Genomic DNA, 229,027 nt, shown 5'->3' on the forward strand with positions numbered 1-229,027 from the left:
GGCGGATGTTGATTCCCATCATCAGAACGCGATCTTCACCGCGCCCTGCACGGCGAATTGCGGATTGCTGTTTCCGAACGTGCTCGCGGCTGTCAACATGCCCGCGACATTGCCCGCCAACGCGGTCGAGACACCGCCCACCACCTTGCCATAGGTGCGGTCGGGATTGCCGGCCACCACGGTATAGATCGGCAGCGCGAGGGCGGCTGTTTCAGCTGCCAGCAGCGTGCGCGCGCCGCCGAGGAAATCGTGCTCGGCCGTCAGGTTGACGAAGGAATTGATGGCATGGGCGCCGACAGCGAAGGGCGCGCGGAATTGCACGCCGGCACTGCCGGTCAGGCCTTCGAGCTTCTGCCGCGCCACGAACTGGGTGACGATTGGATCGCCGGTCTCGGTGTAGGGATCGACGTTGGTGTAGTCGTAGAGCAGCCCGACCAGCGGTCCGACGCGCACGCGTCCGACGTCGAACAGATAGGCTGACTTGAAGCCGGCAGTGAAAGTGTCGCCCCGCGTGCTGCCGCGGATCGTATCGACGACCCCGGGACGATCGATCCGATAATTGTTGTAGCCGTAGGTGGCGACGATGTCGGTCAGCAGATGCGGATAGTTGAAGGACGCATAGCCTGCGACCTGGTAGCTGTCGAGATCGAGATGGCCGGTGCCGCCATGCAGATTGGCGACCGGATTGGTGTAATTGAGCGCGCCGCCGACGCGGATGTTGGCATCGAGCTTGACGTCCGCGCCGAAGGTGCCGCCCGCGAGCGTATAGTCGAAACCGACAGCATTGCCGTCGGCGCCGAAGCGGTCGCCACGGCTGCCGCTGCCATACGCGGCGGCGAGATAGACCGACAGCGGCAGCTCGGGTGCAAGCCGTCCCGGAGCCTTCGTGCTGATGCCGGGCCGGTCCATGGATGCGTGGGCCTGAGACGGTCCACCGGTGACGCGCGGATCGTTGGCACGAAAGGCGTCGAGCCGTGAGAAGACCGAATTTGAGAAATTCTGTGCGGTGAGCTGGGCGATGTCGGCCTGCGCGGCGAGCCCGTCCTGCGCCGCGAGCAGATTGGCCTCATAGCGCGCGATTACCGCATAACCGGCATCGGTCGGATGCAGGTCGAACATGAAATGCTGGTTCTGCACGTCCTTTGACGCCGTGAGGCAATTGCCGTCGAAGATGCAGGCGGTCCCCGTCTTGAAGCCGAGGCTGGCCGGATCAGTGTAGGCCTTCGTGTAGATCGCAGCGAGATCGATGACGTGGAGGCGAACGCCGGGCACTGCGAGCGGCGCCAGCGTGCTCGCAAGATTGGCGTTCGCCAGGCCGAAGAACGTCGCGGCTCCCGGAATGTTCGGAAACGCATAGGGAGGCCCCAGCGGATAGAAGCCGCCGATCACATAGAAATTGTAGGTCGACGAGGAGAACATGTTCTCGACGACGAAATTTCGCCCGCCCGCTTTGATCAGTTGCGCGATGTTGTCGTACTGTTTTGACAGCGTCGCCGCCGACAGCGTTTGCGGCGTGTAGGGAAGCCCGTTCGAGTCGAGAATTCCCAGCAAGGGTGCGGCCGAGTTGTTCGGCATGCCGCCGATCACGATCAGATCGTTCGGCTGGAAGCTTCCGCCTGCGCTCGTGAACGCGGCGACCTGCTGGGCGACGGTGGGCCCGCCGTTGAACGCGGGGAATACGCCGTTGCCGACGCCGTTGTAGGCATAGTCGTTCGGCTTGCTAAAGCTGTAGCTCGTCAGCATCGACAGCCATTGCAACGAGCCACGTCCGTTTCCGCATGCGCCGTAAGGCGCCGATTGCGGAAACGCGATCGGACAGTTTCGTGAGACGTCGAGCAGGCTATCGCCGAACCCGTAGATCGTACCGAGCTGCTGCGCCCGCGCAGGGGCAACAGGCATTCCCGCGGCCAGCAGCAATGCTGCGGCCGTCATCGCCGATGTCAGTCTCACGGTCGCCTCCTCTTGGCGTATTCGTCCCGAATGGGCGTCTTGAGTGCGCCTTGTTCAACAGAGCCTAGCAGAAATTTTCTATCATAAAAGAGAAATCTTCTATAGGAGATTTCGGGGGAGACAGCATGGAATGGGAGGCCAGAGATGGACGGTCCACTTGCCGGCATTCGCGTTCTCGAGCTTGGCACGCTGATCGCTGCGCCCTTTGCCGCGCGGCTGCTCGCAGAATTCGGCGCCGACGTGATCAAGATCGAACAGCCCGGACAGGGTGATCCCTTGCGGAAGTGGCGCAAGCTGCACGAGGGCACCTCGTTGTGGTGGTATCTGCAATCGCGCAACAAGAAGTCGATCGCGCTCGATCTCAAATCGGCTGACGGCGTCGCAATCGCGAAGGCACTCGCGGCCAAGGCCGATGTCGTCATCGAAAACTTCCGGCCCGGCGCGCTCGAGAAGATCGGCTTGGGCTGGGACGTGCTTTCGGAACTCAACCCGAAGCTGACGCTGGTGCGTATCTCAGGCTACGGACAGACCGGCCCCTACCGCGACCGGCCCGGCTTTGGCGCCGTCGGTGAAGCGATGGGAGGGCTGCGCCATACGACGGGAGATCCTCAATCTCCGCCAGCGCGGACCGGCATCAGCATCGGCGACAGCCTCGCTTCGCTGCACGCGGTGATCGGCGCCTTGATGTCGCTGCTGCACGTCAGGGCCGGCGGCGGTAACGGACAGATCGTCGACGTGTCGCTGTTCGAGAGCGTCTTCAATCTGATGGAGAGTCTCGTTCCGGAATACGACCTCATGGGCCATGTGCGCTCGCGCAGCGGCGGCGCGCTTCCGGGCATCAGCCCATCCAACACCTATCCGACGAGCGATGGCAGTTACGTCGTGATCGCCGGCAACAGCGATGGGATCTTCAAGCGGCTGATGAATGCGATCGGAAGATCCGACCTTGCCGCGGATCGGGCGCTCGCAACCAACGACGGACGCGTGGGGCGCGCGGCCGAACTCGATGAGGCAATCTCGGATTGGACCCGCCGGCATACGATTTCCGAAGCGCTCGAAGCGCTCGAAGCCGCCGGTGTGCCCGCCGGACGTATCTTTACCGCGGCCGACATCGTCAATGATCCGCACTATCTTGCGCGCGACATGATCGTGTCGGCCACGCTGCCTGGGAATGTGCCGGTGAAGATGCCCGGCGTCGTTCCGAAGCTCTCCAAGACCCCCGGTGCAATTCGCTGGAACGGCCCTGAGCTCGGCGCGCATACCGACGCCATTCTCACCGAGCTCGGCAAGACCGAGCAAGACCTGCATGACTTGAGACAGCGCGGTGTCGTGCAATGAACAACGGGCCCGACATCATCATTCAGGAAGTCTGCCCGCGTGACGGCCTGCAGATCGAGCCCGTCGTGGTGCCGACCGATGTCAAGATCGGCTTGATCGATCGGCTCTCCGCCTGTGGCTTCAGTCGGATCGAAGCCGGATCTTTCGTGTCGCCAAAAGCCGTTCCTGGGCTTGCGGACGGCGATGCCGTATTTCGCTCGATCGCGCGGCGTGAAGGGGTGACTTTCGTTGCGCTCATACCCAACCTCAAGGGCGCCGAGCGCGCCCTGGCGGCAGGCGTCGACGAGGTGAATTTCGTGATGTCCGCAAGCGAGACCCATAACCGCGCGAACATGGGGATGGATCTTCAGGGTTCGCTGGCGGCTCTCGCGGAGGTGAGTGCAGCAGCAGGCGGACGACTTCAGGTCAACGCGACCCTGGCCACCGCGTTCGGCTGTCCGTTCGAGGGCGAGCAGGACGAAGCCAAGGTGCTCCGGCTGGTCGAGGCCTATCTCCGGGTTGGCGCGCAAGGCATCACCCTCGCGGACACGACGGGCGTGGCCAACCCGCAGCTGGTGAGACAGCGCGTCAGATCGGTGCTCAGCCTTGTCCCGCGCAACGCCTTGACGCTGCATTTCCACAATACGAGGGGCCTTGGCCTCATCAATGTGATGGCCGGCTTTGAGGCCGGCGCGCTTCGCTTCGATGCGTCCCTCGGCGGAGTCGGAGGCTGCCCGTTCGCGCCAGGGGCGTCGGGCAACGTCTGCACCGAGGATCTGGTCAATCTCTGCCAGGAAGTCGGCCTGAATACGGGCCTCGATCTCGAGGCCCTGATCGCATTGTCGCGCGAGTTGCCGTCGATCGTCGGACACCCCGTTCCAGGACAAGTGGCCAAGGCCGGCCGTGCCTGCGATCTTCATCCGGCTCCGTAATCGTCATCCCTGCCGCCAGCACGACCCGTCAGGGAAGCGGCGTGTGGCTCATGCTCTTGCGAGAGCAGCGCTTTCGCTTCCACCAATTCAGGAAGATGACGCTCCGCCTCGAACTCGGCGAGCACGGGCGCGAGCACTTCGGAGACCGCACCTGCTCGGCCATTTGTCTTGCGCAGACGGGCAAGTCCAAGGGCGCTGCGCAGCTCGAACGTCTTCGTCTGCTGGCGGCGCGCGATTTCCAGCGCTCGCTCGAGGTCGTCCTCGGCACTGGATTCGTCTGGAGAATCACGGCGCGACAAAAGGCTCGCGCGGACGCGATAAAGCTCAGCATCGAGCCAATGCTGGCCGGACTGTCCGGTCCCGGCGATCAGTTCATTCAGGATTTCAAGCCCGGTTTCGACCCCGCCCAGCTCTGCATTCGCCACGGCGACATGCATCCCCCAAAACGGCTCGCAAAGGTAGCAATCGTTCTCGTGCAGCGAGGTCCAGCCGTGACGCATCTCCGCCAGCCCCGCCATTCGTTCACCGGAACGCCACTTGGCGAGGCCGTTCAGGTAGGTGCCCGCGGCCACATACAGCGGCATCGTGTGGTCGCGCGCGAGCCCGAGCGCCAGGATCGTCTCTGTCTGCTGCAACATGCCTCCGCATACGCCGTCGAACACGGCGCGATGGACCAGCGCATTGGCCTGGGAAAGCGCCCGTTTCTCTCCCGAAGCGCCCACCGCGTCGGCGGCGAGCTGGCGCGCGCGAGCGGTAAAACCGAGCGGCCAGAGCACCAGGGCAAGGAATCTCATGATCACGAACGGCAGATCCAGTGCCGACGCCCTGAATGTCCCGGGATCCGGTTCGGCGCCATAGATGGCAAGCGCCTGCTCGAGATGCGCTCTCGCGTTCACGTAATCGCCGGCGAACCAGGAGGTGACGCCGCCTGTCCAATGGGCAACGATCGCAGCCACCGGCGAGTCCGGCCGCCGGTCAGCGGCGCTCCTGATGGCATCCGCCAGCTCCTGCATCGGAGCGAGTTCGCCGTGTGTCAGGCAGGCATTGAAGAGACCCGAGTGAACGGGCGCAAGTTCAACGGGATCATCGATGTCGGCTGCGAACTGACGCGCACGCGTCCATGCCGCGATCGTTTCGGGGGCGCTGTGTCCGAGGCTGCCCCTCAGTGCACGGCCATATAAGATTTGAAGATGCAGCCTGCTCATCATGCGGCGGGGGTCGTCAGTCAGTTGCAGTTCGTCAGCGGCCGCAACCGCTTTGCCCAGATGCGCGACCGCTTCGGAATAGGCGGAGCGCTTCAGCGCCTGCTGGCCCGCCTTGCGCCACCATTCGAGCGCGACCTCGCTCAGCCCCGCTTCGGTGAAGTGATGCGCCAGAACCTCCGGCTCGGTCTCGGTGACAATCGGAAACTTATCGCGCAGGACCTCGCCAATTCGCGTGTGAAGCAGCTGCCGTTTGCTCTTGAGCAGGCTCTCGTAGGCCGCCTCCTGAACAAGGGCGTGCTTGAAGCTATAGTTTGCGTCCGGCGGCGCCCCGCGGCGAAGCAGCAGCTCCGCCTCTTCGAGTTGTTCCAGCGCAGCGCCCAGCGTCAGATCATCGCGTCCCGCCACGTATTTCAGCAGCGCGTACGAGAAGTCGCGGCCGATGGCGGCGCCGATCTGCGCCACCTCCTTGACCGGAGCGAGCCGGTCGAGCCGCGCCATCAGCGAATCCTGCAGCGTGGCGGGAATCGCAAGCGGCGGGAGCGGACTGTTCAGGCGATAGCGCCCGGCATCTTCGACGAGCAGGCCGGACTCCAGCACCATCTTGGTCAGCTCCTCGACGAATAGCGGCACGCCATCCGTCTTGTCGATGATCTGCTTCATCATCTCGCGTGGCAGCTGGCGACCGACGACCACCTGCTCGACCAACGCGCGCGTGTCCTGCCGATCGAGACGGTCGAGCCGCAACAGGCCGACATTGGCAAGGCCCGACCAGGATGGCTCGAATTCCGGCCGGGATGTCATGAGCACGAGGATCGGAAGTGCCCTGATCCGATCGACGGCGAGATCAAACAGCTCGAGCGTCGTGGCATCGGCCCAATGCAAATCCTCGCAGATGATCAGCAGAGGCTGATCTCGCGCCAGCCCCTCGAGCTGATCGAGAAGGACGGCAAAGGTCTGTCGCCGCTGCTGCGCCGGGCTCAAGCCTAAGGATGGGCAATGGTCAGGGGTTGGAATCGAAAGCAGAGCCGCAATCAGCGGTGTCGCGCGCGCGGCCTGCCGGGTCCCAAGCGCCAGCATTGCCTCGAGCTTGTCGAGCTTTTGTTCTGGCGTGTCCTGCGCGCGGATTCCGGCGGCGCGCTCGAGCTGCGCGACAAAGGGATGAAGCGCACTGTTGGTATGGTAGGGTGAACACTGATATCGCACCCGGCGGTGGGTCCCGAGCGAGGGACTTTCGGACAGCGTTGCCACGATGCGCGACTTGCCGATTCCCGCCTCGCCGGAAATCAAGACGATCTGGCCATGGCCCTGCCAGGCCTCGCGCTGGCGCGAGAGAATGAATTCGATCTCGTCCTTGCGGCCGACAAAGCCGATCGAGCGCGCGGCGCGGACCGCCTCGAAGCGGCTCTCGGATGCGTTCGCTCCTTCCACTGCCCACACCGCGATGGGTTCGCCTATTCCCTTGACTTCGCGGCGGCCGAGATTGTGAAAAGTGAAGAGATCCCCAAGCAGCCGGCGCGTCGATGACGCGACGACGACCACCCCGGGTTCTGCAAGGCTCTGAAGCCGAGCAGCGAGGTTTGGCGTATCGCCGATGGTCGCGTGCTCCTCCGACGCATCTCCGCTGATGAGGTCGCCGACCACCACAAGACCGGTCGCAACTGCGATCCGCAGCTCGACCCGTTCGCCGGCGCCTGTCTTGAGCTGGCGAATGGCGGAGATGATGTCGAGGCCTGCGCGCACCGCGCGCTCCGCATCATCTTCGTGGGCCCGCGGATAGCCGAAATAGACGAGTATTCCGTCACCGACAAACCTGGCTATCCTGCCGTCATAAGCGGCAATGACGCGCGCGCATGCGGCGCGGTAGGCCCGGATCAGTTCCCACATATCCTCGGGATCGAGACGCGCCGAGAGCGCGGTCGAGCCGACCAGATCGCAAAACATGACGGTGAGGTGGCGTCGCTCGGCGTCGTGAGGAGGAGCCGGCGATGCGATCAATGCGGCAGGATCGAGGTCGGCAATCGCACGCTGCATCTTGCGGCGATGACCGAGCAGGACTCCGAGCTTGTCAAAGTCCTCGTCCATCAGCTCGGGAAGGACGCTGACGTCGATCCCATTCTGGGCAAAGCGCTCCGCGTATTGCCCAAGCCCTAGCTTGTCGAGCCACTGCGCAATCTGCATAGCGCACCCATCTGATGGCTGGCGATTAGCAGACCCTTGGACCACGGCCGCGCCGAGACAATATGCCAACGGCACTATGATGGCACGCCTTGTCTTGTTTAGCGAAAATTAGGTTACTCGTTACCGATGAGGCTTCGATCGGAACACGGCTCGATGCGAACGTGGGCGCACTCTCTTCATTGCTCGTTCATTGGCGCTTCGTGGCTGCGTGACATCGTGCCTGCCGCAACCTGAAGCGAAGAACCAACCGCCCAGAAACCGGCGACAAAGCTTATCAGACCGTTGGATAGATTTTGGTCAAGGACAAGAATGCTGACGGACAGAGTTGCGGCGATCGCCGCGCCGAACGTTCCGGCCGCACTCATGATTTCAGCCGACTCGGAACCGTTCCATTCTTCCGAGATGCTCGATTTCGGCCGCCGTGCGACATTGCCGGACAAGTCAATTCCGACATAATAGCTGACCGCTCCGTACAGCATTGTTATCAGCACGATCCAGCCGCTTTCAAACAGTCCACCTTTCTGACGCAACAGCGTCGCACCCACATAGAGGCCGCACGAGGCTCCAACGGCTGCCAACCCAATTCTTTCAAGGACATGGGCCGACTTGATCAGACTGGAACGGGCGATCCGAACACCGCCGACGTACCTGGTGAGGGAAAATGCGCTGGAAATTGTGCTGTTGATCTTCATGGGGGGCTCCTACTGAGTACTTGGCAGCCTACTGGCCGACCCCAGATCGAATCTGCCGGGACGCGTTTCTCGATGCCCTTGATTCCAATTTCTGCTGTGCTGAGTGATGGGGCTGGCTTGCTCGCGAAGGCGAGGAGCCAATCCAAAGCTGCGGAGCACGCGGCTGCGCAGGTATTGCAACTCACCCGTGTTATCGAACAGGTTCGGGTGCGGCAATTTCTTGCGGGAGTCGTAGTTCAAATCGTGAGGGATCGACTATGAAGCGGTTCACAGACCGCTGCTCGCTGCCGCTCCAGCCAGTCACAATTTCCGGAGCGCGTGCGAAGCCCGCAGTCAGGCCGACCACTCCTCGGCCCAGACCTGCACGACGTGGCCGGGCGAGCCTTCGCAAAGGCCAGCTTGAGCTCTATGAGCTCACGCTCAACCCCGGCGCCTCGCCCGGCACGGACTTCCTGCAGCACACCGGCGAGAAAGCCGGCTACATCCTCTCCGGCAGCCTGCGGCTGTGGCTCGCGTGATCTGGGTCACGACGCTGCGCCAGACCGATTCGCCGCCAGGTTGAGCCAGCCGCCGTGTTCCCGGCGGCCGCCGGCGTCGCAAATTGACCATCGACAGAGACGCGGGCAGTCTGTCGCTCGCGTAATGCCGCGCTCGTCCACAGGGCGGCGGTCAGCTTCTGGCGTCTTTGGTATGAGAGCATGAAACTAAGGGGGCTTCTGACACTTGCGATCGCCACGCAGGCCGTCGTGACCAGTGCCGCTCTGCTCGCCTGTTATGCCGTGACCGGCGCCGCCGACAGCTTCGGCATTGCCCAGATCATTGCCCTGCTCGCAAGCGTCGTCGTGGCGGTGGTGCTTGCCCGGCTGTGCGCACGCGCGATCGAGACGTCGCAGAAAAAGCACACGGCCGCAGCATTGGCCGAGCAGGCGCAGGCCGACGCGCAAGCAACGCAAGCCGTCATCAGGACCGCGCTCGATGCCTTCATCCAGACCGACGCGAACGGCGTCGTGCTGGAGTGGAGCTTTCAGGCCGAAGCGCTGACCGGATGGTCGCGCCAGGAGGCGCTCGGCACCGACGTCGTCGACCTCCTCATCGCCGAGCCGTTCCGCCATGGCTTCCGGCAACGCATGATGCGTCTCCTGCCGGAACTGTCGCATACGCCGATCGGCATCCGGTTCGAGGCGATCCTGCTGCACCGGAACGGCGGCGAGATCCTGATCGAGGGCTCCAGTACGGCGCTCCAGGTCGGGACGCGGCGCGTCATCAACATTTTCGTCAAGGACGTCACCCAGAAGCGCGCCGCCGAGGAGCAACTGATCCAGGCGCAGAAGATGGAGGCGGTCGGGCAGCTCACCGGCGGCATCGCGCACGAGTTCAACAACATGCTCACGGTGATCACCGGCACGATCGAGATCCTTGCCGACGGCGTGAAGGACAACCCGCCCCTTGCGACCATCACCAAGCTGATCAGCGAGGCGGCGGACCGCGGCGCCGTGCTGACGTCGAGCCTGCTGTCCTTTGCGCGCAAGCAGGCGCTCCAGCCCGCCGAGATCGACGTCAACGAGCTGCTCGAAGAGCTGGCAACGCTGCTGCTGGCGACCTTCGACAAGAAGGTCGAGATCGGGCATCAAGGTCTCCTCCACCGAAGGCCGCGGCACGATCTTCGCGATCTACCTGCCGAAGGCGGCGGCAAGCACGCTTCGCCCGGCCAGTTATGACGAGCGCAAGATCGTCGGCGGAACCGAGACCATCCTGTGCGTCGAGGACGACCGCGACGTCCGCCAATACGTCACGGGGCAGCTCGAAAGCCTCGGCTACAAGGTCATCCCCGCCCTCAACGCGGCCGAAGCGCTCGCGATTTCAGCCGCAGGCACGCCGTTCGACCTGCTCTTCACCGATATCGTGATGCCCGGCGGCATGAACGGACGCGAGCTCGCCGAGCGGATGGTTGCCGCGCGGCCTTCGCTGCGGGTCCTGTTCACGTCGGGCTATGCCTACGACTCCCTGCATGCGCAGGGACGCGCCACCATGGGCGCGCCGCTTCTGACAAAACCCTACCGCAAGGCCGAGCTCGCGCGCCTGCTGCGCCGCTCGCTCGACACCGCACTCGATTCCGCGGGCGATCCGATCCCGACGCCCTATTCGGTACAGGCCGATGTCGAGGGCTTTCTGCGTAGGCAAGCCGCCGAAGACCGCGCCAAGACGCGGTCGCAAAAATAACCGCGCCTAGCTCATCCCTCGCCGCAGCGTCGCCGACGGTGTCTCGCCGAATTTCTGGCGGTAGGCACCGGCCATGCGGCCGAGATGGGTGAAGCCGAGATCGAAGGCGATCTCGGTGATCGAAGAATCGGGCGAAGCCTGCGAGAGGCGCGCGTGCAGGCGAGCGAGGCGCATGTCGAGCAGCATCTCCGAGATCGACACACCGAAGTGACGGCGGAAGCCGAGCTGGAGCGCGCGAATACCGATCCCGGAGGTGCAGGCGAGCTGCGCGAGGTCGAGCGGCTCGCCGGAATTATCCGCGAGATGGTCGCGCGCGGCGCGGAGCGTGCGCGGGAGACGCTCCGCGTGGCCAGAGAATGTCGTGATCGCATCCGACAGGCCATGGCGCTGGCCATTGAGGAGATGATCGAGCAGCCCCTCGCGCCAATCGGCCAGCGCGAGCGGCGACGGCCTGCCGGAGGGACCGAGACGCTCGGCGAGCTGCATCAGCGCATCGAGCTTCATGCGGAGGTCGCGCCCGGACGGCGCATCGAGGTCGATCACAGGATCGAACTCGACCGTGCCCGCCGCCTTGCCCGACAGGGCCGCAGCGCGCTGCTCGACCAGGCGGCGGTCGAGCAGCAGGATGATTTGCGCACACTCCGTCCAGACCATCCGGGCCGGAATGGTCGGCGACAACAGCGATGCCGTCCGGCCCGGCGCAGTCTCGAGCTCGCAGGCGCCGGCACGAATGCGGGCCCCGCCGGTGAGCGGAATCTGCACCAGGAAGAAGCGGTCGAGGCAGCCGGGATCGATGCTGACCGATCCGCCATAGGCGACGTAGTTGATGGAAAAGCCTGCGAATGCCGCGCAATTGTGCCGGGCGGAGAAGCCGGTTGCGCGCGCTTGCGCCGGCTTGAGATCGTGCGGACAGAAGATGCGGCCGATCTGCTCGGCAGCCTCATCGACATCGTCAGTGGTGACGCGGGCGAAATCCGCCAGCCGTTCGGCTGTGGCCGCCCTTGCGCTCGTTTCCTGCACGGCTGCGGACATCGTCGACCACGCTTCGCGTCACGGGATTGCTTTAAGCCTATAATAGTTCCCCGGGCGCGAGAAGGGCCGCGCCTGCAAAATCGTCGTGCTGCATGGCAACAGCCATATCCGGATTCGTTTAGCGGATAGACAGGCGGCCCATAGCTGACCGAAGCTCCGTCCCCGCCGGAATCCATGAGGAGCAAGCCATGACTGCACTCGAAAAGGGCATTACCGCCAATGGCACGGGCTATGGCGGCAAGAGCTGGAACATCCTGGGCCAGGTCTACTTTCCCAAGGCCGTCACCGACTCCACCTTCGCGTTCGAGACCAACAGCGACCCCGGCCAGTTCGTGCCGGTGCACATCCATCCGACTCAGGACGAGTTCATCCTGGTGCAGGAAGGCACGCTCGACCTCAAGCTCGACGGTCAATGGGTCAAGGCCCATGCCGGCGACCTCGTGCGCATGCCCCGCGGCATTCCCCACGGCTATTTCAACAAATCCGACAAGCCGTGCCGGGCGCTGTTCTGGGTCTCGCCGATGCAGAAGCTGGAGGCGCTGTTCAACCAGCTCCACAATCTGACCGACCCGGCTGAAGTCGTGCGCATCTCGGCGCTGCACGAGGTCGACTTTTTGCCACCCGAGGCTAACGACTAGCGTCGCCGGTTCGTCCACTTTCACCTGCTGCAGGTCCGAACGGCCGCACCTTGCGGCCGAGCGTGACCGCTTGCGCATAAAACATCGAGCAATCCCATGGTCAGCCCCAAGCATGTCTGCGTGATCGGCGCCGGCGTCTCCGGCCTTGCCGCCGCAAAGGTGTTCTCCAGCCGCGGTCACCGCGTCACCATCGTCGAGCGGAGCGCCGATCTCGGCGGCGTCTGGGAGCCGGCGCGCTCCTATCCTGAGGTGCAGACGCAGAGCCCGAAGGATCTCTATCGCTACACTGACCGCGCCATGCCGGACGCCTATCCGGAATGGCCGATCGGGCCGCAGGTCCACGCCTATCTCGCCGATTACGCCAAAAGCTTCGGCCTCGACCGCATGCTGCGCCTCAACACGGCGGTCGCGGGCATGGCGCGGCGCGCCGATGGCAGGCCGGGCTGGACGCTCACCCTGACGAGCAAAGACAGCGCGACTTCGAATGAGGATTTCGATTTCGTCGCGGTCTGCACCGGGCAGTTCAACGAGCCGCGCGAGCTGCATTGCCACGGCGAAGGCAGCTTCCTGGACCAGGGCGGCCAGATCCTGCATTCGTCGAAATACGGCGATCCAACGCTCGCGAAAGGCCGGCGCATCGTCGTGCTCGGCGGCTCGAAATCGGCGACCGACATTGCCGTGAACGCAGTGAAATCAGGTGCGCGCGAGGTCACCATCGTGATGCGCGAGCCGGTCTGGCGCATTCCTTACTTCATCGGCGGGCTCCTGAATTTCAAGCGCATTCTCTACATCCGCGCGCAGGAGGAGATGTTCCCGGGCTGGGGCGCGAGCGCGATGGCGCGGCTTGCCCATCGCGCCGCCGCGCCACTGGTCTGGGCGAACTGGCGCGGGCTCGAAAGCCTGCTCAAGGCGCAGCTCAAGCTCGGCAAGTGCAAGATGGTGCCGAAGGAGCGGATCGAGGACGGCGTCAACTGCTCGGTGCCGATCGCCACGCCCGGCTTCTATCCGATGGTCGCCGACGGCCGCATCAAGGCGGTGTTCGGCACGTTCGACCATTATGAAGGCGACACCATCGTGATGAGCGGCGGCGAGCGGATCGGCGCCGATGTCGCGGTGCTCGCCATCGGCTACAAGCTCGGCGTGCCGTTCCTGCCCGCGGCCTATCAGGACAAACTGGTCGACGCCGACGGGCAGTACCGGCTCTACCGCCTGATCGCCAACCCGGACCTGCCGGAGCTCGGCTTCGTCGGCTTCAACTCCTCGTTCTGCACCGTGCTCTGCGCCGATCTGGCCGCGAACTGGCTGGTGCGCTATGCCGACGGCCAGCTTGCGAAACAGCCGACGGCACAACAGATGCGGGACAACATCGAGATGATGCTGCACTTCAGGCGCGTCGAGCGGCCGGCTGCCGGCGTCTATGGCGGCCTATGTGTCGCACCCTATCACTATCGTCATTTCGACGAGCTGATGGCCGATATCGGCGCGAAGGTGCAGAAGCGCGGCGGGCTCAAAGGCCGCTTCCTGCCGCCGGATGCCGATGCCTACGCGAAGTTCCTGGCGACGGCCCCGGACTACCGGGCGGCATGAGAGGAGAATTGCGACTACACGCCTCTGATGCTTACGATCTCCCTGGCCATCGAATCGACGGGAACCAGCCATGGGATCGAGACGACTTGCCGCCGCGGCCTTTGCGGCCGTTGCCTTCTTCGTCACGGCACCCGCCATTGCACAGACGGGCGCGCCGACGACGCGGCAAGCCGAGGCGCTCGCGAACTACGAGCGCGCGCTCGGGGAGTTCAAGGCCATCCTCGCCGAGCGGCGCAAGCAGATCGACGCGAAGCAGCCGCTGCCGAACCTGCCGGGCCAGGCGCTCTATCTCGCGCGCGTCGCCGTGATCAGCAGCTACAAGGATCTCACTGACGCCATGCCGTCGCGGATCGGACGGCCCAACAAGTTCGAGATCCCTCCGGCCTATTTCGATGCCGACATCGAGCCGCTGATCGAGGAATACGGAAAACTGTTCGATATCATGGAGGCGCCGCCGGCGGATGCGCAGAACTCGCCGACGCCGTTCAAGGACGTCGTCGATCTCGCGGTTGCGATCGCCCGCGCCAAGGGGCTCGCGCCGGTTCACGCGGAAGCTGCGGGCCGCATCAGCCTCGGGCTGTTCTTTGCCGAGACCAACGGCAAGCAGAACGTCCGCAACGGGCGCTCGAAGACCTATATGGGCAGCTTCCAGACCGGCCCGTCCGAGGACCGCAACGGCCGCAGGAAATGGGAGGCGATCAAGGGCGAGATCGCACGCTTCGATCCCGAGCTGAGCGCGCGCGACGACAGGGAAGAGGCCCGCGCCCGCGGCACCGATCACCGCTTCAATCACTGGACCAATGTCCGCGACGGCCTGATGAACGCGCATGCGGATCTGTTCCGGGAGATCCCCGCCATCGTGAAGACGCTGCCCGACCCGATCGACCAGATGAAGCTGTTCGAGCTGATCCAGATTGTCCCTACTCCGACGAGGTCCGCGCTCAAATCGGGCGATCTCCTGAATTACCGGGTGTCCAGCCCCACGGTCATGAAGCACCTGCGCAACAACAGCATCTTCGCCTTCGGGCACGCCGACCGAGCACGGACCTCGGCGAGCTTCCGCGAGATTCTCGCCGCGATGTGGCTGTTCAACCGGAAGTTCGAGCGCGCGATGGCGAACTACGCGGAGATCAAGCCCCGCTGAGGGAGCAGTTGCAACCGCGACCGGACATTGTAGGGCTCTCGATCTCGCCGGCAGCTCTGGCGAAGAAGGGATGGACGTGCTGACCGCCTGGCGCCTCGCCAAGGCGGGCTAATTTTCATCGCCGTGCCGGCAGTGGTCCCGGTCACCGCCGAACGGGTCCATGATCAAACCGACATTTATTCCATGCAACGGCTTCCATGCAACGGCGCAAAAAATGCCGGTGTGGAATGTTGCGAAATCGACCCGGTTGCATTTAGCTTCAGGCGACAACAGGTCCCGGGGGAAAACATGAAATCCGCATCTCGCACCCGCGCACACCATGCCGCGTCAGCCCTGCTCGCGACATCCCTGGCCAGCCTCGCAAGTGTGACTTGCCGGGCCGAGATCATCGTCACCGCCAATGACGGCAAGATGGTGCTGGAGAACGGCAATGCCGTGGTGCGCAAGCAACCGCTGCCGGATACTGTCAGCGTCATCGATCTCACCGATGGCATGCTGAAGCTTCTCGGCGAGGTACCGGCCCCCGCCAGCGTCGTCGGGCCACCGCCGAGCGTGGCGATCGCGCCGGATGGTTCGTTTGCGCTGGTGACAGGCGCCATGAAGGTCGATCCGGCCGATCCCACCAAGACGATGCCCGACGACAAGCTCTCGGTCATCGATATCAAGGCCACACCGCCAAGGGTGCTCGCGACGCTTCAGGCCGGCGCCGGTGCGGCCGGCGTCTCGATCAACCGCGCAGGCACGCTGGCGCTGGTTGCGAACCGCAGCGAAGGCACGGTCTCGGTGTTCACCATCAGCGGCAACGCGCTGGCGCCGGCCGGCAAGATCCAGCTCGGCGACGCCAAGTCGGGCCCGAGCCACGCCGTGTTCTCGCGCGATGGCGCGACCGCCCTGGTCACGCGCGACGGCGACAGCAAGATCTCGCTTCTCTCCGTGGACGGCAACAAGGTCGAGTACGCCAAGCGCGATCTCTCCGCAGGCGTGCGCCCCTACGACATCGACCTCGCCGGCAGCGCCGCGGCCGTCGTCGGCAATGTCGGAACCGGCAGCGGCGACAACGACACGATCAGCCTGATCGACATGACGGCCAAGCCAATCCGGGTCGTCACCACGGTTACCGTCGGGCAGACGCCTGAGGCGGTCAAGATGTCGCCGGACGGCAACCACGTCGCCGTCACCGTCATGAACGGCTCGAACAAGCCGTCGGCTTCGCCCTTCTTCAACGATTTCGGCCTGCTCAAGGTCTACCGGATCTCGGGCACCGATCTGACGCCGGTTGCGGAAGCCAAGATCGGCCATTGGTGTCAGGGCGCGGTGTGGTCCAAGGACTCCAAGCATGTCGTGGCGCAGTGCATGGTCGAGAACGAGCTGCTCGCCTTCTCGTTCGACGGCAAGGCGCTGACCAAGACATCGACGCTGAAGCTGCAGGTGAGCCCCGCGGGCATTCGCACCGCGGAGCCGTAAAGTCAGCGGGCGGCGCAGGCCTGCCTGCCCTACTCCGTCCGGATGGGCGCGTCCTTCAGGCCATTATTGTCATAGGCCTTGCGCAGCGTGCCGTTCGTGGTTGCGTCCGTCATGAACGTGGTCACGAAGGCCAAGGCCTGGCCGTGGCCGAGCGGGACGGCGACGGCGGTCAACGTCTTCTTGAAGGTTTCGTCGAGCACCCGCGTGCCCGGAATCTTCTGAGCCATCTTGTTGAGCTGGTCGCGCGACAGCGCGAAGGCCTCGATCGCCGTTTGCGGTGCAAGGCCGGTGACTGCCATGGCTATGGTGTTCCACGCAAGGGCATTTGTTGGTAGCCTGCCGCACCGACAGACAATCATCGGGGGCCACCGAATGACCTCAGCCAATTCCGCTTCTTCCGCACGTCGTAACGAAGCGTGGGGACATATCGGGCGAGCATTGGCCGCCACCGCGGCCGTGGTCGCGCTGGCCGGCTGCGAGGACAAGAACACGTTCGTCGCGCCGCCGCCGCCCAAGGTCGACGTGGCGACGCCCGTGCAGCGTCCGGTGACGCGCTATGTCGAAGCCACCGGCAACACCGCGCCGATCAAGAGCGTCGATCTCGTCGCGCGCGTGCAGGGCTTCCTGCAGTCGATCGACTACCAGGACGGCAGCTTCGTCAAGCAAGGCACCCAGCTGTTCACGATCGAACCGGAAACCTACAAGCTGAAGCTCGAGCAGGCGCAGGCGGCCGAGGCCGGCGCGCAAGCCTCGCTCAAGCAGGCGGAAACCGATTTCAAGCGTCAGGCGGAGCTGGTGCAGCGCCAGGCGGTCTCGCAGTCGACCTTGGATACCTCGACCGCGAACCGCGACAACGCACAGGCCAATCTGCAGCAGGCCCAGGCCAATACCAGAATTGCCGAGGTCAATTACGGCTACACCAGGGTGACGGCGCCGTTCGACGGCATCGTCAGCGCACACATGGCCTCGGTCGGCGAGCTCGTCGGCGTCTCATCCCCGACCCAGCTCGCAACCATCGTTGCGATGGACCCGATCTGGGTGAACTTCACGGTCAACGAGCAGGACGTCCTTCGCATCCGCGCCGAAGCGGCCCGCCGCGGGCTGACCGTCGCCGACCTCAAGCAGTTGCCGATCTACGTGGGCCTCCAGACCGAGACCGGCTATCCGCATGAAGGCCATCTCGACTACGTCTCGCCGACCCTCAATGCGTCGACGGGCACGCTCGCGGTGCGCGGCGTCGTGCCCAACGACAAGCGGGTGTTGCTGCCCGGCTATTTCGTCCGGGTCCGGGTGCCGTTCGATCAGGACAAGAGCGCCCTGCTCGTCCCCGACACCGCGCTCGGCAGCGACCAGGGCGGCCGCTATCTCCTCGTGGTCAACGGCGACAACGTGGTCGAGCAGCGCAAGGTGCAGATCGGCCCGACCGACAACGGCTTGCGCGTGATCGAGAACGGGCTGAAGCCCGACGACCGCGTCGTGATCGCGGGGCTCTTGCGCGTGATCCCGGGCCAGAAGATCGATCCGCAGGTGACCAAGATCGACCAGCCGCAGGCGTCGGCCAAGTGAAGGGCTGCCAGCCATGATCTCAAAGTTCTTCATCGAGCGGCCGGTCCTCTCGAACGTCATCGCGCTCCTGATGATCCTGATCGGCGGTGTCGCGCTGTTCAACCTCGCGATCGCGCAATATCCGGACGTTGTGCCGCCGACGGTGCAGGTGACGACGCGCTATCCCGGCGCGAGCGCCAAGACCGTGATCGACACAGTTGCCTTGCCGATCGAACAACAGGTCAACGGCGTCGAGGACATGCTCTACATGCAGTCCTATAGCGGCTCCGACGGCACCTACACGCTGACCGTGACCTTCAAGATCGGCACCGACCTCAACTTCGCGCAGGTGCTGGTGCAGAACCGCGTCTCCAGCGCGCTGTCGCAACTGCCGCAGGCGGTGCAGAACCAGGGTGTCACCGTGCAGAAGCGGTCGACCTCGATCCTCTTGTTCGTGACGCTGACCTCGCCGGACAAGACCTTCGACAGCCTTTACTTGAGCAACTACGCCACCATCAACATCCGCGACGAGCTCTCGCGCCTTCCCGGCGTCGGCAACGTCACGGTGTTCGGCGCCGGCCAATATTCGATGCGGGTCTGGCTCGATCCGAACAAGCTGCAGGTGCGTGGCCTCGTGCCGCAGGACGTCATCCAGGCGATCCAGCAGCAGAGCCAGCAGGTCTCCGCCGGCCAGGTCGGCGCGCCACCGACGCCGCCCGGACAGGCGTTCCAGTACACGCTCAACGTCAACGGCCGGCTCGACGACCCCACCCAGTTCGAGAACATCATCGTCAAGTCAGGCACGAGCGGCGACGTCACGCGCGTGCGCGACGTCGGCTCGGTCGAATTGGGTGCACAGACCTACAGCCAGATCTTCTCGCTGAACAAGCAGCCCGCCACCGGCATCGGCGTATTCCAGTCGCCCGGCGCCAATGCGCTCGAGGTCGAGCAGGCCGTCGAGAAGAAGATGGCGGAGCTCGCAAAAGCCTTCCCGCAAGGGATTAAGTACGACACGCCGTTCGACACCACGAAATTCGTGCAGGCTTCGGTGCACGAGGTCTACATGACCTTGATCGAGGCCGGCCTCCTGGTGCTGGTCGTGATCCTGGTGTTCCTGCAGGACTGGCGCGCGATGCTGGTGCCGGCGACGACGGTGCCCGTCACCATCATTGGCGCCTTTGCGGCAATGGCGGCGCTCGGTTTCACCATCAACATGTCGACGCTGTTCGCGATCGTGCTCGCGATCGGCATCGTGGTCGACGACGCCATCGTCGTGGTGGAAGGCGCAGCGCACAATATCGAGCAGGGCATGAACGGCCACGACGCCGCGATCAGGGCAATGGACCAGCTGTTCGCGCCGATCGTCGGCATCACGCTGGTGCTGATCTCGGTGTTCCTGCCGGCCTCGTTCCTCGCCGGCCTCACCGGGCGCATCTATTCGCAATTCGCGCTGGTGATCGCGGCAACCGCGCTGCTCTCCGCCATCAACGCGGCGACGCTGAAGCCGACGCAATGCGCGCTGTGGCTGCGGCCGGCCGTGCCGCCGGAGCAACGCAATTTCTTCTACCGCGGCTTCAACAACGTCTATAACCGCGTCGAGCGCGGCTACACGCGGCTGATCACGTTCCTGGTCAAGCACGCCACCGTCTCGGTCGCGTTCGCGCTGGTGGTGATCGGGCTCAGCGGCTACGGCCTGTCGCGGGTGCCGACCGGCTTCCTGCCGATCGAGGACCAGGGCTATCTGATCGCCGCCGTGCAACTGCCCGACGGCGCCTCGCTGGAGCGGACCCAGAAGGTGCTCGACAAGGCCGCCGACATCATCAGGGACACGCCCGGCGTCCAGCAGGTCATCACCATCGCCGGCATCTCCGCGCTCGACAACAGCGCCAGCCTTGCCAACGCCGGCGTTGCCTACATCATCCTGAAGGATTGGGGCGCGCGCAAAGGACCCGGCGAGGACCTGCGCTCGCTGGTGTACGGGCTGAACGACAACCTCGCGACCATCATGGAAGCGCGCACCATCGTGCTGCCGCCGCCGCCGATCCAGGGCATCGGCAACGCCGCCGGCTTCTCGATGCAGGTCGAGCTGCGCGACGGCAACAGCGACTTCGCAAAACTCCAGGCGATCACCGGCGCGATGGTCAGCAACGGCCAGAGCCAGAGCGCGCTGCAGCGCGTGCAGTCCTCGTTCCGTTCGTCGGTGCCGCAGTTCAATGTCGAGATCGACCGCATCAAGACCCAGACGCTGCACGTGACCACCGACCAGGTGTTCGCGGCGCTGTCGACCTATCTCGGCTCGTCCTATGTCAATCAGTTCAACAAGTTCGGCCGCGTGTTCCAGGTCTATACCCAGGCCGATCCGGCGTTCCGCGTCACCGAGCGCGACATCGCCAACATGCAAGTGCGCAACTCGAACGGCGACATGATCCCGATCGGCACCGTCGCCACGATCACGCCGGCCATCGGCCCGTCCCTGATCAGCCTCTACAATCTCTATCCATCCTCGACCATCATCGGCCTGCCCGCGCAGGGCTACTCCTCCGGGCAGTCGCTGAAGCTGATGGAGGAGATCGCGCAGAAGACGCTGCCGCCGGGCACCGGCTATGAATGGACCGCGATGTCCTATCAGGAGAAGGCGGTCTCCAACCAGATCTACTGGGTGTTCGGCCTTGCCATGCTGCTGGTCTATCTCGTGCTCGCCGGCCAGTATGAGAGCTGGTACGCGCCGATCTCGGTGATCCTCGCGGTGCCGTTGTCGCTGCTCGGGCCGATGCTGATCCTCTCGGGCCTCAAGATCGACAACAACCTCTATTGCCAGATCGGCCTGATCCTGCTCATCGCGCTCTCGGCCAAGAACGCCATCCTGATCGTCGAGGTCGGGCTCGAGCTGCACAACCGCGACGGCAAGCCGCTCTTGGAATCGGCCATCGAGGCGGCGCGCGCCCGCTTCCGCCCGATCCTGATGACGTCGTTCGCCTTCATCCTCGGTGTCGTGCCGCTGGTGATCGCGACCGGCGCCGGCGCCAGCGCGCGCAAGTCGATCGGCATCACGGTGTTCTCGGGCATGCTGGCCTCGACCTGCCTCGCGGTGCTGTTCGTGCCGGCGTTCTTCGTGGTGGTGCAGCGGTTCGAGAATTGGCGCGCGTCGAAGAAGGCGCCGAAGCCGCAGGCGACCGTGGAGGCGAAGCCTTAAGCCTTCTCGACTGGCGCCTGCCGGGCCTCGCCGCTCGACACCAGCAGCACCGAGACCTTCGACTGCCAGAGCACCGCGTCGGCGACGCCGCCGAAGGAGAGACGGTCGGCCTGAATGCGGTCGACGCCCATGACGACGAGATCGACGTCGGTGGTGTCGATCTCACGCAGGATCGCCGCCTCCGGCGCCCGGTTCACGCGCAGCGTCGTGGTGATGTCGACGTCGTAGCGGGCGGCGAGATCGCTGGTGTCCTTGAGGATGCCCGTGTCCTGGCTGAGCCCGCGCGAGGCGCCGCGCTGCGCGCCCTTGTCGCGCGTCGTCGCGACGTAGATCACCCGGAGCGAGCCCGAGCCGGCCTGCGTCAGTGCCACCGCGACCTCGGCGCCGCGCTTGGCAACGCCGCTGCCGGAGACCGGAACGAGGATGTTGAGACCGTCCGGCATCGGCTGCTTCAGATGCTTGCCCTTGGCCGCGACGATCGCGAGCGGTCCCTCGAAGTTGGCTGCGATGTCCTCGATCCTGCGGTCGAAGCGGTCCTTGGAAGCAGCGAACTTGTCGACGCCGACGACGAGGAGATCAAAGCCCTTGCGTGCTTCGTCGGCGATGGTCTCGCCGAGCTCGGAGCGCCTGGCACGCGTGACGACGTCGACGCTGCCGGCATCGCGCTCGCCATCGACGGAGACGGTTTCGGCGGCCTTCTTCACCACCGCTTCGTGGCTCTCCTCCTCGTCGCGGATCTTCTCCTGCTCGCCGGCGCGCTTGCCGATGTGCAGCACGGTGATCGGCAGGCCGCGCATACCGGCGATCAGACCCGCGATGTGCGCGGCGAAGGTGGCGTTGACGCTCTCGTCGACGGCAAGCAGCGGACGTTCGAGGTTGGCGACGAAGCCGCGCTTCTCGAATTCCTCCCGCTCCAGTCGCTCCTTCTCCTCCCTGCTCATCGGCAGCCTGGCCAGCGCCGCGCGCAGCATCGGCGGCATCGCCATGGTCGTCACGATCGCCATGGTCACGATCATCGTGAACAGGTTCTGGCTGAGCACGCCGATGGACAGGCCAATGGTGGCGATGATGACCTCGGTCGAGCCGCGCGCATTCATGCCGCTCGCCAGCGCCAGCGATTCCCGCGTGTTCAGCCCGCCGATGGTGCCGCCGACAAAGGCGCCGCCGAACTTGCCGACGCTGGCGATCACGACGAGGAGCCCGGTGAGCAGCAGGAGATGGGGATCGCGCAGCACCGAGAGGTCGGCGGCCAGGCCCGCAAGGCCGAAGAACACCGGCATGAAGAAGCTCGATATCAGGCCGCGCAGGCGCTCGTCGATCTGCCGTGTCAGGATCGGGGACTCGCCGACCAGGATGCCGGCAACGAAGGCACCGAGCACCGTGTGCACGCCGATCAGATGCGTGATCAGCGCCATCGTGCCCATCAGCAGCAGGATCACGGTGGTGACTGGCGCGGTGCTGACGAGAGCATCGTTAGCCCAGCGGATCAGCTGGAACACCAGCCGGCGGCCGACGGTGAAGCTGACCGCGAGGAAAGCGAGCGTGCCCAGCACGGCCTTCGCCACCGAAGTGATGTCGAGCGTGCCCTGCGATGCCAGGCTGAAGATGACGGCGATGATGATCCAGCCGATGGTGTCGTCGATGACGGCGGTGGCGACGATGATCTGGCCGACATTGCGGCGCATGAAGTTCATCTCGCGCACGACGACCGCGACGATCTTCACCGAGGAGATCGACAGCGCCGTGCCCATGAACAGTGAGGCCACCAGGCGCTGCTCGGGCCTTGGCAGCAGAGCATCGGGCAGGAACTCGCCAAGCGCGAAGCCGCAGGCGAAGGGAACCAGAATGCCGGCGATCGAGACCGCGATTGCCGCCTTGCCGACCTTTCTGACCAGCTTGAGGTCGGTCTCCATGCCCGTCAGCAACAGCAGCAGCAGGATTCCGAACTGGGCGATGCCGTCGATCATCGCCTTCTGCTCGGGCGTCTTCGGGAAGATCGCGGCTTGCGCCTCCGGCCAGATCCAGCCGAACAGCGACGGCCCCAGCATGATGCCGGCGAGCAGTTCGCCGATCACCGAGGGCTGGCCGATCCGCTGCATGAGTTCGCCGAGGCCGCGCCCCACCGCGATCAGCAGCACGATCTGCGCCACCAGCAGGAATTCGGACGGGCCGCCGGATTTGCTACCCGCAGCGCCGGCCGCAATGGTGGTGAGGACAAGCGCCACGGGGGCAAGGCCGGCTCGGAGCAGGCTCCACTGCATGCAGGTGTCTTTTCCCCGTCTACTGTCCCGGCAGGGTGCCGGGGCCACTTGGGGCAGAACCAGCGACAGGTGCAGCAGGTTCCCGATTCTCGCGGCGGGTTAAAGGAGGCGAAAATAAAAAGTGCGAAACAACCCCATGCACAGTAGAGATGGCGTCAAAAGGGCTAGACGAAAATTCGGCATCGCCGAAATCACTTGCGCCGTCGGGCAAAACACCGGCATAATGGCACGATGGGTGGTGTCGGCAGAGTGCCGCCTCATCCGGTCATTGCGAGCGCAGCACAGCAATGACGGAGGCCTCACGCCGCCTGCGGCGAGCGGATCTCGCGCGGCAGGATGATCGCCGCCGCGATCGCGAGCAGGCAGAGGCCGGCGAACGCGTGCAGCATGGTGACGAAGCCGCCCTGCTCGTAGAGCCAGGCGACGAGCCCGACGGAGGCCCCGGCCGCGGTGAATCCGACGAAATAGCGCACCGCGTAGGCGCGCGAGCGCCACTCTTCGGTGGTGTATTTGCCGACCATGGCATCGTTCACCGTGACCTGCCCGAACGCGCCCATGACGATTCCGATCGAGACCACGATCAGCGGCAGATTGCTCAGGCTCGCGGCGAGATACAGGAACGGCGCCAGCATGAAGGACAGCGGCAGCGCCACCGCCTTCAGCGAGTAGCGGTCGAGCAAACGCCCGATCGTGTACTGCGTCATCGCGCCGAACACGTAGACGCAGGCGGCGATGACGCCGAGCAGCGCCGGGCTCTTGGTGAGATCGGCCAGCCGCTCCGCGAATAGCTTTGGCAGCGCCACTGTGACGGCATTGAACGTGGTCGAGATCGCGATCACCACGATCAAGAGCGACAGCACCACGCGCCACATGTCCTGCTTTGCCACCCGCGCCTGCGCCGCCGCCTGCTTCGAGCCTTTGCGGTCCTCGTGCACGACCATCATCGCGAACGCGATGCCGATCAGGATGGTGACGGCGCCGGGAATGATGAAAGCCAATCGCCAGCCGAGATATTGGCCGATCACGCCGGTAACGAGCGCCGAGGAGGCGACGCCGAGGTTGCCCCAGACGCCGTTGATGCCCATCTCGCGGCCGAGCCGGTCGGCATAGGACACGATCATGGCGGTGCCGACGGGATGGTAGATGGAGGCGAAGATGCCGATCGCGAGCAGCGCGGCGCCGAGCTGCGCCGGGGTCTGCACCAAGCCGACCGAGATCATCGAGGCGCCGATGCCGACGAAGAAGATCAGCATCATGTGGCGGCGGCTCCAGCGGTCCCCGAGCCAGCCTGTCAGCAGCGAGCCGGCGCCGAACGCGACGAAGCCCGGCGTCGCATAGGGCAGCAGCTCCGAATAGGCCATGCCGAGCGCCGGGCCCATGATGATCACGGCGGCGGCAAAGATCAGCATCGAATAGTGGTCGATGAAATGGCCTGCGTTGACGAAACTGATGACCCGGCTGGGGCTGTTCATGTCCCGAATCCTCTCCTGCTCCGAAATGAGTTATATGTCGGAGCCATGACGGGATGCTGCCAATGACTGTCTTGGAAACGCCAATCTTGGAAACGCCAATCCTGCGGGAGGTCCAGGGCAACCACCGCTCGACCGCAGGCGTGCACCTGGTCGCGCGCGACTATCCCAAAGGCATGCGAATCGATCTGCACATGCACCGCGAGGCGCAGCTGATCTATGCGGCACGCGGCACCATGCAGGTGACGACGCCCGGGGGGCGCTGGCTGGTGCCGCCGGACCGCGCGGTCTGGGTCCCGGCCGGGCTCGAGCACGCCATCGACCTGCTCGCCGACATCGAGATGCGCACGCTGTATTTCGATCTCGCCTGGCTCAAGCGCGAACAGCGCTATGAGGGACTGACCAGGGAATTCGTGGTGCGGGTGTCGCCGCTGCTCAACCAGGCGATCCTCGCGCTGTTCGACGCGCGCAACACCGAGGAGCGGACTGAACTGCTGGTCCGCCTCGTCATGCTGGAACTGCACCAGGCCGAGGATTCCGCGACCTTCGTGCCGTTGCCGCATGAGCCGCGCTGCCGCCGCGCCGCGATGATCGTGCTGGACGATCCCACCGGCCTGCACGATATCGACACACTGGCGCGCGAGGTCGGAACCTCCGCGCGGACGCTGTCGCGGCTGTTCTCAAGCGAGACGCAGCTGAGCTTCAAGAGCTGGTGCCAGCGCGCCAGGATTGCGGCGGCGATCCAGCGGATATCGACGGATGCGAGCGTCTCGGTGAAGCAGCTCGCGACCCAGCTCGGCTATGCCAGCGTGCCGGCATTCTCGGCGGCGTTCCGGCAGGTGACCGGCCGGACGCCGACGGAGTTTGCCGGGAAGGGATAGCCGCTCCCTCAGTGTCATTGCCCGCGAAGGCGGGCAATCCAGTATTCCACCAGCGCTGGTGATTGAACCGACGGGCCGCGGCGTACTGGATGCCCCGCCTCCGCGGGGCATGACAGCGCGTTTTGGAGTCAGCACCGTCCGGCACATCCCCGGCCCCTCACCCGGCATGCCAGCATTCTTCAAACGCAAGGCCCGACTAAAGATGCCGCATTCCCCGGCTTGATTGTGATCGGCTTCCGACTAAATCCCGTGTAAGCTTCCGCATCGCACAAACCTGACACGAAAGCCCAGATGGCCAACGCCTTCTTCTCCGACCTGCTCGCTACCATCTCCGAGCGCGGCCGCACGCTGCTTCGCCGCGGTGACGGTTTTGACACCAAGCACGACGCCGACGGCTTGATTGCGCTCTGCGGCGCGCTGCTGTCGGGCCGGGGCGAAGCCTCCGGCACCGCCATGGCGCGCGAGGTGCTCGATCTCTACAGGGATCTTGATGCGGCAGGACGCCGCGCTTTCTTCGAAGCGCTGGTGCGCGATTTCGGCCCGGACCGGGAGCGCCTCGCCAAGGCGATCGAGACATGGCGGGCCAAGCCGACCGACGAGGACGCAAGCAGCCTGCATTTCGCCTCCGAGCCGCGGCGGCAGGAGCTGATCCGCCGCCTGAACCGTGCGCCCGGTGGGACCGGCGATCTCGTCGCCATGCGCGCCGATCTGCTTGGCATGATGAACGGACACACCGACCTCGCCGCGCTCGATCGCGACATCTCGCATCTTCTTTCTTCGTGGTTCAACAGGGGGTTTCTCGTGCTGCGCAGGATTGACTGGTCGACCCCGGCCAACATCCTCGAAAAGATCATCCGTTACGAAGCCGTGCACGAGATCTCCGACTGGGACGATCTGCGCCGCCGCATCGATCCGGTCGACCGCCGCTGCTACGCCTTCTTCCATCCCGCGATGGTTGACGAGCCCTTGATCTTCGTCGAGGTGGCGCTGACCGAGACGATTCCGGGTGCCATTGCGCCGCTGCTCGCGGTCGACCGCCAGCATCTGCCGAGCGAGCGCGCGCGCACCGCCGTGTTCTACTCGATCTCCAACACCCAGCGCGGCCTTGGCGGCATCTCGTTCGGCAGCTTCCTGATCAAGCAGGTGGTCGAGGAACTGCGCCGCGAGCTGCCGAAGCTCGACACCTTCGTGACGTTGTCGCCGGTGCCGGGCTTCATGCAGTGGATCAAGCAGGACAGGGACCTGCCGCTGTCGGACGAGGACCGCGAGCTCATAAAGCGCCTCGACGATCCCAAATGGTTCGAGAACCCTGAGACGACGACGCAGCTTCGCGCCTTGATCGAGCCGCTCGCCGCGCATTATTTCCTGAAGGCGCGTACGCCGAAGGGCAAGCTGATCGACTCGGTCGCCCGCTTCCATCTCGGCAACGGCGCCCGGCTCGAACGCATCAACTGGCTCGGAGACCTCTCGCCCAAGGGCGTGCGCGAATCCGCCGGCGTGATGGTCAACTATCTCTACCGCCTCGACGACATCGAGAAGAACCACGAGGCCTACGCCAATGACGGCGAGGTCGTGGCGTCGAGCGCGGTGAAGAAGCTGCTGAAGGGCGAGGGGCGCAGGTTGCTCGATATGCGCCTGTCGTAGCGGACGCTCCCGCCACATGGTCATTGCGCTAAGCGCAGCGACGAAGCAATCCAGGTTGCCTCCGCGGAAAGATTCTGGATTGCTTCGCTGCGCTCGCAATGACGGAGGATGTTGCGTCAGCGGGACCTACTCCGCCAGGGCCTTCATCTCCTTGCACAGATCTGATTTGCCCTCGAAGCCGATGCCCGGCAGATCGGGCATGGTGATGTGGCCGTTCTCGACGCGGACGCCGTCGGGGAAGCCCCCGTAGGACGATGCGGACGGACATGGGGTCAAGCTTCCTGTTGGCGTCATTCCGGGGCGATGCGCAGCATCCAACCCGGAATCTCGAGATTCCGGGTTCGCGCTATCGCGCGCCCCGGAATGACGGCTTCGCCGTCACTTCTTGTCCCTGAAATACGGTTCTACCGGCCCGTGCACCTTGATGGTCAGCGGGTTGCCGTAGCGGTCCTTGGCGTTCCCTGCGGTGACGCGGACCCAGCCTTCGCTGATACAGTACTCCTCGACATTGGTCTTCTCGATGCCCTTGAAGCGGATGCCGACGTCGCGCGCCAGAATGTCCGCGTTGTAATAGGGGCTGTTCGGATCGACCGACAGACGGTCGGGAAATTCGTCGCTCATGATTGTCTCGCTCACAACAGTGTTTCGATTTGATTGCGCAGCGCTTCAGGCCGCGCGGTCGGCGCATAGCGCGCGATCACCTTGCCGGCACGGTCCACCAGGAATTTGGTGAAATTCCATTTGATGGAGGCTCCTAGCAGGCCGGATTGCTGGCGTTTCAGGTATTCGTACAACGGATGCGCCTTCGGTCCGTTGACGTCGATCTTCTCGAACAGGGGAAAGGTGACGTCGTAGTTGGTCGAGCAGAACGCCTGGATCTCGCTCGCCTCTCCCGGCTCCTGCGCGCCGAACTGGTTGCAGGGAAAGCCGAGCACGGAGAAGCCGCGCGGGGAGAGATCGCGGTAGAGATCCTCGAGGCCCCGATATTGCGGCGTGAAACCGCATTTGCTCGCGGTATTGACGATCAGCAGCACCTGCCCCTCGAAGCGGCGCATCGGCACTTCTTCCCCGGCGAGCGAATTGGCCTTGAAGTCGTAGATCGCGGACATCGCTAACCCACGGGGTCGATCGGCGAGGGCGGCACGCCGCCCGCCTCGATCGCTTCGCCCGCAAGGAGGCAAAGATCCTCGCGATAGCGGCCGGAGACGATGTGCACGCCGACCGGCGCCTTGCCGACGAGGCCGGTGGAGACCACGAGGCCCGGCAATCCCATGAAGGGAATGGCGATCTGCGGCAGCTGCGCTTCCCAGACGCGCTTGAAGGAGGCGTCGTCCTTGCGGTCGAGATGATCGGGGAACGGCAGCTCGCCGGAGACCGGCGTCAGCAGCACGGCGTAGCGTTCGAAGAACAGCATCCACTCGCGCGTCAGCGTGGCTCTTCGGGTCAGCGCCTTGGCGTAATTGGCCTGGTCCATCGGCGTGACCCGGGCGCGGTTGCCGCGAAGGCACGCCAGCGCGCCGGGATCGCCCTCGCGCTCGGCCATCTCCAGCTGCGCCTCATAGCCGTCGCCGAGCCAGAGTTTGATTTGCCACTCGACCGCCTCGCGCATCGGCGGGGTGTCCTCGATCACGTCCACGGTCCAGCCGGCACGTTCGAGGCGCTTGCCGGCATCGCTCACCGCCGCCTTCACTTCCGGCGCAGTCGCAAGGCCGTTCGGGTTGAGGCAGAGCGCGGCGCGCTTCGGCCGTGCCGGGCCTTCCAGCGGCACCGGTGCGAACCAGGGGTCGCGGATGTCGCGGGCGGACATCGCTTCGAGCGAGATGCGCAAATCATGGATGGTGCGCGCCAGCGGACCCGATACCGCCATGATCTGCGGGCCGATCGGACGCTCCGGCAGCGCGGGATTGAAGGCGGGGATACGGCCCAAGGTCGGGCGCAGGCCGTGCACGCCGCAGGCATAGGCGGGATAGCGGATCGAGCCGGCGATGTCGGTGCCGTGGGCGATGTGGCCGATGCCGGCCGCGACCGCCGAGCCGGCGCCACCAGACGAGCCGCCCGGCGTCAGTGAGGCATCGCGGGGGTTCTTGGTATCGCCATGGACGAGGTTGGTGGTGAACCAGCGATAGGAGAACGCCGGGCAATTGGTGCGACCAAGCAGAATGGCGCCTGATTTGCGGAAATTGGCGACCACCGGATTGTCCTCGCGCGCAATCAGGTCGCGCTGGAGTTTCAGGCCGTTGGTGGTGGCAAAGCCTTCCTGGTCGACATTGGCCTTGATGGTGATGGGCACGCCGGCGAGCACGCCGGGGTCCTCCCCGCGGGCGATGGTGGCATCGACGGCGTCGGCCTGCTTGAGCACGTCCTCGGGCCGGTGGTCGATCACGGCGTTGAGTTTTGGATTGACGGCATCCAGGCGGTCGAGACCGGCCTTGGCCGCCTCCTTGGCGGATACCTTCTTGGACCTGACGAGGGCGGCGAGGTCGGCGGCCGACAGGCGCCAGAGATCTTGCATGGTTTGCTCCGTGTAACCGGCGTCTTTTAGCGCCGGGAACGCGGCAAAGCCATGCGGATTTCGCAGGGAGGAAGAGCGGGTTAGTGCCGCGTCGCCGACTGGTCCGGCATGTCCAGCAGGGCCTCGGTGAAGGGAAACTCCAGCACGATCTCGCCGTCGCCGTCGGTGACCTCGATGACGGCCTCGAGCAGCGCCGGCTGCGCCCCCTCGGATTTCACCACTTCCAGGATCATCTGGCGGGCGACCTCCCAGGCGCGGTCGGGGTTGCGCAGGTCCTCTCCGTCAGGATCCACGATCAGTTCGTCGCCGATGCGGGTGTTGAAGAAGTATTTGGGCATCACGAGGTCCACTTGGGTCGCCTGTACCGGATTGACAGCTGCAGTGCGCTCACAACTGCTTTATCAGGACAGCGTTCACGACCGAATGCGCCAAGCGCAAGGCAGCGTCACCGGAAGTGATGTTCCATTACCGTTTTTCGCGGCGCAACATGCGCGCGCTCGGGAAAATTTCACTGGCGAACTTTTGCGCGCGCATTACCTTAATCCACGGGCGGACACGTCCGAATTTCGCGAAATGGAGAGCCAAAATGGCCTGGAAAGCCCCGAAGATCGTCGAAGTGCCCTGCGGCATGGAAATCAACATGTATGTGAGCGCCACCCGCAAGTAAGCGGTTGGTGCATTTGCGTTCTGCGCAGGTGGGTCTCTTGGTCACGATCGGTGTCCGAATGACGGAAACCGTGTTGGCCTGAGATCCACTTCGCGAATTTGCCTCCAGGAGACGGATCATGCTTCGCGTCGTCGTCCTGGGCGCCGGGGCCGGCGGCGGAGTCCCGCAATGGAATTGCGGCTGTGAGGGCTGCCGGGCGGCCCGTGCGAACGGGCATGACCTCCAGAGAACCCAGGCCTCGGTCGCCTTCAGCGGCGATGGCGAGCACTGGTTCCTGATCAACGCCTCCCCCGACCTTCGCCAGCAATTGAATGCCACGCCGCAGCTGCATCCGAGGCCTGGCGCGCTGCGCCATACGCCTGTTGCAGGCGTGATCCTGACCAACGGCGAAGTGGACGCGGTGGCCGGCCTGCTCTCGATGCGCGAGGGCTCGCCCTTCACGGTCTATGCCCACGAGAAGGTGCTGGCGATCCTTGCCAGCAACAGCATCTTCAACGTGCTGAACGAGAAGACTGTCAAGCGCCAGCCGATCGGGATCGGCGAGCCGTTCGAGCCGCGGCTGACCGACGGCACCCGCTCGGGGCTGGAGGTGCTGCCCTTCGCCGTGCCGGGCAAGTCGGCCTGGTACCTCGAAGGCAAGGCGCATCCCGGCGGCGAGAGCGGCGACGGCGATACGCTGGGGCTGAAGATCACCGACAAGTCGACCGGCAAATGCTTCTACTTCATCGCCGCCTGCGCCGAGGTGACCGATGCACTCAAGGCCGAGATCGACGGCGCCGCGCTCGTATTCTTCGACGGCACGGTCTGGCAGGATGACGAGATGATCAGGGCCGGGCTCGGCCACAAGACCGGCAAGAGCATGGGCCACGTCGCGATGTCCGGGCACGCTGGCGCGATCGCACGGCTGGCCGATCTCACTATCGACAGGAAGATGTTTCTGCATATCAACAACTCGAATCCGGCGTTGCTGCCCGGCTCAAGCGAGCGCAAGACTGCCGAACAGGCGGGCTGGCAGATACCCGCCGATGGAACGGAGATCGTGCTGTGAATGCCGCGTCCATGACGGGAATGACCGCGCTCTCGATCGGCAAGGACATCCGCCTCAACTCGGCGGAGGAGCTCGAGGCGACGCTGCGCCACATCGGCGCGACGCGCTATCACAGCCTGCATCCGTTCCATAAGCTGTTGCACGGCGGCAAGTTGAACAAGGGCCAGGTGCAGGCCTGGGCGCTGAACCGCTACTACTATCAGAGCACGATCCCGATCAAGGACGCGGTGGTGATCTCGCGCTTCCGCGACCGCGCCACGCGCCTCGAATGGCGCCACCGCATCGAAGACCATGACGGTGATGTCGGCTCCGAGGGCGGCATCGAGCGCTGGCTGAAGCTGACCGAAGGCCTCGGCCTCGACACCGCCTATGTGGAATCCACCGAAGGCATCTTGCCGGCGACGCGCTTCGCCGTCGAGGCCTATGTCCATTACTGCCGCGAGAAGACGCCGCTGGAGGCGATCGCCTCCTCGCTGACCGAGCTGTTCGCGCCGAACCTGCACGAGGAGCGCATCTCCGGCATGCTGGAGCATTACGACTTCGTCAATCCCGACATCATGAGCTACTTCAAGCGACGCCTCGCGCAGGCGCCGCGCGACGCGGGCTTCGCGCTCGATTATGTCAAGGCGCATGCCACGACGCCGGAGCAGCGCGCGCTTGTGTGCAACGCGCTGATCTTCAAGACCAACGTGCTGTGGGTGCAGCTCGATGCGCTGTATCATGCCTATGTCGAGGGCCACATTCCGCCGGGCGCCTTCGTGCCCAAAGCGAGCTGAGGAACAGAGCAATGGCCGGGCCGCGGAACATCAGCGTCAACGAGGCAAGCCGCCCCGTGCTGCCGCGGCATGCCAAGCTGAGATATGACGAGACGCGCAAGGTCTGGGTGATCCTGGCGCCCGAGCGCGTGCTGGCGCCTGACGAGATCGCGGTCGAGGTGCTGCAGCTCTGCAATGGCGAGCGCAATGTCGGCGACGTCGCCGATCAGCTTGCCGCCAAATACGCAGCTCCACGCGAGGCGATCCTCACGGACGTCATCGCCATGCTGCAGGATCTCGCCGACAAGGGCTTTCTCACCGAGGCCCGGGAGAAGACGTCATGACCGACGTGCTCGGCAATCCCGCTATCCCGCCCGCGGCCAGCGACAGCCTCGCGGTGCTGGAGAAGCAGCGCTCGACGGCGGAGACCTTTGGCATCCCGCTTGCGGTGCTGCTCGAGATCACCCACCGCTGCCCGCTGCAATGCCCCTATTGCTCCAACCCGGTCGAGCTCGACCGCTCGGCTAAGGAGCTGGCCACCGAGGAATGGAAGAAGGTCTTGACCGAGCTCGCCGAGATCGGCGTGCTGCAGGTGCATTTCTCCGGCGGCGAGCCGACGGCGCGCAAGGACCTCGTCGAGCTGGTCAAGCACGCCAGCGATGCCGGCCTCTACACCAACCTCATCACCTCGGCCGTGCTGCTGACGCGCGAGAAGCTGAGCGATCTCGCGGATGCCGGCCTCTGCCATGTGCAGATCTCTTTCCAGGGCATCGAGGAAGGCCTTGCCGATCGCGTCGCCGGCTACAAGGGCGCACATCGCAAGAAGCTCGAGGTCGCAAAGTGGACGCGTGAGCTCGACCTGCCGCTCACCGTCAACGCGGTGATGCACCGGCAGAACCTGCATCAGCTCCCCGACATCATCCAGATGTCGCTCGATCTCGACGCCGACCGGCTCGAGGTCGCCAATGTGCAATATTACGGCTGGGCGCTGAAGAACCGCGCCGCCTTGATGCCGACGGTAGCGCAGCTCGAGGAGTGCACCCGCCTCGTCGAGGAGGCACGCGAGCGGCTCAAGGGGCGGCTGACCATCGACTACGTCGTGCCCGACTATTACGCGCTGCGGCCGAAGAAGTGCATGGGCGGCTGGGGCCGGCAGTTCTTCAACATCTCGCCCGCCGGCAAGGTGCTGCCCTGCCATGCCGCCGAGAGCATCACCGGGCTCGACTTCGAATCCGTGCGCTCCAACCATTCGATCGCCTGGATCTGGCAGAACTCCGACGCCTTCAACCGCTATCGCGGCACCGGCTGGATGAAGGAGCCGTGCAAGTCCTGCGAATTCCGCGAGATCGATTTCGGCGGCTGCCGCTGCCAGGCCTTTGCGTTGACGGGCGATGCCGCCAACACCGACCCTGCTTGTGCGCTGTCGCCGCTGCACGAGACCATCTTCAAGCAGGCCGAGCGCGAGGCTGAGGGCGAGACCAACCGCTTCCTCTATCGCAATTTCGCCGGCGGCACTCTGGAATCCGAGAATGGTGCCTGACGCCGACGCGGCCGCATCCGCCAAACGCGCCGATCCCTTTGCCCCTCTGACCTCCGACATGCTCGACGTCGGCGACGGTCACGAGCTCTATGTCGAGAGCGTCGGCCGCCCCGACGGCATCCCCGCGATCTATCTGCATGGCGGTCCCGGCTCTGGCTGCCAGCCCGATCATCGCAAGCTGTTCGATCCCGAACGCTTCTGCGCCGTGCTGTTCGACCAGCGCGGCTGCGGCCGCAGCCGTCCCAAGGGATCGCGCGAACACAACACGACGGCGCATCTCGTCGCGGACATGGAGAAGATTCGCGAGAAGTTCGGGTTCGAACGCTGGATGCTGGTCGGCGGCTCCTGGGGCGCGACGCTGGCGCTGGCCTATGCAGAGGCGCATCCCGGGCGTGTCTCCGGCATCGCGCTGCGCGCGACGTTCCTCGGCACGCGGGGCGAGGTCGAGACCGCCTTCACCGCGCGCCTGTCGCAATTCTATCCCGCGCTCTCCGAGGATTTCCTGGGCGTGCTGCCGCCCGAGGAGCGCAGCCGTCCCGTCGATGCCTATTGGCGCCGCATCCTCGATGCCGATCCGGCGGTGCACGGGCCGGCGGCGCGGGCCTGGCATGATACCGAGCGCACATTGTCCGAGCACAAGCCGGCCAAGACGCGGCTGGATCTCGCCTCGCTCAATATCTGGCGCACGCTGCCGGCGACGCCGTTCATGGAAGCGCATTATTTCGTCAACAATTCCTTCATGAGCGAAGGCCAGCTGTTGCGCAACGCTGAAAAGCTCGCGGGCATTCCCGGCATCATCGTCCAGGGACGCTACGATCTGTTGTGCCCGCCCGAGACGTCTCATGCGCTCGCGAAAGTCTGGCCCGGTTCGGAGATTCGGATCGTGGAAGAAGCCGGCCATTCGCTCTATGATGCCGGCGTGAGGGACGCGGTCATGAGGGCGATCGCAGACGTCGCGTCGAAGATCTCGCGATAAGGATCTATCCCCTCATCCTGAGGATGCGCGCCCTTGCGCGCGTCTCGAACGATGAAGGCCGAGATGCAACAGCGGGAGCCTTCATGGTTCGCCCGGCGATGCGCAGCATCGTCCGGAGCTCACCAAGAGGGTCAGGAAGGAAGGACAACAAGAAAATGCCACTCGCCGGGAAGGGAATGCTGCTGACGTCGATGAATGTCGACGCCGCCGATGAGGCCGATTTCAACCGCTGGTACGATCGCGAGCACCTGGAAGAGCGCGTCGCGATCGAGGGTTTCCTGGAAGCGCGGCGCTATGTCGCGCATGCGGCCAATCCCAAATATCTCTGCCTGTACTCGACCGCGACGCTCGATGTGCTCGACAGCCCCGCCTACAAGGCGCGGCTCGCAAGCCCGACCGACTGGTCGCGGCAGACCATGGCGCGCTTCAAGGACATGCTGCGCGTGGTCGCGCGCATCACTATCAGCAACGGCACGGGGCGCGGAGCTGGGCTCGGCGTGGTGCGGCTGCGGCCGGATGCCGACAATGCCGCTGCATGGCGTGATGCACTGCGAGAAAGACTGGCGCCGGACACGCGCGAGGGCATCATCTCGATGCATCTGCTCGAAAGCGAGCCGGAATTGTCGGGCGCGACGGCGGGAATTCCGGCGACGCGCAACGACGGCGCGCGCGACTGGTTCGTGCTGATCGACGGCACGCATGTCGGCGCGGTCTCGGCCGTGATCGCCGAGCGCTTCACCGGCCCTGCCGCATCGCCCTTCCCGCTGCCGGTCTCGGTCGGCACTTACTGCCTGATGTGGGATCTCGCGAAGAGCGACATCGCGCGCAGCTGAGGCGCTGACACGCACCGCAACATATTGCACCGCACGCAGATCGCACACAGCGTCAATGCCGTGCGCGCGCAGCTCCCATGAAAGACGGTGATCGCCCAAATTTGCCGTTGTACTTCGGAGCGGTTCTAATAAGCTAACCCAATGACGTCATTCAGAAACCAGATCGACGCGCGTTAAGCGTCCGCCAAGCTCAAGAAGAGGCCGCCGGGTCCTTTGAGCCTGCGCGGACAGGGTAGGAATGAAACCGACCGATATCGCGGCCCCCGACTACTTTCACAAAGTGGTCGATTGCCAGTGGGCCTGTCCTGCGCACACCCCGGTTCCCGAATACATCCGACTGATCGCACAAGGCCGCTACAGCGACGCCTATATGATCAATTGGAAATCGAACGTGTTTCCCGGCATCCTGGGACGCACCTGCGATCGTCCCTGCGAGCCGGCGTGCCGGCGCGGACGCGTCGAGGAAAATCCGGTCGCGATCTGCCGCCTCAAGCGCGTCGCCGCCGACTTCAAGGAGGATATCAAGCAGCGCCTGCCGAAGCCCGCGCCGAAGAACGGCAAGCGGATTGCGCTGGTTGGCGGCGGCCCAGCCTCGCTGACCGTCGCGCGCGATCTCACCCCGCTCGGCTATCACTGCACGGTGTTCGATGCCGATCCGGAAGCCGGCGGCATGATGCGCACGCAGATCCCGAAATTCCGCCTGCCCAATTCCGTCATCGATGAGGAGACAGGCTACATCCTGGATCTCGGAGTCGAGTTCAAGGGCGGTCACCGCATCGAGAGCATGAAGGCGCTGCTCACGGAGAAATATGACGCGATCTTCGTCGGCTCCGGCGCGCCGCGCGGCCGCGAGCTCGACATCCCCGGCCGGAAGGAGGCCGCCGCCAACATCCACATCGGCATCGAGTGGCTGGCCAACGTGTCGTTCGGCCATACCGACAGAATAGGCAAGCGCGTCATCGTGCTCGGCGGCGGCAACACCGCGATGGATTGCTGCCGCACCGCGCGCCGGCTCGGCGGCGAGAAAGTCACGGTGGTCGTGCGTTCCGGATTCGAGGAGATGAAGGCCTCGCCCTGGGAGAAGGAGGACGCGATCCACGAGGATATCCCGATCCTCAACTACATGGTGCCGGTGGCATTCAAGCACGTCGCCGGCAAGCTGATCGGCGTCACCTTCCAGCACGTCAAAGCCGAATACGACGCAAGAGGCCGCCGCAATCTGGTGCCTTCGGGCGATCCCGATCAGACCATTCCCTGCGACGACGTGCTGGTTGCCGTCGGCCAGGAGAACGCCTTCCCCTGGATCGAGCAGGATTGCGGCATCGAGTTCGACAAATGGCACATGCCCAAGGTCGATCCGAAGACGTTCGCCTCGACCAATCCGAAGGTGTTCTTCGGCGGCGACGCCGCGTTCGGGCCCAAGAATATCATCTGGGCGGTGGCGCACGGCCATGACGCCGCTCTGTCGATCCACAAGATGCTGTCGGGCGAGGACATTACCGAACGGCCGCTGCCGGAGGTGCACGTCTCATCGCAGAAAATGGGCATCCACGAATGGAGCTATGACAACGACATCTCCAACGACAAGCGCTTCAAGGTGCCGCATCGCGACAAGGTGATCGCGCTGAAGGACATCCGCGCCGAGGTCGAGCTCGGCTACGACGTCAAGCTGGCACTGGGCGAAGCCGAGCGCTGCCTGAACTGCGACGTCCAAACCGTGTTCTCGACCTCGCTCTGTATCGAATGCGATGCCTGCGCCGACATCTGCCCGATGGATTGCATCACCTTCACCAATAATGGCGAGGAGAGCGACCTGCGCCAGCGGCTGAAGGCGCCCTCCCTGCACCCGGACCAGGACCTCTACGTCTCGTCCGATCTCAAGACCGGGCGCGTGATGGTGAAGGACGAGGACGTCTGCCTGCATTGCGGGCTGTGCGCCGAGCGTTGCCCGACCGGAGCCTGGGACATGCAAAAATATTTCATCGAGATGACGCACGCAGGATCATCATGCCCGACAAAAAGCCGATCAGCAGCGTAAACGACTTCGTCGTCCGCTTCGCCAACGTCAACGGCTCGGGCTCGGCCAGCGCCAACGAGATGTTCGCCCGCGCGATCCTGCGTCATGGCGTGCCGGTGTCCCCGCGCAACATCTTCCCCTCCAACATCCAGGGCCTGCCGACCTGGTACGAGGTGCGGGTGACGGAAGACGGCCATCTCGGCGCCCGCGGCGGGGTCGACATGATGGTGGCGATGAACCCGCAGACCTGGGACAAGGACGTCGCCGGCATCGAGCCGGGCGGCTACCTGTTCTACGATTCTACCAAGCCGATGCCGTCGACCAAGTTCCGCGACGACATCACCGTGATCGGCGTGCCGCTCACCGCCATCACCAACTCGACCTATACCGATCCACGCCAGCGCCAGTTGTTCAAGAACATCATCTATCTCGGCAGCCTCTCGGCGCTGCTCGACATGGATCCGAAGCTGATCGAGCAGCTGATCGGCGAACAGTACAAGGGCAAGGAGAAGCTGCTCTCCTCCAACGTCCATGCGCTGCATCTTGGCCGCGACTGGGCGCTGCAGAACCTGAAATGCCCGATCGGCCTTAGGGTGAAGAAATCCGACAAGGTCGGCGACCGCATCTTCATCGAGGGTAACAGCGCTGCCGCGCTCGGCGCCGTCTATGGGGGCGCCACGGTGTGCGCGTGGTATCCGATCACGCCGTCTTCATCGGTGGCGGAGGCGTTCACCGCCCACTGCAAGAAGTACCGGCACGATCCGGAGACCGGCAAGGCGAAATACGCCATCGTGCAGGGCGAGGACGAGCTGGCCTCGATCGGCATCGTGATCGGCGCCTCCTGGAACGGCGCGCGCGCCTTCACGGCGACCTCAGGTCCCGGCATCTCGCTGATGACCGAGTTCATCGGCCTTTCCTATTTCGCCGAGATCCCGGCCGTGATCATGAACATCCAGCGGGCCGGGCCCTCGACGGGCATGCCGACCCGCACCCAGCAATGCGACATCATCGCCTGCGCCTATGCCTCGCATGGCGACACCAAGCATGTGCTGCTGTTTCCGGAAGATCCGGCCGAGGCTTTCGAGTTCGCGGCGGCCGCCTTCGATCTCGCCGAGCGGCTGCAGACCACGATCTTCCTGATGCTCGACCTCGACATCGGCATGAACAACCGGCTCTGCCGGCCGCTGAAGTGGGACGACGCAAGGCAATACGACCGCGGCAAGGTGATGACCACGGAGATGCTGGAAGAGGGGCGCGACTTCGGCCGCTATCTCGATGTCGACGGCGACGGCATCCCCTACCGCACCTATCCCGGCGCGCATCCGACCAAGGGCTCCTACTTCACCCGCGGCACCTCGCGCGATCGCTATGCGCGCTATTCCGAGGAAGGCCCTGTCTATGCCGACAACATGCAGCGCCTGGTGCGCAAGTTCGAGACCGCGCAAGACCTGGTGCCGCGGCCGCTGCAGGCCAATGCGGAACGGCCGACCAAATACGGCGTGATCTATTTCGGTTCGACCTCGCCGGCAATGGACGAGGCGATCGGCCTGTTGGAGGCACGCGGACATCAGCTCGATCGCCTGCGCATCCGCGCCTTCCCGTTCCATTCGAGCGTCGCGAGCTTCCTTGCCGAGCACGACTTCGTCTATGTGGTCGAGCAGAACCGCGACAGCCAGCTGCGCCAGCTCATCGTCAACGAGAACGGCATCGACCCGGTGCGGCTCGTGCCGATCGTGCATTACGACGGCACGCCCATCACCGCCCGTTTCATCGCAAAAGCCATTGGCGACCACCAGGATCACCTCAAGGTGACCCCGCTGCGCAAGGCCGTGTCATGATGCGCGCGTTGCTCTCTTCGGCCTCGTGCCGGGCATACTCATTCTTCCCCACGAAGTCATTCCGGGGCGATGCGAAGCATCGAACTATGGTGCGCAATTGCGCACCTGAGAATCTCGAGATTCCGGGTTCGCCCTTTGGGCGCCCCGGAATGACGGAAAAAGCTGGCGCGTGGATGGCCGGGTCAAGCCCCGCCATGACGGCCGTGGGATCGCGGGTGATCTAATGACCTACATCGCAAAACCGAAATTCCATCATCCTGGGCTGAAGAAGAATGAGCTCGGCTACACGCATCGCGACTACGAAGGCAAGATTTCGACGCTGTGCGCCGGCTGCGGCCATGATTCGATCACGGCCTCGATCATCGAGGCCTGCTACGAGCTCTCGATCGAGCCGCACCGGGTCGCGAAGATCTCTGGCATCGGCTGCTCGTCGAAGACGCCGGATTACTTCCTCGGCAATTCGCACGGCTTCAACTCCGTGCACGGGCGCATGCCCAGCGTGCTGACCGGTGCCAATCTTGCCAACCGCGACCTGATCTATCTTGGCGTCTCCGGCGACGGCGATTCCGCTTCGATCGGCTTCGGGCAGTTCGCGCACTCGATCCGGCGCGGCGTCAACATGACCTATATCGTCGAGAACAACGGCGTCTACGGCCTGACCAAGGGCCAGTTCTCGGCCACCGCCGACCGCGGCTCGAAGAGCAAGAAGGGCGTCACCAACACTGACAACGCCATCGACCTGGTCGCGATCGCGCTGCAACTTGGTGCCACCTTCGTGGCGCGCTCGTTCTCCGGCGACAAGGCCCAGCTGGTGCCGCTGATCGCGGCCGCGATCCGCCACAAGGGCGCGTCCTTCATCGACGTCATCAGTCCCTGTATCGCCTTCAACAATCATGCCGGCTCAACCAAGAGCTTCGACTATGTCCGGGAGCACAATGACGCGGTGAACCGGCTCGACGTGCTGATTGGCCGCGATCCCATCGCCGTCGACTATGCGCCGGGCACGGTGCAGATGGTCGAGCAGCACGACGGCAGCAAGATCGCGCTGCGCAAGATCGACGCCGATTACGACCCGCACGACAGGCTCGGCGCGCAGACCTTCCTTGCGAAGCACGCCGCCAAGGGCCAGATCGTCACCGGGCTCCTGTATGTCGATCCTGACGCGGAGGATCTGCACGAGCATCTCAACACGGTCGAGACGCCGCTCAACACGCTGGAAGCGGACGCGCTGTGCCCGGGCTCGGCGGTGCTGGACAAGATCAACGCCAGCCTGCGGTGATTACTTGCCGGAGACGGGCTGCCGGACACGTATCGTGATCTTGTCCGATACCACCGGCGGCTCGAATGGATAGTGCTTCGCATCGCCCAGTACCAGTTGCAGCGTGTGCGTGCCGGGCGGCAGTTCGAGCATGGTTTCGGTCTGCCCTGCGCCGAAATGCAAATGCGACTTGTCCTGGGGGATCGGCTCCTTGGGATCGATGGGGTCGTTGACGTCAACCAGCAGATGGTGATGACCCGCGTTCTGGTAATCGTCGCCGGCATGCGTCACGCCCATGTTGCGCAAGCCGAACCGGACCCAAAATCCACCGCGAACCTTCTGCCCATCACGCGGCGTGATGAAATAGAGCTTGGCATCCTTGGGCGCGGTCTTGCCCTGCGCATACGCCGCACCCGGGAGCAATGCGATCGCGGTCGCAAGTGCGACACAGGACAGGATCTTCATCAATTGTACTCCGGCAATCACGGACTGAGCGCGACGCGGAATCCGTGCGTTGGATAACGGACATTGGTGTCGTAGCCATCGCGGTTTGACGGCCGCACATATCTCGAATCGTTCTTCCAGGAGCCCGAGCGCAGGACGTGCGAGGAGCAGTCGCCGCCGGTCCATGCCGAGCCGTCGCCGGGCGCGCCCTGATAGCTTCTGTGCCAGCAATCCTCGACCCACTGGTCGATGGCGCCGCCCATGTCGTACAGCCCGAACGGATTGGGCTTGAAGCTGCCGACCTTCGCCGGCTGCTCGGCTGCGAGCTCGCCGCAATCCTTGCACCCGGCCATGCCCGGCTGGAGCTTGTCACCCCACCAATACTTGCTCGTTGTTCCGCCGCGCGCCGCATATTCCCATTCGGCTTCGCTCGGAAGCCGATAGGGCTTCTTCGTCGCCTGGGAGAGATAGGCCACATATTGCTGCGCATCGCTCCAGCTTACATTGCTGACCGGCGCATCGTCCTTACCGATCGCCGCGAAGGAGCACGCCTTCGCCGCGGCGCAGTCGTTCCACTGCTGCACGGTTACCGGATATTTGCCGATCGAGAACGGCTTGACCGTGACCTGGTGGACCGGACGTTCGGTCGGATCATCATTGCTTCCCATGGCGAAGCTGCCGCCGCGAATGGCGATCATTTCGGGTTCGCGGACGGGTATCGCCGATGGGCTGGGTACCGGTGAGGGCGGCGGAGGTGCCGAAGCCAATGAGGGAGACGGCTCCGGCGTTTGCGCCGCCGCTTCGCGTGGAGCGGGCTGCGCGCTTGGAGATGCGGCCGGCGCGACAGTCGGCGCGGCGGCCTGCTCGTTCCGCCTGCCAGCCGGCTGTGCCAGCAGATACCAAAGCACGCCGGCCGCGATGATCAGCACGCTGACGCCGAGGAAAAAGATCAAGGCATTCTCGCGCCGGCTTCGCGTGCTGCCGACCGCGTCTGCGTCCGGCAGCACGCGATAGACCCGCACCGGATCGGTGATGTTCTTGACCTTCCGGTCGCCAAGCGATTCATAGCCGCACACCACCTTGTGCTTGATCTGCTCGTAGATCGCGCCGGAGATGTAGACCTGGCCCGGCTCGGCAATGCCTTCGATGCGCGTGGCGATGTTGACGCCGTCGCCATAGATGTCGTCCGGCTCGACGATGACATCACCGAGATTGACGCCGATCCGGTATTCGATCCGCGAATGCTTCGGCTGCGAGGCGTTGCGGCCGACGAGATTTTGCTGGATGACGATGCTGCATCGAACAGCCTCGACCGGACTATCGAAAACCGCAATGAAGCCATCGCCCGTCGTCTTCACCAAGCTTCCATGGTGCTCGACGATGCTGGGCATGATGAGATCCCGCTCGATCCGCTTGACGCGGGCGTGCGTGCCCTCCTCGTCAGCCTGCATCAGGCGACTGTAGGAAGCGATATCGCCGACAATGATCGCTGCGAGACGCCGAGGCAGCGTCCCGCTCGGAGGCGGCTCACCCTGATTCCCGGACCTGAAGTTGCGAATCTCGCCCATCGCGGGGACTCCACGCACGACAAAAGGCGGCCCCACCCTAAAACTTCCGAAAGCAATCGTCTGTGAAGGCTATCACATTGACGAATTGGGACAATGTTGAAGGCTGCGCGGCATTGAGTTCCCCGGGAGCGAAGGCTTCGCTTCGATTGAACCTTCCCGGCCTGAGGTTCGACTAAGGCCGTGCATGGAACCGCACAGCCTCGCCCCGCATCGCGCGCGTATGGGCGTCGAACGCGTTGCGCGTGCGGCGACTGCCACCACGCAGTGCTTCGCGAAAGCGACGCGTCCGTCTCGGCTGCGGCGTGGACTAGCTGACCGGCTCGGGCTCGGCTGCGACGCGGCCCGAATAAGCGAGGCGGCCGGCCTTCCAATATTGCCTGCAGGTCTCGAACAGCGTTTCGCCGTCCATGGTCAGGCCGCTCGGATTGATCAGCACGCCCTCGGCGCCGACCGTCTTGTTTATCATCGAGATGATGCGCTTCAGAAAACCGGCGTCGAAGCGGTCGGCGACAAGGGGATCAAGCTTGAGCACCACGATCTTCTGGTTGCGAAACTGCCAGACCGATATGTCGCGCACCGATCTCCAGGCGATGGTGTCATCGGCGATCCTGGTGTCGCGAATGCCGACGCGCGTGATGAAGACGACGGGCGCCCTGGAGAAGAGCAGCGTCCACAGCGTCCGCAAGGTGACAAGGCCGAACAGCGCGAGCCCGACATAGCAGACCGTGATCTGGAACGGCGTGAGGGTCTTGATCGGAAACCAGTTGAATGCGATCGCGGCACACAGCAGCGTCATCAGCACGCCGGCGGCCAATAGCTTCAGCAGCCGCACCAGGGAATAGCCGACCGCGAGATTGGGCAAGTTCTGACTTACGGACATTTTGACCGCCACCAGCCTTTGCAACAATCTGGGGGTTTATCAGCGCCCCTCCTTCCAGACTGTTAAGCCTGGAACCTTGCGCGAGGCTGCCGGCGGGAAAGGGGGGCCCGGCACCGCTTGAACGCGCTCCGCGCCGCCCGCGACTAACCGCCAACCCGCCCACTCTCCCTGCCGGGCCACGGCTCACACATCTGGTGCGATCATGAAGCTTGCCCTCGTCCTTCCGCTTGTCCTTGCCGCCTTGGTCGGCGCCGTCCGCGCCGAGGAGGCTGACGACATCCGCCAGGCGAGCAAAGCCGAGGCCGAGAGCTTCAACGCGCGCATGTATGCGGGCGCACCCGGCAACAAGGCCTATGCCTGCTTCGTGCGCCGCTACGATGCCGAGCATCTGGCGCGGCATCCGAAGCAGAAGGTCGCCGCGATGAAGCTGCTGGTCTCGGCCGAATTGGACAGGGAGGACAAGGAGCTGCACAACTCCTTCCGCCTCGGCTTACGGTACCGCCATCGCAGCGGCGATTTCGATTCCAGCGGCGACTGCCATCACGTCGTGTTCGTGAAAGACGGCAGCGAGATCCGCCTCGGCTGCGGCGTCGACTGCGAGGGCGGCGGCATCGGGGTCGCACTGTCGAAGGACGACAAATCCGCCGTCGTGCGCCTCGCGCGGGTCAGGGTCTGGCTGCACAACAAGCCGGACGACGAGGCCGAGGGATCGCTGGAGGCCGGCGCCGACGACGGAATCTTCCGTCTCGACCGCACCGACATCAGCGAATGCGCCTCACTGGTGACCGACCGCAAGGAACTCGCGGCGCTGCGCCACAAGTGATATCTGTCCGGCAAAATCAGCTTAGTCGAAAGAAGATCATCATGAACCGCCGCAACATCTTGTGGAGCGCAGTTTCGGCTTTGGGCGCAGCGCTTGGCGCCTCGCGCGCACAGGCCGCGATGCAAGCTCCGCCGTCGACCAAGCTAAAGGTCGTCTATCACCTCAGCGACGCCGAGAAGGTCAATTTCGTGCTCGGCAACATCCAGAACCATATCGACGGCGTCGGCGGCCCCGACCACGTGACGATCGCGCTGGTGATCCACGGCCCCGCGCTGAAAGCGTTTCACGCGGCGCAGGCCAATCCCGACGTCAGCAAGCGCGTCATCGAATTCGCGAAGGGCGGCGTCGAGCTCGCCGCCTGCGCCAACACCATGAAGGCGCAGAACGTGACGCTCACGGAGCTGTTGCCGGGATTCGTCAGCGCTGAGAAGGGCGGCGTGGTTCGTTTGGCCGAGCTACAGTCGCAGGGGTATCTTTACTTGCGGCCGTAGGGCACCGGACCTTCCAGGTAATCGGTGCGCCCCATCCCAACTCATCTCTATCCGCACTTGACTTACCCATAACCCCACGGTTATGAATTAATCCATAACTTTTTGGTTATGGATTCCGCATGTCCGCTGCCCACGACCTCCTGTTCAGGACGCTCGCCGATCCGACCCGGCGGGCGATCTTCGAGCGGCTGTGCCGCGAGGGCGAGCAGACGGTCGGGGCACTGACGGCGCGATCCGGCGTTTCGCAGCCGGCGGTCTCGAAACATTTGGGTGCGCTGAAACAGGCCGGGCTCGTGCGCGACCGCCATGAAGGACGCCAGACCCATTACAGCGCGCAGCCCGGCGCGCTCAATCCGCTGATCGACTGGACCAGCCAGATGGCCGGCTTCTGGCAGAGCCGGCTCGATGCGCTCGATGACTTGCTGAAGAGGATGGATCAATGACTGAAACACGCTCTGTCGTCGTCGAACGCGAATTCGCCTTTCCGGCCGAGCGGCTCTGGCGCGCGCTGACGCAGCCGCATCTGATCGAGGAATGGCTGATGAAGAACGACTTCAAGCCGGTCGTGGGCCACAGATTCAATTTGCGCGGCGAATGGGGCGGTGTGCTGGACTGCGAGGTGCTCACCATCGAGCCGGAGAAGACCCTCGCCTACACCTGGAATTTCTCGCACGAGGACGCGGCGTTCGATCTCAAGAGCATCGTCACCTTCACGCTGACGCCGACGGGCGCTGGTACGCACTTGCGCGTCGAGCAGGCGGGCTTCAGTCCGACGCAGAAGCAGGCCTATGGCGGCGCGCACGCCGGCTGGAAGCAGTTCTTCGCAAAACTGGACGAGTTGCTGGCGCGGGAAGCTTAGCCCGCCGGCCCCCATTCCAATCTTTTTCCAAAGGAGGTCCCAATGAGCACGCATATGTGGATTCGGCAGATTCATCGCTGGCTGTCGATGGCTTTCACGCTCATGGTCATCGCGAATATCGCCGCGATGACCATGCAGGTCCAAGCCGTCTGGATCGGCTTTCTCGCGCTCGTCCCCCTGATCCCCCTGCTCGCGACCGGGCTGTATCTGTTCGCATTGCCCTATGTCAGCCGCGGCAACGCGTGAACGAGGCGAGATGATGAAGAAAGCCGAGCCCGCAAGGAAGAGCAGCACGAAGGACGTGGAAGGAGCTTCGCCCGCGAAACTCATCGACGGCAGGATCAAGGAGCTCGGCGACTGGCGCGGCGAGATGCTGGGGCGCATCCGCGGCCTGATCAAGGAGGCCGATCCCGGGGTTGTCGAGGAATGGAAATGGCGCGGCGTGCCGGTGTGGGAGCATGATGGCATCATCTGCACCGGCGAGACCTACAAGGAGGTGGTGAAGCTGACCTTTGCCAAAGGCGCGGCGCTGGATGATCCGGCCGGCCTGTTCAACTCCAGCCTCGACGGCAACGTACGGCGCGCGATCGATATTCGCGAGGGCGCACAGATCAACGAGAAGGCGCTCAAGGCGCTGATCCGCGCGGCGGTGGAGCTGAATGCGGGCAAGAAGAAGGTGGCGAAGAAGCGATCGGCTTAGAGCATGTCCGATCGATGCAAATTCCTGGTCGCGACCTGAGCAAGTGGCCCATCCTTCGAGACGACCGCTTCGCGGTCTCCTCAGGATGAGGCTATGGGCAGCATCCCTATCTGTCGAAAATGCTGCCGCACACTCCGTCCTCATCCTGAGGGCCCGCCGAAGGCGGGCGTCTCGAATGATGGGCCGCGGGTGAGCTATCCGCGACGTCGATACTCTGGAGGCCAGCCGTCTCAGGCCACCGCGGCGGGAATCGGGCGCGGGCTCACGACGTATTCGCGCAGGACCTTGTCGTTGGCGTCGACCTCGATCAGGGAGACGTCGTAGGTCCAGAGATCGGCGAGATGCTGGAGCACGCGCTTGGCGTCGGTCTCGTTGAGCTGCGAGCCCTTGATGACGTGGTGATGCAGGATCAGCCGGCGGTCGCCGGAAAGATCGACGTCCACCACCTCGATATTGGCGTCGATGAAGCCGACGTCGTGCTGGCGCGCCAGCTCGCGGCGGACGCGGCGGAAGCCGCGCTCGTCGTGGATGGCGTCGACCCTTATGCCGGCGCGCTCCTCGGGATCGTCGTGCAGGTGGAACATGCGGAAGTGCCGCATCAATTTGGGGCTCAGGAACTGGCCGATGAAGCTCTCGTCGCGGTAATTGGCCCAGACATCGCGCAGCACGCCCATCACGTCGCCCTTGCCGGCGATGTCGGGGAACCACTCGCGGTCCTCGTCCTCCGGCCTGGTGACGATGCGCTCGATGTCCTGCATCACGGCAAAGCCGAGCGCATAAGGATTGAACCCGGAGAAGCGCGGGTCGTCGAATTCGGGCTGGAACACCACATTGGTGTGCGATCCCAAAAATTCGAGGAAGTTGCCGTCGGTGATGCGGCCCTGCTCGTGGAGCTTGGTCATGATGCGATAATGGACGTAGGTCGCCGTCCCCTCGTTCATCACCTTGGTCTGGCTCTGCGGATAGAAATATTGCGCGATGTGGCGGACGATGCGCAACAGCTCGCGCTGCCAGGGAGCGAGCCGCGGCGCGCTCTTCTCCAGGAAGTAGAGCAGGTTTTCCTGCGGCAGGCCGAGCAGCTTGCGGCGGCGCTCGATGCTGAGCGCCGAGCGGCTCTTGGCGGCCCCCTTCGGCACGGTGCGCCAGAGGTCGTTGAAGACCTCCTCCTCGTGCTGGCGGCGGCGCCCTGCCCGCTTCTCCTCGGCGCGCAAATCCAGCTTCTTCTTGCCGGGATAGCGGTCGATGCCGTGCGACATCAGCGCATGGGCGGCGTCCAGCGTGCGCTCGACCTCGACGCGGCCGTAGCGCTCCTCGCAGGTCGCGACATAGTTCTTGGCGAAGTCGAGATAGTCGAGGATGCCTTCGGCATCGGTCCACTGCTTGAACAGATAATTGTTCTTGAAGAAATGGTTGTGGCCGAAGGCGGCGTGCGCGATCACCAGCGTCTGCATCGTCGCCGTGTTCTCCTCCATGAGGTAGGAGATGCAGGGCGAGGAGTTGATCACGATCTCATAGGCGAGCCCCATCAGGCCCTTGCGGTAGGACGCCTCGTGAAACGCGAAATGCTTGCCGAACGACCAGTGCTTGTAGAACAGCGGCATGCCGACGGACGAATAGGCATCCAGCATCTGCTCGGCGGTGATGACCTCGATCTGGTTCGGATAGACGTCGAGGCCGAGATCCTTCAGCGCCACCTCCTCGCAGGCATCGGTGATGCGCTGCAGGGTGCGGAAATCCCAATCCGCGCCTTCGAACAAGCGTTCCGTCATGGAGCGGCTTTCTCCTGTGAAGTTTCGCGGCGCTGGAACAGATCGTGGAATACCGGAAAGATCTCGCTGCGCTCCGAGACCTTGCGCATCGAAAGCGGTGCGCCGCTGTTGCGCAGCCGGTCATAGAGAGTCCAGAGCGAGGAATCGGAAAGATCGAAGGCGCTGCCGCCTGACTCCCCGACCTCGAGATAGGCGAAGAACTGGCAGACCGGCAGGATCTTGTCGGTCAGCAGCATGCCGGTGAGCTCGCCGTCGGAATAGGAATTGTCGCCGTCGGAGGCTTGCGCTGCGTAAATGTTCCAGTCCGCCGGATTGAAGCGCTCGCGCACGATCTCATGCATCGCCTGCAGCGCGCTGGAGACCAGCGTGCCGCCCGAGGCCGGGCCATAGAAGAAGGTCTGCTCGTCGACCTCCTCGGCGCGGTCGGTATGGCGGATGAAGACGATCTCGACATGCTTGTAGCGCCGCTTCAGGAACACGTAGAGCAGCATGTAGAAGCGTTTGGCCAGATCCTTCATGTGCTCGGACATCGAGCCCGACACGTCCATCAAGCAGAACATCACCGCCTGCGCCACCGGCCGCGGCACCGTCTCGAAGCGGCGATAGCGGATGTCGAGCGGATCGATGAAGGGAATGCGCTTGGACTTCGCCTTGAGCTTGTCGAGCTTCTCGATCAGCTCGGCGCGCAGATCCTCGTCGGTGCAGGCAGCGATCTCGGCCTCCAGCTCCTCGATCTCGCCCTTGCGTGGACGGCGGAGCGCGATGCGGCGGGCGAGCGCGAGCTGCACGGTGCGGCTCACCGAGATGTTGGCCGGCGAGCCCGACGTGGTGTAGCCGGCGCGCTGGATGCCCTCGCTCTCGGTCTGCGCGATCTTGCGCTTGGCAAGATCCGGCAGCTCGAGATCGTCGAGGAAGAGATCGACGAACTCGTCGCGGGAGAGCACGAAGCGGAAGGCGTCCTCGCTGTCGCCCTCGCCCGGCCCCGAATCCTTGGCGCCGCCCTGGCCGGAGCGCTGGAGATAGTCGCCCTCAATGAACTTCTTGTTGCCGGGCAGCACCATGTCGCGCGTTCCGCCTTCGCGGCGGAAACGCGGCTCGTGCATGCCGTCGAGCGGGATCGTGACCTCACCACCCTCCAGGACGTCCTTGATGTCGCGTTCCTGCGAGGTCTTCTTGACGGCGCCCTGCACCAGGGATTTTGCCCGACGCAAGAACCGCTGCCGGTTCTCAAGGCTCTTGCCGCCTGGATTCAGGCGCCTGTCAATAATATGAATGGCCACGTTCCCATCCGCCTCAACCGGCCTGCTTCACGCGCATGTACCATTCGACGAGACGGCGAACCTGACGCTCGGTGTAGCCGCGCTCCACCATGCGTGCGACGAACTCGCCGTGCTTCTTCTCCGTCTCGCCGTCCTTCTTCGACCCGAAGGAGATGACCGGAAGCAGGTCCTCGACCTGAGAGAATATCCGCTTTTCGATCACGTCGCGAATCTTCTCGTAGGAGGTCCAAGTCGGATTCTTGCCGCCGTTCTGGGCCCGGGAGCGTAACGAGAATTTGACGACCTCGTTCCGGAAATCCTTGGGGTTGGCGATGCCCGCCGGCTTCTCGATTTTGGTCAATTCCTGGTTCAACAATTCGCGATCCAGGAGCTGGCCGGTGTCGGGATCCTTGAAGTCCTGGTCCTCGATCCAGGCGTCGGCGTAGTCGACGTAGCGGTCGAACAGGTTCTGGCCGTAATCCGAGTAGGATTCGAGGTAAGCCTTCTGGATCTCGTTGCCGATAAACTCGGCATAGCGGGGCGCGAGCTCCGCCTTGATGAACTCGAGATAGCGCTTCTCGACCTCCTCGGGCAGCTGCTCGCGGCGGATCGCCTGCTCCAGCGCGTACATCAGGTGCACGGCATCGGCGGCGACCTCCTGCGGATCGTGGTTGAAGGTGGCAGCCAGGATCTTGAAGGCGAAGCGGGTGGAGACGCCGTCCATGCCCTCGTCGACGCCGGCGGCGTCGCGATATTCCTGGACGCTGCGCGCCTTCGGATCGGATTCCTTCAGACTCTCGCCGTCATAGACCCGCATCTTGCCGAACAGCGTCGAGTTCTCGTGCTTGCGCAGGCGCGACATCACCGAGAACCGCGCCAGCGTCTCCAGCGTCGAGGGCGCGCAAGGCGCGGCCGCGAGCTCGGAGCCCTGGATCAGCTTCTCGTAGATCTTCTGCTCCTCGGTGACGCGCAGGCAGTACGGCACCTTGATCACGCAGATGCGGTCGATGAAAGCCTCGTTGTTCTTGTTGGCCTTGAAGCTCGCCCACTCCGCTTCGTTGGAGTGCGCGAGGATGATGCCGGTGAACGGGATCGCGCCGATGTTCTCGGTGCCGATATAGTTGCCTTCCTGCGTTGCGGTCAGCAACGGGTGCAGCATCTTGATCGGCGCCTTGAACATCTCGACGAATTCGAGGATGCCCTGGTTGGCGCGGTTGAGGCCGCCGGAATAGCTATAGGCGTCCGGGTCGTTCTGCGCGTAGGTCTCGAGCTTGCGGATATCGACCTTGCCCACCAGCGAGGAGATGTCCTGGTTGTTCTCGTCACCGGGCTCGGTCTTGGCGATCGCGATCTGGCGCAGCCGCGACGGCTGGATTTTTGCGACTCGGAACTGAGAAATGTCGCCGCCGAAGGCTTCCAGGCGCTTGTAGCACCACGGGCTCATCAGGCCGGTGAGGCGCCGGCGCGGAATGCCGTACTTCTCTTCCAGCATCGGACCGAGTTGATCGGGATCGAACAGGCTGAGCGGACTCTCGAACACCGGCGAGAGTTCATCGCCGGCCTTGAGCACGTAGATCGGATGCACTTCCATCAGCGACTTGAGCCGCTCGGCGAGCGAGGATTTGCCGCCACCGACCGGGCCGAGCAGATAGAGAATCTGCTTGCGTTCCTCGAGGCCTTGCGCGGCGTGGCGGAAGAAACCGACGATGCGCTCGATGGTTTCCTCCATGCCGTAGAAGCCGGCGAAGGCCGGATAGGTGCGGATGGTGCGATTCAAAAAAATACGGCCAAGGCGTGGGTCCTTGGCCGTGTCAATCGTCTGAGGCTCACCGATCGCCGCTAGGAGCCGTTCGGCCGAGTTCGCGTATTTCATGGGATCGCTTCGACACGATTCCAGGTATTCCGCCATCGACATGTCGTGCTGGCTTCTCGCCTCGAACGACCGAGCGAAAGCGTTGAATAGAGAATCGTTGTACATGATCCCTCTCCGCGTGAGTTCCGCTACAAGCTGAAACGAAAGCAGTTACCGGACCGTTCCTCAGGCCGTTTCGAATCAGCGTGAGCACATGACGATCATTGGACACCCTGGTGCCAACTCGACGCAACGCACAACGTAGGCACTCCATGAGTTACGAACAGGCACATGCCTGTAATTTGTGCGAATCTATGCCTATATTGGCTCATTTCCAGAAAATGTCACTTGGTCGCAACATCCGGGCTTTACCGGGGATGAGTCCATCCGGCGCCGCAGCATAGCGAACCGCGGGCGGCGATCTTATGACGCTTCTACGGCGAAGCCTTGGGGATCGTTTGCATCGCTCGTTCATCTTCCTGCTGCAATGCAGTGCGACCGTTGGCAGCATGATAGTCGCGACAAGCGCGCAGCAACGTATCAAAATCGGTCGCCAAGCCCTCCGGCTGGATGACGATCCGATCGCTCTGCGCCAGGCGGGCCAAGCCGCGGATGGTGCAGAGCTGTCGCCGCAAGGCCGGCGTCGGCGTCAGCACGATCATCTTGTGCCCGCGGCTTTCCTCAGCCGCAGGCGTGTCGCGCATTGACTGATTGCGAGATCGCACGACGCCTCGACGCTAGCGGCCGGCGCGATCGATTGCTGGCTATTGGCAGTGGCGAATGTAACGCCGTCAGTTGGTGTGTGCATGCAGTCCCCAGCATGACCATTCGAGACCGCCTACGGCGATGTGGCCGACGCTACCAACAAGACCTCGGCCGAAGCTTTCGGCGAGCGACCTTTTACACAACACGGCTACACCCGCCTGGATCGCCATGATCGCGACGGAGTTACACTGAGAGGGAGTTACACTGAGAGTATGACGCAGATACCCTTGATTGGTTCCCTCCCGGGAGCATGTAAGCTAGAGGATAGCGCGTCAGGACCGGCGCGGAAACCCCCTCGCCCGCAGGCTTGGAGATAAATAAGCACCATGAATCCCGTCAAAGAACTGGAAAAGCACGGACAAGCCGTCTGGCTGGACTTCCTCGCCCGTGGCTTCATCGCCAACGGCGACCTGAAGCGGCTGATCGAGACCGACGGCGTCAAGGGCGTCACCTCCAATCCCTCGATCTTCGAGAAGGCGATCGGCAGCTCGGACGAGTACGACGCCCCGATCGGCAAGGCGCTGAAGCGCGGCGACCGCACCGTGGCCGACCTGTTCGAGGCGGTCGCGGTCGAGGACATCCAGAACGCCGCCGACGTGCTGCGCCCGGTCTATGACCGCCTCAAGGGCGGCGACGGCTATGTCAGCCTGGAGGTCTCGCCTTATCTGGCGATGGACACCGCCGGCACTGTCGCCGAGGCGCGGCGGCTCTGGAAGGACGTCAGCCGCAAGAACCTGATGGTGAAGGTGCCGGCAACGCCCGAGGGCCTGCCGGCGATCGAGCAGCTGATCGGCGAAGGCATCAGCATCAACATCACCCTGCTGTTCTCCAAGGCGGTCTATCTCGAGGTGGCGGAGGCCTATCTCGCGGGCCTGGAGAAATACGTCGCCGGCGGCGGCGATCCGTCGCACGTGGCGAGCGTTGCCAGCTTCTTCGTCAGCCGCATCGACACCATGGTCGACAAGCAGCTGGACGAGAAGATCGCACGCGCCAATGATCCATCCGAGAAGGAACGGCTCGCCGCGCTCAAGGGCAAGGTCGCGATCGCCAACGCCAAGCTGGCCTATCAGGACTACAAGCGCCTGTTCTCGGGTCCGCGCTGGGAGAAGCTCGCGGCCAAGGGCGCCAAGCCGCAGCGCATGCTGTGGGCCTCGACCGGCACCAAGAACAAGGACTACAGCGACGTGCTCTATGTCGAGGAGCTGATCGGCCCCGACACCATCAACACCGTGCCGCCGGCGACGCTGGATGCGTTCCGCGATCACGGCAAGCCGCGCGACAGCCTGGAAGAAAATATCGACGACGCAAGGCGCGTGCTGGAAGAGCTGGAGCGCTCCGGCATCTCGCTCGACGCCATCACCGAGGAGCTGGTCAAGGACGGCGTCAAGCAGTTTGCGGACGCCGCCGACAAGCTCTATGGCGCGGTCGCCCACAAGCGCGCCACCGTGCTCGGACCCGCCATCGACCGTCAGCAGCTTTCGCTCGGCGAGGGACTGGGCAAGGCCGTGGCCAAGAGCACCGAGGAATGGCGCGCATCCGCCAAGATCCGCAGGCTGTGGCAGCGCGACAAATCGGTCTGGACCGGCACCGACGAGGACAAATGGCTCGGTTGGCTCGACAGCGCGGCGAAAGCCGACGTGGCTGACTACGAGGACTATGCGAGCCGGGTGAAGGGCCAAAAGTTCTCCGATGCCGTCGTGCTCGGCATGGGCGGATCGAGCCTCGGGCCTGAGGTGCTGGCCGAGACCTTTGGCAAGAAGCCGGGCTTCCCGAAGCTGCATGTGCTTGACTCCACCGATCCCGCGCAGGTGCGGGCGATGGAAGACAAGATCGACATCGCCAACACCGTGTTCATCGTGTCCAGCAAGTCCGGCGGCACCACCGAGCCGAACGCGATGAAGGATTACTTCCACGAGCGCGTCGCGCAGGCGGTCGGGCCAAAGGTGAAGACCGGCCACCGCTTCATCGCGGTGACCGATCCCGGCTCCTCGCTGGAGAAGGCGGCGAAGAAGCTGAACTACGCCCGCATCTTCCATGGTGAGCCCTCTATCGGCGGACGCTATTCGGTGCTCTCGCCGTTCGGTCTGGTGCCGGCGGCGACCGCCGGCATCGACGTCAAGACTTTCATCAAGCACGCGCTGGCGATGGCCCGCTCCTGCGGCCCGGACGTGCCGCCGAGCGAAAACCCGGGCGTGCAGCTCGGCCTCGCCATGGGGCTTGCCGGCCTCGAAGGCCGCGACAAGGTGACGATCCTCGCGTCGAAGAAGATCGCGGATTTCGGCGCCTGGGCCGAGCAGTTGATCGCGGAATCGACCGGCAAGGAAGGCAAGGGGCTGATCCCGATCGAGGGCGAGCCGCTGGGCGAGTCCGCCTCTTACGGCAACGATCGCTTCTTCATCGACATCCGCACCGAAGGCGAAGCGGACGCCGCACATGACTCCAAGCTTGCCGCGATCGAGGCGGCCGGCCATCCCGTGGTGCGCATCGTCCTGAAGTCGATCGACCATCTCGGCCAGGAGTTCTTCCGCTTCGAGATGGCAACCGCGGTGGCAGGCTCGATCCTCGGCATCAACCCGTTCGATCAGCCCGACGTGGAAGCGGCCAAGATCAAGACCCGCGAGCTTACCGCCGCATTCGAAAAGACCGGCGCTTTGCCGGCCGAGGAGCCGGTGGTCAGCACGGATGAAGCCGATCTCTACACCGATGAGGCCAACGCCACGGCGTTGCGCAGGGCCGGTGCCAATGGCGACCTCACCTCATGGCTGAAGGCGCATCTGTCCCGCTCGGGCGATGGCGACTACGTCGCCCTGCTCGGCTACATCGCGCGCGACAAGACGACGATCGACGCGCTCCAGGCCATGCGGCTCGAGGTGCGCGAGAAGCGGCATGTGGCGACCTGCGCCGAGTTCGGCCCGCGCTTCCTGCACTCGACCGGGCAGGCCTACAAGGGTGGGCCCGACAGCGGCGTGTTCCTCCAGATCACCGCCGACGACGCCAAGGATCTGGCGGTGCCGGGCCAGAAGGCGAGCTTCGGCGTGATCAAGGCGGCGCAGGCGCGCGGCGATTTCGACGTGCTCACCGAGCGCGGCCGGCGCGCGCTTCGGGTGCACCTCAAAGGCCCGCTCAAGAAAGGTCTCGCGACGCTAAATGCGGCGCTCAACGACGCACTGAACTGAGGGAATCTCTCACATGCAACTCGGCATGATCGGCCTCGGCCGGATGGGCGGCAACATCGTTCGCCGCCTGATGCGCCACGGCCATACGACCGTGGTCTATGACAAGGACGCCAAGGCCGTCGCGGGCCTGGCCGCAGACGGCGCGGTGGGCTCGGCGACGCTGGAAGAGTTCATCTCGAAACTCGAGCGGCCCCGCACGGCCTGGGTGATGCTGCCAGCCGGCCACATCACCGAGACCACGATCGAGAGGATCGCGAAGGTGATGCAGGACGGCGATGTCATCATCGACGGCGGCAATACCTTCTGGCAGGACGACGTCCGCCGCGGCAAGGCGCTGAAGGCGCGCGGCATCCATTATGTCGACGTCGGCACCTCCGGCGGCGTCTGGGGCCTCGACCGCGGCTATTGCATGATGATCGGCGGCGAGAAGGCCGTGGTGGACCGGCTCGACCCGATCTTCGCCGCGCTCGCGCCCGGCGCCGGCGACATTCCGCGTACCGAAGGACGCGAGGGGCGCGATCCCCGCATCGAGCAGGGCTACATCCATGCAGGTCCCGTCGGCGCGGGGCACTTCGTCAAGATGATCCACAACGGCATCGAGTACGGCCTGATGCAGGCCTATGCCGAAGGCTTCGACATCCTCAAGAACGCCAACATCGAGGCCCTGCCGGCGGATCATCGCTACGATTTCGATCTTGCCGACATCGCCGAAGTGTGGCGCCGCGGCAGCGTGATCCCGTCCTGGCTGCTCGACCTCACCTCCACCGCGCTCGCCGACAGCCCGCTTCTGTCGGAATATTCCGGCTTCGTGGAGGATTCCGGCGAGGGCCGCTGGACCGTGAATGCAGCGATCGACGAGGCCGTGCCGGCCGAGGTGCTGACCGCGGCGCTCTACACACGTTTCCGTTCCCGCAAGGAACACACCTTCGCGGAGAAAATTCTCTCCGCGATGCGTGCGGGTTTCGGCGGCCACAAAGAGCCGAAGCCGCCGGGCGCTGCAAAGCCCAAATAAGAGCTGAAATAAAAAGCTCAGGTCAGAAGCAACAAAGCGAAGGCCAACAATTCGTGACAAAAGACCCGAAAGCCAAGCGCAAGCCGGAAAATTGCGCCTTCGTCATCTTCGGCGTCACCGGCGACCTCACCCATCGCCTGGTGATGCCGTCGCTCTACAATCTCGCCGCCGAGCACCTGCTGCCGGAAAAATTCTGTGTCGTCGGCGTGGCCCGCCGGGGCCAGTCGGATGACGAGCTGCGCGACAGCCTGCTGAAGGGCCTCCGGCAATTCGCGACGCGCCCTGTGGACGACGACATCGCCCGCAAGCTGCTGGAATGCGTGACCTTCGTCGAAGCCGATGCGAAGGACCCGCCCTCCTTCGACCGTTTGCGCGATCATCTGGATTCGCTGGAATGCGCGCAGGACACCGGCGGCAACCGGCTGTTCTATCTGGCGACCCCGCCGGCTGCGTTCGCACCGACCGCGCGCGAGCTTGGCCGCACCGGCATGATGACGGAGCACGGCGCCTGGCGGCGGCTCGTGATCGAGAAGCCGTTCGGCACCGACCTCGCCTCGGCACGCGCGCTGAACGCCGAGCTGCTCAAGATCATGGACGAGCACCAGATCTACCGGATCGATCACTATCTCGGCAAGGAGACGGTGCAGAACATCCTGGTGCTGCGCTTTGCCAACGGCATGTTCGAGCCGATCTGGAATCGCAACCATATCGACCACGTCCAGATCACGGTGGAAGAGAAGCTCGGCGTCGGCCATCGCGGCGGCTTCTACGACGCCACCGGCGCGCTTCGCGACATGGTGCCGAACCATCTGTTCCAGCTGATGTCGCTGGTGGCGATGGAGCCCCCCGCACGATTCGACGCACATTCCGTGCGCTCGGAGAAGGCCGATGTGCTCACCGCGATCCAGCAGCCGAACGAGGAAGAGGCCTTGAGAAGCTCGGTGCGCGCGCAATATCTCGCGGGGCGCATCGGCGATGACGAGATTCCGGACTATCGCAAGACCGAGGACGTCAAGCCCGGCAGCACCACCGAGACTTTTGTCGCGCTGAAGCTGATGATCGACAATTGGCGCTGGGCCGGCGTGCCGTTCTACTTGCGCACCGGCAAGGCGCTGGGCCACAAGCGCACTGAGGTCGCGATCAAGTTCAAGCAGGCGCCGCTGTCGATGTTCTCAGGCACCGACGTCGACCGCCTGTCGCAGAACTTCCTCACCATCGGCATCGCGCCGACCGAGACCATCGAGTTGCAGTTCAACGCCAAGGTTCCGGGGCCGAGCATCACCATCGACGGCGTCGAGATGAAGTTCAAGTACGGCGACTATTTCCGCGCCGATCCCTCGACCGGTTACGAGACGCTGATCTACGACTGCATGATCGGCGACAACATCCTGTTCCAGCGCGCCGACGGCGTCGAGGCCGGATGGCAGGCGGTGCAGCCGTTCCTGGACGCCTGGAAAAATGCCGGCACCAATGGCATCGAAACCTATCAGGCCGGCAGCGACGGTCCGAAATGTGCCGACGAGCTGCTTCGCCGCGACGGGCGCAGCTGGCGGAAATTTTCGTGATGGCGGCCGGCCGGCCGGAGCTGATCGTCACGGCCGACGCCGAGGCCCTGGCGCAAGCCGCAGCCGAGCGAGTGATGGCGCGGATATCAGCCAATCCCTCGCGCATCGCGATCTGCCTGACCGGCGGGTCGAGCCCGAAGAAGCTGTATCAACTGCTCGGCAGCGAGGCATGGCGCGGCAGGATTCCGTGGGACCGCGTGCACTGGTTCATCGGCGACGAACGCTTCGTGCCCGAGAGCGATCCTCTCAACAACATGGCGGTGGCGCGGGCGACCTTTCTCGATCGCAACGCGCCGTCCGGACATATCCATCCGATCCCGACCGCGGCGGAAAATCCCGATGCGAGCGCCGCGGCCTATGCGCGCGAGCTGCAGGCCTTCTACGGCTCGGACCGGCTCGATCCGAAGCGGCCGCTGTTCGATCTCGTCCTGATGGGCGCGGGGCCGGACGGCCACACCGCCTCGCTGTTTCCCGGCTATCCCGAAATCGAAGAGACCACGCGCTGGGTCGTCGGTGTGCCCAGGGCCAATGTCGCCCCGTTCGTGCCGCGGGTGTCGCTCACCCTGCCCGCCTTGGCGTCGTGCCGCGAAATGCTGTTCGAGATTGCCGGGCACGACAAGCAGCCGATCTTGACGCGCCTCGTCAATGGCGAGAATCTGCCGGCCGTACGCGCGCGCTCGAATGGTGAGACCATCTGGCTGGTCGACAGGGCCGCGCTTCCGGAGGGGATTCGTGGCGGGCGTTGAAGCACCTTGTGCGTTGATCGTGATGGGCGTGTCGGGTTCAGGCAAGAGTACGGTTGCAGCCGCGCTCGGTGAGCGGCTCGGCTGGCGCTTCGAGGACGGCGACAGCTTTCACCCCGCCAGCAATGTCGAGAAGATGCGCGCCGGCCATCCGCTAACCGACGAGGACCGCTGGCCCTGGCTCAACGCCATTGCCGACGAGATCGCGCGAGTCTGCGGCAAGGGCGGGCACGTCATCATTGCCTGCTCGGCGCTGAAGCACGCCTATCGCGACGTGCTGCTGCGCGGACGCGACGACGTCCGCTTCGTGTTCCTGAGAGGCACGAAGGAGCTGATCGCCGAGCGGCTCGCGCGGCGCAAGGGCCATTTCATGCCGCCCGAATTGCTGACCAGTCAATTCAACACGCTGGAGCCGCCGGAGGCTGGCGAGCACGTCATCACCGTCTCGATCGACGAGACCGTCGAGGCGATCGTGGACGGTATCGTGCGACAACTGAAACTGGGCGGCGCGACGCTGAGGTCATAACCCAAGGTCCTGCCATGACGAAAATCTCACTCGTGGTGTCCGACGTCGACGGCACGCTGCTGACCAAGGACAAGACGCTGACCGAGCGGGCGCGGAGCGCGGTGCAGCGGTTGCACAAGGCCGGCATCGGCTTCACCATCACGTCCAGCCGGCCGGCGATCGGCATGCGCTTCCTGATCGAGCCGCTGGCGCTGTGGCTGCCGGTCGGGCCGTTCAACGGCTCCTCGATCATCGATCCCGAGATGAGGCCGGTCGAGCAACACCTGATTCCGGCGAGTGCCGCCGAACGAACCTTGAAGATCCTGCGCGAATTCGGCGCCGACATCTGGGTCTTCACCGCCGACAAATGGCTGATCGACAATCCCAACGGCAGCTACGTCGCGCATGAGCAGCACACCATCCGTGCCGATCCGACCATCGTCACCGACTTCTTGCCGTACCTCGCCAGCGCCTGCAAGATCGTCGGCGCCAGCCCCGATGCTGCGCGCCTTGCCGCTTGCGAGAAGGTGATGCAGGAGGCGCTCGGCAGCGCCGCGACCGCGGTGCGCTCGCAGACCTATTATCTCGACATCACCCCGCCCGGCTTCAACAAGGGCACCTTCGTGCAGGCCATGGCCAAGCGGCTCGGCATCTCCACCGACGCAGTCGCCACCATCGGCGACATGCAGAACGATCTCGCCATGTTCGGCGTCAGCGGCACGTCGATCGCCATGGGCAACGCCGCCGACAACGTCAAGGACCAGGCCACCCACGTCACGGGCACCAACGAGCAGGACGGTTTTGCCGAGGCGATGGAGATGGTTTTGAAATGGAATGGGGTGGGGTGAGGCTTGACTTTTGGCCGCCGCCTCGGCGCACGCCTCGTCCTTAGACGCCCGCTTCGGCGGTCTCTGCGGGCGAGCTGTCCGCCACACTGCTTCATATGCGGCGGCCCTGCCCGCAGGAACGGAAAGAGTGCCGCCATCCTTACTTCGACCGCTGCATTGCCGGCTTCTCGCTCTTTTGCCTGGCCGCCGAAAGATTATGCGCGGTGTTGATCAACGCGATGTGGGTCAGGGCCTGCGGAAAATTGCCGGTCTGGCGATGCGCCACGGAATCGTATTCCTCGGCGAGTAGCCCAACGTCGTTCGCGATGCCGACCACACGGTCGAACAAGACTTGCGCCTTGTCGAGATCGCCCGAGAGCACATAGGCATCGGCGAGCCACAGGCTGCAGGCCAGGAACGCACCTTCGAGCGGCGGCTGGCCGGCGGAGAGCTCGCGCGGATCGTGCCGCAGCACGAAACCGTCGCGCATCAGGTGCTGTTCGACCGCCGCGATGGTGCCGCGGATTCGCGGGTCGTCCGCGGGCAGGAAGCCGACCCCCGGCAACAGCAGCACGCTGGCATCGAGCAGCTTCGAGCCATAGGACTCGACGAATGCGTTCTCCTCCGCGTCGAAACCCTTGTTGCAGACGTCGCGATGAATGGCCTCGCGCAGCATTTGCCAATGCAAGAGCGGCGCCTTGAAGCCGAAAGTCTCGGCGCTCTTGATGCCGCGGTCGAACGCGACCCAGGTCATCACCTTGGAGAAGACGTAATGCTTCGGCTGGCCGCGCCGCTCCCAGATGCCGTGATCGGGCTTGTCCCAGACCTCGGCGAGGTGATTGAGCACGTTGCATTCCAATGCCCAGCTCTCCTCGTCGAGCTTCAGCTTGGCCATGCGCGACTGGTGGAAGGCGTCGATCAACTCGCCATAGACGTCGAGCTGGAGCTGCGCATGCGCGGCATTGCCGACGCGCACCGGCTGGGCACCCTCATAGCCGGCGAGCCAGCTCGCCTCCCATTCCAGCAGACGCCGCTGGCCCCAGATGCCGTACATGATCTGCATATTCGCCGGCGCACCGGCGGCCGCGCGCAAGAGCCAGTTGTGCCAGGCCGAGGCTTCCTCGGTGTAGCCCGAGTTCATCAGCGCCAGCAGCGTGAAGGTGGCATCGCGCAACCAGCAGAAGCGGTAATCCCAGTTCCTGCTGCCGCCGAGCTTCTCCGGCAGCGACGTGGTGGGCGCTGCGACGATGCCGCCGGTGGGCCCGAAGGTCAGCGCCTTCAGCGTGATCAGCGAGCGCAGGACGAGATCGTGATAGGGGCCGTCGCGGGTGCAATGGCTGCACCACTCCTTCCAGAACTCTTCCGTCTCTTGAAGCGCGCGCTCGGGGTCGATCGGCCCTGGCGGCTCGAGATGCGAGGGGCCGTAGGTCAGCACGAACGGCACGGTCTCGCCTTCTTTCACCTCGAAATCGGACACCGTGGTCAGATCCTCGCCGCGGGTTTCGGCGGGCGTGCGCAGCACCGTCATGTCCTGGCCGCAGATCGCGAGCAGCGAATGATCGATCCGCCGCACCCAGGGAATGTCGGCGCCGAAGCCGAAGCGGATCACGAGCTGCATCCGCATCTTCACCGTGCCGCTGACGCCGCGCACCAGCCGGACGATGTCCGAGGCCTTGCCGCGCGGCGGCATGAAGTCGACCAGCGCGACGGTGCCGGTCTTGGTCTCAAAGCGTGTTTCGAGGATGAGGGTGTTGCCGAGATAACGGCGCGACGTTGCGGTCACGTCTTCGCTCGGCGCGATCAGCCAGCGGCCGTTCCTGTTTGTCCCGAGGATTGCAGCAAAACAGGCGTCGGAATCGAAGGCGGGCCAGCACAGCCAGTCGATCGAGCCGTTGCGCCCGACCAGCGCAGCGGTCTCGCAATCGCCGATTAGCGCATAGTCCTCGATCCTCTGAGACAATGTCGTTCGAGCCTGGGGAACCCCGGCTGGTTAACGCCCGCCGGGCAATGAACGTTCCCGCGTCGCAGCCTTCAAAGCCGCGAGATCGACCTTCGCGGCGATCTGGTCGAGCGCAACGGGTAAGCGCTGGCGCCAGTTCGGATGCTCGTCGATCGTGCCGGGAATGTTGGGCTGGTCGATGACGCCGAGCAGGTCCTCCAGCGACACCGCGAGCAGCCGCGACGGCGTGCGCGACAGGAAGGCAAGCACCGAATAGAGGTCGTTGGCATTGATGCCGTTCTGCCGCAGGATCTCGTCGAGCGCGCCGAGCGCGTCCCAGCGCGCCTGGTCGTCCTCGCCGGGATCGAGCCCGAGCGAGCGCTTCATCTTGAGGTCACTGAACGAGCGCCAGCCGGCATAGGTGCAGAGATCATGCGTGTTCAGCGTCACCAGCGCATTCGGCCGGTAATGGTCGATGTTGCGGAAATGACCGGAATCGTCACGCTCGAACATCATGACGAGATAGGACCAGATGCCGAAATCCTGCATGGTCTCGCGGAAACCTTCCGGCACCGTGCCGAGGTCCTCGCCGATCACGATGCATTTGTGGGCTGCGCTCTCGCGCACCACCGCGCCGAGCAGCGCCTCGAACGGCATCTGCACATAGGCGCCGTTGTCGGGCTTGAAGCCGCGCGGCACCAGATAAAGCCGCTTCAGGCCTAGGACGTGGTCGAGCCTGATGGCACCGGCATGGCGCATCGAGGCCGCCAGCATGTCGGCGAACGGCACGAAGGATTGGGCCTCCAAGCCTCCGGCGTTGAAGCCGGCAAGGCCCCAGTCCTGGCCGACGGTGTTGAGCACGTCGGGCGGCGCCCCGACGGCGAGATGGCGCGAGATCGCCATCTGCTCGTTCCAGGCATCGAAGCCGTTGGACTGCACGCCGACGGCGACGTCGAGATAGAGCCCGACACGCATGCCGAGCTGGTCCGCCAGCTCCCTGGCGGCACGCAATTGGCTGTCGGCGGTCCATTGCACGAATTCGACGAACTCGACCTCACGCTTGTCCGGCCCATTGCGCAAGCCAGCGCATTTCGCCTCATCCGGCTGCTGCCATTCCGCCGGCCATTCCCACCACGGCCCCGTGAAGCGATGGCGCAGCACCTCGAAACAGGCAAAGCGCGACAACAGCGGCGCGCGGTCGGCGCGGAAGGCGTCGAACGCTTTCCGGCGGGCCTCGCTCGCGCTGGTCACGAAGCTGTTGAATGCGGCACGCAAGGCCAGCCATTTCAATGCCGCTATATCGGCATAGGGTACGCGATCGCCTTCGCGGAGCCGCGCAGCGGTCGCAGCCGCGTCGGGCACGAGATCGGCGGAAAATTCCGGGATCGCCTCGACGTCGATGTAGAGCGGATTGAGGAACAGCCGGCTGTTCGGCGAATAGGGGCTGCAATCTGAGGGATGATCGTCGAACAGCACGTGCAGCGGGTTGAGGCCGACGCCGTCCGCCCCGAGCTGCTTTGCCAGCCGGAGAAGTCCGGCCAGATCGGTGAAATCGCCGATGCCCCAATTGCGGTCCGAGCGGACGCTGTAGAGCTGCACGGCGAGCAACCAGCCACGATCGAAATCGCCGCCGAAGGCGCGCTCCGGCGCCACGATCATCGGCACCTCTTCGCTCACGCCGTCGGCATCGGTAAGCGTCAGCCGGTGATAGCCGAGCGGCAGGCCCGCGGGCCAGGCGATCACGGGCTCGCGCGTTTCGCCTTGCGCGATGATCTTGTCCTTGCCGATTTTCCATGCGAGCGGCGCCGCCCCGATCGCGGTCAATTCGGTGCGCGGATGGCCCAGGGCACGGACCACGACCGGCCCACTGACGAAGCGATAGACCCGCTTCTCCGGCAGGGCGTCGAGGATGGATTTGAGTGCCACGGGATCAGTGACCCGCAGCTTGCCTAGGGCGTCGATGAACTCGGATTGAACGCCCTTGATCCGGGCTTGAGCTAAAAGATCCATTCGGCACGCAGCTTGCAGGCCATTGTTTGGCCGGTGGCATCGATTTTAACGAGGTCGCGGAAGAGGTTAGTCGGGGGTAACTCGCAAACTGCGCTTGCCGTTCCCAAGGGAACCAATGACACACAAGCGGCTTTCTATAGTGGTACCAAGCGTCGGTTCCCGACAAGGGAAACGGGCTCCTGCTTTCTTGTCAATGGCATCACCGTGAACAAGACAATTCAAACTGTCGAGAGTGCCGCTGCCGGCAGCGCTTTCCTCATCGAAGACGTCTATCCTTCGGTCGACGGCGGCCGTTTCGCCGTGAAGCGGATCGCGGGCGAACGGGTCGAGGTGTGGGCCGACATCTACCGCGACGGCGATGCCGTGATATCAGCCGCGCTGATCTGGCGAGGAGAGCAGGACCGCGAATGGCAGAGCGAGCCGATGATCCATCACGGCAATGACCGCTGGTCCGGCGCGTTCACGCCCAAAGAGCCCGGCCAATATGTCTACGCGATCGAGGCCTGGACCGACGAATTTGCGACCTGGTCGAACGGTGTCGCACGAAAACAGCGCATCGGCGCCGATGTCAGCCTCGACGCGGTTGAGGGCGCCGGCCTGCTGACCAAGGCGCATGGCGCAGGACAGGACGCCGCAGCTGTCATCATCAGGCAGTGCGAGGACTATCTTCAGACCGGCAATGTCGCCCCATTGCTTGCGGCCGAGCTCGGCAAGGCCATGGGCGAAAGCCAGTCGCGACCCGACCTGACCCGCTCGCCGAACTTCCCGCTTGTTATCGACCGCAACAAGGCGCGCTTTGGCGCCTGGTATCAGATGATGCCGCGCAGCCAGAGCCGGATTCCCGGCCGGCACGGCACGCTCCGCGACTGCATAGCCCGGGTGCCCGATATCGCCGGGATGGGCTTCGACGTGCTCTACCTCACGCCGATCCACCCGATCGGCCGCACCAGCCGCAAGGGCCGCAACAATGCGCCGGTGGCGACCGAAAGCGAGCCCGGCTCGCCCTACGCGATCGGCTCCGCCGAGGGCGGGCACGAAGCCGTGCATCCCGAGCTCGGCACCATCGAGGATTTCCGCGCACTGGTCGCCACTTGCCTCGAATATGGCCTCGAGCTCGCGCTCGACTTCGCCGTGCAATGCTCGCCCGACCATCCCTGGCTGACGCAGCATCCCGAATGGTTCAAATGGCGGCCGGACCGCTCGGTGCGGACGGCCGATAGTCCCTACTCGGACATCGCCATCCCCGATTTCGCCTCGGTCGATCGGGTCGGGCTGTGGAACGCCTTCCGCGACGCGATGCTGTTCTGGATCGACCATGGCGTCACCATCTTCGCCATCGACAACCACGACACCGCGCCGCTGCCGTTCTGGGACTGGCTGATCGGCGACATCCGCCGCCGGCACCCCGAGGTGATCCTGTTCTCGAAGACCTTTACAAAGCCGAAGCTGATGAAGGGCCTCGCCAAGCTCGGCTTCGCGCAATCCTTCACCTATTTCCCATGGCGCACTTTGAGGTGGGAGCTGGAACAATATCTCGGTGAGCTGACGCGCTATCCCGAGCGGGACTTCTATCGGCCGAACCTGTTCGTGAACACGCCTGACCTCCTGCCCTTTCATCTCCAGAGCGGCGAGACCTGGGTCTTCAAATCGCGCGTCGCGCTGGCAGCGACGCTGTCGGGCAGCTTCGGCATCTACAGCGGTTTCGAGCTGCTCGAACACGAGGCCGTGCCCGGCCGCGAAGAGTATCAGGATTCCGAGAAGTACCAGATCAAGCAGCGCGAGTGGGACAAGCCGGGCAATATCAAGGCCTACATCGCCGCGCTCAACCGCATCCGCAACGAGAACGCGGCGCTTCAGCAGACGGCGAACCTGCGCTTCCTCGGCGTCGAGGACGGCGAGACGATCGCCTTTGCCAAGGAGGCGACTGACCCGGCCAACACGGTGATCGCGGTCATCGCTCTCTCGCGCCATCCGCGCGAATTCTGGCTGCCGCTCGGCGATCTCGCCATCGCGGCCGGCGGCGAACGCCGCCACGTCACCGCACTCGAAAATCTCCTCACCGGCGAACAATCCCGCATCGAATGGGGTGGGCTCAAATTGCGTATCGACCCCGACCACGATCCGGCACTCTTGTTTCGCTGCCTGGCGTAAGGGGCCACGCCATGAATGTTTTGTCTTCCGTCGATGCCAAGAAGGCTGAGTCTGCCGAGATCGTGGACGAGCTCTGGTACAAGGATGCCATCATCTACCAACTCCACGTCAAGGCCTTTGCCGACAGCAACAATGACGGCATCGGCGACTTCGTGGGACTGACCGAGAAGCTGCCCTATCTCCAGGATCTCGGCGTCACCGCGCTGTGGCTGCTGCCGTTCTATCCCTCGCCCGGCCGCGACGACGGCTACGACATCGCCGACTACGGCTCCGTCAATCCCGATTTCGGGACGATGAAGGATTTCAAGCGCTTCATCCAGGAAGCGCAGAAGCGCGGCCTGCGCGTCATCACCGAGCTCGTCGTCAACCACACCTCCGACCAGCACAAATGGTTCAAGCGCGCGCGCCGCAGCCATCCGGGCTCGAGCGCCCGCAACTGGTATGTCTGGAGCGACACCGACCAGAAATACCAGGGCACGCGCATCATCTTCACCGACACCGAGAAGTCGAACTGGACCTGGGATCCGGAGGCCGGCGCGTTCTACTGGCACCGCTTCTTCTCGCACCAGCCGGACCTCAATTTCGACAATCCGCGCGTCGTCAGCGCCATCATCCAGGTTATGAAGCGCTGGCTCGACGCCGGGGTCGACGGCTTCCGGCTCGACGCCATTCCCTATCTCTGCGAGCGTGAGGGCACCTCGAACGAGAACCTCCCGGAGACGCATGCGATCATCAAGCGCCTGCGCCAGGAGCTCGATGCGTACTCCAAGGGCAAGCTGCTGCTGGCGGAGGCCAACCAATGGCCGGAGGACGTGCAGGAATATTTCGGCCGTGGTGACGAGTGCCACATGGCCTATCACTTCCCGCTGATGCCGCGCATCTACATGGCGATCGCGCAGGAGGACCGCTTCCCGATCACCGACATCTTGCGCCAGACGCCGGACATCCCGGCGAACTGCCAATGGGCTCTGTTCCTGCGCAATCACGACGAATTGACGCTGGAGATGGTCACCGACGTCGAGCGCGACTATCTCTGGACCACCTATGCCAACGATCCGCGCGCGCGCATCAACGTCGGTATCCGCCGGCGCCTGGCGCCGCTGATGGACAACGACCGGCGCAAGATCGAGCTAATGAACTCGCTGCTGCTGTCCTTCCCCGGCACGCCGATCATCTATTACGGCGATGAGATCGGGATGGGCGACAACATCTATCTCGGCGATCGCAACGGCGTGCGCACGCCGATGCAATGGAGCCCGGACCGCAATGGCGGCTTCTCGCGTTGCGATCCGGCCCGGCTCTACGCGCCGCTGATCATGGACCCCGTCTACGGCTACGAATCGGTGAACGTGGAGGCGCAGTCGCGCAGCTTGTCCTCGCTGCTCAGCGCGACCAAGCGCCTGATCTCGGTGCGCAAATCGACGCTCGCGTTCGGCCGCGGCAGCATGACCTTCATCCGCCCGGCCAATCGCGCCGTGCTGGCCTATGTCCGGCAATATCGCGACGAGGTCATCCTCTGCGTCGCCAACCTGTCGCGCGCGGCCCAGGCGACCGAGCTCGATCTGTCGCCGTGGAAGGACCGCATCCCGCAGGAGATGCTGGGACGCACGCGTTTCCCGGCGATCGGCGAATTGCCGTACATGATCACGCTGGGGCCCTACGGCTTCTACTGGTTCCAGCTTCAGGAGCGCGACAAGTCCGAGCCGGTGACGCCACGCGCGGTGCCGGAGTTCGAGACGCTGGTCGTGCCGGTGAATTCGAACTGGGTTTCCCTCGCCCGCGAGCGCGGGGTGTTCGAGCGCGACGTGCTGCCGGGATTCCTGGCACGGACGCGGTGGTATCCCGACCATAATCCCAAGCACATCAAGACCGCGCTGACGTCGGCGGTGCCGTTCTGCGACATCGGCGACAACCGGCCCTGGATCGCGTTCTTCGAGAGCAAGCATGGAGAAGCGGTGACGCGCTACGTGCTGCCGTTGCAGATCGAGTGGGTACGCTTCGACCGCGAGCGCTTCAACCCCAAGGCGCTCGCCGCCGTGCGCCAGGGCGCACGCGAGGGTACGCTGCTCGATGTCGCGACCGAGCAGATCTTCATCGGCCTGTTCCTGCGCAATCTGTCGCAGAATCTCGTCGTGGAAGAGAACAATCTGCGGCTGGAGTTCAAGCCTACAAGCCGCTTCGCCGACTACATCATCAAGGAGCCCGAGCGCATCCGCGCCATCGAGCAGTCGAACAGCAGTGCGCTGGTCGACAACCAATATGTCGCCAAGATCTACCGCCGGCTCCAAAGCGGGATCAGTCCCGAGATCGAGATCGGCCACTACCTCACGGAAGTAGCCCGCTTTGCCAATACGCCGGCACTGCTCGGCAGCGTCGAGCTGGTCGAGGGCGATCACCGCAGCGCGATCGGCGTGCTGCATGCCTATGTCGAGAACCAGGGCGACGGCTGGACCGTGACCACGGGCTATCTCGATCGCTATATCGACGAGCAGCGCGTCCTGCCGCCGGGCGAGATGCGCCGCGAGACCCAGGGGCAGGCCCCCTATCTGCATTTCATGGCGCAGATCGGCCGAAGGCTCGGCGAGCTGCATGTGGCACTGGCCGCGGCAAAGACCGACGATCTTGCTCCTGAGCCGATCGGCTCCGCACACATCGAGCGCTGGGTCTCCGACCTCAAGGTGCGGGCCGAGCGGGTGTTCGAGCGTCTCGCTGAAAGCCGCGATGGCCTGCGGGAGGCGAACCAGCCGCTGGTCGACCGGCTTGGGGCGGCGCGTAGCGCCCTGCCCGACCGGCTGAATGCACTATTGCGTTCCGGGATCGGCGGGTTGAACATCCGTCATCATGGCGACTTCCGCCTCGGGCAAACTCTGATCGTGAAGGATGACATCTTCATCATCGATTTCGACGGCGATCCGCGTCTGCCGCTGGCCGACAAGCGGCGCAAGCTGCCTGCGGCGCGCGACGTCGCCGGTCTGATCCGCTCGATCGACCTTTCGGTTAACGCCGCCCTTGGCCGCGCGCTGACCGGCGCATCCGACGAGCAGGATCGGCTCGCCGCTGCGCTCGACGAATGGCGCGAGCGTGCGACCGCAACGTTCCTCAACGCCTATCGCGAAGCCATGACGGATCGCCGGCTCTGGCCCGACGACGCGCAAGCCGCGGACCACCTGTTAAGGTTCTTCCTGCTTGATCAAGCCTTCGACGAAGTAGAGTACGAGCTGTCCCACCGGCCTGAGGGGCTCCATGCGCCGCTGACCGGACTGCTTCGCATTCTGTCCAGTACCGAGAGCGAAGCCCATGCCTAAACTGCCTGCCGAAGCCTACGCCATCATCGAGGGCCGTCACTCGGATCCCTTCCGCTATCTCGGGCTGCATCCCGAGGGCGGCAGAAGCGTGGTGCGGGCGTTCGTGCCCGAAGCCTCAGATGTCGAGGCGGTCGGCGAACATGGCGAGGTTGCGCCGCTCGACCGTGTCCACGATGCCGGCCTGTTCATCGGCGCGCTGCCCAATGGCTCGAAGCATTATCAGCTGCGCGCAAAATTCGGCGACAACGTCGTCGAGTTCGAGGACGCCTACCGCTTTCCGCCGATCCTGACCGATTTCGATCTGTACCTACTCGGCGAAGGCACCCATCAGCGCCTCTACGACAAGCTCGGCGCGCATCCGATGCGGCTCGAGGGCATCGACGGCGTCGGCTTCGTGGTGCTGGCGCCGAATGCGCGGCGCGTATCCGTGGTCGGCGATTTCAATTTCTGGGACGGGCGACGCCATCCGATGCGGGTGCGCGGGGCCGGCTATTGGGAATTGTTCATTCCCCACGCCAAGGCCGGCGATCACTACAAGTTCGAGATCATCGGGCCGCATGGCCATCTGCTGCCGCTGAAATCCGATCCGCTGGCGTTTGCGAGCGAACTCCGTCCGAAGACGGCTTCAATCGTATTCGACGAGGTGCGTCTGCCGCGGCCACGCCCGGCGCCCGACGGCATCAACGCGCTGTCGGCGCCGATCTCGATCTACGAGGTCCATCTCGGTTCGTGGCGGCGCAAGAACGGCAATGAATGGCTGACCTATCGCGAGCTCGCCGAGCAGTTGCCGGCCTATGCCCGCGACATGGGCTTCACCCATCTCGAATTCCTCCCCGTCAGCGAGCATCCGTTCGACGGCTCCTGGGGCTATCAGCCGACCGGCCTCTATGCGCCGACCAGCCGCTTCGGCTCGCCGGACGATTTCGCCGCCCTCGTCGATGCCTGCCACCGCGAGGGCATCGGCGTGCTGCTCGACTGGGTGCCCGGCCACTTCCCGGACGATCCGCACGGGCTCGGTCATTTCGACGGCACCTCGCTCTATGAGCACGCCAATCCGCTCCAGGGCCGCCATCTCGACTGGGGCACGCTGATCTACAATTACGGCCGCACCGAAGTGACGAACTTTCTGGTGTCGAACGCGCTGTTCTGGCTGGAGCGCTACGCGATCGACGGCCTGCGCGTCGACGCCGTCGCCTCCATGCTCTATCTCGACTACAGCCGCCCGCCCGGCGCCTGGATCCCGAACCAGTATGGCGGGCGCGAGAACATCGAGGCGATCAACTTCCTGCGCCGCTTCAACACCGAGCTGTTCGCACGCTTTCCGCAGGCGACCACGGCGGCGGAAGAGTCCACCGCATGGCCGCAGGTCTCGCGCCCGGTCGAGTTCGGCGGGCTGGGCTTCGGCTACAAGTGGAACATGGGCTGGATGCACGACACGCTGAGCTACATCAGCAAGGACCCGATCTATCGCAAGCACCATCACGGCGAGATCCTGTTCGGCCTGCACTACGCCTTCTCGGAGAATTTCATCTTGCCGCTGTCGCATGACGAGGTCGTGCACGGCAAGCGCTCGATTCTCGGTCGCATGCCCGGTGACGAATGGCAGCGCTTTGCGAATTTGCGCGCCTATTACAGCTTCATGTTCGGCCATCCCGGCAAGAAGCTGCTGTTCATGGGCGCCGAGATCGCGCAGAGCCGCGAATGGAATCACGACCAGTCGCTCGACTGGCACCTGCTCGAATACAAGTACCATTCGGGCATCCAGGCGCTGATCCGCGACCTCAACCGGCTCTATCGCGCCGTGCCGGCGCTGCACCAGATGGATTGCGACCAGGCCGGCTTCGAATGGCTGATCACCGACGACGCCAACCGCAACGTGTTCGCCTGGCTGCGCAAGGGCTTTGACGAGCATGCGCGGTGTCTCGTCATCGTCAACTTCTCTCCCAACGTCTATCGTAACTATCCCGTGCGCGTGCCCTTTGCCGGCAAGTGGAAAGAAGTGTTCAATTCGGACTCCGCCCATTATGGCGGCAGCAATGTCGGGAACATCGGCGAGGTACAGGCGGTTGACGGCGAGCTTCGCCTCACCGTTCCGCCGCTGGGCGCGATCTTCCTCGTTCCGGAAAGCTGACCCATGCGCCTGACCGCCGGATCGCCCGCACGCCTCGGCGCAAGCTGGGACGGACGCGGCACCAATTTCGCGCTGTTCTCCGCCAACGCCCAGAAGGTCGAGCTCTGTCTGTTCGACACGCAGGGGCGGCGCGAACTCGAGCGCATCGAATTGCCCGAACGCACCGAGGACGTTTGGCACGGCTATCTCAATGATGTCTCGCCGGGGCAGCTCTACGGCTACCGCGTGCACGGCCCCTACGAGCCCGAGCACGGCCATAGATTCAATGCCAACAAGCTGCTGCTCGATCCCTATGCCAAGCGGCTTGCGGGACGGCTGGTCTGGAGCGACGCGCATTTCGCCTACCGCACCGGCTCGCCGCGCGAGGACCTCTCCTTTGACCGGCGCGACAACGCGCGCGGCATGCCCAAGGCCGTCGTGGTCGATGAGACCTTCAACTGGGGCCGCCGCGAGATCCGCCCCCACATCCCCTGGGAGGACACCATCATCTACGAGGCCCACGTCAAGGGCCTGACGCAGAAGCGCGATGATGTGCCGCCGAATTTGCGCGGCACCTATGGCGGACTGTCCTCGCCCGCCATGATCGAGCACCTGAGGAAGCTCGGCGTCACCACCATCGAGCTCTTGCCGATCCACAGCTTCGTCGATGACCGTATATTGGTCGAGAAGAAGCTTGCCAACTACTGGGGCTACAACACGCTGTCGTTCTTCGCGCCGGAGCCGCGCTACGCCCAGGACAACGCGCTCGATTCGTTCCGCACCACGGTGGCGCGGCTACACGATGCTGGCATCGAGGTGATGCTCGACGTCGTCTACAATCACACCGCCGAGGGCAATCATCTCGGCCCGACGCTGTGCTATCGCGGCATCGACAATGCCTCCTATTACTGGCTGAACCGCGAGAACCCGCGCTATTACGACGACTTCACCGGCTGCGGCTCGTCGGTGAACCTCACCCATCCGCGCGTGCTGCAAATGGTGATGGATTCGCTGCGCTACTGGGTCGAGGTGTGCCATGTCGACGGCTTCCGCTTCGATCTCGCCACCACGCTCGCGCGCGGGCCGAACGGCTACGACCGCGGCAGTTCGTTCCTGACCGCGGTCCGGCAGGATCCGGTGCTGGCGAACGTGAAGCTGGTCGCCGAGCCCTGGGACCTCGGCCTCGGCGGCTATCAGGTGGGCGCCTTCCCGTCGCAATGGTCGGAGTGGAATGATCGCTATCGCAGCGCCATGCGCCGCTACTGGAGCGGCGAAGGCAGCCTGATCGGCGACATCTCCAGCCGCATGACGGCGTCATCCGACCTGTTCAACCATGACGGCCGGCGGCCGCGCGCCAGCATCAACCACATCACCGTGCATGACGGCTTCACGCTCGCCGACCTCTTCAGCTACAACGAGAAGCACAACGAGGCCAATGGCGAGGACAATCGCGACGGCTCCAACGACAACCACAGCAACAATTGCGGTGTCGAGGGCCCGACCGATGATCCGCAAATCCTCAGCCTGCGGCGGCAGCTGCGCAAGAACGTGCTGGCCTGCCTGATGCTCGCGCAGGGCGTTCCGCTGCTGCTGGCCGGCGACGAGGTCGGCAATTCGCAATCCGGCAACAACAACGCCTATTGCCAGGACAACGAGGTGGGCTGGGTCGGCTGGGGCAATCTCGGCAAGGATGGCGAGGACATGGTCGATTTCGTCGGCCAGCTCGCCGACATCCGCCGCCGCTTCTCGCAGCTTCGCAGCCATCGCTGGCTCGACGGACGTCTTGCCGACGGCGCCTCCTACGGCGCACTGTGGCTGACGCCGGCCGGCGACGAGATGACGGAAAGCGACTGGAAGTTTCCGGAAGGGCGGTTCCTCTCTTATGTGGTGGGTCCGGTGGAACCGGGCGAGGCTGCGATCTTTATCGTTCTGAACGCCGCCCCCGAAGAGATCGCATTCAAATTGCCCGAGATCGACGAATACAAGAGCTGGCAGCAGATCCTGAACACGACGGATGCCAAGCTGAACAGCATTGATTTCCTGCCCGGTAGCGACAGCAAGGCGCCGCCGCGCTCCGTGCTCGCCTTCGCGGGGGCGCCATGAGGCCATCGTTCGGGGCGAGGCCGACGAAAGACGGCGTGTCGTTCCGCCTGTGGGCGCCCGGTGCGCGCCGCGTCGATCTGCTGCTCGAGCGACGGCACGCGATGCAGCGGCGGCAGGACGGCTGGTATGTCGCGGACATTGACGGTCTTGCCATCGGCACTCCCTACAAGTTCAGGATCGACGACGAGATCGACGTGCCTGATCCGGCTTCAGCCTTCCAGCCTGAGGATGTGTTCGGCCCGAGCGAGGTGATCGACCACGACGCCTTCACCTGGCGCGCGCGCGACTGGCGCGGCCGTCCCTGGGAAGAGACGGTGCTGATCGAGACCCATGTCGGCACCTTTACGGTGGAAGGCACCTACCGCGCCATGATCGACAAGCTCGATCATCTCGTCGCCACCGGCATCACCGCGCTCGAGCTGATGCCGCTCGCCGATTTCGCCGGCCGCCGCGGCTGGGGCTATGACGGCGTGCTCTGGTACGCACCGGACAGCGCCTATGGCCGGCCCGAGGATCTGAAGGCGCTGATCGACGAGGCGCATCTGCGCGGGCTGATGGTGTTCCTCGACGTCGTCTACAATCATTTCGGCCCAGAGGGGAATTACCTCGGCCGCTATGCGCCCGCCTTCTTCACCGACGCGCATACGCCCTGGGGCAGCACGATCGACTATCGCGTGCCCCAGGTGCGCGCATTCGCGGTCGAGAACGCGCTGTCCTGGCTCAGCGACTACCGGTTCGACGGCTTGCGGCTGGATGCTGCCAATCACATCATGGCGGTGCCCGGCGAGCAGTCGATGCTGCAGGACCTCAGCGCCGCCGCCGGCGAGCTCGCCAAGGCCACCGGGCGGCACATCCACCTCGTGCTGGAGAACGGCGACAATCGCGCCAGCCTGCTCGATGCCGCGCAGGAGCCGCCGAACGGCAAATATCGCGCGCAGTGGAACGACGATTATCACCACGTCTGGCACGTGATGCTGACCGGCGAGCTCAACGGCTATTACGGCGACTACCAGACGCCGCGCATGGACCTCGCGCGCGCGCTGGCGTCGGGCTTCGTCTATCAGGGCGAGATCTCGGAATTCTGGGGCAAGAAGCCGCGCGGCGAGCCGAGCGGCGAGCTGCCGCCCGCAACCTTCGTCAACTTCCTGCAGAACCACGACCAGATCGGCAACCGTCCGTTCGGCGACCGGCTCGAGAGCCTGGCCTCGCCGCAGCAGATCGAAGCCGCGCTCGCAGTGACCTTGCTGGCGCCGATGGTGCCGATGCTGTTCCAGGGCGAGGAATGGGGCTCGACCGTGCCGTTCCCGTTCTTCTGCGACTTCAATGGCGGCCTCGCCGACGCCGTGCGCAAGGGCCGCAAGCAGGAATATGCCTGGGCTTACGAGAAATACGGCGACGAGGTGCCCGACCCGCTCGATCCGGCCACACTGCAATCGGCTGTGCTCGACTGGACAGGCCGCACGCCGGAGCAGGACAAGCGGCTCGCGCTGGTCCGCGACTTGCTCATGCTCCGCCGCAAGGAGATCGCGCCGCGGCTGAAGGGGGCGCGCTCCGGCGATGCAGAGGCTGCCGACAACGGCCTGCTCACCGCGCATTGGCGGATGGGCGACGGCACGACGCTGCGTCTCATCGCCAATCTCTCGGACAAGGACATCACGCACTCTGACAGCAATGCCGGCTCGCCGATCTGGGGCAATGCTGCCGGCGACCGGCTCCCGCCCTGGTCGGTGGTCTGGCGCATCGGAGGTTGACATGCCTCCCGCCGTTCCGCTCGCGACCTATCGGCTTCAGCTCACCGCGGATTTCGACTTCGACAAGGCTGCCGCAGTGGTGCCATATCTCAAGGCGCTGGGGATCACGCACCTCTACGCTTCGCCGGTGATGAAGGCGCGCAAGGGCTCGACCCATGGCTACGACACCGTCGATCACAGCCAGTTCAATCCCGAGCTTGGGGGCGAAGCCGGTTTTTCGCGGCTGAGCGATGCGCTGAAGCAGCACGACCTCGGCCTCATCATCGATTTCGTGCCGAACCATGTCGGCGTGCACTTTGCCGATAATCCCTGGTGGCTGGACGTGCTGGAATGGGGCCAGGCTTCGCCGCACGCGGTATCCTTCGACATCGACTGGGATCAATTGGCCTACCGTGCCCGCGGCGGCGTGCTGCTGCCGATCCTCGGCGCGTCCTACGGCGAGGCGCTGGAGCGCGGCGAGATCGAGCTGCGCTACCATCCGGACGAGGGCAGTTTTTCCGCCTGGTATTTCGAGCATCGTCTGCCGATCGCGCCGGAGCGCTATGGCGAGATGCTGCGCGTGATCGTAAAGGAGGCGGACGCCGCCGATACCGTAGCCGGCAAGCGTCTCCTCTCGCTCGCCGCGCGCTACACGGGCTTGCGTCGTCCGAACCGCAAGGAAGCTCCTGGCTTCAAGGCGGAGCTGAGAGATATCGCAGGCGCCGCCGACATCATCACCCACGGCCTCGCGGCCTATCGCGCGGCAAAAGATCGCCCGGCGCAGACGCTGGCGCTGCATCATCTTTTGGAGCGCCAGCATTACAAGCTCGGGCACTGGCGGCTCGCCTCCAGCGACATCAACTATCGCCGCTTCTTCGACGTCAACGGGCTCGCGGGCCTGCGCGTCGAAGACCCCGGGACCTTCGCCGCCGCGCACCGGCTGGTGAAGCAGCTCGTTGCCGGGGGCGGGCTGCAAGGCATCCGGCTCGATCACATCGATGGCCTGCGCGATCCCGCGCAATATTGCCAGCGGCTGCGCCGGCTGGTGCGCGACGCACAGGGCAACACAAAGCCGTTCTACACCGTGATCGAGAAAATCCTGTGCGAGCACGAGAAGCTGCCGCACTTCGCCGGCGTGCGGGGCACGACCGGCTATGAGTGGATGAATGCGATCACGCACGTCCTCGTCGATGCCAAGGGGCTGGAGGCGCTGGACGAGACCTGGCGGCAGATCAGCAACCGGCCGCCGCGGCTTGCGCCTTACGTCAAGGACGCCAAGCGGCGCGTCCTGGAGACGCTGCTGACCTCCGAATTCACCGTGCTGACGCGCCTGCTCGCGCGCATCGCCAACGGCCATTACTCGACCCGCGATTTTTCCGCCGACAGCCTGCGGCAGGCGCTCGAGCTCTATGTGCTGCATTTCCCCGTCTACCGTACCTATCTCACACACAGCGGCCCGACCGCACTCGACCGCAAGCTGATCGACGAAACCATCGCGCGCGCCCGCGGCGAATGGTTCGCCGCCGACGATGGCATTTTCTACTTCCTGCGCGATGCTCTGACCATGGACCTGCTCAAGCCCGGGCGCCCGCCGCACAGCGCCCCGCGCGTGCGCCGCTTCGCGCTGAAGGTGCAGCAGTTCACCGGGCCGATGATGGCGAAGTCGCTGGAGGACACCGCGTTCTACCAGTTCCACCGGCTGCTCGCGCTGAACGAAGTCGGCGGCGATCCCGCGAGCACCGGTCTCACCATTGCCGCCTTCCACGAGGCGATGAAGGCGCGCGCCAGGGAGTGGCCGCAGGGGATGACGGCAACCGCGACCCACGACACCAAGCGTGGCGAGGATGCCCGGGCGCGGATCGCGGCGCTCAGCGAGATCCCGGGCGAATGGACCAGCGCGGTGTCGCGCTGGAAGGTGCTCAACGCGCCACATCTTGCGCTCCACGGCAATCTGCGCGCGCCGTCGGCGACGTTCGAATACATGCTCTACCAGACCCTGCTCGGAGCCTGGCCGCTTCAAGAGCCGCTTGATGCCCGCTTCATCGAGCGCATCCAGGCTTACGCGCTGAAGGCGGCACGCGAGGGCAAGGAGGAGACCAGCTGGCTCAATCCGCATGAGGCCTATGAGAACGGCATCCAAAGCTTTATCGCAAAGATCCTCGATCCCGCGCTATCGGGCGAATTCCTGGAGGCGCTGCAGACCCTCGCCCGCCGCGTCGCGCTGCTCGGCGCGTTGAACGGGCTGAGCCAGCTCACGCTGAAGGCGACGCTGCCCGGTGTGCCCGATTTCTACCAGGGCACCGAATTCTGGGACCTTTCGCTGGTCGATCCCGACAACCGCCGCCCCGTGGATTTTTCCGCGCGGCATGCCGCGCTGGGCGATCTCGACAATCCGGATTGGCGCGGCCTGATCAAGAGCTGGCCGGACGGCCGGCTCAAGCTGGCCTGGACGCGACACCTGCTCAAGCTGCGCAACGAGTTCGCCGAAGTCTTCGCGCAGGGCGACTACCAGCCGCTGGGGGTGCGCGGCGCTCACGCAGATCATGTCATCGCGTTCGCCCGACGATACGGCCGGGCCGCGATGATCGTCGTGGTTGGACGACAGTTCGCCGCGTTCACGCGGGCCGGCCGGGAGTGGCCCGCATTCGAAACGCTTGACGCAACCGTGGACCTCGACGGCTACACCATGCCCGGTTTTGCCGGCCATGAATTGCCGCTTGCGCAGCCTTTCAGCGACTTCCCCGCATCGGTCGTCGTGGCCAGCGCAGCGAGCACCATCAGGCCCGCACGACAGCGCATGCGCGCCTGAAACTCACTTCCCGCCATCCTTGGTCAGCAGCAGTTGGCCGCGCTTCTTGATCGTCGCCTGCGCCATCTCGGCGAAGCGCTGCAGCAGCCAGGGCAGCACCACCTCGACCTTGACGTGATCATCGGCAACATCGACCTGTCCGGTTGCGATCTGCCCGAGCGCGCGGATGCGGAAGGCCAGAGTGTCGCCGCTCCAGCGCTCCTCCTCGACCTGCATCACGGGAATGCTGGCGGCCGCGCGGCCGAGGCCGCTCTTGAGCCGGCGTACCGCCTCCTCCCGGCCGAGACGATGCGGAATGGAAACGACAAGCGGTGCTGACATGGCCGTGCCCTGTGCTGACTGGTCTCACTTAGTCATGCCGGCCGAACCAACAAAGGTTCCATGCAAGATGGTGGTTCGGCCGTGTTTCAATGTGGGAACTATAAAACCTGCGGCAAGTTGCCATTCGCATAACGGGACAGGTTGCAAACGACCCTTTCAGTAAAGGGCTGGAGGAGATTCGCATGTCTATCGGGACGATCATTCTGATCATTCTTGTCATCGCCCTGCTCGGCGGCTTCAGCGGCATCGGCGGCGGCCCGTTCTACGGCACCGGCTATTACGGCGGCGGCGGCCTCGGGCTCGTCATTATCATCCTGCTGATCCTGCTCCTGATGGGGCGGATCTAGCGACACAGCCGTCATTCCGGGGCCCGCGCAAGCGCGAACCCGGAATCTTGCGCCACAAACCTCTGGATTCCGGGTCTGTGCTTCGCGCAGCCCGGAATGACGTCCTTGAAAGGACCTACTTCACCTTCGCCGCCAGCTTCTTCATCGCGGACTTGATCGACGCCGCCGCATCGTCATAACCCTCCCACGCCTTCGAGCGCGGCAGCAGGCCGGGCACGCTGCGCAACGTATATTTCTTCGGATCGAGATCGCTCTTCACCTGCGACCAGCTCAGCGGCATCGACACCGTGGCACCGGCGCGGGCACGCGGCGACAGCGGGGCGACCGCCGTCGACATCCGGTCGTTGCGCAGATAGTCGAGGAAGATCTTTCCCTTGCGCAGCTTCTTCGACATGTTGAGCAGATAGCGCTCGGGATCGTCGTCGGCCATCCACCGGCAGACGCCTTGCGCAAACGCCTTGGCTTCCTTCCAGCTCACCTTGTCGCGCGCGCCGTGGAGCAGCGGCACCACCACATGCAGGCCCTTGCCGCCGGTGGTCTTGCAGAAGCTGTCCATGCCGATGTCGATCAGCCGCTGCCGCATCTCCTTGGCAGCCTCGACGACGTCGGCGAAATCGACGTCCGGCGCCGGATCGAGATCGAACACCAGCCGGCCCGGCGTGTCATAGGCATAGGGCGCGCAATTCCAGGGATGCAGCTCGACGCCGCCGATCTGCGCCACGGCCGCGAGCCCCTCGATGCGATCGATCTGCAAGTATGGCTTGCGGTCCCCGGAGACGCGCGCGAGCTCCAGCAGGTTCGACGTCCCCTGCATGGCGTGGCGCTGGAAGAAACACTCGCCCCTGATACCGTCGGGGGCGCGGATCAGCGAGCAGGGTCGGCCCTTGAGATGCACGATCATCCACTCGCCGACCGCTTCGAGATAGCGCGCGAGATCCAGCTTGGTGACGGGCTCGCCCTCGCCATCGTCCGGCCACAGCTCCTTGTCGGGTTTGGAGATGACGACACCCATGACCTCCGCAGTGCCGGCGTCCTTCTTTCCGGACGTCGGCGTGGCGCGCTTTCTCGCCGAAGGCTTTGCCAGCTCGGTGTCGACGGGCGTTTCCGCCTCGACCTCCTCGGCCGGCTTGTCCTGGCGCAGCCCCTTGAACGCGGCCTGGCGGATGTTACCGTCGGCGGTGAAGCCGGCAAACTCGATCTCGGCGACGAGCTCGGGCTTCAGCCAGTGCACGTCGCGCGTCTTCTTCGGCGCGTTCTTGCCGCCGAACGGACTCTCCTTGGCCTCCATTGCCTTCAGCGACGGCATGATGCGCTTGACCTTGTCGGCGCCGAACCCGGTGCCGACCATGCCGACGAAAGCGAGATGATCGCCGCGATGCACGCCGGCCATCAACGAGCGGAACTTGCCGTCGGTGGTCTTGTAGCCGCCGATCACGACCTCGTGGCCGGCGCGGCATTTGGCCTTGGTCCAGCTCTCGGTGCGTCCCGAGCGATAGGGCGCGTCGAGCTTCTTCGAGACCACACCTTCGAGCTCGAGCTTGCAGGCCGATTGCAGCACGGCATCACCGCCGCTCTCGAAATGCTCGACATAGCGGATCTGGCTCGACTTCCGCTTGCGCGCTTCCAGCAGCTCTTTCAGTCGGGCCTTGCGCTCGCTGAGCGGCAGGCGGCGATAGTCCTGGTTCTCCGCGAAGAGGAGATCGAAGGCGAAGAAGATCAGATCTTCGGTCTTGCCGTCCGACAGCGCGGCCTGGAGCGAGGAAAAATTCGGCGCGCCGTTATGGTCGAGGGCGATGATTTCGCCATCGATCATGACGTCCGGCAGCACGCCTGCCTCCTTCGCGATCGAGGCAAACTTGTCGGTCCAGTCCAGGCCCTTGCGCGTCTTCAGCGTCGCCGTGCCGTCCTCGACCCGGAGCTGCACGCGATAGCCGTCGAACTTGATCTCGTGGCACCAGCCGTCGCCGGCCGGCGGACGCTCGACTGAGGTGCAGAGCTGCGGCGGGACGAAATCCGGCATCTCCGCGACCTCCCTGGCGTTCGTCGCGGTCGTGGCTTTTTTCTTCGCGGTCTTTGCAGTCTTGCCCATTTTCAACGCGGCGCGCGGCGCGGGCTTGATCGTCTTCCCCTTCGTCTCCTCGGCGCGGTTGGACTGCCAGACCGCATTGGCCTTGCCCCTGGCGCCCTTCGCCAGCATGAACGGCTTTGGCGCGCGGCCCTTGCCTTCGGCGATCTGGTCCATCGTGCGACCGGAGGCGACTGACCTGTCCTGATCGAGAATGTCGTTATCCGCGCCCTCTCGGACATATTCGTCGCGATGCTTGATCAGGAGCCAGTTGGTGCGCTTTTCACCGCCGCGATTGCGCATGCGCACCAGCACCCAGCTGCCATGCAGCTTGTCGCCATGCAGGGTGAATTTGAGATCGCCCTTCCTAAAGCCGGCGTCCGGATCGTCCGATTCCCATGTGCCGCGGTCCCACAGCATCACCGTGCCGCCGCCATACTGGCCTTCCGGAATCGTGCCTTCGAAATCGCCATAGTCGAGCGGATGGTCCTCGACCTCGACCGCCAGCCGCTTGTCGTGAGGATCGAGCGAGGGCCCTTTGGTCACCGCCCAGGACTTGAAGACGCCGTCGAACTCGAGCCTGAGATCGTAGTGCAGCCGTGTTGCGTCATGCTTCTGGATCACGAAACGTCGCTGTTCGGACGGCGCCACTGCGGTCTTGCCCGAGGGCTCCGGCGTCTTTCCGAAATCTCGCTTTTTCCGGTAAGTGGAGAGTTTTTGCAGCACGACCGGTCCCGCTTCTCTTGTCAGAGTCAAAGTCTACACGGCGAAAGTCCTGCCCGGAACCAAAACCCTGGCGGACGGTTGGGGTTCCAAAACGCCTTGGAATCGCTGGAGAATGGAATGGCCCCGCGCGCCTATTGGAAGGGAACGTTGAAGCTGTCGCTGGTCAGCTGCCCGGTCGTGCTCTACCCCGCGACAACAGCCGCCGAGAAGACGCGGTTTCACATGATCAATCGCGAGACCGGCAACCGGCTCAAGCAGCAGATGATCGATTCCGAAACCGGTGAGGTCGTCGAGAGCGACCAGAAGGCCCGCGGCTACGAGCTGCGCAAGGGCAAATATGTCGAGATCGAACCGGAGGAGCTCGAAGCCGTCCAGATCGAGAGCAACCACACCATCGACATCGACAGTTTCGTGCCGCGCGAGGAGATCGATCAGCGCTATCTCAACCATCCCTATTACATCGCGCCCGACGGCAAGGCGGCGGTCGACGCCTTTGCCGTGATCCGCGATGCCATGAAGGACCAGGAGCGCGTCGCGCTCGCCAAGATCGTGCTCACCAACCGCGAGCACATCATGGCAATCGAGCCGCTCGGCAAGGGCCTGCTCGGCACCACGCTGCGCTTTCCTTACGAGCTGCGCGACGAGGGCGAGTTCTTTGGCGACATCAAGAGCCCGAAGGTCACCAAGGACATGGTTGAGCTCGCCGGGCACATCCTCCACACCAAGGCGGCGCATTTCGATCCCAGTGAGTTCAAGGACGAGTACGAGACCGCGTTGAAGGCGCTGGTCAAGCGCAAGGCGAGCGGCAAGAAGATCGAGCTGCCGGAGCCCGAGGAACGGCCGAGCAACGTCATCAGCCTGATGGATGCGCTGAAACAGAGCCTGAAAGGACGCGGCGGGAAGAAAACGGCGGCGAAGTCGCACCCACGGCGGGCGACCGGGCGGCAACGCAGCGCGCGGAAGACGCATCGGACGACGGCAAGGCACCGGAAGGCGGGCTGATTTACTCCGTCATTGCGGAAGCAGGCGCGCGCCACAAGCTCCGCCGTCATGCCAGAGCTTGACCCGGGCATCCACGCGCGTCCTCGCATGCCGATAGACGTGATGGCCGGGACGAGCCCGGCCATGACGAGTTTGCCTCAAACCAGCACTCGATGCCGCCGAGCTACGCTTAATCCCCCGCCTTGAGCCGATACCCGATCCCCGTCTCGGTCAACACATATTGCGGGCGCTCCGGATCGGCTTCGATCTTCTGGCGGAGCTGACGGACATAGACGCGCAGATATTGCGCATCGGTCAGCTCGTCCCAGAGCTCCTTGAGCAGGAAACGGTGGGTCAGCACCTTGCCCGCGTGCTGGACCAGCACCCGCAGGAGATCATATTCCTTCGGCGACAGCTTCACGTCACGCTCGCCGACCTTGACGATGCGGCGGACGAGATCGACGGAGAGATCGCCGGTGCGGAAGATTGGGCGCTCGCCCTGCGCCTGGAGCTGATGCCGCAGCGCGGCGCGCAGGCGCGCCAGCAGCTCGTCCATGCCGAAGGGCTTCGTGAGGTAATCGTCGGCGCCGAGATCGAGCGCCTGCACCTTGCCGGCCTCGTCGCCCCGGCTCGACAGCACCACGATCGGCACGGCCTCGCTGCGGGCGCGGATGGTGCGCAAGAGCTCGTGGCCCTGGATGTCGGGCAGGCCGAGATCGAGGATGATCAGCGCCGGCTCCTCCGTGAGCTTCTCCAGCGCCATCTTGCCGTTCGTGGCTTCCAGGATCTCATAGCCCTGCGTCGCGAGGCCCATCCGCAGCAATTTGCGGATCGGCGGCTCGTCGTCGATGACCAGGACCTTGATCGGGGCGGCGCTCATGCGGCGGTATCCAATGCGCGGGTCTGTGCCGGGACAGGCAAGCGGATGGTGAGCACGGCGCCGCTGCGATCGCTGCGGTTGGCGGCCGAGATCGTGCCGCGCATCGCCTCGACGAAGCCGCGGGAGATGGCAAGGCCAAGCCCTGTGCCGGGCCGAACATGATCACCCTTCTGCACGCGATAAAACTTGTCGAACACACTCTCGAGCTCGCCGGGCGGGATGCCACCGCCCTCGTCGGCGACCTCCAACACCACTTGATCATGCTCGCGCCGGCTCTTGATCGAGATTGTGGTTTCCGGCGGCGAATATTTGGCGGCATTATCGAGCAAATTGAACAACACTTGCTCAAACAGCACGGCATCCAGCTCGAGCATGGGCAAATCGGCGGCCAGCACCAGCTCCACCTTGTGGGCGGTCAATATCTTGCTCGCGCGCCTGAGCGCGCTGCCGACGATCTCGCCGAGATCGTGCAATGCAGTGTTCGGCACGATGGCGCCAGACTCGAGCTTGGTCATATCGAGCAGGTTGGCGATGAAGCGGTTGAGCCGCTCGGATTCGTCGATCACGGTCGCGAGCAAATCGCGCTTCTCGGTGTCGGACAGCGCGCCGGCGAGATCGCGCATGGTCGAGGCCGCGCCCAGCACGGAGGCGAGCGGCGTCTTCAAATCGTGCGAGATCGATGTCAGGAGCGCGGAGCGCAAGCGCTCGGACTCGACGGTGCGCCTGACGCGGTCCATGTCCTCGACCAGCAGCACGCGCTCGATCGCGAGCGCGCCCTGGTCGACCAGTGCATCCAACAGCCGGCGCTGGTCCGGCGTCAGCAGCGGGCCGGTGCGATCGTTGTCGATGCCGATGACCCCGATCGGACCGCGCCCGGTGCGCATCGGCAGGAACAGCCGCTTGGCGCCCGGCAATGTGTCCGAGCCGCGGCCTGCCGGGCGATCATTGCTCCAGGCCCAGTTGGCGGCGGCGAGGTCGGCCTGGTCGAGCTGGTCCTCGGGCGGATAGCCTGACTTCACCGTGAGCAGGCCGTCCTCCGGCAACAGCAGCACGACGCGGACCTTCAGCATCAGCGCGATCTGATAAGCCGTTGCCCACAGCACGTCGTCGAGCGTGGCCGTGCCGGCGAGCTTGCGGCTGAAGGCATAGAGCTGCTCGGTGGTCCTGATGCGGCCGATCGCGGTATCGGCCTGCGTACGCACCCGTCCCGCGACGTTCGAGACCACGAACGCAATCAGCATGAAGAAGAAGAAGGCCGCGACATTGGTTGGATCGGTGATGGTGAAGGTGTAGACCGGCGGAAGGAAAAAGAAGTTATAGGCCAGCGACGCCGCGATGCTCGCAAGCAGCGACGGCCACAGCCCGTAGCGCACGGCGACGGCCACCACCGCCGTGAGGAACATCAGGTCGACGTTCTCGACACCGAAATACGGCTTGATGACCACCGCTGCGGCGAGGCCAAGCGCGGTAATCCCGAGCGCCTTCAGATAGGGACGCGCGTCGAACGGCTCCGAGCGCGCCGCGGTCTGCACCGCAGTCTTCGGTGGCGGCTCACTCGCGAGCTCATCGCCCGGAATGACGTGGACACTGATATTGCCGGCCCGGCGCACCAGATCATGCACGACGGAGCCGCGCGTGATCTCGAACCAGCGCGAGCGCGTGGATTTGCCGATCACGATCTGGGTGACGTTGTTGCCTTGCGCAAAATTGACGACATCATCGGCGATGCGGCGGCCGACGGCTGGAATGGTCAGTGCCTCGCCGCCGAGCGATTCCGCGAGTCGCAGCGTATCGGCGAGCCGGTCGCGCTCCTCGTCGGACAATTGCAGGGACCGCCGCGTCTCGATCGAAACCGCGGTGAACGGTGCATGCAGCCGGTCGGCCAGCCGCTTGGTGTAGCGCACGAGGCCGGCCGCGCGCGGATCCTCGCTGACGCAGACGAGGATGCGCTCGCCCGCGGCCCAGGGGCCGGCGATGGCGTTCGCCTGCATATGGTTGAGCAGCTGCTCGTCGACCCGTTCGGCGGTGCGCCGCAACGCGAGCTCGCGCAGCGCGGTCAAATTGCCAGGCGAGAAATAGTGCTCCAGCGCCCGCTCGGCCTGCTTGGGGACGTAGACCTTGCCCTCCTTCAGGCGCTGGATCAGGTCGTCCGGGGTGAGATCGATCAGCTCGATCGCATCGGCGCGGTCGAAGATGGAATCCGGCACGGTCTCGCGCACGCGGACATGCGTGATCTGGGCGACGACGTCGTTCAGGCTCTCGATGTGCTGGATGTTGACGGCGGTGTAGACGTCAATGCCGTGCGAGAGCAGCTCCTCGACGTCGAGATAGCGCTTGGGATGACGGCTGCCTGCGGCATTGGTATGGGCGAGCTCGTCGACCAGCGCGATTTGCGGGCGGCGCGCGATCACGGCGTCGAGATCCATCTCCTCGACCGTCTGGCCGCGGTAATCGAGCCGCTTGCGCGGGACGACCTCGAGGTCGCGCACCAGGGCCTCGGTCTCGGCGCGGCCATGGGTCTCGACGAAGCCGACCACGACGTCGATGCCGGCCTTGCGCCGGGCATGGGCGCTTTGCAGCATCTCGTAGGTCTTGCCGACGCCGGGAGCGGCACCGACGAAGATCTTCAGCTTGCCGCTCGCGCTCTCCTCCCGCCGCGCTGCCTCCAGCAGCGCCTCGGGCGAGGGACGTTGTTCGGAATCGCGGCGCTCTCGGACCATCAGGGCAATATAATCATCCTGATGCCACGGGCATAGACTGCTACTTCGCCGTCGCGCGATCGAGTGCGAGGTTCAGCGCGAGAACGTTAACCCGGGGTTCGCCGAGCAGGCCGAGCAGGCGGCCCTGGGTGTTGGCGGACACGAGCTGCTTGAGCTGGTCTTCCGGCATATTCCTGGCCTTGGCGACGCGCGGCACCTGGAATTGCGCGGCCTCGGGCGAGATGTCGGGATCGAGGCCGCTGGCCGAGGTCGTAACCAGATCGACCGGCACGGCGGCATTCGGATTCTCCGCCTTGAGCTTGTCGACATCCTCCTTCATCCGGTCGGCCAGCGCCTTGCTGGTCGGGCCGAGGTTGGAGCCGCCGGAGTTGGCGGCGTTGTAGGGCGTGGGCACCGTCTTGGTCGAATCATTGGGGTCCGGCGCCAGCGTCACCGAAGGGCGGCCGTGGAAATATTGGTCGTCCCTAAACTCCTGCCCGATCAGGGCGGAGCCGATCACCTTGCCGTCCTTCTCGATAAGGCTTCCGTTCGCCTGCGCGGGGAAGATAGCGCCGGCAATGGCGGTCATCGCGAGCGGATAGGCCAGACCCGTGATGGCGGTGAGCACCAGCAACAGGACGATGGCAGGGCGGATTTCTCTGAGCATGTGATTTCTCCGATTACGTTCGTCATTGCGAGCGAAGCATCCCTGCCGTCGTTCCTGGGCGATGCGCAGCATCGAACCTGGTGCGCACTTGCGCACCTGAGAACCTCGAGATTTCGGGTTCGCCTCTCCGAGGCGCCCCGGAATGACGGAGAGATTTGCTCCTCGCAGTGAGCGGTTAGGCCAGATGCAAGGCGACCACGACGAGATCGATCGCCTTGATGCCGATGAAGGGAATGACGATGCCGCCGAGGCCGTAGATCAACAGATTGCGGCGGAGCAGCGCGCCGGCGCCGACGGCGCGATAGGCAACGCCCTTCAGCGCCAGCGGGATCAGCGCGATGATGATCAGGGCGTTGAAGATGATCGCCGACAGGATGGCGCTCTGCGGGCTCGACAGGTTCATGATGTTGAGCACGTTGAGCTGCGGGTAGAACGCCAGGAACATCGCCGGGATGATCGCAAAGTACTTGGCGACGTCGTTGGCGATCGAGAACGTCGTCAGCGCACCGCGCGTCATCAAGAGCTGCTTGCCGATCTCGACCACCTCGATCAGCTTGGTCGGGTTGGAGTCGAGATCGACCATGTTGCCGGCCTCGCGGGCCGCTTGCGTGCCGGTGTTCATGGCGACACCGACGTCGGCCTGCGCGAGCGCCGGCGCATCGTTGGTGCCGTCGCCGCACATGGCGACCAGCTTGCCCTTGGCCTGCTCGTCGCGGATCAGCTTGAGCTTGTCCTCGGGCGTTGCCTGCGCCAGGAAGTCGTCGACGCCAGCCTCCGCCGCGATCGCAGCTGCGGTCATCGGGTTGTCGCCGGTGATCATGATGGTGCGGATGCCCATGCGGCGCAGTTCGGCAAAGCGCTCGCGGATGCCGCCCTTGACGATGTCTTTGAGCTGGATGACGCCGAGCAGCTTGCCGTCCTTCGCGACCGCGAGCGGCGTGCCGCCGGCTTTCGAGATCTCGTCGGCAATGGCCTGGATCTCGCGGCCAACCTCCGAAAGCGGCGCGGGCTGGATGACACGGGCCGCATTGCCCGAGGCGACGGCCAGCGGCGCGCCGCCGCTGACGTAGTTGAGCATGGCATCGACCGCGCCCTTGCGCACCGACGAGCCACCGGCATCGACGCCGCTCATGCGGGTCTGCGCCGTAAACGGGATGAAGGTGGCACCAAGCTCGGCCATATCGCGACCGCGGATGCTGTATTTCTCTTTGGCGAGCACGACGATGGAACGGCCCTCCGGGGTCTCGTCGGCAAGCGAGGCGAGCTGGGCTGCGTCGGCGAGCTCCTGCTCGGTGACGCCGCGCACGGGGCGGAACGCGGTGGCCTGGCGGTTGCCCAGGGTGATGGTGCCGGTCTTGTCCAGCAGCAGCGTGTCCACGTCGCCGGCGGCCTCGACTGCGCGGCCCGACATTGCCAGCACGTTGAACCGCACCAGGCGATCCATGCCGGCGATGCCGATCGCCGACAAGAGCGCACCGATGGTGGTCGGGATCAGCGTCACGAACAGCGCGACCAGCACGATCGCCGAGATCGAGCCGCCGGCATAGGCTGCATAGCTCGGGATCGTGACGGTTGCGAACACGAAGATGATGGTGAGGCCGGCGAGCAGGATGTTGAGCGCGATCTCGTTCGGCGTCTTCGCGCGCTCGGCGCCCTCGACCAGCTTGATCATGCGATCGATGAAGGTGGAGCCCTGCGCCGCCGTGATGCGCACGCGGATCCAGTCGGACAGCACCTGCGTGCCGCCCGTCACCGCCGAGCGGTCACCGCCGGATTCGCGGATGACGGGCGCGGACTCACCGGTGATGGCGGCCTCGTTGACGGAGGCGACGCCCTCGATCACCTCACCGTCGGAGGGGATGGTATCGCCGGCTTCGACCAACACGACGTCGCCGACCTTCAGGCTGGTGCCGGGCACCAGCTTGAAGGCCTCGCCTGCACCGGTCAGCAGCTTGGCCTGGCTCTCGGTGCGCGTCTTGCGCAGCGAGTCGGCCTGCGCCTTGCCGCGGCCTTCGGCGACGGCTTCGGCGAAGTTGGCGAACAGCACCGTGAACCAGAGCCAGAGGATGATCTGGAAGGTGAAGCCGAGGCCGGCACCTCCCGTCGCGACATCGCGCAGGAAGATCACGGTGGTCAGCGCGGCCACGATCTCGACCACGAACATCACCGGGTTCTTCACCATCAGCCGCGGATCGAGCTTGGTGAAGGAGGCGCGGATCGCCGGGAGCACGATCTTGGGATCGAGCATCGCCGACATCGGGGCGCGCTTTTGCAGTTTCATCGTTTCCATGGAGGTCACTCCGAACCAATCAGAAGACGTTGCCGGCGTTCATCGCGAGGTGCTCGACGATCGGGCCGAGCGCGAGCGCCGGGAAGAAGGTCAGGCCGCCGATGATCAGGATCACGCCGACGACGAGACCGACGAACAGCCCGCCCGTGGTCGGGAAGGTACCTGCCGACGGCGGGATCGATTTCTTGGCCGCGAGCGAGCCCGCGATCGCCATCGCCGGCACGATCATGAAGAAGCGGCCGACGAACATCGCGGATGCGAGCGTGAGGTTGTAGAAGAAGGTGTTGCCGGTGAGGCCCGCAAACGCCGAGCCGTTGTTCCCCGTTGCCGAGGTGAACGCGTAGAGCACCTCGGTGAAACCGTGCGGGCCGGCATTGGCCATCGAGGCCACCGCTGCCGGGTAGACCACGCCGACCGCGGTCCAGCCGAGATACATCAGCGGCAGCACCAGGATCGCCAGCATCGCCATCTTGACCTCACGCGCCTCGATCTTCTTGCCGACATATTCCGGCGTGCGGCCAACCATCAGGCCTGCGACGAAGATCGCGAGCACGACGAACAGCAGCATGCCGTAGAGACCGGCGCCAACGCCGCCAATGATGATCTCGCCGAGCTGCATGTTGATCAGCGGGATCATGCCGCCGAGCGCGGTGAAGCTGTCATGCATGGCGTTGACCGCGCCGCAGGAGGCCGCTGTCGTGATCACCGCGAACAACGAGGACGCGACGATGCCGAAGCGCACCTCCTTGCCTTCCATGTTGCCGCCGGTCAGACCCAGCGCCTGCATGGTCGAGGTGCCGTGCGCTTCAGCCCAAAAGGTCACGGCGACGCCGGCCACGAACAGCACGCCCATCACGGCCAAAATCGCCCAGCCCTGGCGCTGGTTGCCGACCATGCGGCCGAACACGTTGGTCATGGCGGCGCCGATCAGGAAGATCGACAGCATCTGTACGAAATTCGACAGCGCGGTCGGGTTCTCGAAGGGATGCGCAGCGTTGGCGTTGAAGAAGCCACCGCCATTGGTTCCCAGCATCTTGATCGCAACCTGCGAGGCAACGGGACCGACCGCGATGGTCTGCTTGGCGCCTTCGAGCGTCGTCGCCTCGACATACGGGCCGAGCGTCTGCGGCATGCCCTGCCAGACGAGAAACAACGCGTAGACTACGCAGATCGGCAGCAGCACGTAGAGCGTGATGCGGGTGACGTCGACCCAGAAATTGCCGACGGTGCGCACCGAGGCGCGCGAGAAGCCGCGGATCAGGGCCACCGCGAGCGCGATGCCGGTTGCGGCCGACAGGAAGTTCTGGTGCGTCAGGCCGAGCATCTGCACGAGATAGGACAGCGTGCTCTCGCCGCCGTAGTTCTGCCAGTTGGTGTTGGTGATGAAGGAGATCGCCGTGTTGAAGGAGAGATCCTCGGCAACCGCGCCCTGGCCTGCCGGATTGAACGGCAGCATCGCCTGAAGCCGCATCACGCCGTAGATGATCAGGAAGCCGCCGACATGGAACAGCAGCATGGCGACCGTGTAGGTCAGCCAATGCTGCTCGCGCCTCTCGTCGACGCCGGAGATCCAGTAGATGCCGGCCTCGATCGGGCGCAGCACCGGCGACAGGAAGGTCCGCTCGCCATTGAAAACGCGCGTCATGTAGCCGCCCAGCGGCTTCGTGAGCGCGACGATGATGAGGCATAAGAGTATAATCTGGAGCCAACCGATCATGGTCATGGAATCAACCTTTCAGGCTTTCCGTCCTGCGCAGCAGCGGCAGGAACAGCACGAGCAGGCCGGCGACGAGGAGGACGTCGGCCAGCAGCAATTCGACAAGCAGCAACACGGCTCAGAACCGTTCCGGCTGCAGCAGCGCATAGGTGAGATAGACCAGGAGGCCGAACGAGACGGCGCCGGCGAGGATATAGTCGAAGATCATGGTCCGCTCCCTCACAGCCGTTCGCAGGAATAGGTGTAGCCGATCGCAAGGGCGAAGAAGACGAAGCCCAGCGCCAGCATGAGAATGTCCATCATGGGATTGCTCCTCGTTGCGCGACGAATATCCGGCCCTCTCTGGATCCGGCCGGCGCCGCGCCAATGCAATGCATGACTCCGGCGATCGGCCGGAGCTTTCACCGCATCGAGGTGCCATCACGCGCATAGGTTTTCGAGATGAGCCTTCTCGCGACCTTATAGGAATCCCATAAAGACCGGCCGTGGTTGAGCTGGCCGAAATGACACTGGCGAGGCACTCCGGGTATTGGCCGGAGACGGCCGCGCGCCCGGTCCGGCGGTCCCCGTGCCTTTATGAAATGCCTATATCTCTCGCCTCCTCCTCATCTCGCTTTCAAATGCCGTTCCAGCCATCTTGGAGATGCCGGCCGACTGACCGACACCCATTCCAGGAGGCCTGACATGATCGCCGCTTGCCGCCATTACGACCCGCCGTCGCTTGGCAAGCGTCTGGGCAATGCACATGCGATGACGCGGCTGCTGATGCTCGACATCATTGACCACGCCTGCAGGCGGCTTCCTTCGCTCGGCCGGAGCCAGCGTACCGCGCGCCTCATGCGCCTGATCGACGCGGAGGCCTGGACCGATGCCGCGCTCGCACTGATGGAGATCGAGCTGCCGCTTTGGCAGGCCCGCCGCATCGCCTATGATGAAGGTGAATGGCATTGCGCGCTCTCGCGCGAACGCGAGCTGCCTGACTGGCTGGACGCGGCCGTCGAGGGACGCCACGGCGATCTTGCGATCGCCCTCCTGTCCGCGTTCGTCGAGGTCCAGGCGCTGCAAGTCGAATCCTCCCGGCCGAGCGTTCCCTCGGTGCGCCAGACCCTCGATCCGGTCTACGTGCCGGCCGCGTGTGAAAACTTCGGCTAGATCGACGGGTTCAAGCTTGCCGCAATCCCCGAACACGCCGCGGCGGCGGTCGGCGTCTTTATGCGATTCCTATGCCGGCACCCCGGCGGTCATCTCGCAATCCTACGCAGCGCTGGACATCATAAGCGGCAGATTGGAGCGGCCGTCTCGCCGCGCCAAGGACAAGGACTTCCAACATGTCGATGCTGACACATGGCCTTGACCGGCCCTTCCACGTCGAACGCCCGGCGCGGCTGTCAACCGAACGCAAGGCGCAGCTCAAGCGCCTCGCACTCGGCGCGCTGACCCTGCTCTCGATGGCTAGCGTGCTCACCGCGCTGATTGCGCTGAAGACGGCAATCTACGTCTGGCACCTGCACGCCTGAGCCGCGGGGAGGTCTCCATGACCTTGCAAATGTGTGAGCCCACCGAGACGATCGAGCTCGACGTCGAGAACCGCGGCAATCTGCTGATCGCGCTGGCGCAGGGAGCCATGCGGCACCTGGCGCGCATGACCAGGAGGCAGCCGACATGATCGAACTCAAGATCGCCATCCTGGTTGCCCTGATGAGTGCGCTGCTGCTCGGTGTGCGCCTCACCGCGGTGGCGGACGGCTAGCATGCAGCTCCTCAAGGGAAATCTCGAGCACGCGGTCACGACGACGATCCTGACCATGACCCTGAGCCTGATCTGGGGCGCGGTCCTGACGCTCGTGATCACGCTTCTGGCCCGCGGGCTCGGGGTCTAGGATCTCGACCGCGAATTGACCATGGCTGCCTACGAGGCAAGCAGCCGCGCCTGCATGGCGGCTGCGATGCCCGCCTGGGGCCGCGTATCCCGCGGAAAAAACCCGGCCGATCTGGCGCAATTTCACGGAACCGTGTAGAGCGGTTTCATGAGCAGCAACGTCCATGTCGTCGCCCACCCCCTGGTCCAGCACAAGCTCTCCCTGATGCGGGAGAAGGACCGCTCGACCAAAAGCTTTCGCGAGATCCTGAACGAGATCGGGATGCTGCTGTGCTACGAGGTGACGCGCGATCTGCCGCTGGAGCTGGTCGAGATCGAGACGCCGATCGCGCCGATGCGGGCGCCGAAGATCGCCGGCAAGAAGCTCACGCTGGCGCCGATCCTGCGTGCCGGCGTCGGCTTCCTCGATGGCATGCTGGCGCTGATGCCATCGGCGCGCATCGCCCATATTGGGCTGTATCGCGACCCCGAGACATTGCAGGCCGTGGAATATTACTTCAAGGCGCCGCAGGACCTGTCCGACCGTACCGTGATCCTGATGGATCCGATGCTGGCGACCGGCAACTCGGCCTGCGCCGGCGCCTCCCTGCTCAAGGCGCGCGGCGCCCGCGACATCCGCTTCGTCTGCCTTCTGGCGGCGCCCGAGGGCATCGCGCAGTTCCAGAGCGAGCATCCCGACGTGCCGGTCTGGACCGCCGCGATCGACGAGCGGCTCAACGACCACGGCTACATCGTGCCGGGCCTGGGCGACGCCGGCGACCGGATGTTCGGCACCAAGTAGACAGCTGCACCCCGCCGGGTTACTCCGGTTGCCATGAGCGCCAACGATTTTTCGCTGCAATCGCTGATCCGCCCTGCGGCTGCCGAGCCCGCCATCGTGTTCGACGGCACACCGATCTCGCGCGCGGAATTCTCGGCGAAGGTCGAGCAGGCCGCTGCGTGGCTTGCCGCGCAAGGCATCGGCAAGGGCGATGTCGTTGCGGTCTGGCTGGTCAACCGGGTCGAATGGATCGCGCTTTTGTTCGCCGCCGCGCGGCTCGGCGCAATCGTCGCCGCCGTCAATACGCGCTACCGCAGCGCGGAGGTCGCGCATCTGCTCAACGTCTCCGGCGCGAAGCTAATGGTGGTCGAGGCCGCGTTTCGCTCGATCGATTTCGCCGCCATCCTCCCCGGCATCGCCAAGGACGAGGTCCCCGCGCTGCAACAGCTTGCCGTGGTCGGTGCGGACAGGATTCCCGCGCAGTGGCCGTGCCTGCGCTTCGATGCCTTCGATAAGGTCCATCCACCTGCCCCGCCGGCTCAGGACAACGTCGACCTACCGGTGCTGCTCTACACCACATCGGGCACGACCAAGGGGCCAAAGCTCGTTGCACATTCGCAGCGGACGCTGGCGAGCCACGCCGTCTCCGTTGCCAATGCGCTCCAGCTCGATCCGCAGCGCCATTCGCTGCTGGCCATGTTGCCGTTCTGCGGCACCTTCGGCATGACGAGCCTGCTCGGCTTCATCGCCGCGGGCGCGACCATCCATGTGCTCGACGCTTTCGAAGCGGCACCGGCGCTGAAGATCCTCAGTGAGCACAAGATCACACATTCATTCGGCTCGGACGAGATGTTCCGCCGCATCCTCGCGCTGACCGAGGCACCGCGGCCGTTCCCGCATCTCGAAATCTGCGGCTTCGCCGCATTCCAGCCCGGCTGGCGCGAGCTGGCCACAGAGGCCGAAGCGCGCGGCATGAAGCTGTTCGGCCTCTACGGCTCGAGCGAGGTACAGGCGCTGTTCTCGATTGCCCGCGGCAGCGATACCTTCGCCGACCGCATCGAAGGCGGCGGCTGGCCAATGTCGCCTGACGCAAAAGTGCGCGTGCGCGACACCGAGACGGGCGAGCTCGCCGCCCACGGCGTGTCCGGCGAAATCGAGATCAGCGCGCCCTCGCGCTTCCTCGGCTATTTCAACAATCCCGAGGCTACCGCGGATGCGATCACCGCGGACGGCTTCTTCCGCACTGGCGACATCGGCCGCCTGCGCGGCCACGGTGCCTTCGTCTATGAGACCCGCGCGGGCGACGCGATGCGGCTCGGCGGCTTTCTCGTCGCGCCCGGCGAGATCGAGGACGAGCTCAAATCCTGCCCAGGCGTGGCCGATGCCCAGGTCGTCGCGGTGGATCTGAAGGGCCAGGCGCGCTGCGTCGCCTTCGTGATTGCGGCTGCAGAGCCGCCGCAGCAGGCGGCGCTGACCGCGCGGCTACGCGAGCGGCTCGCCGGCTACAAGGTGCCGGCCCGGATCTATCTCGTCGACGCATTCCCGGTCACCGACAGCGCCAATGGCGTGAAGATCCAGCGCGCCCGGCTTCGTGCCATGGCGATGGAACGGATCGCGGCCGAATAGGCGGTCACCTCCTCGACGATCTCGTCTTGGACGCTCGCCAGACTCAAGTGAGGCGCCTAGCGCGCGGCGCGAAGCAGTGCCGACAACGCGTCCCGGTGCCCGGGCGCCGCGATTGCGATCAGGCGGCGCGCACGCTCGGCAAGGTCGCAGCCGCGCAACTCCGCGATGCCCCATTCGGTGACGATGGCGTCGACATCGGCACGGGGTGTCGTTACCGTCTCGACATGGGCGACGATACGGCTGGTGCCGTCGGACGCCCTCGCCGGCAGCGCGATGATGGCTCTGCCGCCGGGAGACGCATTGGCTCCGCGCACGAAATCGAGCTGGCCGCCGATCGCCCCGATCGCAACGCCGTTGAGCGTCTCGGAATTCACGGCGCCATCCAGCCCGACTTGAAGTGCCGAATTGATCGCGACCAGCCTGTTGACCCGCGCCAGCACGATCTGGCCGTGCGTGTAGGACGTCGGCCGCACCGAAACCAACTTGTTTTCGTGAACGAAGCGATAGAGTCGCTGCGTGCCGATCACCTGGTTGGTGACCGTGGTCCCGGCATCGATCCCCTTCTCCGCATTCGTCACCGCGCCGCACTCGACGAGGTCGACAACGGCGTCGTTGATCAGCCCGGAATGGATGCCGAGATGGCGCGCATGGGTTAGCGAGGACAGGATCGCATCCGGAATCCGGCCGACGCCGAACTGGAGCGTGCTGCCGTCGGCGATCAAGCTCGCGGCATGGGTGGCGATGCGCCGCGAGAGGTCATCCGGAGGCGGTGAGGCCAATTCCACCGGCGGACGGCGAGCAGGCACACGCACATGGATCGGCACGTCCTCCGGCCAGTCCGCGCCGAACGTGAAGGGTGCATCCGGATTGATCTCGGCGATGACGAGGCGCGCGCCGCGCGCGGCATCGATGACGTAATCGTTGGAGAGGCTGGCGCTGAGCCGTCCCCCGGACTCCGCAAGTTGCACCAGAACGACATCGGCTTGATGGCGGCGCGCGGCGAAGTCAGCACAGAAGGCGCTGTAGTTGCTCGGAATCACGTCGAGGCGCCCAGCCTTCGCGAGCCGCCGCGCATTGCCGATCACGCCATAGCTCCGGAACGAGATGTTCGGCGCGCAAGCCGCGGAGAACGTCTCCGAGAAGATCGGTCCGACCATCACGCGGAAGGCGGGCAGATGCCCGGCCTGCGCAACCAGCGCCTCTGTTAGAGTGGTCGGCTCCGCCGTCGCCTGTCCGCATACCACGAGATCGCCTTCGCGGATCAGGCCGATAAAGTCGATCGGCGACGCCTTCTCGGGCATCGTAGCCTCAATACGACTTCGCCAGCCCCAGCACCTTTTCCGCAATGAAGCTGAGCGCGAGCTGCGGGCTGACGGGCGCGATGCGTGGGATCAGCACTTCACGCAAATAGCGCTCGACGTGGAATTCCTTGGCATAGCCAAAACCGCCATGAGTCATCACCGCCTGCTCGCAGGCCGAGAAGCCCGCTTCGCCCGCCAGATATTTCGCGGCATTGGCCGCGGCGCCGCAGGGCATGCCCTTGTCGTATTGCCACGCTGCCGACATCACCATCAGCCAGGCCGCCTCGAGCTCGACCCAGTTCACCGCGAGCGGATGCTGGATGCCTTGGTTCTTGCCGATCGGACGGCTGAACACGATGCGCGTCTTGGCATATTCGGTCGCGCGCGAGAGCGCGAGCTTGCCGAGCCCGACGGCTTCCGCCGCGATCAGGATCCGCTCGGGGTTCATGCCTTCGAGGATGTACTGGAAACCCTTGCCCTCCTCGCCGATGCGGTCCTCCATCGGAATTTCAAAGTCTTCGAAGAACAGCTCGTTGGAATCGACGATCTTGCGGCCCATCTTCTCGATCTCGTGGACCTTGATCCTGTTTCGGTCGAAATCGGTGTAGAACAGGCTGAGGCCATGGGTTGGCGAGCGCACCTCCTCCAGCGGCGTGGTGCGCGCCAGCAGCAGGATCTTGTGCGCGACCTGCGCGGTCGAGATCCACACCTTCTGGCCGTTGACGATGTAGCGGTCGTTCTTGGCGACAGCGCGGGTCTTGAGCTGGGTGGTGTTGAGGCCGGTGTTGGGCTCCGTGACGGCGAAGCACGCCTTCTCGCGGCCCTCGACCATCGGCGGCAGCATGCGCTTGCGCTGCTCCTCGGTGCCGAACACGACGACGGGATTGAGGCCGAACACGTTGATATGCACCGCGGAGGCGCCCGACATGCCGGCGCCGGATTCCGCGATCGTGCGCATCATGATCGCCGCCTCGGTGATGCCGAGCCCGGAGCCGCCATATTCCTCCGGCACGCAAATGCCGAGCCAGCCGGCATCGGCCAGCGCCTTGTGGAAATCGTGCGGGAAGCCGCCGTCGTGGTCCTTCTTCAGCCAATAGGCATCGGGAAAGCCTTCGCAGATTTTCGCGATGGCATCGCGAATAGCTTCCTGCTGATCGGTGAGCGCGAAATCCATGTTCTTGATCTCCTTCTGGGGAGCCGGGCTCCGATCCTAAAGCATGATCCGGAAAAGTGCGCAGCGGTTTTCCGGATCATGCGCAAACAACAAGCTAAAGCGCGATGATGATTCATCCTGATCTCGTCGCGCTTCAGCGCCCCATCTGCGAGGGCAGCCACAGGATGATGGACGGAAACGCCACCAGAATCGCAATCGCGATCAGGTGCGCGACGAAGTGCGGAAAGGTGCCGTGGAACACCTCCGCCACCGGCCGCTTGGCGTAGCGGGCGACGATGAAGCAGTTCAGCCCGACCGGCGGCGTGATCATGCCGACCTCGGCGGTGACGATCTTGATGACGCCGAACCAGATCGGGTCGAAGCCGAGCGTCTTGATCAGCGGCAGCACGATCGGCACGGTCAGCACCAGGATCGCGATCTGGTCCATGAACGAGCCGAGCACGATGTAGCCGCACAGGATCAGCGTGATGATCACCCACCGCGAGGTCGGCAAGCTGCCGATCCATGCGACGAGATCCTGCGTCACATGGGTGAGCGTGAAGAAATAGCCGAAGATCGAGGCGCCGACGAGGATCATGATGATCATGCAGGTGCCGTGACATGCGCGCAGCAGCGTCTTGTAGAGCGAGGTCGGCGTGATCTTGCCCTTGGCGATCGCGAGCAGGAAGGCGCCGAACGCGCCGAAGGCCGACGCTTCCGTCGGCGTCGCGACGCCGAGATAGATCGTGCCCGTCACGATCGAGAACAGCACCACCATGGGCGAAACCTGCCACAGCAGTGCGAATTTCTCGCGCCAGGGCACCGACTTCGCGGCCGGTGCGCGCGAAGGATCCTGCCAGACCAGGAAATAGATCGTCGCCATGATTGTGATGGTGACGAGGATCGCCGGGATGATGCCGCTGATCAGCAGCTTGCCGATATTCACTTCGGCCAGCAGGCCGAAAATGACGAGCGCGACGCTGGTCGGCAGCAGCATCGACAGCGTGCCTGAGATCGCGACCACGCCCGCGGCCATCTTGGGCTCATAGCCCTGGCGGATCATTGCAGGCAGGCTGGTCGAGGACAGCGTCGCGGCGGAGGCTGTCGAGGTGCCGCAGATCGCGCCGAAACCGGCGCCGGCGAGCGCGGTCGCCATGCCGAGGCCGCCGGGAATGCGGCCGACCCAGGCCGAGGCGGTCTTGAACAGATCGTCCGCCACGCCCGACAGCAGCACCAGATCCGCCATCAGGAGGAACATCGGGATGGTGATCAGCTCATAGGACGAGACGGTCGAGAGCGGCGCGGTTTGCAAGATGCCGAACAGCGTGGACCAGCCGCCGACCATGACGAGGCCGACCGAGCCGGAAAAGGCCATGGCAAAGCCGACGGGCGTGCCGAGCGCGAGCAGGCCAAACAGCAGGGCGAGAACGATGAAAGGTGTCATGGAGGCCTGCCGTTACTCGAAACTGCGTGCTTCGCCGACGCCGGTCACCGGCGGCAGCGGATAGAGGTCGCGGCCGCTGACGAGGCTCAGCACGTTGCCGACGAGCTGGAGCGCCAGCCGCAGCACCAGCACGCCGCAGCCGAACGGCACCAGCGCCGCCGAGATCCAGGTCGGCCAGGGGATCGCGCCCGAGAGCACGTCGTGCTGCTCGTAATTCTCCAGCGCGCGCTCGAAACCGACCTTGCAGATCAGGACGAACACGAACAGGCCGGCGAGCGCGGTGACGATCTCGGACAGCCGCCGTCCCGACGGCGAGAAGCGCGACAGCAGGATGTCGACGCCGACATGGGCATGCTCACGCAAGGCATCCGACAGCGTGAAGAAGAACACGCCGGCGAGCAGATAGAGCCCGATCAGATCGTAGGTGAAGGCGAACGGGCTGTTCAGCACGTAACGCATGAACACGTCGGTCACGACCAGCAGCATGATCACGAACAGGAACACCACCGCGATCACCGTCAGCGCGCGCTCCAGCGCGCCGAGCACTTGCCCTGCCCGTTCGATCACTTCGCGCCTCCCTCTTCGTTGTGGGATTACTTGCTGCCGGCGGCGAGCAAGTCGTCGAACTCCTTCAGCGCCGCAGAGGCCTGCTTGCCGCGGCTGTCGAGCCCGCCGGCCCACTGCTTGCCGACGTCCTTGAGCTTGTCCTTGATCTCGGCACGGGTCGCCTCCGGCAGCGGATCGAAGCTGACGCCTTCGTCCTGCATGTGCTTCTTGGTGACTTCGCCTTCCTTGTCGACGTCGGCGCAGGCTTTTGGCGTGATCGCCTCCGAGGCCTCGTTCATCGCCTTCTTGACGTCGTCGGGCAGCTTGTCCCAGACCGACTGGTTGATCGAGTAAGCGACGATGAAGCTGCCGAAGCTGACGCCTTCGGTGGCGTGCTTGACCAGCTTGTCGAGGCCGTAGGACACGACGCTGTCGAGCGGGAACAAGAGGCCATCCATGGTGCCGCGCGACAGCGACTCATAGGCATCGGGCGCGGCCATGCGCACCGGCACGGCGTTGAGCGCACGCAGCGTCAGGTCCTGCGCGCCACCGGTGGTGCGCAGCTTGAGGCCCTGGATGTCCCTGGTGGTTTCGACCTTCGATTTGACGGTCCACACCTGATAGGGCGGCAGCACAACGGCCATCAGCAGCTTGATCTTGTTCGGGGCGTATTCCTGCTTGGCCAAGATGCCGTCGCGCGCGGTCTTCCAATAGGCGAGCGTGCCCTGACAGCTGGTCGCGAACGCGCCCGGCAATTGCGCGACTTCCGACAGCGGCATCTTGTCGGAAACATACGACGGCCCGATGTAGCCGATGTCGACCACGCCCGACTGTGTCAGACGCAGCATGTCGGCCGCCTTGCCGATCTGCTGGTTCGGATAATAGGTGAAGGTCACCGCGCCGTTGGTGCGTTTCGTGACGTCGTCCATCCAGGGCTTGAGCAGCAGGCGGACGAGATAGTGGCCGGCGGGGAAGCTATCGGCGACCTTCAGCTCGAGCGCCCGCGCCTGAAATGTCGAGACCGGCAGCGAAAGCGCGAGCGCGGCGACAGCCCAGACCAGGTTCTTCCTCATTTGGTTCTCCTTGACGCGTCCCCACGCCGAAGGCGGCAGCAGCCCGCTGCTGCACCGTTCGGCTCCCTCGTCCGTTTCTTGCTTGAGGAAAACGTACATATATGTGAATTTGTCTGTCAAGCATATGAATTCAACATGGCGCTATGCATTCGCTGGGAATGCCCGCCGAATTGACACCGCGCTTTTCTGAACTCTAACTCCACGTATGTGAATTCATCCAACGGGGACCCATGGGACCGCTCGCCGGCTTCACCATTCTCGACCTGACCTCGGTGCTGATGGGCCCGTACGGGACCCAGGTGCTGGCGGACATGGGTGCCGACGTCATCAAGGTCGAAAGCCCCGAGGGCGACATCGTTCGCCAGATCGGTCCTGGCCGCGTGCCTGGAATGGGCGGGATGTTCCACAACGCCAATCGCGGCAAGCGCAGCATCGTGCTCGACCTCAAGAAGGCGGAAGGCCGCGACACGCTGCTGCGGCTGGCCAAGCGCGCCAATGCGCTCGTGTACAATGTGCGCCCGCAGGCGATGGCGCGGCTCGGGCTCGATTACGAGACGCTGGCCGCGATCAATCCGTCGCTCATCTATGTCGGCGCATTCGGCTATGGCCAGTCGGGTCCCTATGCCGCCAAGCCTGCCTATGACGACCTGATCCAGGGCGCCGCCACTATTCCAACACTGTTGGCTGCGGCCGGCGACGGCACGCCGCGCTACGTTCCCGTCACCATCGCCGATCGCATCGTCGGGCTGATGATGGTGAATGCGATCATGGGCGGGCTCATGCATCAGCAGCGCACCGGCCAAGGCCAGCGCATCGACGTGCCGATGTTCGAGTCGATGACCGAGTTCGTGCTGGTCGATCACCTCGGCGGCCTCACCTACGATCCCCCGCTCGATCATGGCGGCTACGCCCGCCTGCTCTCACGCTATCGCCGCCCCTACAAGACCAGCGACGGCTATCTCTGCGTGCTCATCTACAACGACAAGCATTGGCGCAGCTTCTTCGAGGCAATCGGAGCGCCGCATTTCCTCGACCAGCCGCGCTTTGCCAACCACGCCGCACGCGCCGAGCACATCGACGAGATCTACGAGGAGATCGGCCACATCTTCCTGACGCGCACCACGGCGGAATGGCGCGAGTTGCTGGAGCGCGCCGACATTCCCGTGATGCCGATGCATACGCTGGAGACTGTTCTGGACGATCCGCATCTGAAGGCGACCGGTTTCTTCAGGACGATCGATCACCCCGTGGAAGGGCGCATCCGCCAGATGCGGGTGCCCTCCACCTGGAGCGTGACCCAGCCGGAGCCGGCCGGTCCCGCGCCGACACTCGGCCAGCACGGGCGCGACATTTTGCGCGAGGCGGGCTTCTCGGCCGAGGAGATCGACAGCCTCGCAGAGCAAAGAGCAGTTCACCTCGCCGCGCCGCCTTAAGCGCAGGCGTGGGCCAAATCGCAAGACACAGGGAGGAAACCGCGATGGCCGGACTTTATTTCGAGGACTTTTCCGTGGGCCAGGAATTCAGGCATCCGCTGACCCGGACGGTCACGGAGATGGACAACACCATGTTCAGCCTGCTGACGCTCAACCCGCAGCCGCTGCACATCGACGCGCATTTCTCGGAAAAGACCGAGTTCGGCCAGCGCATTTTCAACAGCCTTTACACCCTCGGCATCATGATCGGCATGACGGTCTATGATACGACCTTGGGCACCACCGTCGCCAATCTCGGCATGACCGACGTGACCTTTCCGAAACCGGTCTTCCATGGCGACACGTTGCGGGCGACGACAAAGGTACTCTCGGTGCGGGAATCCAAATCGCGGCCCAAAGCCGGTATCGTCGAATTCGAGCATCACGCTCTGAACCAGAACGACGAGATCGTCGCCAAATGCCGCCGCATGGCGTTGATGCACAAGAGGCCGGTCTGATGCGTTCGATGCTGTTCGTGCCGGGCGATTCCCCGCGCAAATTCGAGAAGGCTAGCGAAGGCAAGGCCGACGCGCTGATCATCGATCTCGAGGATTCCGTCGTCACCGAGAAGAAGCCGGAGGCGCGCACCCTCACGCGGGCGATGCTGAAGAGCCGTCCCGGCCCGCACCAGCTTTATGTCCGCATCAACGCGCTCGACACCGGCATGACGCTCACAGACCTTGCTGCGGTGATGCCGGGCAGGCCCGACGGCATCGTGCTGCCGAAATCGCAAGGCGGCGACGACGTGCGGCAGGTCGCCACTTGGCTCGAAGCCTTGGAAGCGGCATCCGGCATCACGGTCGGCGCGACGCGCATCGTCTGCGTTGCGACGGAAACCGCAAGCGCGATCTTCGGCCTCGGCAGTTACAAGAACTGCTCCCCTCGCCTCGCCGGCCTGATGTGGGGCGCGGAGGATCTTTCGGCATCGCTCGGCGCGACCGAGAAGGCGAGCGATGGCGTGTTCCACAGCCCTTATCGCCTCGCGCGCGATCTGTGCCTGATGGCAGCAGCCGCGGCCGAGGTGGCACCAATCGACACCGTCTATACCGACATCGACAATCTCGCCGGCCTCGAGCAGGAAACGCGCGCCGCGCGGCGCGACGGCTTTTCGGCGAAGGCGCTGATCCATCCCAAGCATGTCGAAATCGTCAACGCGGCGTTCGAACCGACCGAGGCCGAGCGCGCCTGGGCGGAGAAGGTGATCGCCGCCTTCGCGAACAATCCCGATTCCGGAACGCTGCGGCTCGACGGCCAAATGATCGACAAGCCGCATCTTCGCGCAGCGAAGAAGATCCTCGGCCAACCCTAGGACGCAAACCTCGCATGATCGTTCGCCAAGCCGCAAACGTCCTGGAGATCATGGAATTCTTCGCACAAGGGAGGAAGCCGGCGACGCTTGCCGAGATCGCCGACCATTTCGGCTGGCCGCGCTCGTCGACGTTCAACCTGCTCGCGACGCTGTCGGAGAAGGGCTATCTTTACGAACCGCGGCCGCGCGCCGGCTTCTATCCGACGCCGCGGTGGCTGGCGATGGCGCGGATGATCTCGGAGGTCGAGCCGCTGCCGCCGTGGACGCATCAGCTGATCGCCGATCTCTCGGCGGAGACCGGGGAGACTGCCTCGATCGTGGCGCCGGCCGGCGTGATGGCGGTGTTCATCGACGTCGTCGAATCAAAAGCTGCGATCCGCTATTTCGCGACCATCGGCCATCGCGTGCCGATCCACGCCACCGCGAGCGGCCGCGCGCTGCTGCTGCAATATTCGCAGGAGGAGCGTGACTCGGTCTATCGCAAGATCGAGTTCAAGCAATACGGCCCCTCGACCCCGATCAGCATCGAAGCGGTCGAGACCGAGCTGCGCAACTCGATCGCGCGCGGTTACTGCCAGAGTTTTGCGGATTACAGCCGCGATCTCGCCGGCGCGGCGATCCCGTTGCCGATCGGCGATCGCAGGCTTTCGGTGGTCGTTGCGGGGCCGGAGTTTCGGATTGGGCCAAAGGTGCCGGAAGTGGCCGCGCTGATCGCGCGGACGGTCGACCGGTTGCGGCCGAAGACCACCGCGGCCTAAGCCGCCGGCCTTAATCGAATCCCTGAACGGGCGGCGGCGTGGTCTCCGCGGGCGCCACAGGCGCTGCTTGAGCCGGTGGCGCCGCCGGGGCGGCTTGAACCGGCGGATTGCTCGCAGCTCTCATCTGACCATTCGCCTCCATCGCCTGGTACGTGTGCGGTGGAGCGGTGGTCGCCGCCACCGGGGTCGCCTCCCGTCGTGACGGCTGCCGATGTCGCGCTGATCGCGAACCGCCGACGCCCCAGGACCTCGCGATCGAAGGTCCGGCGGTATAGCCGATCACCGCGCCCGCAACGGCACCGACAGGACCGAGCACGACGGCACCGGACACGGCGCCTAACGCTGCGGAGCCTGCGCGCTCCTGCGCAGCGGCACTCGCCGGCACGCCAGCCAGCAGCACGATGGCAGTGATCAAAGCTTTGTTCATCGGAGCGCCTCCCTCACGGAAGATCACTCTTACGCAAATATGGCCGCAGCGGGTTTGTTCGTGGCCCAATGCGGGGCAATCGCGGATGGAACTCCGGCAATTCAAGGGCCTCCGCTGCCCAGCGGCTCCAGGGGAGGCAGGCCAGCGCAGCCGGCCGCCGCTCATCCTGCAATTGCAGCGGTTGCAGGACGCGCGATGACGACCTTGTGGTCCCGCGCCCTCAACGGACGAGGCGATTGCCGTCTACCAGAGCGCCGCTCGATTGCAGCGCGGGCGCAATCCTCACGATCGCAGTCAACGGAGCGCCATTGCGCAGCAGTGACAGCTTTACTTCCTCACCAATGCGCGCGAGGCCAATGGTGTTGCGGAGCTGTGCGGCGGTGCGGATCGGGCGATCGTCTGCTCGGATGATCAGATCACCTTTCCGCAGGCCGGCCTTCTCCGCGGGGGAGTCCGCGGCCACCTCGGCGACAACGGCGCCTTCGGTGACCCCCTTGCTGACCGACGGGTGGAGCTCTTTCAGCGAGATGCCGATGCGACCGCGCTCCACGCGGCCATTGGCGATGATCTGCTCCATCACCTTGCGCGCCATGTTGACCGGAATGGCAAAGCCGATGCCGACGTTGCCGCCGCCGGGCGAGATGATCGCCGAGTTGATGCCGACGAGTTCGCCGCGCAGGCTGACCAGCGCCCCTCCGGAATTGCCGGGATTGATCGCGGCGTCGGTCTGAATGAAATCCTCATACCCCTGCTTGCCGAGGCCGGTGCGGCCCAGCGCACTGACGAGACCTGACGTCACGGTCTGGCCGAGACCGAAGGGATTACCGATCGCGAGCACGAAGTCGCCGACCTCGAGCGCGTCGCTGTCGCCGAAGGCAAGCGCCTTGAGCCCGGCCGGGTTCTGGACCTGAAGCACCGCCACATCTGTGGGGGGATCACGGCCGATCACCTTGGCGGAGAACTGCCGGCCGTCCTTGGTCGTGATCTGAACGGCGGACGTGCCTTCGACCACGTGATTGTTGGTCAACACATAGCCGCGCTGGGCATCGACAATGACACCCGAGCCGGTCGCGTTGACCTCCTTTTCGATCTGCCTGGGGACGTCGAAGAATTCGCGGAAGAGCGGATCGCGATACAGCGGATTGTCCTCGCGCACCCGGCCGTGCACGGAAATGTTGACCACGGCCGGCGTCACCTGGCGCACCAGCGGCGCCAACGTCGGTACCGAGCCGCCCGTCTTCAAATCGGGAATTTGGCCGGCGGCAGGCTGTGGCGCCGTAGACGTCAGCACCAGCAGTGCCAGCAAGAACAAACGCACAGCTTTCACCTTTCTCACCTGCCGCCTTGTCTTGGATGGATATGTCGGAGAACGCGGGGCTTCACTCAGGGCAGCGTGACGCGGCGATCCAGCCTTGCATGGCCAGAAGCGGCACGGTCCATGCGGCCGAAGCTTGGCCGAACAGGACGAGCCCCAGAACGGTGGGCGTGAACATCATGCGCCTTGCCCCTCTGCGGCGGCCCAGGGCCGCCGCAGCCGCATCGGCACGCCGCCGCCACGCGGCGGGTCGTCATTGTCATTGTCGCCGTCGAGCTTGCGCAGGGCGGTCAGGATATCGGCGAGCCTGACCGTGTGGCTCATGCCGGGAATCTCGCGCAAGGCGGGACAGGATTCGACCGCGTACATGTCGGACGCCCAGGACGACAGGATGATGCGCTTCTCCGGCGTGGAGAGCTCCGCCGCATCCAGCACGTCGGCAGGCGAGTCGTAATGGGCCGCAGGATGAAACAGCGGATTGAGAGTGCCGGCGTTGGTATTCACGTTGGACATTGGTCTTGCCTCCCTCAAGCTCCTTTCCAAGGGACGGGGTTGTTGACAAAGAGACGGCGGCGAAGATCGCCGCCGCCGGTTTGACGCTAGTGCGTATTGATCGCGATGCGCTTGACGTCTTCGCGCGCCTTCTCGGATTTCGGCAGCGACACGGTCAGGACACCGTTCGTGAACGACGCCTCGGCCTTGTCTTCCTCAACGCCCTCGAGCCGGATCTGCCGCTCGAAGGCGCCGTAATAGCGCTCGGTGAAGTACCTGCCTTCGCCGTTGCGCTCCGCTTTCTTCTCGCCGCGTACGGTCAGGACGCCATTGGCGATCTCGACCTGGACGTCCTTCTCCGTCAGGCCGGGAAGCTCCGCCGAAACGGTCAGCGTCTTGTCGGTCTCGCTGAGCTCGACTTTCGGCCACCCGAAACGGCCCTCCATCAGCGGCGAGAGGCTGGTCCCGCCGAAGCCGCGGAAGACGTCGTCGAACAGACGGTTCATCTCGCGATGAAGCGTCAGGAAGGGATCGAAACTGTCGCGCGTCGGCGCGATCTCCTGGTTTCTGGACCAGGGAACGAGATCACGAAAACCCATGATTGTCTCCTCCATGCATCGGGAGCGCGGGCGCGCATCCGCGCGCCGCGTTCCGCCATTGGCCTGATCAAGCGCTTAGGCTGCTTTCTTCTGCTCGATCTGCGATGCCGCGGGAGCGCCGCTCGTGATCGCGATCCGGCGCGGCTTCATCGCCTCCGGAACCTCGCGGACGAGGTCGATTATCAGGAGCCCGTCCTGGAAGGACGCCTGCTTCACTTGGACATAGTCGGCGAGGTTGAACACGCGCCGGAAAGGACGCGCGGCGATGCCCTGGTACAGATATTCGCGCGCCGCGGTCTCGGGCTTCCTGCCCTCGATGCTGAGCGCGTTCTGTTCGGCCGTGACGGTGATGTCGTTGGCGCCGAAACCCGCCACGGCGAGGCTGATCCTGTAATGGTCCTCGCCGGACCGCTCGATGTTGTAGGGGGGATAGTTGTCCTCGGTCGCCTGGCGCAACGTGCTGTCGACGAGGTCGGCCAAGTGATCGAAACCGATGGTGGAGCGCCACAGAGGCGCGAAGTCAAAACTGGTCCTCATAACCAAGTCCTCCAAAGAGCAAGATGGATACGAAGGAGCGCAGGACAGGGTATCAGACGGATCCGACGACCAGTCCGGCGCCCGCGCCGGACCCGATATGGCGTCCGGCACACCGCTCTCGCGGCGAAAAACGACTTAGAAAAACCGGTATCGATTTCAAGGGGGCCAGCACAATTTTTTTCGGGGCTCCGGGCTGGTTATCGGCAGTCAGGTTCATCTCGGCTCCCCCCAGAAGTATCCAGGCGCCTTGGCGCGGGTGCTCCGGAAGTTCCCGGCGACGGCGGTGAGGTCAATTAAGGTAGAATTGTCGGTAGAGACATGTGGACCCGCGGCGGGCATGAAGAGACACCGAGCCGTGCATGACCGGCAAATATCCCGACCGCACCGGATCGGTCGCGAAGCAACAGGCGCGGTGACGATTGCGCTGATCGCGGCGGCAACCTTGGGCATGGCGCCCGCCAGCGGCGAGACCGTCGCGGCGGCCGAATTGAAGGCGATCGGCACGATCGACGCGCGCTTCCAGTCCTACAACATCGAGATGGTGGAGGTGACCGGCGGACGGTTCTGGAAACCCTATGCGCAAGGAGGCGGCCGCGGCGATCGCTATGCTCATCGAGTGCCGATCGATCTCGCCAACACCCGCCTGCGCAAGCTGGCCGCGGCGCTTGGGCCCGCCTATTTGCGCGTGAGCGGCACCTGGGCCAACGCGACCTTTTTCGCCGACACCGACAATGCGCCGGCCGCTCCGCCTGCCGGCTTCGATACCGTGCTCAGCCGCACGCAATGGCGCGGCGTCGTTGAGTTCGCGCGTGCCGCCAATGCGGAGATCGTGACGTCTTTCGCGATCAGTCCCGGCAGCCGCGACGCTGACGGCGTCTGGTCGCCGGACCAGGCACGGCGCCTCCTCGATTTTACGAGAGCTCTGGACAGCCGCATCGCCGCCGCTGAATTCATGAACGAGCCGACGCTCGCGGCGAGCAATGGCGCGCCGGCCCGGTATGACGCGAATGCATATGGCCGCGACTTCAGGATCTTTCGCACATGGATGAAACGCGCGTCGCCGCAGACATTGATCGCGGGGCCCGGCTCGGTCGGCGAGCCCGCCTCATCCTCGGCAACCGCCATCAGCACACGCGATCTGCTCGCCGCATCGGGCGTGGGCCTCGATCGCGTCTCCTATCACCATTACAACACGCTCTCGCTCCGCTGCGGCGTGCACGATGATCCGGCCCAGGCGCTATCCAATGAGTGGTTGTCGCGGACCGACACCGCGCTCGACATCTATCGCGCCCTGCGCGACGAATTCGAGCCGGGCAAGCCGATCTGGCTGACGGAGACCGCAGATGCCGCCTGCGGCGGCAATCCGTGGGATGCGACCTTTCTCGACAGCTTTCGCTATCTCGACCAGCTCGGTCGCCTGGCCAGGGCCGGCGTGCAGGTGGTGATGCACAACACACTCGCAGCGAGCGACTACGGCCTGCTCGACGAGACGACGTTTCGGCCACGGCCGAACTACTGGGCCGCGCTGCTCTGGCATCGCCTGATGGGAACCACCGTGCTCGACGCGAGCATGGCCTCGACGCGCGCGATTCACGCCTACGCGCATTGTCATCCCACGACGAACGGCGCGGCGTCCGTGCTCCTCATCAACATGTCGCAACGTGGATCGCACGCCGTGACGCTGGCGGCGCAGGCCCGCCGCTACACGCTTCGGGCGCGCCGGCTCCAGAGCGCGAGCGTGCAACTGAACGGCACGACGCTCGCCCTGACTGGCCGCGACGATCTGCCCCGCCTCGCGCCGCGAGTTGCACCCGCAGGACGTATCCGCCTGCCACCCGCCAGCATCACCTTTCTGGTGATGCAGGACGTGGCCGCCTGCCGCTAAACTATCCTCAGGATTTCAGCGCATCGCGCGCCGTCTCCGGCGCCATCAAGGTCGCGAAGATCGTGATGATCGATAGCGCGATGATGTAGACCGACACCGCCCAGTAGGAACCGGCCCATGCCAGCAGCGCCGTTGCGATCAGCGGCGAGAAGCCGCCGCTGATGGCGGCTGCGACATTGGCACCTAATGAGGCGCCGCTGTAGCGCACCTGGGTACGAAACAGCTCCGGCATGAACGCGGCTTTCGGCCCGAACAGCAGCGCATGCGTCAGCGTCATCGTCACGACCAGCGCGAGCGTGATCAGCGCCGGCTCTTTTGTGTCGAGAAACCAGAATAGCGGGAATGCCAGCGCCACCGAGAACACGCCGCCGGCGAGATACAGCGCCTTGCGGCCAAAAATGTCGGAGAGCCAGCCGGCAAGCGGCAGCGTCGCAAACTCGACGATCGCGGCATAGACCACGGCGTTCAGGATCACCTGCCGCGGCAGGCCGAGCTTTGTGGTCGCGTAGACAACAGTGAAGACCGTGAGCAGATAAGCGAGCCCGACCTCCGACACCGTGATACCGATCGCCAGCAGAAAGCTGCGCCAGTCCCGCCGGAGCACTTCCCACACCGGCTGCTTCAGCACCTCCTTGCGCTCCACCACCTCCTTGAAGTGCGGCGTCTCAGCGAGCTTGAGCCGCACGATGAAACCGATGCCGACCAGCAAGATGCTGATCCAGAACGGCACGCGCCAGCCCCAGCTCTGGAAGTCCGCCTCGGGCAGCTGCGTCATCAGGCCGAAGATGCCGGTGGAGGCGGCAACGCCGACGGGAAAACCGATCTGCACCAGGCTGCCGTAGAAGCCGCGCCGGTTGCCGGCATGCTCGATCACCATCACGACCGCGCCGCTCCATTCGCCCCCGAGCCCGATGCCCTGGATGAAGCGCAGGAGGATGAGCAGGATCGGCGCCCAGATGCCGATCTGACTGTAGGTCGGCAGGCAGCCGATCAGGAAGGTGCCGAGCCCCATCGCAATCATGGTCGCGACCAGCATCTTCTTGCGCCCGAGCCGGTCGCCGTAATGCCCGATGATGGCGCCGCCGATCGGCCGTGCCACGAAGCCGACCGCGTAGGTCGAGAATGCCGCGAGGGTGCCGACGAAGGGATCGAAGCTCGGGAAGAACAGCTTGTTGAGCACCAGCGCGGCCGCCGTGCCGTAGATCAGGAAGTCGTACCACTCGATCGCAGTGCCGAGCGCACTCGCCCACACCACATGCGCCGTCGTCGATTTCTCCGCCGAAGCAGAGAGCCCCGCTGCTGCCGTCATGCCATGCCCCACACGTTCCGGAAAACATCATGGCCAATCGCGAGGACGGTTGCAACCTGAGGGAGCATTTGATCGCTCTCGCCCGGACGCTGCGTGATGCGCTGCAGAGCCGGGGCCCATGCTTTCTTGGGCAATTCGGGCGGCATGGGTCCCGGCTCTGCGCCGCAACGCTAAGAGCCGTTGCAGCGCGTCCGGGACACGAACGTGTTGGACTCCGCTGCTCCCCACCCGTCATTGCGAGGACCTCTTGCGACGAAGCAATCCAGAATCTCTCCGGTGAAAGACTCTGGATTGCTTCGCTGCGCTCGCAATGACGGGTGTTGAGCAGGCTGCGCACGTGTTTCCGCGACGCAGCCGGCAGCATGGAACCTCCGTCGCCGGCCATCATTCGCCATTGACAAACTCATTCGCCATTATCTAATTTGCCGCTGGAAGACCGGGCGCGCCAAGCGGCCCATAAAAGAGAGGAAACGACGATGAGAGGGCTTTGGGCCTGCGCCATCCTCGCGGCCATGACATCGGCCGCCATGACCACGGGCGCTATCGCGCAAGTCTCCGACGATGCGGTGCGGATCGGCGTGCTGACGGATCTGTCGAGTTGGGGCCGCGACAATTCAGGGCCGGGCTCCGTCGAGGCCGCGAAGATGGCGGTGGAGGAATTCGGGCCGACCGTGCTCGGCAAGCCGATCGAGATCATCAGCGCCGACCACCAGATGAAGACCGACGTCGGCGTGCAGATCGTGCGCGGCTGGTTCGACAATGGCAAGGTCGATGCCGTCGTCGACATCCCCAATTCCGGCATTGCGATCGCCGTGCACAACATGGTGCGCGAGCGCAACAAGATCGCCCTGCTCTCCGGCCCCGGCGCGAGCTCGCTGACCGACGAGCTGTGCAGCCCGAACACCGTGCACTTCACCTACGACACCTACGCGCTGTCGAAGGTGACGGCCTCCGCCGTGATCAAGGAAGGCGGAAAATCCTGGTACTTCATCACGGCGGATTATGCATTCGGTCAGCAGCTCGAGAGGGACGCCACGCGCTTCATCAACGAGATGGGCGGCAAGGTGCTCGGCGGCGTCAAGCATCCGACCAACACCGCGGACTTCTCATCCTTCGCGCTGCAGGCGCAGAGCTCGAAGTCCGACGTCGTGGCCTTCGCCAATGCCGGCCAGGACACCGACAACGCCATCAAGCAGTCCGGCGAGTTTGGGCTGGTCCAGGGCGGCCAGAAACTCGTGGGCTTGCTCATGTTCGACACCGATGTGCACGCGATCGGTCTGAAGGCCGCGCAGGGCACCTACATGACCACGGCCTCCTACTGGAACATGGACGAAGCGACCCGTGCCTGGTCCAAGAAGTTCTACGAGCGCACCAAGGTGATGCCGACCATGATCCAGACCGGCGTCTATGGCTCGGTGCTGCATTATCTCAAGGCCATCAAAGCGGCCGGCAGCGACGATCCGGCCAAGGTGATGGCCAAGATGCGCGAGCTGCCGATCGAGGACACCTTCGTGCACGGCGGCAAGTTGCGCGAGGACGGCCGCGTCATCCGCGACATGTATCTCGCCAAGGTGAAGACGCCCGAGCAGTCCAAGGAACCCTGGGACTATCTTGAGATCGTCAAGACCGTGAAGGGCGAGGACGCCTTCCGCCCGGTCTCCGAGTCCAAGTGCCCGCTCCTGAAGAAGTGAGGTCCGATATGGCCGGCAACGAGCGCAACGCAAGCGAAACATACGAGTGCGATGTGCTCGTGGCCGGATCGGGTTGTTCCGGTATGTCGGCCGCGATCACCGCGCGCTACCGCGGGCTCGACGTGCTGATCGTCGAGAAGGAGGCGCGCTTCGGCGGCACCACCGCCCGCTCCGGCGGCTGGCTCTGGATTCCCGGCACCTCGCTGGCGAAGGCCTATGGCATCGAGGAGACGCCGGAGCAGGCCCGCACTTATCTGCGGCACGAAGCCGGCAACAATTTTGACGCCGCGCGCGTCGATGCTTTCCTGAGCGCCGGCCCTGAAGCCGTCGATTTCTTCACCACCAAGACCGCGCTGCGCTTCGACATGCCGCTGGTGTTTCCGGACTATCACGCCGAAGCGCCCGGCGGCGCGCAGGGCGGCCGCTCGATGGTGACGCGCCCGTTCGACGGCCGCGAGCTCGGCGACCAGATCAAGACACTCGGGATGCCCCTGCCCGAGCTCACCGTGTTCGGCATGATGCTTGGCTCCGGCAAGGAGATCATCCACTTCATGCGCGTGACGAAGTCGCTGACCTCGGCGGTGTACGTCGCAAAGCGGCTGTCGCGGCATCTCATGGACGTGCTGCGCTACGGCCGCGGCATGACGCTGACCAACGGCAATGCGCTCGCAGGCCGTCTTGCGAAATCCGCGCAGGATCTGAAGATTCCGATGTGGCTGTCCTCGCCGGTGCGCGAGCTGACGGTCGAGAACGGCACGGTGACCGGCGCGATCGTGTCGCGCGAGGGACGCGACGTGCGCGTTCGCGCGCGACAGGGCGTCGTGCTCGCCTGCGGCGGCTTTCCGCATGACGTCGAGCGCCGCAAAAGGATGTTCCCGCACGCGCCGACCGGCAAAGAGCACTTTTCCCCCGGCCCCACCGGCAATACCGGCGACGGCCTGCGCTTGGCGGAAAGTGCCGGCGGGCATATCGAGGACCGCCTGCCGAACGCGGCGGCTTGGGTGCCGGTGTCGCTGACCACGCGCAAGGACGGCTCGAAAGGCGTGATGCCGCATTTCATCGACCGCGCCAAGCCCGGCGTGATCGCGGTGATGCGCGACGGCAAGCGCTTTGCCAATGAGGGCAATTCCTATCACGATTTCGTCCAGGCCATGACCAAGGCCGCGAGGCCCGGCGAGGAGATCGCGGCGTATTTGGTTTGCGATCACCACACGCTGCGGAAGTACGGCCTCGGCTGCGTGCCGCCATTTCCGATGCCGCTCGGCCGTCACCTTGATACCGGCTACCTCCTGCGTGGCGACACGCTGGAGGCGCTGGCGGCGAAGGCAGGCATCGACGCCAAGGCCTTCGTCGAGACAGTCGGGCAATTCAATGCAACGGCGCCGCAAGGACAGGATGCCGCCTTCGGCAAAGGTTCAAGAGCCTATAACCGTTATCAGGGCGATGCGCTGCACGGTCCCAACCCCTGCGTCGCCCCGATCGAGAACGGCCCGTTCTACGCCATCAAAATGGTGGTCGGCGATCTCGGCACTTATGCCGGCATCGTCACCGACGAGAACGCGCGGGCGCTCGACCCCGACGGCCGGGTGATTCCCGGGCTCTATGCCGTCGGCAACGACATGGCGAGCATCATGGGCGGCAATTATCCCGGCGCGGGCATCACGCTTGGGCCGGCGCTGACCTTCGGCTACATTGCCGGCCGTCATCTCGCCGACAGCGCCGCCAAGCGCGACGCGGCGTAAACCTGAGCGCATTGGAGGCGCATGAAGAGAGAAAGCCGCGGCATCCAGTCGATCGAGGTCGGCGGAGAATTGCTGCGCGCGCTCGCCAGGAGCGGCGAGCCGATGATGCTGCGTGATCTCGCCCGCGAGGCCGGCATGACGCCGGCCAAGGCGCATCCTTATCTCGCCAGCTTCTCCCGCATCGGATTGATCGAGCAGGACGAGACCACCGGCCGCTACGAGATCGGCGCGCTGGCGCTGGAGCTCGGCCTGATCAGCCTGCGGCGCCTGTCCGGCGTGCGCATCGCACGGCCGAAGATCGCGAGCCTGGCAAGCCAGATCGGCCACGCTGTCTCGCTCGCGGTCTGGGGCACGCACGGACCGACCGTGGTGCAGCTGGAAGAGCCCGGCCAGCCCGTGCATATCGTGATGCGTGCAGGCTCGGTGATGGCGCTGCTGGAGACCGCGACGGGGCGCGCCTTCGCCGCCTTCCTGCCGGAGCAGACCATCAATGCCGCACTCGAGAGCGGGCTCGACCGCCACGGCGTCGGCTACAATCCGAAACGCGCGGTGAAGGGCACGAAGGTCGCGGAGATGTTGGCCGAGGTCCGCAAGCACGGGCTCGCCCGCGCGCTCGGCGATCCCCTGCCCGGCGTCAATGCTTTCTCCGCGCCTGTATTCGACCATTCCGGCCACGTCGCGCTGGTCATCACCGCGATGGGCCCGGAAGGCACATTCGACGCGCGCTGGGACAGCCCGATCGCGCACGCGCTGCGCGATTGCGCGAGCGGGATCTCGAAGCGGCTGGGTTATGGGATGACGGTTGCGGCGGAGTGATCAGGGGCACAGAGCCCGCGCAGCAACCGCTGTCATGCTCCGCGAAAGCGGAGCATCCAGTACGCCGTGGCCGATCGAGTCAATCACTCCTGTCTCGGCGTACTGGATCGCCCGGTCAAGCCGGGCGATGACAGCGAGTATGGGGCAACTGCATGCCCTACTGATCCTTCACCGGCACCGTGTAGTTCAGGATGAGCCGGCCGCCATCGGGATAGATGGTCTGCCCCGTGATATACGACGCATCGTCGCTGGCAAGGAACGCGACCACCGAAGCCACCTCGCTCGGCTCGCCGCCGCGCCCCGCAGGCGTACGCGACATCACGGTCTTGCGGGCATCCTCCGACGTGTAGATCGACGACGCCACCATGTCGGTCAGGATCGTGCCCGGCCCGACGGCAACGACGCGGATATTGTGCGGGGCGAGCGCGACGGCGGCGACCGAGGTGAGCTGCTTCATGCCGCCCTTGGACATCGCATAGGTCGCAAGCGACGGGATCGCCAGCAGCGCGTTCACCGAGGACATGTTGATGATGACGCCACCGCCGCCCTGCGCGATCATCTGCTTTGCAGCGGCCTGCACGCCGAAGAACGCGCCTTTGAGGTTGATGCCGATAATCTCGTCGAACTCCGCTTCGGAGATCTCGAGGATGTCCCGGTTGCGGGCGACGCCGGCATTGTTGACCATGATGTCGAGCCGGCCGAATTCTTTGACAGCGGTGGCAACGAGCTGGTCGACATCGGCGCGCTTGGCGACATTGCCGACAACGGTGCGCAACGCATCCGGCCGCCCGAGCTCGGCGGCCGTCGCGGCCAGACCATCGGCATCGACGTCCGAGATGACGACCTTGACGCCGTCGTCGAGGAATCTCTTTGCGCAGGCCTTGCCGATGCCGCGCGCCGCGCCGGTGATGGCGGCGACCTTGCCGGATAGTTTCATGGTCTTACTCCAGGATAGCTGCTCGCGGCAAGCCGGCCTGGAGCGAGAGCTCCGGGTCAGGCCGCCGCGCGGAGATGAGCACGGAACCGGTTCTTGATAAAGACAGCATCGCGCGAGGGCAGCGAACGCGGCGCATGGCCGGGCTTGCCCGGCCATGACAACCTGTTTCAAATGCGTCGACGGCGCCTCAAACAGGCGAGGTGACGCAAGCTCAATTTGCCGCAGACCTCACTGCCGCCGGCATATAGATCTGCGCGTAGCCTTCCTTGATCGCGGCCGTGATGCGGTCGAGACGACGGTCGATGTGCTTCTCCAGCACGGAGACGCAAGCCTCCTCATCCCGCGCCTTCAACCCCTCGACCACGGCGCGGTGCTCGGCCTGCGTGTTCGAGCGGTTGACGCGGTCCATGTCGATCCAGCGCACGAAACGGATGCGGGCGTTGACGTTGCGCAACACGCGCAGCATCTCGGCATTGTTCGACATCGCCATCAACCGCTCGTGGAAGGTCTCGTCCAGCTCGACCAGCTCCACCGAGGAACGCTCGCCGGGATCGGGACCGGTGGCTTCGAGGAATTTCAGGAGCGCGTCGATGTCCTCGTCCTTGGCGCGCTTGACGGCGAGGCGGACCGCGGCGACCTCGATCGACTTGCGCAGCTCGTACAGATCGAAGATCTCATGTGCGTCGAGCTCGCGGCAGAAGAAACCCTTGCCGGGCGTGAAGCGCAGAAAGCCTTCGGTGTTGAGACGGTTGAGTGCTTCACGCAGCGGCGTGCGGCTGACGCCGAGCCGCTTGGCGAGCTCACCCTCGTTGAGCCGTTCGCCCGGCTTGAACTCATAGCTCACGGCCATCGCCTTGAGCTGCTCATAGACGCGATCGACGATACTATCGGAAGCCAGTTCCACGTTGCTCATCATCAAGTGCATTCATGCTCGAACACGATCCAATATACCGGGGCTGTGCGGACCGTGGCAATGCAAACGACTCGTTTAGCAAAGCCTGTTCGGACCTTTACGACAGCCAGAATCAGGCAAAGGCGCGCGGGCGCAGTCCAGCATGAAACCAGGTGATCATAGAATAGATGTCGTAAACCGGCAGCCCGACCTCGGCCTGCAACGCGGCCGCATAGGGCGGCATGTTGGTGCATTCGAGCACGATGGCGCCGACATCGGGGTTCTTGGCGACGAGCTCCTTGCCCGCCTCGACCACGTCGCGCTCGGCCTGCGCGACGTCCATGTCGTCCTTCTCGGCCTTGATCAGGACGCGGAAGAATTCCTTGCCGTGCTCGGTACCGACCAGCGGCGTGTCGAGCGGCACGCCGGCGCCTTCGAGATGGGCCGGCGAGAGCGTCGAGCCTGACACCGTGACGAGGCCGACGCGCTTGCCCGGCGGCAAGGTCGCCTGCACCCACGGCACCTGCATCAGGGATGAGGTCGCAACGGGAACGCCAACGGCCGCCGCGATCTCCTTCTGGAACAGCGAGAGAAAGCCGCAATTGGTGGTGATGGCCTCGGCGCCGAGCCGCACCAAATCCTTCGCCGCATCGATGAAATCAGGCAACAGGCCGGGGGCGCCCTTCAGCACCACCTTCTCCGGCGAGGCGCCGCTCACCACGCGATAGAGCACGGGGAATGGCCAGGTCGTTCCGTTGCCCATGTCGCCGGGAATGCGCGGGAAGCGCGCTTCCAGCATCAGAATCCCGAGCGGCGCGCCGTAGATCGCCTTGCCGCCACGGGCGATGCGGGAAGATGCGTTGGCTGGACTGGTCATGATGCGACCTCAGAGGAAGCGAGTGGGCGAAAACGGCGCCAGCGGAATCTCCGGCGGCTTGCCGCTCAGGAGCTGAGCGACGAGACGGCCGGTGCGGGCCGAGCCGACCAGGCCGACATGGCCATGGCCGAAGGCGTAGACGATGTCGCGCGAGGCGCGCGCGTAGCCGATGCAGGGCAGCCCGTCGGGCATGCTCGGGCGATGACCGAACCAGGTCTTGATACGCGAGGGCGGAATGTCCTTCGGCAGCTTCGGGAACATGCTGAAGAGGTTGTCGCGCAAAATCTCGGCGCGCTTCCAGTTCGGCGCGGCCTCGAGGCCCGCGATCTCGACCGTGCCGGCGGCGCGCAGGCCCTTGTTGGTCCAGTTCACCACCATCTTGGCGTCGGACGCCATCATCGAGCTGCGCGGACCCGATTCCGGGTTCTCGATCATGACGTGATAGCCCCGCTCGGTCTCGAGCGGCAGGGGATCGCCGACCGACGCGGTGAGCTGCTTCGAGCGGGCGCCGGCCGCAACCACCGCCGCATCGCAAGCGATCTCGCCGGTCTCGGTGATGACGGCGACGAGCTTGTTGCCGCTGAGCTTAAGCCCTGTCGCCTTGGCCCGCACGTGCTTGGCGCCACTGGCGATCGCATGATTGGCAAGGGCTGCGACATAAGCGCCGGGATCGCGGCAGCGGCCCGCCTCTTCCACTACGACACCAAAGGTGTAGCGCGGATGCAGGTCCGGCTCGCGTTGACGCATCTCGTCGGCATTGAGCTCCAGCCATTCGACGCCGACCTTCTTGCGCAGGCGCCAGCCGAGATCGTTGTCGAAATTGCCGCGCGAGGGGAAGACATGCATCACGCCGTTGCGCTCTATGAGCTCAGGGACACCCGCCTCTTCCGCGAGTTTCCGGTGCAGCAGCGGCGCGTCCTTCAGCAGATCGCGCAATGCGAAGGCCGTCTTCTCGACGCGCGCCGCGGTCCAGCCCGACAGCAGATACCTGATCAGCCAGGGCAGCGCCTTCGGCAGATACGACCAGCGGATCGCGAGCGGGCCGAGCGGATCCATCAGATAGCCCGGCACCTTCTTCCAGACGCCAGGCTCGGCCGGCGGGATCACCGAATGCGAGGAGAGCCAGCCGGCGTTGCCGTAGCTCGCGGCCTGCTCGCCGCCAGGCTCGCCCGGATCGATCAGCGTGACGCGATGGCCCTCGCGCAGCGCCTCGATGGCGCTGATCACGCCGACCGCGCCGGCGCCGATGATCGCGACGTGGCGGCCCTCCGGCATCGCCTACGCCTTCACCTGCGGCACGAAATCCTTGCCGACCGAGATCGCGCGTGGATCGATGATGCAGTGGAGGATCGCCGGCTTGCCCGAGGCCAGCGCCCGCTCGAACGCCGGCGCGAATTCTTCCGTGCGCTCGACCCGCTCGCCATGGCCACCGAACGCTTTTGCGTACATCGCAAAGTCGGGGTTCTTGAGCTGCGTGCCGACGACGCGGCCGGGATAATCGCGCTCCTGGTGCATGCGGATGGTGCCGTATTGCGAATTGTCGACGACGATCACGATCAGCGGCGCGTCGTATTGCACGGCGGTCGCGAACTCTTGACCGTTCATCAGGAAGCAGCCGTCGCCGGCAAAGGCGACGACGACGCGATCCGGATATTGCCGCTTTGCGAGCACGCCCGCGGGCACGCCGTAGCCCATCGAGCCCGAGGTCGGCGCGAGCTGGGCAGCAAAGCTGTGGAAACGGTGGTGGCGATGGATCCAGCCGGCATAGTTGCCGGCGCCGTTGCAGACGATCGCGTCCTTCGGCAGGCGGTCGCGCAGCCAGGTCATGACCTGGCCGTATTGGAACGTGCCCGGCAGCTCGCGCGCCTTCTCGGTCCAGGCGAGGTAATCGGCATGCGCCTTGGCCGCCTCGCCCTTCCAGGCGACGGCGCCTGACGGCTTCAGCGTCTCGACGGCAGCGGCGAATGCGGCCGGCGTCGCCTGGATCGCGAGCGCCGGCTGATAGACGCGGCCGAGCTCTTCCGAGCCCGGATGGACGTGGATCAGCTTCTGCTGCGGGGTCGGAATATCGAACAGCGTGTAGGATGAGGACGGCATCTCCGACATGCGGCCGCCGATGAGCAGGATGACGTCGGCGTTTTCGATGCGCGCCTTCAGGCCCGGACTCGGCCCGATGCCGAGATCGCCGGCATAATGCGAATGATCGGCGTCGATCAGCGAGGCGCGGCGGAAGGACGTCGCGACCGGCAGGTCGAACCGTTCGGCAAAGCGCGCGATGCTCTTTGTCGCCTCATCAGTCCAGCGCGAGCCGCCGAGGATGACGAGCGGCGCCTTGGCGCTCGCAAGCATCGCGCCGACACGCTCGATATCATTAGGCGCCGGCCAGCTCACCGCCGGCTCGATCCGCAGGGCATCGGCGACGGCGGCGGTCTCGGTCAGCATGTTCTCTGGCAGCGCGATCACGACGGGACCGGGACGGCCCTGCATCGCAACGCGGAAGGCGCGCGCGACCAGCTCCGGAATGCGGTCGGGACGATCGATCTCGACCGCCCATTTCGCCATGGAGCCGAACACCGCCTTGTAGTCGAGCTCCTGGAACGCCTCGCGCTCGCGCATGCCGGTGTCGACCTGGCCGACGAACAGGATCATCGGAGTCGAATCCTGCATCGCAATGTGGACGCCATGGCTGGCATTGGTCGCACCCGGGCCGCGGGTGACGAAGCAGACACCGGGGCGTCCGGTGAGCTTGCCATAGGCCTCCGCCATCATCGCAGCGCCACCTTCGGCGCGGCAGATCACGACGTCGATCGGGCTGTCATGCAGCGCATCGAGCGCGGCCAGATAGCTCTCGCCCGGCACGCAGGTGACGCGCTCGACGCCCTGCGCGACCAGCTGATCGATCAGGATCTGGCCCCCGGTGCGGGTGTTGCGAATGGTCATGACGGCTCCCTGCTGGCTCTGGCGGTGCATGCGGCGCGTTACGGAAATCTTGGCACAATCTCGTTCGGAGGTGGGTAGGACAGGCGGGCAGAGCACGCAAGATCGAAAGGCCCCTCCTCTCCTGCGCGGGCATCATGCCCGGCTTCGATGATTGCACTACCGGCCGCCCGCGATGATGCGGCGGCAGTGATTGAGCGCCGCGCCGATCAGATTGTCGCTCGCCTCGGGGGTGCGGAACGCCGAATGCGCCGACAACGTCACGTTCGGCAGCTTCGTCAGCAGATGGCCCGGCGGCAGCGGCTCGACGGTGAAGACGTCGAGGCCGGCATGGGCGATGTGACCGGAGCGCAAGCCATCCAGCATCGCGTCCTCGTCGACCAATGCGCCGCGCGCGGTGTTGATCAGGATGCTGCCCTGGCGCATTGTCGCGATGCGCTCGCGCGACAGGAACCCTTTGGTCTCGTCGTTGAGCAGCAGATGCAGCGAGACGACATGGCTTTCGGCGAGCAACTTCTCCAGCGCAACGAATTCGACGCCCCGATGCGTCTTCGGCGACCTGTTCCAGGCGATCACCTTCATGCCGCAGCCTGCCGCCATGCGCGCGGCCTCCGCCGCGATGCCGCCAAAGCCGATCAGGCCGAGCGTCTTGCCCGTGAGCTGCACTGCGTCGCGGCGCAGCCAGTTGCCCTCGCGCATGCCGCGATCCATCTCGCCAAAGCTCTTTGCCGAGGCCCACATCAGGGCGATCGCGCATTCGGCGACCGCAGTGTCGCCATAGCCCTTGATGGTGTGAACCGAGATGCCGTGCTGGCCGAGCTCTTCCGGATTCATGTAGCTGCGCGCGCCGGTGCCGAGGAACACGACATGCTTCAGGCCGGCACATGTCGCGGCAATCGCCGTCGGCACCGCAGTATGATCGACGATCATGATCTCGGCGCCATCAAGCAGGCGCGGCAGGTCCTCGGGCGAGATCGCGGGATTGCGGTTGATGACGACCGGGAGGTTTTCCGCAAGCAGCAGCTTCTCAGTCACCGCGGCAAGGGTGTCGTTGGCATCGACGAAGAGGGCACGCACGTGCTTTTCTATCCCGTTTCAATTCAAAATACCGTATTGCATTTTAAACTGAATACAGAAATAGTCCAGACGCCGGGTTTGACCGTTCACCAGAAGCGACTGCCCAGGAGACTGCCATGAATCGCAGGGACGCACTCACCACCGTGGCCCTCGCCGGCGCCGCGATCGCCGGGGCCGGCTCGGCCAGGGCCGACACCGCGCCGGGCTCGACGCTCGAACGGATCAAGAAGAGCGGCGCGCTGCGCGTCGCCGTCATCGCCGGCCAGGATCCCTATTTCCACAAGGACCTCACCACCAATCAATGGTCGGGCGCCTGCATCGACATGGCGAACGACATCGCCGCCAAGTTAGGGGCCAAGGTCGAGACGCTGGAATCCACCTGGGGCAACCAGATCCTGGACCTGCAGGCCGACAAGATCGACCTCGCCTTCGCGGTGAATCCAACGCCGGAACGTTCGCTGGTGATCGACTTCTCCACGCCGATCCTGGTGCACTCCTTCACCGTGATCACCAAGAAGGGTTTTGCCAAGCCGCAGACCTGGGCCGAGATCAACAAGCCCGAGGTCAAGATCGCCGTCGACATCGGCTCGACCCACGAGACCATCGCGCGGCGCTATTGCCCGAAGGCGAACATCCTCGGCTTCAAGGAGCGCAACGAGGCGGTCCTCGCGGTTGCAACCGGGCGGGCCGATTGCAACATCTCGCTGGCGGTGCTCTCGGTCGCGACCTTGAAGAAGAACCCGACTCTCGGCGAGCTCGCGGTACCGCGCCCGCTCTTGACGCTGCCGACCAACATGGGCATCCGCGCTGAAGCCGACCGGCGCTACAAGGATTTCCTCAGCGCCTGGGCCGACTACAACCGATCGCTGGGCCAGACCCGCGAATGGATGCTGAAGGGTTTTGAGGCCGTGGGCCTCGGCGCGGACGACATTCCCGGCGAAGTGCAGTTCTGACTCCTTGCCGCTCGGGTTGCCGCACCGCAAGTCGGGCGATGACACCGAAAATGGAGCGGCATCGCTGCCCTCTCTATCGATGCTCGATCGCGCGGATCGCACCGCGCAGCTCGGCGAGGCCGCGGAGGCGGCCGATCGCGGTATAGCCGGGATTGGTGCGCTTGGTAGCGGCGAGATCGTCGAGCATGCGATGGCCGTGATCGGGACGGAACACGATCCGCCTGTCGGGCGCGCGCCGCGCGTTCTCCTTGAGCAGCGCCTTGAGCACCGCGATCATGTCGACGTCGCCATCGAGATGATCGGACTCGTAGAACGACAGGCCGTCCGCCTCGCGCCTGGTCGCGCGCAGATGCGCAAACGCGATGCGCGGGCCGAAGCGCTCGGCCATCTCAGGCAGATTATTCTCGGCGCGCACGCCGAGCGAGCCCGTGCACAGGCAGATGCCGTTGGCCTTCGACGGCACCGCATCGAACAGCGCCTGATAGTCGTCGGCAGTCGAAGCAATGCGCGGCAGGCCGAACAACGGACGCGGCGGATCGTCCGGGTGCAGGGTCAGCGACACCCCGAGCTGCTCGGCGACCGGCGTCACGCGCGCCAAAAATTCCGCGAGATGCTGCCGCAGGATCTTTGGCGTGATGTCGCGATATGTCTCGAGCCGATCGCGGAATTGCGGGATGGTCATCGGCTCAGTGGTCGAGCCCGGCAGCGCGCTGGCGATGACCATGACGAGATAGTCGATGTCGGCCTGGCTCATCTTCTCGAACAGCGCTTTCGCGCGCGCCTGCTGCTCAGGCGAATATTCCTGGACGGCGGCCGGCCGCTTCAGGATATGCAGCTCGAACGCCGCAAAGCGGTCCTGGTCGAAGCGCATGGCGCGGGCGCCATTCGGCAGCTCCCATTCAAGATCGGTGCGGCACCAATCGACCACCGGCATGAAGTTGTAGCAGATGATCTTGATGCCGCTGGCAGCCACCGCCTCCAGGCTCGCGATCCAGGCCTCGATCGACTTCGTCGCCTTGCCGCCGAGGCGCTTGACATCGTCGGGGATCGGAATCGATTCCACCACCGACCAGGTCAATTGCGAGCGACCGGGCTGGCCGTTCTCGATGAAATTCTTGCGCTCCTCGACCGCCTTGCGCGTCCAGGCCTCCCCGATCGGCACCTGATGCAGCGCCGAGACGATATCGCTCGCCCCGGCCTGCCTGACGTCATCGAGCGAGACCGGATCATCGGGCCCATACCAGCGCCATCCCTCGAGCATCATGGGCGTTCTCCTAAAGCGTTTTCGAGCGAAGTGGGTACCGGTTCGCGTGAAGAAAACGCGTCAAAACAAAAGTCAGTTCGCAGTCAGCACGACCTTGACGCTCTGCGAGCGGTCGAGGGCCAGCCGCAGCGCATCCGGCGCGGTCGACAGCGGCCGTTCGGCGGTGACCAGCGACAGCACGTCGACGCTGCCGGATCCGATCAGTTCCACTGCGGTCATGAACTCGAAGCCGAAGCGGAACGAGCCGCGCAGATCGATCTCCTTGGCCATCACCGCGTTCGACGGCGTCGGGATCTGGCCGCCCGGCAGGTTGCCGATCTGCACCACGACACCGCCACGCCGGACGATACCAATCGCGCTCGCAAGTCCAGCCGCCGTGCCCGAGACTTCGAAGGCTACGTCAAAGGGACGCGACGCGGCCTGCGCCTTCAGGCCCTCTTCCCCACCCGAGACGTTCTCGACGTGGGAAGCACCAAGCTTGGTCGCGAAAGCGAGCGGCGCCGGCGCGATGTCGGCCACCGTGACGTCGGCCATGCCGGCGCGGTGCGCGGCAAGCATGGTCAGCAGCCCGATCGGACCAGCGCCGAAGATGATGCCGCGCTTGCCCTCGATGTTGCCGGCGCGCGCGACCGCGTGCAGGCAGACCGCGAGCGGTTCGGCGAGAGCCGCGGCCTGATAAGAGACGTGGTCTGGAATCTTCACGCACTGAGCCGGGATCGCGTCAAAATAGTTGGCAAAGCCGCCCTGCATGTGCGGCGTCTTCGAGGCCGAGCCCATGAAGTAGATGTTCTCGCACAGGTTCGGCCGGCCCTCGCGGCAGGCGACGCAATGACCGCACCAGCGCGACGGATTGACGGCGACGCGGTCGCCGACCTTCAGATTGGCAGCGGCGCCAGAGATCTCCACGACCTCGCCCGAGATCTCGTGGCCGAGCACCAGCGGCGACTTCACCACGAAATCGCCGGTGCGAGCATGGCGGAAATAATGCATGTCCGAGCCGCAGATGCCGCCGGCGCCGAAGCGGACGCGCACCATGCCGTCCGCCAGCTTGTCGAGTGGATGCTCGATCATGCGCAAATCTTCGGGGCCGAACAGGGTCGCGGCGAGAGCGGTCGAGGTCATTTGGAGAGTCCCATATATTTAGGCAGCCAGAGGGTCAGTTCGGGAATGTAGGTGATCGCGATCAGCGCGAGCAGCAGCGGCACCAGCCAGGGCAGGATCGCGACTGTCGTTCGCTCGACCGAGAGCTTTGCCACGCGGGCGAGCACGAACAGCACCATGCCGAGCGGCGGATGCAACAGGCCGATCATCAGGTTCAGCGTCATGATCAGACCGAAATGGATCGGATCGATGCCGAGCTTGAGCACGATCGGCAGCAGGATCGGCACCAGGATGGTGATCGCTGCCGTGGTGTCGATGAAGCAGCCGACGAACAGGATCAGGACGTTGGCGAGCGCCAGGAACACCCATTTGTTGTGGGTGATGCTGAGCATCCAATCCGACAGCATCTGCGCGGCCTGCGACACCGTCAGCAGCCAGGCGAAGATCGAGGCCGCCGTGACGATGAACAGCACCGAGGCCGTGGTCTCGATGGTGTCGAAGGTCGCCTTCGCCACCGTCTTCAAGGTCATGGTGCGGTAGCGGATAAGGCCGAGGAACAGCGACCAGATCACGGCGGCGACCGCGGCTTCCGTCGGCGTGAACCAGCCGAGCGTCATGCCGCCGATCAGGATCACCGGCGCCATCAGCGCCATCACCGCCGAGAAGTCGAAATACCAGTCGATGATCAGCAGCGTGCCGAGGCCGATGACGACCGCCATGTTGACCGACATGCCGGCCATCACCATCAGCCAGATCGCCATCGGGAACGCCAGCACGATCGCGATCTCGAGCCCGGCCGAGCCGAGCTGCGGCCAGGAGAACGGCGTGTCGCTGCCCCATTTGTTCTTGTGCGCGAAATAGGTGACGGTCGCCATCATCAGCAGCGTCATGACGATGCCGGGAATGACGCCGCCCAAAAACAGCGCGCCGATCGAGACGTTGGCCATCATGCCGTAGATGACGAAGGGCAGCGACGGCGGGATGATGGGGCCAAGCGTTGCGGAAGCCGCAGTGACGCCGACCGAGAATTCGGTGGAGTAGCCGTGGTCCTTCATCGCCTTGATCTCGATGGTGCCGAGGCCGGCGGCGTCCGCAATGGCGGTGCCGGACATGCCGGAGAAGATTACTGAACCGATGATGTTGACGTGACCGAGGCCGCCGCGCATCCAGCCGACCAGCGCGACCGCGAACTTGTAGATGCGCCCCGTCACGCCGGCGATGTTCATGAGATTGCCGGCCAGGATGAAAAAGGGAACGGCGAGCAGCGGAAAGCTCTCGACGCCGGCGATCATTCGCTGCGCCAGCGTGACGTCGGGCGTCACGCCGCTGACCAGGATGTAGAGCAGCGACGACGCGGCCATCGCGATCGCCACGGGAACGCCGATCAGCATCAGGATGAGAAAGCCCCCAAGCAGCAACAGCATGACACTATCCCTCAAAACCGTCGTAGGCGCCGGGGCGTTCGAGGATCGAATAGCCCTGCCGCAAATGTTGTATGGCGACCTGCACCGAGCGTGCGAACATCAGCACGAAGCCGGCCAGAACGGCGTAATAGACGTAGTCCTTGGGCAGATTGATCGTGGTCATGGACTCATCGCCGATGATCTGGATGTAGACCCAGACCAGCTTGATGGCATAGCCGAAGAAGGCGATCCGGATCAGGTCGATCAGCGTGGACATCGTGCGCGCCACCATGCGCGGCAGGTAGCGATAGATCAGGTCGACCTGAATATGCCGCGACAGCCGCACGCACATCGAGGCGCCGATGAAGACCACACCGATCAGGCAGTAGGTCGCGATCTCCTCGGTCCAGGCATAGCTGTCGTTAAGCACGTAGCGGGTGAAGAACTGGAGGAAGACCGCGAGCGCCATCACCCAGAAGATCACCAGCGCCACCCAGTCCTCGAAAGCATAAATTCCGAGATCGACCTTCGGCGTCGCCTCCTCCTCGAAGGTATGGGCGATCTCGTCCGCGGTGATCTGCCGGTGTATTTCGGCGGTGGACATGGTGGGACTCCTTGGAAACTCGCTCACGTCGTTCCGGGGCTCGCGAAGCGAGAACCCGGAACCTCGAGATTCCGGGTTCGGTGCTCGGACCGTGCTCTGCACGGTCCTGCGCGCCGCCCCGGAATGACAGTCGCTATGACTTGACCTCCTGAATCCGTTCCCAGTCGAGCTTGCGATAGCCAAAGGTCTCGAATGGGACGTTCTTCAGCACGATGTCGCGGAATTCGTTCTTGTCGACCTCGGTCACGGTCAGGCCCTTGTCCTTGAAGAAGGCGACCAGCTTGGCCTCGTTCTGCTTGATCTCGGCGGTCGCTTTCGCAGCGGCCTCCTGCGCGACGTCGGTGAAGATCTTCTTGTCCTCGTCGGAGAGCTTCTTCCAGAGCGCGCCCGCCACCACCGTGTTGAGGTGATCGACGATGTGCCCGGTGAGCACGATGTGCTTCTGCACCTCGTAGAACTTCTTGGCTTCGATCGTGGTCAGCGGGTTCTCTTGCGCCTCGACGGTGCCGTTCTGGAGCGCGAGATAGACTTCGGCAAAGGCAATCGGCGCGGTGTTGGCGCCGCAGGCGCGCGGCATGGCCAGATAGGCCGGCACGTCAGGCACGCGCATCTTCAGGCCTTTGAAGTCGGCGCAGCTCTTGATCGGCTTGTTCGACGAGGTCTGGCGCACACCGTAATAGGTCACCGCAACGATGTGGTGGCCGCTCTTGTCCTCATAGCCCTTGGCGAGCTCCTTGAAGATATCGCTCTTGGTGTAGGCGAGGAGATGATCGGCATCACGGAAAGTATAGGGATAATAGGTCACGCCGATCGGCGGAAAGCTCTTCGCCGCAAAGCTCGAGCCGGAGATGATGATGTCGACCGAGCCGAGCGACAGGCCCTGGTTGATGTCGGCCTCCTTGCCAAGCTGCGAGGCCGGATAGACGTCGATCTGGTAGCGCCCGTTGGTGCGCTTGCCGATCTCCTGCGCGGCCCACACCGAGGCGGTATGGAACGGTTCCGAGGTCTCGTACACATGGGCCCATTTGAGCTTGGTCTGCGCCATGCCGGGACTGGTCGCTGCGACCATCGCCGCGACCGAAGCCGCCAGCACCATCGTCATCTTCTTCAACATCGACTTATCCTCCACTGACTAAAGTCTGCTTCTTGTTCGCCCGCCCCTGAACCGGATGCGGGCCGCCCAATCTCATCGCCGCCGCGCGCTGGAGCCCTTGGCCAGCTTGGCCTGCTTCTTCGCCGCTCGCTTTGCTGTTGCCGGCTCGGCCTGATGTTGCGCCACCCCGTCCCGCGCTGCAGGCGAAGCTCCTGCGAGGGTCTCGGCGCCAAAATTCTGCGCGAAGCGCTCCTGCGAGCGCGCCAGATGGTTTCGCATGGCCTCGCGCGCACTGTCCGGATCGTGCGCCGCGATCGCGTCGCGCACGGCGCGGTGCTCGTCGAGCGCGGTGCGCCAGGTGCCGGGGCTCTCGAAATAATGCGCAAGCTGCGCGAAATAGGGATTGAGGCGCTGGTCGAACAGCTCGCCGACCACGCGCACCAGCACGGCATTGCCGAGGCTTCCGGCGATCGCGATGTGGAACGCGCGGTCATGCACCATCGAGGCTTCGCCGGGATGATCGACGTTCTCCATCGCGACGAGGGACGCGTCGATCCGGGCGACGTCGTCCTTCGTCGCCACGCGCGCGGCCTGTTCGGCGATGGCACTTTCCAGGAATTCGCGGGCGCGCAGCAGCTCGAACGGGCCCTCGATGACGGCGGCAGCCGGCGCCGGCGCGGCGTCCGCGGCCTCGATCACATAGATGCCTGAACCGACACGGATACGTACGCGGCCTTCGACCTCGAGCGCGATCAGGGCCTCGCGCACCGTCGGCCGCGACACCTTGAGCTGCTCGGCGAGCTCGCGCTCGGTCGGCAAGCGGCTGCCGACCGCGTACTCGCCGCTGTCGATCAGGCTTCGCAATTGATCGGCGACCTGGCGATAAAGCCGTCTCGCCTCCACAGCTTCCAGCGGCACGCTGGCCTCCCCGAAAAGGTCGCGCGGGGTCGTCCCCGACCCGCGGCCCGCCAATTTTGGAAAATTGGTCTTACCAATTGACCTAAGCATTGACCGAGGACGGGGGCCATGTCAAGCAGCGGCAAAGCAAAGGGGAGACGTCCATGCGCCCAGGTTCGATGCGTCTTGGTAGCGCCAATCTCGGCCGGTTGGCACCTCGCATCCGCCGCCCGGCCTATGAGCGCTCGCGCGTCACGCCAGGCTTCGTGCATCTCGGCCTCGGGGCTTTTCATCGCGCCCATCAGGCGGTCGTCATCGACGATTGCCTTGCCAGCAGCGGCTCGTCCTGGGGCATCGTCGGCGCCAGCCTGCGCAGCCCTGACACGCGCGACGCCCTCGCCCCGCAGGATCATCTCTATACGGTTGCGGTACGCGCCGCCGAAGGCACCGAGCACCGCGTCATCGGCGCGCTGCTCGACAGCGTGGTCGCGCACGAAAAGCCGGCGGCGCTGGTCGAACGGATGGCCGACCCCGCCATCCGCATCGTCTCGCTTACGGTCACCGAGAAGGGCTATTGCCACACGCCGCAGACCGGCGACCTCGACGAGCGGCATCCCGATGTCGTGCACGACCTGAATAATCCCGACGCGCCGCGCTCGGCGCCCGGCTTCATCGTGGCTGCGCTGGCGCGCCGGCGCGCGCAGGGGCTGGTCCCCTTCACCGTGCTTTGCTGCGACAATCTCGCCGCCAACGGCCACACCGTGCAGCGGATCGTGACGCAGTTCGCCGCACTGCGCTCCAAGGACCTCGGCAAGTGGATCGCGGACAATGCCGCCTTCCCCTCGACCATGGTCGACCGCATCGTGCCGGAGACGACCGACGCCGATCGCGATGCGGTGTCGTCCGCGCTCGGCCTGCGCGACGAATGGCCGGTGATGACCGAGCCCTTCACGCAATGGGTCGTCGAGGACCGCTTTACGGCGGGACGGCCCGATCTTGCCGCCGCCGGCGTCGAGCTCGTCGCCGACGTGAAGCCGTTCGAGCTGATGAAGCTGCGCCTGCTCAACGCCAGCCATTCCGCGCTCGCCTATCTCGGCTATCTCTCAGGTTACGAGACCATCGCCGACACCATGACCGATCCGCATTTCGCGCGGCTCGCCGCGCAGGTGATGGAAGAGGCCGCAGTGACGCTGACGATGCCTGCGGGCACTGACCTTGCCGCCTATCGCGCCTCGCTGCTCAAGCGCTTCGCCAATCCGGCGCTGCATCACCGCACCTGGCAGATCGCGATGGACGGCTCGCAAAAGCTGCCGCAGCGCCTGCTCGGCGCGATGCAGGATCGCCTGCGCAAGGGCTTGCCGATCGCGACGCATGCGCTCGCGGTGGCCGGCTGGATGCGTTACGTCAGCGCCATCGACGAGCAGGGCCGCGTCATCGACGTGCGCGATCCGCTCGCCGCCGAGTTCGCGGCGCTGGCGCGGGAGACCGGGCCTGTCGCCGAGCGGCTTGCGCCTGCATTGCTCGGCGTCGAAAAAGTGTTCGGGCCGCTGGGCACCGATCCGCGCCTGCGCGAGGCCGTGACCGCGGCGCTCGCCCATCTTTACAAGGATGGCGCGCGGCGGGCGGTGCAGACGCGCGTTTCGGCGTGATTACACAGCGAGCAATGCTGCAGTGCGGTCAAAATCGAACGCAAAATCAAACGCAAGTCGCGCTTGATTTTTTCGTGTCATTGGCTCACCCGAGAAGCATGGCAAAGGACAGCAAGGTCATCGCCGCCAACGCGGCCTTCTACGCCGCCTTTTCGACCGGCGACTTCGCCGGCATGGAACGGATGTGGGCGGATGATGACGGCATTTCCTGCATCCATCCCGGCTGGCCGGCCATCGTCGGCCGCGCCACGGTGATCGGCAGCTGGCGCGATATTTTGCAAAATCCGCAGCGGCCGCAGATCGTCTGCGCCGAACCGCAGGCCATCATCGACGGCGACAGCGCCCGCGTGCTCTGCATCGAGATCGTTGATGGCACCGCGCTGGCCGCCGCCAACCATTTTCGGCGCGTTGGCGATGGCTGGCGCCTGGTGCATCACCAGTCGAGCCCGATTGCGCAGATTGTCGAGCAGGTCGAGGACGATAGAGCTAGTCACCGGGTCCACTGACCGCGCCCCTCACGCCGGCGTGATCTACTGTGCATGGGGTTGTTTTCAATTTTTATTTTTGGGCCCCGAGTTCCGACAGCTCATCCAGCACCATCCGCGCCGCGCTGAAGTCGTCGTCCCGGAAATACATGCTGCGCGTAATGAGCACCGGAATGTCAGCCCGCGACGCCGCGATCAGCCCGTTGGCGGAATCCTCGATCGCAATGCAGTCGGACGCGTCCAGCTTCAGCCGCGCCAGGATCTCGACATAGACATCCGGCGCCGGCTTCTTGTGCCTGACGTCGTCGCCGGCAACGATCGCATCGAACTGGCCGGCCCAGCGCGGCCCCAGCGCCTGCGACAGCAGCGCGTCGATGTTGCCGTGGGACGTCGTGGTCGCAATCGCAAGCCGCTGGCCTCGCGCCCTTGCAGCGGCAAGGAGGGCCGCCACGCCGGGCCGCAACGGGCAACAGCCGGTTTCGATCAGCTCGGCATAATGCGCGGTCTTGATGCGATGGAGCTCAGCGATATCCGTATCCGACAATGGCGGGGCGGCCGCCAGCCCCGCGTGATAGGCGCGCAGGCGCTCCTTGCCGCCGGTCACCCGGAGCAGGTCCTTGTAGATGGCGCGGTCCCATTGCCAGCCGAGACCGTGACGGGCGAAGGCATGGTTGAAAGCCTGCCGATGCAGCTCCTCGGTCTCGGCCAGGGTGCCGTCGACGTCGAATATCAGCGCGGCCGCGCTGCGGATCAGCTTCGCCGCGCCAGAGCGGGTTGTGCTGGCCGCTTCCGCCTGCATGGTCCTTGCCTCCCTGTGTCGAGCGACCATTGCCTGCACGGGCCGGCGAGACAAATCGCAATATCTTTTGCCGGACCCAAAAATCTCTTATGAGCGGTACGCGCGCTAGCGCGAACGGGAACCTGACCTGCACGGGAGACGCATGCGGCTCTTCATCTTCGGCCTCGGCTACAGCGCCCGGCCCGTCCGCAAGTTCGCCGGCACCTTCTCCCATGTCGCCGGCACCGTGCGCGATCCTGCGCAGCGGAACGACCTTGGCGGCATCGAGGTGCATGAATTTTCCGGTGGCAGTCCGGCACGCGAGACGATTGAACGCATCAGGGATGCCGATGTCCTTCTCATCTCGATCCCGCCCGGCAGCACCGGCGATCCCGCCATCGCGGCGTTCGGCGACGTTCTGGCAGCCGGCCGCCGCAAGGTCGTCTATCTCTCCACCATCGGTGTCTATGGCGATCACGCCGGCGGATGGGTCGACGAGAGCACCCCGCCGCAGGCGACGCTCGAGCGCACGCGCATGCGCCTTGCGGCCGAGCAGGCCTGGACCGATGTGACAGGCGGCGATGCCACGATCCTGCGGCTGGCCGGCATCTACGGCCCCGGCCGCAATGCGCTGGCGACGCTGCGCGCGGGCACGGCAAGGCGCATCATCAAGCCGGGCCAGGTCTTCAACCGTATCCATGTCGACGACATCGCAAGTGCGATCATGGCCGCGGTCCAGCATGAAGGCAGCGGCCTCTGGAATGTCTGCGACGACGAGCCGGCACCGCCGCAGGACGTGATCGCCTATGCCGCGAAGCTGATGAACGTTGCGCCGCCGCCGGAAGAAGCTTTTGACACTGCCGAGATGTCGGCGATGGCGCGCAGCTTCTATTCCAGCAGCGCCCGCGTCTCCAATGCAAAACTGAGGAGAGAGCTCGGCGTCACGCTCGCCTATCCGACCTACTGCCACGGCCTCGATGCGCTGTGGAGCACCGGCGAAGGACGCTAGGGCTCCGGCATCTCTGACGTCGTATGCGGGCATTAACCGTGCGGCCGCGCTGCGTCGCAACATCCATTAACCCAACATTGCAGTTCTGCTGCCGCGGCCCGCTCGGTCAGAAGCTGCAGACTGCGGCCGCTTCGCGTTACTCGAAGCGCTCCACCGTAAAAAATGGGCTGCGCAGCGGCGGCAACGATACATCACGTTGCCGGGGTGTCCCGCGCCGTCGGAATTCATCAGGTCATTTGACTGAAATTTTCCGAAGAGTTGAGCCGTCCGATTCACTCGAACTTTCTTTGTGACGCTCTAGTTCCAGCTCCGAAAGTTCCTCCGGGAAACCGGAAAGGCGCCTTCCAAGCGCGCTCCGCCGTCCATCCCGGACCAAGGAGCGCCAGAGATCTTCATTGTCCTCCAGCGAGATTGCGCTGACCAAGGCTCAATTGAATAAAGCTATATCCGACCTGGAATTGAAATGAACTTGGCTCGTGAATCCATTGAATTGTTGGAGCAGGTCGCGCGAATCCTCTGGTTCGAGGGGACCAAGCACGGCTTGCGCGACCGCGAGTGGATGGCGCTGCGATTCCTCTCCCGCGCCAACCGGTTTTCCCGGACACCTTCGGCGCTCGCAAGTTACGTCGGCACCACGCGCGGCACCGCCTCTTTCATCATCGGCGAGCTCGAGCGGCTCGGCTATCTGGAGCGAAAGCGCTCGGCCACTGACAAGCGGTCGGTGATGCTGAGCGTGACCCAGCAAGGCAAGAAGTTCCTGGTGCGCGATCCCGCCAGCGTTCTCGTCGAGGCGATCGCCGTCCTCGACGACGCGGCCAAGGTCCGCTTCCGCGACGCGCTCCGGCACGTGCTGGATCAGTCCGACGCGGCCGAGCAGCGGCACCACACCGATGTCTGCAAGCGATGCATTTTTCTGCGCGAGGATCGCACCACCCCGGACAGCAAGACGGTCGAGTTCAGCTGCCGCCTGTTTCGCGCGCCGATCGCGGAAGCGGAGGTGGATCTGCTATGCACCAGCTTCGAGCATCACCGCCAGTAGAAGGCGGCATTTACTCAGGGCGTCGCCTTGCGTGACGAATAGATGACGCCGCTGCTGGACTCCACCACCAGGCGACCGTTCTCGTTCCTGATCTCCTCGATGCGGCCAAGGCCGGGCACCTGTTGTCCCAGCACGACCTCGATGACGCCGTTCGGGCTTTGCAGGATCGCGATCCCCTCATAGGCCTGGCGAACCGACCAGCCCTTGACGACCTTCCGCGGCGCGGACGGAGGCACCGAGCCCGTGACCTCGGGCGGTGCGAGCGAAGCTAACATCGGTGCAGCCTGTGAGGGCGGCTGCGACGTAACGGCCGCGGGCGCCGGCGCCTGAGCCTGCACCTGGGCGAGCTTGTCGAGCTTCGCCGTCGAGGACGAGCTCACCCGCTCGATGCGGTCGAGGTTCTCGGCAAACCTGCCGAAGCGGTCGTTGGTCGCCTTGCTCGATTGATCGACCGCGGTGCGCAGGCCGTCGAGATTTTCAGAGACGCCAGACACCTGCTTGCGCAACTGCGCGACCGTCTCGCGCAGAATCCTGATCTCGGTATTGGCCGCGACGTTGCTCTGGGCGGGCTGCGTCGTGAGATAGGCGATCACGCCGGTGCACGCGCAAACGACCAGGATGGCGGCGACCGCCAATGCTGCGAGCGGCACGACCCAGGCCGGACGCGGCGGCGGCGGCTTGGCCACGATCACGGCCGGCGCGATCACGGCCGGCGCGGGCTTGGGTATCGCCATCTTGTCGAGGCGCGCCTTGGCACGAATGCGCTTCAGTCCTTCGAGCGCCTCTTTCGCCAGCACTTCATCATTCGCCGCCGCCGACGCGCGCTTCGCGCTCGCTGCGGGCTTGGCGCCTGCCGCGAGCTTGGCGTTCGGAGCAGGCTTGGCGTTTTGCGTCGCGTTGTCCTTCATATTGCTTGCCGCCGGAGCTGGCTTCGCCGCCGCGGAAACATCAGCGGTTTCGCTGGGACGAGCTTGTCCATCGGACGACATGTGAAGATGCTCCGTTCAGTTCTGTTGATCGACGAGATTATTTGCCGAAGCTTGCCCGAAACCTGCGCATCGAAAAGCCTTTCAACGCGCACGATGCGACCTCACACGGTTCGAACGCGTCATGCACGCGGCGAGAGTGCGACTCGAAAGACACACACTCGCCAAGATTTCGCCAAGCTGGAGTCCAGCCGCCGCGCATGAGTCGAATTGTCGCATGTGGAACAAATGGGAGGGCGAGTCAATCCCGGGTTGAAAACCCCTCCCGACGCATCACCGGCAGCACCACTCAAAAAAGCTGTGATTATACGGAGATGCGGAACTTAAGAAACGCCACGGTGCAGAACTAGTTCGAAATTCAAATCAACTGATGCGATTGAAAATACCAAGAAACAACTCGGAACAAATCAACAGCATCAAACATGCATAGCAACCGCTTTGCGGCGCGCGCTTGATCGGAATTAGGCAATTGTTACGGTCCTACTCAAGTGATTCTCTCGCCAGTTGGCGAGGAGATCGACAAGGTTCAGTAGCGTTTCGGGCACATGAGCAACTTGACGCAACTGTACTAGGTCGCTTTCTCAATCCGCTCCGCGGGGTGATCCGTAAGACGCCGCCGAGCATCACACAGTAAGCGTTCAGTATCGAGTCGAAGTAGCAGGCCTGCTCACGCAGGCACTGAATGCGTAGGGCTGCCCGCGAATATCGAGACATAACAACGGTTCGCGGGAAGGAATGTCGTCAAACAGCATGGCTGCCGAGCCGGGGCATCACAATCAACCACCCGGCCGCTGCAAGTGCGAAACAGGGGCGAAAGACTGATGTATATTATCGTTGATGATCGCGAGAGCGTCACGAACAGCTACGTTGTAGGGCTGGTTCGCGAAGGTGTATCGTCGATCGGATTCTCCTCCGGAGAATTCTGGGATTGGCTGCAATCTGCGAGTGAATCGGATCTGGCAGCGGTCGATGCCTTCCTGCTCGGGGACTGCGATGCCCGCGGAAGCCTGCCGCGGGCGATGCGCAAGCGCTCCTCGGCTCCCATCATTGCCATGAGCGGCCAGAAGATGCTCAAGAACACGCTCGAGCTGTTCGAATCGGGCGTCGACGACGTCGTGCACGTGCCCATACACCTGCGCGAGATCCTCGCCCGCACGGCCGCGATCGCGCGCCGCCGGGTTGGCGACCTGCCGAGGCCCTGCGAGAGCCGGATCCAGGTCTTCTTCAACGGACGTGACCCCGAGATCGCGGGCCACGCCCTCACACTGCCCCGCCGCGAACTGCGCATTCTCGAATATATGGTCGCCAACCACGGCAAGTGGATCACCAAGACGCAGATCTTCAACGCGGTCTATGGCATCTTCGAGTCGACTTTCGACGAGAGCGTGATCGAGAGCCATGTCAGCAAGCTGCGCAAGAAGCTTCGCGACCGCCTCGGCTTCGATGCGATCGTGGCCCGGCGCTACGTCGGATACCGCCTCAACATCCCTGCGGGCGAGACCATCGACGTGCCGATGCAGGAGCTCGACGAGGTTGGCATCCTCCTGAACACGGCGCACGCCGCCCCGGCCCCTGCCGCGTACCCCGCCGGAAACTGAGCGGCCGACGCCGCCGCGAAACCGACAATGGCCTCTGCGGAGCACCCTTCGCAGAGGCCGTTGCACGCTTGGGGACCGAGACCGGCTGAAATCAGGCCACACAGCGCGGCGCAGCCGGAGGGCCGCCTCGCGCTTATCCGGCGACGCCTATTGCTTCTGGAATTCTTCCTTCGAAACGTAGTTGAAATCCTCGACTAGGACGTCCTGGACGATGTCGGCCTGCATCCGCTCGTTGACGCGCTGCTTGATCGCCGTCGTGAGGATCGAGAGATCGTAACGGGCGAGCTTCCGGAAATCGAGGCGGTCGTCGGCGTAGATCCTGCGGAAGGCCTCGTCGACGACGAACGGCTCCGGCGGAACGTTGAGCTGGTGCATGGTCCGCGCCTCGATGGTGTAGACGAAGCGCGCCACGATGTAGCCCTGCACGCTCCCGCCCTCGATCATTGGCACGCTCAGCGCTCGCGTCTTCTGGTATTGCAGCCCATCGAGATACTCGTCCTTCGCCGGCAGCAGGCCGCCGTTTTCCTTCCAATAGGCCACGGCATAGCTCGTGCCGGCGGTAAGAATGCAGACCCAGAGGCCGGCCAGCACGAGCCTGATCATTTTCCGTCCTGCGCTGTGCGACCGGTATAGGTGCCGTCCGACTCGGCGTCCTTGATCGCCTTGACTATGATCGACGCGACCTCGCGCACCGCTTCGTAATGCATCTCGAGGACCGAGCGATTCCGCTCGAGCTTCTCGCGCAAGCGCTGAATCTCTTCGGTGATCACAGCCTCGCTGCCGAGATGCATTCGTGCCCGCATCAGGCGCACGAATTCCAGCATGCTCCGGCTCTTGCGGGCGCTGAAGTCGTCGAAATCGATCTTCTTGCGCGTCGTGAGCGCAACCGTCTCCTCCTCGACGATGCTCTCGAGCCGGCGGATCGCCGCCAGCAGGCCGCGCACCTCGTCTGATCTTGCCGCGTCAATGCCGTCGACCACCGCCTCGCCGCCGGCATTCGGCAACAGCGCCGGCAACTGCGCGCCGCCTGTCACAGCTTCCATCGTAATCGCCTCGGTGTCCGCGACCGGCTGCTCCATCACCAGGGCCGCCGCGCTTTCTTGTGCCTGCATAGGAAATTCACCCCTCAACGTCTGTCATCCATTCCCGGATCATGATCCGGCCTTCCCCGTAGTGTTCGCTGCGGTCGGCTGCGCAGCGGCGAGCTGCTTGGCAATGCCGATGCCCTTGCCCTTGGCCAGCTGGTTACCGAGCTGCTCCGCAAGCATCGACTTCCAGACGCCACCGGCCGTGCCTTTGCCGAAGACCTGCTCCGATTCCTTCGGCAACATCGTCTCGACGAAGGTCTGGAGGATAAAGGCTTCGAACTTCCGGTAGACCTCGCCGGAGGCCGGCGCTTTGATCACCTGCACCGGCGCCCCGTTCACGGCCGTCGACTGCGTGTCCGCGGCCTTCGCGGCGGCCTGATCGGCCGTCGCTGCCCTGGCCTTGCCGACTTCCGCGTCCATCGTGGCGGCGAAATCGGCGTCCGATGATTTCAGCGCATCGAGCTTCGCGGTCGCTGCGCGCTGCGTCACGGGATCGGCGGCCTCGAGGACGTCGAGAACGAGGTCGGGCGTCGCTGTCACGATCATGTCTTGTTCCGGCTGGCTGGCCGTGGCGTCCACTCGCGCACGGTGAGGCTTGTTCCCGCGATCTCCTCGAGCGATCGCTTTTCGGCATCGCGAAGCTTGTCCGCGAGCGCCGCCTGGGCGACCTCCTCGAGCTGTTTCACGCGGCGGCTCTCGGCACGGACCCGGTCGAGCTGCTGCAATGCCTGCGCCTGAACCGTGCTGGCGCCGACGCTGGTCCTGTTGAGGCGCCGCGCGATCGACTCGCTCGACGAACGCGCCGGCGGCGTTCCCTCGTTCAGGGCTCCGACCAGCCATTCCTGCTCGTCCTGCAAGCTTTTCTCCTGCTGCCGCAGCTGCGCAAGCTGCCATTCGGACAGCCGGAGCTGGAGCTTCACGAGGGAGACCAATCGAGCGAGCTTGTCAGCGCGCGATCTCATGACCGATCACTCCGCCAGCCACGACGAGACGCCGAGCATGAATTGCGTCATCAACTCGTCGCTAGTGAGGTAGAGCAGCAGGAAGCCGCCGAACAGCACAAAGGGCACCGAGATGAAATAGACCGGAATTGCCGGCGTCAGCTTGTTGATGAAGCCGACCGCGAGGTTGACGATGACCGAGTAGACGATGAAGGGGCTCGTGATCCGCAACGTCAGCACGAACGCCTCCGAGAGACGGCCGACCAGCTGGTCCAGGGCCATGCTGCCGCCGAGCCTGCTGCCGGGATGCCAAACGTCGTAGGAGTTCATCAGCCCGCGCAGGACCTGCCAATGCTGGTCGGTCATGAAGAAGAGCGTGGTGACGGACGCCATGATCAGCGGCACCAAAGCGGGCGCGGGATCGGTGTCGCCGATCGGCGTGCCGGGGATGCTGCTGAGCCCGATCGCACTCGCCATCACGGTTGCCATGGTCTGGAGCGCCAGGAAGAACACGCGCCCGCCGAGGCCGATGACGCTGCCGACCAGGATCTCGGAGCCGATCAGCAGCGCCAGCGTCAGCGGCGCCGCATTCTCCGTGAGCGGTTTCAGGACCGCGACCAGGATCGGCGCCAGCGCAAACGTCGTGACGAGCGCGATGAACAGGCGCACCTGGGCCGGGACATTGACGCTGGAATAGCCGGGCACGAACAGCAGGCAGGCGCCGATGCGGCAGAACACGATGAACGTGACCAGCACGCTGTCGGCAAGGCCGCTGATCACGATATGGCTCCGAGCGCGCGGATCTCGGCGCAGCGCGCGACCTCAACATGTGACAGGATCGGCAGCGTCGGGAACACCCGCTCCAGGATCATCCGGACATAGGGGCGGGCTTCGGGGGTCACTGCCAGCACCACGCTGGTGCCGCTCTCGGTGAACTTGCGGATCGCCGTGCTGGCTTCCGTCGCGAACTGCTCGATCAGGCGCGGATCCGCGTCGAACTCGACCACGTCGCCCTTGGCGTCGCGCTTCAGGCTCTGGTGGAAGGCGAGATCCCAGCGATTGCCGAGGCGAACCACGTTGAGCACGCCGTTGTCGGAGAGATCGCCGCAGATCTGCTGCGCAAGACGCGTGCGCACATGCTCTGCGACCTGCTCGGAGCGCCGCACATGGGGCGCGATCTCGGCGATGGCTTCGAGGATCAGATGCAGGTTGCGGATCGATACGCGCTCGGCCAGCAGGATCTTGAGGATCGCCAGCAGACCCGAATAGGAGATCTGCGAGGGACAGAGATCCTCGACCAGGCGCTTGTACTCGGGATCGAGCCGGTCGAGCAGCGCGCGCATGTCCTTGTAGGACAGGAGCTGGGCGAGATTCGCCCGGATCACCTCGCTCAAATGCGTGAGCAGCACCGAGAGATTGTCGACCGGCTTGCAGCCCTGGCGCCTGACTTCGTCGGTGAAAGCCTCCGTCACCCACAGCGCCTTCATGCCGAAGGCGGGCTCGATCACCTCTTCACCGGGCACGTCGGGCTTGCCGTCCTTGTCGACCAGCACCAGCACCTCGCCAAGCCTGAGCTCGCCATGCGCAACGCGCGTGTCGTGGATCCGGATCTGATATCCCTTGGGATCGATCGACAGATTGTCGGTGAGCTTGATCTCGGGAATGACGAAGCCGTACTGCTTGGCGAACTTCTTGCGGATCTTGGCCACGCGGTGCGCAAGCTCGGTGCGCGCGCCCAGCAGATGGACCGAAAGATGGCCGCCCAGCGCCAGCTCGATCTCGGCGGTCTTGAGCGATTCTTTGACGGATTCCTTGGCCTCGGCTTGGGCGCGTTCGTCGGCCTTGCGCGCGTCTTCCTTCTGCTTGAGCGCCGCCTGCCGCTTCGGCAGCGAGTAGCCGACGAAGGCCATCACGCCGCCGAGCAGCACGAAGGGCGCCATCGGCAGGCCCGGCATCAGGGCCAGCACGAACATCATCAGCGCGGCGGCCGACACCGCACGGGGATAACCGCCGAGCTGCCGCAGCACGGCCTGTTCCGCCGAGCCCCTGGTGCCGCCCTTGGAAACGAGAAGGCCGGCCGACAGCGACACGATCAGCGCCGGCATCTGCGACACGAGGCCGTCGCCGACGGACAGCTTTGTGTAGACATCGGCGGCACGCGACAGGGTCAGGCCGTGATGGGTGACGCCGATGATGATGCCGCCGAAGATATTGATCGCGGTGATGATCAGGCCGGCGATAGCGTCGCCGCGGACGAACTTCGAGGCACCGTCCATGGCACCGAAGAAGGCGCTTTCCTCCTCGAGTTCGCGGCGCCGGCGCTGCGCTTCCTTGTCGTCGATCAGGCCGGCCGACAGGTCGGCGTCGATCGCCATCTGCTTGCCGGGGATGGCATCCAGGGTGAAACGGGCGCCGACTTCGGCGATACGCGTCGCACCCTTGGTGATCACCACGAAGTTCACCGTGACCAGGATCGCGAAGATGATCAGGCCGATGACGAAGTCGCCGCCCATGACGAATTTGGAGAAGCCGGCGACGACGTAGCCCGCGGCCTGCTCGCCCTCCCCGCCGCGCGACAGGATCAAGCGGGTCGTCGCCACGTTGAGCGCCAGGCGCAGAATCGTCGCGATCAGCAGCACGGTCGGAAAAGCGGAGAAATCGAGCGGCCGCTGGATCCACAGCGCGACCATCAGGATCAGCGCCGACAGCGCGATCGAGAAGGCAAGTCCGAGATCGATCAGGATGGGCGGGATCGGCAGGAACAGGATCGTGAGCATGGTCACGATGCCGCCCGCGAAGAAGGCGTCCGCCCCGAATCGGCGCGGGCTGGGCAGGCTAGCAGCTAACGTATCGGCCATGGGTCACCGGCAGAGGGTCCGCCTGGTAATTTGCCGCGCAAAGCTTACGCGAGGGTGGTGGCCGACGACCGCGCGCTCAGAAGCCGCGCTCGATATGCGAATAGACCATCTCGGTGAAGGTGGAGAGATGGGCGCCGATGAAGGAGCCGGAGACGGCGACGACCACGAGAAGGACGATGATCTTCGGAACGAAGGTCAGCGTCGCCTCTTGAATCTGGGTCAGCGCCTGCAGCAGCGCGATGGCGGTGCCGACCAGCATTGCGGCCCCGACCGCGGGGCCGGAGGCGACGATGATGGTCCAGATCGCCGCCTGGACGATGTCGAGGGCGTCGCGTTCGTTCATGACTGGCTGATCGTGAGCCCGGGCCCGACCGCGACTTTCGTGCCGTTCTCGAGGGTCGCGACGGAACCGTTGGTGTTGATGGAGATCGATGCGACCTTGCCGCTGAAGGTCGCGCCGGTCGCGTCGGTGAAGGTGACCTTCTTTCCGATCAGCCCGTCCGCCTGCGACAGCGACTGCGAGGACAGCAGCGCATCCAGCTTGTTATTGGTCTGCATGGCCTGCTCGACCGTCGAGAGTTGAGCGAACTGGCTCATATATTGCGACGTATCCATTGGATTGGTCGGGTCCTGGTTCTTCATCTCGGCGACGAGAAGCTGAAGAAACGTATTGTAATCGACGCCGGTGCTCGACGTGTTCGAGATCGTGTTGGTCGAATGGGACTTGCTGGTGCTGTCGGTCGCGCTGGGGACGTTCATTTTGCCTCTCCGCTGTCAGGCAGCTTCGAATGGGGCGGCGGCGCCGGCCAGGATGGCTTGCTCCACCGGGAACAGCGCCCGTATTCGCTTGAGCGCCTCAAAATAACGGGTCGCCTCGACCAGCTCGTCGACCGCGGCAAGCCCCTCCAGCATCTCGCGGCTTTCGCACACCGCGACCAGGGCCGCGTGGTGCTGCTCATAGAGCGCCGACGCATCCCGAACGTCGGTCGGGTTCATCAGCATGAGCTGGACGATGAAATAGAGCTGCCGCATCGCCGTGGTGGCGTCCGAGGCCTGCATGACCTGCCCTTCGAGCAGGAACATCACGTCGTTGACGAGCTCGACCGAGACCTTGCGGTCCACGCGCAGAACCGCGCCGTTGATGTAGATCCGTTCGCCCGCCCGCAAGGAGATCTTCATTAAAGCGCGTCTCGGATCAGGCGGTTGATTTCGATGAGCTGCATCACGTCGTCCGACTTTTCTTCGCGAAGGCGGTCGGCTTCCTTGACGACCCACAGGCCGATCGAGATGATGTCGGCCCGCAGCTTCTCGGGAAGCCCGTTCTCCGGATGCGCGAGGTCCTCGATGAAGATGGTCCACAACCGCCGCACATAGAGCAGGCTCTGGACCTGGTCCTCGAAACTGGCGCGTCCCCTCTGGAGGCGCTCGAGGCGGTCGATGCCCAGGCTAAGCGCCTGGCGCTCGCGCCCCCTCGCCTCATAGCCGCTATCATCGACGACCGCTTCATAGGCTTCAAACGTCATCAGGACCACACTGCGCAGGAAATCGAAGAACAAGACAAAGGTTGCGAGCCGGGCTCAGAGATAGTTGAGGAGGCTGATCTTCTGGAGCTGCGACGTCAGCGCGAGCGCCGTCTGGATCTGGGTCTGCAAGGTGTTGACGCGCACCGAGGCTTCGGCCGGATCGACCTTCTCCATACCGACGATCTGATTGTTCAGAATGTCCTGCTGCGTCTTGAGCTTGTCGGTTGCGGAGGTGAGCCGCTGCTGGACCGTGCCGACATCACCGCCGAGCGTAGCGAGGCCGGTGATGGCGTTCCCGACGAGGCCGATCGCCTTGTCAACGACGACCTGAAACGTCGACTGGTCCAGGTTCGCGTTTCCGAGATCGGCCATCATGGTGTAGGCCTCCGCGAGCATGCGGAAGGCGGGTTGGTTGGCGCTGACTGACGTATCGGCAATCTCGGTCGTGGAGATACGGCTTTGCATGACCTGGTCGGTGGCCGACGACCAGTTGCTGTTCCAGGCCGGGCTCGCGAATTCGGCATCGAAGGTGGTGTTGAGGAACGTCTGCATCTGGGCCGGCGTGATGTTCTTCACGTTGGGCGAGGATTGCGAGAAGCCGAAGAACGTAGCGAAATCGGAGTCGACCCGGTTCTTGCTGGCGGAGCCGGCGGCATAGGCCGTGATCGGCTGGTTCTGCGTGTTGATGCCCGAGAACAGGTACGAGCCGTTATAGGAGACGTTCAGCGCGCCGATCAGATCCTGGAGATTGGAGGACGCAGGCGGCAGGATGATCCGCCCGCCGCCGTCGGTGCTGCGGGCCGCGATCAGGTCCTTGAGGAAGGACGTTGCGGTCGTGTTGAGCTGGGTGATCCGGTTCTGCGTCACGTCGAGGCGTCCCGCGACGAGCCCATTAGTGTCGACGAGCTGATCGGCGAAGCTGAAGTCGGCCCGCAGGGTGAGGTCGCCGCCCGTCGTGGCCCCGAGCTCGAGGCCGACATCGTAAAAGCGGCCGGTGGTCGCCTCCGTCGACGCCTTGATCAGCAGGGCCTGGTTATTCGTGATCGACGACCTCAACGACGACGACAGCATCAAGGTCGAGATGTAGTTCGCGCTCATCATGGCTTATTTCCCCACCGCAGCCAGCAGGCTCTGCAACATTTCGTCGACGGTCGAGATGATCTTCGACGAGGCCGAATAGGTGCGCTCGACCTGAAGCATCAAAGACATCTCGTCGTCCATGTTGACGCCGCTGACGTTCGACAGCGCCGCGGTGCTGCGGTCGAGCAGCGTCTTCTGGTAGCTGACGTTGGAGTCCGCGGTCTTGCGCTGGTTTTCGATCCAGCTGGTCGATGACGATGCGAAGTCGATCAAACTGCCGTTCGGCTTGCCTTGCGTGGTTGCATCGAACGGCTGCGCAGCATCCATGCCGCCGATGAGCTGCTGCAGCCGGGCCGAGTAGCCGCCGTTGCCGGCGGTGTTGTATCGGTATGCGACATTGCCGCTGATGGCGCCGTCGCGCAGCAGATTTGGGTTACCGCCCTGGGCCGGATCGACCGACGCTGCGACGCTGATCAGGCCGGCAAGACCGACCGAGACGGTGGCGCTCGCGGGCATCGCCGGCGCGCCGGGATAGGTGAAGAGACCGGGGACGTCGGGCAGCGCCGCGGCGGTCTGATCGCTCTCCCTGAAGGTATTGATCAGGCCGCGCGCGATTTCGTCGAGCTGGCTCTGGTAGGTGACGGTATCTTGGTCACGCAGCTGGGCGAGACCCGCGAGCTTGCCCGACTTAAGCGGCATCACCGAATTGGCACCGGTTACCGGGACGCCGTCGATGACCACCGCGTTGCCCGTGGTGCCGGGCGTATAGATGTTGGTCGCCGTGAAGCTGACCGTTCGGGCCGTCTTGTCGAACAGCACCACACCGCTGTCGGTGTAGAGCGCCGCGTCGCCGTTGGGGCGGAGCGACATGGTGACGCCGAGCTCCTGCGACAGCTGCGCGACGATGCTGTCGCGCTGATCGAGATAGTCGGTGACGTCGTCGCCGGAGATCGTGCCCTTCACGATCGCGGTGTTCACGGTCCCGAACTGGGAGAGCAGCTGATTGATGTTCTGGACCGACGTTTTCATGTCGGCATCCGCGCCCGCACGGACCGACTGCACGGTCTGCGTCGCCTGGTTGAGCGCGGTCGCCATGTCCTTGGCGGATGTCACCGCCGCCTGCGCCAGCGTGGTGTTGTCCGGAGCGTTGGCATATTGCTGCAGCGCCTTCTTCAGCGCGTTGAGCTGCGCCGTCGGCGACTGGTCGAGCTCCGGATCGTCTACCGTGGCAGACGCGATCTTCTGGAGACCGTCATAGATCGCGGTCTGCTTGGTCGACGACGAGGTCGCGATCAGGACGTTGTCGTAGAGACCTGAACTCGCGGCGCGCTGGATCGCCGCCACATAGACTCCGGCCCCGGGCAGATTGTCCAGCACGGCGATCTTGCGCGAATAGCCGGCGGAGCTGGCACCGGCGATGTTGCGCGAGATGGTCGAGGACTGGATGCCCGACGCCATGAGCGAAGCGCGGGCGGAGTCGAGAGCGGCGGTAAGGGACATGATTTGCTCTTGCCCGCAACGGGCGCTGGAGAATTCAGCGCTTCAGGTTGACGACGACGTCGAGCAGGTCGGCGCCGGTCTGGAACGATTTCGAGTTGGCAGTGAAGCCGCGCTGGGCCTCGATCATCCCGGTGAGCTCGTCCGCGAGGTCGACGTTCGAGTCTTCCAGAGCTCCGGACTGGACCGTGCCGAGTCCGCCAGTACCGGCATTCCCGGCCTGCGCGTTGCCGGAATTCATGTTGGTCGAATAGACGTTGCCGGGCTCCGGCGTGAGATTGTCGGGGCTCGCGACGTCGGCAAGCATGATGGTGTAGAGCGTCAGCTGCTGCCCGTTCTTGAGGATCGCCGTCACGAAGCCCGAATCGTCGACATCGACCTTGTCGATGGCAGAGGGAACGCTGCCATTGACAGTGGCCTTGAAGCTGAAGTCGGTTCCGACCTGCGTCATGTTCGACAGATCCAGGCTCATCGCCGCACCGTTGGGAACGGTGAGCGCCAGAGTGTTCGGGCTCGCCGCCGCCAGCGTGCCTTTGCCGGCCGCGGTCGTATCGAAGGTGAAAGTGGTGGCGGCGCCGACCGACGCACCCGTCGCGGAGTCGTAAGCCTGAATCTGCCAGGTGTCCGAGCCGGCGGCCGTCGCCGTGTGGGACATGTAGATGTCGAGCGTAACGGCCTGGCCGATGTTGTTGTAGGCCACGATCGAGCTCTTCGACGAATATGACGCCGGCCCGGGCGGACCGGCGATCACTGCCGCTTTCGGATCCAGATTGCCGGTCGTGAGCGTCCCCGCCGTCGACGGCACGGGCACTTGCGAGACCTGGGCAATGTTGACGATCTGCATGCCGGACAGACTGTTCTGCGAGAAATTGGTCACCTTACCGGGCTGACCCAGGAGGTAGTAGCCGGCCGCGTTGACCAGGTTGCCCTGGCTGTCCGGCACGAACGAGCCGGCGCGCGTCAGATATTGCTGCGTGTTGTTGGCGTTCGACACCACGAAGAAGCCGTTGCCCTGGACCGCGAGGTCCGTGGTCGACGTGGTGAACTGCGTATGTCCCGCGTCGCTGATGGCGTAGCGCACCGTGGTCTCGACGGCGCCGGAGTCGTAGTTGCCGGAGCCGCTCTTCAGGATTAGCGAGGAGAATTCGGTCGAGGCCCGCTTGTAGCCGGTCGTGTTGACGTTCGCGATGTTATCCGAAACCGTCGACAGCTTGTTGGACTGCGCGCTCATTCCGGAAACGCCGGTGCGCATAACACCATACAGGCTCATGAATTGGGCTCCTTCGGTAGGTTGCCGCTACAATGCTGGTTCTTGCTTGCGCGGGGCTGATGATTGGGAACCATGCACAACTTCAGGGTTGTCCTGGTCATGTCGTCTTGGGTTGACAGAACGAGCGCGCCTTGTCGGTCCACGCGCCGAAGCCGCTCGAGACGAGATGCGCGACGATGTGGCAGACATAGCGCTTCTGCGCCGGCTGATTGTTGGGGCCGGCATTGTAGCGGGCGACCGCCATGGTCCAGCTGCCCTCGCGCTGCTTCAGCTCCTTCAGGAAGCGCGCGGCATATTCCACGTTCTTGGCGGGATCGAACATCGCGCGCACGGACGTGAACTTGTCGCCATGATAGTAGTGGTTGATCTGCATGCAGCCGAGGTCGATCAGCTTGATGCCCTTGGCGCGCATCGCCTCGAAATTCGCGATCGCATCATTCATGTCCTTGGCGAACACGGTCTGCCCATCGGCGCCGAGTGCGTAAGGATGGAGCGCGCCGCGCCGTCCGGTTTCGGTCAGGCCGACCGCATAGAGAATGCCGAGCGGAATGCCGTGCTGCTGGGACGCACGCGCCATCTCGCGCTCGCAGGGACGCGCATTGTCGGTCGCCGCTGCCGCGGTGCCCGCGTTACAGATAAACAGGACCGCGACGAGTCTGCTGGCCCACGTCCTGATCATGACGTGTCTCCTGGTTGGACTGACGCTCCTGGCGGGTCTGCCTCGCCTCGCCGTCCGATTGCCCCGATGAACTGCCGGTGCCGTCGAACGTGCCTTGCGACTGGGGCGGAGGCTGTTGCTGGCCCGGGAGATGCGGTTGCGACTGGCCGGAGCCGCTCTGGAATCCGTCCAGCGAGCCATGCTGCACCGGCGCGACGTCGGCAACGTAACCGGCCGACTGCATCAGATCGCGGATCTGGTCGCGCTGCTGGTCCAGCATCTGGCTGGTGTCCTTCCGTTCGGCCGCAAGATGGACGGACACCTCGGTACCGACGAGACGAAGGCGCACGGTGACGTTGCCGAGCTGCGGCGGCTCGAGATTGATGGTCAGAATCTTGACAGGCTCCGGCGCGTTGGCCTGTGACATCGCGAGATCGGCAGCCGCGGACGCCATCGGCGTCGCGGTTTCCTTCAACTCGGTGACGACCGCGTTGGCGACCTGTTGCGGCGCGTTGAATTGCGCCGGCGGCAGATGGGTTTCCTGCTGGACCACGGTGACCTTGGTCGCTTCGGGCAAGGTGTCCCGCGACGAGGCCTTGACCGCGCGTTCGACATTGGCTGTGACGGCTTCGAAGCCTGACGTCGCAGGCATTGCCTTCGCAGCCTCGCCGCCTTGCTGGGGTGCGGCCTCCTGAGCTGCCCACGCTTGCGAAGCCGGACCTTGCGCGCGCGGGCTGGCTGGAGCTGCGCCAGCCGGCGCGGAATCGACCGCGGCCGCCTTCGCCGGTGCCTGACTCTCCCGCTTGGTCGAGGAGGACCGGTCATCTCGCGCGGGCGCGCCCTTCTTGTCGTCCGTCGGCAATTGCATCTGCGGATTCGCGGCGGCGAGCTCCGGTCCAGCGATCACCGGGGTGCTCGATCGGCTCTCGGCATCCGCTTTCGAGGCGATATCGACCGGATGTTGCTTCTCCGACGATTTGCTGGTCTTCTCGTCGGAAGACTTCTCCGATGATGTGGGTTCGTCTGCCGCCTCGGCGTGCTCGTGCACCGTGCGGTCCTTCCCGGTCGGGTCCGCGAGGCGCGTGCGCAGCGTTGCGGTTTTCACGGCCGTGTCGCCGCTCTCCTCATTCAGCGCCCGCTTGGCGAGGTTCGAGACGGTGTGGAGCAAATCGTTGAATGACGAATCCGCCTGCGATTTCGCACCAGTGCCTTTCCCAGAACGCGACGTCCCGCGCATGTTGAGGCTCTCGGCGAGGCCGGAGAAGACCTGTCCTGATGTTCCGCTGAGTTTCGTCATGGACGACGATCCCTGGTGAGAAGTTCGAGTTCGCTGAGCTGCTTCTGCGCGCGTGCGAGGGCCGCGGTCGACGACGCGAGATCGAGACGCGCCGGGGTTGCCGCCGGCTTGTCGGCGGCAGCGGCAGGTGCGCCCGCGAACGGCTTGCGGACGTCGAGCGCGAGTTGCACCGTCGCGTTCAGAAGCGGAACGTCGCGCTCGGGCAGCTTCGAGCGGTCGAGTGCCTTCAGCTCGGCAAGACCACCGTCATATTCGTCGGTGAGCGCACGCGAGGCGCCGCGGAAGAGATGCGCTCGCTCCCGCTCCGCAGAAGCATCGGCACTGAGCGTCAGCGCGCGCTCGCCGGCAAGCCGGGTCACTTCCATCCGTCCGCGCAGCATCGCGGCGCGTGCGATCACGAGATAGAGCTTGAGGCGGCTCGCGCGGTCGATCTGCTCCAGCAGGCTGCCGATTCGCGAGAAGCGGCGCTCGTCGAGCGCGAGGCTCGATTGCGTCAGGCCCGAGGAGAAGCGCTGCCAGAAGTCGCCGGCATAGATCGAGTTGCGATAGTGGCGGATGTAAGCCAGCGTCAGGAACTCGAACTTGTCGAAATCCTCGGCCTGTCCGACCAGCAGGATCTCGCGGCGCAGTGCAGCTTCCTCCACCAGCGTGCCGGGCAGAAGCAGACGGGCGTCGTCGAGGCGCTCGATCGCGAGCGATGCTTCCAAGCGTGCGAACAGCGCCCCCTGAACCAGCGCGACCTGTCCGCCCAGGCCCGACGGAAGCGTCCGCGGCTTGACATCCTTGAGCAGCTCGCGCGCTTCGTCCTGGCGGCCTTCGACATAGGCGAGCGCACCGTCGAACAGCCGCCCCTCGACATTGATCTTGTCGCGCGGCAGCTTGCGGACCAGTTGCGGCGCGCCGCCGCTGAGCATGTAGATGACGACGGCCTGGCCGTTCTGCGGATTGCTCCACACGTTCGCATCGGCGGCGAGAAACTTCTCGCCGATCTGCCGGATCAGCGCGATGTGGCTGCCATGCGCGGCGGTATCGCCATTGGCGATGCCGTCCTGCACCGCCTGCAATCGGCGTACGAGCTCATAGGGTTCGTTCGACGCCGTTGCAGGCGCAGGAGCGAGCGCCGGGGCCGGGGTTGGCGACGGCGCCGTCTCAGCCAAGGCGCGTGCAGCCGCCAGGGGCGGCAGCATCAGCAACGCTGCGCAGAGGAGCAGCCTGATCAAGGGCGCTTCTCCCGAACCAGGATCTCGATCCGGCGGTTCTGCGCGGCGGCCGGGTCGTTCGGAAGCTTCGGCCGCCGATCGGCATAGCCTTCGACGTGCTCGATTCGCTGCGCATCGACGCCGGAGCGGACCAGCATGTAATAGGCCATCTGTGCGCGCGCCGTCGACAGCCGCCAATTGTCGTAGTTCTCCGACTTGTAAGGCCGATTATCGGTGTGGCCGCGCACGATGATCACGCCCTGGCGCTTCGTCAGCAACGGCCCGATCTTGTCGATCACACGGATCAGCTCGGGTCGCGGCTCCGCCGAGCCGACCGCGAACATGCCGAAGCTGGCATCGTCGGTGAGGCTGATCAGAAGACCTTCCTCGACCTGACGCACCTCGGCGACTGGTCCGGCGCCGGCCTTGATATCCGACAGCGCATCCGCGATCGCGGATTGAAGCTGCTTGACGGTCGGCTGCTGAGTCTGCGCCGCATCGCGCGGTTCCGAATTCTTGGCTTGATCGCCAGCGCGCGGTTGCGCGCCGGCATTGGCTTGAGCGGCCGGCTGCGCAGGCTGCGCATTCGCCTGGGCGCCGCCGTCGTGCTGAGCCTGCGACGGCGCAGGCCCTGGCGGCAGCAGGGGCGACAGGCTTGCGGACGAAGCATCGGTATTGGCAGCGACGCTTCCGCCGGCATCGTCCGTCTTGGCACGGCGCACCTGCGCCTCCCCTTGGCCCGCTCCGGACGCATTGTCCCGCGCGGACGCATTCGGCTTTGGCTCGCTGTCGACGAAGCGATCCGCATCCTTCGACATTTGCGGCGCCAGCTTCCAATAGCCGGGATCGAAGGGATCGCGATAGGCGTCGCCGCCCTTGAGGCCTTCCTCTTCAGCCGAGGTCAGCGCACCTGCACGCCGCTGGCCCGAAGCCTGGTTGGAGCTGTTGGCGATCTCGGCAAGCGTCGCAAAGGGATCGCGGAACAGGACTTTCTCTTCGAAGGAAGCCGGCTTCTCGGCCGTCGGCGAGTCGCCGCGACGCTCCTCATTCGGCCCGGCTGGCTGGCGCTTGCCATCCTGCCCCTCGAACTGCGTCGGCTCTTTCTTGGTGATATCCTTGAGGCCCTTCGGAGCAGGCGCGTTCTCCGCAAGCTTGATTGGATTGAAATAGCTCGCGACCACCTGCTTTTGGTCCTGGTTGAGGGCGTTGAGCAGCCACATGACCAGGAAGAACGCCATCATCGCGGTCATGAAATCCGCATAGGCGATCTTCCACACGCCACCGTGATGCGCCTCCTCGGCGAAGGCGCTGCGCCGGCGGACGATAACGAGCTCCTGCTTGACCTCTTCCATGGCGACTACCGGCGCGCGTCTTTCAGGCGCTCGCTCCACGCCGATATCTGCGTCTCGATCACGGTCTGGTCGGCGATGACGCGGACCTCCAGGGTCTCGGCGACCTCATACTCGATGCTCGCGCGCTTGGAAGCCTCGAGCTGCGTCCTCACGAGGTCAAGCAGCTCGCTCGGGCCCGTCACCTTGAACACCGGCACCGGCGAGTTGCCGGTCAGAGCCGCGACCTGCTCGACCAGAGACCCGATCGCCTTGTCGCGGACCGCTTCGGCGAGGAACGGCAGCAATATGCGCGCGACGGAGCTCGCGATGTTGGTCTCGATCTCGCGGCATGCCGCCTCGAAACCGCTGACGATCGCCGCCGCCTGCTGGTCGGACCATTTGGCGCGCTCCTCGCCGAGCCGGATCGCGCTACGCACCCGCTCCTCGGCGACCTTGGCATCGCCTTCCGCAACGCCGGCGGCGTGGCCGCGACGATAGGCATCGTCGAGAAGATTGACCGGCGGAGCTTCCGGCTCGGGCGCCGAAAGCGGCGGCTGAAGCTGCGGCTGCGATTGAGGTTGGCGCTGCGGCTGAGCCTGCGGCTGCGGCTCGCGCCGGGCCTCCTTCTGTCTCGTCAGCACGTCCTGAATCTTGGGCGGCGGAGGCGGCGGCGACTTGGCCCGGCCGTTCGCGTCGAACTGCGTCAGGAGTTTTCCGATTGCCGCGTTCATGCCGCCTCCTCGCGCCGCATCCAGTCTTTAAGGATTGCCGCCGCCTGCATCTGATCGAGCCGGACGATCTGCTCCAGCCGCTTCTGCGGCGTCCGCTGCATCTTGCCTTCGAGGTCCTCGACGAGGTTGAGCTCGGGATCCTGGCTCTCGGCCAAGGCGAGAGCCGCGGCGGTTTCGAGCTCCGCGGCCTCGGCCTCTTCGGTCTGCTCCTGCTGTGCGCGGTGAGTCAGGATGCCGTTGACCGCGGGACGAAGGCCGAACCAGACCAGCATCGAGGCGACGGCCAAGATCGTCACCGCGTTGATGACGCTGCCGAGCTGCTTGTTGATCATCTCGACAAAGCTGATCGGCGGCACCGGAGCGAGTTCACGCGAGCCTTCGATGAAGTCGACGGCCGTCACCTGGATCTGGTCGCCGCGCGTCTTGTCCAGCCCACCGGCGGTCGCCGCGAGCTGGCTGATCTCGGCGAGCTTGCTGTCGATGATGGCCTGGTTGCTCTTGTCGCCGAGATCGGCGACGAGCCGCGCGCGGTTGACCAGCACGGCAATGAAGAGTTTCTTGACCGAATAGCCGTCGCTCACCGTCGTCGTGGTCTTCGACGACACTTCGAAATTGGTGACGTCCTCGCGGCGGGTCTTGTCTTCGCTGGAATTCTTGGTCCCGCCGGAATTGACCTGCTGGTCGGGCAGATTCTGCTGCACCGTGGTCGGCTGCGAGCGGTCCGCGTTCTGCGACGATTCCTTTTCGCGGACGTTTCGCACCGAACGCTCGGCGCGGCTCTCCGGATCGTAGACGGTCTCGTTGATCTGCCGCTTGTCGGTGGAGAGCTGCGGGGCGACGCTCACCTCGAAATTGTCGAGGCCCAGATAGGGCGTTAGCGCCTTGCGGATGTTCTCCTGCACCATGCCGCCGACCGTCTTCTGGAGGCTCGCCATCTTGGTCGGCGCAGCGCTCGCCTCGTCCTCCTCGGCGAGCAGCATTGAGCCGTCGGCGTCCAGTACGGTCACCTTGTCGCGGCTCATGCCGGGAATGGCGGCTGCGACGAGATGGCGGATCGACTGCGCGGTGCGCGCTTCGATCGCGCCATCGGTGCGCAGCACGACCGATGCCGAAGGCGGCTGCTGCGTCGCGCGGAACGAGCCGCGTACCGGCAGCACGATATGCACCCGCGCAGCCTTCACTCCCTTCATCAGCTGCACTGTACGCGCGATCTCGCCTTCGAGCGCGCGCAGCTTCGTCACTTCCTGCATGAACGAGGTCAGGCCGAGCGAGCCGATCTTGTCGAACAGCTCGTAGCCGGAATTGGCGCTGGTCGGCAGGCCCTTTTCGGCGAGCAGCATCCGCGCCTGCATGGTCTGGCTCGGGCGCACCGAGACGGCATCGCCAGCCGTATTGACGTCGAAGGCGATGTTCTGCTCGCGCAGCGCCGCGCCCATGCGCGTCACGTCCTCGCGGGTCAGGCCGGTATAGAGCGTCTCGAATTCCGGCCGGCTCAGATAGTACGCGCCGCCGACAACGGTGACGAGAACGGCAAAGCCGATCAGTCCCAAGGCCATCAGGCGTCGCGGCCCAAGCTCCAGCAGATTGTTGAGCAGTTGCTGTATCTGCGCACGACTGAACAGCATATGACCTCGTACCAATGCGAACATAGAGGACACTCCGCTGCCAACCTTGTCTGAAGGTTGCGAAAGAACACGAATGTGTCGGTTCGCTGGCGAGGCGTTGTAATTTTGCAAGAATTCCTCCGACGCAAACGGTCCAGCAGCAGCCATCGGGCGCACGACCGCACGACAACGCAATCGGCGGCGGGTGCTCCATGAAGTCTGGCGTCAGGAGGTCATTGCGGGCACATCATGTGCCGCCAAATCCACCGTTCATGGCGGGGACCGTGCTCCCATGGGGAGCACGGTCATTTTGAAAGCCGAAGCCTACTTGAACAGCGAGAGGATGCTCTGGCTGTTCTGGTTGGCGATCGAGAGCGCCTGAACGCCGAGCTGCTGCTGGGTCTGCAGCGCCTGCAGGCGGGTCGATTCCGCATTCATGTCGGCGTCGACGAGCTGGCCGATACCGCGGTCCACCGAATCCATCAGGGTCTTGACGAAATCCGTATTGGTCTGGATGCGGTTCTTGACGGCGCCGAGGTCGGCGGCGGCCGAAGCCACCTTGTTGATCGCAGCGGTGACCTGCGCGATGTAGGTATCGAGCGTGGCCTGGTCCGTCGCCGCGTCAGTCAGCGAGGTGATGGTCAGGTTGTCGATCGACACACCGCTGGTCTGCGTGTCCAGAATGCCGGTGGAGGTCGAGCTGTAGAGCGAATAGTTGGAGATCGTCAGGGTGATGGAGCCGATAGTCGGCGTGCCGCTGACGCGCGAGAATGACGACACCAGGTCGAAGGTCGCCGGCGTCGAGGCGGTCGCGCTCAGCCAGTTCACGCCGTTGAAGGTCGCCGCAGCGGCGGTGCTCTTCATCTGCTGCTGGATCTGGGTGATGTCGGCCTGGATCTTGGCGCGGTCGATACCGGCGGTCTTGGCTTCGACCAGCAGCGACTGCAGCTTGGTCAGACCACCGGTCTTGTCGCCGACCACGGCGGTCAGAGCGGTGTATTCGGTGTCGACGGTCGCGGCCGATAGACCGAGCGAGTCGGAGACCGCGGAGAGCGCGGCGTTGTCGGCGCGCATCGAGGTTGCGATCGACCAATAGGCGGCGTTGTCCGACGCGGTCGAGACGCGCTGGCCGGTCGAGATCCGGTTTTCGGTCGTCTGCAGGTTGGAGCTGACGTTGCGGAGGGTCTGCAGCGCCGTCATTGCAGCGGAGTTGGTGAGCAGACTAGAACTCATTTTTGACGTCCCCTGGAAATAGAATGAATTTTTTGGGACATACCGGGTTTGCACCGGTACGGCAGGGCGGCATCATGCCTTTGGGCCGCGGAAAAGCGCGCTCAACCTGTCGTAACGGCGGCGATAGCACGCGAAGTTTGTGCGGGGCTTGTGGCTCCGTAACCGGACCACAATGGTGCAGCCGAATTTACGGCTTGTGCGGGACGTCACGCCAACATGAAAAGAGCCGCGCTTCGCGAGAAGCGCGGCCCCCGTTCGGATAGTTTTCAGGCTTAGCGGAACAGCGACAGGATGCTCTGGCTGTTCTGGTTGGCGATCGAGAGCGCCTGAACGCCGAGCTGCTGCTGGGTCTGGAGCGCCTGCAGGCGGGTCGATTCCGCATTCATGTCGGCGTCGACGAGCTGGCCGATACCGCGATCCACGGAGTCCATCAGGGTCTTGACGAATTCCGTGTTGGTGGAGATGCGGTTCTTGACGGCGCCGAGGTCGGCGGCGGCCGAAGCCACCTTGTTGATCGCAGCGGTGACCTGCGCGATGTAGGTATCGAGCGTGGCCTGGTCGGTCGCCGCGTCAGTCAGCGAGGTGATGGTCAGGTTGTCGACCGACACACCGCTGGTCTGCGTGTCCAGAATGCCGGAGGAGGTCGAGGTGTAGAGCGAATAGTTCGAGATCGTCAGGGTGATGGAGCCGATGGTCGGCGTGCTCTGGATGCGCGAGAACGACGACACCAGGTCGAAGGTCGCCGGCGTCGAGGCGGTCGCGCTCAGCCAGTTCACGCCGTTGAAGGTCGCCGCAGCGGCGGTGTTCTTCATCTGCTGCTGGATCTGGGTGATGTCGGCCTGGATCTTGGCGCGGTCGATACCGGCGGTCTTGGCTTCGACCAGCAGCGACTGCAGCTTGGTCAGGCCACCCGTCTTGTCGCCGACCACGGCGGTCAGAGCGGTATATTCGGTATCGACAGTCGCAGCCGACAGACCGAGCGAGTCGGAAACCGCGGAGAGCGCGGCGTTGTCGGCGCGCATCGAGGTTGCGATCGACCAGTAGGCGGCGTTGTCCGAAGCGGTCGAGACGCGCTGGCCGGTCGAGATCCGGTTTTCGGTCGTCTGCAGGTTGGAGCTGACGTTGCGGAGGGTCTGCAGCGCCGTCATTGCTGCGGAGTTGGTGAGAAGGCTAGAACCCATTTTGATGTCCCTTTGAGATTGATGGAGTGGGGACATACCGGACTTGCACCGGTACGACAGGGCGGCGTCATGCCTTTGGGCTGCCGAAAAGCGGTTAGGCCCAACCTGTCGTACGGCGACCGTAACGTGCGAAGCTTGTGCGAGGCTTGTGGCTCTGTGACTCGGCTGCAACAGAGCAGCCGAATTTAAGGCGTGCGCGTCGCGTCACGCCAAACGAAAGGGCCGCGCTTTGCGAGAAGCGCGACCCTCCCTGGATTGTACTTGGGTTTAGCGGAACAGCGACAGGATGCTCTGGCTGCTGTTGTTGGCGATCGAAAGCGCCTGCACGCCGAGCTGCTGCTGGACCTGGAGGGCCGCCAGACGGGTGGACTCCTGGTTCATGTCGGCGTCGACAAGCTGGCCGATACCGCGATCAACCGAGTCCATCAGCGACTTGACGAATTCCGTGTTGGTCGAGATACGGTTCTTGACGGCGCCGAGATCGGCGGCGGCCGAAGCTGACTTGTTGATCGCAGCGGTGACCTGCGCGATGTAGGTATCGAGCGTGGCCTGGTCGGTCGCAGCATCGGTCAGCGAGGAGATAGTCATGTTGGCGACCGACACACCGCTGGTCTGCGCGTCCAGAATGCCGCTCGTGCTGGACGTGTAGAGCGAGTAGTTGGAGACCGTCAGAGTAATCGAGCCCGTGGTCGGCGTGCTCTGGACGCGGGAGTAGGACGACACGAGGTCGACCGTCGCCGGCGTCGAGGCGGTCGTGCTCAGCCAGTTCACGCCGTTGAAGGTCGCCGCATCGGCGGTGCTCTTCATCTGCTGCTGGATCTGGGTGATGTCGGCCTGGATCTTGGAGCGGTCGATACCGGCGGTCTTGGCTTCGACCAGCAGCGACTGGAGCTTGACCAAGCCGGAGTTCTTATCGCCGATGACCGTGTTCAGAGCGGTGTATTCGGTGTCGACGGTCGCGGCCGACAGACCGAGCGAGTCGGAGACGGCGGAGAGCGCGGCGTTGTCGGCGCGCATCGAGGTCGCGATCGACCAATAGGCGGCGTTGTCCGAAGCGGTCGAGACGCGCTGGCCGGTGGAGATGCGGGTTTGCGTGGCGGAGAGCTGCGAACTCACAGACCGCAGGGTCTGGAGTGCGGTCATGGCGGTCGAGTTCGTAAGCAGGCTTGACATTGCGAATGTCCCTTTATGTACGCGTTACATTTTCACGAGGGGACATACCGGGCTTGCACCGGTACGGAGGGACGGCATCATGCCTTTGGACTGATGTGGATGGGGTCCAACCCGCCGTGATGCATTGCTAGCACGCCGAATCTTGCGCGCAGCTTAAGATTCGGCTTGAATTTCCCAGCAAAATCATATGGTTAACATTACCCACCGCTAACCATGATGCGGTACTTCTCGCTAACCATAACCGGCCGGCCGGCGATCGCGCCTTACGAGAACGAGCGCACCAGGCCTGAGGCGAGCAGATTCCAGCCGTCGATCAGCACGAAGAACAGCATCTTGAACGGCAGCGCGAGGATCGTCGGCGGCATCATCATCATGCCCATCGACATGGTCAGCGTCGCCACGATCATGTCGATGACCAGGAACGGCAGCATGATGAGGAATCCGATCTCGAACGAGCGCCTGAGTTCGGAGATCATGAAGGCCGGGATGATGACGCGCAGATCGATGCGCTTGTCGTCGAACTTCTTGCGAAAACTCTCGGCGGCGAGCGCCTCGAAGGTCTGGAGGTCCTTGTCGCGGACATGCGCCAGCATAAACTCGCGGAACGGATCGGTGATCTTCAGATAGGCCTCCTCCTCCGAGATCTCGTTCTTCATGAGAGGCTGGACACCGCTCTCCCAGGCGCGGTCGAAGGTCGGCGCCATCACGTAGAAGGTCATGAACAGCGCGAGGCTGATCAGCACCAGATTGGCCGGCGTGGTCTGGAGGCCGAGACCGGAGCGCAGGAACGACAGCGCCACCGCAAACCGTGTGAAGCTCGTCACCATGATCAGCAGGCCCGGCGCCACCGACAATACCGTGATCAGCGCCATCAACTGGATGATCCGGCCGCTGGTCGAGCCGTTGCCGGGAGGCAGCAGCGAGTTGAGGTCCGGAATCTGGGCGAACGCCATCTCGGGCAGGAGGACCAGAACCAGCGCGAGCAGCAGGACTCTCGATTTCACTGGATCACCAACGTCTCAATGATCAATTCCCGAACCTTGCCCGACGAACGGATGTTGGCTCGCTCGGTCAGATCGTCGCGCAGATGCTGGAGCCCGCGAGATCCCTCGAACTGGCTGACGGACGCCGAGCGAAGATAGGTCACGATGTCCTCGCTGATCTGGGCTGCGAGGATGCCGGCGTCCTCGTCGTTCATGCTATCGGTCACCATGGAAGCTTCGATACGCGCCCAATTGTTGGACGGCGCGCCGAGATTGGTCACGATCGGAGACAGTTTCCTGAGCCGCGCGCTTCCGGCATAGCTCGTGGCAACAGGTGGCGGCGCGGCGGCTTTCTTCGCGTCGGCGACGCGCTCCGCGGCCGCAAACAGATGCAGACCGGCGAACGCGCCAGCGCCGATCGCGATCAGGGTCAGCACCATAATGGCCGCGATCAGGCGCATCACGTCCCCTGCCCTCGCGACGCGGCCCGGCCGGCGCTATTCTCAGAATGGTGCCACGGCGTCATAGATGCGATGTCCCCATCCGGGTTGCTGCACGTCAGACAGATTTCCGCGGCCGCCGTAGGACACGCGCGCCTCCGCGATCTTCTCGTAGGAGATCGTGTTGGTGCGCGATATGTCGCGCGGACGCACGATGCCGCCGACGTTGAGCACGCGCATCTCGGTGTTGACGCGGAATTCCTGCGAGCCGCTGATCATCATATTGCCGTTCGGCAACACGTCGGTGACGACGGCGGCGATCGACAGCTTGATGTCCTCCGTGCGATCGATCTGGCCGTTGCCCTTGATCTGGGTGTTGGCAGAGAGGTTGGCGTTGGCCTGGCCCTTGTCGCTCCATCCGGCTACGTCCATCAGCCAGTCCAACCCGAACTTGATCTGCGAATCGCGCGAGCGGTCGGTCTTGTTGTCGAGCTTGGCCTTGTCCTGCATCGAGATGATCACCGTCACGACGTCGCCGGTGCGGCGGGCGCGGGGATCGCGGTAGAGATCGGTGCCGTCGTCCCAGGTCGAGCGATAGCTCACGGGCGTGCGAACGCGGGGCGTCACCGGGATCGGTTCGGCCTGCGTCCTGAGGCCGCTGCCGACCGGCGACAATCGCGGGCCGGTCAAGACTTCCGCCGGATCATTGAAGCATCCGGCCAGGAGCACCGACGACAGCAGGAGCGACAGGACGAGGATCGGCTTCTTCATCTATTTGGTCTTTCCGTCATCCACGCGGCGCATTCCGCCGAGCAGGTCGGCAAGGTGCGCCGCGCGCGCCGTATCCATTTCGTTGAAGATCGCGCTCGAGGTCCTCGGGTTGAGCTTGGCGAGCACGGCGGCGGCGGTCTCGTCTGCCATGCCCGCGATCTGGGTGGCGGCCGCATCCGGCTTCATGCGCGAGTAGATCTCGACGACCTGCGCTTCGGCCTTCTTCAGAAAGTCGTCGCGCAGCGCCATCCACTTCTCGTATTCGGCGCGCTTGGCCTCGACCTCGGCGATCCGCTCACGGAGCTGGGTCTCGGCCTTTTCCAGCTCCTTGAGCTGCCAGGCCAGTCGCGCATCGACCGCGGGGTCGGCGACGTTGCTGCAGAACAGCGCGACCTCGTTATCCGCGGGCACAGCGGCCTGCACCGGCGCAGGCTTCGGCGGTGCCGTGACGCTGCCGGGCTTGACCGTGCGCACGGGCGCGGATGCAGGTGCGGCTGCGGGAGCCCGGGCCGGTGCCGGCGTCTCGGGCGCGGGCACCACACCGGTGACCGCGGGACCGGAGTCTTCGGCCGCCCACGCCGTCGCCCGGATCAACGTGTTGTCGCCCGGTATCGGCATCGCCGGTGCAGGCGGCTTCTGCGCTCCCGGCGCACGGGCGCGCGCGAACGAGAGCAGGTTGAGCGGCTTCGACGCTTTGGCCTCGTCCAGCGCCAGCACGGGCGAGGCGCCCGCAAGCGCGGACGCCGCGACCAGGACGAGGAGTGTGGCTTTGTGATCCAGCTTCAGCATCGGGCCGCGTGCGATTCTCGGTCGAGACCTGAGCATTGAGCGACCAAGCTTGCACGACGCTTGTGCATCATTGCACGATGACGTCGGCCTGGAGCGCACCGGCGGTCTTGATGGCCTGGAGGATCGCGATGATGCCCGACGGCTTCAGGCCGATCTGGTTCAGGCCGCGCACCAGACGCTGGAGGTCGACGCCGCTGAGGATCGCCACCTGCGATCCGGCTTCGTTGGCCTCGACGATGGTCTGGGGAACGACGACCGTCTGCCCTTGCGAGAACGGCGCGGGCTGCGAGACCACAGGAAGCTCGGTGACACGAACCGTCAGATTGCCGTGCGTCACGGCGACGGTCGAGATGCGCACGTCACGTCCGATCACCACCGTCCCCGTGCGCTCGTTGATCACCACCCGCGCCGGAGTATCGGGTTCGACCGTCAGCTCGCCGACCTCCGCGAGGAAACGGACCGGCCCGACGTAGCGCGGTTTCGACAGCACGATCGTGCGATAGTCGCGCTCGAAGGCGATCTGCGCCCGATAGCGGCCGCCGGCGTAGCGGTTGATGGCATCGAGGATGCGCGTCGCGGTGACGAAATCGGGATTCTTGAGCTCCAGCACTAGGAATTCCATCTCATGGAGACTTCCCTGCACCTCGCGCTCGACCAGCGCGCCGTTCGGAATGCGTCCCGCGGTCGGCGTGCCCTGGCTGACGTTCTGTGCCTGGCCTCCGACGCTGTAGCCAGCGACCGTGACCGCGCCCTGCGCCACGGCATAGACCGCACCGTCGGCCGCGCGCAGCGACGTCATCACCAGCGTTCCGCCGAGCAGCGAGGTCGCATCGCCGAGCGACGAGACCGTCACGTCCATGCGCTCGCCGGGCCCGATCGAGGGCGGCAGATCCGCGGTCACCATCACGGCCGCGACGTTGCGCGTGCGGAGCGTGGTCGGACGCGGCGGATTGTTGGTGCTGGTGGTCTCGTTCCTGACGTTGATGCCCATGTTCTCGAGCATCGATTGCAGGGACTGCTCGGTGAACGGCGCGTTGCGGAGCGTGTCGCCGGTGCCGTTAAGGCCGATGACGAGGCCGTAGCCGACGATCTGGTTTTCGCGCAACCCCTTGATGTCCGCGATGTCCTTGATGCGGACGGCGGCCTGGGCGCTGGCGGCGGAGAGGAGCAGGACGAGCGCGAGCAGCAACCTAGTCATGACCCGTCCACGACCTTGACGGTACCGTCCGGCTGGACGATGCCCCTGATGATCACGCCGGTATCGGTGTTGCGCACCGGGATCAGCGCGCCGGGCGCGCCCTGCTGCATCGCCGAGCCGTAGGTGACGATCGACAGGCCGCTGTCCTCGACCACGACCTTGACCATGGCGCCGCGTGCGACAGTCCAGGGCTCTTCCACCGAGTTGGTCGGGATCGGCTGGCCCGGCAGCAAGTTGCGCCGCGCCATCCGGCCGACCAGGACCTGGCGTCCTTCGATGAACATGGCAACGCCGAGCACGTTCGGCGCGAAGACGCGCTCCGTGATCATGTCGTCCCGGATCAGCTCGCCCGCGCGGATCGACACAGCCGGCACGGGAAGCCGCTTCTCCTCGGCTACGGCGATGCCAGCCGAGACCAGAACCAGCAGCACGGCGGCCAACCCGCGCACGATCAGGCCAACCCTGTTCAACATGGAGACACCGGAACTAGCGAAGGCCCTTCGATACGGTCGAGGCCATTTCATCCGAGGCCTGGATGACCTTCGCATTCATCTCGTAGGCGCGCTGCGCCGAGATCAATTCGGTGATCTCCTTCACCGGATCGACATTCGAGGCTTCGAGATATTGCTGGTTGATCTTGCCGTAGCCGGAATCGCCAGGCAGACCGACGACGGGCGTGCCTGACGCCGTCGTCTCACGGTAGAGATTGCTACCGAGCGGCTCGAGGCCCGCCTCGTTGGCGAAATTGGCGAGGTTGAGCTGGCCGATCTGGCGCGGGTTGATTTCCGTGTCGAGCTTGGCAAACACCTGTCCGGTCTGGTTGACCGTGACCTGGACCGTTCCCTGCGGCACCGTGATCGCAGGATCCAGCAGGTAGCCGTCGATGGTGACGAGCTGGCCGTTGGCATTGGTGTTGAACGAGCCAGCGCGAGTGTATTGCACCTCGTTGTTGGGACCGAGCACCTGAAACCAGCCGCGACCGTTGATGGCGAGGTCATAGGGGTTTCCGGTCTGCGTCAGCGCGCCCTGGATGTGCAGCTTGCGGATCGCCGCCGACTTGACGCCGAGGCCGAGATTGGCACCTTCGGGGATCGGCGAGGAGCCATTGACGTTCGCGACTCCCTGCATGCGGTCCATCTGGTAGAACAGGTCGGTGAATTCGGCGCGCGCCCGCTTGTACGAGGTCGAGTTGATGTTGGCGATGTTGTTCGCGATGACTTCGATGTTGGTCTGCTGGGCATTCATGCCCGTAGCCGCAATGGCGAGCGATTTCACTTACGTCACTCCCTCAGATCAAATCGACATCCGCACGACTTCTTGGTAAGCCTGCACGACCTTGTCGCGGACCGCGACCGCCGTCTGCATGGCCTGCTCGGCCGACATCAGCGCCTCGACGACCTTCCGCGTCGACTCCTTGCCCTGCATCGCCGAGATCGACGCCGCCTCGCCCGCCTTCAGCGTGCCGATCGCGTCCGTCGTCACCTGCTTCATCACCGACTCGAAGCCGAGATCGTCGCCCGACTGGACCGCGGTCGGCGCCGCCGACGCGATGGCCTGTGTCTCGGTCGCGCGGGACGCGGCCTGCCCGGCGGAGACCGCTGTGGATGAAATCGCCTCAAGCATTGTCAGCTCCTCAGAAGGTCGATGGTCATGCCGAGCATCGAGCGCACCTGCTTCACGACCTGGAGATTGGCTTCATACGACCGGTTGACCTCCCGCATGTCGGCCATCTCGATCATCATGTTGACGTTCGGCAGCTTGACGTAGCCGGCCTTGTCGGCGGCGGGATGCCCCGGATCGTACTCGACGCGATAAGGCGTGGTGTCGACCCCGATCTCCTTGATCTTCGCAAGCTGGGCGCCGGAGGCGCGGTCCATCGCGGCATCGAAGGTGATGGTCTTGCGCTGATACGGATCGGCGCCGGCGGTGCGGCCCGTCGAGGTGGCGTTGGCGAGGTTTTCCGAGACGATGCGCATGCGCGTCGACTGCGCTTCGAGCCCGGAGCTCGCGACCGTCAGAGAGGCACTCAGTGCGTCCAGCATGTCAATTCACCTCAGGTCTTTGCGCTCGACAGCAGCATGCGGTGGAACGAGCGCACGACGGCCGCGTTCATCGAGTAGTCGCGATTGACGTCGTTGCCCTTGATCATCTCCTGCTCGAGGCTGACGGAGTTGCCGGAGTGGACTACTTCCCAGCTGTCCTTCTTGGCCGTCGCGCGCGTGTCGGTCTCGGCCGCAGACAGCTGCAGGTGCGACGGCGATGTCGTCGCAAGCCGGACCGGCATGGTGTCGAGCACCTTGTTGAAGGGCTCGACGTCGCGCGCCTTGAAGCCCGGCGTGTTGGCATTGGCGACGTTGGTCGCGATGGTCTGCTGGCGGAGTTCGAGGTAACGCGCCTGCGACGATGCGAGTTCGAAGAGATAAAGCGGTCCCACGACAGCCCCGTTCTGGTCCATTCGGGAGAACCCTAGGGCGTTAAGCTTTCGTCAAGCTGTTGCGCGAAGCGCCATCCTCGGAAATCTACTGGACCTTCTCGGGCCGCGGCGCCTGTTTCGACTGGAGGAAGTAGATGATCTCGGCGACAGGCCGGAAGAATTCGGCCGGAATCACCTGGTCGACCTGCACCGCCTCGTAGAGCGCGCGCGCCAGCGCCTTGTTCTCGATGACCGGAATCCGGTTCTGCTCAGCGACTTCGCGGATCTTGAGCGCGATCACGTCCATGCCCTTGGCCACGACCAGCGGCGCCGCGTTCTCCTCCCGCTTGTAGCGCAGCGCGATCGCAAAATGCGTCGGGTTCGCGATCACGAGCGTCGCGCGCGCCGCCGAGGCGATCATCCGCTGCCGCGAGCGGTCGCGCGCGAGCGAGCGCAGGCGCGCCTTGATCAGCGGATCGCCCTCCGCCTGCTTGTGCTCGTCCTTGATCTCCTGCTTGGTCATGCGCAGCTCGCGCCGCCAATGAAAGCGCGCCCAGGCGAGATCGGTCGCGACGAGGACGATGGTGGCGATGCAGATCGCCGAGACGATCCGCATCGCAATGCTGAGGATCATCTCCGGCAGCGCGACCGGATCGGTGTACATCGCCTCGAACGCCTTGGCTTCGGACGAGCGCAGCACGAAGGCGACGACGGCGGTCACCGAGGCGAGCTTGAACAGCGACTTGCCGAATTCCACGAAGCCCTGCGTCCCGAACAACCGGTTCCAGCCGGTGAGTGGAGAAATTCGCGAAAGGTCCGGCATGATGCGCTGGAGCACCAGGTTAGGCGCATTCTGTAGCAGCGAGGCCGCCAGCCCGAACACGGCGAGAATGACGAGCAACGGCGTCAGAAACCGCAGCGCTTCGAGGCCCAAGACGGTGAGCAGGTGCTGCGCATCCGCCGCCGTGCTGAGCGGGAATCCGTCGGGGTCGTCGAGAAGTCCCTTCAGGGTCAGCGTCAACTGCTGCACGCCCCGACCGATCAGGAATGTCAGGATCACCATCAGCGCGGCCATCGAGGCGAAGATGGACGCCTCCCGAGAGACCGGAATGTTGCCCTGTTCGAGCGCATCGCGGACTTTCTTCTCGGTCGGCTCTTCTGTCTTGCTGTCCTGATCGGATGTTTCTGCCATGCCCGTTCAGCGGTCAGCGGAAGACCAGCTCATCCTCCTGGTCGGGGTTGAGCTCGATCTCGCCCTTCTCCGCAAGGTCGAGCGCGAGGTCGGTGATGACGCGGCGCGCCTCCAGCACGTCGCGCTGGTTCGACGGCTCGCCTATCGCAAGTTCGCTCTCGACGACACGGCGAACGCGCGAGGCAACCGCGGACAAGATGGTTTCGCGGAAATGCTTGTCGGTGCCCTTCAGTGCGACGACGATGCGGTCGGTCGGCACCTGATCGAAGATCATGGTGCGCGCCTTCGGGGCCAGATTGACGACGTCGTCGAAGGTGAACAGCAGCTCCTTCAGCACTTCCGCAGACTTCGGCCGCTTCTCCGACAGGCTCTTCAGCATGTCCTCGATGTGGCCGCGCTCCATCTTGTTGATGATGTCGGCGACGCGGGCGTAGGTATCCGCGCCGAGGTTGCGGGCGAAATTCAGCGTCAGATCCTCGTGCAGCGTCTTCTCGAGGACCTTCATCGCGTCGTCGACGATAGGCTTCAGGCTGAGCACGCGCCGCATCAGCTCGTTGCGCAGGCTTGAGGGCAGCTGGCTCATCACCTTGGCGGCGCAGGACGGCTTGACCTTGGACAGGATCAGCGCCGCGGTCTGCGGATGCTCCTTGGAGAGGTAGGTTGCCAGCGAATTTTCCGAGACCGACGAGACGCGGTCCCATACCGAGCGGCTCGAATTGCCGAGCAGGTCCGACATGATCGCCGTGACCTGGTCGGCCGGAAGCACGTCGCCGAGCACGGCCTCGAGCCCCCCGAGCGTGCCGAGGATGTTGGCCCCCATCGAGAACTGCTGGGCGAACTCCTCGACGATCGCCTCGAGCTCCTGGGCGGTGATCGGCCGCAACTCCGCCGCGGCCTTGGTGACGATGCGAATATCCTGCGGCTCGAACTGCGCGAGCACGCTCGCGGCCGCCTGGCGGCCCATGGCCAACAGGAGCGCCGCGACCTTTTCCGTTCCACCCAGCGCGGCAACGCCTCGCTGCTTGACGGGAGCGACCTGTGCCGCCATGGTCAGGTATCACCCTGCCCCAGCGGACCGACGATTTCCGTGAGCGAGACGCCGAAGCGGGAGTTGTCCTCTTCGACGACGACCACCTCGCCGCGGGCGACGATGCGGCCGTTGACCACGACGTCGACGGGCTCGCCGACGCGGTGGTCGAGCGGGACCACCGCGCCGCGGCCGAGCTTCATCAGATTCGCGACCGGAATGGTCGCCGAGCCGAGCACCACCTGCATGGTGACGGGAATCCGCAGGATGGCATCGACGTTGGCGAACTTGCCCGTCTCCTCCGCCGTGCGCGCGGCAATCTCGGCCAGCCGCTCCAGCGGAGACGCCTCGGTCTCTTCCGATGCAGATGCAGATTCATAGTCGAAGGATTGCGCCATGTCGTATCGCCTCTTGGTAGTTCCGCCCCCGGAGCGCCACGACGATCCGGCCGTATGTGTTCAGACTGCTTCGGCCTCAATGCTTGTTCACGTCGGCGCCGCCTGCGGCGGACGCGAGCCCGCTCCTCGCATCGAGTGCCGCGATCGCCTCGTGAGCCTGATCGATCTTTGTGCTCAGCACGTTGGCGAGCCGTCCGAGGTTCGCGGTGGAATCGTGCGCAGCGGTGATGACGGCGTCGAAGGCGCCCGCCGTCTCGTGGACGATGGTCGAGAACTCGCCCTGGTAGCTGCGCAAGCGCGCCAGCTCGCGGTGCATCCGGGTCACCCGCATGCTGGTGAAGGCGAGCGCAATCAAGAGCACGGCATCAACGAGATAGGATATCATCGACGAACTCCCGTTTCTGGTCGACGGGATCAGCCACCTGCATGGCGTAATAGCCATCGAGCTGGCCGATCTGACACCAGAACAGCACCTGGTTGTTGCTTTCGAGGCGGGCCAGCGTGCGCGGCGTGGCTTCGAGCTCGAGCACCTGGCCGACGTGGAACTTCACGACATCGCCGAGAGTTATCATCTTCTCGTCGAGCACCGCGCTCAGCGTCACCTCGGTGCGGTGGACCTCGCTTTCCATCTGTTCGCGCCAGCGCGGATCGGCCGCGCCGCCCTCGCTGACCACGACGGTCGCGAGCTTCTGCCGGAGCGGGTTGAGCGCGGAGTGCGGGACGATGAGGAACATCTGGCCGCCGCGGTAGAGCGCCTGCAGCATGATGTTCGCGCAGATCGACATGTTGCCGCTGCGTCCGATCGCCAGCGAGGCCATCGCGGTCTCGACCCGCTCGACGCGGAAGGTGACGTTGGAGGTGCCGGCGAAGGCGGATTGCAGCGCCTTGGCGAAGCGCTCGAACAGCGCCTGGACCAGGCGGATCTCGATGTTGGAGAACGAGCGCTCGACGTCGAGGGGCGGCTCGGCACCGTCGGAGCCGAACATCGCCTCGACCATCGTGAACACGAAATCGCGGTCGAGCATGATGATGACGCGGGAGTCCCACTGCTCGGCATAGAGCACCGCGGCGACCGCGTTGCCCTCATAGTCCTTGATGATGTCGCCGACGCGGTCGTTGGTGATGCCGTTGACCGAGAAGTAGCAGGGCGTTCCGGCCATCGGCTGCAGGCTGTCGGTGCACGATGCCGCCATGCGATCGAAGATCACATTGAGCATCGGCATGCGTTCGATCGAGATACCCGCCGCATCGAGCAGGTAATTCGGCAGCTGCTTCCGCTGATCGACTTCGACGTCTTCCATCGTCATGCGCGGGCCGCCTTCGGTTCAGCCTCGGTCGGAACGGCCTTGGGGCCCGCGATCGTCTCGTTCTCGACCACGTCGATCGAGGGACGCTCGTTGCTCGAGATCATCTTGCGGCCGTGCTCGACCGCGATCTGCGGCATGGCGCCGTTCATGAAGGCCAGCAACGTCTGCTTGACAATGATGTAGGGCCGGCACTTCTTCTCGCGCGTCATCTTGATCTTGATCGCGAAGGGCGAAATGATGCCGTAGGACAGGAAGATGCCGGCGAAGGTGCCGACCAGGGCCGCGCCGATGAAGCCGCCCAACAGCTTCGGCGACTGGTCGAGCGCGCCCATCGCCTTGATGACGCCGAGCACCGCGGCGACGATGCCAAGCGCCGGCATCGCCTCGGACACCGTCACCAGCGCATGATAGGGCGCCAGCTTGCCCTTCACGATGGTGTGGATCTCCTCATCCATCAGCGCCTCGATCTCGTGGGTGCGCGCGTTGCCCATGATGATGAGGCGGACATAGTCGCAGATGAACTGGAGCAGCGACGGGTCGCCGAGCACGCTCGGGAACGCCTTGAAGATCTCGGAGGACGAGGGGTCGTCGATATGGGCTTCCACCTCGTTGCGGCCCTTGCCGCGCAGCTCGCGCATCAGGGCGTGCAGCGCCCCGAGCAGGTCAAGGTAATAGCGCTGCCCCGGCACAGCGTTGGTGATGGCCTGCATGCAGGCGACCCCGCTGTCGACGACCGTCTTCCACGGATTGGCCAGAATGAAGGTGCCGACCGCCGTGCCCATGATGATCACGAACTCCCACGGCTGCATGAGCACGGCCAGATGCCCGCCCATAGCGGCAAAACCGCCGAGCAACGCCGCTACCGTGATGAAAATCCCCACGAAACTGCCCAACACGCCGCTCCATCGCCGATCCCACCGGAAATATCTAGTCGGCGACGCTTGCGCGAAGCTGGCTTGCCGCATCGCCAGCCCCGCGCAAGCAATTGACGGCAGCTTGGGACACGTCGCAATAGCGGCTAGAGGGGCGCGAGCCATGTTATCCACCATCGCGGACTACACCAGACTGACCACGGACATGAGCAAGTCGATGACGCAGGTCGCGACACAGCCTGATGTCAGCCGCGATACCGATTACTTCCTCAGCCATATCGGCAACGTGAAGACGATCGACGACTTCCTGAACGACTACCGCCTCTATTCCTACGCGATGAAGGCCTATGGCCTCAGCGACATGACCTACGCCAAGGCGTTCATGCGCAAGGTGCTGACCGAGGGGGTCTCGGACCAGGACGCTTTCGCCAACAAGCTCTCCGATACCCGCTATCGGCAGTTCGCCACCGCCTTCAATTTCGCCGCTCTCGGCGAGCAGGCGACCTCGACCACGGCGGCCACGACCGGCACGGCGACCCAATACGTCACGCAGACGCTGGAGGAGAACGCCGGCAACCAAAACGAGGCCCTGCGGCTCGCGCTCTATTTCACCCGCAAGGCCTCCACGATCACGAACGCCTACCAGATCCTCGCCGACAAGGCGCTGACCCAGGTGGTGCAGACTGCGATGGGCTGGTCGTCGACGATCAGCTCGTCCGACATCGACGCCCAGGCCAAGATGATCACGGACAAGATCGATCTCACCGACTTCCAGGACCCGACCAAGGTCACCAAATTCGTGCAGCGCTTTGCCGCGATGTGGGATGCGACCCAGGCTCAGAGTGACAATTCGACCAATCCCGCGCTGGCGCTGATCGCCGGCGCGCCGACATCGGTGAACCTCGATACCGACATGCTCACGACGCTTCAGAACATTCGCTTCAACAGGTAAATCATGCAATCGGCTCTCTATGTGGGATTGTCGGCGCAGGTCGCGCTGGAAAAGCGCCTCCAGACGATCGCCAACAACGTCGCCAACGTGAACACGGCGGCATTCCGCACCGACGTGGTGAAGTTCGAGACGGTGCTGTCCAAGGCCGGCGCGAACCCGGTCGCCTTCTCCTCGCCCGGCGACAACATCATCTCGCGCGAGCAAGGCAGCATTATCGAAAGCGGCAACCCGCTCGACGTCGCCGTGGTGGGCCAGGGCTGGATCGCCTTCGCCGGTCCGAACGGCACTGTCTACACCCGCGACGGCCGCCTCCAGATCGCGCCCAATGGCGATCTTCAGACCGTGGCCGGCTTCCCGGTCATCGACGCCGGCGGCGCGCAGATTACGCTCGACCCGAACGGCGGACCGATCGCCATCTCGCGCAGTGGCGCGATTACCCAGGACAACAACGAGATCGGCACCATTGGCCTGTTCAGCATCCCCGCCGATGCCAATCTCGAGCGCTACGGCAATTCCGGCGTCACGCCCGACCGGCCGGCGACCGCTATCGCCGATTTCTCCCGCGACGGCTTCAAGCAGGGCTATGTCGAGGGCTCCGGCGCCAATCCGATGATGGAGTTGACGAAGCTGATCGCGGCTTCGCGTGCCTTCGACGGCACCAATTCGATGATCGAGGGCACCGAGAGCTCGCTCCAGAACGCAATCCGGACTCTGGGCGAGCCGGGCAAGTAGACTTGCAAGTAGTCTGCGCCGCGTGCGCATTGAGGGTGGACGGTTTCCTTGAACGCTCTTCGGCAACTCGAGTGGGCGCTGCTGGAGCTCCAGCAGAGCACTCCCCTGGCCAGCGTCAGCGGCGCGATCTCCGAGATCGCGCCGACGCATTTCCGCGTCTCCGGCCTGTCGCGCTTCGTGCGCCTCGGTGAACTCATCGGCGTCAATTCCGGCGGCAAGCCGCAGATCGGCGAGGTGGTGCGGATCGACAGCGACGGCATCATCGCCAAGCCGTTCGACCGGCAATTTGCCGGCGGCCTCGGCTCCGTCGCCTACCGGATGCCGCCCTTGTCCTTCGCGCCCGATCCGAGCTGGAAGGGCCGCGTCATCAACGCGCTCGGCGCCCCGCTGGACGGACAGGGCCCCCTGACGCCGGGGTCGCGTGCAGTCTCGGCCGAGGCCGAGGCGCCGTCGGCCATGAAGCGCGCGCGCGTGCACAAGCCGCTGCGCACCGGCGTGCGTGTCATCGACCTGTTCGCCCCGATCTGCGCCGGCCAGCGCGTCGGCATCTTCGCCGGCTCCGGCGTCGGCAAATCGACGCTGCTTGCGATGCTCGCGCGCAGCCAGGGCTTCGACACCGTCGTGCTGGCGCTGGTGGGCGAGCGCGGCCGCGAGGTGCGCGAATTCATCGAGGACGTGCTCGGCACCAACCGCAATCGCGCCGTCACCATCGTATCGACGGGAGATGAAAGCCCGATGATGCGGCGGCTGGCGCCGAAGACGGCCATGGCGGTCGCCGAATATTTCCGCGATAGGGGCGAATCGGTGCTGCTCGTGGTCGATTCGATCACCCGTTTCGCCCACGCCGCCCGCGAGGTTGCGCTGGCCGCCGGTGAGCCCGCCGTCGCGCGCGGCTATGCACCGACGGTGTTCACCGACCTGCCGCGCCTGCTGGAGCGCGCCGGCCCCGGCGAGGAGGGATCCGGCTCGATCACCGGCATTTTCTCCGTGCTGGTCGACGGCGATGATCACAACGAGCCGATCGCCGACACCATCCGCGGCACGCTCGACGGCCACATCGTGCTCTCCAGGCACATCGCCGACCAGGCGCGCTATCCGGCCGTGGATGTGCTGGCCTCGGTCTCGCGTCTCGCCCACAACGTCTGGGACCCCGAAGAGCGCGAACTGGTGAGCAAGCTGCGCACCATGATCGCCAAATACGAGGACACGCGCGACCTCCGCCTCATGGGCGGCTATCAGTCGGGACGTGATTCGGGCCTCGACCAGGCCATCGACATGGTGCCGAGGATCTACAGCGCCATGCGGCAAGATGCCTCGGCTCCGCCGAGCGCCGACCCGTTTCGCGAACTGCGGGACATGCTGCGGGGCGACTGAAGCATTTTTCGACCCTGATCGAATCAGAACCGAAGCTCTTGTTTTGACGCGTGTTCTTCACGCGCCTGCTCGCAGCGCAGCTCTGCTCATGATCGCGACAGCCGATCATGCATGCCGCCACGCTTGCCGTGCATGTGCATGCATCGTCGGAGACATTTCCGTCGCAAGCATGTCATTCGTTCGGTCGAGATTCGCGGCCGGGTGAAGCGGATCCGGCCCGGCCCCATTTTGCGGGGTTTACGCAAACAACCGCTGCGTGTAAACCCTGCGGGTTCCATTGGACGATTCCCTGACAGATCGCACAAGTTGTGGACGGCGCGCCGAGGCGCATCGTCGCCATGCACAAGCTTCAACCAAGCTGCATCGACGACAGACAGCAAGATGCGTGCAATCAAACCATCGTATATTTGCGCGAAACTCGCTTGTTATGCTGCCTATTGCGATCACCATCATGTGTTCCGAAGCGGGAGATTGTCTTGAACTTGATATTTGCTTCGAGCGACATCCAGTCTCCTAGAGTGACTTGACTTGATTTTGTTGAGAAGCTCATTCATCGTTTCGGTGAACATAAAGAAACGTCTGCGTGTGACTTGAACTTCAGGGGCTTCGGTTGAACAACTCCGATCCATCGTCCGCCAGCGACGGCAACTCGGGCTTTCGTTCGACGACGCCACGATTGGCATATCATCGGCGACGCCGCGTCTCGCGTCGCGGCTTGCAGTGCCCGTCAGTCGAAGTCGGGTACCGAGCAGTCCGTGCTTTCGTGCGGACAACGGGCAAGGCGTGCGTGTCGGACATTGCGGGTCATACGGCTTCTCGCAAAAGATTCGCGTGCAACGGCGGAATGCGGCTCCGGGGCGCCGCAGAAGAGATTCCCGGGGCGAGGTAAATGCATGCCGTTGGCACGTGAGGCTGTCGAGCTGCTGGTCCAGGCGGCGAGAGCTTGGTATTTCGAGGGCAATCAGCACGGGTTGCGAGATCGGGAATGGATGGCGCTGCGCTTTCTCGGCCGCGCCAACAGGTTTTCGCGCACCCCATCCGCGCTCGCTGGCTTCATCGGCACCACCAGGGCGACTGCGTCGCAGATCGTGAAGACGCTGGAGGGCAAGTCCTACCTGGTGCGAAAGCCATCGCACGAGGACAAGCGGTCCGTCGTGCTTCACGTCACCGCGCAGGGCGAGAAATGCCTGAACCAGCACGACCCGATCAATCATGTGGTGAACGCGGTCACGGCGCTCGGCACCGAGGAGTGCCTCCGCTTGCGCGACTCGCTTCGCGAGATCCTCAATCATCTCGACGCGGCCCATCAGCGGCTGGACGCCAGCATCTGCCGCGACTGCATGTTCCTCGCCGAACGCAGCCCCGGCCATGCCGGCGCCGGCAAGGGACGCGCAACGGCCGAGTTCATGTGCCGGCTGTATCGCGCCCCGATCTCGCTCGAGGAGACAGAGCTGCTCTGCACCAGTTTCGAGCGTACCCGCGATCGCCCGAAGATCGAGGAGCATCTCGACCGTGCGCGCGTCGCGAGCCAGGGATAGACGCGCATGGTGTTCCGGACAACGGAGCGTGCAGCCGAGCCGTCGCTCTTCGAGGTTCGCTCCGCGCAGGTATACGCGGCAGAGCGCGCAGCTCGGGGTGACGGAGACAGATAAGCGCGCAGCCTCCACATCGGCATGGCAGCTTGAATTCTGACTCGCAGACACAGCTTCGCATCCTCGCGGCTCGATTCGCCCGAGCTTTGCTTGACCTCTCACCCCCTTTGCCAAGAGGGCACAGGGAAGGCCGCATAGGCGTTAAGTTTATTCTTGAGTGTTGGAATCACACGTGATTCCAAGGGGCATGGCAGACGAATCGCTTCTAAATGAGGACTGGACGAGAGTGGTTGCGCAGCTGGGTGGGGCTGAGCAGCTTGAGATAAGCGCGCGCCAGACGAAGGCTTTCGCGCGGCGGCGCCAAATTCCAGACGCGGTGGCGTTGCTTCGGCTGATGCTGGCCTATTGTTTAGGGGAAAGAGGATTGAGATCGACAGCTGCGTGGGCGGCTTCTGTTGGCCTTGCGGACCTCAGCAGCGTGGCGTTGTTCTATCGCCTGCGTCAATGTGGCGATTGGTTTGCAGTGCTGGTGGAGAGCTTGCTCGATGCGGCAGCGCCGAAGGCGAGCCGAGGCCGCCTGATCCGCATCGTCGATGCGACGACAGTACCTCAGGCCGGGCCGACTGCCCGCAGGAGCAGTGAGCTTTGGCGGCTTCATAGTGCATTTGATCTGCCAAGTGAGCGCTTTGGTCACTTCGAGCTAACGGATCAGCAAGAGGGCGAAACGTTTGACCGGATACCAGTAGTCAAGAACGAGATCCGCATTGCTGACCGCGCTTATCTGCAACCTGACCGCATCGCGGCTGTCCGCGCGGCTGGTGCCGACGTTCTGATCCGAGCAGGCTGGAAGAACGCGCGCTGGCTTGATGCCCAAGGCCTTCCATTCGATCTGATGGCCCAATTGCGTGCGGCAAAGGCACGCGGACTGATCGATCGGAGGATTTGGATCAAACGCAAGGACGGGACGCCTCTGGCTATGCGTCTGGTTGCGGTCAAGAAGCCCACCGGTGCGGCCGCGGCTTCGCGTCGTAAAGCTCGGCGAGACGCACGAGACGAAAACCGCATCATCTCCAAAGGGACTCTGGAAGCCGCGGATTGGGTCATTCTGGTCACGTCGCTCGCACGGGACGAGTTCTCCGCCAAGGATGTGCTTGCACTCTATCGACTGCGATGGCGGATCGAACTTGGCTTCAAGCGACTGAAAAGCCTGATTGGTCTCAAGACACCGCCTGGAACTGATCAGCGTTCGGCGAAGCCCTACCTGCTGGCTCACCTCTTGATTATCCTGCTGCTCGAGCCGCTTGTCCGCGACTTCGAGGACTCTCCCCACTGGAAGCAGGCCGCCTGACGACACCTGGCGGTTGGCGTATCTTGCAACAACTCGTTGCATCCTTGCTGCAAGCAATCATTCCACAACCAACCATCCGCCGCTTGCGCCGCAGTAAGCGAGCGCTTGGGCGGCACCTGCGCGAGCCTCCCCGAAAACGTCAATATCAATCAATGCTTGCGCTACCTTAACGCCTATGGGGAAGGCCGGGTGCCGGCGGCACCCGCGGTCCGCTGCGCGAAGAGGTAGCGCAAAAGAACCGCACAGCAGCATACAGGTGAAGCCCAACACACGGCCTTCCCTGCGCGATGGTTGGACGGCTTATGCCGCGCTCTCCCGGGAGCCGAGTTCGTTCTGGCCTCCCTCACCCTGACAGAAGTCGCCGGCAGCGCGCCGGTTGACGCGACTGCCGCATCCGCCAGGGCTTGACCGTAGCAACGACGGCCAGGACCACACGGTTTTGCCGTACGCGCGGCTCGTTGGCGCCACAGCGGCCGACGGCGTTGTGCACGTTGCCATCGACATGTTGGCGCGACGAACCTGACAGCGCCGTCCGTCCGCGCGAAGCCTTAAGGGCTCACGGAGAGCAATCCGCCCTGCCCCTGGCCACTCGCGCCCGACGCTGCCGCGTCCACCGCAAAGCCCGGCTCGCAAACATGACGACCTCATGATCGCCCCTCAAGGATGAGCCGGGATGGGCGACACATACGACAAATCCGAATTTCGATAAAGCGGAATATTTTTGCGAGGATGGGTTGACCGGCGGCGACACAGGCCGCGCTGCGTCACACGAGGAGCCAGCGGGGCGGCGCGAAGCGCCGCCCCGCTGGCCAGGAAAGCACCGGATGCATGGGCGAACCGCCTCGAATCAGGCTCATGCTCGATCGGAGCTTGGGGGCGCGGGCGCCGGACTTTCGGCACAAAAAAACACCCGGCGGTTGCCCGCCGGGTGCTTCGTCGAATTGCTTTCGACCGAACTTACCAGTTGCGCTGAGCGCGGAGCAGCAGGGTGAACGAGTCCTGATCCTTCAGCTCGTAGGTCGCGGCCGGCTTGGCGACCGGGAAGTTGTTGCCGCCAGCAATGACGCCAGCATACTTCTGATCGACGTGGGTCCAGGTGAAGTCGGCCGAGAACGTCAGGTTCTTGACCGGGGTCCAGCGGGTGATCAAGCCAACCTGACCGATGTTAAAGTCAGGGTTGCACGAGGTCACGCCCGCAACCGACGAGAAGACGCCGCCAACGCCGCAGAGGAATGCCTTGGTCCCACCACCGAACTGGGCAGCCGCGTAGGCACCGTAGATCGCGGTGTTCCAGTACGGATCCCAGTTGTGGGTGTAAGCGCCACGGACGCCCCAGGTCTTGACGCTTTCCTGCGAGCCGCCCGTGATGTACGTGGTGTCCGGAGCGATAACCGCAGCGACGCTCTGGTAGGCAATGCCCGAGCTGCCGTACATGAGGTACGAGCCGCCCGCCAGGTTCTGGAAGTTGTAGCGGGTCGCGCCGTCGGTGTACACGCCCGAAACGTTGATCACGTCACCCGCACCGGTCGGGATGTTCTTGATCGACAGAGCGAGCTGAACCGCCCAACCCCACTTGTCATCGGGATGGCCAGTCGGCTCGGTCGCGCCGTAGTAGGCAACGTGGTTGTCATGCGCAGCGACCGACGCCTGGAAGAGACCCCAGGCCTGGTCGACGCGGACCATACCGACGAGGTTCGGCGAACGCGAGCCACCGATGGCGTTGGCACCCAACGCACCAGTGGTCAAACCAGCGATAGCAGCAGCACCAGATGCAGCCGCGCTGCTAATGTTGAAGTTACCGGCCTGGTAGTAGGCCGTTGCGTCTTCTGCCGAGAACGCCGCTGTCACGCCCTGACCGAAGTCAGCGGTGTAGGTGAACTGGTTAACACCGGTGACCGTGCCGGAACCGCCGACGAGACCGTCGAAGTTGTTGCCGGGATAGTTGGTCCAGGGCGCGTCGAACTGCGACACGGCCTTACCCATGGTGAAGCCGGCGAACTGGATGAAGGCATAGTAGACGCCGAGCGAACCGCCCGAGGTGCCGCCGTCAGTCGGGTTGATCGACGAACCGACCAGAGCCGGGGTCGCACCAGCAGTGTTGAGGGCCAGCGTACCGGTGTAGGCAGTGCCGCCGAACGCAGAACCCGTGCCCTGATAACCGCCGGTGGTCCAGGAGAACGTCGCATCGAAGAAGGTGCGGACGACGCCGTACTCGGTGGCGGTGCGCGTGTCGATGTTGAGGTCTTCACGAGCGCGCATGGTGTAGTAGTTGCTCAGGCGATTGCGCCCAGCCGCAGGCGAGGTACGCTGCGAGTCATAGATGCTGTTGGTGTTCAGACCAACTTCAGCGCGCAGATAACCCCCCAGCTTGATGCAGGTGTCGGTGCCCGGGATGTAGTAAAAGCCCGCGCCGTACAACGAGCAGATCTTCACGTATTCGACCGCCTTGGCCTTCACGGGAAGATCGGCTGCGAACGCGCCGGAGACGGCCATCAGGCCGGCTGCCGAGCCGAGAAAGAGCGTCTTCGTCAACTTCATTAGTAAACCTCCAGATGTCGGTTCAGGGGGCCGGGTCCTCGCTGGAGGCCGCGTTACCCACATCAATTTCCGTTCAATTCAGGTCCGCACTGAAGGTCCGGACTGAAACGACAGTGAGGTGCCCCCCCTCCGTCGTGCTTCACATATAGTTTATAAAAACAATCGCCTCAATTCATTGATTTGATGAAGCGACAGTTCGGAAGAGAATGTTGCCGCCAAGCAACAGGGGTGCTTCGCGGCAAATTTGATACTGAAAACAAAAGAAAAAGCCCTCAGGGGGCATCCCGAGGGCTTTCTTGGAGGTCTCACATTGCTAGCTATCGACGTGGTCAAGAGCAGCAAACTTTGAGTGGGACAAGACGTAATTCAATTAATTGTTTTTTGCAAGTACAAAACGACGAAATGGTTTTCGCGGCGCGATAGGCCTTCATGCCTCCCGCACGCTATGCACGAGACACCCGCCTAATATCCCGGTACAAGATCGCGTTGCCGCCCCTGCCCTATTTCCTTTTGCCTGAGCGATTCCGGGACCACATGATTGAGAAGAGGCTCGATAGAGCGATTACGGACTTCATTTGGAATGTGGTCGAAATCCACTCTCAGCTTGATGACATCCATACCAGCTGGGCCACCCTGCTAGGCATTACCGAGCCGCAGTGGCTCATCTTGATGGCCATCACCGAACTCGACGAGGGGCGCGGCGTTGCCGGAATCGACATCGCGAACAAGCTGCGGATCCATCCGGCCTTCGTGACCAACCAGACCAAAAGCCTCGAGAAGAGCGGGTTCCTGTCGCGGCGACCGGCAGCCGACGACGCCCGTTTCGTCCTGATGTCGCTGACAGAAAAGGCGACGACGGAAATCAGCAAGCTCTCCAAGAGAAGGCTCGCCTTGAATTCGACCATGTTCAACGAGCTCGACGAGGAGACCCTGGCCGATCTGAACGCTGCGCTGGCCAAGATCGCCAAGAACGCGCGGCTTGCTGCACGATTGCTGGCCATCGACGCTTCGTGATCCGCCGACCTAGGGCACAGCACCGCCCGGCTCGTCCCGATCGTCGTCACCGGCACCCGAGCGGCCTGCACGCGATCCTGGTTCGGCTAAAGCATGATCCGGAAAAGTGCGAAGCGGTTTTCCGGAAAGATCATGCGTAAACAACAACCTAAAGCGCGATGACGATTCATCCAAATCTCATCGCGCTTTAGAGTTTAGAGATAGGTTACGGGATCCAGCTGGCCGCCAGCTCCAAGCTTGCTGTCGAGCCATTCGAAAATGAAGTCGTCCACGGCGATGAAATTCTCGATCTCGCCCAGCGGGTGAGCGATGCAGTTCGGCACCACAATCGAACAGTCGGCACCGGCCTGCTGATAGAACCTTTGGAGCTCGAGAGCGTCGCGTTCGCGCACCATCGAGCGGCTGCCGACAACCACAAGAAGCGGGCAGGATAGTCGATGCGACGGCAGCATCGAGCCTGTCGAGCTTGCGTCATGGTCGCTCTGCTCCGGTCCGGTCATCCAGCGAAACGGCGCCCGGCGCATGACCTGCGTCAGAAGGCCACCGTCGCAAACCGCGGCAGCGATCCTGCGATCCGTGAGCGCAACACGGTATGCATGCGGGGCGGCGGCGCCTTCGCCATAGATCGCGATCCGCTGTCGGTCGACATCCGGACGCGCCTCCAGATAGTCAAGGCAGCATTGCAGCACATGCTCCGGCTTGAAAGAACGTCGATGGGACGAATTGCAGGTGTCGATCAGCAGCAGCGACATGTTGCGGCCAAGCACGGCTGGCGGCAGCCGACCCATCATCGAGCTGCCGTTGATGTCCTCGTCACTGATGCAGATGACCACGGGTGCGCAAGACCCCTGACGTCCGCCCTGGACAAAGAAGCCGGCAAGCACGTCCTGACCAAAGCAATCGATCTCGACCCGATCGATCGCGAGGCGAGCGTCATCCTCGAAGTTTCTGCGGCCGGTCGCGAGATTGTCTGCGAGATCGGCGTCCGTGATATCTCCGGGGCAAGACAGGCTTCGCGCGACTTCGACCGCCGTCTGCGAGCACATCCACGCTACGCGCGCAATCCGGCCGGAACCGTCTGCGCGCGCGGATTCGGCCGCGGTCCGATAGTCTTCCGCGACCCTCAACCAGTCCACAATCCACAGCCGCCTGCGTGCTTGGCAGGCTAGTTCTGCAACGGGCAGGCTATTGAAGAATTCGGACGCGCGTTTGCGCAAGCGTACCAGGTTTCCACCGGCGCCGTCACAAGAGCCGTAAGGCCAATGATCACCGTCCATCATGATATCCGAACAGCGCCGTCAGCGGTTGCTAGACCTGCCGGCTTGGCTGCCGGCATGGCGCGCTGCACGCCTGCTCGACTCCGTCACAACGCGTCTGGTCCTGTCCGTCGAGCATGCGTCTGCTGATCGCAACGAGCCGGCCTCGCTCAAAGATTCAGGCTGGTTCAACCGTTCCCCGCTCCCTCCGACGGGATTCCCGACTCTGTCATACTCGGGGCCCCCGCGTTTTAACATTTGTTGTCGTCAATGATCGAAACGGACCCGTGATGACGATGCGGCACGTCGTATCAGCCTGGTCGCGTCATTTATGGTCTCATTCCGGCGCGCCGCCAATCACGATAACCATGAAAGATGCGACTGATTGCCGCTTCGTCAACGCGACTATCGACGGAGTGGGACGGGAATCCGCTGAAAGGTCTCCTTCCATATGGATATATCGTGAGACGATATATCCACCCACGTCCCGAGCCAGCCCGGGACGTGCAAAACATCCGATAAACTCGTTCTGAAAGAATATCATGGCGACGGCTGGGCGGAAATTGGGGCCGCCGGCCGGCCGGAGAGCTCGGCGCAGCTGGATGTGGACGTTCGCCATCCGGCCGATGGAATATCTCCAGCGCCTTGTATGCATTATCCCAGTTGCCATCCCCACGCACTTCGCCTTAGATGCCGGCAACTCGCCCGCGGACGACGGCCGGGACGGAAAAATCACGCACATTGTCGAGGGGACGGATATGGCGCGTAACGTATTGATTCTCGGGGCTTCCTACGGCTCACTCCTGGGCACGAAGCTGCTGATGGCCGGGCATAACGTCACCCTGGTCTGCCGCGCCAAGACCGCCGAGCTGATCAACCGCGACGGTACCGAAGTACGCATCAAGCTGCGCGATGAAGCCGTGCACCGGGCGATCTTCTCACGCGACCTGCCCGGCAAGCTCGACGCGGTGACCCCGCAGAATGTCGACGTCTCGCGCTACGACATGGTCGGCCTCGCGATGCAGGAGCCGCAATACACCAACCACACGGTGCGCGTGCTCATGGTCAAGATCGCCGCGGCGAAGCTGCCGTGCCTGTCGATCATGAACATGCCGCCGTTGCCCTATCTGAAGCGGATTCCGGCGCTCGCTGACATGGAGCTCGAGGAGGCCTACACCAATGCGCAGGTGTGGGAGCGCTTCGAGCCGGGCCTGGTGACGCTGTGCTCGCCCGATCCGCAAGCGTTCCGTCCGCCGGAGGAAGCCGCGAACGTGCTTCATGTCGGCCTGCCCACGAACTTCAAGGCCTCGGCCTTCGCCGACGAGAAGCACAACAAGGTGCTGCGCGAGCTCGAGGCCGACATCGACGCCGTGACGCTCGACGGCCACGACGTGCCGGTGAAGCTGAAAGTGTTCGACTCGCTGTTCGTGCCGCTGGCGAAATGGTCGATGCTGCTGACCGGCAACTACCGCTGCATCACGCCGCACGAGCCGCAATCGATCCGCGACGCCGTTCACGGCGACCTCACGCGCTCGCAGACGATCTACGACCACGTCGATGCGATCGCCCGCAAGCTCGGCGCCGATCCGCAGGACCAGGTGCCGTTCGCGAAATACGCCAAGGCCGCCGAGAGCCTGCTCAAGCCGTCGTCGGCCGCGCGCGCGGTCGCGAGCGGCGCGCCTTTCATCGAGCGCGTCGACCTCCTGGTGAAGCTGATCTCGCATCAGCTCGGCATGCCCAACGTCGAGATCGATCGCACGGTCGACACCGTGGACCAGAAGCTGAACGAGAAGATCGTGCAGGGCGGGTCTGGCGCGCAATAGCGCGCCGCTTCCGTTCCTGCCGGATAACGTCGACCTTGGCGCGGCGTGACCACGCTGCGCTCCATTCGGGCACGCTCTATCGCCTCGCATCCCGCCAGGTGCGGTGCACGAGCCACGCGCGGCGCGGCGCTTGATCCATCCTCCCGCGATCACGCAAACGTGTCGCCTCTCCACGTGCGTGCCCACGCATCGCGCATATCACAGCTGCGTGAGAGAATGCGCGCTTGCTCATCTCCATCTGGGCCGCACGGCGGTGAAATGACGCCATTTTGCTCGCGAAACCGGCGAGTGCGATCGGATATCCCTATCGCCCACGCTTGAAGCGATCGGTGCACAGCGCGCGCGATCCTGCATTTGCGCAGGCGCTGCATGCGCGCCGCTCAGTCTTCGCTCGTTGTCCCGCAAACAGGAGGAAGATAGCTTTCTGGCTCATCCATTATGCCATTCCGGCGTCCCGGAGCGGACAAGAACAACAAGAAACGAAGATGGATCAGGCGATGCTGAGCGTCCTTCGCGCGGTCGAGGCGGGCGCGACGACGATGAAGGGCGTGATCGACGCCACCGGCCTGTCCCGTCTCAAGATCGAACGAGCGTTGACCGCGCTGGAGAAGCAGAAGCTGCTGGTCCGCGACGGCCAGGGTTTTCGCGCGACCGGCCTGCCGAAGGCGGCGCGTCCCACACGGGAATGCGGGTCCTGCAACGCCTGCTGCGACATCCTCGAGGTAGCCGCCGTCGACAAGCCGGTGCACCAGCTCTGCAAGCATTGGCAGACGGGCACGGGATGCACCATCTACGAACGCCGTCCGCAAATGTGCCGCTCGTTCGTCTGTGCCTGGCTGCAAGGCCATCTCGACGACGAGTGGTTCCCCGCGAAGGCCGGGCTCATCGTCCATTTCAGCCAGGACGCAGTCAACGTCACCGTAGACGACCATTGCCCCGGTCGCTGGCGCGAGGAGCCCTACTTCAGCAAGCTCGCCGAATGGTCCCTGAACGGGATCAGACGAATCGGAAATCGCGGCTATGCGACCCTCATCGTGTCCGGCCCCGACCGGTTCATGCTGCTCGGGCGCACCATCGTTCCAGAACCGACGCTGTTCGGTACCGCCTTCATGCCGCTGACGCAGGACACGTTCCGCTTTTGGAAGGCAAGATCGCCCGAGCACCTGCAGCGCCTGCACGAGCGCATCGCCGAGATCGAACGGATCAGGCACGAATTCGGCTCCTGCGCGATTCCCGCCGACGAGGACGACGATCCGCAGGCGCCCTATCGGCCCGCACTTCTGCGGCTCTCGAAGCACGCCTGAACTCCGCCGTGGGCAACACGGCATGATTCGCCCTGTTCCGCTCGACGCGCCCCGGCCGGATTGATAAGCCCCTGTCCGCGAATGACGGGACTTGAGTCGGGGACATGACGGTTGCGATCGAGATGGGGCAGACCACGGCAGGCGCCGCGGCCGCCATGGACCTCGAGGAATTGCTGGCGACCCGTCTCCTGGTGCAGGGCAATTCCGGCTCCGGCAAGTCGCATCTGCTGCGGCGCCTCTTGGAGCAGAGCGCACCCTGGGTGCAGCAGGCCATCATCGATCCCGAGGGCGATTTCGTCACGCTGGCCGAGCGATTCGGCCATCTCGTGATCGAGGCCGAGGATCACACCGAGCGCGGCTTGCAGGTTGCCGGCGAACGCGCGCGGCTGCACCGCGTCTCGACCGTGCTCAATCTCGAAGGCCTCGATGCCGAGAATCAGATGCGGCGCGCCGCGGCCTTTCTCGGTGGCATGTTCGACGTCGACCGCGACCATTGGTACCCGATGCTGGTGGTGGTGGACGAGGCGCAGCTGTTCGCGCCCGCCGTCGCCGGCGAAGTGTCGGACGAGGCGCGAAAGCTGTCGCTCGGCGCCATGACCAATCTGATGTGCCGCGGCCGCAAGCGCGGGCTCGCCGGCATCATCGCGACGCAGCGCCTCGCAAAACTTGCTAAGAACGTCGCGGCGGAAGCCTCGAACTTCCTGATGGGCCGCACCTTCCTCGACATCGACATGGCGCGGGCCGCCGACCTGCTCGGCATGGAACGGCGGCAGGCCGAATCCTTTCGCGATCTCGAGCGCGGACAGTTCATGGCGCTGGGACCTGCGCTGTCGCGCCGTCCCCTGCGCCTGAACATCGGCGCGACCACTACCCACCCGCGCAATTCCACGCCGCGGCTGATGCCGCTGCCCGAAGCGACGCTGGAGGATGCGCGCGCCGTGATCCTGGCAGCGCCGCCGCCCGACGCCAGCCGGCCGCAGCGCCGGCCGGCGCCTGATCTGCTCGAACAGCTCCGCGCGGCGAAGGCGGCGGCGACGCCGGAGATTCGCACCGAAGTGGTCGAGGTGCCCGTCAGCGCCGAGGAGCTCGCGGAGCGGCGCGAGCGCGTCGATCGCACCTTGCGCGCCGTGCTGGCCGGGCCCGATGCCGGCTTCCGCGCCATCGGCGTGCTCTATCAGGAGTTCGTCGTCCGCTGCCGCATCGAGGGCCTCGGCGCGGCGGTCCCCGACCTCAACGAATTCCGCCGCATGCTGACGCATGCACGCGCCGGGCTCGGCACTGATCTCGCCGAGGACGACGCCTGGCAGGAGGTGTCGCTGCGCGCCTCGATCCTGCCCGACGACATGCAGGGCGTGTTCATGATGATCGCGCGCGCAGCCAGAGAAGGCTGGCCCTGTCCCGGCGACGCCGCGATCGCCCGCGCCTATGGCTCGCATTCGCTGCGCCGGGCGCAACGCCTCCTCGGCTATATGGAGGAGCAGGGCCTGATCGTGGTGCAGCTCGACGGCGGCGGGCGCAGGATCGTGACGCTGGTGGAGCTGGCCTGGGCGACGGCGCCGGGTGATCCCAACGCCGACGAGCTGCCGGCGGAGCAGGTGCAAAGCGCGGCCTCGGTCTGATCCCAGGGATTCAGGCCCGTCGCGGCACCTCGGTCGCGTCGATCAGCACGTCCGGCGCGGCACTGCGATCGTCAGCAAAGATGCGGCGGTGGAGCGCGACCGAGACGAGCCAGGCGATCGCAAACAGCGCGATGACGGCAAAGCCGAGATTGGCAAGCGACCCGTTGAGGCCGTCGACCAGCACCCATACGCCTCCGGAGAGGCCGAGCCGATCGGCGATCAGCCCGAGCGCCTCGATGCCGCCGATCAGCAGCGCCACCGCGACGGAAGCGCCGGTAATGGTGAGGTTGTACCAGAGCTTTCGCAAGGGATCGACGAAGGCCCAGCGATAGGCACTCACCATCAGCGTGGAGTCGGCGGTGTCGACCAGCGCCATGCCGGATGCGAACAATGCGGGAAAGACCAGGATATCTGCGAGCGCCGCACCGTGCGCGGTCTCGGTGGCGGAGATGCCGAGCAGGCCGATCTCGGTCGCAGTGTCGAAGCCGAGGCCGAACAGGAGGCCGAGCGGATACATGTGCCATGGCCGCCTCACTAGGCGAAACATCGGGCCGAGCAGACGCCCGAGAAATCCGCGATTGGCGAGCAGCGCATCGAGGCCTTCGGCGTCGTGCACGCCCTGTTCGCGCGCGATGCGGAACGCCCGCCACAGGCCGGCGAAGATGGCGAGGTTGATGGCTGCGATCACGAGCAGGAACAGCGCCGATACCGACGTGCCGATCAAGCTGCCGATCTGCTTGAGCAGGCTGTCGGCGCCGAGGCTGACGACCCCGAGTGCAAGCAGCATGGCCGCGACCACGACGATGGTGGAATGGCCGAGCGCGAAATAGAGGCCTGCGCTACGCGGCGTATCGCCCGACTGCATCAGCTTGCGTACGACGTTGTCGATGGCGGCGATGTGGTCGGCGTCGACAGCGTGGCGCAGGCCGAACACCCAGGCGAGCAGCGCGGTCGCCATCACCGTGGGGCGACCGCCGAACGCCCCGAAGGCCCAGGCCCATGCGGCGATGTTGGCCCCCACCAGCCCGCCGAACAGCAACGCTACGCCGGGCTCGATTGCCCGCAAGGACCATCTCGTCACGACTTCAATCCGTCCGTACCCCGATCGCGAACGGTATGATATTCTCACAAGATAGTCATACTGACTAGCCCGATCGGCCGACGATCGCATATGTGAACTTGCGGGAGATCCGGGCTTATTCCGGGCATCCACGGTCTTCGTACCGCGGGGCAAGACGTGGATGGCCAGGGTCAAGCCCGGCCTGACGATGTGGAAGCGCCAACGCGCTCCATTGTCACTACGCCGCTTCGGAACCGCCGAGATAGGCATCCCGCACGCGGGGGTCGTCCTTCAACGTCCGCGCCGGGCCCGACAGCACGATCTTGCCGGTCTGGAGCACATAGGCTTCGTGCGCGATCTCGAGCGCGAGGCTGGCGTTCTGCTCGACCATGAAGACCGAGACGCCCTCGTGGTTGATGGTGCGGATCAGCTCCAGCACGCGGTCGACATAGAGCGGCGACAGGCCCATGGTCGGCTCGTCCATGACGATCATCCTCGGGCGGCTCATCAGCGCGCGCGCCATCGCCACCATCTGCTGCTCGCCGCCGGAGAGCGAGCCGGCGCGCTGCGACAGCCGCTGCCCGAGCTTCGGGAATAGGGTGAGCATCCTGTCGAGATCCTGTGCGATCGCCTCGCGGTCGTTGCGCACGAAGGCGCCCATCAGGATGTTCTCGCGCACGCTCATATCCGCGAACAGCCGCCGCGCCTCCGGCACCGAGGCGATGCCGCGGCGGACGATCTGCGGCGTGGCGAGGCCGAGCAGCGAGGCGCCGTCGAAGGTCACATCGCCCGAGCGTGGCTTCACCAGGCCCAGAATGATCTTCATCGTCGTCGACTTGCCGCTGGCATTGCCGCCGAGCAGGCAAACGATATGGCCGCGTGCGACCGTGATCGACAGGTCGAAATGCACCTGGGCCTGGCCGTAGAACGTATTGACGTTCGACAGCGCCAGCAGCGGTTCGGGTGGGCTCGCCGTCATGCCGCGCTCTCCTGCTCTGGCGCCAGGCCATGGCCGAGATAGGCCTCGATCACCTTGGGATCGCCACGCACCTCTTCGCCCGGTCCTTCCGCGATCTTCCTGCCTTCGTCCATGACGATGACGCGGTCGGACAGGCGCATCACCATCTCCAGCTTGTGCTCGATCAGGAGGATGGTCAGCCCCTCCGCCTTCAGCTCGGCGACGAGCGCCTGCATCTCCGCCGTCTCGGTCGGGTTCATGCCCGCGGTCGGCTCGTCCAGCAGCAAGAGGCGCGGCTTCAGCGCGAGCGCGCGCGCGATCTCGACACGGCGGCGGTTGGCGTAGGACAGGCTATAGGCGGGCTGGTCTATGCGCGGCAGCAGCCGCTCGCCGAAGCGGGCGAGGATGGCCTTCACTTCTTCGCGCAGCCGCTCTTCCTCTGCCTTGACGCTCGCCGGGCGCAGCAGCGCCAGCCCCAGTTCGAGCAGCGGACCCATCACCGGCACCGCCGGCTTGACCGCGCGCAGACGGGTGTGGGCGCCGATCAGGACGTTGTCCATCACGCTGAGATTGCCGAACACGCGGCCGAGCTGGAACGTGCGCGCGATGCCTTCGGCGGCGAGCCGCTCCGGCGACAGGCCCGTGATGTCCTGACCTTCGAAGCGGACATGGCCGGCATCGGGGCGGTCGAGGCCGGTCACGAGATTGAACAGCGTGGTCTTGCCGGCGCCGTTCGGACCGATGATGCTGACCAGATCGCCCTTGGCGAGATCGAGATCGATGGCGTCGACGGCGGTGAGGCCGCCGAAGCGGCGGGTCAGCCCGCGCAGGGACAGCATGGGCTTCACCATCAGATCGTCCCCAGCAGGCCCTGCGGTCTGAACCGCACGAGCAGCAACAGCACGATGCCGTAGATCAGGATGCGGTACTCCGCCGCGATCCGGAACACTTCGGGCAGACCAACCAGCGCCACCGATCCGAGAATCGCGCCGACGACATTGCCGAGGCCGCCGAGAATGACGACGGTCAGCGCCAGGATCGATTGCTGCGTGTTGAAGGTCTCGTGGTTGATGTAGGAGTAGAGATGCGCAGCGATGCCGCCGCTGACGCCGGCAGCGAAACCGCCGAAGATGAAGGCGAGCGATTTGTAGCGGTTGAGGCTGAGGCCGTAGGCACGCGCGGCGATATCGTCGTCGCGGATCGCACGAAAACTGCGGCCGAGATGTGAACGGAGCAGGCGTCCCTGCAGCAGCGCGAGTGCGACCATCACGACAAAGCTGAACCAATAGATCGAGGTCGGGCTGATCAGGTCGTAGCCGAACAGCGACAGCGGCGGGATGCCGGAGATGCCGATCGGACCGCGCGTGACGCTTTCCCAGTTCAAGATCACCAGCGACACGATCTCGCCGATCGCAAGCGTCGCGATCGAGACATAGTGTCCGCGCAGGCGGAAGGACGGCGAGATCAGCGTCGTGCCGAGTGCCGCGCTCATCAGTCCGCCGGCGATGATGGCAAGGCCGACCGGAACGTTGAGGGTCAACGACAGCAGCGCGGAGGTATAGGCGCCGATCGCGAGCAGCGCCGCGTGCCCCAGCGAAACCTGTCCCATCGTCCCCGCCACCAGCGTCAGGCTGAGCGCGAGCATGCCGAGCAGCCAGGCGTTGATTAGGGTCTGGAGCACGTAGAAGGACACCGGGAAGAACGGCAGGACCGCGAAGATCGCGGCGGCGACAGCCAAGGCCCAGCGCGGAATGCGCACGGGACGGCTCGGCGCAATGAAAGTGCCGGTGAGCGGCTCCGGCGGCGCCTGCCGCGCGCTGGCGAACAGGCCGTTCGGCCGCAGCACGAGCACGACGACGAGCAGCAGGAAGGCGAACAGATTACGGTAGCTGGTGCCGAACACGGCAACGCCGTAGCTCTCGACGAGGCCCAACAGCAGGCTGCCGATGACAGCACCGGGCACGTTGCCGGCGCCACCGACCACTTCGGCAACGACGCCCTTGAGCGTCGCCTGCAGGCTCATCGCGGTGTCGATCTGGTTGTAGTACATGCCGACCAGCATGCCGGAGACGCCGCCGAGCGCTGCGGCAATGCCGAACACCGCCTGATTGACCCGGTTGACGTCGACACCCATCTGCATCGCCGCGTCGCGGTCCTGCGAAGCAGCGCGCACCGCCCAGCCGAGCTTGCTGTAGCGCAGGAACACGAACAGCAAGAGCGCACTGGTGATGCCGACGCCGGCGATCAAGAGATCAAGCGGGCCGATGGTGCCGCCGCCGACCTGGAAACGGACATCCGGCAACTGGCTCGGCAGCGCGCGCGGGTTGGGCGAGAAGGTCAGCATCACCAGCTGATCGAGCACGAAGCTGATGCCGATGGTCGCCAGCAGCGGCGCGATGCGCACCGAGTTCTGCAGCGGGCGCAGGCCGAAGCGTTCGATGATCAGGCCGACGACCGCGGCGGCCGCCGCGACCACGATGATGGTGAGCGGCAGCGGCGTACGCAGCTGTACCACCGCGACCCATCCGATATAGGCACCGACCAGATAGATCGAGCCTTGCGCGAAGTTGATCAGCCGGCTGACGCCGAAGATCAGCGCGAGCCCGACCGCAACGAGGGCGTAGACATTGCCGACGATCAGCCCGTTGATCGTGTAGTCGAGCCAGGAAGACACGCAGTGTTCCTACTGAGGAGGGAGATCAGGTCGGCTTGCCGTCCCAGAGCGCGAACTGGCCCTTGCGCACGACCAGCTCGGCGTTCATGGCGCCCTTGACGCGGCGGGTCGCGACGTCGAACGTCGCGGTGCCGAAGATGACGCTGGGGACGTCCTTGACCTTGGCGAAGGCGTCGCGGATCGCCTTGCGATCGGTGCCGCCGATCCTCACCACGGCAGCCGCCATGTTCATCGCGTCATAGGCGTAGGCGTTGAAGGCGTCTGGCTCCAGCCCGTTGTACTTCTTCTTGAATCCGGCGATGAATTTCTGCACCTCGGGCCGTGGATCTTCCGGGAAGTAGCGCGTACCGACATGGACGTCCTCGACGGCCTCGCCGCCGAGCTCCAGAAATTTCGGCGAGTAGACCGAGCTTGCGGCGCAGATCACCTGCTTGAGCCCGACCTGCCGCGCCTGGCGCGCGATCAGCGCACCGTCGGAGTAGTACGAAATCAAGATCAGCCCGTCGGGGTTCGCGTCACGCACGCGGACCAGCGTCGAGCGGAAGTCGCGCTCCTCGGCGATGTAGCCTTCGGTGACCGCGATCTCCGCGCCATATTCCTTGGCGGCGTTGATGAAATAGTCGCGGCTGGTGCGGCCCCAATCGGTGTTGAGATGCAGCACCGCGAGCTTCTTCAGGCCGAGGCGCTTCACCGCATAGCGCGCCAGCAGCGGCTGCTCGTCGGCCTGGCTCACCGACGTGCTCCACATGAAGTCGCCGCCCTTGGTGAAGTCAGGATGCGAATTGGTGAAGCCGAACTGCACCAGGCCGCCGCGCTGATAGATCGGCGAGGCCGCCATCGAGGCGGGACTGGAGAAGTCGCCGAGCTCCATGACGATGCGGGGATCGGAGACGAATTTTTGCGCAATCGCCACCGACTGACGCGGATCGCTCTGGCTGTCCTCGAATTGATAGGCGAGCTTGCGGCCGTTGATGCCGCCGGCCGCCTCGATCTCGTCGAGCGCGAGATCAAAACCCTGCTTCCACTGCGTGCCGTATTGCGCGTTCGGTCCGGTCAGGGGACCGCTGACCCCGAGCAGGATCGGCTCGGAGGATTGCGCGAACGCGCTGCGCGAGAAGGCCGCGCCCGCCATCATGGCGAGCGAGCCTTTGACCAGGGTACGGCGATCGATGTTGCTCATGCACGGCTCCATCCACTCACTGTTAAAATAAGCAGCAATTCTTGTGCCGGTGAGATTGCCTATTTCGAGGGCTCACCCAGCGACAGCATCAGGCGGTTGGCCCAGTTGAAGAACGAGGCGCCGTTGATGACGTCGACGATCTCGGCATCGTCGAGCCCGGCACGGCGCAGCTCCGCGATATTCTCAGGGCCGAACGCGATCGGCGTTGCGGCCAGCGCCACCGACGCCCTGACCACGGCATTCCAGCGCTCGCCGAGATCGGCCTTGACGCCTTGGTCGAGCAGGCGCTGCACGTCTTCGCGGCGCTTGGAATAGGTGCTGGCGAAGCGCGCATGCACGGAGGCGCAATAGATGCAGCCGTTGTAGCGCGAGGTCGCAGCCGCCGCGAGCTCACGCTCGGCGCGCGGCAGGCCGTCGGCCACGTTGTAGAAAATGTCCTTATCGGTCTTGGTGCGGGCTTCAAGCACTTCAGGATCGCGCACCAGCAGGCGGAAATATTCCGACTTGGCGCGGGTGCGGTCGACGAGGCCATTGAAATGCCGTTCGGTCAGCTCGGCCTCGGGCAGCGGATCAATCCACGAGACCCAGCCGAGTTCGTCCTGGGTGAAGACGACGGGCGGATTGACGGTGCTCATGATGCAATCTCCTAGGCGTTTGCCGCTGCGAGCGTGCACAAGCCGGTGACGACGCGCACCTGGAACGACAGGAATGCGACGAGCTGGGAGAACGTGACGATGCCGGTGGTCGACCAGCCGGCAGCTGCCAGCGCCTTCATGTCGGAGGATGCGGCATTGCGCGGTCGAAACACCAGCAGATGCGCATGCTCCAATGCCGCCGCCAGTCTCGCACCGAGGACGGACTTGCCCTCCGCGCTCACGCGGTAGATCAAGCCGGCCGTGTTCTCGGCTGACAGCGGCCCGGCCGGATACGCGCCGTACGGGCCTGAGGTCTCGCCGCGCGCGATTTCGGCCTCGATGACCTCGACCAGGCGGGCACCATTGGGCGTCGCAGCCAACTTCGCGCGGTAGAAGGCGGTGACATTGGGTTCACGGTGCAGGCCGATGACGAAGAGCGCGACCGCCGCGCGTTCCAGCAGCGAGAACTCGCTGGCGTCGATCGGCTCGAACAGCGAGAGATAGCTCTTCTGCGCGTTCTCACGCGCCTGAAGACGGCGGGCGCGGATGGCATCGAGGGCCGAGCCCGGCTCGATCCCGGCGAGCGTGTCGATGATATCCGTCGTGCTCATCATTCAGCCTCGTGCAACATGTTGATGCGCGTCAGTCGCCGCCGTCCGGACCCAGCCCAGCGCCGGCGCGACCTTCTCGGCAACCAGCTCGATCGAGCGCAAGATATAGGGATGCGGCGCATCGACCGAATGCGCCTGGAAAACGAGATCGGTCACCCGCTCCAGCGTGGCGTCGGTGCGGAGCGAGGCGATGACATCATCGGCTGCGCCGACATGAGTGTCGAACGCCACGATCATCTCTTCCAGCGTGTCGCCGGGAGGAAGGTGCCCGCCCTTCATGAATTGCGGCAGCGCGCGGCGCAATCCGATGTCCGCGAGGCGCATCGCCTCGGCGCGGTCGTCGGCGACGAAGACGCTGCGCGAGGCCATGATGCGCGGCTCGCGTCCCGGCGGCAGTGCTTCGAGATAGGCATCGATGATCGGGTTCTGGATCTCGGCGAGCGTGGCCTTTGGCGCGTCCTTGGTCCGCGGCTGGGTGCGCGACAGCAGGAGGCCATCGCCCGCCTTGCCGGCGCGCGCACCGCCGGCGACCGAGAACGTCGCCTGCCAGATCCGGCCGTCCAGCTGCGGCCGCTGCGGATAGAGCGTGTCGCCGCCGTCAAGCGGCTTGCCGGTCAGCGCGGCGCGCACGATCGCCAGATTGCGGGCAAAGATCTCGTTGCGCTGGGCGCTGTCGAGGCCGAAGGCGGCAAAGGCCGACGGGTTGCCGCCGGTGCCGACGCCGAGCTCGAAGCGGCCGTTGCAGATGAGATCGAGCACGGCGGCGTCCTCCGCGACCCGCACCGCGCTCTCCAGCGGCAGCGTCACGATACCGGTGCCGAGGCGGATGCGCGAGGTCAGGGCTGCGACATACCCTAAGAAGGTGAAGGGCGACGGCAGGCCGCCTTCGCGCTCGTGGAAATGATGCTGCGCGATCCACGCGGAATCGAGGCCCGCCTTCTCGGCGCGCACGATCTGCTCGGCGGCGAAACGATAGCGCTCGGCCGCCGGCGCCTCGTCGAGGAGGCGCGTGAAGAATCCCAGTCGTTTCAGGTTTGCGAAGCGTTTCATTAAGACCCCTGCCGGGCGAGGATAGGCCCCGATGATGTCGGTTGCCGCAGCTCCAGACAAGCGGGCATTGCGCAAGGCTGCCCGCCGGATCGCCTCTGGCCTTCAGGCGGGCAGATTGCCTACCAGCTCGGCAGCACCGCGCCCTTGAACTTGGTCAGGACGAACTCCTTGACCTCCGGGGTGTGGTAGCTGTCCACGAGCACCTTGACCCAGGGCTTGTCCTTGTCGGCGGTGCGGACTGCGATCAGGTTGACATAGGGGCCCTTCGGGTCCTCGCGCAGGATCGGGTCCTTGACCGGATCGAGGCCCGCCTGGGTTGCATAATTGGTGTTGATCGCGGCGGCGTCGACATCGTCGAGCGCGCGCGGCGCCTGCGCCGCGTCGACCTCGATGAACTTCAGCTTCTTCGGATTCTCGGTGATGTCGAGCACCGTGGGCTTGAAGCCGGTGCCGTCCTTCAGCTTGATCACGCCCTTGTCGCGGAGCAGCAGCAGCACCCGGCCGCCATTGGTCGGATCGTTCGGGATCGAGACCTTGCCGCCCTCGGGAATGTCGGCGAAGGCCTTGTGCTTCTTCGAATAGACGCCGATCGGGAAGTTCACAGTCAGCGCGACGGACTCGATCTTGTAGCCGCGGTCGGCTTTCTGATTATCGAGATAAGGCTGGTTCTGGAACGAGTTGGCCTGGATCTCGCCGGCGTCGAGAGCGGCGTTCGGCACGACGTAGTCGGAGAACTCGATCAGCTGGATGTCGAGGCCCTGCTTGGCGGCGATCGGCTTCACCGCCTCGAGGATCTGCGCATGCGGTCCCGGCGTCACGCCGATCTTGATGGTCTCGGCGCTCGCGGCAGCGGACCAGGCGGCGAGCACGGTTGCGAGGATCAGGGGGAGGCGAAACGACATCTTGGTCTCCGGCAGTCTGCGGCAATGGTGGAACCGTATTCGCTTCTCCGCCGTGCGAAATCAATGAAATGAATAACCATATTGGCGGCAAGTTGTGGCTGCGCCTTCTCGAATCACCACCGAACGTGAAACGAATTCGCGGCGGCGATCAGGCCCGCCACAAGCGGCCGGCGCATCACGGCCAGCCGCGCTCTCTCGACGTCATCCGCGCGCGCTGTCGACCAGCAGATTCCAGATCCGCTGGGTTTCGCACCTCGTGCGCACGTCGGCGCTTGCCTCCGGCTCCGAGGGTGAGCGGCCACCGGCCGGCTTGGCCTCAGGCGGTGTGATCCATCGCTCCGAGATCGGGTCGTACCATTTTCCGATCGAATTTCCGATAAACAGGTCGCTCACCAAGATCACCTCGTCTCGCCGAACAAATTCGCGTGCCTCTCTCGCCCGCTGCGTCTGACGCAACGCCCGTTTGGAAAACGAGGTTCGCTTGCGAACGTTCCTCCCGGAGACGAACGGCCCGGCGCTTCAGGCGGGCTTTGCCGGATGCTGCGTGCGCGGGTGACGCGCGTGCAGCAGCCGTGCGAGGTCCTCGCGCTCGCCCTCGCGTTGCTTCATCGCCGTCTCGAACAGCGCCTCCTGGATGTCGCGGGGCATGTCGCCCCACACGTCCATCGCCGCGCGTCCAAGCAGCCGCGCAAAATGGTCTTCTCCCTCGCCCATCGGTATCTCCTGATCCCATCTAAAAAGATGGAACGGCGGTCGCGCTGCGGCGTTCCACCGCCATCCCGTGAAAGCAGGCGTGGCCGGCAATCGACCGTGCTTGTCCGGCGCGCGCCTCCGCCATTTCGCCGCAGGGTTTTCCGCTCTTGCCGCCCCTTGCCGGCATTGCCGCCTCGTCCATGATGAAACATGATGGGACGCTGGCGACGCATGTTCCAAGTGGAGACCATCTGATGGACGAGAACGACATCCGCAAGGCAATCGCGGAGGTGAAGCAAGGCACCCTGTCGCGGCGCGCGTTCATCCGGACCATGGCCACGGTCGGGATCGCAGCGCCGATCGCAAGCCAGATCCTGCTCTGGAACGACGTGGCAATGGCCGACGCCACGCTGCCCTACAAGCCGACCAAGGCCGGCGGCGGCGGCCCGCTCAAGCTGCTGATCTGGCAGGCCCCTACTCTGCTCAATCCGCATTTCGCGATCGGCACCAAGGACCAGCTCGCCTCGCGCATCTTCTTCGAGCCGCTCGCCGGCTGGGACAAGGAGGGCAACCTCATCCCCTGTCTCGCCGCCGAGGTCCCGACCAAGGCGAACGGCGGCCTCGCCGCGGACGGCACCAGCGTGACCTGGAAGCTGAAGCAGGGCGTGAAGTGGCACGACGGCAAGCCCTTCACCGCCGACGACGTCGTGTTCACGTGGGCTTACGCTGCCGATCTTGCGACCGCCGCGTACTCCACGGGATCCTACAAGGACATCAAGGTCGAGAAGATCGACGACTACACCGTCAAAGTGATCTTCACCGGCCCGACCCCGTTCTGGGCCGACCCCTTCGTCGGCGCGGTCGGCCAGATCCTGCCAAAACATCATTTCGCCGACTATGTCGGCGCGAAATCGCGCGAGGCGCCGGGCAATCTGAAGCCGGTCGGCACCGGTCCCTACAAATTCGTCGAGTTCAAGCCGGGCGACTTGATCCGCGCCGAGCGCAATCCAGACTATCACGTCAAGAACCAGCCGCATTTCGACACGCTCGAAATCAAGGGCGGCGGCGATGCGGTTTCCGCCGCGCGCGCCGTGCTCCAGACCGGCGAATACGACTATGCCTGGAACCTGCTGGTGGAGGACGAGGTCCTCAAGCGCATGGAGACCAGCGGCAAGGGCAAGGTCGACATCACGCCCTCCGGCAATGTCGAGTTTATCATCCTCAACACGACGGACCCGTGGACCGAGATCGACGGCGAGCGGTCGAGCGTCAAGAGCAAGCACCCGACGCTGTCGGATCCCGCGGTCCGCCGCGCGATCAACCTCTTGATCGACCGCGAGTCGATCCAGAAGTTCATCTACGGACGCGGCGCCGTTGCAACCGCGAGCTTCGTCAACGCGCCCAAGCGGTTCAAGTCTCCCAAGCTGAAGTACGAATTCGACGTCGACAAGGCGAACAAGATCCTCGACGAGGCCGGCTGGACCAGGGGCGCGGACGGCATCCGCGAGAAGGACGGCAAGAAGCTCAAATACGTCTTCCAGACCTCGACCAACGCGCCGCGCCAGAAGACGCAGGCCATCATCAAGCAGGCCTGCCAGAAGGCCGGCATCGACATCGAGCTCAAATCGGTTACCGCCTCGGTGTTCTTCTCCTCGGACGTCGGCAATCCCGACACCTACTCGAAATTCTACGCCGACATGGAGATGTACAACACGACGCAACCGCAGCCCGATCCGGAGCGCTTCCTGAACCAGTGTGTGTCCTGGGAGATCGCGACCAAGGACAACAAATGGCTCGGCCGCAACATCTCGCGCTGGTCCGATCCCGAAGTCGACAAAGCCTACAAGGCTGCGCAGAAGGAGCTCGACCCGGTCAAGCGCGCCGCGCTGCTGATCAAGATCGACGAGACCTTCTGCGAGGCCAACGTGTTCCTGCCGCTGCTCTCGCGCCACATCGTCGGCGCCGGCGTCAACAGCCTGATGGCCGACATCTCCGGCTGGGACGTCACGACGTGGAATCTGGCGGCGTGGTATCGGGTCTGAGCGAGTACGCGGGGGCCCTTCGAGGCTGCTCTGCAGCGCGTTGCGCAGCAGAGCGCACACCTTAGGGTGACGATCGTAGATCGATGCTCGCTGCCTCCACCTTGGAAGCGGCCCCAGCCGGATGGGGGGACGCGGCTGGGGCCTGGCGGAACAGCCTTGGACAGGAAAACCAAAGCCTGCGATTAAACCTGCCTTTGCAAGGACCGTTCCTGCAGCAAGCAGCGAAGCTTTCTGCTGGCACCGGACCCTTGCGCACAACGCAAGGCCGCAATCCAGCGTCAGGAACTTCGCCTCCACGAACTGATTGAGGTTTGTAGTTCCCCGTCCCAAAGACGAGCAGATGAAGTGGATGGCCGGCGTTATCTTTGGTCTTGCGGCCGTTTTGATGGGATGCCAGCGTGAGGAGCGGCAGCTCCGGCTCGATCCTCCGGTCGCGGACGCGCTCGACAAGATCGCACTGATGCCCAATCGCATCAGCGGCGCGCCGCCCGACGTCTATTTCGCACTTGGCCGGCCGTACGAGGTGAATGCCTACAATCTCAGTCAGGGCAAGCGGCTGTATTCCTGGTTCGGCTGCAAGAGCTGCCATGGCGACGGCCAGGGCGGCAGCGGCCCGGGATTCCTCGATGGCTGGTGGTACTACGGGCCGGAGATGGTCTCGATCTTCGCCTCGATCCGCGACGGCCGGCTGGACGGGATGCCGGCCTTTCGCGACAAGATGACGACGGAACAGATCTGGCAGCTCGCAGGCTATGTGCAGGCCATCGGATCCTATGAGGGCAAGACAGCAGCGCCGAGCCGCAACGACGAGGTGCAGACGCGGCCTGCCGAGAATCGCGCGCCGGCAAGGCTGCTGTTCGATCAAGGACCGACGCCGGTTCATCCGGATCAGGGGCCTCCACCGTGATCCGGCGCAAATGGAGAGACTGGCTGCCGATCACGCTCGCGACGCCGCTCGCGGGATGTGGTGGCTGGCAGTCCGCGCTCGATGTCCATGGCGCCTCGGCAATCAGTCTGAAGCACCTCATCATCCTGATCGTTGCCGCCTGCTCCGTGGTGTGGATGCTCGTGATGATCACCCTCATCGGAGCGCTCTGGCGCAACCGCCATGCCACGCGGGCAATCCCCGGACCGCAGGCTGAGCGCGGCATGACCCTCGCGGTCACCGGCGCGGTGGTCGCGACCGTGCTGATCATCTCCACCTTCACCGTCTTGAGCTTCTTCGCGACGCATTCGCTCAGCGTAGCGGGCCAGGACGATCTGACGATCCGGACGCGTGGCCTGCAATGGTGGTGGGGCGTGGAATATGTCGGTCCCGATCCTGCGCAGCGGTTCGAGACCGCCAACGAGATTCACATTCCCGTAGGACGCAATGTGCGTCTGAAGCTCGAAGGTCTCGACGTCATCCATTCGTTCTGGGTGCCGAGTCTCGCGGGCAAGCAGGATCTCGTTCCCGGCCGACTGAACGAATTGACCATTCGTGCCGAGCGGCCCGGTATCTACCGGGGTCAATGCGCCGAGTTCTGCGGTCTGCAGCACGCGCATATGGCGCTGCTCGTCATTGCGGAGACACCGGACGAATTCGACAAATGGGCCGCCCGGCAGCGGCAGGCTGCGATCCAGCCGGCGGAAGAAGAGATCGCTGCCGGCCTGCAGACATTCCTCGCAAAGCCCTGCGCAAGCTGCCACACCATCCGGGGCACCGCGGCAGCCGGGACCACGGGACCCGACCTGACCCATGTCGGCGGCCGGCATACGATTGCGGCCGGGCTGTTCGAGACCACGCGCGGCTCGCTCGCCGCATGGATCGCCGATCCCCAGACCATCAAGCCAGGCAACAACATGCCGATGGTGCCGTTGACGCCGGAGGAACTGCGTGCCGTCTCGGCTTATCTGGCGAGCCTGAAATGAGCAGCCCCGCCGCGGCGCCTGGTACGCGCGATATCGACGTGCAACGCACGCGCCTGACCAGCGCGCTCGCCGAGACATGGAAGACGCCTGCCGGCTTCTGGGGCATGCTCGCCACCGTCGACCACAAGATCATCGGGCGGCGCTACATCTTCACGGCCTTCGTTTTCCTCGCACTCGGCGGCGTGCTGGCAGCGCTGATCCGAATCCAGCTCGCGCACCCCGAAGCGCGCCTGCTCGGGCCGGATCGATACAACCAGATCTTCACCATGCATGGCGCGAACATGATGTTCCTGTTCGCCGTACCCGTGATGGAAGCCGTGGCCGTCTACCTGGTGCCTTTGATGGTCGGCACACGCAACATCGCCTTTCCACGGCTCAATGCCTTCTCCTACTGGATCTATCTCGCCGGCGGAATCCTGCTGTGGACCGCTTTCGCACTCGATATGGGTCCCGACGTCGGCTGGTTCGCCTACGTGCCGTTATCGGGCCCGCAATATGGCGCCGGCAAGCGTGCCGACATCTGGGCGCAGATGATCACCTTCACCGAGCTGTCGGCGCTCGCCGTCGCCGTGGAACTGGTGGTCACGATCTTCAAGCAGCGCGCGCCGGGAATGACGCTCGACCGCATTCCGGTGTTCGTGTGGGCGATGCTGGTGACGTCGTTTCTTGTCATCATGGCTATGCCGGCCATCATGGTTGCGAGCAGCAGCCTGATCCTCGATCGCCTCGTCGGCACTCATTTCTACAATCCTGCCGAAGGTGGCGACGTGCTGCTCTGGCAACATCTGTTCTGGTTCTTCGGCCATCCGGAAGTCTACATCATCTTCCTTCCCGCCGCCGGCATGGTCTCGACCATGATCGAGCCCTTCGCGCGAAGGCCCGCCTTCGGCTATCTCGCCCTGGTGATGGCGCTGATTGCGACCGGCATTCTCGCCTTCGGTCTTTGGGTTCACCACATGTTCGTCGCCGGACTGCCGCGGCTCGGCGACAGCTTCTTCACGGCCTCCAGCATGGCGATAGCCATCCCGGCCGGCATCCAGATATTCTGCTGGCTGGCCACGCTGTGGGATGGCAGGCCGGTCTTCAAGACGCCGCTGCTCTTCATCATCGGGTTCGTCGTCACGTTCGTGATCGGCGGACTCACCGGCGTGATGGTTGCTTCCGTGCCGTTCGACACCCAGGTGCATGACACCTACTTCGTCGTCGCTCATTTCCACTATGTGCTGATCGGCGGCGCCGTGTTCCCGCTGCTCGGCGCGATTCACTACTGGTTTCCGAAGATCACCGGGAAGATGATGAGCGAGGAGCTTGGACGGTGGTCGTTCTGGCTGATCTTCGTTGGCTTCAACCTGACCTTCTTCCCGATGCACATCCTCGGTCTCGATGGCATGCCGCGCCGGATCTATACCTATCAGCCCGATCTGCCCTGGCATGGTCTGAACCTGTTCGTCAGCCTGAGCGCGGTCATCCTGACGGCCGGATTCCTGGTGTTCTTCTTCAATGCGATCCGCGGCATAAGCGCTGGCGAAGTCGCGCTGGACAATCCCTGGGACGCGCCGACGCTCGAATGGGCTAGTACGTCGCCGCCTCCGAGTTACAACTTTGCGATGATCCCGGTCGTCAGCAGCCTGCATCCGCTCTGGGAGAACTCGGAGATGCTTCCCGTTGCCGACGGCCTGCGCACCGATCGGCGCGAGCTTGTGGTGACCTCGCTCGCAACGGCCGAGCCACAGGCGCGCGAATCCTCGCCAGAGCATTCGATCTGGCCACTCTGGTCCGCACTCGCCACCACGGTGATGCTGATTTGGTCGATCTTCTCGCCCTGGGCCGTGGTGTGGGGCTCGATCCCCATCGCCATTACTCTGATCGGCTGGTTCTGGCCAAAAGGCACGCCGGAGGACGAGGCATGAGGGAACGGATCGTGCTCGATCTTGGCCGGCTGCCGCTCCATGGCCTGGGGACAGCCAGCGTCACCTGGTGGGGCACCTTTGCCTTCATGCTGATCGAAGGCACGGGCTTCGCGCTCGTGATCGCCGTCTATCTGTATCTGATGAGTATCGCGCCGAACTGGCCGATCGATGCGTCGCCACCGGACCTGCTTCCGGGAACACTGCTGACGCTGATCCTGCTGGCCAGCCTGGTCCCCAATATCCTGATTTCGCGCTGGGCCGCGCGGCAGGATCTGGGCAAGGTGAGAATCGGCATCGTGGTGATGTCGATCTTCGGCATCGCGCCGCTGATCGTCCGCGTCTTCGAGTTTCCGGCGCTCCACATCTGGTGGGACACCAACGCCTACGGCTCGATCGTATGGACCCTGCTCGGTCTCCATACCACGCACATCATCACCGATCTCGTCGATACCCTGGTGCTCGCCGCGCTGATGTTTACGCGGCACGGCCGCAATCCGAGACGGTTCGGCGACATCCAAGACAACGCGATGTATTGGAACTTTGTCGTCGCGACCTGGCTTCCGATCTATGGCTGCATCTATTGGCTGGCACGGCTATGAGCATATCCGGACCGCTCGCAAACCTGCTGCTCTGGGCCGGGCTTTGGCTCGCGCCGCTCATCTGGGCGGCAAACATGCAGCTCGGACAAATCCTGCCTTATGCCGATTGCCGCACGCAGGTCCCCATAGCCGCGATTTCGTCGTTTCTCGGCGCCGGCGTGACGATCCTGGCGGGCGTGGTGTCGTGGCGGAGCGCGGCGCGTCAGCCGGCAGAAGCCGGCTCCCGCGCAACTGCATCGGCTTTCGGCGGCAGGCTAAGCGCCCTCTCCGCCGCCATCTTCACCTTTGCGCTCCTGATGCAGGGAATTGCTTCGATGGTGTTGAGCGGATGCGAAAAGTAGCGCCAGCGATCATCCTGCTCATGGCGAGCCCTGCGCACGCGCATGGGCCCGCGCGGGAGCTGACGGGCGCGAGCTGGACGTTCGATCCATGGATTGTCGTCCCCCTCCTCGCCTTCGGCCTGATGTACGGTGTGGGCACGTTCGTGCTGATGAGCCGGCGCACACCAACCGCTGTCACGCAGATCATGCACGTTGCCGCCTGCTGGACTGGCTGGCTCTCGCTGACGGCCGCGCTGGTATCGCCGCTGCATTGGCTTGGGGAGCGGATGCTCAGCTTTCACATGATCGAACACGAGATCCTGATGGCGGTGTCCGCACCGCTGATCGTGATCGCCCGACCGGTCGGAACGCTGCTCTGGTCCCTGCCCCGCGGTGGTCGGGTGCTGATCGGACGCGGCATGCGGCATCCCGCCGTCGACGCGGTCTGGTCCTTTTGCAGCACCGGACGCAACGCCACGCTGCTGCACGGCATCGCGATCTGGGCCTGGCATGCGCCGCCGCTGTTCGACGCCGCGGTCGCCGGCGTCATCGTTCATCGGGCGCAGCATCTGAGCTTCTTCCTGACGGCAATTCTGTTCTGGTGGTCCGTGTTTCGGCGCAGTGAAACCGGCGCCGCCGCCTGGCACGTGTTCGTGACGATGCTCCACACCAGCATCCTCGGGGCCCTGATGGCGCTTTCGCCGCGGCTGCTCTACCAGGAGCAGACTGATGCTGCGGCCGCATGGGGCCTGACGCCGCTCGAGGACCAGCAACTCGCCGGCATCATCATGTGGGTGCCGGCGGGAACGATCTATGCCGGTGCCGCCCTGGCTCTGATTGCGTTCTGGATCAGGCGGACTGGCCGACAACAGCGAGAGCAGGCCGATGCGCTTCACGCTGTCTAGGCTGCACCGCTCCGCGCTTGCGGCAGTGGGGCTCCTCATCGCGGCGGCGATCGCGTCCGGGTTTGCCTGGAACTCGCGGCGGCAGACCGAAGGCGTCGCCCGCGCCATCACCGGCGGTGATCCATCACGCGCGCCGGCTTTGATGCGCCGGTATGGCTGCGCCGGCTGTCACACCATCCCCGGTCTTCCCGGCGGTGATGGTCAGGTCGGCGGCTCGCTCGCCGATCTCAGGCAGCGCGTCTATATTGCAGGCGTTGCGCCGAACTCCCCCGACAATCTCGTGCGATGGATCGTCGCGCCGCAGACCTTCTCGCCGCGAACGGCGATGCCTGCGACCGGCATCAGCGCCTCCGAGGCGCGCGACATCGCAGCCTATCTTTATGCACAATAACGCGGGCGCACTCAGGGCTTGGCCGTCGGCCGGGATGGCAGCGACTTGACGAAGTTCGCGATCGCCTGCCGATCGCTGTCCGGCAGCATGGCAAGGTTGGTAATGACATCGGACATCGAGGCGCCGACGCGACCGTGGTTCGGCGTGGCTCCGGTTTTCAGCAAGTCGGCCAGTTGCTGCTCCGACCAATCACCGAGGCGCTCGGGTGTGATGTTGGGGTAGAAGCCGGCGCCTTCCGGATCCTGCCCACCGGCATAGCGCGTGCCCGACTTGATGCCGCCGAACATGTCGCGGGATGAGTGGCACTCTGCGCAATGGGCCAGCGCTTCCGCAAGATAACGCCCGCGATTCCATCTCTCATCATGTGCGGGATCCGGAGCCATTGGACCCGGCCTGAAATAGAGAAGCTTCCAAAAACCGACAAAGCGTCGGATGCCGAACAAGAGATTGAGTTCGTGCCCGGGGGGGCGCCCGCTGACAGCGGGCAGCGTGCGCAAATAGGCCATGAGATCCTGCACATCTTCGACGCGCATTTGCGTGAAGCTCGCATATGGAAATACCGGATAATAGTGGCTTCCGACCGGAGAGACGCCGTTCAGGAGCGCGTTGGCGAGATCTCTCGCGGTCCACTTGCCGATACCATCGATCGGGTCCATCGAGATGTTTGGGGCGCGGAACGTCCCGTACCGCGAGGCGAGCGCCAATCCACCACCGAGATGCAGGCGGTCCGGCTGTCCGGGCGAGGCGTGGCAGGACGCGCAGTCGCCGGCAGCGAAGACAAGCCTGCCTCTTTCGGGGTCGCCCTGCTCCGAGATGCGGCTCAGATCAGCGGTTGCAAAGAGCGCGGGCGCGGTGATCAGCCAGCTTGCGGCAGCGACCAACACCGCCACCACGATGCCTGTCATCGACCAGACCCAAACGCGCATTTGGTGGTATTTCCATCGGGAGCCACTTGGTCAGAGCCAACGGACGGCGTTCGTTGCTGTTCCTCAGGCCTACAGCTATGCTGTCAGGAACATCGGATCGGCTTGCGCGTCGAGTCGGGTCAATGCAGCTATCGGCAGACATCACTGTCCGACTATCACACATCAGAGTCGCAAACCTCCAGCACTGCCGAAGGGGGCCTCATCGTCCTGTGCACGGCAGCATCGGCTTCCTTGGGCCGGTCCCTCCTGTTGATGTTGCTCGATGACGGCGGTCTCGTGATCCTGCCGGGCCCTGGCGCGCGCCCGAAGTGCAGACCGCACATCGTCAATGACGCCAGCCCAATCGCCGCTGGTCTTTTGATGGAACAATCGAAGGCTCGGATACCAGAATGATCGGTCGCCCGTCGCCGGCCAGCGCCAGTCGCAGTCGGATGGGAGAAGCACCCAGGCCTCACAGCCAAGTGCGCCGACCAGATGCGCGACCATGGTGTCGACGCAGATGACAAGATCGAGCGCCTGGACCAGGCGCCCCAAGGCAGCAATGTCCGGCGTACTGACATCTCGCGCGCCGATCATACCACACTGCACGGAGCCCGGCCCACGCTGCAGCGAGTACAGTCCAACGCCGTCGCCGCCAAGGCACTTCAACAGATGCGCCGGAATTGCGCGGTCCCTGGCCCAATTGCCGACCTCCCACACCAGGCCGACGCATAGCCTGTCGCGCGCATCAGGCAGCTCGACAGGGCGGGAGGGCGGCAGTTCGAGATACGGCTCTCGCATCTCGACCGTCCCGCGCTCCGCCCGGATGGCGTGCGGCACCTCCATGATCTCGATATCCACGTCGAAACCCACATCCGGGGTGCCATCGTGGAGCGGCACAGCGCGGTCGACGCCCTTGATGCGTTCGGCGAGAGTGATGAGCTCCGGCTGACACCAGACCGTCACCCGGCGGGCGATCGCGCGCAGGGCGGGCATGAAACGAAGAAACTGGATAGTATCGCCGAGCCCGTGGTAGCAGCGCACCAACACATGCCTGCCGGTCAGGTCTTCCCCCCGCCAGATCCGCTGGAAGTGTCGCGGACCGGTGTGCTTGGCCGGAGCGGAGTGCTTCGCGAGATATTCATCCGTGATCGCCCATGCGCGCTGAAACTCGCCGGCGCGCATCGCCTCGGTCCATCCGTCGGCCCCGCTCATTGGCGGCGGCCCGTCTAGCGTCGGACGAACTTGTGGAACCGGCTCAGCTTCCCGTCCTTGGTGCGATCCTGGTGAAGGAAGGCGATCCCCGTCTCGTCGAACTTCTCGAAGAACTCGTCCCAGCCGATCCGATCGAGGCCCTCATCCTCGGGGCCGAAATCGATGCGCAGGATGCCGGCGTGCCCGTCCTCCTCCGTCGCCGTGACAGTCGCGGGCTTTCCGCCGCGCTCTTCCGCCCATTTGCGAATGACGTCGTGATCGGTCGTCGTTTGCGCTTCGCTATCGCTTCTCTTGGTGCTTGCAGACATTGGCTCCTCGCTTCCTGCCCGATCCTGCCCGACCAAAAACGGCAGCCGCCATCAGGTCAGGCTCCGCCATAAACACCGGCAAGCGGGATTGGTTCTTAGGAATCCTGCGCGAGGGGGCGCGCGTGAAGACAGCAAGGATCATCTTCTTCATCTTCATCCTGGAAGCTCTTTGTTCCTGGAGAACGCCGGCCGATTCTATCCTGGGATAATCTACTCTGATTTTGTCGGCCTGAATCGCTGGATGCCGCGCGCCAGGGCCTTTGACGCTGGAACGAACATACCTTCCGCACGTTCGCCGAGCTACTTACGCTGCTTCGCGGAGGATCACTTTCAATGCATTCACGTCTTCAGGACAGACGACGCGTGCGCGTCGGCTTGGTTGGAGTTGGCAACTGCGCGAGCTCGCTTGTTCAGGGCCTCACATATTACCGCGAGGCCCGCTCGAACGAGCCGGTCCCGGGTCTGATGAATGCCGACCTCGGCGGCTATCACATCAGTGACATCCAGATCGCCTCGGCCTTCGACGTCAATGCGAACAAGGTCGGCCGCGATGTTGCGGACGCAATCTGGGCCGCTCCCAACAATACGCATCGATTTTCCGACGTCGACAGGACCGGCGTCATCGTGCAGCGTGGCCCAGTCCTTGACGGCGTCGGACGCTATCTCGAACAGGACATCCCGATCGCCGACGTGCCCGAGGCCGACGTATCCGAGATCCTTGCCACGTCACGAACCGATGTCCTCGTGTCCTACCTTCCGGTCGGCTCGCAGCAGGCAAGCGAATGGTACGCCTCGCGCGCGCTCGAGGCCGGCTGCGGATACGTCAATTGCATCCCGGTCTTCATCGCGTCGAATCCCGCCTGGTGCCAGCGCTTCGAGGATGCGGGCCTTCCAATCATCGGGGACGACATCAAGAGCCAGGTCGGCGCCACCATCCTGCACCGCGTGCTCGCCAACCTGTTCCGCGACCGCGGCGTGCGGCTCGATCGCACCTACCAGCTGAACGTCGGCGGCAATACCGACTTCAAGAACATGCTGGAGCGCGAGCGGCTCACCTCCAAGAAGATTTCGAAGACGCAGGCCGTCACCAGCCAGTTCGACGTGCCGATGGAGCCCGACAACATCCACGTCGGCCCGAGCGATCACGTGCCATGGCTCACCGATCGCAAGCTCGCATTCATCCGTCTGGAAGGCACGACGTTCGGTGGAGTGCCGCTCAGTGCCGAAGTGAAGCTCGAGGTATGGGATTCCCCCAACTCGGCCGGCGTCGTCATCGACGCGGTGCGCTGCGCCAAGCTCGCGATGGATCGCGGCCTTGCCGGCGCGCTGACCGGACCGTCGAGCTATTTCATGAAATCGCCCCCCCAGCAGTTCACCGATGAGGAGGCTCGTCGCCGGACGCGCGCCTTCATTGAGGACAAGGCTTGAGGCGCGATGTCGAAAATCATTCACCTCATCCGGCACGGCCACCACGCGCTGCTCGGCCACGTCTTGTGCGGCCGGATGGCCGGCGTGGAGCTCGACGAGGTCGGGTGCATCCAGATGTCAAGCACTGCGGAGCAGCTGCGCCCCCGGCCCGCCATCATCCAGTCGAGCCCGCAGCGGCGGGCCCTGCAATCGGCGAGCATCCTGGCCGCTCATCTCGGGCAAGCCGTCGAAATCGTGCCAGCGCTGGATGAACTCGACTACGGAGCATGGACGGGTCGGACTTTTGCGGAGCTCGACGGCGACGCGCACTGGTCACTCTGGAATAGCGCGCGTGCAACGAGCCATCCGCCCGGCGGCGAATCCATGCGGGCCTTGCAGCAACGCGTGGTCGGTCATATCGAGCATCTCTTTGGCGATCCCTGCTCCGATATCGTCGCGGTCGTAAGCCATGCCGAAACGATCCGCGCCGCCCTGCTGCACTATGCCGGCATCGCACTCGACGACTTCCTCGCCATCGAGATCGATCCTGCCAGCATCAGCACACTTTCGATCAAAGGCACGAAACTGCAGATCGTGGCGATCAATCAACAGGTGCCAGCGTGAAGATCGTAATCTTTGGCCTGACAGTATCAAGCTCGTGGGGTAACGGCCACGCGACCCTGTGGCGCGGCCTCTGCAAGAACCTCGTGCGATTGGGGCATAGCATCGTGTTCTTCGAACGCGACGTGCCCTGGTATGCCGGCACGCGCGACTTGCATGAACTGCTGGGCGGCCGGCTCGAGCTGTTCTCGTCCTGGGACGACATCAGCGCCAAGGCACGCGCCGACGTATCCGAGGCCGATGTCGCGATCGTAACATCCTATTGTCCGGATGCACTGGCCGCGACCGCGCTGATTCTCGATGTGCGTCGTGCCGCTCCCGTATTTTACGACCTCGACACGCCAGTCACGCTGGCGAAGCTCCGTGCGGGTGACGCCGTGCCCTATGTCGGCCCCCGGGGGTTTGCAGACTTCGCACTGGTGCTGAGCTTTACGGGCGGCCCGCTCATCTCGGATGAATTCCGCAGCAAGCTCGCCGCTCGCCAGGTTCAGCCTCTCTATGGCCATGTCGATACCGATATCCACCGGCCCGTCCCGCCCCGACCACATTATCGCGCGGCGCTGTCCTATCTCGGCACCTATTCAGAAGACCGTCAACGCGCGCTCGAAACCCTCTTCGTCGAGCCTGCCCGCGAGCGTCAGGATCTCCGCTTTCTGATCGGCGGAGCGCAGTACCCCGCGGATTTTCCGTGGTCGCCGAACATCTACTTCGTCCGGCATCTGCCTCCTGACGAACATGCGCCATTCTTCGCCTCGTCCCGGCTCACGCTCAACGTGACGCGACGGGCGATGGCGGAGATGGGCTGGTGTCCCTCGGGCCGGCTGTTCGAGGCCGCCGCCTGCGGCACTCCCCTGCTCAGCGATGACTGGCCGGGCATCGGCGAGTTCTTTGCGCCCGGCGAGGAGATCCTGCTGGCGCACGATGGCGGCGAGGTGCTGGCCGCCTTGGAGATGGCCGATGACGAGTTGCAGCGCATTGCGAAGCGGGCGCGCGAACGGACGCTGGACCAGCACACATCCGAACATCGCGCCCGCGAATTGATCGCACTGCTGGAGGATGCGGTCCACGGCGGCCTCCCGCATCAGCACGTCGAGGAGGCCTGACATGTGGGGCATCGTTCCGGCCGCTGGCCGCGGCAGCCGTATCCAGCCGTTGGCGTTTTCCAAGGAGCTCCTGCCGGTCGGCAGCCGGCGCGACAACGGCACGGAGCGTCCCTGCGCGGTCGCCGAATATCTCCTCGAGCGCCTGATCCTGGGCGGCGCCGACAAGATCTGTTTCATCATCTCTTCCGGCAAGTCCGACATTCTCGAATATTTCGGCGATCACTATGGCGGCGCCCAGCTCGCCTATGTCGTGCAGCCCGATGCATCGGGCCTGTGCGATGCCGTCTTCAGGGCGAGCACGGTCGTCGGAGAGCACGAGGATGTCATCGTCGGTTTGCCCGACACCGTCTGGTTTCCCAAACCGGCCCTTCAGGCCTTGCCCGACGCCGACCTTTCATTCCTCCTGTTCCCGGTCGAGCACCCCGAATTTTTCGATGCCGTCGTGCTGGATGGCGAGCGCGTGAGGGAAATCCAGGTGAAGCAGCCGAAGCCGAGTTCGCGCTGGATCTGGGGCGCCTTCAAGATGTCCGCGCATGGCTTTCGCGAGCTTCAGACGCTCTGGAACCAGCGCCTGCGCCGCGACGAATACTTTGGGACCTTGGTCAACGCCTATCTCGAAACCGGAGGAATCGGGATCGGAGTCAAAGCGGGAGAATCCTATGTGGATGTCGGCACAGTCCATGGTTATCACACCGCAATGGCGCTGCTCGCCGAGGGCGGCAGCGGCGACGGCCAATCGACCCTGCGGGCCGGCGCATCCGAGAGCATCCATTCGGCCGCGACGATGAACGATGGAGCTAACATATGACTCGAGGCGCCCTCTCTCGTGAGGAAATCCGCCGCCGCGTCGACGCGCTGGGCCCATGGTTTCACAATCTGGACCTGAATGGCGTGCCGACCGCGCCGTCGCACTTCCTGGGCGACTATCCCAACGTGAAATGGCGACGCTTCTCAGGGGTCATCCCGGATCGGCTCGACGGCAAAACCGTACTCGATATCGGTTGCAACGCGGGGTTTTACGCGATGGAAATGAAACGGCGCGGTGCCGAGCGTGTGCTCGGTCTCGACACCGACGAGGAGTATCTGGCGCAGGCGCGGTTCGCCGCCGAGGTGAACGGTCTTCGGATCGAATTCCGCAGGATGTCGACCTATGATGTCGGCCAGCTTCACGAAAAATTCGATCTCGTGATCTTCATGGGCGTGCTCTACCATCTCCGGCATCCGCTGCTCGCGCTCGACCTGATCCACGAGCACGTAGCGGGCGATCTCATGCTGTTTCAGTCGATGCTGCGCGGCGACGGCCGCGTCGATCCCATCGACAAGGACTACGACTTCTGGACCACCGACCAATTCGGCTCTCCCGGGTACCCGAAGCTGCATTTCATCGAGAACAGCTATGCCGGCGATCCCACCAACTGGTGGGTGCCAAACCGCGCCTGCGTCGAAGCCATGCTGCGCAGTGCCGGGTTCGCCATTGCAGCTCATCCCGAGGACGAGGTGTATCTGTGCAGGCGGACGGCACGGCCGCAGGCCGAAGGCTTCGCCGGTTCGTCAAACGGGGGCGGCCGATGATCGAAGCCGCCAAGATCTGGAACGAGCCGAACAACAAGTCGCATTGGGACATCCTGATCGATCCCGACTGGGCGATGTTTGCGTCCATGGCGATCGCCGCAGGCAAGGCGATCCACAGCGCGCACCCGGCATTGCCGCGCGTGCTCGGCGGCATGTCGCCGATCGACCCGTCATTCATGCTGAACCTGCAGGGGCGCGGCGTGCTCGACCATGTCGATGCGGTGGCCGTTCACGGCTTTCCGCTGGACTGGAATCTATGGCAGATCGGCGAATGGCCGGCCAAGATTGAAGAAATCAAGGCGGTCACTTCGCTTCCGGTCTGGGTAACCGAGGTCGGTGTCTCGTCCTTCGGCGCAGAGGAGGTGCAGGCCTGGGGCTTGTCGCGCACCGCAGAGCTCCTGACCGGCCGTACGCCGCGCATCCACTGGTACAGCCTCTACGATCTTCCCTCCACCTGGGAGGCCACGACCCGGCACAAGGAGGCAGAAGGCTCCTCCTATTACCGGCATTTCCATATGGGCTTGTTGCGCGAGGACGGCACGCCGAAAGCCGCACTGGAGCTGTTCGGCCAATATGCGCCTGCCATGGGTCTGTGCCAGTGGTTTCACTTCGAGGATCATCGGCTCGACGACGCCGTGCGCTGGATGCGCCGCCTTGGCGTGGTGCATCTGAGGACCGGCTTGGCCTGGGCCGACAGCTTCCGTCCCGATGCGCTCAACTGGTTCGATCGCCAGATGGATGCGCTGGCAGAGTTCCAGGTCACCGTCACCTTCTGCTTCACGCCCGAGCACCGAGGCCTCGCGCCGCATCACACGAGCCCGCCCCGGGACGTGAACGAGTTCGCGGATTTCTGTGCGCAGATGATCGACCGCTACTGTACCAGGACCGGGTTGGCGCCGTCGGCGTCGCCACCTGCCACGCTTCTCGGGGAGCCGACATGCGTGCCTTGATCCTGGTGATGGATTCCGTCGGGATCGGCGCAGCCCCCGATGCCGCCAACTATGGCGACGAGGGAGCCGACACGGTCGGACACATTGCCGACGCCTGTATGCGCGGTGAAGCCGATAGCCCCAATCGCGCGGGAGCCCTCCAGCTTCCCAATCTCGTCGCGCTCGGCCTTGGACAAGCCTGCCGGCTGGCCGCTGGACGCGCGCCGCCCGGGCTCAGCGGCCGGGCTGAGACCGCGCAATTCGGGTGTGCGAGCGAAGTTTCAAGGGGCAAGGATACACCCTCAGGTCACTGGGAGATCGCCGGCGTGCCGGTGCCGTTCGACTGGGGCTATTTTCCCAGATCCGTGCCGTGCTTCCCACCCGATCTGGTGAATCGCTTTTGCGAGCAGGCCGGCCTTCCCGGCATCCTCGGCAATTGCCATGCCTCCGGGACTGAGATCATCAGCGAGCTTGGCGAACGCCACATGCGAAGCGGCGAGCCAATCTGCTATACCTCCGCCGACAGCGTGTTCCAGATAGCAGTGCACGAGGAGACCTTCGGCCTGGAACGCCTCTACGAGGTCTGTTCGATCGCCCGAAGGTTGGTTGATCCTTTCAACATCGGCCGCGTCATTGCCCGGCCCTTCGTCGGTCATTCCAGAAAGGACTTCAGACGAACCGCGCATCGGCGGGATTTTGCCGTTCCGCCGCCCGGTCAGACCGTACTCGATCTGGCCGAGGCTGACGGACGCGACATCGTCTCGATCGGCAAGATCGACGACATTTTTGCTCATCGCGGCACAGGGCGAAACAGGCGTGGCGACGGCAACGAAGCGCTTTTCGATGCCACGCTTGAGGGGCTGAATGGCCTGGCTGACGGCGGTCTCCTGTTCGCCAACTTCATCGACTTCGACACGATCTACGGGCACCGCCGTGACGTAGCCGGCTATGCCGCGGCTCTCGAAGCATTCGACGCTCGCCTGCCGGACTTGCTGGCCCGGCTCCGAAACGACGATCTTCTGATCATCACCGCCGATCATGGCTGCGATCCGACCTGGCGCGGCACCGATCACACGCGTGAGCAGGTGCCAATCCTCTCTTGTAACGCAAAGCCGACTGCGCCGATCGGCCGCCGCGCCAGCTTCTCGGACGTCGGCGCCACCATCGTGAAGTACCTCCAGCTCCCGCCGCTGCGCTACGGCACGGCATTCTGAAGGAGCGCCTGTCCGGGCGAGGCTTTGCGCGATTCACTCAAGTTATTGATCCAGGTTAGAGAAATAATCGTTTGTACATTTGCGAGGAACGAACATTCCTTGCATCGCTTGTGACTCCAACGTGACCGGCGCGCGGGTCATCCGACCAACCGGCAGAGCGCGTTCCCACACTCATACAGATCGATCTCTACGGGATCGGTCAACGTTGGCACGGAGCGATGAATGACGCGAGTATTGATCACTGGAGGTGCGGGCTTCATCGGCTCCCATGCCGCCGACGTTCTGCTCGCGGCGGGTTACGAGGTCAGGGTCCTCGACAATCTGTCGCCCCAGGTTCACGGCGGCAACCGTCAGCGCCCGGCTTATCTGACCGAGGACGCGGAACTCGTGGTCGGCGACGTGACCAATCCACTTTCAGTCGAGCAGGCCCTGCGCGGAGCCGACATGGTCCTGCATCTCGCCTCCGCGGTCGGCGTCGGTCAGAGCATGTACGACATCGAGCCCTATGTCCGGACCAATGAGCTGGGCACCGCAGTGCTGCTGCAGGCGATCTCCAGGCGTCCCGTCGAGCGGCTCGTCGTGGCGTCCTCGATGAGCATCTACGGCGAAGGTCTCTATCGAACTACCGATGGGATCGATATCGCACCGAGCGAGCGGCCGCTCGAGCAGCTTCGGAACGGCGACTGGGACCTGCGCGATGCCACGGGCGACAGCCTCGAACCGGTTGCGACACCCGAGACGAAGCGGCCGTCGCTAAGCTCGATCTACGCACTGAACAAATACGCTCAGGAACGCATGTGCCTCATCGCAGGCAAGGCCTACAACATTCCGACAGTGGCCCTGCGGTTCTTCAACGCGTTCGGTCCACGCCAGGCCTTGTCCAATCCCTATACCGGCGTACTCGCAATTTTTGCGGCGCGGCTGCTGAACGGGCGACCGCCGCTCCTGTTCGAGGATGGCCGCCAGCGGCGAGACTTCGTCCATGTCCACGACGTCGCCCGCGCGTGCCGCCTCGCGTTGGAAACGGAGCAGACCCACAACGTCTTCAACGTCGGTTCGGGGCAGAGCCGTACCATCCTGTCTGTCGCGCAGGACCTCGCCGAGATCATGGGGCGCGACTCCATCGCTCCCGAAATTACCCGAAAATACCGCGCCGGCGATATCCGTCACTGCTTCGCCGATATCGGAAAATCGCGCGATCTGCTCGGCTTCGAACCACGCATCGCATTCAAGGACGGTCTCGAGGAGCTGGCCGAATATCTGGCGGACCAGATTGCCGATGACCAGGCCGAGCGGGCCACCGCGGAGTTGCAACAGCGAGGACTGGTCGCGTGAACAGTGAACGAGACAACAAACCCGTCTTGATCACCGGAGGCTGCGGCTTCATCGGCTGCAACATCGCCGCCCGGCTGGCCGAGCGCGGCGACAGCGTGCTGGTGCTCGACAACCTCGTGCGCACCGGCGTGCATGAGAACGCGCAATGGCTCAAATCCAAGCACGGCGACCGGATCACCATCAACGTTGCCGATGTTCGCGATCCTATTCCGGTGATCGACGCCGTTCGCGATGCGCGCGCAGTGCTGCATCTGGCGGCTCAGGTCGCCGTGACCGATAGCTTGAGCGATCCCGCCGCCGATTTCGAGATCAACGCACGTGGCACCCTGAACGTGCTTGAAGCTGTCCGTCTCCACAATCCGTCAGCGCCCGTTCTCTTCGCGTCCACCAACAAGGTCTATGGTCGGCTGATCGACGATACCCAGATCGAGCGCATCGGGCGCCGCTACCGCCCGGCGAGCGGACTCCTGGGCGACGGGATATCGGAGAGTGCATCGCTCGATTTCTACAGCCCTTACGGATGTTCGAAGGGGACCGCCGATCAGTATGTCCACGACTATGCGCGGGTGTACGGCTTGCAGACCGTCGTATTGCGCATGAGCTGCATCTACGGGCCGCGCCAGTTCGGGACCGAGGATCAGGGCTGGATCGCGCATTTCCTACTCAGCGCCATGCGCAGCGATCCGCTGACGATCTATGGCGACGGGTATCAGGTTCGCGATGCACTTCACGTTTCCGACGCCGCCGCAGCCTGGCTCGCCGCGCTTGATCATATCACTCTGTCACGGGGACACGTCTTCAATCTCGGCGGCGGTCCGGCCAACTCAGTCAGCCTGCTCGAACTGATTGATCTCATCGCGGAGCTGACGGACCGCAATGTCAAATACGGCTTTGCTGATTGGCGCCCGGGAGACCAGCCCTGGTATGTCACGGATACGCGCGCCTTGTCGACGGCGCTCGGCTGGGCACCGCAGGTCGCCCTGCCGGAGGGCCTACGCTCGCTCCACACCTGGCTCGACAGCCGCTTCAATCCATCCCACGGAAGCCGCGAGGCCCTGGCATGACGCGCGTCGCCCTCATCAATCCGAACTGGGATTTCAGCGGCAGCATCTATTTCGGATGCCGCTCACCTCACCTTCCGCTCGAGCTCGGAATTTCCGAGCACTATTTGAGGGCGGCCGGGCACCAGACGTTGCTGCTCGACGCTCATATGTTCGATCTGTCGCTTGCCCAGGTAGAGGACGAGCTGCGAGCCTTCAGGCCCGACCTGATCGCCATCACAACGGCGCCGACCTACTTGTTCTGGCGTTGCGCGCCGCCCGAGCTCCGCGTGCCGCAGGAGCTTGCTTTGTCGATCCGCGAGCTGGCGCCGGTCCTCGTTGCGGTGGGTCCGCACGGCTCGACCACACCGAGAACGACGCTGAGAAAGCTCGGCGTCGACATCGTCGTGATGGGCGAATGCGAGCAATCCCTGCTGCGTCTGGCCGAGGGCGACCGCGATTTTCCCGGGCTCTGCTTCGACGACGGACAGTCGACACGCGTCAATGGTGGCCCTCAAGCCGTCGACTTCAAGGACCAGCCAGCCCTGCGGTGGCCGGCCGAGATGATCCGCCGCCATCATCATCACCACCACCGGTTCGACGCGGAACCCATCGCGCCCGGCGCGGAGATCGAGGCTTCGCGCGGATGTCCCTACAACTGCACCTTTTGCGCCAAGGACAATTTCCGCAATGCCTACCGCAAGCGACCTCCGGCGATCATTCTCGAGGAGATCGACCGCCTGCGCGGCCAGGACATCGAGTATGTCTACTTCATCGACGAGATATTCCTGCCGAACGCCGAACTGCTGGAGGGGCTCGTCACACGCGGCCTGAAATTCGGCGTCCAGACCCGTATCGATCTCTGGAAGCCAGACATGCTCGCGCTGCTGGGCCGCGCAGGCTGCGTCTCGATCGAGGCGGGTATCGAAAGCCTGACGGCCGAAGGCCGCGCGGCGCTCGCCAAGAATTGCAGGATGAGCACCGATCAGCTCGCCGACCGGCTCGTGGAAGCGAGGCGCCACGTGCCATTCGTGCAGGCCAATCTGATCGAAATGCCCGAGGATGACGATCCGACCGTGCAGCGCTGGCGCGGGCGCATGCAGGAGGCGGGCGTCTGGGCAAACGATCCGGTGCCGCTCTATCCCTATCCGGGCTCGCCGGACTACCGCAAGCTGTGGGGCGAGCCGGACGATTTCGCCTGGGAGCGCGCGCATCAGCATTATCTCGCGCTGTACGACCGATTCAGCGACGTGCAGGAGGATCGTCCCATCCCGCTCAGTGCGCTCGAAATTCAGGTGGGATCATGAGCAGCGGCACGGACATCAGGATACTGATGACCACCGATACGGTCGGCGGTGTCTGGACCTATTCCTGCGCCCTCGCCTCCGCTCTGGCTGCCTCAGGCGCTCACATATATCTCGTGACCATCGGTCCTCTCGCACGCGCTGATCAGTCTGCCATGCTGCGCACTGACCGCATTCTGCTGATCGAGACCGATCTTGCGCTCGAATGGCAGGATCCGGAAGGGCACGACCTTGCCAATGCGGAGCGAACCTTGGCCCGCCTCGAGGCGAGGTACACACCGGACATCGTCCACCTCAATAGCTTCCGTGAAGCGACTTTCGCGTGGCGCGCACCTGTTCTGGTCGTTGCCCACTCCTGCGTGAAATCCTGGGCTGTCGCCTGCAATGACACGGCTTGGTCGAACGAGCCCCGATGGCAGCAATACGCGTCGCGCGCCACCGCCGGCCTCGACGCCGCGCAGGCCTGGGTGTGCCCCAGCCACGCCTTCAAGGAGGTCGTCTCCGAGATGTACAGGCCCCGGTTCGCCGGCGCCGTGATCCGGAATGGCATCGCGCCTCAGCCACTCCACGGCACCAAGCAAAGCTTCATCCTTGCGGCCGGACGGCTCTGGGATCGCGCGAAGAACATCGAGGCACTGACCAAGGCTGCGTCCGGCCTGCACTGGCCCGTCCTCGTTGCCGGCCCGGGTGAACCGGATGAGTCATCGGCCGTGACGTGGCTTGGCAACCTCTCCCATGCTGCCCTGCGCAGCCGTCTGCAGCGCGCCGCGATCTTCGCGAGCCCGGCGCTGTACGAGCCGTTCGGGCTCTCCGTGCTCGAGGCCGCCATGGCGGGGTGCGCATTGGTCCTGTCGGACATTCCGACGTTTCGAGAACTCTGGAATGACGCCGCGCTGTTCGTCGATCCCGCCGACAGCAACAATCTCCGCCAGGCACTTGCCGAGCTATGTGCCGACAAAGGCAAACGGTTGCGGTTGCAACACGCCGCCCACGCGCGAGCGCTGCATTTTTCGCTCGAGCGAATGACCAAATCCTATCTTGAGCTCTATCAGAGGCTGCTCGCCCCCGACGACTATCCCGTGCCGTCTTACGAGACCGAGGTGCACGCATGAAATGCGTCCTGTTCTACCATGCATTCACCTCCTGCTGGAACAACGGCAACGCCCACTTCCTGCGCGGCTATGCCCGCGAGCTTCGTGCGCTCGGACATGAGGTGACCGTCTTTGAACCGATCGATGGCTGGAGCCGATTGAACGCCATTCACGAAGGCGGCCTACAGGCGATGGAGGACATCCATGCGCTGTTTCCCGGCGTGAAGGTTCGTCGATACGATGCTTCTCTCGACCTGGATGAAGCGCTGGACAGTGCAGACCTCGTGATCGTGCATGAATGGAATTCGCCCGTTCTGATTGCGCGGATTGCCCGCCGGCGCGTGCAGGGAGCAGCCTTCACTCTATTGTTCCACGATACCCACCATCGGGCCGTGACCGCGCCGGACGAGCTGGCGCAGTTCGAGCTCGATGGATTCGACGGCGTGCTCGCCTTCGGCGAAGTCCTCCGCCAGATCTATTTCAAGCTCGGCTGGACCGACCACGCTTTCACTTGGCACGAAGCGGCCGATACCGCGCTCTATCACCCGTTGCCGGACGTTGAGCCGACCGAAGATGTCGTCTGGATCGGCAATTGGGGCGACGGTGAGCGTAGCGCCGAGCTCGACGAATTCCTGGTCGAACCGGTATCCGCGCTGAAACTGCGCGCGACGATCTATGGCGTCCGCTATTCGGAAGCCGCACTGCAGTCAATTCGTGCAGCGGGCCTCCGCTATGGAGGGTGGCTGCCGGCTCACTGGGCGCCAACTGCCTTCGCCAATGCACGCGCGACGGTCCACGTCCCGCGAGGTCCCTATGCACGAAACCTGCCCGGCATTCCGACAATCCGCATGTTCGAAGCGCTGGCGTGCGGGATCCCGCTGGTGTCGGCGCCGTGGGCCGACACCGAGCGCCTCCTTCCGGAAGATGCGTATCTGCGCGCCTCGGACGGAGCTCAGATGAAGCGCGCGCTTCGCACCCTGCTCGATGATGCAGAAATGTCCACCGCAACGGTTCAAGCCGGCCTTCGCACGATCAGGGAACGCCATACCTGCCGGCATCGCGTGCAACAGCTTCTCGATATCGTCGAAGATATCCGCGGCACGCCTCGAAGTCTTCGACACAACTTCACCGAAGGAGCAGTGGCATGAAGATCAGCTTCTTCGGCTCCAGCCTGGTCTCGTCCTACTGGAACGGTGCTGCCACCTACTATCGCGGCATCCTGAAGGAAATCGCGGCGCTTGGGCATCAGATCACGTTTTTCGAACCGGACGCATTCGAGCGCCAGGCACATCGCGATATAGCCGATCCCGACTGGTCGCGCGTGATCGTTTATCCGGCGACACCGGACGGCTGGCAAAGTGCTCTCGAAATGGCGGCAGGATCCGCCGATCTGCTGATCAAGGCGAGCGGCGTCGGGGTCTTCGATCTCGAACTGGAGAATGCCGTCATCGACGCGCCATCGCAGGCGATGCGCCTCTACTGGGACGTCGACGCGCCGGCAACGCTCGATGCGATGTCGAGCGATCCCGACCACCATCTGCGGCTCGCGATTCCGCGCTATGACCTGGTACTCACCTATGGCGGCGGTGACGCAGTGGTCCATGCCTACCGGGATATGGGCGCCCGAGATTGCGTCCCCATCTACAACGCGCTCGACCCCGCCGCTCATTTCCCGGCGCCGGCTACGCCCGAATTAGACTGCGATCTGAGCCTGCTGGCCAACCGCCTTCCGGATCGCGAGCAGCGCGTCGACTGCTTCTTTCTGGACGCGGCGCGCCATCTTCCCCAAAAGAGATTCCTGCTGGGCGGCTCCGGCTGGGACGACAAGGATACCCCTGCCAACGTACGCAAGTGCGGTCATGTCGGTACCTGCGACCACAACGCCTTCTTCGGCTCCGGTCTCGCGACAATGAACGTCAATCGCGACAGCATGGCTCGCTACGGTTTCTCACCGCCAACGCGCGTGTTCGAGGCGATCGGGGCCGGCGCCTGCCTGATTACCGACGAATGGAAAGGTGTGGACCACTTCCTGGAGCCGGGCCGCGAGGTGCTCGTGGCCTCGAGCGGCGCTGAAGTCGCGGAGCATCTCGGCTCGCTGACTCCCGATCGGGCGCGTGCGATCGCCCGTCGCGCCCGCGCCCGCATCCTCCACCACCACACCTACAAGCACCGCGCACGGCAATTCAACGATCTTCTTGCGGGACCAAGTTCGCGAATCGAGGCAGCAGAATGAAGCTCAACATCGTCGTCATCGGCCTTTCGGTCACTTCGTCCTGGGGCAATGGTCACGCCACGACCTACCGCGCCCTGATCGAGGCCCTGGCGCAGCGAGACCATCGCGTCACCTTCCTCGAGCGCGACCTGCCCTGGTACCGCAGCCATCGTGATCTCGGCAAGCCTTCGGCCTGGAAGGTTGAACTCTATCAGGGGATCAGCGAAATCCCGCGCCGGTTCGGAACTCTCATCTGCGGCGCCGATCTGGTCCTCATTGGCTCCTTTGTACCGGACGGGATCGCGATAGCCGAGTGGGTTACGGCGCATGCGCGCGGCATCACCGCATTCTACGACATCGATACTCCGGTGACGCTCGCCGGCGTCGGCCGTGGCCTCGACTATCTCTCCGTAGCGATGATTCCGCGGTTCGATCTGTACTTGTCCTTCTCCGGCGGGCCGGTGCCTGACATGATCGAGGCGAGCTACGGCAGTCCGATGGCGCGCGTGCTGTACTGCAGCGCCGACACCCAACTGTACCGCCCGGAACGGCAGCACCCGAGATGGTCGCTCGGCTATCTCGGAACCTACAGCAAAGATCGGCAACCCACGCTCGAACAATTGCTGCTGGCGCCCGCCCGCGCACTCTCCTCCGAGCGATTCGTCGTTGCCGGGTCGCAGTACCCGGAACACGTCGACTGGCCTGACAATGTCACGCGGATCGATCACGTCGCGCCGGATCAGCACCGAACGTTCTATGCGCAGCAGCGGTTCGCGCTGAATGCCACGCGCGAGGACATGCGAGCGCTGGGATTTTCGCCGAGCGTCCGGCTGTTCGAGGCCGCTGCGTGCGCAACGCCCGTCATTTCGGATCGTTGGCCCGGCATCGAAACGATCTTCGAGCCGTCGCGGGAAATCCTGCTCGCTTCCACCACACAGGAGGTGGTCGAAATCATACATGATATGCCGGAGGAGCGCCGCCGTGTGATTGGCGAAAACGCGCGCAAACGCGTCTTGGCCGACCATACCCCGGACCACCGCGCCCGCCAACTCGAGGCCTACCACGCCGAGGCCTTGGCGCGTCGCAGCCGCAAGCCAATACGCATATCCGCAACCCGGCCGATGCAGCTCGCCGGGCTCTGAAAGGAGGTACCATGACATTCCAGACACGCATGCAGGCCCCGAAACATACGCGCACCGTTTTGATCACCGGCGGAGCGGGCTTCATCGGATCTCATCTCTGCGATTCGCTCTTGCAGCGGGGCAACCGGGTAATCTGCCTGGACAATCTGTTCACGGGAACGGTGGAGAACATCCGACCTCTGCTGAACCATCCAAACTTTCGCTTCATCGAGCAAGATGTCCGCGAGCCCATCGACATCGAGGACCACGTCGATCGAATCTACAGCCTCGCCTGCCCGGCGTCGCCACGGCATTATCAGAGGGATCCGATCGGCACCATGAAGACCTGCATCCTCGGCAGCATCAACGTGCTCGAGTTCGCGCGGCGCAATTCAGCTCGCGTGCTGCAGGCCTCTACCAGTGAGGTATATGGCGATCCCGAGGTCCATCCGCAGCCGGAATCCTATCTCGGCAACGTCAATCCGATCGGTCCACGGGCCTGCTATGACGAGGGCAAACGAGCGGCTGAAACGCTGATGTTCGACTATCAGCGACTGCACGGAGTCGAGATCAAAGTGGCTCGCATTTTCAATACTTACGGCCCCCGCATGCTCGAGAATGACGGGCGGGTCGTTTCCAACTTCATCGTCCAGGCGCTACGGGGCCAGCCAATCACCATCTATGGCGTCGGCTCCCAAACCAGAAGCTTTTGTTTCATCGACGATCTTGTCCAGGGACTCCAACTCCTGATGGAAAGCCCCGCGTCCATCACCGGACCGTGCAACCTGGGCAATCCGGATGAAGTCACGATTGAAACGATTGCGCGCGAGGTGCTCGCTCATACGGCCTCAACCTCTCCGCTCAAGTTTGACGCATTGCCAAAGGACGATCCAAAACGCCGCAAGCCTGTGATCGATCTCGCAGAGCTCTCCCTGGGCTGGCGTCCGCGTGTCGCGCTGAGGGATGGCCTTCGCGCAACCATCGACTATTTTGCGCTTCGCATCGCTTCTGACCCGGAGCTTGCACCGGCGCCGGCATCGCGCAAGACAACGCGCGGGCGGTTGAAGATCGCCGACCCGCGGTGAGGAGCCATCGGTCGAAAGGGATAACAACGTGAGAAGTGACGGCCCCGGCGACAGAGCCCACCTGGCGAGACGCGCGGTGTGATGGTCGAGATGCCGGCTGGCAGTGTCAATTCAGGTGAGACCATCGAACAGGCAGCCCGGCGAGAATGCCTGAAAGCCTTGCAGTGGCTTGAACTCCACAAGCATATGCTCCGATCGCTCTTTGTTGAATAGCTTCTCACGGTCGAAAGCCACCAATGGCATCGGAGAGCACGTCCAGTCCGCAGAAAAAGAAAGGCCTTAGCCGCGCCTTCGGGCTCGGGCTCGTCACCGGGGCGGCGGACGACGACTGTTCTGCGATCGGAACCTATGCCAGTGCGGGCGCCCAGTTCGGCTATGCGCTGCTGTGGATGGCGCCGGCTACGTTCCCGATGATGTTTGCGGTCGTCTATCTCTCCGCCAAGCTTGGCCGCGTAACGGGCAAAGGCTTGTTTGCGGCTCTGCGCGACCAATTCACGCCGTGGCTGATGTGGCCCGCGTTGATTGGCGTCCTGATCGGAAACGTCGTCGAAGCCGGCGCAAATATCGGCGCCATGGCCGCGACGATCAATCTCTTCGTGCCCGTGCCCCAAGGGATTCTCGTCCCCCTCATTGCAGGTGTGATCCTCGCGTTGCAGATTTGGGGTTCCTACACGCTGATCCGGAACATCTTCCGATGGTTGGCACTCTCACTGTTCGCCTATGTCGGATCGGCATTTCTTGCGAGCCCCGATCCATGGCAGGTGTTGCGCGGGACCTTCGTGCCACAAGTCCAGTTCACCCGGGAATTCCTGTCGATCCTGGTCGCGGTGATCGGCACGACGCTTTCGGCCTATCTCTACACCTGGCAATCCAATGTTGAAGTCGAGGAGATGATCGCGGCCGGCCGCCTCAACAGACGTTCGCGCCTGTCATCGGTCGATGCGGAGGTCACCGAGTCGCGCCGCGACATCCTGATCGGAATGGCGTTCTCGAACATCATCACCTACTTTATCATTCTTGCAGCCGGGGCCACCCTGCACCAGGCCGGCCAGACTGACGTCGACAGTGCCGCTCAGGCCGCGGAGGCCCTGCGACCGCTGGCCGGCGATGCAGCCGCGACTCTCTTCAGCGTCGGCATCATCGCGGTCGGCTTCCTCGCCGTTCCCGTCATGACCACCGGCGCCGCCTACGATCTCTGCCAGACGCTCGGCTGGAAGAGTTCGCTCAGCGTCAGGCCTGCTGAGGCCAAGCAGTTTTATGTGGCCATTGCCGGGTTCACCGCCGTGGCCGTCGCGATCAACTTTGCCGGCTTCAATCCGATGAAAGCGTTGGTCTATGCCGGCATCGTGCAGGGTTTTTCGACGCCTCCACTATTGCTGTTGATTCTGCTGATGACGAACGACCGGAGGCTGATGGGACATGAGGCCAACACCGGCTGGATGAAGGTCCTCGGGTGGGTCACAGTCGGAGCCACTTCTGCGGCGACCATCGGCCTCGTCGCAAGCTGGGCCCTCTAAAGCGCGATGAGATTGGGATGAATCATCATCGCACTTTAGGTTGTTGTTTGCGCATAATCTTTTCGGAAAACCGCTTCGCACTTTTCGGGATCATGCTTTAGTGCAAGAGCCCATCCGTCTTTCGCGAATGTTTGTTCGCGATAGCCGCCCAGCTTTGGCGCCCGCAACGCTGAGCAAATTGCCGCTAGCCCAGGACAGCCCACCCATACGGCGGCAGCGTGAGCTCTGTCTTTGCTCCTGCCCTGCGCACCATAGCGGATCCTGCAAGCGTCTCGGTGGCGACATCTAGGGTGCGCACGACCGCTGCGCCAGCGATGTTCAGGGCGACCCATAGCCGATTGCCTTCGTCGAAGGCTTCGAAGACCAGGTCGGTATTGCGAAGCTCGACGATCCGGGACTTCGCCCGGAACAGCCATGGATGTCTTCGCCGCAGTCCGATCAGTTCCTGATGTAGTCGGTAGATTGGCCAGCCAAATGGCGCCAGCTCGGCTGGTGTCGCCGGAAAGGCCGGACGGATCGCGTCATCGCCTCCGGCACGGTGCTCCTTGATCCCGCGGAACGCCTGTTCGTCCCCGGCATAGATCGAGGGCGTGCCGCCACAGGTCATGAGAATGACCAGCGCGTGCGGAATATGCCGTTCATCCACAAGCTGACTCGCGATCCGCGTGACGTCGTGGTTGCCGATGAAAGTCTGCGGCACGAACCGGTCGATCATCGCATTGTGCCGCCCGAGCGCCCATGCGAGCTCATGGAAGTTGCGATCGTTCAGGGCGCTCCAGATCGCCTTCCAAAGCTCGTACTGCGTGACGGCATCGACACCGGTCTCGTCGACGAAGTCGGCATAGTCGCCGTGGATGGCCTCGCCGAAGATGTAGGCGTCGGCATGCTGCGCACGAACCGCGGGCAGGACACGCTGCCAGAATTGCCGCGGCACAGCGTAGGCCGCGTCGAGCCGCCAGCCATCGGCACCGCGGTCAAGCCAGTAACTCATCACGCGGCTGACATAGTCGACGACCGCGGGCTCGTCATGGTTGAACGTCACAAGCTGGTGGTGACCTTCGAAGGTCGCGCAATCAGGTTCTGTTCCGTCCCGCCGCCACGTCAAGCGGAACCATGCAGCATCCGGCGATTGCGGGCCGGCGGCGACGGCGCGCTGAAAGCGTGGCGATTCACGCCCCACGTGGCTGAACACGCCATCCAGAATGATGCGCAGGCCGCGGCGACGGGCTGCTGCGATGAATGCGTCGAAGTCCGCATCATCCCCAAGCCGCCTGTCGATCCGGAAGTGATCAATCGTGTCATACCCGTGGGTCGAGGAGGCAAAGATCGGGCCCAGCAGGATACCGGATACGCCGAGCTCCACGGCGTAATCGAGCCACTGAGCAAGGCGGTCGAGGCGATGCACGACGTCGGCACACGCATCGGCCTCCCGCTCGGCCCCGACGAAGCCGAGCGGATACACATGCCACCAGACGGCGTGCTCGATCCAGTTGCTCATGCGCCCACATTCACTCCTCAAGCCGGTCGCCGCCCTGACGAAGGTCATGCCGATCGCGCCGAGGGTCAACAGCACGGCGATCCGGGCTAGACCAACAGCGTGGGACTGAAAGCGCGCGCTCAGGACAGTGCCGTCTCCGGCCGCGCGAGAATGTGCTCGATGTGTCGCCTGCCGATGACACCCCTCCCATCACCACAAGGCGGCGGGTACACTCATCCGATGCTACCCCTTCTTCTCGTCAAGCAGCTTGGCCACACGACGCAGGCCGAGCAGATAACCCTGAGTGCCGAACCCTGCGATGACCCCATCGGCCCGTTTGGATACGAACGAGTGGTGGCGGAATTCCTCGCGCTTGTACACGTTGGAAATATGCACCTCGATCACCGTCCCCTCGAACGTGTTCAAGGCATCCAGAATGGCGACGGACGTATGGGTGAAAGCGGCGGGATTCATCACGATACCGGCAGCAGTGTCGCGCGCCTCGTGGATCCAGTCAATCAGCTCGTATTCCCTGTTCGACTGATGAAAGCGAATCTCAAGGCCGAGCTCCCCGGCCAGCGCCCGGCAATCCCGCTCCACATCCGCGAGCGTCTCGTGTCCGTAGATGTGGGGCTGGCGCTTGCCGAGCAAGTTGAGATTTGGCCCGTTGAGAACATAGACAAGACGCTTCATCGAAGTGCTCCGTTCAGTGATGGGCGAGGATCTCGCCAAGGAACTGCTTGGTTCGGGCATGTTGGGGATTGCGAAAGAAAGCATCGGGCGCGCCTTCTTCGATGATCTTGCCCTCAGCCATGAAGATGATGCGGTCGGCAACCTGGCGGGCAAAACCCATCTCATGGGTGACGCAGATCATGGTCATACCGTCGTTGGCGAGGCCTATCATGGTATCGAGCACCTCCTTGACCATCTCGGGGTCGAGCGCCGAGGTCGGTTCGTCAAACAGCATTACCTTGGGCTGCATGCAGAGCGCGCGCGCAATCGCGACGCGCTGTTGCTGGCCTCCCGAAAGCTGAGCCGGATACTTATCAGCCTGATCGCCGATGCGCACGCGCTCGAGATATTTCCGCGCAATCGCTTCCGCCTCGGTCTTGCCGATGCGGCGCGCGCGGATGGGCGCGAGCATGCAGTTCTGCAAGACCGTCATATGCGGAAAGAGATTGAAGCTCTGAAAGACCATGCCGACGTCCTGACGTACGACGTCGATAGCCTTGATACTGTCGTCGAGCCGATGACCGTTTACCGCAATACTGCCCTGCTGGATTGGCTCCAGGCGGTTGATGCAGCGGATCAGGGTCGACTTGCCTGAGCCGGACGGACCGCAGAGCACGATCTTTTCACTTTTGCGCACAGTGAGATCAACGTTGCGGAGAGCTTGGTACCCGCCGTACCACTTCTGCACGCCCTTCATTTCGATCAGGATCTGGTCCTGCATGCTGGTCTCCGCCGTTGGGCGGCGGCCAACGCAGATCGCGCCGGCCGCTCGCAGTGGCTAGGCTAGTGGACGGTGAAGGGAACGCCGGGGACGGAGTCCGGGAAGACAGGGACGGGGACCTTCATCCATTTGGCGTAGAAACTGGCCAACTTGCCGTTCGACTTGATCTCGTCGATGAACTTGTTGGCCGTCTCGTTCCACTCCTTCTCCCCCAGCCGTGTGCAAGCGCCATTGTAAAGGGCGGTGAAGTGAAGCTTGGGCTCAAACCCGAGTTCCGGCTTTGCGGCGTTGAGACGCTGCGGATAAAACAGGTTCGCGCCGACGGCCTGCACCTGACCGGAGAGCAGCGCCTGGATCGTGGCAGCGTCATCGTCGAATCTGCGGATCTCGGTCCCGGACGGGGCGTTGTTGGTCACCTGCGTATCTTGCGTGGAGGACCGCGGAACGCCAATTACGTACTTGCCCATATCGGCATTGCTGTTGATCGGCGTTGCCTGGGCGGCAACAAGCGTGATCTCATTAGCAACATACGGCTTGGAATACTGCACCGCCTTTGCGCGCTCGGGCAGCATGGCCATCGTTGCGAACAAGATATCTACCCGGCCTGTGGTCAGCGCCGGAATACGATTGGCCACCGCCAGCGGGACGAACTCGGCTTTCACGCCGAGATATTCAGCGAAGGCGCGCCCCATGTCGGCATCGATGCCATCCTGCTTTCCCGAGCTATCGACATAGCCCCATGGAGGATTGTCGCCCTGAATGCCGATGACCACGACGCCCTTCTTCTTCACGTCTTCCAGAGTGCCCGCCTGCGATTCGCCTGCAATACAGATAGCCGCCAATGCCATTAGCGCGAGCCCGAGCTGGCGGCGATGGGGTGAACACAACATGAGTATCTCCTCCTGGTGATGGCTGTTTGTGATTGAGTAGGTGCGCCGTTCCTACCTTTGACTGGCCAGGGCGAGCCTGGCTTCCATCCGGCTGCCCCACCATGACAGCGGCCAGCAGAGGATGAAGTACATTGCGCCGACCACGCCGAAGACGAGCAACGGCTGAAAGGTCTGGTTCGATACGATTTGCCCGGCGCGGGCGAGTTCGATGAAGCCGACGATGGCGGCTAGCGAAGTGCCCTTGATCAGCTGCACGAGATAGCCGATGGTCGCCGGCAGCGAGATGCGGATTGCCTGTGGCAGCACGATATCGCGCATGCGGGACGAATAGTGCAGTCCAAGCGCCATCGCCGCCTCGGTCTGCCCGCGCGGCACGGCCTGTATCGCTCCGCGCCAAATCTCTCCAAGGAAGGCGGAGGCGTTCACGGTGAAACCGATCGCCACCGCGACGAATGCGTCGAGCTTCAGCCCGGTGAGCGCCAATCCGTAGTACACGACGAAAAGCTGCAGCAGCAGCGGAGTGCCCTGGAATATCCCGATGTAAATGCGGGTGATCCATTCCACGCCCTTATGACCACAGGTGCGGAGCAATGCGACGGCCAGCCCCGCCGTGCAGCCGCCCGCAAACGCGACCAGCGTCAGCAGCACGGTCCATTGCAGACCGCGCAGCAGGAACCCGAACTCCGGAAGGCCAAAATGCGATGCCATGATCTCCCCTCAGCGTGTCGGATATGAGAAGAAGCGGTGAGAGATGACCGCAAAGCCCAGCATCAGCAGCCAGGAAATCGCGAGATAGAGGAAGGCGACGGAGAAATAGACCTCGAAGCTGCGGAACGTTTCGCTTTCGATGCGCTGCGCAACCGACGTCAATTCGTAGGCCGATACCGCCGAACAGATCGAGGAGGTCAGCGTCAGCATGATGAACTGCCCGGTCAGCGAGGGGTAGATCGCGCGAAGCGCGGGCTTGAGCACGATGAAACGGAAGACCTGCCCCTTGTGCAGGCCGAGCGCGTAGCCGGCCTCTATTTGTCCCTTGTGAATGGACTGCACTCCGCCACGGATGATCTCGATGGCATAGGCGCCACCATTGACACCGAGCGCGATGACAGCGGTGGCTGTCGGATTGAGCTTCAAGCCGATCAGCGGCAGGGCGAAGAACAGAAAGAAGATCTGCACCAGGAAAGGCGTATTGCGGACGATCTCGACGAATCCGATCACGAGAGCACGCAACCAGGCCACCTTCGAATCGCGTGCCGCGACGCCGGCGACACCGATCATCATCGCGAGCGTCATTCCGGCAAGCGCCAGGCCCAACGTACCCACGCACCCCCACAGCAGCGCGGGCATCGCATGCCAAACCACCGAGAAATCGAGCGTGTAGCCCATCTTGCGTTTCCTCACGGGCGTTGTGCGTGCCGCTCGCCCATCGGCCGGGTGTCACCCTCCCAGGGATGCAAAGGTGGCGAAGAAGACGTCCGTATCGGGTGAGATGCCCGTGAACAGGCGGAATGCTTCGGTGCCCTGGAAGACTGCCATGCCGCCGCCATCGACCGTGCGGCAGCCCAGGGCACGCGCCGCCCGGAGCAGTGCGGTTTCGAGCGGGAAGTAGACGATCTCAGCGACCCACAGATCAGGGCGCAGCGAGGCCGTCGGCAGTGGCGTGCCCGGATATTTATCCATGCCGATTGGCGTCGCGTTGACAATTCCGTCTGCGGCGGCCACGGCCGCTGCAACATCCTTGCCGGCTCGCAAGCATCGTTCTGCAAATCGAGGGGACAAGCCGTCAACCACACTTTGCGCCTTGGCCAAGTCGATGTCGATAATTGTCAGTTCCTGCACTCCGAGCTTCATGAGTGCGAAGGCAACCGCCGCACCTGCGCCGCCCGCTCCGAATTGAACCACGCGTCCAAGTGATGCACCTTGCATGTTGCGGCGAAAATTCTCGGCGAAGCCGAACCAATCGGTGTTGTGGCCGGTCATTCGACCGTTCCTGATGACCAAGGTGTTCACGGCGCCCAGCGCCTCCGCGTCAGGCGAAAGCTCGTCCAAGAGTGGAAGGATCGCTTGCTTGCAGGGATGGGTGACATTTAACCCGTCAAAGCCCATATGCCTTGCTGCCGCGAGCAGTTCCGGCAGTGCCTCCACGCCCAGCTTCAACTCGGCGAGATCGATCTTCTTGTAGAGATAGCGGATGCCCGCGGCGTCAGCGGCCGCTTCATGCATAGGCGGAGTGCGTGACGCCGCGATGCCGCTGCCGATCAGGCCGACGAGAAAGCTGGAGTTCTGATGCATGCTCGGCATCGCCCGTCAGCTCAAAGGGACGGTCAGTTCGGCGATGACCTGAGCCGTGCTTGGTCGCACGCCGCGCCACCAGGAAAAAGCTTCGGCCGCCTGCTCGACCAGCATGCCGACGCCGTCGGCCAGCTTGGCTACGCCTTCGGCGTGGGCCGCTTGCAGAAAGGGAGTCAATCCCTTGCCATAGGCAAGTTCGTACGCCAACTTCGCACGGCGGAAGACATTGCCGGGAAGTGGCGGCATCTCACCACGCAGGCTGGCCGATGTCGCGTTGACCACGACGTCATAGCCCTCGGCAAGATCGGCCAGTTCAGCATAGCCGCTGACGATCAGGGGACCACAACCGGCAAACTCTTCGGCCAGTGCCACAGCCTTCGACAAGGTTCGATTGACGAGAACCAGCTCGGACGGCTCCTGGCGCAGGAACGGCAGCAGCGCGCCACGCGCTGCGCCCCCGGCACCGAGCATCAGGACGCGCTGGCCGGCCATTTTGATGCCTAGATTGACGGTGATGTCGCGCACGAGACCGATCCCGTCGAAATTCTCGCCAATGATCCGATCGCCGTCGAACTTCAGGCAGTTTACGGCACCAGCTCGGTCGGCGCTCTCTGAAAGCTCCTTTGCGTAGCCGAAGGCATCGAGCTTGAACGGGGCAGTAATGTTCAGCCCCTTGGCGCCTTCTTTCCGGAATTGATCAACCCGTTCGCTGAAGCCATTGAGGGGACCCTCGATCGCCTCATAGACAAGGTCCTGTCCTGTCATTCTGGCGAACGTGCCATGGATGAGGGGTGATTTGCTGAAACCGATCGGATTGCCGATCACCGCGTAACGGTCGCTCATCACTCACTCCCGCACTGCGGCTTCGTTGTAGAGGACCCCGTCACGCACCA

212 protein-coding genes and 4 pseudogenes (1 of these 216 only partly in view) are annotated in these 229,027 nt (G+C 64.3%); 96 read left to right on the top strand and 120 right to left on the bottom strand.

The genetic code is table 11. The annotated features are described in order from the left end of the window. Positions 1–21: 21 nt before the first annotated feature. The gene (locus AC5V87_RS31770) at positions 22–1,950 is read right to left on the bottom strand and encodes an autotransporter domain-containing protein (RefSeq protein WP_495368846.1); all 1,929 of its coding nucleotides are present in this window, start codon (positions 1,948–1,950) and stop codon (positions 22–24) included. Between the two features lie 144 nt (positions 1,951–2,094). Between AC5V87_RS31770 and AC5V87_RS31775 the strand changes: the two genes are divergently transcribed. Continuing rightward, positions 2,095–3,288 (top strand): CaiB/BaiF CoA transferase family protein, encoded by a 1,194-nt coding sequence (locus AC5V87_RS31775; protein WP_456843149.1) that lies wholly within the window; start codon positions 2,095–2,097, stop codon positions 3,286–3,288. Next, entirely contained in the window at positions 3,285–4,199 is a 915-nt protein-coding gene (locus tag AC5V87_RS31780) for a hydroxymethylglutaryl-CoA lyase (protein WP_495368847.1), read from the top strand. Before AC5V87_RS31775 ends, AC5V87_RS31780 begins: the two co-directional genes overlap by 4 nt. Here the strand turns inward: AC5V87_RS31780 and AC5V87_RS31785 are convergent. Further along, on the bottom strand, positions 4,184–7,582 hold the full coding sequence (locus AC5V87_RS31785; protein ID WP_495368848.1) for an adenylate/guanylate cyclase domain-containing protein: 3,399 nt from the start codon (positions 7,580–7,582) through the stop codon (positions 4,184–4,186). The genes AC5V87_RS31780 and AC5V87_RS31785 overlap by 16 nt on opposite strands. A gap of 176 nt (positions 7,583–7,758) precedes the next feature. After that, the gene (locus AC5V87_RS31790) at positions 7,759–8,274 is read right to left on the bottom strand and encodes a hypothetical protein (protein ID WP_456843146.1); all 516 of its coding nucleotides are present in this window, start codon (positions 8,272–8,274) and stop codon (positions 7,759–7,761) included. A 257-nt stretch (positions 8,275–8,531) separates the two neighbouring features. Here AC5V87_RS31790 and AC5V87_RS31795 point away from each other — a divergent pair, with 257 nt between their 5' ends. Continuing rightward, the gene (locus AC5V87_RS31795) at positions 8,532–8,792 is read left to right on the top strand and encodes a cupin domain-containing protein (protein WP_495368849.1); all 261 of its coding nucleotides are present in this window, start codon (positions 8,532–8,534) and stop codon (positions 8,790–8,792) included. 180 nt (positions 8,793–8,972) lie between these two features. Then, positions 8,973–10,494 (top strand): annotated as a pseudogene (locus tag AC5V87_RS31800) (PAS domain S-box protein). A gap of 6 nt (positions 10,495–10,500) precedes the next feature. On the opposite strand, the gene AC5V87_RS31805 reads toward AC5V87_RS31800, so the two are convergent. Beyond that, positions 10,501–11,526, bottom strand: a complete 1,026-nt coding sequence (locus AC5V87_RS31805) for an AraC family transcriptional regulator (protein ID WP_495368850.1) — start codon at positions 11,524–11,526, stop codon at positions 10,501–10,503. A 188-nt stretch (positions 11,527–11,714) separates the two neighbouring features. Here AC5V87_RS31805 and AC5V87_RS31810 point away from each other — a divergent pair, with 188 nt between their 5' ends. The 4 genes from AC5V87_RS31810 to AC5V87_RS31825 all read left to right on the top strand — a co-directional run bounded on the left by AC5V87_RS31810 (position 11,715) and on the right by AC5V87_RS31825 (position 16,359). Next, positions 11,715–12,164, top strand: a complete 450-nt coding sequence (locus AC5V87_RS31810; protein WP_024339447.1) for a cupin domain-containing protein — start codon at positions 11,715–11,717, stop codon at positions 12,162–12,164. A gap of 96 nt (positions 12,165–12,260) precedes the next feature. Beyond that, the gene (locus AC5V87_RS31815) at positions 12,261–13,751 is read left to right on the top strand and encodes a flavin-containing monooxygenase (RefSeq protein WP_495368851.1); all 1,491 of its coding nucleotides are present in this window, start codon (positions 12,261–12,263) and stop codon (positions 13,749–13,751) included. Between the two features lie 70 nt (positions 13,752–13,821). After that, positions 13,822–14,895, top strand: a complete 1,074-nt coding sequence (locus tag AC5V87_RS31820; RefSeq protein ID WP_495368852.1) for a hypothetical protein — start codon at positions 13,822–13,824, stop codon at positions 14,893–14,895. A 288-nt stretch (positions 14,896–15,183) separates the two neighbouring features. Continuing rightward, entirely contained in the window at positions 15,184–16,359 is a 1,176-nt protein-coding gene (locus tag AC5V87_RS31825; RefSeq protein ID WP_495368853.1) for a YncE family protein, read from the top strand. A 29-nt stretch (positions 16,360–16,388) separates the two neighbouring features. Here AC5V87_RS31825 and AC5V87_RS31830 read toward each other — a convergent pair. Next, positions 16,389–16,625, bottom strand: a pseudogene (locus AC5V87_RS31830) (amino acid ABC transporter substrate-binding protein); the annotation flags it as partial. A gap of 106 nt (positions 16,626–16,731) precedes the next feature. Between AC5V87_RS31830 and AC5V87_RS31835 the strand changes: the two are divergent. After that, positions 16,732–17,925, top strand: a complete 1,194-nt coding sequence (locus AC5V87_RS31835; RefSeq protein ID WP_495368854.1) for an efflux RND transporter periplasmic adaptor subunit — start codon at positions 16,732–16,734, stop codon at positions 17,923–17,925. Positions 17,926–17,938: 13 nt separating this feature from the next. Continuing rightward, on the top strand, positions 17,939–21,097 hold the full coding sequence (locus AC5V87_RS31840; RefSeq protein ID WP_495368855.1) for an efflux RND transporter permease subunit: 3,159 nt from the start codon (positions 17,939–17,941) through the stop codon (positions 21,095–21,097). On the opposite strand, the gene AC5V87_RS31845 is transcribed toward AC5V87_RS31840, so the two are convergent. Both AC5V87_RS31845 and AC5V87_RS31850 read right to left on the bottom strand, forming a co-directional pair. Further along, on the bottom strand, positions 21,094–23,358 hold the full coding sequence (locus AC5V87_RS31845) for a cation:proton antiporter domain-containing protein (RefSeq protein WP_495368856.1): 2,265 nt from the start codon (positions 23,356–23,358) through the stop codon (positions 21,094–21,096). The two genes, AC5V87_RS31840 and AC5V87_RS31845, sit on opposite strands and share 4 nt — an antisense overlap. Positions 23,359–23,657: 299 nt before the next feature. Continuing rightward, on the bottom strand, positions 23,658–24,830 hold the full coding sequence (locus tag AC5V87_RS31850; RefSeq protein WP_495368857.1) for an MFS transporter: 1,173 nt from the start codon (positions 24,828–24,830) through the stop codon (positions 23,658–23,660). A 53-nt stretch (positions 24,831–24,883) separates the two neighbouring features. Between AC5V87_RS31850 and AC5V87_RS31855 the strand changes: the two genes are divergently transcribed. Then, a complete protein-coding gene (locus AC5V87_RS31855; RefSeq protein WP_495368858.1) occupies positions 24,884–25,708 on the top strand; it encodes an AraC family transcriptional regulator in 825 nt (274 codons plus the stop codon). Positions 25,709–25,999: 291 nt separating this feature from the next. Continuing rightward, a complete protein-coding gene (locus tag AC5V87_RS31860; protein ID WP_495368859.1) occupies positions 26,000–27,352 on the top strand; it encodes a malonyl-CoA decarboxylase in 1,353 nt (450 codons plus the stop codon). A 126-nt stretch (positions 27,353–27,478) separates the two neighbouring features. Here AC5V87_RS31860 and AC5V87_RS31865 read toward each other — a convergent pair. The 5 genes and pseudogenes from AC5V87_RS31865 to AC5V87_RS31885 form a co-directional block, all read right to left on the bottom strand. After that, positions 27,479–27,601 (bottom strand): annotated as a pseudogene (locus AC5V87_RS31865) (mandelate racemase); the annotation flags it as partial. A gap of 129 nt (positions 27,602–27,730) precedes the next feature. Next, a complete protein-coding gene (locus AC5V87_RS31870) occupies positions 27,731–27,973 on the bottom strand; it encodes a DUF3297 family protein (RefSeq protein ID WP_035730878.1) in 243 nt (80 codons plus the stop codon). An 11-nt stretch (positions 27,974–27,984) separates the two neighbouring features. Further along, positions 27,985–28,461 (bottom strand): glutathione peroxidase, encoded by a 477-nt coding sequence (locus tag AC5V87_RS31875; RefSeq protein WP_456843136.1) that lies wholly within the window; start codon positions 28,459–28,461, stop codon positions 27,985–27,987. Between the two features lie 2 nt (positions 28,462–28,463). Beyond that, positions 28,464–29,864: an amidase family protein gene (locus tag AC5V87_RS31880; RefSeq protein ID WP_495368860.1), complete on the bottom strand. Its 1,401-nt coding sequence runs from the start codon at positions 29,862–29,864 to the stop codon at positions 28,464–28,466. An 80-nt stretch (positions 29,865–29,944) separates the two neighbouring features. Then, complete coding sequence (locus tag AC5V87_RS31885; RefSeq protein WP_456843562.1) at positions 29,945–30,202, bottom strand: DUF6894 family protein; 258 nt, start codon at positions 30,200–30,202, stop codon at positions 29,945–29,947. Between the two features lie 248 nt (positions 30,203–30,450). On the opposite strand from AC5V87_RS31885, the gene pqqA reads away from it, so the two are divergent. The 10 genes from pqqA (at position 30,451) to AC5V87_RS31935 (ending at position 40,817) form a co-directional block, all read left to right on the top strand. Further along, positions 30,451–30,531, top strand: coding sequence for a pyrroloquinoline quinone precursor peptide PqqA (gene pqqA, locus AC5V87_RS31890; RefSeq protein ID WP_007595659.1), 81 nt, complete (start codon positions 30,451–30,453; stop codon positions 30,529–30,531). A gap of 118 nt (positions 30,532–30,649) precedes the next feature. Next, positions 30,650–31,579, top strand: coding sequence for a pyrroloquinoline quinone biosynthesis protein PqqB (gene pqqB / locus AC5V87_RS31895; protein ID WP_495368861.1), 930 nt, complete (start codon positions 30,650–30,652; stop codon positions 31,577–31,579). A 20-nt stretch (positions 31,580–31,599) separates the two neighbouring features. Continuing rightward, a complete protein-coding gene (pqqC, locus tag AC5V87_RS31900; protein WP_495371982.1) occupies positions 31,600–32,355 on the top strand; it encodes a pyrroloquinoline-quinone synthase PqqC in 756 nt (251 codons plus the stop codon). An 11-nt stretch (positions 32,356–32,366) separates the two neighbouring features. Then, positions 32,367–32,678, top strand: a complete 312-nt coding sequence (gene pqqD, locus AC5V87_RS31905; RefSeq protein WP_456843133.1) for a pyrroloquinoline quinone biosynthesis peptide chaperone PqqD — start codon at positions 32,367–32,369, stop codon at positions 32,676–32,678. Then, positions 32,675–33,874: a pyrroloquinoline quinone biosynthesis protein PqqE gene (pqqE, locus tag AC5V87_RS31910; RefSeq protein ID WP_495368862.1), complete on the top strand. Its 1,200-nt coding sequence runs from the start codon at positions 32,675–32,677 to the stop codon at positions 33,872–33,874. The genes pqqD and pqqE overlap by 4 nt, the downstream gene beginning before the upstream one ends. Beyond that, positions 33,864–34,850: a prolyl aminopeptidase gene (gene pip / locus AC5V87_RS31915; protein WP_495368863.1), complete on the top strand. Its 987-nt coding sequence runs from the start codon at positions 33,864–33,866 to the stop codon at positions 34,848–34,850. The genes pqqE and pip overlap by 11 nt, the downstream gene beginning before the upstream one ends. Positions 34,851–35,005: 155 nt before the next feature. Beyond that, positions 35,006–35,683 (top strand): hypothetical protein, encoded by a 678-nt coding sequence (locus AC5V87_RS31920; RefSeq protein ID WP_495368864.1) that lies wholly within the window; start codon positions 35,006–35,008, stop codon positions 35,681–35,683. 238 nt (positions 35,684–35,921) lie between these two features. Further along, positions 35,922–37,721, top strand: a complete 1,800-nt coding sequence (locus tag AC5V87_RS31925; protein WP_495368865.1) for an FAD-dependent oxidoreductase — start codon at positions 35,922–35,924, stop codon at positions 37,719–37,721. Continuing rightward, on the top strand, positions 37,691–39,538 hold the full coding sequence (locus AC5V87_RS31930; protein WP_495368866.1) for a 2-oxoacid:acceptor oxidoreductase subunit alpha: 1,848 nt from the start codon (positions 37,691–37,693) through the stop codon (positions 39,536–39,538). Before AC5V87_RS31925 ends, AC5V87_RS31930 begins: the two co-directional genes overlap by 31 nt. 223 nt (positions 39,539–39,761) lie before the next feature. Continuing rightward, the gene (locus AC5V87_RS31935; RefSeq protein WP_495368867.1) at positions 39,762–40,817 is read left to right on the top strand and encodes a 2-oxoacid:ferredoxin oxidoreductase subunit beta; all 1,056 of its coding nucleotides are present in this window, start codon (positions 39,762–39,764) and stop codon (positions 40,815–40,817) included. On the opposite strand, the gene AC5V87_RS31940 is transcribed toward AC5V87_RS31935, so the two are convergent. The 3 genes from AC5V87_RS31940 to AC5V87_RS31950 form a co-directional block, all read right to left on the bottom strand. Then, the gene (locus AC5V87_RS31940; protein WP_456843127.1) at positions 40,818–41,261 is read right to left on the bottom strand and encodes a DUF4399 domain-containing protein; all 444 of its coding nucleotides are present in this window, start codon (positions 41,259–41,261) and stop codon (positions 40,818–40,820) included. It abuts the gene before it with no gap. A 17-nt stretch (positions 41,262–41,278) separates the two neighbouring features. Further along, positions 41,279–42,808: an SUMF1/EgtB/PvdO family nonheme iron enzyme gene (locus AC5V87_RS31945; protein ID WP_456843126.1), complete on the bottom strand. Its 1,530-nt coding sequence runs from the start codon at positions 42,806–42,808 to the stop codon at positions 41,279–41,281. Between the two features lie 307 nt (positions 42,809–43,115). Then, complete coding sequence (locus AC5V87_RS31950; protein WP_495368868.1) at positions 43,116–43,688, bottom strand: STM3941 family protein; 573 nt, start codon at positions 43,686–43,688, stop codon at positions 43,116–43,118. A 202-nt stretch (positions 43,689–43,890) separates the two neighbouring features. Here AC5V87_RS31950 and AC5V87_RS31955 point away from each other — a divergent pair, with 202 nt between their 5' ends. The 6 genes from AC5V87_RS31955 to AC5V87_RS31980 all read left to right on the top strand — a co-directional run bounded on the left by AC5V87_RS31955 (position 43,891) and on the right by AC5V87_RS31980 (position 46,561). Continuing rightward, the gene (locus tag AC5V87_RS31955; protein ID WP_495368869.1) at positions 43,891–44,511 is read left to right on the top strand and encodes a hypothetical protein; all 621 of its coding nucleotides are present in this window, start codon (positions 43,891–43,893) and stop codon (positions 44,509–44,511) included. A gap of 41 nt (positions 44,512–44,552) precedes the next feature. Next, positions 44,553–45,002, top strand: coding sequence for a DsrE family protein (locus AC5V87_RS31960; RefSeq protein WP_456843123.1), 450 nt, complete (start codon positions 44,553–44,555; stop codon positions 45,000–45,002). A 119-nt stretch (positions 45,003–45,121) separates the two neighbouring features. Beyond that, positions 45,122–45,445, top strand: a complete 324-nt coding sequence (locus tag AC5V87_RS31965) for an ArsR/SmtB family transcription factor (RefSeq protein WP_495368870.1) — start codon at positions 45,122–45,124, stop codon at positions 45,443–45,445. Beyond that, positions 45,442–45,861, top strand: a complete 420-nt coding sequence (locus AC5V87_RS31970) for an SRPBCC family protein (protein WP_495368871.1) — start codon at positions 45,442–45,444, stop codon at positions 45,859–45,861. Before AC5V87_RS31965 ends, AC5V87_RS31970 begins: the two co-directional genes overlap by 4 nt. 42 nt (positions 45,862–45,903) lie before the next feature. Continuing rightward, a complete protein-coding gene (locus tag AC5V87_RS31975; protein WP_456843120.1) occupies positions 45,904–46,107 on the top strand; it encodes a hypothetical protein in 204 nt (67 codons plus the stop codon). A 13-nt stretch (positions 46,108–46,120) separates the two neighbouring features. After that, a complete protein-coding gene (locus AC5V87_RS31980) occupies positions 46,121–46,561 on the top strand; it encodes a DUF1801 domain-containing protein (RefSeq protein WP_456843560.1) in 441 nt (146 codons plus the stop codon). 230 nt (positions 46,562–46,791) lie between these two features. Here AC5V87_RS31980 and AC5V87_RS31985 read toward each other — a convergent pair whose 3' ends face one another. From AC5V87_RS31985 to AC5V87_RS32000, 4 genes and pseudogenes are all read right to left on the bottom strand, one after another. Further along, a complete protein-coding gene (locus AC5V87_RS31985; protein WP_456843119.1) occupies positions 46,792–48,330 on the bottom strand; it encodes a SpoVR family protein in 1,539 nt (512 codons plus the stop codon). Further along, positions 48,327–49,604, bottom strand: coding sequence for a YeaH/YhbH family protein (locus tag AC5V87_RS31990; RefSeq protein ID WP_495371983.1), 1,278 nt, complete (start codon positions 49,602–49,604; stop codon positions 48,327–48,329). The genes AC5V87_RS31985 and AC5V87_RS31990 overlap by 4 nt, the downstream gene beginning before the upstream one ends. Before the next feature lie 19 nt (positions 49,605–49,623). Next, positions 49,624–51,567 (bottom strand): PrkA family serine protein kinase, encoded by a 1,944-nt coding sequence (locus AC5V87_RS31995; protein WP_456843118.1) that lies wholly within the window; start codon positions 51,565–51,567, stop codon positions 49,624–49,626. 297 nt (positions 51,568–51,864) lie between these two features. Continuing rightward, positions 51,865–52,130, bottom strand: a pseudogene (locus AC5V87_RS32000) (hypothetical protein); the annotation flags it as partial. Between the two features lie 402 nt (positions 52,131–52,532). Here AC5V87_RS32000 and AC5V87_RS32005 point away from each other — a divergent pair. From AC5V87_RS32005 to AC5V87_RS32030, 6 genes are read left to right on the top strand one after another with little or no spacing between them, the layout of a single operon-like run. Continuing rightward, positions 52,533–55,382: a bifunctional transaldolase/phosoglucose isomerase gene (locus AC5V87_RS32005; RefSeq protein ID WP_456843116.1), complete on the top strand. Its 2,850-nt coding sequence runs from the start codon at positions 52,533–52,535 to the stop codon at positions 55,380–55,382. Between the two features lie 13 nt (positions 55,383–55,395). After that, complete coding sequence (gene gnd / locus AC5V87_RS32010) at positions 55,396–56,394, top strand: phosphogluconate dehydrogenase (NAD(+)-dependent, decarboxylating) (RefSeq protein WP_456843115.1); 999 nt, start codon at positions 55,396–55,398, stop codon at positions 56,392–56,394. 53 nt (positions 56,395–56,447) lie between these two features. After that, the gene (gene zwf, locus AC5V87_RS32015; RefSeq protein ID WP_456843114.1) at positions 56,448–57,959 is read left to right on the top strand and encodes a glucose-6-phosphate dehydrogenase; all 1,512 of its coding nucleotides are present in this window, start codon (positions 56,448–56,450) and stop codon (positions 57,957–57,959) included. After that, on the top strand, positions 57,956–58,705 hold the full coding sequence (gene pgl / locus AC5V87_RS32020) for a 6-phosphogluconolactonase (RefSeq protein WP_456843113.1): 750 nt from the start codon (positions 57,956–57,958) through the stop codon (positions 58,703–58,705). The genes zwf and pgl overlap by 4 nt, the downstream gene beginning before the upstream one ends. Beyond that, positions 58,692–59,228: a gluconokinase gene (locus AC5V87_RS32025; RefSeq protein ID WP_456843112.1), complete on the top strand. Its 537-nt coding sequence runs from the start codon at positions 58,692–58,694 to the stop codon at positions 59,226–59,228. The genes pgl and AC5V87_RS32025 overlap by 14 nt, the downstream gene beginning before the upstream one ends. A gap of 14 nt (positions 59,229–59,242) precedes the next feature. Further along, positions 59,243–60,055 carry an HAD family hydrolase gene (locus AC5V87_RS32030; RefSeq protein ID WP_495368872.1) on the top strand — a complete coding sequence of 271 codons (813 nt, stop codon included), beginning with the start codon at positions 59,243–59,245 and terminating at the stop codon, positions 60,053–60,055. 139 nt (positions 60,056–60,194) lie between these two features. Here AC5V87_RS32030 and AC5V87_RS32035 read toward each other — a convergent pair whose 3' ends face one another. Together AC5V87_RS32035 and malQ are read right to left on the bottom strand one after the other, a co-directional pair. Beyond that, complete coding sequence (locus AC5V87_RS32035) at positions 60,195–61,994, bottom strand: glycoside hydrolase family 15 protein (protein WP_456843110.1); 1,800 nt, start codon at positions 61,992–61,994, stop codon at positions 60,195–60,197. A gap of 30 nt (positions 61,995–62,024) precedes the next feature. Beyond that, on the bottom strand, positions 62,025–63,983 hold the full coding sequence (gene malQ / locus AC5V87_RS32040; RefSeq protein WP_495368873.1) for a 4-alpha-glucanotransferase: 1,959 nt from the start codon (positions 63,981–63,983) through the stop codon (positions 62,025–62,027). Positions 63,984–64,187: 204 nt separating this feature from the next. Between malQ and AC5V87_RS32045 the strand changes: the two genes are divergently transcribed. From AC5V87_RS32045 to treY, 6 genes are read left to right on the top strand one after another with little or no spacing between them, the layout of a single operon-like run. Then, entirely contained in the window at positions 64,188–66,134 is a 1,947-nt protein-coding gene (locus AC5V87_RS32045) for a maltotransferase domain-containing protein (protein ID WP_495368874.1), read from the top strand. Positions 66,135–66,145: 11 nt separating this feature from the next. After that, positions 66,146–69,439 (top strand): maltose alpha-D-glucosyltransferase, encoded by a 3,294-nt coding sequence (gene treS, locus AC5V87_RS32050; protein WP_456843107.1) that lies wholly within the window; start codon positions 66,146–66,148, stop codon positions 69,437–69,439. Further along, the gene (glgB, locus tag AC5V87_RS32055) at positions 69,432–71,570 is read left to right on the top strand and encodes a 1,4-alpha-glucan branching protein GlgB (protein ID WP_495368875.1); all 2,139 of its coding nucleotides are present in this window, start codon (positions 69,432–69,434) and stop codon (positions 71,568–71,570) included. Before treS ends, glgB begins: the two co-directional genes overlap by 8 nt. Before the next feature lie 3 nt (positions 71,571–71,573). Next, on the top strand, positions 71,574–73,652 hold the full coding sequence (gene glgX, locus AC5V87_RS32060) for a glycogen debranching protein GlgX (protein WP_495368876.1): 2,079 nt from the start codon (positions 71,574–71,576) through the stop codon (positions 73,650–73,652). Then, positions 73,649–75,403, top strand: coding sequence for a malto-oligosyltrehalose trehalohydrolase (treZ, locus tag AC5V87_RS32065; protein WP_495368877.1), 1,755 nt, complete (start codon positions 73,649–73,651; stop codon positions 75,401–75,403). Before glgX ends, treZ begins: the two co-directional genes overlap by 4 nt. Position 75,404: 1 nt before the next feature. After that, positions 75,405–78,191, top strand: coding sequence for a malto-oligosyltrehalose synthase (gene treY / locus AC5V87_RS32070; protein WP_495368878.1), 2,787 nt, complete (start codon positions 75,405–75,407; stop codon positions 78,189–78,191). Positions 78,192–78,194: 3 nt separating this feature from the next. Here the strand turns inward: treY and AC5V87_RS32075 are convergent, their stop codons facing one another. Then, complete coding sequence (locus AC5V87_RS32075; protein WP_200498563.1) at positions 78,195–78,512, bottom strand: polyhydroxyalkanoic acid system family protein; 318 nt, start codon at positions 78,510–78,512, stop codon at positions 78,195–78,197. Positions 78,513–78,694: 182 nt separating this feature from the next. On the opposite strand from AC5V87_RS32075, the gene AC5V87_RS32080 reads away from it, so the two are divergent. Then, complete coding sequence (locus AC5V87_RS32080; protein WP_084298933.1) at positions 78,695–78,859, top strand: DUF3309 family protein; 165 nt, start codon at positions 78,695–78,697, stop codon at positions 78,857–78,859. A gap of 115 nt (positions 78,860–78,974) precedes the next feature. Here the strand turns inward: AC5V87_RS32080 and ligD are convergent, their stop codons facing one another. After that, positions 78,975–81,650: a DNA ligase D gene (gene ligD / locus AC5V87_RS32085; RefSeq protein ID WP_495368879.1), complete on the bottom strand. Its 2,676-nt coding sequence runs from the start codon at positions 81,648–81,650 to the stop codon at positions 78,975–78,977. A gap of 117 nt (positions 81,651–81,767) precedes the next feature. On the opposite strand from ligD, the gene ku reads away from it, so the two are divergent. Next, positions 81,768–82,652 (top strand): non-homologous end joining protein Ku, encoded by an 885-nt coding sequence (ku, locus tag AC5V87_RS32090; protein WP_456843102.1) that lies wholly within the window; start codon positions 81,768–81,770, stop codon positions 82,650–82,652. Between the two features lie 169 nt (positions 82,653–82,821). On the opposite strand, the gene AC5V87_RS32095 is transcribed toward ku, so the two are convergent. The 7 genes from AC5V87_RS32095 to AC5V87_RS32125 all read right to left on the bottom strand — a co-directional run bounded on the left by AC5V87_RS32095 (position 82,822) and on the right by AC5V87_RS32125 (position 91,256). Next, positions 82,822–83,511: a response regulator gene (locus AC5V87_RS32095; protein WP_456843101.1), complete on the bottom strand. Its 690-nt coding sequence runs from the start codon at positions 83,509–83,511 to the stop codon at positions 82,822–82,824. Further along, positions 83,508–86,231 (bottom strand): DUF4118 domain-containing protein, encoded by a 2,724-nt coding sequence (locus tag AC5V87_RS32100; RefSeq protein WP_495368880.1) that lies wholly within the window; start codon positions 86,229–86,231, stop codon positions 83,508–83,510. Before AC5V87_RS32100 ends, AC5V87_RS32095 begins: the two co-directional genes overlap by 4 nt. A 40-nt stretch (positions 86,232–86,271) precedes the next feature. Next, positions 86,272–86,877 (bottom strand): K(+)-transporting ATPase subunit C, encoded by a 606-nt coding sequence (locus AC5V87_RS32105; RefSeq protein WP_495368881.1) that lies wholly within the window; start codon positions 86,875–86,877, stop codon positions 86,272–86,274. A gap of 175 nt (positions 86,878–87,052) precedes the next feature. After that, positions 87,053–89,167, bottom strand: coding sequence for a potassium-transporting ATPase subunit KdpB (gene kdpB / locus AC5V87_RS32110; RefSeq protein WP_495368882.1), 2,115 nt, complete (start codon positions 89,165–89,167; stop codon positions 87,053–87,055). Between the two features lie 19 nt (positions 89,168–89,186). After that, positions 89,187–90,890: a potassium-transporting ATPase subunit KdpA gene (gene kdpA / locus AC5V87_RS32115; protein ID WP_495368883.1), complete on the bottom strand. Its 1,704-nt coding sequence runs from the start codon at positions 90,888–90,890 to the stop codon at positions 89,187–89,189. Positions 90,891–91,002: 112 nt separating this feature from the next. Then, positions 91,003–91,092, bottom strand: coding sequence for a K(+)-transporting ATPase subunit F (locus AC5V87_RS32120; RefSeq protein WP_456843096.1), 90 nt, complete (start codon positions 91,090–91,092; stop codon positions 91,003–91,005). Between the two features lie 11 nt (positions 91,093–91,103). After that, complete coding sequence (locus tag AC5V87_RS32125) at positions 91,104–91,256, bottom strand: hypothetical protein (protein ID WP_456843095.1); 153 nt, start codon at positions 91,254–91,256, stop codon at positions 91,104–91,106. Between the two features lie 312 nt (positions 91,257–91,568). Between AC5V87_RS32125 and AC5V87_RS32130 the strand changes: the two genes are divergently transcribed. The 6 genes from AC5V87_RS32130 (at position 91,569) to AC5V87_RS32155 (ending at position 95,148) form a co-directional block, all read left to right on the top strand. Beyond that, positions 91,569–92,036 carry a hypothetical protein gene (locus AC5V87_RS32130; protein ID WP_495368884.1) on the top strand — a complete coding sequence of 156 codons (468 nt, stop codon included), beginning with the start codon at positions 91,569–91,571 and terminating at the stop codon, positions 92,034–92,036. 176 nt (positions 92,037–92,212) lie between these two features. Beyond that, complete coding sequence (locus tag AC5V87_RS32135; RefSeq protein WP_456843093.1) at positions 92,213–92,401, top strand: hypothetical protein; 189 nt, start codon at positions 92,213–92,215, stop codon at positions 92,399–92,401. A gap of 17 nt (positions 92,402–92,418) precedes the next feature. Continuing rightward, positions 92,419–92,550, top strand: a complete 132-nt coding sequence (locus AC5V87_RS32140) for a hypothetical protein (RefSeq protein WP_456843092.1) — start codon at positions 92,419–92,421, stop codon at positions 92,548–92,550. An 84-nt stretch (positions 92,551–92,634) separates the two neighbouring features. Continuing rightward, positions 92,635–92,763: a hypothetical protein gene (locus AC5V87_RS32145; protein WP_265441509.1), complete on the top strand. Its 129-nt coding sequence runs from the start codon at positions 92,635–92,637 to the stop codon at positions 92,761–92,763. A gap of 147 nt (positions 92,764–92,910) precedes the next feature. Further along, on the top strand, positions 92,911–93,543 hold the full coding sequence (gene upp / locus AC5V87_RS32150) for a uracil phosphoribosyltransferase (protein ID WP_456843091.1): 633 nt from the start codon (positions 92,911–92,913) through the stop codon (positions 93,541–93,543). Between the two features lie 33 nt (positions 93,544–93,576). Beyond that, on the top strand, positions 93,577–95,148 hold the full coding sequence (locus AC5V87_RS32155; protein ID WP_495368885.1) for an AMP-binding protein: 1,572 nt from the start codon (positions 93,577–93,579) through the stop codon (positions 95,146–95,148). A 56-nt stretch (positions 95,149–95,204) separates the two neighbouring features. Here AC5V87_RS32155 and AC5V87_RS32160 read toward each other — a convergent pair whose 3' ends face one another. The 5 genes from AC5V87_RS32160 to AC5V87_RS32180 form a co-directional block, all read right to left on the bottom strand. Then, entirely contained in the window at positions 95,205–96,449 is a 1,245-nt protein-coding gene (locus AC5V87_RS32160; RefSeq protein WP_495368886.1) for an acetyl-CoA hydrolase/transferase family protein, read from the bottom strand. 7 nt (positions 96,450–96,456) lie between these two features. Further along, positions 96,457–97,623 carry an acyl-CoA dehydrogenase family protein gene (locus AC5V87_RS32165; RefSeq protein WP_456843088.1) on the bottom strand — a complete coding sequence of 389 codons (1,167 nt, stop codon included), beginning with the start codon at positions 97,621–97,623 and terminating at the stop codon, positions 96,457–96,459. A 133-nt stretch (positions 97,624–97,756) separates the two neighbouring features. Beyond that, positions 97,757–99,046, bottom strand: coding sequence for a TRAP transporter large permease (locus tag AC5V87_RS32170; protein ID WP_456843087.1), 1,290 nt, complete (start codon positions 99,044–99,046; stop codon positions 97,757–97,759). 12 nt (positions 99,047–99,058) lie between these two features. Continuing rightward, complete coding sequence (locus AC5V87_RS32175; RefSeq protein WP_495368887.1) at positions 99,059–99,613, bottom strand: TRAP transporter small permease; 555 nt, start codon at positions 99,611–99,613, stop codon at positions 99,059–99,061. 26 nt (positions 99,614–99,639) lie between these two features. Next, positions 99,640–100,665, bottom strand: coding sequence for a TRAP transporter substrate-binding protein (locus AC5V87_RS32180; protein WP_456843085.1), 1,026 nt, complete (start codon positions 100,663–100,665; stop codon positions 99,640–99,642). Between the two features lie 230 nt (positions 100,666–100,895). Here AC5V87_RS32180 and AC5V87_RS32185 point away from each other — a divergent pair, with 230 nt between their 5' ends. The 4 genes from AC5V87_RS32185 to AC5V87_RS32200 are packed head-to-tail and all read left to right on the top strand — an operon-like array spanning position 100,896 to position 104,204. Continuing rightward, positions 100,896–102,098 carry a CaiB/BaiF CoA transferase family protein gene (locus AC5V87_RS32185; protein ID WP_495368888.1) on the top strand — a complete coding sequence of 401 codons (1,203 nt, stop codon included), beginning with the start codon at positions 100,896–100,898 and terminating at the stop codon, positions 102,096–102,098. A gap of 44 nt (positions 102,099–102,142) precedes the next feature. After that, complete coding sequence (locus AC5V87_RS32190) at positions 102,143–102,595, top strand: MaoC family dehydratase (RefSeq protein ID WP_495368889.1); 453 nt, start codon at positions 102,143–102,145, stop codon at positions 102,593–102,595. Then, positions 102,595–103,446: an HpcH/HpaI aldolase/citrate lyase family protein gene (locus AC5V87_RS32195; RefSeq protein ID WP_456843083.1), complete on the top strand. Its 852-nt coding sequence runs from the start codon at positions 102,595–102,597 to the stop codon at positions 103,444–103,446. The genes AC5V87_RS32190 and AC5V87_RS32195 overlap by 1 nt, the downstream gene beginning before the upstream one ends. 14 nt (positions 103,447–103,460) lie before the next feature. Then, positions 103,461–104,204 (top strand): IclR family transcriptional regulator, encoded by a 744-nt coding sequence (locus AC5V87_RS32200; protein ID WP_456843082.1) that lies wholly within the window; start codon positions 103,461–103,463, stop codon positions 104,202–104,204. A 10-nt stretch (positions 104,205–104,214) separates the two neighbouring features. On the opposite strand, the gene AC5V87_RS32205 is transcribed toward AC5V87_RS32200, so the two are convergent. The 6 genes from AC5V87_RS32205 to AC5V87_RS32230 form a co-directional block, all read right to left on the bottom strand. Continuing rightward, positions 104,215–104,631: a hypothetical protein gene (locus tag AC5V87_RS32205; RefSeq protein WP_456843081.1), complete on the bottom strand. Its 417-nt coding sequence runs from the start codon at positions 104,629–104,631 to the stop codon at positions 104,215–104,217. 220 nt (positions 104,632–104,851) lie between these two features. Next, a complete protein-coding gene (locus AC5V87_RS32210) occupies positions 104,852–105,967 on the bottom strand; it encodes a trypsin-like peptidase domain-containing protein (protein WP_495368890.1) in 1,116 nt (371 codons plus the stop codon). Positions 105,968–106,123: 156 nt separating this feature from the next. Further along, positions 106,124–106,459, bottom strand: a complete 336-nt coding sequence (locus AC5V87_RS32215; protein WP_456843079.1) for a hypothetical protein — start codon at positions 106,457–106,459, stop codon at positions 106,124–106,126. Between the two features lie 86 nt (positions 106,460–106,545). After that, positions 106,546–107,037 carry an Hsp20/alpha crystallin family protein gene (locus AC5V87_RS32220; RefSeq protein WP_456843078.1) on the bottom strand — a complete coding sequence of 164 codons (492 nt, stop codon included), beginning with the start codon at positions 107,035–107,037 and terminating at the stop codon, positions 106,546–106,548. Between the two features lie 75 nt (positions 107,038–107,112). Continuing rightward, positions 107,113–107,574 (bottom strand): Hsp20 family protein, encoded by a 462-nt coding sequence (locus AC5V87_RS32225; protein ID WP_456843077.1) that lies wholly within the window; start codon positions 107,572–107,574, stop codon positions 107,113–107,115. Positions 107,575–107,626: 52 nt separating this feature from the next. After that, entirely contained in the window at positions 107,627–107,791 is a 165-nt protein-coding gene (locus AC5V87_RS32230) for a hypothetical protein (RefSeq protein ID WP_495368891.1), read from the bottom strand. Between the two features lie 120 nt (positions 107,792–107,911). On the opposite strand from AC5V87_RS32230, the gene AC5V87_RS32235 reads away from it, so the two are divergent. Beyond that, positions 107,912–109,459, top strand: a complete 1,548-nt coding sequence (locus AC5V87_RS32235; protein WP_495368892.1) for a glycosyl hydrolase family 79 N-terminal domain-containing protein — start codon at positions 107,912–107,914, stop codon at positions 109,457–109,459. A gap of 7 nt (positions 109,460–109,466) precedes the next feature. On the opposite strand, the gene AC5V87_RS32240 is transcribed toward AC5V87_RS32235, so the two are convergent. Beyond that, positions 109,467–110,768: an MFS transporter gene (locus AC5V87_RS32240; protein WP_456843075.1), complete on the bottom strand. Its 1,302-nt coding sequence runs from the start codon at positions 110,766–110,768 to the stop codon at positions 109,467–109,469. Between the two features lie 476 nt (positions 110,769–111,244). Here AC5V87_RS32240 and AC5V87_RS32245 point away from each other — a divergent pair, with 476 nt between their 5' ends. From AC5V87_RS32245 to AC5V87_RS32255, 3 genes are read left to right on the top strand one after another with little or no spacing between them, the layout of a single operon-like run. Next, positions 111,245–112,459 (top strand): ABC transporter substrate-binding protein, encoded by a 1,215-nt coding sequence (locus tag AC5V87_RS32245; protein WP_456843074.1) that lies wholly within the window; start codon positions 111,245–111,247, stop codon positions 112,457–112,459. 8 nt (positions 112,460–112,467) lie between these two features. Further along, positions 112,468–114,201 (top strand): FAD-dependent oxidoreductase, encoded by a 1,734-nt coding sequence (locus tag AC5V87_RS32250; protein ID WP_495368893.1) that lies wholly within the window; start codon positions 112,468–112,470, stop codon positions 114,199–114,201. Positions 114,202–114,222: 21 nt separating this feature from the next. Beyond that, positions 114,223–115,017, top strand: coding sequence for an IclR family transcriptional regulator (locus tag AC5V87_RS32255; protein ID WP_495368894.1), 795 nt, complete (start codon positions 114,223–114,225; stop codon positions 115,015–115,017). A gap of 157 nt (positions 115,018–115,174) precedes the next feature. Here the strand turns inward: AC5V87_RS32255 and AC5V87_RS32260 are convergent, their stop codons facing one another. The 6 genes from AC5V87_RS32260 to AC5V87_RS32285 form a co-directional block, all read right to left on the bottom strand. After that, positions 115,175–115,954, bottom strand: a complete 780-nt coding sequence (locus AC5V87_RS32260) for an SDR family NAD(P)-dependent oxidoreductase (RefSeq protein ID WP_456843071.1) — start codon at positions 115,952–115,954, stop codon at positions 115,175–115,177. 211 nt (positions 115,955–116,165) lie between these two features. Next, positions 116,166–116,870: a GntR family transcriptional regulator gene (locus tag AC5V87_RS32265; RefSeq protein WP_456843070.1), complete on the bottom strand. Its 705-nt coding sequence runs from the start codon at positions 116,868–116,870 to the stop codon at positions 116,166–116,168. 109 nt (positions 116,871–116,979) lie between these two features. After that, a complete protein-coding gene (locus AC5V87_RS32270) occupies positions 116,980–117,723 on the bottom strand; it encodes an aspartate/glutamate racemase family protein (RefSeq protein ID WP_495368895.1) in 744 nt (247 codons plus the stop codon). A 9-nt stretch (positions 117,724–117,732) separates the two neighbouring features. Then, positions 117,733–118,998: an NAD(P)/FAD-dependent oxidoreductase gene (locus AC5V87_RS32275; protein ID WP_495368896.1), complete on the bottom strand. Its 1,266-nt coding sequence runs from the start codon at positions 118,996–118,998 to the stop codon at positions 117,733–117,735. 3 nt (positions 118,999–119,001) lie between these two features. Next, entirely contained in the window at positions 119,002–120,663 is a 1,662-nt protein-coding gene (locus AC5V87_RS32280) for a thiamine pyrophosphate-binding protein (protein ID WP_495368897.1), read from the bottom strand. A gap of 156 nt (positions 120,664–120,819) precedes the next feature. Beyond that, positions 120,820–121,737 (bottom strand): NAD(P)-dependent oxidoreductase, encoded by a 918-nt coding sequence (locus AC5V87_RS32285; RefSeq protein WP_495368898.1) that lies wholly within the window; start codon positions 121,735–121,737, stop codon positions 120,820–120,822. A 116-nt stretch (positions 121,738–121,853) separates the two neighbouring features. Between AC5V87_RS32285 and AC5V87_RS32290 the strand changes: the two genes are divergently transcribed. After that, positions 121,854–122,690: a transporter substrate-binding domain-containing protein gene (locus AC5V87_RS32290; protein WP_495368899.1), complete on the top strand. Its 837-nt coding sequence runs from the start codon at positions 121,854–121,856 to the stop codon at positions 122,688–122,690. A gap of 73 nt (positions 122,691–122,763) precedes the next feature. Here AC5V87_RS32290 and uxuA read toward each other — a convergent pair whose 3' ends face one another. The 6 genes from uxuA to AC5V87_RS32320 form a co-directional block, all read right to left on the bottom strand. Continuing rightward, on the bottom strand, positions 122,764–123,954 hold the full coding sequence (uxuA, locus tag AC5V87_RS32295) for a mannonate dehydratase (RefSeq protein WP_456843065.1): 1,191 nt from the start codon (positions 123,952–123,954) through the stop codon (positions 122,764–122,766). 72 nt (positions 123,955–124,026) lie between these two features. Continuing rightward, positions 124,027–125,076 carry an L-idonate 5-dehydrogenase gene (locus tag AC5V87_RS32300; protein WP_456843064.1) on the bottom strand — a complete coding sequence of 350 codons (1,050 nt, stop codon included), beginning with the start codon at positions 125,074–125,076 and terminating at the stop codon, positions 124,027–124,029. Beyond that, positions 125,073–126,479 carry a TRAP transporter large permease gene (locus AC5V87_RS32305; RefSeq protein ID WP_495368900.1) on the bottom strand — a complete coding sequence of 469 codons (1,407 nt, stop codon included), beginning with the start codon at positions 126,477–126,479 and terminating at the stop codon, positions 125,073–125,075. The genes AC5V87_RS32300 and AC5V87_RS32305 overlap by 4 nt, the downstream gene beginning before the upstream one ends. Positions 126,480–126,483: 4 nt before the next feature. Continuing rightward, the gene (locus AC5V87_RS32310) at positions 126,484–127,062 is read right to left on the bottom strand and encodes a TRAP transporter small permease (RefSeq protein WP_456843063.1); all 579 of its coding nucleotides are present in this window, start codon (positions 127,060–127,062) and stop codon (positions 126,484–126,486) included. A gap of 133 nt (positions 127,063–127,195) precedes the next feature. Beyond that, entirely contained in the window at positions 127,196–128,158 is a 963-nt protein-coding gene (locus AC5V87_RS32315; protein WP_495371984.1) for a sialic acid TRAP transporter substrate-binding protein SiaP, read from the bottom strand. Positions 128,159–128,248: 90 nt separating this feature from the next. Further along, positions 128,249–129,073 (bottom strand): FadR/GntR family transcriptional regulator, encoded by an 825-nt coding sequence (locus AC5V87_RS32320; protein WP_495368901.1) that lies wholly within the window; start codon positions 129,071–129,073, stop codon positions 128,249–128,251. 143 nt (positions 129,074–129,216) lie between these two features. Between AC5V87_RS32320 and AC5V87_RS32325 the strand changes: the two genes are divergently transcribed. Together AC5V87_RS32325 and AC5V87_RS32330 are read left to right on the top strand one after the other, a co-directional pair. Beyond that, positions 129,217–130,701 carry a mannitol dehydrogenase family protein gene (locus tag AC5V87_RS32325; protein WP_495368902.1) on the top strand — a complete coding sequence of 495 codons (1,485 nt, stop codon included), beginning with the start codon at positions 129,217–129,219 and terminating at the stop codon, positions 130,699–130,701. Positions 130,702–130,799: 98 nt separating this feature from the next. After that, on the top strand, positions 130,800–131,207 hold the full coding sequence (locus tag AC5V87_RS32330) for a nuclear transport factor 2 family protein (protein ID WP_495368903.1): 408 nt from the start codon (positions 130,800–130,802) through the stop codon (positions 131,205–131,207). Positions 131,208–131,259: 52 nt separating this feature from the next. Here the strand turns inward: AC5V87_RS32330 and AC5V87_RS32335 are convergent, their stop codons facing one another. Continuing rightward, positions 131,260–131,985: an HAD family hydrolase gene (locus AC5V87_RS32335; protein ID WP_495368904.1), complete on the bottom strand. Its 726-nt coding sequence runs from the start codon at positions 131,983–131,985 to the stop codon at positions 131,260–131,262. A gap of 142 nt (positions 131,986–132,127) precedes the next feature. Between AC5V87_RS32335 and AC5V87_RS32340 the strand changes: the two genes are divergently transcribed. Both AC5V87_RS32340 and AC5V87_RS32345 read left to right on the top strand, forming a co-directional pair. Further along, on the top strand, positions 132,128–132,973 hold the full coding sequence (locus tag AC5V87_RS32340; RefSeq protein WP_495368905.1) for an SDR family oxidoreductase: 846 nt from the start codon (positions 132,128–132,130) through the stop codon (positions 132,971–132,973). A 463-nt stretch (positions 132,974–133,436) separates the two neighbouring features. Further along, entirely contained in the window at positions 133,437–134,012 is a 576-nt protein-coding gene (locus AC5V87_RS32345; RefSeq protein ID WP_495368906.1) for a MarR family winged helix-turn-helix transcriptional regulator, read from the top strand. 14 nt (positions 134,013–134,026) lie between these two features. Here AC5V87_RS32345 and AC5V87_RS32350 read toward each other — a convergent pair whose 3' ends face one another. Then, positions 134,027–135,001: a hypothetical protein gene (locus AC5V87_RS32350; protein WP_495368907.1), complete on the bottom strand. Its 975-nt coding sequence runs from the start codon at positions 134,999–135,001 to the stop codon at positions 134,027–134,029. An 818-nt stretch (positions 135,002–135,819) separates the two neighbouring features. Here AC5V87_RS32350 and AC5V87_RS32355 point away from each other — a divergent pair. Further along, positions 135,820–136,596 carry a response regulator transcription factor gene (locus AC5V87_RS32355; protein ID WP_235544015.1) on the top strand — a complete coding sequence of 259 codons (777 nt, stop codon included), beginning with the start codon at positions 135,820–135,822 and terminating at the stop codon, positions 136,594–136,596. Between the two features lie 147 nt (positions 136,597–136,743). Here AC5V87_RS32355 and AC5V87_RS32360 read toward each other — a convergent pair whose 3' ends face one another. From AC5V87_RS32360 to motA, 38 genes are all read right to left on the bottom strand, one after another. Next, positions 136,744–137,199, bottom strand: a complete 456-nt coding sequence (locus AC5V87_RS32360) for a hypothetical protein (RefSeq protein WP_456843053.1) — start codon at positions 137,197–137,199, stop codon at positions 136,744–136,746. Next, entirely contained in the window at positions 137,196–137,708 is a 513-nt protein-coding gene (locus tag AC5V87_RS32365) for a flagellar biosynthesis protein FlgN (RefSeq protein ID WP_495368908.1), read from the bottom strand. The genes AC5V87_RS32360 and AC5V87_RS32365 overlap by 4 nt, the downstream gene beginning before the upstream one ends. Before the next feature lie 39 nt (positions 137,709–137,747). Then, complete coding sequence (locus AC5V87_RS32370) at positions 137,748–138,230, bottom strand: rod-binding protein (RefSeq protein WP_456843051.1); 483 nt, start codon at positions 138,228–138,230, stop codon at positions 137,748–137,750. Then, complete coding sequence (locus AC5V87_RS32375) at positions 138,227–138,646, bottom strand: hypothetical protein (protein WP_495368909.1); 420 nt, start codon at positions 138,644–138,646, stop codon at positions 138,227–138,229. The genes AC5V87_RS32370 and AC5V87_RS32375 overlap by 4 nt, the downstream gene beginning before the upstream one ends. A 6-nt stretch (positions 138,647–138,652) precedes the next feature. Beyond that, on the bottom strand, positions 138,653–139,405 hold the full coding sequence (gene fliR / locus AC5V87_RS32380; protein WP_495368910.1) for a flagellar biosynthesis protein FliR: 753 nt from the start codon (positions 139,403–139,405) through the stop codon (positions 138,653–138,655). Continuing rightward, a complete protein-coding gene (gene flhA, locus AC5V87_RS32385; RefSeq protein ID WP_495368911.1) occupies positions 139,402–141,483 on the bottom strand; it encodes a flagellar biosynthesis protein FlhA in 2,082 nt (693 codons plus the stop codon). The genes fliR and flhA overlap by 4 nt, the downstream gene beginning before the upstream one ends. A gap of 76 nt (positions 141,484–141,559) precedes the next feature. Further along, positions 141,560–141,826, bottom strand: coding sequence for a flagellar biosynthesis protein FliQ (fliQ, locus tag AC5V87_RS32390; RefSeq protein WP_283084478.1), 267 nt, complete (start codon positions 141,824–141,826; stop codon positions 141,560–141,562). After that, on the bottom strand, positions 141,823–142,242 hold the full coding sequence (flgD, locus tag AC5V87_RS32395; RefSeq protein WP_495368912.1) for a flagellar hook assembly protein FlgD: 420 nt from the start codon (positions 142,240–142,242) through the stop codon (positions 141,823–141,825). Before flgD ends, fliQ begins: the two co-directional genes overlap by 4 nt. Positions 142,243–142,257: 15 nt before the next feature. Beyond that, complete coding sequence (gene flbT / locus AC5V87_RS32400) at positions 142,258–142,662, bottom strand: flagellar biosynthesis repressor FlbT (protein ID WP_456843047.1); 405 nt, start codon at positions 142,660–142,662, stop codon at positions 142,258–142,260. Next, a complete protein-coding gene (gene flaF, locus AC5V87_RS32405) occupies positions 142,662–143,006 on the bottom strand; it encodes a flagellar biosynthesis regulator FlaF (RefSeq protein ID WP_495368913.1) in 345 nt (114 codons plus the stop codon). Before flaF ends, flbT begins: the two co-directional genes overlap by 1 nt. Before the next feature lie 54 nt (positions 143,007–143,060). Continuing rightward, on the bottom strand, positions 143,061–144,107 hold the full coding sequence (locus tag AC5V87_RS32410; protein WP_495368914.1) for a flagellar hook-associated family protein: 1,047 nt from the start codon (positions 144,105–144,107) through the stop codon (positions 143,061–143,063). A gap of 3 nt (positions 144,108–144,110) precedes the next feature. Continuing rightward, positions 144,111–145,586 (bottom strand): flagellar hook-associated protein FlgK, encoded by a 1,476-nt coding sequence (gene flgK / locus AC5V87_RS32415; protein WP_456843044.1) that lies wholly within the window; start codon positions 145,584–145,586, stop codon positions 144,111–144,113. A 34-nt stretch (positions 145,587–145,620) separates the two neighbouring features. Further along, positions 145,621–146,853, bottom strand: coding sequence for a flagellar hook protein FlgE (locus tag AC5V87_RS32420; protein ID WP_495368915.1), 1,233 nt, complete (start codon positions 146,851–146,853; stop codon positions 145,621–145,623). A 97-nt stretch (positions 146,854–146,950) separates the two neighbouring features. Further along, the gene (locus AC5V87_RS32425; protein WP_495368916.1) at positions 146,951–147,532 is read right to left on the bottom strand and encodes a transglycosylase SLT domain-containing protein; all 582 of its coding nucleotides are present in this window, start codon (positions 147,530–147,532) and stop codon (positions 146,951–146,953) included. Beyond that, a complete protein-coding gene (gene fliK, locus AC5V87_RS32430) occupies positions 147,483–148,808 on the bottom strand; it encodes a flagellar hook-length control protein FliK (RefSeq protein ID WP_495368917.1) in 1,326 nt (441 codons plus the stop codon). Before fliK ends, AC5V87_RS32425 begins: the two co-directional genes overlap by 50 nt. Then, positions 148,805–150,028 carry a chemotaxis protein gene (locus AC5V87_RS32435; protein ID WP_456843040.1) on the bottom strand — a complete coding sequence of 408 codons (1,224 nt, stop codon included), beginning with the start codon at positions 150,026–150,028 and terminating at the stop codon, positions 148,805–148,807. The genes fliK and AC5V87_RS32435 overlap by 4 nt, the downstream gene beginning before the upstream one ends. Next, positions 150,025–151,359, bottom strand: coding sequence for a MotB family protein (locus AC5V87_RS32440; RefSeq protein WP_456843039.1), 1,335 nt, complete (start codon positions 151,357–151,359; stop codon positions 150,025–150,027). The genes AC5V87_RS32435 and AC5V87_RS32440 overlap by 4 nt, the downstream gene beginning before the upstream one ends. 5 nt (positions 151,360–151,364) lie before the next feature. Then, on the bottom strand, positions 151,365–152,069 hold the full coding sequence (locus AC5V87_RS32445; RefSeq protein ID WP_456843038.1) for a hypothetical protein: 705 nt from the start codon (positions 152,067–152,069) through the stop codon (positions 151,365–151,367). After that, on the bottom strand, positions 152,066–153,694 hold the full coding sequence (gene fliF / locus AC5V87_RS32450) for a flagellar basal-body MS-ring/collar protein FliF (RefSeq protein WP_456843037.1): 1,629 nt from the start codon (positions 153,692–153,694) through the stop codon (positions 152,066–152,068). The genes AC5V87_RS32445 and fliF overlap by 4 nt, the downstream gene beginning before the upstream one ends. Positions 153,695–153,997: 303 nt before the next feature. After that, positions 153,998–154,906, bottom strand: coding sequence for a flagellin N-terminal helical domain-containing protein (locus AC5V87_RS32455; RefSeq protein WP_456843036.1), 909 nt, complete (start codon positions 154,904–154,906; stop codon positions 153,998–154,000). Positions 154,907–155,178: 272 nt separating this feature from the next. Further along, positions 155,179–156,087, bottom strand: coding sequence for a flagellin N-terminal helical domain-containing protein (locus tag AC5V87_RS32460; RefSeq protein ID WP_456843035.1), 909 nt, complete (start codon positions 156,085–156,087; stop codon positions 155,179–155,181). Between the two features lie 267 nt (positions 156,088–156,354). Further along, complete coding sequence (locus tag AC5V87_RS32465) at positions 156,355–157,260, bottom strand: flagellin N-terminal helical domain-containing protein (protein WP_456843034.1); 906 nt, start codon at positions 157,258–157,260, stop codon at positions 156,355–156,357. A gap of 263 nt (positions 157,261–157,523) precedes the next feature. Then, positions 157,524–158,264 (bottom strand): flagellar type III secretion system pore protein FliP, encoded by a 741-nt coding sequence (gene fliP / locus AC5V87_RS32470; protein WP_456843033.1) that lies wholly within the window; start codon positions 158,262–158,264, stop codon positions 157,524–157,526. Continuing rightward, entirely contained in the window at positions 158,261–158,704 is a 444-nt protein-coding gene (locus AC5V87_RS32475; RefSeq protein ID WP_495368918.1) for a flagellar basal body-associated FliL family protein, read from the bottom strand. The genes fliP and AC5V87_RS32475 overlap by 4 nt, the downstream gene beginning before the upstream one ends. A 42-nt stretch (positions 158,705–158,746) precedes the next feature. Next, complete coding sequence (flgH, locus tag AC5V87_RS32480; RefSeq protein ID WP_495368919.1) at positions 158,747–159,454, bottom strand: flagellar basal body L-ring protein FlgH; 708 nt, start codon at positions 159,452–159,454, stop codon at positions 158,747–158,749. Continuing rightward, positions 159,455–160,243 carry a MotE family protein gene (locus AC5V87_RS32485; protein ID WP_495368920.1) on the bottom strand — a complete coding sequence of 263 codons (789 nt, stop codon included), beginning with the start codon at positions 160,241–160,243 and terminating at the stop codon, positions 159,455–159,457. 67 nt (positions 160,244–160,310) lie between these two features. Further along, positions 160,311–161,441, bottom strand: coding sequence for a flagellar basal body P-ring protein FlgI (flgI, locus tag AC5V87_RS32490; RefSeq protein ID WP_495368921.1), 1,131 nt, complete (start codon positions 161,439–161,441; stop codon positions 160,311–160,313). After that, a complete protein-coding gene (flgA, locus tag AC5V87_RS32495; protein ID WP_456843028.1) occupies positions 161,438–161,914 on the bottom strand; it encodes a flagellar basal body P-ring formation chaperone FlgA in 477 nt (158 codons plus the stop codon). The genes flgI and flgA overlap by 4 nt, the downstream gene beginning before the upstream one ends. A gap of 13 nt (positions 161,915–161,927) precedes the next feature. Then, on the bottom strand, positions 161,928–162,716 hold the full coding sequence (gene flgG / locus AC5V87_RS32500) for a flagellar basal-body rod protein FlgG (RefSeq protein ID WP_027565126.1): 789 nt from the start codon (positions 162,714–162,716) through the stop codon (positions 161,928–161,930). A gap of 18 nt (positions 162,717–162,734) precedes the next feature. After that, complete coding sequence (fliE, locus tag AC5V87_RS32505) at positions 162,735–163,064, bottom strand: flagellar hook-basal body complex protein FliE (protein WP_456843027.1); 330 nt, start codon at positions 163,062–163,064, stop codon at positions 162,735–162,737. Between the two features lie 2 nt (positions 163,065–163,066). After that, entirely contained in the window at positions 163,067–163,483 is a 417-nt protein-coding gene (gene flgC / locus AC5V87_RS32510) for a flagellar basal body rod protein FlgC (protein WP_211405007.1), read from the bottom strand. Positions 163,484–163,494: 11 nt separating this feature from the next. Continuing rightward, a complete protein-coding gene (flgB, locus tag AC5V87_RS32515; protein ID WP_235543969.1) occupies positions 163,495–163,896 on the bottom strand; it encodes a flagellar basal body rod protein FlgB in 402 nt (133 codons plus the stop codon). 64 nt (positions 163,897–163,960) lie between these two features. Continuing rightward, positions 163,961–165,046 carry a flagellar biosynthesis protein FlhB gene (gene flhB, locus AC5V87_RS32520; RefSeq protein ID WP_495368922.1) on the bottom strand — a complete coding sequence of 362 codons (1,086 nt, stop codon included), beginning with the start codon at positions 165,044–165,046 and terminating at the stop codon, positions 163,961–163,963. 13 nt (positions 165,047–165,059) lie between these two features. Continuing rightward, a complete protein-coding gene (locus AC5V87_RS32525) occupies positions 165,060–166,094 on the bottom strand; it encodes a flagellar motor switch protein FliG (RefSeq protein WP_456843024.1) in 1,035 nt (344 codons plus the stop codon). A 2-nt stretch (positions 166,095–166,096) separates the two neighbouring features. Further along, positions 166,097–166,471, bottom strand: a complete 375-nt coding sequence (fliN, locus tag AC5V87_RS32530; protein ID WP_235543965.1) for a flagellar motor switch protein FliN — start codon at positions 166,469–166,471, stop codon at positions 166,097–166,099. 76 nt (positions 166,472–166,547) lie between these two features. Further along, positions 166,548–166,856, bottom strand: coding sequence for a hypothetical protein (locus tag AC5V87_RS32535; protein WP_495368923.1), 309 nt, complete (start codon positions 166,854–166,856; stop codon positions 166,548–166,550). After that, positions 166,837–167,778, bottom strand: a complete 942-nt coding sequence (locus AC5V87_RS32540) for a flagellar motor switch protein FliM (RefSeq protein WP_456843022.1) — start codon at positions 167,776–167,778, stop codon at positions 166,837–166,839. Before AC5V87_RS32540 ends, AC5V87_RS32535 begins: the two co-directional genes overlap by 20 nt. Continuing rightward, the gene (motA, locus tag AC5V87_RS32545; RefSeq protein ID WP_235543962.1) at positions 167,775–168,671 is read right to left on the bottom strand and encodes a flagellar motor stator protein MotA; all 897 of its coding nucleotides are present in this window, start codon (positions 168,669–168,671) and stop codon (positions 167,775–167,777) included. The genes AC5V87_RS32540 and motA overlap by 4 nt, the downstream gene beginning before the upstream one ends. A 142-nt stretch (positions 168,672–168,813) precedes the next feature. Here motA and AC5V87_RS32550 point away from each other — a divergent pair, with 142 nt between their 5' ends. The 5 genes from AC5V87_RS32550 (at position 168,814) to AC5V87_RS32570 (ending at position 174,648) form a co-directional block, all read left to right on the top strand. Beyond that, positions 168,814–169,602, top strand: a complete 789-nt coding sequence (locus AC5V87_RS32550) for a DUF1217 domain-containing protein (RefSeq protein WP_456843020.1) — start codon at positions 168,814–168,816, stop codon at positions 169,600–169,602. A gap of 3 nt (positions 169,603–169,605) precedes the next feature. Then, on the top strand, positions 169,606–170,334 hold the full coding sequence (flgF, locus tag AC5V87_RS32555; RefSeq protein ID WP_495368924.1) for a flagellar basal-body rod protein FlgF: 729 nt from the start codon (positions 169,606–169,608) through the stop codon (positions 170,332–170,334). Positions 170,335–170,382: 48 nt separating this feature from the next. After that, positions 170,383–171,708 (top strand): flagellar protein export ATPase FliI, encoded by a 1,326-nt coding sequence (gene fliI, locus AC5V87_RS32560; protein ID WP_027565138.1) that lies wholly within the window; start codon positions 170,383–170,385, stop codon positions 171,706–171,708. Positions 171,709–172,601: 893 nt separating this feature from the next. Then, complete coding sequence (locus tag AC5V87_RS32565) at positions 172,602–173,246, top strand: MarR family winged helix-turn-helix transcriptional regulator (protein ID WP_495368925.1); 645 nt, start codon at positions 172,602–172,604, stop codon at positions 173,244–173,246. Positions 173,247–173,547: 301 nt separating this feature from the next. Further along, positions 173,548–174,648 carry an IS4 family transposase gene (locus AC5V87_RS32570; protein WP_495368536.1) on the top strand — a complete coding sequence of 367 codons (1,101 nt, stop codon included), beginning with the start codon at positions 173,548–173,550 and terminating at the stop codon, positions 174,646–174,648. A 957-nt stretch (positions 174,649–175,605) separates the two neighbouring features. Here AC5V87_RS32570 and AC5V87_RS32575 read toward each other — a convergent pair. Beyond that, positions 175,606–177,186 (bottom strand): porin, encoded by a 1,581-nt coding sequence (locus AC5V87_RS32575; RefSeq protein WP_495368926.1) that lies wholly within the window; start codon positions 177,184–177,186, stop codon positions 175,606–175,608. 534 nt (positions 177,187–177,720) lie between these two features. On the opposite strand from AC5V87_RS32575, the gene AC5V87_RS32580 reads away from it, so the two are divergent. Further along, positions 177,721–178,200, top strand: a complete 480-nt coding sequence (locus tag AC5V87_RS32580; RefSeq protein ID WP_495371985.1) for a MarR family winged helix-turn-helix transcriptional regulator — start codon at positions 177,721–177,723, stop codon at positions 178,198–178,200. Between the two features lie 194 nt (positions 178,201–178,394). Here the strand turns inward: AC5V87_RS32580 and AC5V87_RS32585 are convergent, their stop codons facing one another. Further along, positions 178,395–179,336 (bottom strand): alpha/beta hydrolase family protein, encoded by a 942-nt coding sequence (locus tag AC5V87_RS32585; RefSeq protein WP_495368927.1) that lies wholly within the window; start codon positions 179,334–179,336, stop codon positions 178,395–178,397. 878 nt (positions 179,337–180,214) lie between these two features. Between AC5V87_RS32585 and AC5V87_RS32590 the strand changes: the two genes are divergently transcribed. The 3 genes from AC5V87_RS32590 to AC5V87_RS32600 all read left to right on the top strand — a co-directional run bounded on the left by AC5V87_RS32590 (position 180,215) and on the right by AC5V87_RS32600 (position 184,202). Further along, entirely contained in the window at positions 180,215–181,279 is a 1,065-nt protein-coding gene (locus AC5V87_RS32590; protein WP_495368928.1) for a ketopantoate reductase family protein, read from the top strand. A 485-nt stretch (positions 181,280–181,764) separates the two neighbouring features. Beyond that, positions 181,765–182,583 carry a CxxCxxCC domain-containing protein gene (locus AC5V87_RS32595; protein WP_456843012.1) on the top strand — a complete coding sequence of 273 codons (819 nt, stop codon included), beginning with the start codon at positions 181,765–181,767 and terminating at the stop codon, positions 182,581–182,583. A 104-nt stretch (positions 182,584–182,687) separates the two neighbouring features. Then, positions 182,688–184,202: a helicase HerA domain-containing protein gene (locus tag AC5V87_RS32600; RefSeq protein ID WP_495368929.1), complete on the top strand. Its 1,515-nt coding sequence runs from the start codon at positions 182,688–182,690 to the stop codon at positions 184,200–184,202. Between the two features lie 10 nt (positions 184,203–184,212). On the opposite strand, the gene AC5V87_RS32605 is transcribed toward AC5V87_RS32600, so the two are convergent. The 11 genes from AC5V87_RS32605 to AC5V87_RS32655 all read right to left on the bottom strand — a co-directional run bounded on the left by AC5V87_RS32605 (position 184,213) and on the right by AC5V87_RS32655 (position 193,986). Then, the gene (locus tag AC5V87_RS32605) at positions 184,213–185,283 is read right to left on the bottom strand and encodes a HoxN/HupN/NixA family nickel/cobalt transporter (RefSeq protein ID WP_495368930.1); all 1,071 of its coding nucleotides are present in this window, start codon (positions 185,281–185,283) and stop codon (positions 184,213–184,215) included. A 217-nt stretch (positions 185,284–185,500) separates the two neighbouring features. Further along, positions 185,501–186,241 carry an ABC transporter ATP-binding protein gene (locus AC5V87_RS32610; RefSeq protein WP_456843009.1) on the bottom strand — a complete coding sequence of 247 codons (741 nt, stop codon included), beginning with the start codon at positions 186,239–186,241 and terminating at the stop codon, positions 185,501–185,503. After that, on the bottom strand, positions 186,238–187,071 hold the full coding sequence (locus tag AC5V87_RS32615; protein ID WP_456843008.1) for an ABC transporter ATP-binding protein: 834 nt from the start codon (positions 187,069–187,071) through the stop codon (positions 186,238–186,240). Before AC5V87_RS32615 ends, AC5V87_RS32610 begins: the two co-directional genes overlap by 4 nt. Beyond that, the gene (locus AC5V87_RS32620; protein ID WP_495368931.1) at positions 187,071–188,894 is read right to left on the bottom strand and encodes an ABC transporter permease; all 1,824 of its coding nucleotides are present in this window, start codon (positions 188,892–188,894) and stop codon (positions 187,071–187,073) included. The genes AC5V87_RS32615 and AC5V87_RS32620 overlap by 1 nt, the downstream gene beginning before the upstream one ends. 25 nt (positions 188,895–188,919) lie before the next feature. Then, complete coding sequence (locus tag AC5V87_RS32625) at positions 188,920–190,074, bottom strand: ABC transporter substrate-binding protein (protein ID WP_495368932.1); 1,155 nt, start codon at positions 190,072–190,074, stop codon at positions 188,920–188,922. Between the two features lie 59 nt (positions 190,075–190,133). Next, entirely contained in the window at positions 190,134–190,709 is a 576-nt protein-coding gene (locus AC5V87_RS32630) for an alkylhydroperoxidase domain protein (RefSeq protein ID WP_495368933.1), read from the bottom strand. Between the two features lie 11 nt (positions 190,710–190,720). Next, positions 190,721–191,320 (bottom strand): CMD domain protein, encoded by a 600-nt coding sequence (locus AC5V87_RS32635; protein ID WP_495368934.1) that lies wholly within the window; start codon positions 191,318–191,320, stop codon positions 190,721–190,723. A gap of 3 nt (positions 191,321–191,323) precedes the next feature. Then, on the bottom strand, positions 191,324–192,370 hold the full coding sequence (locus AC5V87_RS32640; RefSeq protein ID WP_456843003.1) for a putative FMN-dependent luciferase-like monooxygenase: 1,047 nt from the start codon (positions 192,368–192,370) through the stop codon (positions 191,324–191,326). A 119-nt stretch (positions 192,371–192,489) separates the two neighbouring features. Further along, positions 192,490–193,272, bottom strand: coding sequence for a MetQ/NlpA family ABC transporter substrate-binding protein (locus AC5V87_RS32645; protein WP_495368935.1), 783 nt, complete (start codon positions 193,270–193,272; stop codon positions 192,490–192,492). A 201-nt stretch (positions 193,273–193,473) separates the two neighbouring features. After that, positions 193,474–193,665 carry a hypothetical protein gene (locus AC5V87_RS32650; RefSeq protein ID WP_456843001.1) on the bottom strand — a complete coding sequence of 64 codons (192 nt, stop codon included), beginning with the start codon at positions 193,663–193,665 and terminating at the stop codon, positions 193,474–193,476. 126 nt (positions 193,666–193,791) lie between these two features. Then, complete coding sequence (locus AC5V87_RS32655) at positions 193,792–193,986, bottom strand: hypothetical protein (protein WP_456843000.1); 195 nt, start codon at positions 193,984–193,986, stop codon at positions 193,792–193,794. A gap of 233 nt (positions 193,987–194,219) precedes the next feature. Here AC5V87_RS32655 and AC5V87_RS32660 point away from each other — a divergent pair, with 233 nt between their 5' ends. From AC5V87_RS32660 to AC5V87_RS32695, 8 genes are all read left to right on the top strand, one after another. Beyond that, on the top strand, positions 194,220–196,007 hold the full coding sequence (locus tag AC5V87_RS32660) for a peptide ABC transporter substrate-binding protein (protein WP_495368936.1): 1,788 nt from the start codon (positions 194,220–194,222) through the stop codon (positions 196,005–196,007). A gap of 349 nt (positions 196,008–196,356) precedes the next feature. Beyond that, positions 196,357–196,914 carry a c-type cytochrome gene (locus tag AC5V87_RS32665; RefSeq protein WP_495368937.1) on the top strand — a complete coding sequence of 186 codons (558 nt, stop codon included), beginning with the start codon at positions 196,357–196,359 and terminating at the stop codon, positions 196,912–196,914. Beyond that, positions 196,911–197,918, top strand: coding sequence for a cytochrome c oxidase subunit II (coxB, locus tag AC5V87_RS32670; protein WP_495368938.1), 1,008 nt, complete (start codon positions 196,911–196,913; stop codon positions 197,916–197,918). Before AC5V87_RS32665 ends, coxB begins: the two co-directional genes overlap by 4 nt. Next, positions 197,915–199,828 (top strand): cytochrome c oxidase subunit I, encoded by a 1,914-nt coding sequence (ctaD, locus tag AC5V87_RS32675; protein WP_495368939.1) that lies wholly within the window; start codon positions 197,915–197,917, stop codon positions 199,826–199,828. Before coxB ends, ctaD begins: the two co-directional genes overlap by 4 nt. Further along, on the top strand, positions 199,825–200,427 hold the full coding sequence (locus tag AC5V87_RS32680; RefSeq protein ID WP_495368940.1) for a cytochrome c oxidase subunit 3: 603 nt from the start codon (positions 199,825–199,827) through the stop codon (positions 200,425–200,427). The genes ctaD and AC5V87_RS32680 overlap by 4 nt, the downstream gene beginning before the upstream one ends. Further along, positions 200,424–200,768, top strand: a complete 345-nt coding sequence (locus tag AC5V87_RS32685) for a hypothetical protein (protein WP_495368941.1) — start codon at positions 200,424–200,426, stop codon at positions 200,766–200,768. The genes AC5V87_RS32680 and AC5V87_RS32685 overlap by 4 nt, the downstream gene beginning before the upstream one ends. 20 nt (positions 200,769–200,788) lie before the next feature. Beyond that, positions 200,789–201,652 (top strand): cytochrome c oxidase assembly protein, encoded by an 864-nt coding sequence (locus AC5V87_RS32690; RefSeq protein ID WP_495368942.1) that lies wholly within the window; start codon positions 200,789–200,791, stop codon positions 201,650–201,652. Continuing rightward, positions 201,633–202,043: a c-type cytochrome gene (locus AC5V87_RS32695; RefSeq protein WP_495368943.1), complete on the top strand. Its 411-nt coding sequence runs from the start codon at positions 201,633–201,635 to the stop codon at positions 202,041–202,043. Before AC5V87_RS32690 ends, AC5V87_RS32695 begins: the two co-directional genes overlap by 20 nt. Before the next feature lie 11 nt (positions 202,044–202,054). Here the strand turns inward: AC5V87_RS32695 and AC5V87_RS32700 are convergent, their stop codons facing one another. The 4 genes from AC5V87_RS32700 to AC5V87_RS32715 all read right to left on the bottom strand — a co-directional run bounded on the left by AC5V87_RS32700 (position 202,055) and on the right by AC5V87_RS32715 (position 204,628). Then, on the bottom strand, positions 202,055–202,969 hold the full coding sequence (locus AC5V87_RS32700) for a c-type cytochrome (protein WP_495368944.1): 915 nt from the start codon (positions 202,967–202,969) through the stop codon (positions 202,055–202,057). Positions 202,970–203,131: 162 nt separating this feature from the next. Continuing rightward, on the bottom strand, positions 203,132–204,163 hold the full coding sequence (locus AC5V87_RS32705; protein ID WP_456842990.1) for a hypothetical protein: 1,032 nt from the start codon (positions 204,161–204,163) through the stop codon (positions 203,132–203,134). A gap of 14 nt (positions 204,164–204,177) precedes the next feature. Beyond that, the gene (locus tag AC5V87_RS32710) at positions 204,178–204,471 is read right to left on the bottom strand and encodes a hypothetical protein (RefSeq protein WP_456842989.1); all 294 of its coding nucleotides are present in this window, start codon (positions 204,469–204,471) and stop codon (positions 204,178–204,180) included. Next, positions 204,443–204,628: a hypothetical protein gene (locus AC5V87_RS32715; RefSeq protein WP_456842988.1), complete on the bottom strand. Its 186-nt coding sequence runs from the start codon at positions 204,626–204,628 to the stop codon at positions 204,443–204,445. Before AC5V87_RS32715 ends, AC5V87_RS32710 begins: the two co-directional genes overlap by 29 nt. Before the next feature lie 176 nt (positions 204,629–204,804). Here AC5V87_RS32715 and AC5V87_RS32720 point away from each other — a divergent pair, with 176 nt between their 5' ends. The 17 genes from AC5V87_RS32720 (at position 204,805) to AC5V87_RS32800 (ending at position 222,022) form a co-directional block, all read left to right on the top strand. Continuing rightward, positions 204,805–205,899 carry an inositol-3-phosphate synthase gene (locus AC5V87_RS32720; RefSeq protein WP_456842987.1) on the top strand — a complete coding sequence of 365 codons (1,095 nt, stop codon included), beginning with the start codon at positions 204,805–204,807 and terminating at the stop codon, positions 205,897–205,899. 6 nt (positions 205,900–205,905) lie between these two features. Continuing rightward, entirely contained in the window at positions 205,906–206,502 is a 597-nt protein-coding gene (locus AC5V87_RS32725; RefSeq protein ID WP_495368945.1) for a histidine phosphatase family protein, read from the top strand. Further along, positions 206,499–207,602 carry a CgeB family protein gene (locus tag AC5V87_RS32730; RefSeq protein WP_495368946.1) on the top strand — a complete coding sequence of 368 codons (1,104 nt, stop codon included), beginning with the start codon at positions 206,499–206,501 and terminating at the stop codon, positions 207,600–207,602. The genes AC5V87_RS32725 and AC5V87_RS32730 overlap by 4 nt, the downstream gene beginning before the upstream one ends. Position 207,603: 1 nt before the next feature. After that, entirely contained in the window at positions 207,604–208,410 is an 807-nt protein-coding gene (locus tag AC5V87_RS32735; RefSeq protein WP_495368947.1) for a sugar phosphate nucleotidyltransferase, read from the top strand. Next, on the top strand, positions 208,407–209,174 hold the full coding sequence (locus AC5V87_RS32740) for a TIGR04290 family methyltransferase (RefSeq protein WP_456842983.1): 768 nt from the start codon (positions 208,407–208,409) through the stop codon (positions 209,172–209,174). Before AC5V87_RS32735 ends, AC5V87_RS32740 begins: the two co-directional genes overlap by 4 nt. Next, positions 209,171–210,124 (top strand): glycoside hydrolase 5 family protein, encoded by a 954-nt coding sequence (locus AC5V87_RS32745; protein WP_495368948.1) that lies wholly within the window; start codon positions 209,171–209,173, stop codon positions 210,122–210,124. Before AC5V87_RS32740 ends, AC5V87_RS32745 begins: the two co-directional genes overlap by 4 nt. Further along, positions 210,112–211,317, top strand: coding sequence for a phosphopentomutase (locus AC5V87_RS32750; protein WP_495368949.1), 1,206 nt, complete (start codon positions 210,112–210,114; stop codon positions 211,315–211,317). The genes AC5V87_RS32745 and AC5V87_RS32750 overlap by 13 nt, the downstream gene beginning before the upstream one ends. Positions 211,318–211,539: 222 nt before the next feature. Then, positions 211,540–212,652 carry an NAD-dependent epimerase/dehydratase family protein gene (locus AC5V87_RS32755; RefSeq protein ID WP_495368950.1) on the top strand — a complete coding sequence of 371 codons (1,113 nt, stop codon included), beginning with the start codon at positions 211,540–211,542 and terminating at the stop codon, positions 212,650–212,652. Next, positions 212,649–213,716 (top strand): NAD-dependent epimerase/dehydratase family protein, encoded by a 1,068-nt coding sequence (locus AC5V87_RS32760; protein WP_495368951.1) that lies wholly within the window; start codon positions 212,649–212,651, stop codon positions 213,714–213,716. Before AC5V87_RS32755 ends, AC5V87_RS32760 begins: the two co-directional genes overlap by 4 nt. Beyond that, the gene (locus tag AC5V87_RS32765; RefSeq protein ID WP_456842978.1) at positions 213,713–214,999 is read left to right on the top strand and encodes a TIGR04295 family B12-binding domain-containing radical SAM protein; all 1,287 of its coding nucleotides are present in this window, start codon (positions 213,713–213,715) and stop codon (positions 214,997–214,999) included. The genes AC5V87_RS32760 and AC5V87_RS32765 overlap by 4 nt, the downstream gene beginning before the upstream one ends. Further along, positions 214,996–216,108, top strand: a complete 1,113-nt coding sequence (locus tag AC5V87_RS32770; RefSeq protein WP_495368952.1) for a glycosyltransferase family 4 protein — start codon at positions 214,996–214,998, stop codon at positions 216,106–216,108. The genes AC5V87_RS32765 and AC5V87_RS32770 overlap by 4 nt, the downstream gene beginning before the upstream one ends. After that, positions 216,105–217,235 carry a CgeB family protein gene (locus AC5V87_RS32775; RefSeq protein WP_495368953.1) on the top strand — a complete coding sequence of 377 codons (1,131 nt, stop codon included), beginning with the start codon at positions 216,105–216,107 and terminating at the stop codon, positions 217,233–217,235. Before AC5V87_RS32770 ends, AC5V87_RS32775 begins: the two co-directional genes overlap by 4 nt. Then, on the top strand, positions 217,232–218,320 hold the full coding sequence (locus tag AC5V87_RS32780) for a CgeB family protein (RefSeq protein ID WP_495368954.1): 1,089 nt from the start codon (positions 217,232–217,234) through the stop codon (positions 218,318–218,320). Before AC5V87_RS32775 ends, AC5V87_RS32780 begins: the two co-directional genes overlap by 4 nt. Next, on the top strand, positions 218,317–219,441 hold the full coding sequence (locus AC5V87_RS32785; protein ID WP_495368955.1) for a CgeB family protein: 1,125 nt from the start codon (positions 218,317–218,319) through the stop codon (positions 219,439–219,441). Before AC5V87_RS32780 ends, AC5V87_RS32785 begins: the two co-directional genes overlap by 4 nt. A gap of 11 nt (positions 219,442–219,452) precedes the next feature. Continuing rightward, a complete protein-coding gene (locus tag AC5V87_RS32790) occupies positions 219,453–220,505 on the top strand; it encodes a UDP-glucuronic acid decarboxylase family protein (protein ID WP_456842973.1) in 1,053 nt (350 codons plus the stop codon). Positions 220,506–220,595: 90 nt separating this feature from the next. Continuing rightward, a complete protein-coding gene (locus tag AC5V87_RS32795) occupies positions 220,596–220,718 on the top strand; it encodes a hypothetical protein (RefSeq protein WP_495371986.1) in 123 nt (40 codons plus the stop codon). Between the two features lie 23 nt (positions 220,719–220,741). Beyond that, entirely contained in the window at positions 220,742–222,022 is a 1,281-nt protein-coding gene (locus AC5V87_RS32800) for an NRAMP family divalent metal transporter (RefSeq protein WP_495368956.1), read from the top strand. A 184-nt stretch (positions 222,023–222,206) separates the two neighbouring features. Here AC5V87_RS32800 and AC5V87_RS32805 read toward each other — a convergent pair whose 3' ends face one another. The 9 genes from AC5V87_RS32805 to AC5V87_RS32845 all read right to left on the bottom strand — a co-directional run. Further along, positions 222,207–223,595, bottom strand: a complete 1,389-nt coding sequence (locus AC5V87_RS32805; RefSeq protein WP_495368957.1) for an alpha-amylase family protein — start codon at positions 223,593–223,595, stop codon at positions 222,207–222,209. Positions 223,596–223,742: 147 nt separating this feature from the next. Continuing rightward, positions 223,743–224,192: a type II 3-dehydroquinate dehydratase gene (gene aroQ, locus AC5V87_RS32810; protein ID WP_495368958.1), complete on the bottom strand. Its 450-nt coding sequence runs from the start codon at positions 224,190–224,192 to the stop codon at positions 223,743–223,745. Between the two features lie 13 nt (positions 224,193–224,205). Beyond that, positions 224,206–224,952: an amino acid ABC transporter ATP-binding protein gene (locus tag AC5V87_RS32815; RefSeq protein WP_456842968.1), complete on the bottom strand. Its 747-nt coding sequence runs from the start codon at positions 224,950–224,952 to the stop codon at positions 224,206–224,208. 62 nt (positions 224,953–225,014) lie between these two features. Next, positions 225,015–225,842 carry a transporter substrate-binding domain-containing protein gene (locus AC5V87_RS32820; protein WP_456842967.1) on the bottom strand — a complete coding sequence of 276 codons (828 nt, stop codon included), beginning with the start codon at positions 225,840–225,842 and terminating at the stop codon, positions 225,015–225,017. Positions 225,843–225,893: 51 nt separating this feature from the next. After that, on the bottom strand, positions 225,894–226,550 hold the full coding sequence (locus tag AC5V87_RS32825; protein ID WP_495368959.1) for an amino acid ABC transporter permease: 657 nt from the start codon (positions 226,548–226,550) through the stop codon (positions 225,894–225,896). A gap of 9 nt (positions 226,551–226,559) precedes the next feature. Further along, positions 226,560–227,228, bottom strand: coding sequence for an amino acid ABC transporter permease (locus tag AC5V87_RS32830; protein ID WP_495368960.1), 669 nt, complete (start codon positions 227,226–227,228; stop codon positions 226,560–226,562). A gap of 51 nt (positions 227,229–227,279) precedes the next feature. Continuing rightward, positions 227,280–228,134: a shikimate dehydrogenase gene (locus AC5V87_RS32835; RefSeq protein ID WP_495368961.1), complete on the bottom strand. Its 855-nt coding sequence runs from the start codon at positions 228,132–228,134 to the stop codon at positions 227,280–227,282. A 15-nt stretch (positions 228,135–228,149) separates the two neighbouring features. Then, positions 228,150–228,977, bottom strand: coding sequence for a shikimate dehydrogenase (aroE, locus tag AC5V87_RS32840; protein ID WP_456842963.1), 828 nt, complete (start codon positions 228,975–228,977; stop codon positions 228,150–228,152). Positions 228,978–228,980: 3 nt separating this feature from the next. Next, positions 228,981–229,027, bottom strand: partial view of a CaiB/BaiF CoA transferase family protein gene (locus tag AC5V87_RS32845; protein WP_495368962.1) — the 3' portion only. Its footprint extends 1,180 nt past the window's final position; the window shows 47 of its 1,227 coding nt (coding positions 1,181–1,227); the start codon falls outside the window, past its right edge — the gene reads right to left on this strand; its stop codon occupies positions 228,981–228,983.

The organism is Bradyrhizobium sp. SOJA106, from assembly GCF_059448745.1.

Bases quoted from the DNA above. Each gene is read 5' to 3' on its own strand.
- AC5V87_RS32610 (WP_456843009.1), bottom strand. From the start codon at position 186,241: ATGACGGCGAGCCCACCCGAACCGCTGCTGGCGCTGTCGAACGTCAAT.
- fliQ (WP_283084478.1), bottom strand. From the start codon at position 141,826: ATGAACGAACGCGACGCCCTCGACATCGTCCAGGCGGCGATCTGGACC.
- AC5V87_RS32625 (WP_495368932.1), bottom strand. From the start codon at position 190,074: ATGAGCAACATCGATCGCCGTACCCTGGTCAAAGGCTCGCTCGCCATG.
- AC5V87_RS31930 (WP_495368866.1), top strand. From the start codon at position 37,691: ATGCCCGACAAAAAGCCGATCAGCAGCGTAAACGACTTCGTCGTCCGC.
- AC5V87_RS32300 (WP_456843064.1), bottom strand. From the start codon at position 125,076: ATGACCTCGACCGCTCTCGCCGCGACCCTGTTCGGCCCCGAAGATTTG.
- AC5V87_RS32335 (WP_495368904.1), bottom strand. From the start codon at position 131,985: ATGCAGGCGGAAGCGGCCAGCACAACCCGCTCTGGCGCGGCGAAGCTG.
- AC5V87_RS31815 (WP_495368851.1), top strand. From the start codon at position 12,261: ATGGTCAGCCCCAAGCATGTCTGCGTGATCGGCGCCGGCGTCTCCGGC.
- AC5V87_RS31980 (WP_456843560.1), top strand. From the start codon at position 46,121: ATGAAGAAAGCCGAGCCCGCAAGGAAGAGCAGCACGAAGGACGTGGAA.
- upp (WP_456843091.1), top strand. From the start codon at position 92,911: ATGAGCAGCAACGTCCATGTCGTCGCCCACCCCCTGGTCCAGCACAAG.
- AC5V87_RS32105 (WP_495368881.1), bottom strand. From the start codon at position 86,877: ATGCTCAGAGAAATCCGCCCTGCCATCGTCCTGTTGCTGGTGCTCACC.
- AC5V87_RS32195 (WP_456843083.1), top strand. From the start codon at position 102,595: ATGCGTTCGATGCTGTTCGTGCCGGGCGATTCCCCGCGCAAATTCGAG.
- AC5V87_RS32145 (WP_265441509.1), top strand. From the start codon at position 92,635: ATGCAGCTCCTCAAGGGAAATCTCGAGCACGCGGTCACGACGACGATC.
- AC5V87_RS32080 (WP_084298933.1), top strand. From the start codon at position 78,695: ATGTCTATCGGGACGATCATTCTGATCATTCTTGTCATCGCCCTGCTC.
- AC5V87_RS32440 (WP_456843039.1), bottom strand. From the start codon at position 151,359: ATGGAAGAGGTCAAGCAGGAGCTCGTTATCGTCCGCCGGCGCAGCGCC.
- AC5V87_RS32755 (WP_495368950.1), top strand. From the start codon at position 211,540: ATGACGCGAGTATTGATCACTGGAGGTGCGGGCTTCATCGGCTCCCAT.
- pqqA (WP_007595659.1), top strand. From the start codon at position 30,451: ATGGCCTGGAAAGCCCCGAAGATCGTCGAAGTGCCCTGCGGCATGGAA.
- AC5V87_RS32100 (WP_495368880.1), bottom strand. From the start codon at position 86,231: ATGGTCCGAGAGCGCCGCGATTCCGAACAACGTCCCTCGCCCGAGGCG.
- AC5V87_RS31845 (WP_495368856.1), bottom strand. From the start codon at position 23,358: ATGCAGTGGAGCCTGCTCCGAGCCGGCCTTGCCCCCGTGGCGCTTGTC.
- AC5V87_RS32355 (WP_235544015.1), top strand. From the start codon at position 135,820: ATGTATATTATCGTTGATGATCGCGAGAGCGTCACGAACAGCTACGTT.
- AC5V87_RS32095 (WP_456843101.1), bottom strand. From the start codon at position 83,511: ATGAGCGCCGCCCCGATCAAGGTCCTGGTCATCGACGACGAGCCGCCG.
- glgB (WP_495368875.1), top strand. From the start codon at position 69,432: ATGCCTAAACTGCCTGCCGAAGCCTACGCCATCATCGAGGGCCGTCAC.
- AC5V87_RS32455 (WP_456843036.1), bottom strand. From the start codon at position 154,906: ATGAGTTCTAGTCTGCTCACCAACTCCGCTGCAATGACGGCGCTGCAG.
- fliF (WP_456843037.1), bottom strand. From the start codon at position 153,694: ATGCTGTTCAGTCGTGCGCAGATACAGCAACTGCTCAACAATCTGCTG.
- AC5V87_RS32685 (WP_495368941.1), top strand. From the start codon at position 200,424: ATGAGCATATCCGGACCGCTCGCAAACCTGCTGCTCTGGGCCGGGCTT.
- AC5V87_RS32710 (WP_456842989.1), bottom strand. From the start codon at position 204,471: ATGTCTGCAAGCACCAAGAGAAGCGATAGCGAAGCGCAAACGACGACC.
- AC5V87_RS31870 (WP_035730878.1), bottom strand. From the start codon at position 27,973: ATGAGCGACGAATTTCCCGACCGTCTGTCGGTCGATCCGAACAGCCCC.
- AC5V87_RS32205 (WP_456843081.1), bottom strand. From the start codon at position 104,631: ATGAACAAAGCTTTGATCACTGCCATCGTGCTGCTGGCTGGCGTGCCG.
- AC5V87_RS31810 (WP_024339447.1), top strand. From the start codon at position 11,715: ATGACTGCACTCGAAAAGGGCATTACCGCCAATGGCACGGGCTATGGC.
- AC5V87_RS32135 (WP_456843093.1), top strand. From the start codon at position 92,213: ATGTCGATGCTGACACATGGCCTTGACCGGCCCTTCCACGTCGAACGC.
- AC5V87_RS31855 (WP_495368858.1), top strand. From the start codon at position 24,884: ATGCTGCCAATGACTGTCTTGGAAACGCCAATCTTGGAAACGCCAATC.
- AC5V87_RS32690 (WP_495368942.1), top strand. From the start codon at position 200,789: ATGGCGAGCCCTGCGCACGCGCATGGGCCCGCGCGGGAGCTGACGGGC.
- AC5V87_RS32410 (WP_495368914.1), bottom strand. From the start codon at position 144,107: ATGATGAGCGCGAACTACATCTCGACCTTGATGCTGTCGTCGTCGTTG.
- aroE (WP_456842963.1), bottom strand. From the start codon at position 228,977: ATGAGCGACCGTTACGCGGTGATCGGCAATCCGATCGGTTTCAGCAAA.
- AC5V87_RS32170 (WP_456843087.1), bottom strand. From the start codon at position 99,046: ATGACACCTTTCATCGTTCTCGCCCTGCTGTTTGGCCTGCTCGCGCTC.
- AC5V87_RS32595 (WP_456843012.1), top strand. From the start codon at position 181,765: ATGGATCAGGCGATGCTGAGCGTCCTTCGCGCGGTCGAGGCGGGCGCG.
- AC5V87_RS32225 (WP_456843077.1), bottom strand. From the start codon at position 107,574: ATGAGGACCAGTTTTGACTTCGCGCCTCTGTGGCGCTCCACCATCGGT.
- AC5V87_RS32775 (WP_495368953.1), top strand. From the start codon at position 216,105: ATGAAATGCGTCCTGTTCTACCATGCATTCACCTCCTGCTGGAACAAC.
- flgK (WP_456843044.1), bottom strand. From the start codon at position 145,586: ATGTCCCTTACCGCCGCTCTCGACTCCGCCCGCGCTTCGCTCATGGCG.
- pqqC (WP_495371982.1), top strand. From the start codon at position 31,600: ATGACCGCGCTCTCGATCGGCAAGGACATCCGCCTCAACTCGGCGGAG.
- AC5V87_RS32230 (WP_495368891.1), bottom strand. From the start codon at position 107,791: ATGAACCTGACTGCCGATAACCAGCCCGGAGCCCCGAAAAAAATTGTG.
- AC5V87_RS32820 (WP_456842967.1), bottom strand. From the start codon at position 225,842: ATGTTGTGTTCACCCCATCGCCGCCAGCTCGGGCTCGCGCTAATGGCA.
- flgA (WP_456843028.1), bottom strand. From the start codon at position 161,914: ATGTTGAACAGGGTTGGCCTGATCGTGCGCGGGTTGGCCGCCGTGCTG.
- AC5V87_RS32310 (WP_456843063.1), bottom strand. From the start codon at position 127,062: ATGTCCACCGCCGAAATACACCGGCAGATCACCGCGGACGAGATCGCC.
- AC5V87_RS32580 (WP_495371985.1), top strand. From the start codon at position 177,721: ATGATTGAGAAGAGGCTCGATAGAGCGATTACGGACTTCATTTGGAAT.
- AC5V87_RS31840 (WP_495368855.1), top strand. From the start codon at position 17,939: ATGATCTCAAAGTTCTTCATCGAGCGGCCGGTCCTCTCGAACGTCATC.
- AC5V87_RS31940 (WP_456843127.1), bottom strand. From the start codon at position 41,261: ATGAAGATCCTGTCCTGTGTCGCACTTGCGACCGCGATCGCATTGCTC.
- AC5V87_RS31995 (WP_456843118.1), bottom strand. From the start codon at position 51,567: ATGTACAACGATTCTCTATTCAACGCTTTCGCTCGGTCGTTCGAGGCG.
- treS (WP_456843107.1), top strand. From the start codon at position 66,146: ATGAATGTTTTGTCTTCCGTCGATGCCAAGAAGGCTGAGTCTGCCGAG.
- AC5V87_RS32725 (WP_495368945.1), top strand. From the start codon at position 205,906: ATGTCGAAAATCATTCACCTCATCCGGCACGGCCACCACGCGCTGCTC.
- AC5V87_RS32460 (WP_456843035.1), bottom strand. From the start codon at position 156,087: ATGGGTTCTAGCCTTCTCACCAACTCCGCAGCAATGACGGCGCTGCAG.
- AC5V87_RS32360 (WP_456843053.1), bottom strand. From the start codon at position 137,199: ATGATCAGGCTCGTGCTGGCCGGCCTCTGGGTCTGCATTCTTACCGCC.
- AC5V87_RS31960 (WP_456843123.1), top strand. From the start codon at position 44,553: ATGAACCGCCGCAACATCTTGTGGAGCGCAGTTTCGGCTTTGGGCGCA.
- ctaD (WP_495368939.1), top strand. From the start codon at position 197,915: ATGAGCAGCCCCGCCGCGGCGCCTGGTACGCGCGATATCGACGTGCAA.
- AC5V87_RS32240 (WP_456843075.1), bottom strand. From the start codon at position 110,768: ATGACGGCAGCAGCGGGGCTCTCTGCTTCGGCGGAGAAATCGACGACG.
- AC5V87_RS32655 (WP_456843000.1), bottom strand. From the start codon at position 193,986: ATGGGCGAGGGAGAAGACCATTTTGCGCGGCTGCTTGGACGCGCGGCG.
- AC5V87_RS31835 (WP_495368854.1), top strand. From the start codon at position 16,732: ATGACCTCAGCCAATTCCGCTTCTTCCGCACGTCGTAACGAAGCGTGG.
- AC5V87_RS32565 (WP_495368925.1), top strand. From the start codon at position 172,602: ATGCCGTTGGCACGTGAGGCTGTCGAGCTGCTGGTCCAGGCGGCGAGA.
- AC5V87_RS32180 (WP_456843085.1), bottom strand. From the start codon at position 100,665: ATGAGGAAGAACCTGGTCTGGGCTGTCGCCGCGCTCGCGCTTTCGCTG.
- AC5V87_RS32420 (WP_495368915.1), bottom strand. From the start codon at position 146,853: ATGAGCCTGTATGGTGTTATGCGCACCGGCGTTTCCGGAATGAGCGCG.
- AC5V87_RS32250 (WP_495368893.1), top strand. From the start codon at position 112,468: ATGGCCGGCAACGAGCGCAACGCAAGCGAAACATACGAGTGCGATGTG.
- AC5V87_RS32705 (WP_456842990.1), bottom strand. From the start codon at position 204,163: ATGAGCGGGGCCGACGGATGGACCGAGGCGATGCGCGCCGGCGAGTTT.
- AC5V87_RS32600 (WP_495368929.1), top strand. From the start codon at position 182,688: ATGACGGTTGCGATCGAGATGGGGCAGACCACGGCAGGCGCCGCGGCC.
- AC5V87_RS32835 (WP_495368961.1), bottom strand. From the start codon at position 228,134: ATGCATCAGAACTCCAGCTTTCTCGTCGGCCTGATCGGCAGCGGCATC.
- flgC (WP_211405007.1), bottom strand. From the start codon at position 163,483: ATGCTGGACGCACTGAGTGCCTCTCTGACGGTCGCGAGCTCCGGGCTC.
- AC5V87_RS32325 (WP_495368902.1), top strand. From the start codon at position 129,217: ATGCGCCCAGGTTCGATGCGTCTTGGTAGCGCCAATCTCGGCCGGTTG.
- AC5V87_RS32120 (WP_456843096.1), bottom strand. From the start codon at position 91,092: ATGATCTTCGACTATATCCTCGCCGGCGCCGTCTCGTTCGGCCTCCTG.
- AC5V87_RS32130 (WP_495368884.1), top strand. From the start codon at position 91,569: ATGATCGCCGCTTGCCGCCATTACGACCCGCCGTCGCTTGGCAAGCGT.
- AC5V87_RS32075 (WP_200498563.1), bottom strand. From the start codon at position 78,512: ATGTCAGCACCGCTTGTCGTTTCCATTCCGCATCGTCTCGGCCGGGAG.
- AC5V87_RS32155 (WP_495368885.1), top strand. From the start codon at position 93,577: ATGAGCGCCAACGATTTTTCGCTGCAATCGCTGATCCGCCCTGCGGCT.
- flhB (WP_495368922.1), bottom strand. From the start codon at position 165,046: ATGGCAGAAACATCCGATCAGGACAGCAAGACAGAAGAGCCGACCGAG.
- AC5V87_RS32140 (WP_456843092.1), top strand. From the start codon at position 92,419: ATGACCTTGCAAATGTGTGAGCCCACCGAGACGATCGAGCTCGACGTC.
- AC5V87_RS31880 (WP_495368860.1), bottom strand. From the start codon at position 29,864: ATGCAAGATCTCTGGCGCCTGTCGGCCGCCGACCTCGCCGCCCTCGTC.
- AC5V87_RS32345 (WP_495368906.1), top strand. From the start codon at position 133,437: ATGAACTTGGCTCGTGAATCCATTGAATTGTTGGAGCAGGTCGCGCGA.
- kdpA (WP_495368883.1), bottom strand. From the start codon at position 90,890: ATGACCATGATCGGTTGGCTCCAGATTATACTCTTATGCCTCATCATC.
- AC5V87_RS31970 (WP_495368871.1), top strand. From the start codon at position 45,442: ATGACTGAAACACGCTCTGTCGTCGTCGAACGCGAATTCGCCTTTCCG.
- AC5V87_RS32160 (WP_495368886.1), bottom strand. From the start codon at position 96,449: ATGCCCGAGAAGGCGTCGCCGATCGACTTTATCGGCCTGATCCGCGAA.
- AC5V87_RS32255 (WP_495368894.1), top strand. From the start codon at position 114,223: ATGAAGAGAGAAAGCCGCGGCATCCAGTCGATCGAGGTCGGCGGAGAA.
- aroQ (WP_495368958.1), bottom strand. From the start codon at position 224,192: ATGAAGCGTCTTGTCTATGTTCTCAACGGGCCAAATCTCAACTTGCTC.
- AC5V87_RS32265 (WP_456843070.1), bottom strand. From the start codon at position 116,870: ATGATGAGCAACGTGGAACTGGCTTCCGATAGTATCGTCGATCGCGTC.
- flgB (WP_235543969.1), bottom strand. From the start codon at position 163,896: ATGGACCAGAACGGGGCTGTCGTGGGACCGCTTTATCTCTTCGAACTC.
- AC5V87_RS31775 (WP_456843149.1), top strand. From the start codon at position 2,095: ATGGACGGTCCACTTGCCGGCATTCGCGTTCTCGAGCTTGGCACGCTG.
- AC5V87_RS32770 (WP_495368952.1), top strand. From the start codon at position 214,996: ATGAGCAGCGGCACGGACATCAGGATACTGATGACCACCGATACGGTC.
- AC5V87_RS32485 (WP_495368920.1), bottom strand. From the start codon at position 160,243: ATGCTGAAGCTGGATCACAAAGCCACACTCCTCGTCCTGGTCGCGGCG.
- AC5V87_RS32765 (WP_456842978.1), top strand. From the start codon at position 213,713: ATGACGCGCGTCGCCCTCATCAATCCGAACTGGGATTTCAGCGGCAGC.
- AC5V87_RS32290 (WP_495368899.1), top strand. From the start codon at position 121,854: ATGAATCGCAGGGACGCACTCACCACCGTGGCCCTCGCCGGCGCCGCG.
- AC5V87_RS31860 (WP_495368859.1), top strand. From the start codon at position 26,000: ATGGCCAACGCCTTCTTCTCCGACCTGCTCGCTACCATCTCCGAGCGC.
- uxuA (WP_456843065.1), bottom strand. From the start codon at position 123,954: ATGATGCTCGAGGGATGGCGCTGGTATGGGCCCGATGATCCGGTCTCG.
- AC5V87_RS32800 (WP_495368956.1), top strand. From the start codon at position 220,742: ATGGCATCGGAGAGCACGTCCAGTCCGCAGAAAAAGAAAGGCCTTAGC.
- AC5V87_RS32540 (WP_456843022.1), bottom strand. From the start codon at position 167,778: ATGACGATGGAAGACGTCGAAGTCGATCAGCGGAAGCAGCTGCCGAAT.
- flhA (WP_495368911.1), bottom strand. From the start codon at position 141,483: ATGGCCGATACGTTAGCTGCTAGCCTGCCCAGCCCGCGCCGATTCGGG.
- AC5V87_RS31805 (WP_495368850.1), bottom strand. From the start codon at position 11,526: ATGTCCGCAGCCGTGCAGGAAACGAGCGCAAGGGCGGCCACAGCCGAA.
- fliE (WP_456843027.1), bottom strand. From the start codon at position 163,064: ATGCTTGAGGCGATTTCATCCACAGCGGTCTCCGCCGGGCAGGCCGCG.
- AC5V87_RS32665 (WP_495368937.1), top strand. From the start codon at position 196,357: ATGGCCGGCGTTATCTTTGGTCTTGCGGCCGTTTTGATGGGATGCCAG.
- AC5V87_RS32750 (WP_495368949.1), top strand. From the start codon at position 210,112: ATGCGTGCCTTGATCCTGGTGATGGATTCCGTCGGGATCGGCGCAGCC.
- kdpB (WP_495368882.1), bottom strand. From the start codon at position 89,167: ATGGAAACGATGAAACTGCAAAAGCGCGCCCCGATGTCGGCGATGCTC.
- AC5V87_RS32830 (WP_495368960.1), bottom strand. From the start codon at position 227,228: ATGGGCTACACGCTCGATTTCTCGGTGGTTTGGCATGCGATGCCCGCG.
- AC5V87_RS32740 (WP_456842983.1), top strand. From the start codon at position 208,407: ATGACTCGAGGCGCCCTCTCTCGTGAGGAAATCCGCCGCCGCGTCGAC.
- AC5V87_RS32475 (WP_495368918.1), bottom strand. From the start codon at position 158,704: ATGCGCCTGATCGCGGCCATTATGGTGCTGACCCTGATCGCGATCGGC.
- AC5V87_RS32340 (WP_495368905.1), top strand. From the start codon at position 132,128: ATGCGGCTCTTCATCTTCGGCCTCGGCTACAGCGCCCGGCCCGTCCGC.
- ku (WP_456843102.1), top strand. From the start codon at position 81,768: ATGGCCCCGCGCGCCTATTGGAAGGGAACGTTGAAGCTGTCGCTGGTC.
- AC5V87_RS32790 (WP_456842973.1), top strand. From the start codon at position 219,453: ATGACATTCCAGACACGCATGCAGGCCCCGAAACATACGCGCACCGTT.
- AC5V87_RS32720 (WP_456842987.1), top strand. From the start codon at position 204,805: ATGCATTCACGTCTTCAGGACAGACGACGCGTGCGCGTCGGCTTGGTT.
- flbT (WP_456843047.1), bottom strand. From the start codon at position 142,662: ATGAAGATCTCCTTGCGGGCGGGCGAACGGATCTACATCAACGGCGCG.
- AC5V87_RS32185 (WP_495368888.1), top strand. From the start codon at position 100,896: ATGGGACCGCTCGCCGGCTTCACCATTCTCGACCTGACCTCGGTGCTG.
- flgF (WP_495368924.1), top strand. From the start codon at position 169,606: ATGCAATCGGCTCTCTATGTGGGATTGTCGGCGCAGGTCGCGCTGGAA.
- AC5V87_RS32780 (WP_495368954.1), top strand. From the start codon at position 217,232: ATGAAGATCAGCTTCTTCGGCTCCAGCCTGGTCTCGTCCTACTGGAAC.
- AC5V87_RS32525 (WP_456843024.1), bottom strand. From the start codon at position 166,094: ATGGCGGCACAGGTCGCTCCCGTCAAGCAGCGAGGCGTTGCCGCGCTG.
- AC5V87_RS31825 (WP_495368853.1), top strand. From the start codon at position 15,184: ATGAAATCCGCATCTCGCACCCGCGCACACCATGCCGCGTCAGCCCTG.
- AC5V87_RS32575 (WP_495368926.1), bottom strand. From the start codon at position 177,186: ATGAAGTTGACGAAGACGCTCTTTCTCGGCTCGGCAGCCGGCCTGATG.
- flaF (WP_495368913.1), bottom strand. From the start codon at position 143,006: ATGACGTTTGAAGCCTATGAAGCGGTCGTCGATGATAGCGGCTATGAG.
- AC5V87_RS32630 (WP_495368933.1), bottom strand. From the start codon at position 190,709: ATGAGCACCGTCAATCCGCCCGTCGTCTTCACCCAGGACGAACTCGGC.
- AC5V87_RS31885 (WP_456843562.1), bottom strand. From the start codon at position 30,202: ATGCCCAAATACTTCTTCAACACCCGCATCGGCGACGAACTGATCGTG.
- flgI (WP_495368921.1), bottom strand. From the start codon at position 161,441: ATGACTAGGTTGCTGCTCGCGCTCGTCCTGCTCCTCTCCGCCGCCAGC.
- AC5V87_RS31975 (WP_456843120.1), top strand. From the start codon at position 45,904: ATGAGCACGCATATGTGGATTCGGCAGATTCATCGCTGGCTGTCGATG.
- AC5V87_RS32660 (WP_495368936.1), top strand. From the start codon at position 194,220: ATGGACGAGAACGACATCCGCAAGGCAATCGCGGAGGTGAAGCAAGGC.
- AC5V87_RS32030 (WP_495368872.1), top strand. From the start codon at position 59,243: ATGACGAAAATCTCACTCGTGGTGTCCGACGTCGACGGCACGCTGCTG.
- fliN (WP_235543965.1), bottom strand. From the start codon at position 166,471: ATGGCGCAATCCTTCGACTATGAATCTGCATCTGCATCGGAAGAGACC.
- AC5V87_RS32270 (WP_495368895.1), bottom strand. From the start codon at position 117,723: ATGACCAGTCCAGCCAACGCATCTTCCCGCATCGCCCGTGGCGGCAAG.
- AC5V87_RS31875 (WP_456843136.1), bottom strand. From the start codon at position 28,461: ATGTCCGCGATCTACGACTTCAAGGCCAATTCGCTCGCCGGGGAAGAA.
- pqqD (WP_456843133.1), top strand. From the start codon at position 32,367: ATGGCCGGGCCGCGGAACATCAGCGTCAACGAGGCAAGCCGCCCCGTG.
- AC5V87_RS32305 (WP_495368900.1), bottom strand. From the start codon at position 126,479: ATGCTGTTGCTGCTTGGGGGCTTTCTCATCCTGATGCTGATCGGCGTT.
- AC5V87_RS32315 (WP_495371984.1), bottom strand. From the start codon at position 128,158: ATGGTGCTGGCGGCTTCGGTCGCGGCGATGGTCGCAGCGACCAGTCCC.
- glgX (WP_495368876.1), top strand. From the start codon at position 71,574: ATGCGCCTGACCGCCGGATCGCCCGCACGCCTCGGCGCAAGCTGGGAC.
- AC5V87_RS32365 (WP_495368908.1), bottom strand. From the start codon at position 137,708: ATGCAGGCACAAGAAAGCGCGGCGGCCCTGGTGATGGAGCAGCCGGTC.
- AC5V87_RS32795 (WP_495371986.1), top strand. From the start codon at position 220,596: ATGCCGGCTGGCAGTGTCAATTCAGGTGAGACCATCGAACAGGCAGCC.
- AC5V87_RS32645 (WP_495368935.1), bottom strand. From the start codon at position 193,272: ATGTCGTTTCGCCTCCCCCTGATCCTCGCAACCGTGCTCGCCGCCTGG.
- AC5V87_RS32735 (WP_495368947.1), top strand. From the start codon at position 207,604: ATGTGGGGCATCGTTCCGGCCGCTGGCCGCGGCAGCCGTATCCAGCCG.
- AC5V87_RS32615 (WP_456843008.1), bottom strand. From the start codon at position 187,071: ATGGTGAAGCCCATGCTGTCCCTGCGCGGGCTGACCCGCCGCTTCGGC.
- AC5V87_RS32825 (WP_495368959.1), bottom strand. From the start codon at position 226,550: ATGGCATCGCATTTTGGCCTTCCGGAGTTCGGGTTCCTGCTGCGCGGT.
- AC5V87_RS32465 (WP_456843034.1), bottom strand. From the start codon at position 157,260: ATGTCAAGCCTGCTTACGAACTCGACCGCCATGACCGCACTCCAGACC.
- AC5V87_RS31950 (WP_495368868.1), bottom strand. From the start codon at position 43,688: ATGTCCGTAAGTCAGAACTTGCCCAATCTCGCGGTCGGCTATTCCCTG.
- AC5V87_RS32715 (WP_456842988.1), bottom strand. From the start codon at position 204,628: ATGAAGATGAAGAAGATGATCCTTGCTGTCTTCACGCGCGCCCCCTCG.
- AC5V87_RS32815 (WP_456842968.1), bottom strand. From the start codon at position 224,952: ATGCAGGACCAGATCCTGATCGAAATGAAGGGCGTGCAGAAGTGGTAC.
- AC5V87_RS32425 (WP_495368916.1), bottom strand. From the start codon at position 147,532: ATGATCAGGACGTGGGCCAGCAGACTCGTCGCGGTCCTGTTTATCTGT.
- AC5V87_RS31935 (WP_495368867.1), top strand. From the start codon at position 39,762: ATGACCTACATCGCAAAACCGAAATTCCATCATCCTGGGCTGAAGAAG.
- AC5V87_RS32245 (WP_456843074.1), top strand. From the start codon at position 111,245: ATGAGAGGGCTTTGGGCCTGCGCCATCCTCGCGGCCATGACATCGGCC.
- AC5V87_RS32215 (WP_456843079.1), bottom strand. From the start codon at position 106,459: ATGTCCAACGTGAATACCAACGCCGGCACTCTCAATCCGCTGTTTCAT.
- AC5V87_RS32375 (WP_495368909.1), bottom strand. From the start codon at position 138,646: ATGAGATCGCGCGCTGACAAGCTCGCTCGATTGGTCTCCCTCGTGAAG.
- AC5V87_RS31785 (WP_495368848.1), bottom strand. From the start codon at position 7,582: ATGCAGATTGCGCAGTGGCTCGACAAGCTAGGGCTTGGGCAATACGCG.
- AC5V87_RS32590 (WP_495368928.1), top strand. From the start codon at position 180,215: ATGGCGCGTAACGTATTGATTCTCGGGGCTTCCTACGGCTCACTCCTG.
- AC5V87_RS32550 (WP_456843020.1), top strand. From the start codon at position 168,814: ATGTTATCCACCATCGCGGACTACACCAGACTGACCACGGACATGAGC.
- flgH (WP_495368919.1), bottom strand. From the start codon at position 159,454: ATGAAGAAGCCGATCCTCGTCCTGTCGCTCCTGCTGTCGTCGGTGCTC.
- AC5V87_RS31795 (WP_495368849.1), top strand. From the start codon at position 8,532: ATGAAGCGGTTCACAGACCGCTGCTCGCTGCCGCTCCAGCCAGTCACA.
- AC5V87_RS32280 (WP_495368897.1), bottom strand. From the start codon at position 120,663: ATGACCATTCGCAACACCCGCACCGGGGGCCAGATCCTGATCGATCAG.
- AC5V87_RS32330 (WP_495368903.1), top strand. From the start codon at position 130,800: ATGGCAAAGGACAGCAAGGTCATCGCCGCCAACGCGGCCTTCTACGCC.
- treY (WP_495368878.1), top strand. From the start codon at position 75,405: ATGCCTCCCGCCGTTCCGCTCGCGACCTATCGGCTTCAGCTCACCGCG.
- AC5V87_RS31925 (WP_495368865.1), top strand. From the start codon at position 35,922: ATGAAACCGACCGATATCGCGGCCCCCGACTACTTTCACAAAGTGGTC.
- AC5V87_RS32220 (WP_456843078.1), bottom strand. From the start codon at position 107,037: ATGGGTTTTCGTGATCTCGTTCCCTGGTCCAGAAACCAGGAGATCGCG.
- AC5V87_RS32370 (WP_456843051.1), bottom strand. From the start codon at position 138,230: ATGATCGTGACAGCGACGCCCGACCTCGTTCTCGACGTCCTCGAGGCC.
- AC5V87_RS32190 (WP_495368889.1), top strand. From the start codon at position 102,143: ATGGCCGGACTTTATTTCGAGGACTTTTCCGTGGGCCAGGAATTCAGG.
- AC5V87_RS32260 (WP_456843071.1), bottom strand. From the start codon at position 115,954: ATGAAACTATCCGGCAAGGTCGCCGCCATCACCGGCGCGGCGCGCGGC.
- AC5V87_RS31955 (WP_495368869.1), top strand. From the start codon at position 43,891: ATGAAGCTTGCCCTCGTCCTTCCGCTTGTCCTTGCCGCCTTGGTCGGC.
- flgD (WP_495368912.1), bottom strand. From the start codon at position 142,242: ATGAACGTCCCCAGCGCGACCGACAGCACCAGCAAGTCCCATTCGACC.
- AC5V87_RS32680 (WP_495368940.1), top strand. From the start codon at position 199,825: ATGAGGGAACGGATCGTGCTCGATCTTGGCCGGCTGCCGCTCCATGGC.
- AC5V87_RS32350 (WP_495368907.1), bottom strand. From the start codon at position 135,001: ATGTCGTCCGATGGACAAGCTCGTCCCAGCGAAACCGCTGATGTTTCC.
- gnd (WP_456843115.1), top strand. From the start codon at position 55,396: ATGCAACTCGGCATGATCGGCCTCGGCCGGATGGGCGGCAACATCGTT.
- pip (WP_495368863.1), top strand. From the start codon at position 33,864: ATGGTGCCTGACGCCGACGCGGCCGCATCCGCCAAACGCGCCGATCCC.
- AC5V87_RS32640 (WP_456843003.1), bottom strand. From the start codon at position 192,370: ATGAAACGCTTCGCAAACCTGAAACGACTGGGATTCTTCACGCGCCTC.
- AC5V87_RS32635 (WP_495368934.1), bottom strand. From the start codon at position 191,320: ATGAGCACGACGGATATCATCGACACGCTCGCCGGGATCGAGCCGGGC.
- AC5V87_RS31985 (WP_456843119.1), bottom strand. From the start codon at position 48,330: ATGACGGAACGCTTGTTCGAAGGCGCGGATTGGGATTTCCGCACCCTG.
- pqqB (WP_495368861.1), top strand. From the start codon at position 30,650: ATGCTTCGCGTCGTCGTCCTGGGCGCCGGGGCCGGCGGCGGAGTCCCG.
- AC5V87_RS31945 (WP_456843126.1), bottom strand. From the start codon at position 42,808: ATGGGCGAGATTCGCAACTTCAGGTCCGGGAATCAGGGTGAGCCGCCT.
- AC5V87_RS32445 (WP_456843038.1), bottom strand. From the start codon at position 152,069: ATGAACGCGGCAATCGGAAAACTCCTGACGCAGTTCGACGCGAACGGC.
- AC5V87_RS31780 (WP_495368847.1), top strand. From the start codon at position 3,285: ATGAACAACGGGCCCGACATCATCATTCAGGAAGTCTGCCCGCGTGAC.
- AC5V87_RS32570 (WP_495368536.1), top strand. From the start codon at position 173,548: ATGGCAGACGAATCGCTTCTAAATGAGGACTGGACGAGAGTGGTTGCG.
- AC5V87_RS32200 (WP_456843082.1), top strand. From the start codon at position 103,461: ATGATCGTTCGCCAAGCCGCAAACGTCCTGGAGATCATGGAATTCTTC.
- AC5V87_RS32695 (WP_495368943.1), top strand. From the start codon at position 201,633: ATGCGCTTCACGCTGTCTAGGCTGCACCGCTCCGCGCTTGCGGCAGTG.
- AC5V87_RS31965 (WP_495368870.1), top strand. From the start codon at position 45,122: ATGTCCGCTGCCCACGACCTCCTGTTCAGGACGCTCGCCGATCCGACC.
- pqqE (WP_495368862.1), top strand. From the start codon at position 32,675: ATGACCGACGTGCTCGGCAATCCCGCTATCCCGCCCGCGGCCAGCGAC.
- malQ (WP_495368873.1), bottom strand. From the start codon at position 63,983: ATGGATCTTTTAGCTCAAGCCCGGATCAAGGGCGTTCAATCCGAGTTC.
- AC5V87_RS32745 (WP_495368948.1), top strand. From the start codon at position 209,171: ATGATCGAAGCCGCCAAGATCTGGAACGAGCCGAACAACAAGTCGCAT.
- AC5V87_RS31820 (WP_495368852.1), top strand. From the start codon at position 13,822: ATGGGATCGAGACGACTTGCCGCCGCGGCCTTTGCGGCCGTTGCCTTC.
- AC5V87_RS31790 (WP_456843146.1), bottom strand. From the start codon at position 8,274: ATGAAGATCAACAGCACAATTTCCAGCGCATTTTCCCTCACCAGGTAC.
- AC5V87_RS32275 (WP_495368896.1), bottom strand. From the start codon at position 118,998: ATGCCGGAGGGCCGCCACGTCGCGATCATCGGCGCCGGCGCGGTCGGC.
- treZ (WP_495368877.1), top strand. From the start codon at position 73,649: ATGAGGCCATCGTTCGGGGCGAGGCCGACGAAAGACGGCGTGTCGTTC.
- AC5V87_RS31850 (WP_495368857.1), bottom strand. From the start codon at position 24,830: ATGAACAGCCCCAGCCGGGTCATCAGTTTCGTCAACGCAGGCCATTTC.
- AC5V87_RS32235 (WP_495368892.1), top strand. From the start codon at position 107,912: ATGAAGAGACACCGAGCCGTGCATGACCGGCAAATATCCCGACCGCAC.
- AC5V87_RS32785 (WP_495368955.1), top strand. From the start codon at position 218,317: ATGAAGCTCAACATCGTCGTCATCGGCCTTTCGGTCACTTCGTCCTGG.
- AC5V87_RS31920 (WP_495368864.1), top strand. From the start codon at position 35,006: ATGCCACTCGCCGGGAAGGGAATGCTGCTGACGTCGATGAATGTCGAC.
- AC5V87_RS32535 (WP_495368923.1), bottom strand. From the start codon at position 166,856: ATGATATCCTATCTCGTTGATGCCGTGCTCTTGATTGCGCTCGCCTTC.
- AC5V87_RS32005 (WP_456843116.1), top strand. From the start codon at position 52,533: ATGAATCCCGTCAAAGAACTGGAAAAGCACGGACAAGCCGTCTGGCTG.
- AC5V87_RS32165 (WP_456843088.1), bottom strand. From the start codon at position 97,623: ATGGATTTCGCGCTCACCGATCAGCAGGAAGCTATTCGCGATGCCATC.
- AC5V87_RS32700 (WP_495368944.1), bottom strand. From the start codon at position 202,969: ATGCGCGTTTGGGTCTGGTCGATGACAGGCATCGTGGTGGCGGTGTTG.
- fliK (WP_495368917.1), bottom strand. From the start codon at position 148,808: ATGACGAAACTCAGCGGAACATCAGGACAGGTCTTCTCCGGCCTCGCC.